203 protein-coding genes and 1 pseudogene (1 of these 204 only partly in view) are annotated in these 230,686 nt (G+C 61.2%); 106 read left to right on the top strand and 98 right to left on the bottom strand.

Annotated features, from left to right (window positions below):
- From murD to lpxC, 9 genes are all read left to right on the top strand, one after another.
- Positions 1–949, top strand: partial view of a UDP-N-acetylmuramoyl-L-alanine--D-glutamate ligase gene (murD, locus tag ACP7BX_RS04910; RefSeq protein WP_426128208.1) — the 3' portion only. It extends 398 nt beyond the left edge of the window; only the last 949 of its 1,347 coding nucleotides appear in the window; its start codon lies off the left edge, out of view; its stop codon occupies positions 947–949.
- Positions 946–2,169, top strand: a complete 1,224-nt coding sequence (gene ftsW, locus ACP7BX_RS04905) for a putative lipid II flippase FtsW (RefSeq protein WP_016974959.1) — start codon at positions 946–948, stop codon at positions 2,167–2,169. Before murD ends, ftsW begins: the two co-directional genes overlap by 4 nt.
- Positions 2,159–3,229: an undecaprenyldiphospho-muramoylpentapeptide beta-N-acetylglucosaminyltransferase gene (gene murG, locus ACP7BX_RS04900; protein ID WP_133074626.1), complete on the top strand. Its 1,071-nt coding sequence runs from the start codon at positions 2,159–2,161 to the stop codon at positions 3,227–3,229. The genes ftsW and murG overlap by 11 nt, the downstream gene beginning before the upstream one ends.
- On the top strand, positions 3,222–4,667 hold the full coding sequence (gene murC / locus ACP7BX_RS04895; protein WP_426128211.1) for a UDP-N-acetylmuramate--L-alanine ligase: 1,446 nt from the start codon (positions 3,222–3,224) through the stop codon (positions 4,665–4,667). Before murG ends, murC begins: the two co-directional genes overlap by 8 nt.
- On the top strand, positions 4,664–5,620 hold the full coding sequence (locus ACP7BX_RS04890) for a D-alanine--D-alanine ligase (protein WP_133074624.1): 957 nt from the start codon (positions 4,664–4,666) through the stop codon (positions 5,618–5,620). The genes murC and ACP7BX_RS04890 overlap by 4 nt, the downstream gene beginning before the upstream one ends.
- A gap of 4 nt (positions 5,621–5,624) precedes the next feature.
- On the top strand, positions 5,625–6,494 hold the full coding sequence (locus ACP7BX_RS04885) for a cell division protein FtsQ/DivIB (protein WP_016974963.1): 870 nt from the start codon (positions 5,625–5,627) through the stop codon (positions 6,492–6,494).
- A 15-nt stretch (positions 6,495–6,509) separates the two neighbouring features.
- Positions 6,510–7,772 carry a cell division protein FtsA gene (gene ftsA, locus ACP7BX_RS04880; protein WP_010213031.1) on the top strand — a complete coding sequence of 421 codons (1,263 nt, stop codon included), beginning with the start codon at positions 6,510–6,512 and terminating at the stop codon, positions 7,770–7,772.
- 65 nt (positions 7,773–7,837) lie between these two features.
- The gene (gene ftsZ / locus ACP7BX_RS04875; protein ID WP_016974964.1) at positions 7,838–9,043 is read left to right on the top strand and encodes a cell division protein FtsZ; all 1,206 of its coding nucleotides are present in this window, start codon (positions 7,838–7,840) and stop codon (positions 9,041–9,043) included.
- 112 nt (positions 9,044–9,155) lie between these two features.
- Positions 9,156–10,067, top strand: coding sequence for a UDP-3-O-acyl-N-acetylglucosamine deacetylase (gene lpxC / locus ACP7BX_RS04870; RefSeq protein WP_003171886.1), 912 nt, complete (start codon positions 9,156–9,158; stop codon positions 10,065–10,067).
- Positions 10,068–10,119: 52 nt separating this feature from the next.
- On the opposite strand, the gene ACP7BX_RS04865 is transcribed toward lpxC, so the two are convergent.
- The 6 genes from ACP7BX_RS04865 to ACP7BX_RS04840 all read right to left on the bottom strand — a co-directional run bounded on the left by ACP7BX_RS04865 (position 10,120) and on the right by ACP7BX_RS04840 (position 19,617).
- Complete coding sequence (locus ACP7BX_RS04865; RefSeq protein WP_061435358.1) at positions 10,120–11,616, bottom strand: sensor domain-containing diguanylate cyclase; 1,497 nt, start codon at positions 11,614–11,616, stop codon at positions 10,120–10,122.
- Positions 11,617–11,702: 86 nt separating this feature from the next.
- Positions 11,703–13,025, bottom strand: a complete 1,323-nt coding sequence (locus ACP7BX_RS04860; RefSeq protein ID WP_426128214.1) for an OprD family porin — start codon at positions 13,023–13,025, stop codon at positions 11,703–11,705.
- Positions 13,026–13,289: 264 nt separating this feature from the next.
- Positions 13,290–14,654: a heavy metal sensor histidine kinase gene (locus ACP7BX_RS04855; protein ID WP_426128216.1), complete on the bottom strand. Its 1,365-nt coding sequence runs from the start codon at positions 14,652–14,654 to the stop codon at positions 13,290–13,292.
- Positions 14,644–15,321 (bottom strand): heavy metal response regulator transcription factor, encoded by a 678-nt coding sequence (locus ACP7BX_RS04850; protein WP_033899495.1) that lies wholly within the window; start codon positions 15,319–15,321, stop codon positions 14,644–14,646. The genes ACP7BX_RS04855 and ACP7BX_RS04850 overlap by 11 nt, the downstream gene beginning before the upstream one ends.
- Before the next feature lie 31 nt (positions 15,322–15,352).
- Positions 15,353–18,451, bottom strand: coding sequence for a multidrug efflux RND transporter permease subunit (locus ACP7BX_RS04845; RefSeq protein WP_033899497.1), 3,099 nt, complete (start codon positions 18,449–18,451; stop codon positions 15,353–15,355).
- Positions 18,448–19,617, bottom strand: a complete 1,170-nt coding sequence (locus ACP7BX_RS04840; RefSeq protein ID WP_269132882.1) for an efflux RND transporter periplasmic adaptor subunit — start codon at positions 19,615–19,617, stop codon at positions 18,448–18,450. The genes ACP7BX_RS04845 and ACP7BX_RS04840 overlap by 4 nt, the downstream gene beginning before the upstream one ends.
- Positions 19,618–19,831: 214 nt before the next feature.
- On the opposite strand from ACP7BX_RS04840, the gene ACP7BX_RS04835 reads away from it, so the two are divergent.
- The 4 genes and pseudogenes from ACP7BX_RS04835 (at position 19,832) to ACP7BX_RS04820 (ending at position 22,691) form a co-directional block, all read left to right on the top strand.
- Positions 19,832–20,065: a hypothetical protein gene (locus ACP7BX_RS04835; RefSeq protein WP_033899501.1), complete on the top strand. Its 234-nt coding sequence runs from the start codon at positions 19,832–19,834 to the stop codon at positions 20,063–20,065.
- Between the two features lie 164 nt (positions 20,066–20,229).
- Positions 20,230–21,000, top strand: coding sequence for a transporter substrate-binding domain-containing protein (locus ACP7BX_RS04830; protein WP_314528674.1), 771 nt, complete (start codon positions 20,230–20,232; stop codon positions 20,998–21,000).
- Positions 21,001–21,107: 107 nt separating this feature from the next.
- Positions 21,108–21,389: pseudogene (locus ACP7BX_RS04825) on the top strand (PAS domain-containing protein); the annotation flags it as partial.
- Between the two features lie 234 nt (positions 21,390–21,623).
- Positions 21,624–22,691: a methyl-accepting chemotaxis protein gene (locus tag ACP7BX_RS04820; protein ID WP_426128456.1), complete on the top strand. Its 1,068-nt coding sequence runs from the start codon at positions 21,624–21,626 to the stop codon at positions 22,689–22,691.
- Here ACP7BX_RS04820 and ACP7BX_RS04815 read toward each other — a convergent pair.
- The 5 genes from ACP7BX_RS04815 to ACP7BX_RS04795 form a co-directional block, all read right to left on the bottom strand.
- Positions 22,669–23,412, bottom strand: coding sequence for a YkgJ family cysteine cluster protein (locus ACP7BX_RS04815; protein ID WP_426128219.1), 744 nt, complete (start codon positions 23,410–23,412; stop codon positions 22,669–22,671). The genes ACP7BX_RS04820 and ACP7BX_RS04815 overlap by 23 nt on opposite strands.
- A gap of 107 nt (positions 23,413–23,519) precedes the next feature.
- Positions 23,520–24,002: a GNAT family N-acetyltransferase gene (locus ACP7BX_RS04810; protein WP_426128221.1), complete on the bottom strand. Its 483-nt coding sequence runs from the start codon at positions 24,000–24,002 to the stop codon at positions 23,520–23,522.
- Positions 23,999–24,901: a chemotaxis protein CheV gene (locus ACP7BX_RS04805; RefSeq protein ID WP_016974976.1), complete on the bottom strand. Its 903-nt coding sequence runs from the start codon at positions 24,899–24,901 to the stop codon at positions 23,999–24,001. Before ACP7BX_RS04805 ends, ACP7BX_RS04810 begins: the two co-directional genes overlap by 4 nt.
- Before the next feature lie 86 nt (positions 24,902–24,987).
- Positions 24,988–25,962 (bottom strand): 2-hydroxyacid dehydrogenase, encoded by a 975-nt coding sequence (locus ACP7BX_RS04800; RefSeq protein ID WP_426128223.1) that lies wholly within the window; start codon positions 25,960–25,962, stop codon positions 24,988–24,990.
- Positions 25,963–26,024: 62 nt separating this feature from the next.
- Entirely contained in the window at positions 26,025–26,993 is a 969-nt protein-coding gene (locus tag ACP7BX_RS04795) for a LysR family transcriptional regulator (RefSeq protein ID WP_016974978.1), read from the bottom strand.
- A gap of 182 nt (positions 26,994–27,175) precedes the next feature.
- On the opposite strand from ACP7BX_RS04795, the gene ACP7BX_RS04790 reads away from it, so the two are divergent.
- Genes ACP7BX_RS04790 through ACP7BX_RS04775 form a run of 4 tightly spaced genes read left to right on the top strand, consistent with a single transcriptional unit; the run spans position 27,176 to position 31,936 of the window.
- A complete protein-coding gene (locus tag ACP7BX_RS04790; protein WP_426128226.1) occupies positions 27,176–28,687 on the top strand; it encodes an efflux transporter outer membrane subunit in 1,512 nt (503 codons plus the stop codon).
- A gap of 10 nt (positions 28,688–28,697) precedes the next feature.
- Positions 28,698–30,875 carry an FUSC family protein gene (locus ACP7BX_RS04785; protein WP_426128227.1) on the top strand — a complete coding sequence of 726 codons (2,178 nt, stop codon included), beginning with the start codon at positions 28,698–28,700 and terminating at the stop codon, positions 30,873–30,875.
- On the top strand, positions 30,865–31,065 hold the full coding sequence (locus tag ACP7BX_RS04780; RefSeq protein WP_012722318.1) for a DUF1656 domain-containing protein: 201 nt from the start codon (positions 30,865–30,867) through the stop codon (positions 31,063–31,065). The genes ACP7BX_RS04785 and ACP7BX_RS04780 overlap by 11 nt, the downstream gene beginning before the upstream one ends.
- A 10-nt stretch (positions 31,066–31,075) precedes the next feature.
- Positions 31,076–31,936 carry an efflux RND transporter periplasmic adaptor subunit gene (locus ACP7BX_RS04775; RefSeq protein WP_133074614.1) on the top strand — a complete coding sequence of 287 codons (861 nt, stop codon included), beginning with the start codon at positions 31,076–31,078 and terminating at the stop codon, positions 31,934–31,936.
- A 7-nt stretch (positions 31,937–31,943) separates the two neighbouring features.
- On the opposite strand, the gene ACP7BX_RS04770 is transcribed toward ACP7BX_RS04775, so the two are convergent.
- From ACP7BX_RS04770 to ACP7BX_RS04760, 3 genes are read right to left on the bottom strand one after another with little or no spacing between them, the layout of a single operon-like run.
- Complete coding sequence (locus ACP7BX_RS04770) at positions 31,944–32,345, bottom strand: DUF4440 domain-containing protein (RefSeq protein ID WP_314528653.1); 402 nt, start codon at positions 32,343–32,345, stop codon at positions 31,944–31,946.
- A complete protein-coding gene (locus tag ACP7BX_RS04765) occupies positions 32,345–33,157 on the bottom strand; it encodes an SDR family oxidoreductase (protein WP_314528651.1) in 813 nt (270 codons plus the stop codon). Before ACP7BX_RS04765 ends, ACP7BX_RS04770 begins: the two co-directional genes overlap by 1 nt.
- A gap of 14 nt (positions 33,158–33,171) precedes the next feature.
- Positions 33,172–33,636, bottom strand: a complete 465-nt coding sequence (locus tag ACP7BX_RS04760; protein ID WP_426128230.1) for a multidrug transporter — start codon at positions 33,634–33,636, stop codon at positions 33,172–33,174.
- Positions 33,637–33,842: 206 nt separating this feature from the next.
- Here ACP7BX_RS04760 and ACP7BX_RS04755 point away from each other — a divergent pair, with 206 nt between their 5' ends.
- Positions 33,843–34,310 (top strand): hypothetical protein, encoded by a 468-nt coding sequence (locus ACP7BX_RS04755; protein ID WP_426128232.1) that lies wholly within the window; start codon positions 33,843–33,845, stop codon positions 34,308–34,310.
- Positions 34,311–34,465: 155 nt separating this feature from the next.
- A complete protein-coding gene (locus ACP7BX_RS04750; protein WP_426128234.1) occupies positions 34,466–34,885 on the top strand; it encodes a hypothetical protein in 420 nt (139 codons plus the stop codon).
- 108 nt (positions 34,886–34,993) lie between these two features.
- On the opposite strand, the gene ACP7BX_RS04745 is transcribed toward ACP7BX_RS04750, so the two are convergent.
- The 13 genes from ACP7BX_RS04745 to yaaA form a co-directional block, all read right to left on the bottom strand.
- On the bottom strand, positions 34,994–36,445 hold the full coding sequence (locus ACP7BX_RS04745) for a mannose-1-phosphate guanylyltransferase/mannose-6-phosphate isomerase (protein WP_314528640.1): 1,452 nt from the start codon (positions 36,443–36,445) through the stop codon (positions 34,994–34,996).
- A 105-nt stretch (positions 36,446–36,550) separates the two neighbouring features.
- Positions 36,551–37,207, bottom strand: a complete 657-nt coding sequence (locus ACP7BX_RS04740; protein ID WP_021491856.1) for an alginate O-acetyltransferase AlgF — start codon at positions 37,205–37,207, stop codon at positions 36,551–36,553.
- A gap of 16 nt (positions 37,208–37,223) precedes the next feature.
- Positions 37,224–38,393: an alginate O-acetyltransferase gene (locus ACP7BX_RS04735; RefSeq protein ID WP_426128236.1), complete on the bottom strand. Its 1,170-nt coding sequence runs from the start codon at positions 38,391–38,393 to the stop codon at positions 37,224–37,226.
- 11 nt (positions 38,394–38,404) lie between these two features.
- Entirely contained in the window at positions 38,405–39,946 is a 1,542-nt protein-coding gene (locus tag ACP7BX_RS04730; RefSeq protein WP_314528633.1) for an MBOAT family protein, read from the bottom strand.
- 89 nt (positions 39,947–40,035) lie between these two features.
- A complete protein-coding gene (locus ACP7BX_RS04725) occupies positions 40,036–41,145 on the bottom strand; it encodes a mannuronate-specific alginate lyase (RefSeq protein WP_095014772.1) in 1,110 nt (369 codons plus the stop codon).
- 8 nt (positions 41,146–41,153) lie between these two features.
- Positions 41,154–42,602 carry an alginate O-acetyltransferase gene (locus ACP7BX_RS04720; protein ID WP_426128239.1) on the bottom strand — a complete coding sequence of 483 codons (1,449 nt, stop codon included), beginning with the start codon at positions 42,600–42,602 and terminating at the stop codon, positions 41,154–41,156.
- 11 nt (positions 42,603–42,613) lie between these two features.
- Positions 42,614–44,203, bottom strand: coding sequence for a mannuronan 5-epimerase AlgG (gene algG / locus ACP7BX_RS04715; RefSeq protein ID WP_314528629.1), 1,590 nt, complete (start codon positions 44,201–44,203; stop codon positions 42,614–42,616).
- On the bottom strand, positions 44,203–45,690 hold the full coding sequence (locus ACP7BX_RS04710) for an alginate export family protein (RefSeq protein ID WP_133074605.1): 1,488 nt from the start codon (positions 45,688–45,690) through the stop codon (positions 44,203–44,205). Before ACP7BX_RS04710 ends, algG begins: the two co-directional genes overlap by 1 nt.
- Positions 45,687–47,081, bottom strand: a complete 1,395-nt coding sequence (algK, locus tag ACP7BX_RS04705; protein ID WP_033899571.1) for an alginate biosynthesis TPR repeat lipoprotein AlgK — start codon at positions 47,079–47,081, stop codon at positions 45,687–45,689. Before algK ends, ACP7BX_RS04710 begins: the two co-directional genes overlap by 4 nt.
- A gap of 2 nt (positions 47,082–47,083) precedes the next feature.
- The gene (locus tag ACP7BX_RS04700; protein ID WP_426128242.1) at positions 47,084–48,250 is read right to left on the bottom strand and encodes a PilZ domain-containing protein; all 1,167 of its coding nucleotides are present in this window, start codon (positions 48,248–48,250) and stop codon (positions 47,084–47,086) included.
- A 36-nt stretch (positions 48,251–48,286) separates the two neighbouring features.
- On the bottom strand, positions 48,287–49,768 hold the full coding sequence (alg8, locus tag ACP7BX_RS04695; protein ID WP_426128244.1) for a mannuronan synthase: 1,482 nt from the start codon (positions 49,766–49,768) through the stop codon (positions 48,287–48,289).
- A gap of 83 nt (positions 49,769–49,851) precedes the next feature.
- Positions 49,852–51,168: a nucleotide sugar dehydrogenase gene (locus ACP7BX_RS04690; protein WP_314528619.1), complete on the bottom strand. Its 1,317-nt coding sequence runs from the start codon at positions 51,166–51,168 to the stop codon at positions 49,852–49,854.
- 889 nt (positions 51,169–52,057) lie between these two features.
- Entirely contained in the window at positions 52,058–52,837 is a 780-nt protein-coding gene (yaaA, locus tag ACP7BX_RS04685; protein ID WP_426128246.1) for a peroxide stress protein YaaA, read from the bottom strand.
- A 120-nt stretch (positions 52,838–52,957) separates the two neighbouring features.
- Here yaaA and ACP7BX_RS04680 point away from each other — a divergent pair, with 120 nt between their 5' ends.
- From ACP7BX_RS04680 to moaE, 5 genes are all read left to right on the top strand, one after another.
- Complete coding sequence (locus ACP7BX_RS04680; RefSeq protein WP_426128248.1) at positions 52,958–54,082, top strand: polysaccharide deacetylase family protein; 1,125 nt, start codon at positions 52,958–52,960, stop codon at positions 54,080–54,082.
- A 340-nt stretch (positions 54,083–54,422) separates the two neighbouring features.
- Complete coding sequence (locus ACP7BX_RS04675; RefSeq protein WP_016978207.1) at positions 54,423–55,817, top strand: PhoH family protein; 1,395 nt, start codon at positions 54,423–54,425, stop codon at positions 55,815–55,817.
- Between the two features lie 88 nt (positions 55,818–55,905).
- Positions 55,906–56,379: a cyclic pyranopterin monophosphate synthase MoaC gene (gene moaC, locus ACP7BX_RS04670; RefSeq protein ID WP_426128250.1), complete on the top strand. Its 474-nt coding sequence runs from the start codon at positions 55,906–55,908 to the stop codon at positions 56,377–56,379.
- Positions 56,376–56,618: a molybdopterin converting factor subunit 1 gene (moaD, locus tag ACP7BX_RS04665; RefSeq protein WP_426128252.1), complete on the top strand. Its 243-nt coding sequence runs from the start codon at positions 56,376–56,378 to the stop codon at positions 56,616–56,618. Before moaC ends, moaD begins: the two co-directional genes overlap by 4 nt.
- A 2-nt stretch (positions 56,619–56,620) precedes the next feature.
- Positions 56,621–57,073, top strand: a complete 453-nt coding sequence (gene moaE, locus ACP7BX_RS04660) for a molybdopterin synthase catalytic subunit MoaE (RefSeq protein WP_426128254.1) — start codon at positions 56,621–56,623, stop codon at positions 57,071–57,073.
- 158 nt (positions 57,074–57,231) lie between these two features.
- On the opposite strand, the gene rhlB is transcribed toward moaE, so the two are convergent.
- Both rhlB and ACP7BX_RS04650 read right to left on the bottom strand, forming a co-directional pair.
- The gene (gene rhlB / locus ACP7BX_RS04655; protein WP_426128255.1) at positions 57,232–58,680 is read right to left on the bottom strand and encodes an ATP-dependent RNA helicase RhlB; all 1,449 of its coding nucleotides are present in this window, start codon (positions 58,678–58,680) and stop codon (positions 57,232–57,234) included.
- A gap of 102 nt (positions 58,681–58,782) precedes the next feature.
- Complete coding sequence (locus ACP7BX_RS04650; RefSeq protein WP_426128257.1) at positions 58,783–59,439, bottom strand: alpha/beta hydrolase; 657 nt, start codon at positions 59,437–59,439, stop codon at positions 58,783–58,785.
- A gap of 346 nt (positions 59,440–59,785) precedes the next feature.
- On the opposite strand from ACP7BX_RS04650, the gene ACP7BX_RS04645 reads away from it, so the two are divergent.
- From ACP7BX_RS04645 to ACP7BX_RS04630, 4 genes are all read left to right on the top strand, one after another.
- Positions 59,786–60,817, top strand: a complete 1,032-nt coding sequence (locus ACP7BX_RS04645) for an amino acid ABC transporter substrate-binding protein (RefSeq protein ID WP_016978213.1) — start codon at positions 59,786–59,788, stop codon at positions 60,815–60,817.
- 72 nt (positions 60,818–60,889) lie between these two features.
- Entirely contained in the window at positions 60,890–62,071 is a 1,182-nt protein-coding gene (locus ACP7BX_RS04640) for an amino acid ABC transporter permease (protein ID WP_426128259.1), read from the top strand.
- 10 nt (positions 62,072–62,081) lie between these two features.
- Positions 62,082–63,179 (top strand): amino acid ABC transporter permease, encoded by a 1,098-nt coding sequence (locus tag ACP7BX_RS04635; RefSeq protein ID WP_016978216.1) that lies wholly within the window; start codon positions 62,082–62,084, stop codon positions 63,177–63,179.
- 11 nt (positions 63,180–63,190) lie between these two features.
- On the top strand, positions 63,191–63,955 hold the full coding sequence (locus ACP7BX_RS04630) for an amino acid ABC transporter ATP-binding protein (RefSeq protein WP_003171943.1): 765 nt from the start codon (positions 63,191–63,193) through the stop codon (positions 63,953–63,955).
- A gap of 51 nt (positions 63,956–64,006) precedes the next feature.
- On the opposite strand, the gene ACP7BX_RS04625 is transcribed toward ACP7BX_RS04630, so the two are convergent.
- Positions 64,007–64,501 carry a type II toxin-antitoxin system MqsA family antitoxin gene (locus tag ACP7BX_RS04625; RefSeq protein WP_133074597.1) on the bottom strand — a complete coding sequence of 165 codons (495 nt, stop codon included), beginning with the start codon at positions 64,499–64,501 and terminating at the stop codon, positions 64,007–64,009.
- Complete coding sequence (locus tag ACP7BX_RS04620; RefSeq protein ID WP_133074596.1) at positions 64,498–64,809, bottom strand: type II toxin-antitoxin system MqsR family toxin; 312 nt, start codon at positions 64,807–64,809, stop codon at positions 64,498–64,500. Before ACP7BX_RS04620 ends, ACP7BX_RS04625 begins: the two co-directional genes overlap by 4 nt.
- A gap of 176 nt (positions 64,810–64,985) precedes the next feature.
- Here ACP7BX_RS04620 and ACP7BX_RS04615 point away from each other — a divergent pair, with 176 nt between their 5' ends.
- Positions 64,986–66,239 (top strand): CynX/NimT family MFS transporter, encoded by a 1,254-nt coding sequence (locus tag ACP7BX_RS04615; protein ID WP_426128262.1) that lies wholly within the window; start codon positions 64,986–64,988, stop codon positions 66,237–66,239.
- On the opposite strand, the gene ACP7BX_RS04610 is transcribed toward ACP7BX_RS04615, so the two are convergent.
- From ACP7BX_RS04610 to ACP7BX_RS04565, 10 genes are all read right to left on the bottom strand, one after another.
- Positions 66,236–66,856 (bottom strand): DUF1120 domain-containing protein, encoded by a 621-nt coding sequence (locus tag ACP7BX_RS04610; protein WP_426128263.1) that lies wholly within the window; start codon positions 66,854–66,856, stop codon positions 66,236–66,238. The two genes, ACP7BX_RS04615 and ACP7BX_RS04610, sit on opposite strands and share 4 nt — an antisense overlap.
- A 79-nt stretch (positions 66,857–66,935) precedes the next feature.
- Positions 66,936–67,553 carry a DUF1120 domain-containing protein gene (locus tag ACP7BX_RS04605; RefSeq protein WP_426128265.1) on the bottom strand — a complete coding sequence of 206 codons (618 nt, stop codon included), beginning with the start codon at positions 67,551–67,553 and terminating at the stop codon, positions 66,936–66,938.
- A 45-nt stretch (positions 67,554–67,598) separates the two neighbouring features.
- Positions 67,599–68,234 (bottom strand): DUF1120 domain-containing protein, encoded by a 636-nt coding sequence (locus ACP7BX_RS04600; RefSeq protein ID WP_426128267.1) that lies wholly within the window; start codon positions 68,232–68,234, stop codon positions 67,599–67,601.
- Between the two features lie 10 nt (positions 68,235–68,244).
- On the bottom strand, positions 68,245–69,372 hold the full coding sequence (locus ACP7BX_RS04595) for a DUF1120 domain-containing protein (protein ID WP_426128269.1): 1,128 nt from the start codon (positions 69,370–69,372) through the stop codon (positions 68,245–68,247).
- 11 nt (positions 69,373–69,383) lie between these two features.
- Positions 69,384–71,831, bottom strand: coding sequence for a fimbria/pilus outer membrane usher protein (locus ACP7BX_RS04590; RefSeq protein WP_426128271.1), 2,448 nt, complete (start codon positions 71,829–71,831; stop codon positions 69,384–69,386).
- Positions 71,832–71,956: 125 nt separating this feature from the next.
- The gene (locus ACP7BX_RS04585) at positions 71,957–72,703 is read right to left on the bottom strand and encodes a fimbria/pilus chaperone family protein (protein ID WP_426128273.1); all 747 of its coding nucleotides are present in this window, start codon (positions 72,701–72,703) and stop codon (positions 71,957–71,959) included.
- A gap of 2 nt (positions 72,704–72,705) precedes the next feature.
- Positions 72,706–73,332, bottom strand: coding sequence for a DUF1120 domain-containing protein (locus ACP7BX_RS04580; RefSeq protein ID WP_426128275.1), 627 nt, complete (start codon positions 73,330–73,332; stop codon positions 72,706–72,708).
- An 81-nt stretch (positions 73,333–73,413) separates the two neighbouring features.
- Entirely contained in the window at positions 73,414–74,034 is a 621-nt protein-coding gene (locus tag ACP7BX_RS04575; RefSeq protein ID WP_133074588.1) for a DUF1120 domain-containing protein, read from the bottom strand.
- A gap of 33 nt (positions 74,035–74,067) precedes the next feature.
- On the bottom strand, positions 74,068–74,679 hold the full coding sequence (locus ACP7BX_RS04570) for a DUF1120 domain-containing protein (RefSeq protein WP_426128277.1): 612 nt from the start codon (positions 74,677–74,679) through the stop codon (positions 74,068–74,070).
- A gap of 31 nt (positions 74,680–74,710) precedes the next feature.
- Positions 74,711–75,340, bottom strand: coding sequence for a DUF1120 domain-containing protein (locus ACP7BX_RS04565; protein WP_426128279.1), 630 nt, complete (start codon positions 75,338–75,340; stop codon positions 74,711–74,713).
- 362 nt (positions 75,341–75,702) lie between these two features.
- Here ACP7BX_RS04565 and ACP7BX_RS04560 point away from each other — a divergent pair, with 362 nt between their 5' ends.
- From ACP7BX_RS04560 to dacB, 8 genes are all read left to right on the top strand, one after another.
- The gene (locus ACP7BX_RS04560) at positions 75,703–76,515 is read left to right on the top strand and encodes a response regulator (protein ID WP_269132906.1); all 813 of its coding nucleotides are present in this window, start codon (positions 75,703–75,705) and stop codon (positions 76,513–76,515) included.
- Between the two features lie 181 nt (positions 76,516–76,696).
- Positions 76,697–77,332, top strand: a complete 636-nt coding sequence (locus tag ACP7BX_RS04555; protein WP_269134162.1) for a response regulator transcription factor — start codon at positions 76,697–76,699, stop codon at positions 77,330–77,332.
- A gap of 227 nt (positions 77,333–77,559) precedes the next feature.
- A complete protein-coding gene (locus tag ACP7BX_RS04550; protein WP_426128281.1) occupies positions 77,560–78,174 on the top strand; it encodes a DUF1120 domain-containing protein in 615 nt (204 codons plus the stop codon).
- A 97-nt stretch (positions 78,175–78,271) separates the two neighbouring features.
- The gene (locus tag ACP7BX_RS04545; protein WP_426128283.1) at positions 78,272–78,742 is read left to right on the top strand and encodes a nuclear transport factor 2 family protein; all 471 of its coding nucleotides are present in this window, start codon (positions 78,272–78,274) and stop codon (positions 78,740–78,742) included.
- Between the two features lie 37 nt (positions 78,743–78,779).
- Positions 78,780–79,055 carry a GIY-YIG nuclease family protein gene (locus tag ACP7BX_RS04540; protein WP_426128285.1) on the top strand — a complete coding sequence of 92 codons (276 nt, stop codon included), beginning with the start codon at positions 78,780–78,782 and terminating at the stop codon, positions 79,053–79,055.
- Between the two features lie 75 nt (positions 79,056–79,130).
- Positions 79,131–80,066: a glutathione S-transferase family protein gene (locus ACP7BX_RS04535; RefSeq protein ID WP_269132909.1), complete on the top strand. Its 936-nt coding sequence runs from the start codon at positions 79,131–79,133 to the stop codon at positions 80,064–80,066.
- A 109-nt stretch (positions 80,067–80,175) separates the two neighbouring features.
- A complete protein-coding gene (locus tag ACP7BX_RS04530) occupies positions 80,176–82,596 on the top strand; it encodes a TonB-dependent siderophore receptor (protein WP_426128287.1) in 2,421 nt (806 codons plus the stop codon).
- A gap of 51 nt (positions 82,597–82,647) precedes the next feature.
- On the top strand, positions 82,648–84,093 hold the full coding sequence (dacB, locus tag ACP7BX_RS04525) for a D-alanyl-D-alanine carboxypeptidase/D-alanyl-D-alanine endopeptidase (protein WP_426128289.1): 1,446 nt from the start codon (positions 82,648–82,650) through the stop codon (positions 84,091–84,093).
- A gap of 1 nt (position 84,094) precedes the next feature.
- Here the strand turns inward: dacB and ACP7BX_RS04520 are convergent, their stop codons facing one another.
- The gene (locus tag ACP7BX_RS04520; protein ID WP_038850009.1) at positions 84,095–84,874 is read right to left on the bottom strand and encodes an IclR family transcriptional regulator; all 780 of its coding nucleotides are present in this window, start codon (positions 84,872–84,874) and stop codon (positions 84,095–84,097) included.
- Between the two features lie 120 nt (positions 84,875–84,994).
- On the opposite strand from ACP7BX_RS04520, the gene hmgA reads away from it, so the two are divergent.
- The 4 genes from hmgA to ACP7BX_RS04500 are packed head-to-tail and all read left to right on the top strand — an operon-like array spanning position 84,995 to position 89,629.
- Positions 84,995–86,278: a homogentisate 1,2-dioxygenase gene (gene hmgA / locus ACP7BX_RS04515; protein WP_033902479.1), complete on the top strand. Its 1,284-nt coding sequence runs from the start codon at positions 84,995–84,997 to the stop codon at positions 86,276–86,278.
- A gap of 3 nt (positions 86,279–86,281) precedes the next feature.
- Positions 86,282–87,568: a fumarylacetoacetase gene (gene fahA, locus ACP7BX_RS04510; RefSeq protein WP_426128292.1), complete on the top strand. Its 1,287-nt coding sequence runs from the start codon at positions 86,282–86,284 to the stop codon at positions 87,566–87,568.
- Between the two features lie 12 nt (positions 87,569–87,580).
- Positions 87,581–88,222, top strand: coding sequence for a maleylacetoacetate isomerase (maiA, locus tag ACP7BX_RS04505; RefSeq protein WP_426128294.1), 642 nt, complete (start codon positions 87,581–87,583; stop codon positions 88,220–88,222).
- Positions 88,223–88,261: 39 nt separating this feature from the next.
- Positions 88,262–89,629, top strand: coding sequence for an MFS transporter (locus ACP7BX_RS04500; RefSeq protein ID WP_426128296.1), 1,368 nt, complete (start codon positions 88,262–88,264; stop codon positions 89,627–89,629).
- Here ACP7BX_RS04500 and ACP7BX_RS04495 read toward each other — a convergent pair.
- On the bottom strand, positions 89,626–90,429 hold the full coding sequence (locus ACP7BX_RS04495; protein WP_033902475.1) for a SirB1 family protein: 804 nt from the start codon (positions 90,427–90,429) through the stop codon (positions 89,626–89,628). The two genes, ACP7BX_RS04500 and ACP7BX_RS04495, sit on opposite strands and share 4 nt — an antisense overlap.
- Positions 90,430–90,616: 187 nt before the next feature.
- Between ACP7BX_RS04495 and ACP7BX_RS04490 the strand changes: the two genes are divergently transcribed.
- A complete protein-coding gene (locus tag ACP7BX_RS04490; protein ID WP_038850018.1) occupies positions 90,617–91,636 on the top strand; it encodes a Leu/Phe/Val dehydrogenase in 1,020 nt (339 codons plus the stop codon).
- A gap of 8 nt (positions 91,637–91,644) precedes the next feature.
- Here the strand turns inward: ACP7BX_RS04490 and ACP7BX_RS04485 are convergent, their stop codons facing one another.
- Positions 91,645–92,952, bottom strand: coding sequence for an acetamidase/formamidase family protein (locus ACP7BX_RS04485; RefSeq protein ID WP_426128299.1), 1,308 nt, complete (start codon positions 92,950–92,952; stop codon positions 91,645–91,647).
- A 246-nt stretch (positions 92,953–93,198) separates the two neighbouring features.
- Between ACP7BX_RS04485 and ACP7BX_RS04480 the strand changes: the two genes are divergently transcribed.
- Positions 93,199–93,912: a dienelactone hydrolase family protein gene (locus ACP7BX_RS04480; protein WP_426128301.1), complete on the top strand. Its 714-nt coding sequence runs from the start codon at positions 93,199–93,201 to the stop codon at positions 93,910–93,912.
- An 89-nt stretch (positions 93,913–94,001) separates the two neighbouring features.
- Here the strand turns inward: ACP7BX_RS04480 and ACP7BX_RS04475 are convergent, their stop codons facing one another.
- Positions 94,002–94,262: a YebG family protein gene (locus ACP7BX_RS04475; protein ID WP_016978245.1), complete on the bottom strand. Its 261-nt coding sequence runs from the start codon at positions 94,260–94,262 to the stop codon at positions 94,002–94,004.
- A gap of 274 nt (positions 94,263–94,536) precedes the next feature.
- Here ACP7BX_RS04475 and ACP7BX_RS04470 point away from each other — a divergent pair, with 274 nt between their 5' ends.
- The gene (locus tag ACP7BX_RS04470) at positions 94,537–95,025 is read left to right on the top strand and encodes a phosphate-starvation-inducible protein PsiE (RefSeq protein WP_016978246.1); all 489 of its coding nucleotides are present in this window, start codon (positions 94,537–94,539) and stop codon (positions 95,023–95,025) included.
- Here ACP7BX_RS04470 and ACP7BX_RS04465 read toward each other — a convergent pair.
- The 3 genes from ACP7BX_RS04465 to ACP7BX_RS04455 all read right to left on the bottom strand — a co-directional run bounded on the left by ACP7BX_RS04465 (position 95,022) and on the right by ACP7BX_RS04455 (position 98,278).
- Entirely contained in the window at positions 95,022–95,336 is a 315-nt protein-coding gene (locus ACP7BX_RS04465) for a DUF3509 domain-containing protein (RefSeq protein ID WP_016978247.1), read from the bottom strand. The genes ACP7BX_RS04470 and ACP7BX_RS04465 overlap by 4 nt on opposite strands.
- A 218-nt stretch (positions 95,337–95,554) precedes the next feature.
- A complete protein-coding gene (locus ACP7BX_RS04460) occupies positions 95,555–96,841 on the bottom strand; it encodes a serine/threonine transporter (protein WP_426128303.1) in 1,287 nt (428 codons plus the stop codon).
- Positions 96,842–96,901: 60 nt separating this feature from the next.
- Positions 96,902–98,278 (bottom strand): L-serine ammonia-lyase, encoded by a 1,377-nt coding sequence (locus ACP7BX_RS04455; protein WP_426128305.1) that lies wholly within the window; start codon positions 98,276–98,278, stop codon positions 96,902–96,904.
- A gap of 137 nt (positions 98,279–98,415) precedes the next feature.
- On the opposite strand from ACP7BX_RS04455, the gene ACP7BX_RS04450 reads away from it, so the two are divergent.
- Positions 98,416–99,363: a LysR substrate-binding domain-containing protein gene (locus ACP7BX_RS04450; RefSeq protein WP_012722379.1), complete on the top strand. Its 948-nt coding sequence runs from the start codon at positions 98,416–98,418 to the stop codon at positions 99,361–99,363.
- Positions 99,364–99,575: 212 nt separating this feature from the next.
- Positions 99,576–99,986, top strand: a complete 411-nt coding sequence (locus ACP7BX_RS04445; protein WP_016978251.1) for an HPF/RaiA family ribosome-associated protein — start codon at positions 99,576–99,578, stop codon at positions 99,984–99,986.
- Between the two features lie 64 nt (positions 99,987–100,050).
- Here the strand turns inward: ACP7BX_RS04445 and fecA are convergent, their stop codons facing one another.
- From fecA to ACP7BX_RS04430, 3 genes are all read right to left on the bottom strand, one after another.
- The gene (fecA, locus tag ACP7BX_RS04440; protein WP_426128308.1) at positions 100,051–102,387 is read right to left on the bottom strand and encodes a TonB-dependent Fe(3+) dicitrate receptor FecA; all 2,337 of its coding nucleotides are present in this window, start codon (positions 102,385–102,387) and stop codon (positions 100,051–100,053) included.
- A gap of 91 nt (positions 102,388–102,478) precedes the next feature.
- Positions 102,479–103,420, bottom strand: coding sequence for a FecR domain-containing protein (locus ACP7BX_RS04435; protein ID WP_426128310.1), 942 nt, complete (start codon positions 103,418–103,420; stop codon positions 102,479–102,481).
- Entirely contained in the window at positions 103,417–103,905 is a 489-nt protein-coding gene (locus tag ACP7BX_RS04430) for a sigma-70 family RNA polymerase sigma factor (protein WP_426128312.1), read from the bottom strand. Before ACP7BX_RS04430 ends, ACP7BX_RS04435 begins: the two co-directional genes overlap by 4 nt.
- A gap of 170 nt (positions 103,906–104,075) precedes the next feature.
- Between ACP7BX_RS04430 and ACP7BX_RS04425 the strand changes: the two genes are divergently transcribed.
- From ACP7BX_RS04425 to ACP7BX_RS04405, 5 genes are read left to right on the top strand one after another with little or no spacing between them, the layout of a single operon-like run.
- Positions 104,076–104,378 carry a DUF3649 domain-containing protein gene (locus ACP7BX_RS04425; protein WP_025999879.1) on the top strand — a complete coding sequence of 101 codons (303 nt, stop codon included), beginning with the start codon at positions 104,076–104,078 and terminating at the stop codon, positions 104,376–104,378.
- Entirely contained in the window at positions 104,375–105,949 is a 1,575-nt protein-coding gene (locus ACP7BX_RS04420; RefSeq protein ID WP_426128314.1) for a PepSY-associated TM helix domain-containing protein, read from the top strand. The genes ACP7BX_RS04425 and ACP7BX_RS04420 overlap by 4 nt, the downstream gene beginning before the upstream one ends.
- A complete protein-coding gene (locus ACP7BX_RS04415; RefSeq protein ID WP_038850037.1) occupies positions 105,950–106,276 on the top strand; it encodes a DUF3325 domain-containing protein in 327 nt (108 codons plus the stop codon).
- 7 nt (positions 106,277–106,283) lie between these two features.
- Entirely contained in the window at positions 106,284–106,850 is a 567-nt protein-coding gene (locus ACP7BX_RS04410) for an RNA polymerase sigma factor (RefSeq protein ID WP_426128316.1), read from the top strand.
- A complete protein-coding gene (locus tag ACP7BX_RS04405; RefSeq protein ID WP_426128318.1) occupies positions 106,847–107,824 on the top strand; it encodes a FecR family protein in 978 nt (325 codons plus the stop codon). The genes ACP7BX_RS04410 and ACP7BX_RS04405 overlap by 4 nt, the downstream gene beginning before the upstream one ends.
- Here ACP7BX_RS04405 and ACP7BX_RS04400 read toward each other — a convergent pair whose 3' ends face one another.
- Both ACP7BX_RS04400 and yejK read right to left on the bottom strand, forming a co-directional pair.
- Complete coding sequence (locus ACP7BX_RS04400) at positions 107,825–108,175, bottom strand: glutaredoxin family protein (RefSeq protein WP_426128320.1); 351 nt, start codon at positions 108,173–108,175, stop codon at positions 107,825–107,827.
- Positions 108,175–109,179, bottom strand: coding sequence for a nucleoid-associated protein YejK (gene yejK / locus ACP7BX_RS04395; RefSeq protein ID WP_010212893.1), 1,005 nt, complete (start codon positions 109,177–109,179; stop codon positions 108,175–108,177). Before yejK ends, ACP7BX_RS04400 begins: the two co-directional genes overlap by 1 nt.
- Positions 109,180–109,575: 396 nt before the next feature.
- Between yejK and ACP7BX_RS04390 the strand changes: the two genes are divergently transcribed.
- Positions 109,576–109,857, top strand: a complete 282-nt coding sequence (locus ACP7BX_RS04390; protein WP_003188840.1) for an HU family DNA-binding protein — start codon at positions 109,576–109,578, stop codon at positions 109,855–109,857.
- A gap of 64 nt (positions 109,858–109,921) precedes the next feature.
- Here the strand turns inward: ACP7BX_RS04390 and rlmF are convergent, their stop codons facing one another.
- From rlmF to ACP7BX_RS04365, 5 genes are all read right to left on the bottom strand, one after another.
- Positions 109,922–110,941 carry a 23S rRNA (adenine(1618)-N(6))-methyltransferase RlmF gene (gene rlmF, locus ACP7BX_RS04385; RefSeq protein ID WP_033902456.1) on the bottom strand — a complete coding sequence of 340 codons (1,020 nt, stop codon included), beginning with the start codon at positions 110,939–110,941 and terminating at the stop codon, positions 109,922–109,924.
- 112 nt (positions 110,942–111,053) lie between these two features.
- Entirely contained in the window at positions 111,054–113,900 is a 2,847-nt protein-coding gene (locus tag ACP7BX_RS04380; RefSeq protein WP_177058555.1) for a valine--tRNA ligase, read from the bottom strand.
- A gap of 101 nt (positions 113,901–114,001) precedes the next feature.
- Entirely contained in the window at positions 114,002–114,385 is a 384-nt protein-coding gene (locus tag ACP7BX_RS04375; RefSeq protein WP_033902454.1) for a hypothetical protein, read from the bottom strand.
- A 7-nt stretch (positions 114,386–114,392) separates the two neighbouring features.
- On the bottom strand, positions 114,393–114,821 hold the full coding sequence (locus ACP7BX_RS04370) for a DNA polymerase III subunit chi (RefSeq protein ID WP_426128323.1): 429 nt from the start codon (positions 114,819–114,821) through the stop codon (positions 114,393–114,395).
- 54 nt (positions 114,822–114,875) lie between these two features.
- A complete protein-coding gene (locus ACP7BX_RS04365; RefSeq protein WP_033902452.1) occupies positions 114,876–116,366 on the bottom strand; it encodes a leucyl aminopeptidase in 1,491 nt (496 codons plus the stop codon).
- A 283-nt stretch (positions 116,367–116,649) separates the two neighbouring features.
- On the opposite strand from ACP7BX_RS04365, the gene lptF reads away from it, so the two are divergent.
- The 10 genes from lptF (at position 116,650) to tadA (ending at position 127,085) form a co-directional block, all read left to right on the top strand.
- Positions 116,650–117,768: an LPS export ABC transporter permease LptF gene (lptF, locus tag ACP7BX_RS04360; protein ID WP_028618984.1), complete on the top strand. Its 1,119-nt coding sequence runs from the start codon at positions 116,650–116,652 to the stop codon at positions 117,766–117,768.
- On the top strand, positions 117,761–118,840 hold the full coding sequence (lptG, locus tag ACP7BX_RS04355; protein ID WP_016978268.1) for an LPS export ABC transporter permease LptG: 1,080 nt from the start codon (positions 117,761–117,763) through the stop codon (positions 118,838–118,840). The genes lptF and lptG overlap by 8 nt, the downstream gene beginning before the upstream one ends.
- 151 nt (positions 118,841–118,991) lie before the next feature.
- A complete protein-coding gene (gene lepA, locus ACP7BX_RS04350; protein WP_003188853.1) occupies positions 118,992–120,791 on the top strand; it encodes a translation elongation factor 4 in 1,800 nt (599 codons plus the stop codon).
- Positions 120,792–120,796: 5 nt separating this feature from the next.
- Positions 120,797–121,651, top strand: a complete 855-nt coding sequence (gene lepB / locus ACP7BX_RS04345) for a signal peptidase I (RefSeq protein ID WP_033902450.1) — start codon at positions 120,797–120,799, stop codon at positions 121,649–121,651.
- A gap of 150 nt (positions 121,652–121,801) precedes the next feature.
- The gene (rnc, locus tag ACP7BX_RS04340; RefSeq protein WP_016978270.1) at positions 121,802–122,491 is read left to right on the top strand and encodes a ribonuclease III; all 690 of its coding nucleotides are present in this window, start codon (positions 121,802–121,804) and stop codon (positions 122,489–122,491) included.
- Positions 122,484–123,386, top strand: coding sequence for a GTPase Era (gene era, locus ACP7BX_RS04335; protein WP_033902448.1), 903 nt, complete (start codon positions 122,484–122,486; stop codon positions 123,384–123,386). The genes rnc and era overlap by 8 nt, the downstream gene beginning before the upstream one ends.
- A gap of 237 nt (positions 123,387–123,623) precedes the next feature.
- The gene (recO, locus tag ACP7BX_RS04330) at positions 123,624–124,313 is read left to right on the top strand and encodes a DNA repair protein RecO (protein WP_133074554.1); all 690 of its coding nucleotides are present in this window, start codon (positions 123,624–123,626) and stop codon (positions 124,311–124,313) included.
- A gap of 51 nt (positions 124,314–124,364) precedes the next feature.
- The gene (pdxJ, locus tag ACP7BX_RS04325) at positions 124,365–125,108 is read left to right on the top strand and encodes a pyridoxine 5'-phosphate synthase (protein WP_095014831.1); all 744 of its coding nucleotides are present in this window, start codon (positions 124,365–124,367) and stop codon (positions 125,106–125,108) included.
- Positions 125,109–125,211: 103 nt separating this feature from the next.
- Positions 125,212–126,588, top strand: coding sequence for a multicopper oxidase family protein (locus ACP7BX_RS04320; RefSeq protein ID WP_426128328.1), 1,377 nt, complete (start codon positions 125,212–125,214; stop codon positions 126,586–126,588).
- On the top strand, positions 126,588–127,085 hold the full coding sequence (gene tadA, locus ACP7BX_RS04315) for a tRNA adenosine(34) deaminase TadA (RefSeq protein ID WP_033902446.1): 498 nt from the start codon (positions 126,588–126,590) through the stop codon (positions 127,083–127,085). Before ACP7BX_RS04320 ends, tadA begins: the two co-directional genes overlap by 1 nt.
- A gap of 3 nt (positions 127,086–127,088) precedes the next feature.
- Here tadA and cmoB read toward each other — a convergent pair whose 3' ends face one another.
- From cmoB to ACP7BX_RS04285, 6 genes are all read right to left on the bottom strand, one after another.
- A complete protein-coding gene (gene cmoB / locus ACP7BX_RS04310) occupies positions 127,089–128,045 on the bottom strand; it encodes a tRNA 5-methoxyuridine(34)/uridine 5-oxyacetic acid(34) synthase CmoB (protein ID WP_426128330.1) in 957 nt (318 codons plus the stop codon).
- Positions 128,042–128,785, bottom strand: a complete 744-nt coding sequence (gene cmoA / locus ACP7BX_RS04305; RefSeq protein WP_061435429.1) for a carboxy-S-adenosyl-L-methionine synthase CmoA — start codon at positions 128,783–128,785, stop codon at positions 128,042–128,044. Before cmoA ends, cmoB begins: the two co-directional genes overlap by 4 nt.
- Positions 128,786–128,821: 36 nt before the next feature.
- On the bottom strand, positions 128,822–129,478 hold the full coding sequence (locus ACP7BX_RS04300) for a lysoplasmalogenase (RefSeq protein ID WP_426128332.1): 657 nt from the start codon (positions 129,476–129,478) through the stop codon (positions 128,822–128,824).
- Position 129,479: 1 nt separating this feature from the next.
- Positions 129,480–129,869, bottom strand: coding sequence for a protease inhibitor I42 family protein (locus ACP7BX_RS04295; protein WP_033902441.1), 390 nt, complete (start codon positions 129,867–129,869; stop codon positions 129,480–129,482).
- Between the two features lie 201 nt (positions 129,870–130,070).
- Entirely contained in the window at positions 130,071–132,491 is a 2,421-nt protein-coding gene (lon, locus tag ACP7BX_RS04290; RefSeq protein WP_033902440.1) for an endopeptidase La, read from the bottom strand.
- Between the two features lie 92 nt (positions 132,492–132,583).
- Positions 132,584–133,573: a GntR family transcriptional regulator gene (locus ACP7BX_RS04285; RefSeq protein WP_038851289.1), complete on the bottom strand. Its 990-nt coding sequence runs from the start codon at positions 133,571–133,573 to the stop codon at positions 132,584–132,586.
- A 336-nt stretch (positions 133,574–133,909) separates the two neighbouring features.
- Here ACP7BX_RS04285 and ACP7BX_RS04280 point away from each other — a divergent pair, with 336 nt between their 5' ends.
- From ACP7BX_RS04280 to ACP7BX_RS04220, 13 genes are all read left to right on the top strand, one after another.
- Positions 133,910–135,232, top strand: coding sequence for an amidase (locus ACP7BX_RS04280; protein ID WP_426128335.1), 1,323 nt, complete (start codon positions 133,910–133,912; stop codon positions 135,230–135,232).
- Positions 135,233–135,243: 11 nt separating this feature from the next.
- On the top strand, positions 135,244–136,122 hold the full coding sequence (locus tag ACP7BX_RS04275) for a polysaccharide deacetylase family protein (RefSeq protein ID WP_426128337.1): 879 nt from the start codon (positions 135,244–135,246) through the stop codon (positions 136,120–136,122).
- A 24-nt stretch (positions 136,123–136,146) separates the two neighbouring features.
- Positions 136,147–137,487, top strand: a complete 1,341-nt coding sequence (locus ACP7BX_RS04270; protein WP_095014842.1) for an MFS transporter — start codon at positions 136,147–136,149, stop codon at positions 137,485–137,487.
- A 10-nt stretch (positions 137,488–137,497) separates the two neighbouring features.
- Complete coding sequence (locus ACP7BX_RS04265; RefSeq protein ID WP_314535458.1) at positions 137,498–138,259, top strand: SDR family NAD(P)-dependent oxidoreductase; 762 nt, start codon at positions 137,498–137,500, stop codon at positions 138,257–138,259.
- Between the two features lie 13 nt (positions 138,260–138,272).
- Positions 138,273–139,022, top strand: a complete 750-nt coding sequence (locus ACP7BX_RS04260; RefSeq protein WP_426128340.1) for an SDR family NAD(P)-dependent oxidoreductase — start codon at positions 138,273–138,275, stop codon at positions 139,020–139,022.
- A gap of 13 nt (positions 139,023–139,035) precedes the next feature.
- The gene (locus ACP7BX_RS04255) at positions 139,036–139,335 is read left to right on the top strand and encodes a hypothetical protein (protein ID WP_177111662.1); all 300 of its coding nucleotides are present in this window, start codon (positions 139,036–139,038) and stop codon (positions 139,333–139,335) included.
- Positions 139,332–140,306, top strand: coding sequence for a CobW family GTP-binding protein (locus ACP7BX_RS04250; RefSeq protein ID WP_426128342.1), 975 nt, complete (start codon positions 139,332–139,334; stop codon positions 140,304–140,306). Before ACP7BX_RS04255 ends, ACP7BX_RS04250 begins: the two co-directional genes overlap by 4 nt.
- Positions 140,303–141,478, top strand: a complete 1,176-nt coding sequence (locus ACP7BX_RS04245; RefSeq protein WP_426128344.1) for an ABC transporter substrate-binding protein — start codon at positions 140,303–140,305, stop codon at positions 141,476–141,478. Before ACP7BX_RS04250 ends, ACP7BX_RS04245 begins: the two co-directional genes overlap by 4 nt.
- 368 nt (positions 141,479–141,846) lie before the next feature.
- Positions 141,847–144,183: a putative bifunctional diguanylate cyclase/phosphodiesterase gene (locus ACP7BX_RS04240; protein ID WP_426128346.1), complete on the top strand. Its 2,337-nt coding sequence runs from the start codon at positions 141,847–141,849 to the stop codon at positions 144,181–144,183.
- Positions 144,184–144,393: 210 nt separating this feature from the next.
- On the top strand, positions 144,394–145,071 hold the full coding sequence (locus tag ACP7BX_RS04235; protein ID WP_426128349.1) for a methylamine utilization protein: 678 nt from the start codon (positions 144,394–144,396) through the stop codon (positions 145,069–145,071).
- Positions 145,055–147,403 (top strand): putative bifunctional diguanylate cyclase/phosphodiesterase, encoded by a 2,349-nt coding sequence (locus ACP7BX_RS04230; protein ID WP_426128351.1) that lies wholly within the window; start codon positions 145,055–145,057, stop codon positions 147,401–147,403. The genes ACP7BX_RS04235 and ACP7BX_RS04230 overlap by 17 nt, the downstream gene beginning before the upstream one ends.
- Before the next feature lie 5 nt (positions 147,404–147,408).
- Positions 147,409–148,272 carry a DUF3034 family protein gene (locus ACP7BX_RS04225; protein ID WP_269132945.1) on the top strand — a complete coding sequence of 288 codons (864 nt, stop codon included), beginning with the start codon at positions 147,409–147,411 and terminating at the stop codon, positions 148,270–148,272.
- Complete coding sequence (locus tag ACP7BX_RS04220) at positions 148,272–148,691, top strand: group I truncated hemoglobin (RefSeq protein ID WP_269132946.1); 420 nt, start codon at positions 148,272–148,274, stop codon at positions 148,689–148,691. The genes ACP7BX_RS04225 and ACP7BX_RS04220 overlap by 1 nt, the downstream gene beginning before the upstream one ends.
- A gap of 60 nt (positions 148,692–148,751) precedes the next feature.
- On the opposite strand, the gene ACP7BX_RS04215 is transcribed toward ACP7BX_RS04220, so the two are convergent.
- Together ACP7BX_RS04215 and ACP7BX_RS04210 are read right to left on the bottom strand one after the other, a co-directional pair.
- Complete coding sequence (locus tag ACP7BX_RS04215; protein ID WP_426128353.1) at positions 148,752–151,169, bottom strand: glucose/quinate/shikimate family membrane-bound PQQ-dependent dehydrogenase; 2,418 nt, start codon at positions 151,167–151,169, stop codon at positions 148,752–148,754.
- 474 nt (positions 151,170–151,643) lie between these two features.
- Entirely contained in the window at positions 151,644–153,662 is a 2,019-nt protein-coding gene (locus tag ACP7BX_RS04210; protein WP_061435442.1) for a TonB-dependent receptor, read from the bottom strand.
- Positions 153,663–153,804: 142 nt separating this feature from the next.
- Here ACP7BX_RS04210 and ACP7BX_RS04205 point away from each other — a divergent pair, with 142 nt between their 5' ends.
- Positions 153,805–154,038 (top strand): VF530 family DNA-binding protein, encoded by a 234-nt coding sequence (locus tag ACP7BX_RS04205; RefSeq protein ID WP_426128355.1) that lies wholly within the window; start codon positions 153,805–153,807, stop codon positions 154,036–154,038.
- A gap of 4 nt (positions 154,039–154,042) precedes the next feature.
- On the top strand, positions 154,043–154,666 hold the full coding sequence (locus ACP7BX_RS04200) for a Pr6Pr family membrane protein (protein ID WP_133074536.1): 624 nt from the start codon (positions 154,043–154,045) through the stop codon (positions 154,664–154,666).
- Here the strand turns inward: ACP7BX_RS04200 and ACP7BX_RS04195 are convergent, their stop codons facing one another.
- Together ACP7BX_RS04195 and ACP7BX_RS04190 are read right to left on the bottom strand one after the other, a co-directional pair.
- Entirely contained in the window at positions 154,667–155,434 is a 768-nt protein-coding gene (locus ACP7BX_RS04195; RefSeq protein WP_426128357.1) for a siderophore-interacting protein, read from the bottom strand.
- Positions 155,431–155,952 (bottom strand): PadR family transcriptional regulator, encoded by a 522-nt coding sequence (locus ACP7BX_RS04190; protein ID WP_426128359.1) that lies wholly within the window; start codon positions 155,950–155,952, stop codon positions 155,431–155,433. Before ACP7BX_RS04190 ends, ACP7BX_RS04195 begins: the two co-directional genes overlap by 4 nt.
- A gap of 477 nt (positions 155,953–156,429) precedes the next feature.
- On the opposite strand from ACP7BX_RS04190, the gene ACP7BX_RS04185 reads away from it, so the two are divergent.
- The 5 genes from ACP7BX_RS04185 to ACP7BX_RS04165 all read left to right on the top strand — a co-directional run bounded on the left by ACP7BX_RS04185 (position 156,430) and on the right by ACP7BX_RS04165 (position 162,064).
- Positions 156,430–156,918 (top strand): CS1 type fimbrial major subunit, encoded by a 489-nt coding sequence (locus tag ACP7BX_RS04185; RefSeq protein ID WP_038846003.1) that lies wholly within the window; start codon positions 156,430–156,432, stop codon positions 156,916–156,918.
- A 129-nt stretch (positions 156,919–157,047) separates the two neighbouring features.
- Positions 157,048–159,570 (top strand): CS1-pili formation C-terminal domain-containing protein, encoded by a 2,523-nt coding sequence (locus ACP7BX_RS04180; protein ID WP_426128361.1) that lies wholly within the window; start codon positions 157,048–157,050, stop codon positions 159,568–159,570.
- A 5-nt stretch (positions 159,571–159,575) separates the two neighbouring features.
- Positions 159,576–160,811 carry a hypothetical protein gene (locus ACP7BX_RS04175; protein WP_426128363.1) on the top strand — a complete coding sequence of 412 codons (1,236 nt, stop codon included), beginning with the start codon at positions 159,576–159,578 and terminating at the stop codon, positions 160,809–160,811.
- A gap of 25 nt (positions 160,812–160,836) precedes the next feature.
- Positions 160,837–161,577, top strand: coding sequence for a molecular chaperone (locus tag ACP7BX_RS04170; protein WP_426128365.1), 741 nt, complete (start codon positions 160,837–160,839; stop codon positions 161,575–161,577).
- Positions 161,578–161,581: 4 nt separating this feature from the next.
- Positions 161,582–162,064 (top strand): CS1 type fimbrial major subunit, encoded by a 483-nt coding sequence (locus ACP7BX_RS04165; protein WP_314525108.1) that lies wholly within the window; start codon positions 161,582–161,584, stop codon positions 162,062–162,064.
- A gap of 165 nt (positions 162,065–162,229) precedes the next feature.
- Here ACP7BX_RS04165 and ACP7BX_RS04160 read toward each other — a convergent pair whose 3' ends face one another.
- Together ACP7BX_RS04160 and ACP7BX_RS04155 are read right to left on the bottom strand one after the other, a co-directional pair.
- Positions 162,230–163,039 (bottom strand): tyrosinase family protein, encoded by an 810-nt coding sequence (locus ACP7BX_RS04160; protein ID WP_426128367.1) that lies wholly within the window; start codon positions 163,037–163,039, stop codon positions 162,230–162,232.
- Entirely contained in the window at positions 163,040–163,177 is a 138-nt protein-coding gene (locus ACP7BX_RS04155; protein WP_314525112.1) for a hypothetical protein, read from the bottom strand.
- A 194-nt stretch (positions 163,178–163,371) separates the two neighbouring features.
- On the opposite strand from ACP7BX_RS04155, the gene ACP7BX_RS04150 reads away from it, so the two are divergent.
- Positions 163,372–167,814 carry a hypothetical protein gene (locus ACP7BX_RS04150; protein ID WP_426128370.1) on the top strand — a complete coding sequence of 1,481 codons (4,443 nt, stop codon included), beginning with the start codon at positions 163,372–163,374 and terminating at the stop codon, positions 167,812–167,814.
- Here the strand turns inward: ACP7BX_RS04150 and ACP7BX_RS04145 are convergent.
- Both ACP7BX_RS04145 and ACP7BX_RS04140 read right to left on the bottom strand, forming a co-directional pair.
- Positions 167,776–170,895 (bottom strand): transglycosylase domain-containing protein, encoded by a 3,120-nt coding sequence (locus ACP7BX_RS04145; protein ID WP_426128372.1) that lies wholly within the window; start codon positions 170,893–170,895, stop codon positions 167,776–167,778. The genes ACP7BX_RS04150 and ACP7BX_RS04145 overlap by 39 nt on opposite strands.
- A gap of 71 nt (positions 170,896–170,966) precedes the next feature.
- Positions 170,967–175,829 (bottom strand): hypothetical protein, encoded by a 4,863-nt coding sequence (locus tag ACP7BX_RS04140; protein ID WP_426128374.1) that lies wholly within the window; start codon positions 175,827–175,829, stop codon positions 170,967–170,969.
- Between the two features lie 435 nt (positions 175,830–176,264).
- Here ACP7BX_RS04140 and ACP7BX_RS04135 point away from each other — a divergent pair, with 435 nt between their 5' ends.
- The gene (locus ACP7BX_RS04135; RefSeq protein ID WP_269132955.1) at positions 176,265–177,677 is read left to right on the top strand and encodes an amino acid permease; all 1,413 of its coding nucleotides are present in this window, start codon (positions 176,265–176,267) and stop codon (positions 177,675–177,677) included.
- A gap of 1 nt (position 177,678) precedes the next feature.
- Here ACP7BX_RS04135 and ACP7BX_RS04130 read toward each other — a convergent pair whose 3' ends face one another.
- The 6 genes from ACP7BX_RS04130 to ACP7BX_RS04105 form a co-directional block, all read right to left on the bottom strand.
- Positions 177,679–184,239, bottom strand: a complete 6,561-nt coding sequence (locus ACP7BX_RS04130) for an NEL-type E3 ubiquitin ligase domain-containing protein (RefSeq protein ID WP_426128376.1) — start codon at positions 184,237–184,239, stop codon at positions 177,679–177,681.
- Between the two features lie 69 nt (positions 184,240–184,308).
- Positions 184,309–185,424, bottom strand: a complete 1,116-nt coding sequence (locus tag ACP7BX_RS04125; RefSeq protein ID WP_426128378.1) for an OpgC family protein — start codon at positions 185,422–185,424, stop codon at positions 184,309–184,311.
- A gap of 123 nt (positions 185,425–185,547) precedes the next feature.
- Positions 185,548–185,844, bottom strand: coding sequence for a cupin domain-containing protein (locus tag ACP7BX_RS04120; protein WP_133074522.1), 297 nt, complete (start codon positions 185,842–185,844; stop codon positions 185,548–185,550).
- Positions 185,845–185,906: 62 nt separating this feature from the next.
- Positions 185,907–186,191: a putative quinol monooxygenase gene (locus ACP7BX_RS04115; protein ID WP_426128381.1), complete on the bottom strand. Its 285-nt coding sequence runs from the start codon at positions 186,189–186,191 to the stop codon at positions 185,907–185,909.
- An 11-nt stretch (positions 186,192–186,202) separates the two neighbouring features.
- The gene (locus ACP7BX_RS04110; protein WP_038846012.1) at positions 186,203–187,822 is read right to left on the bottom strand and encodes an FMN-binding glutamate synthase family protein; all 1,620 of its coding nucleotides are present in this window, start codon (positions 187,820–187,822) and stop codon (positions 186,203–186,205) included.
- A gap of 28 nt (positions 187,823–187,850) precedes the next feature.
- Entirely contained in the window at positions 187,851–188,612 is a 762-nt protein-coding gene (locus ACP7BX_RS04105) for a response regulator transcription factor (RefSeq protein WP_426128383.1), read from the bottom strand.
- A gap of 93 nt (positions 188,613–188,705) precedes the next feature.
- Between ACP7BX_RS04105 and ACP7BX_RS04100 the strand changes: the two genes are divergently transcribed.
- The 6 genes from ACP7BX_RS04100 to ACP7BX_RS04075 all read left to right on the top strand — a co-directional run bounded on the left by ACP7BX_RS04100 (position 188,706) and on the right by ACP7BX_RS04075 (position 193,848).
- Positions 188,706–189,527 (top strand): carbon-nitrogen hydrolase family protein, encoded by an 822-nt coding sequence (locus ACP7BX_RS04100; RefSeq protein ID WP_133074519.1) that lies wholly within the window; start codon positions 188,706–188,708, stop codon positions 189,525–189,527.
- Between the two features lie 133 nt (positions 189,528–189,660).
- The gene (locus tag ACP7BX_RS04095) at positions 189,661–190,986 is read left to right on the top strand and encodes an APC family permease (RefSeq protein ID WP_178954716.1); all 1,326 of its coding nucleotides are present in this window, start codon (positions 189,661–189,663) and stop codon (positions 190,984–190,986) included.
- Positions 190,987–191,086: 100 nt separating this feature from the next.
- Positions 191,087–191,359, top strand: coding sequence for a type B 50S ribosomal protein L31 (locus tag ACP7BX_RS04090; RefSeq protein ID WP_133074517.1), 273 nt, complete (start codon positions 191,087–191,089; stop codon positions 191,357–191,359).
- 183 nt (positions 191,360–191,542) lie between these two features.
- On the top strand, positions 191,543–192,889 hold the full coding sequence (locus ACP7BX_RS04085) for an HD domain-containing phosphohydrolase (protein WP_426128386.1): 1,347 nt from the start codon (positions 191,543–191,545) through the stop codon (positions 192,887–192,889).
- A gap of 48 nt (positions 192,890–192,937) precedes the next feature.
- Positions 192,938–193,345, top strand: a complete 408-nt coding sequence (locus ACP7BX_RS04080; protein ID WP_426128388.1) for an NUDIX hydrolase — start codon at positions 192,938–192,940, stop codon at positions 193,343–193,345.
- The gene (locus tag ACP7BX_RS04075; protein ID WP_426128390.1) at positions 193,342–193,848 is read left to right on the top strand and encodes a GNAT family N-acetyltransferase; all 507 of its coding nucleotides are present in this window, start codon (positions 193,342–193,344) and stop codon (positions 193,846–193,848) included. The genes ACP7BX_RS04080 and ACP7BX_RS04075 overlap by 4 nt, the downstream gene beginning before the upstream one ends.
- A 139-nt stretch (positions 193,849–193,987) precedes the next feature.
- Here the strand turns inward: ACP7BX_RS04075 and metR are convergent, their stop codons facing one another.
- Positions 193,988–194,905: a transcriptional regulator MetR gene (gene metR / locus ACP7BX_RS04070; RefSeq protein ID WP_033896390.1), complete on the bottom strand. Its 918-nt coding sequence runs from the start codon at positions 194,903–194,905 to the stop codon at positions 193,988–193,990.
- 194 nt (positions 194,906–195,099) lie between these two features.
- On the opposite strand from metR, the gene ACP7BX_RS04065 reads away from it, so the two are divergent.
- The 5 genes from ACP7BX_RS04065 (at position 195,100) to ACP7BX_RS04045 (ending at position 198,608) form a co-directional block, all read left to right on the top strand.
- Complete coding sequence (locus ACP7BX_RS04065) at positions 195,100–196,119, top strand: alpha/beta fold hydrolase (protein WP_061435465.1); 1,020 nt, start codon at positions 195,100–195,102, stop codon at positions 196,117–196,119.
- A gap of 55 nt (positions 196,120–196,174) precedes the next feature.
- A complete protein-coding gene (locus ACP7BX_RS04060; RefSeq protein ID WP_426128393.1) occupies positions 196,175–196,828 on the top strand; it encodes a DsbA family oxidoreductase in 654 nt (217 codons plus the stop codon).
- 81 nt (positions 196,829–196,909) lie between these two features.
- Positions 196,910–197,830 (top strand): arginase, encoded by a 921-nt coding sequence (locus ACP7BX_RS04055; RefSeq protein ID WP_426128395.1) that lies wholly within the window; start codon positions 196,910–196,912, stop codon positions 197,828–197,830.
- Complete coding sequence (locus tag ACP7BX_RS04050) at positions 197,827–198,207, top strand: transporter (protein WP_016977488.1); 381 nt, start codon at positions 197,827–197,829, stop codon at positions 198,205–198,207. Before ACP7BX_RS04055 ends, ACP7BX_RS04050 begins: the two co-directional genes overlap by 4 nt.
- Positions 198,204–198,608, top strand: a complete 405-nt coding sequence (locus ACP7BX_RS04045) for an EamA family transporter (RefSeq protein ID WP_033896394.1) — start codon at positions 198,204–198,206, stop codon at positions 198,606–198,608. The genes ACP7BX_RS04050 and ACP7BX_RS04045 overlap by 4 nt, the downstream gene beginning before the upstream one ends.
- A 4-nt stretch (positions 198,609–198,612) precedes the next feature.
- Here ACP7BX_RS04045 and ACP7BX_RS04040 read toward each other — a convergent pair whose 3' ends face one another.
- Together ACP7BX_RS04040 and ACP7BX_RS04035 are read right to left on the bottom strand one after the other, a co-directional pair.
- On the bottom strand, positions 198,613–199,479 hold the full coding sequence (locus ACP7BX_RS04040; RefSeq protein ID WP_426128397.1) for a fatty acid desaturase family protein: 867 nt from the start codon (positions 199,477–199,479) through the stop codon (positions 198,613–198,615).
- Positions 199,480–199,534: 55 nt separating this feature from the next.
- Positions 199,535–200,305 (bottom strand): MipA/OmpV family protein, encoded by a 771-nt coding sequence (locus tag ACP7BX_RS04035; RefSeq protein ID WP_133074510.1) that lies wholly within the window; start codon positions 200,303–200,305, stop codon positions 199,535–199,537.
- Positions 200,306–200,533: 228 nt separating this feature from the next.
- Between ACP7BX_RS04035 and ACP7BX_RS04030 the strand changes: the two genes are divergently transcribed.
- From ACP7BX_RS04030 to ACP7BX_RS04005, 6 genes are read left to right on the top strand one after another with little or no spacing between them, the layout of a single operon-like run.
- Positions 200,534–201,235, top strand: coding sequence for an MtnX-like HAD-IB family phosphatase (locus ACP7BX_RS04030; RefSeq protein ID WP_426128399.1), 702 nt, complete (start codon positions 200,534–200,536; stop codon positions 201,233–201,235).
- Positions 201,228–202,622 (top strand): aspartate aminotransferase family protein, encoded by a 1,395-nt coding sequence (locus tag ACP7BX_RS04025; RefSeq protein ID WP_016977483.1) that lies wholly within the window; start codon positions 201,228–201,230, stop codon positions 202,620–202,622. The genes ACP7BX_RS04030 and ACP7BX_RS04025 overlap by 8 nt, the downstream gene beginning before the upstream one ends.
- Positions 202,619–203,485, top strand: coding sequence for an alpha/beta hydrolase (locus tag ACP7BX_RS04020; RefSeq protein ID WP_033896398.1), 867 nt, complete (start codon positions 202,619–202,621; stop codon positions 203,483–203,485). Before ACP7BX_RS04025 ends, ACP7BX_RS04020 begins: the two co-directional genes overlap by 4 nt.
- 17 nt (positions 203,486–203,502) lie before the next feature.
- Positions 203,503–204,627 carry a GNAT family N-acetyltransferase gene (locus tag ACP7BX_RS04015; protein ID WP_033896399.1) on the top strand — a complete coding sequence of 375 codons (1,125 nt, stop codon included), beginning with the start codon at positions 203,503–203,505 and terminating at the stop codon, positions 204,625–204,627.
- The gene (locus tag ACP7BX_RS04010) at positions 204,627–206,396 is read left to right on the top strand and encodes a sensor histidine kinase (RefSeq protein WP_177110981.1); all 1,770 of its coding nucleotides are present in this window, start codon (positions 204,627–204,629) and stop codon (positions 206,394–206,396) included. The genes ACP7BX_RS04015 and ACP7BX_RS04010 overlap by 1 nt, the downstream gene beginning before the upstream one ends.
- A complete protein-coding gene (locus ACP7BX_RS04005) occupies positions 206,386–207,783 on the top strand; it encodes a sigma-54-dependent transcriptional regulator (protein ID WP_426128403.1) in 1,398 nt (465 codons plus the stop codon). Before ACP7BX_RS04010 ends, ACP7BX_RS04005 begins: the two co-directional genes overlap by 11 nt.
- 132 nt (positions 207,784–207,915) lie before the next feature.
- Here ACP7BX_RS04005 and ACP7BX_RS04000 read toward each other — a convergent pair whose 3' ends face one another.
- The 11 genes from ACP7BX_RS04000 to ACP7BX_RS03950 form a co-directional block, all read right to left on the bottom strand.
- Entirely contained in the window at positions 207,916–208,254 is a 339-nt protein-coding gene (locus ACP7BX_RS04000) for a GlpM family protein (protein WP_426128405.1), read from the bottom strand.
- Complete coding sequence (locus tag ACP7BX_RS03995; RefSeq protein WP_016977477.1) at positions 208,254–209,603, bottom strand: sigma-54-dependent transcriptional regulator; 1,350 nt, start codon at positions 209,601–209,603, stop codon at positions 208,254–208,256. Before ACP7BX_RS03995 ends, ACP7BX_RS04000 begins: the two co-directional genes overlap by 1 nt.
- Positions 209,600–211,501, bottom strand: coding sequence for a sensor histidine kinase (locus ACP7BX_RS03990; RefSeq protein WP_038847830.1), 1,902 nt, complete (start codon positions 211,499–211,501; stop codon positions 209,600–209,602). Before ACP7BX_RS03990 ends, ACP7BX_RS03995 begins: the two co-directional genes overlap by 4 nt.
- Positions 211,502–211,568: 67 nt before the next feature.
- On the bottom strand, positions 211,569–212,303 hold the full coding sequence (locus ACP7BX_RS03985; RefSeq protein ID WP_003188952.1) for an amino acid ABC transporter ATP-binding protein: 735 nt from the start codon (positions 212,301–212,303) through the stop codon (positions 211,569–211,571).
- The gene (locus ACP7BX_RS03980; protein WP_010212763.1) at positions 212,300–212,971 is read right to left on the bottom strand and encodes an amino acid ABC transporter permease; all 672 of its coding nucleotides are present in this window, start codon (positions 212,969–212,971) and stop codon (positions 212,300–212,302) included. Before ACP7BX_RS03980 ends, ACP7BX_RS03985 begins: the two co-directional genes overlap by 4 nt.
- Entirely contained in the window at positions 212,971–213,717 is a 747-nt protein-coding gene (locus ACP7BX_RS03975; RefSeq protein WP_010212762.1) for an amino acid ABC transporter permease, read from the bottom strand. The genes ACP7BX_RS03980 and ACP7BX_RS03975 overlap by 1 nt, the downstream gene beginning before the upstream one ends.
- Positions 213,718–213,911: 194 nt before the next feature.
- The gene (locus ACP7BX_RS03970) at positions 213,912–214,838 is read right to left on the bottom strand and encodes a glutamate/aspartate ABC transporter substrate-binding protein (RefSeq protein WP_010212760.1); all 927 of its coding nucleotides are present in this window, start codon (positions 214,836–214,838) and stop codon (positions 213,912–213,914) included.
- Between the two features lie 304 nt (positions 214,839–215,142).
- Complete coding sequence (gene glpD / locus ACP7BX_RS03965; RefSeq protein WP_426128408.1) at positions 215,143–216,681, bottom strand: glycerol-3-phosphate dehydrogenase; 1,539 nt, start codon at positions 216,679–216,681, stop codon at positions 215,143–215,145.
- 206 nt (positions 216,682–216,887) lie between these two features.
- Positions 216,888–217,643, bottom strand: a complete 756-nt coding sequence (locus tag ACP7BX_RS03960; RefSeq protein ID WP_010212755.1) for a DeoR/GlpR family transcriptional regulator — start codon at positions 217,641–217,643, stop codon at positions 216,888–216,890.
- 83 nt (positions 217,644–217,726) lie between these two features.
- On the bottom strand, positions 217,727–219,232 hold the full coding sequence (gene glpK, locus ACP7BX_RS03955) for a glycerol kinase GlpK (protein ID WP_010212752.1): 1,506 nt from the start codon (positions 219,230–219,232) through the stop codon (positions 217,727–217,729).
- A gap of 74 nt (positions 219,233–219,306) precedes the next feature.
- Positions 219,307–220,164 (bottom strand): MIP/aquaporin family protein, encoded by an 858-nt coding sequence (locus ACP7BX_RS03950; protein WP_133074501.1) that lies wholly within the window; start codon positions 220,162–220,164, stop codon positions 219,307–219,309.
- A 327-nt stretch (positions 220,165–220,491) separates the two neighbouring features.
- On the opposite strand from ACP7BX_RS03950, the gene ybaK reads away from it, so the two are divergent.
- Positions 220,492–220,962: a Cys-tRNA(Pro) deacylase gene (ybaK, locus tag ACP7BX_RS03945; protein WP_028619057.1), complete on the top strand. Its 471-nt coding sequence runs from the start codon at positions 220,492–220,494 to the stop codon at positions 220,960–220,962.
- Positions 220,963–220,969: 7 nt separating this feature from the next.
- Here the strand turns inward: ybaK and ACP7BX_RS03940 are convergent, their stop codons facing one another.
- Together ACP7BX_RS03940 and argF are read right to left on the bottom strand one after the other, a co-directional pair.
- Positions 220,970–222,076: an ABC transporter ATP-binding protein gene (locus tag ACP7BX_RS03940; protein WP_314525216.1), complete on the bottom strand. Its 1,107-nt coding sequence runs from the start codon at positions 222,074–222,076 to the stop codon at positions 220,970–220,972.
- Positions 222,073–222,993, bottom strand: coding sequence for an ornithine carbamoyltransferase (argF, locus tag ACP7BX_RS03935; RefSeq protein ID WP_038847844.1), 921 nt, complete (start codon positions 222,991–222,993; stop codon positions 222,073–222,075). Before argF ends, ACP7BX_RS03940 begins: the two co-directional genes overlap by 4 nt.
- Positions 222,994–223,428: 435 nt before the next feature.
- On the opposite strand from argF, the gene ACP7BX_RS03930 reads away from it, so the two are divergent.
- Both ACP7BX_RS03930 and grxD read left to right on the top strand, forming a co-directional pair.
- A complete protein-coding gene (locus ACP7BX_RS03930) occupies positions 223,429–225,537 on the top strand; it encodes a molybdopterin oxidoreductase family protein (RefSeq protein ID WP_426128412.1) in 2,109 nt (702 codons plus the stop codon).
- A 77-nt stretch (positions 225,538–225,614) separates the two neighbouring features.
- Positions 225,615–225,953, top strand: coding sequence for a Grx4 family monothiol glutaredoxin (grxD, locus tag ACP7BX_RS03925; RefSeq protein ID WP_426128414.1), 339 nt, complete (start codon positions 225,615–225,617; stop codon positions 225,951–225,953).
- 69 nt (positions 225,954–226,022) lie between these two features.
- Here grxD and bfr read toward each other — a convergent pair whose 3' ends face one another.
- Positions 226,023–226,496 (bottom strand): bacterioferritin, encoded by a 474-nt coding sequence (bfr, locus tag ACP7BX_RS03920; protein WP_033896414.1) that lies wholly within the window; start codon positions 226,494–226,496, stop codon positions 226,023–226,025.
- 200 nt (positions 226,497–226,696) lie between these two features.
- On the bottom strand, positions 226,697–226,915 hold the full coding sequence (locus tag ACP7BX_RS03915; protein WP_010564137.1) for a bacterioferritin-associated ferredoxin: 219 nt from the start codon (positions 226,913–226,915) through the stop codon (positions 226,697–226,699).
- Between the two features lie 244 nt (positions 226,916–227,159).
- On the opposite strand from ACP7BX_RS03915, the gene ACP7BX_RS03910 reads away from it, so the two are divergent.
- Entirely contained in the window at positions 227,160–227,762 is a 603-nt protein-coding gene (locus ACP7BX_RS03910; RefSeq protein WP_003172097.1) for a peroxiredoxin, read from the top strand.
- A 66-nt stretch (positions 227,763–227,828) separates the two neighbouring features.
- Here the strand turns inward: ACP7BX_RS03910 and rnt are convergent, their stop codons facing one another.
- Both rnt and pyrC read right to left on the bottom strand, forming a co-directional pair.
- On the bottom strand, positions 227,829–228,500 hold the full coding sequence (gene rnt, locus ACP7BX_RS03905) for a ribonuclease T (RefSeq protein ID WP_010212742.1): 672 nt from the start codon (positions 228,498–228,500) through the stop codon (positions 227,829–227,831).
- Complete coding sequence (gene pyrC, locus ACP7BX_RS03900; RefSeq protein ID WP_034102409.1) at positions 228,497–229,543, bottom strand: dihydroorotase; 1,047 nt, start codon at positions 229,541–229,543, stop codon at positions 228,497–228,499. Before pyrC ends, rnt begins: the two co-directional genes overlap by 4 nt.
- 156 nt (positions 229,544–229,699) lie before the next feature.
- Here pyrC and ACP7BX_RS03895 point away from each other — a divergent pair, with 156 nt between their 5' ends.
- On the top strand, positions 229,700–230,608 hold the full coding sequence (locus ACP7BX_RS03895; RefSeq protein WP_095014902.1) for a flagellar protein MotY: 909 nt from the start codon (positions 229,700–229,702) through the stop codon (positions 230,606–230,608).
- Positions 230,609–230,686: the final 78 nt, after the last annotated feature.

The raw sequence follows: 230,686 nt of genomic DNA, 5'->3' as shown, positions 1-230,686 counted from the left end.
GGCCGGCAAGCGCGTGGCCGTGGGCGGCAACCTCGGCACGCCGGCGTTGGACCTGCTCAGCGACGACGTCGAGCTGTATGTGATGGAGCTGTCGAGCTTCCAGCTGGAAACCACCCACGACCTCGGTGCCGAAGTGGCGACCGTGTTGAACGTGAGTGAAGACCACATGGATCGCTACAGCGGGCTGCCGGCGTACCACCTGGCCAAGCACCGGATCTTCCGTGGCGCCAAGCAAGTGGTGGTCAATCGTCAGGACGCGTTGAGCCGTCCGCTGATGGGCGAGGGCCTGCCATGCTGGACCTTCGGCCTGAGCAAACCTGATTTCAAAGCCTTCGGTATTCGCGAAGAGAACGGCGAGAAATACCTGGCCTTCGAATTCCAGAACCTGATGCCGGTGCGTGAGCTGAAAATCCGTGGCGCCCATAACCAGTCCAACGCCCTGGCGGCTCTGGCGCTGGGGCATGCCGTGGGCCTGCCGTTCGACGCCATGTTGTCGGCCCTGCGTACATTCGGCGGCCTGGAACATCGCTGCCAGTGGGTGCGCGATCTCGACGGCGTCAGCTATTACAACGACTCCAAGGCCACCAATGTCGGTGCGGCCCTGGCGGCTATCGAAGGCCTTGGCGCCGATATCGACGGCAAGCTGGTGCTGATTGCCGGTGGCGATGGGAAGGGTGCCGACTTCAAGGACCTTAAAGGCCCGGTCGCCGAGCATTGCCGCGCCGTGGTGTTGATGGGCCGCGACTCCGATTTGATCGCCGCCGCCTTGGGTGATGCCGTGCCGCAAGTGCGTGCCACCTCCTTGGACGACGCCATTGCCCAATGCAAAGCCCTGGCCCAGCCGGGCGATGCGGTGCTGCTGTCGCCGGCGTGCGCCAGTTTCGACATGTTCAAGAACTACGAAGAGCGCGGCCAGCTGTTCGCCGCCGCCGTGGAGGCCTTGGCATGAGTATCAACTTCAGAAATATCATCAAGCCGTACCCATCGCCGATCATCACCGGGCGCGGTATCGACCTCGATTTCCCGATGCTCGCCGGTTGCCTGGCGCTGTTGGGCCTGGGCCTGGTGATGATCACCTCGGCTTCGTCCGAAGTGGCCGCCGTGCAGTCGGGCAACACCCTGTACATGATGATCCGTCACCTGGTGTACCTGGTGATCGGTCTTGGCGCGTGCATCGTGACCATGATGATCCCTATCGCCACCTGGCAACGCCTGGGTTGGCTGATGCTGATCGGTGCGTTCGGTTTGCTGATCATGGTGATCCTGCCCGGCATTGGCCGCGAGGTGAACGGTTCGATGCGCTGGATCGGCTTCGGCGCGTTCAACGTGCAGCCGTCGGAAATCGCCAAGGTGTTCGTGGTGATCTACCTCGCCGGTTACCTGGTACGTCGCCAGAAAGAAGTGCGCGAAAGCTGGATGGGCTTTTTCAAGCCCTTCATCGTGCTGCTGCCGATGGCCGGCCTGTTGCTGATGGAGCCCGACTTCGGCGCCACCGTCGTAATGATGGGCGCAGCGGCGGCGATGCTGTTCCTCGGCGGCGTGGGCCTGTTCCGCTTTACCTTGATGGTGGTGCTGGCCGTGGCGGCCGTGACCATCCTGGTCCAGGCGCAACCCTACCGGATGGCGCGTCTGATCACCTTTACCGACCCCTGGTCCGACCAGTTCGGTTCCGGCTACCAGTTGACCCAGGCGCTGATCGCCTTCGGTCGCGGCGAATGGCTGGGCGTGGGCCTGGGCAACAGCGTGCAGAAGCAGTTCTACCTGCCGGAAGCGCACACCGACTTCGTGTTCTCGGTACTTGCCGAAGAGCTGGGCGTGGTCGGCTCGCTGTGCACCGTCGCGTTGTTCGTGTTCGTGTGTGTACGCGGCATGTACATCGGCTTGTGGGCCGAAAAGGCCAAACAGTATTTCGCTGCTTATGTGGCGTACGGCTTGTCGTTCCTGTGGATCGGCCAGTTCCTGATCAACATCGGGGTGAACGTCGGCCTGCTGCCGACCAAGGGCCTGACCTTGCCGTTCCTCAGCTACGGCGGCAGTTCGTTGGTGATCTGCTGCGCGTGCCTGGGCTTGTTGCTGCGCATCGAGTGGGAGAGTCGAACCCACCTGGGCAGCGAAGAGATGGAATTCAGCGAAAGCGATTTTGCCGAGGAGCCGACCCATGGGCGCTAACGTGCTGATCATGGCGGGCGGCACCGGGGGCCATGTGTTCCCGGCCTTGGCCTGTGCGCGGGAATTCCAGAACCGTGGCTACACCGTGCACTGGTTGGGTACCCCGCGTGGCATCGAAAACGAATTGGTGCCGAATGCCGGCTTGCCGCTGCACTTGATCAACGTCACGGGCCTGCGTGGCAAGGGCAAGTTGTCCCTGCTCAAGGCGCCGTTCGTGTTGCTCAAAGCGGTGTGGCAGGCGCGCAAAGTCATTCGTGAACTGAAGCCGGTGTGTGTGCTCGGTTTTGGTGGGTATGTGACCGGTCCTGGTGGTGTTGCCGCCAAGCTCGCCGGTGTGCCGGTGATCGTGCACGAGCAGAACGCCGTCGCCGGTACCGCCAACCGTCTGCTGGTGCCGTTGGCTGCGCGGGTGTGTGAAGCATTTCCGAAAACCTTTGGTGCCTCGGACAAGCTGCGCACCACCGGCAACCCGGTGCGTACCGAACTGTTTATGGACATCGCCCGTGAAGCACTGCAAGGGCGCAAGCCGCACCTGCTGGTCATGGGCGGCAGCCTGGGCTCCGAGCCTTTGAACAAACTGCTGCCGGAAGCCCTGGCGCAACTCCCTGTGGAATTGCGCCCGGAAGTCTTCCATCAGGCTGGCAAAGATCACGGTGAAGTCACCGCCACGCGTTATCGCGAAGCCGGTGTTGAGGCGAACGTACAGCCCTTCATCAAAGACATGGCCCACGCCTATGGCTGGGCCGACCTGGTGGTCTGCCGCTCCGGTGCGCTGACTGTCAGTGAACTGGCTGCCGCCGGTCTGCCGTCCTTGCTGGTGCCTTTGCCCCACGCGATCGACGATCACCAGACCCGCAACGCCGAATATTTGGCCGGGGAGGGCGCTGCCTTCCTGCTGCCGCAAAGAACGACTGGCGCCGCCGATTTGGCCGCACGCCTGACTGAGGTTTTGATGCAACCGGAACGACTCAATAGCATGGCGAGCACCGCAAGCCGCCTGGCCAAACCTGACGCAACCCGCACCGTGGTCGATATCTGCCTGGAGGTGGCCCATGGTTGAGAATCAGAAAGCCATGCCACAACCGGAAATGCGCCGCATCCGTCGTATCCACTTCGTTGGTATCGGTGGCGTGGGCATGTGCGGCATCGCTGAAGTGTTGCTGAACCTGGGCTACCAGGTGTCCGGCTCCGACTTGAAAGAGTCGCCGGTCACCGATCGCCTGAAAAGCTTTGGCGCACAGATCTTCATCGGCCACCGTGCGGAGAACGCCTCCGAGGCTGACGTGCTGGTGGTATCCAGCGCCGTGAACACCTCCAACCCGGAAGTGGCCACCGCCCTGGAGCGTCGCATTCCCGTGGTGCCGCGCGCCGAGATGCTGGCCGAGCTGATGCGTTATCGCCACGGCATCGCCGTCGCCGGTACCCACGGCAAAACCACCACCACCAGCCTGATCGCCTCGGTGTTCGCGGCCGGTGGCCTGGACCCGACGTTCGTCATCGGTGGCCGCCTGAATGCAGCCGGCACCAATGCACAACTGGGCACCAGCCGTTACCTGATCGCCGAAGCCGATGAAAGCGACGCGAGCTTCCTGCACCTGCAACCACTGGTCGCCGTCGTCACCAATATCGACGAAGACCACATGGCCACCTACGACGGCGACTTCAACAAGCTGAAGAAAACCTTCGTCGAGTTCCTGCACAACCTGCCGTTCTACGGCCTGGCCGTGGTCTGCCTGGACGATCCGGTGGTGCGCGAAATCCTGCCACTGGTCAAACGTCCGACCGTGACCTACGGCTTCAGCGAAGACGCCGACGTGCGCGCCATCAATGTGCGCCAGGAAGGCATGCAAACCTTCTTCACCGTGCTGCGTCCCGACCGCGAGCCGCTGGATGTGTCGGTGAACATGCCGGGCAACCACAACGTACTCAATTCCCTGGCGACTATCTGCATCGCCACCGACGAGGGCGTCAGCGATGAAGCCATCGTCGAAGGCCTGTCGCGCTTTGCCGGCGTGGGCCGTCGCTTCCAGGTCTACGGCCAGTTGCCGGTAGAAGGCGGTGACGTGATGCTGGTGGACGACTACGGTCACCACCCGACCGAAGTCGCTGCCGTGATCAAGGCCGTGCGCGGTGGCTGGCCGGAGCGCCGCCTGGTGATGGTGTACCAGCCGCACCGCTATAGCCGTACCCGCGACCTGTACGACGATTTCGTCAATGTATTGGCCGATGCCAACGTGCTGCTGTTGATGGAGGTGTACCCGGCCGGTGAAGAACCGATTCCGGGCGCTGATAGCCGCAAGCTGTGCAACAGCATTCGTCAGCGTGGCCAGTTGGACCCGATCTACATCGAGCGTGGTGTGGACCTGGCGCCGATCGTCAAGCCGCTGCTGCGTGCGGGTGATATTTTGCTGTGCCAGGGCGCCGGTGACATCGGTGGTCTTGCGCCTAAGTTGCTGGCAAGCCCGCTGTTTGCTGCTGCGAAGGGGAAGTCGAAATGACCAACGACTACGGCTCCCTGTTTTCCACAATCGCACCCGCTGACTTCGGCCGCGTTGCGGTGTTGTTCGGCGGCAAAAGCGCTGAGCGCGAAGTGTCGCTCAAGTCGGGCAACGCTGTGCTCGAAGCCCTGCAAAGCGCCGGCGTGAATGCCTTCGGCATCGACGTGGGCGATGATTTCCTCGCTCGCCTGCTGGCCGAGAAGATCGACCGCGCCTTCATCATCCTCCACGGTCGTGGCGGTGAAGATGGCAGCATGCAAGGCCTGCTGGAGTGCGCTGGCATCCCTTACACCGGCAGCGGCATCCTCGCTTCTGCGCTGGCGATGGACAAGTTGCGCACCAAGCAGGTGTGGCACAGCCTGGGCATTCCCACCCCGCGTCACAGTGTTCTGTGCAGCGAAGACGATTGTATTTCTGCAGCCAAGGAACTGGGCCTGCCTTTGATCGTCAAACCTGCCCATGAAGGCTCCAGTATCGGCATGGCTAAAGTGAACTCGGCCGCCGAATTGATCGACGCATGGAAAGCGGCAAGTACCTACGATTCGCAAGTGTTGGTGGAACAGTGGATCCAGGGTCCCGAGTACACCATCGCCACCCTGCGTGGCCAGGTATTGCCGCCTATCGCATTGGGCACGCCCCACACCTTTTACGACTACGACGCCAAGTACCTGGCTTCCGATACCCAGTACCGGATCCCGTGCGGCCTTGACGCAAGCAAAGAACAGGAATTGATGGACCTCACGGCGAAAGCCTGTGAGGCGCTGGGTATCGCCGGTTGGGCGCGGGCAGACGTGATGCAGGATGACCAAGGGAATTTCTGGTTCCTGGAAGTCAACACCGCACCGGGCATGACCGACCACAGCCTGGTTCCCATGGCAGCCCGTGCGGCCGGTCTGGACTTCCAGCAGTTGGTGCTGGCGATCCTGGCCGACAGCATTGAGCCAAGAGGCTAAGGACATGAAAGGCGCATCGCTTCGTCATCAGCCCCCACAAGCACCGAGCCGCAAGCCGGTGCCACGGGGTGCCAGCCGAATGGTGGCTAAAGAGCCGATGTCGGCGCGCCTGCCGAAAGCCAACTTTGGTTTCCTCAAGGCGCTGTTCTGGCCGGTGTTGCTGGTGGTGCTGGGTTTCGGAACCTACGAAGGCGCGCAGCGTCTGTTGCCGTATGCCGACCGGCCGATCACCAAGATCAGCGTGCAGGGCGACTTGAGCTACATCAGCCAGCAAGCGGTGCAGCAGCGCATCGGGCCGTACCTGGCGGCGAGCTTCTTTACCATCGACCTGGCCGGTATGCGCGCCGAGTTGGAGCAAATGCCGTGGATCGCCCACGCCGAAGTCCGCCGCGTATGGCCGGACCAGGTGACGATCCGCCTGGAAGAACAACTGCCCGTGGCCCGTTGGGGCGACGAAGCGCTGTTGAACAACCAGGGCCAGGCGTTCACCCCGCGTGAGCTGGCCAACTATGAGCACCTGCCGCAGCTGTTCGGGCCGCAGCGGGCGCAGCAACAAGTGATGCAGCAGTACCAGGCCTTGAGCCAGATGCTGCGTCCCATGGGCTTCTCCATTGCACGCCTGGAACTGCGTGAACGGGGTAGCTGGTTTTTGACGACCGGGGCAGGCAGTTCCGGCCCGGGCATCCAGTTGTTGCTGGGACGCGACCGCTTGGTGGAAAAGATGCGCCGCTTCATTGCCATCTATGACAAGACCTTGAAAGAACAGATTACGAACATTGCGAGCGTCGACCTGCGTTACGCCAACGGCCTGGCCGTCGGCTGGCGTGAACCGGCAGCGCCCACGGCAGCGCAACCCGCTGTCGCGAAGAATTAAGAAGAGGCAGGACCCATGGCAAACGTGCAAAGCGGCAAAATGATCGTCGGTCTCGACATCGGCACCTCCAAAGTGGTGGCGCTGGTGGGCGAGGTCGGGGAAGACGGCGTTATCGAAATCGTCGGTATTGGTACGCATCCGTCCCGGGGCCTGAAGAAGGGCGTGGTGGTGAACATCGAGTCCACCGTGCAATCGATCCAGCGCGCCATCGAAGAAGCGCAGCTGATGGCCGGTTGCCGGATCCACTCGGCGTTCGTTGGCGTGGCGGGCAACCATATCCGCAGCCTGAACTCCCACGGCATCGTGGCGATCCGCGACCGCGAAGTCAGCTCCGCCGACCTTGAACGCGTGCTCGACGCCGCCCAGGCCGTGGCGATCCCGGCTGACCAGCGCGTGCTGCACACGTTGCCGCAGGATTACGTGATCGACAACCAGGAAGGCGTTCGCGAGCCCCTGGGCATGTCGGGCGTACGTCTGGAAGCCAAGGTCCACGTGGTGACCTGCGCCGTCAACGCCGCACAGAACATTGAAAAATGCGTGCGCCGCTGCGGCCTGGAAATCGACGACATCATTCTTGAGCAGTTGGCCTCGGCCTATTCGGTACTGACTGACGACGAAAAAGAACTGGGCGTATGCTTGGTTGACATCGGCGGCGGCACCACTGACATCGCGATCTTCACCGAGGGTGCGATCCGTCACACCGCCGTGATCCCGATTGCCGGTGACCAGGTGACCAACGACATCGCCATGGCGCTGCGTACACCGACCCAGTACGCCGAAGAAATCAAGATTCGCTACGCCTGCGCCCTGGCCAAACTGGCCGGTGCCGGCGAGACCATCAAGGTGCCGAGCGTGGGCGACCGTCCACCGCGCGAACTGTCGCGCCAGGCCCTGGCCGAAGTGGTCGAGCCGCGCTACGACGAACTGTTCACCCTGATCCAGGCTGAACTGCGCCGCAGCGGCTACGAAGATCTGATCCCGGCCGGCATCGTGCTGACCGGTGGCACCTCGAAGATGGAAGGCGCGGTCGAACTGGCCGAGGAAATCTTCCACATGCCCGTCCGCCTGGGCGTGCCCCATGGCGTCAAAGGCCTGGGCGACGTGGTGCGCAACCCGATTTACTCCACCGGTGTGGGCTTGCTGTTGTACGGGCTGCAAAAGCAGACCGACGGCATTTCCCTGTCGGGCCCGAGCAATCGTGACAGCTACCGCAGTGACGACGAGGCGAAAGCGCCGTTGTTCGAGCGGTTGCAGGCATGGGTCAAAGGCAATTTTTAAAGATTTACCGCGACACCGTTGTAAGCAGTAGGCGAAAAAACTAGAGAAATGAAAGGAGAGGGAACATGTTCGAACTCGTAGACAACATCCCCGCAAGCCCGGTTATCAAAGTAATCGGTGTCGGCGGTGGCGGCGGCAACGCTGTCAACCACATGGTCAAGAGCAACATTGAAGGCGTTGAATTCATCTGCGCCAACACTGATGCCCAGGCGCTGAAAAGCATCGGCGCGCGGACCATCCTGCAATTGGGCACAGCCGTGACCAAGGGCCTCGGCGCTGGCGCCAATCCGGAAGTCGGCCGTCAAGCCGCCCTGGAAGACCGCGAGCGTATTGCCGAAGTGCTGCAAGGCACCAACATGGTGTTCATCACCACCGGCATGGGCGGCGGTACCGGTACTGGTGCTGCGCCGATCATCGCCGAAGTGGCCAAGGAAATGGGCATTCTGACGGTCGCTGTCGTGACCCGTCCGTTCCCGTTCGAAGGTCGCAAGCGCATGCAGATCGCCGACGAAGGTATCCGTCTGCTGTCTGAAAGCGTCGACTCGTTGATCACCATCCCCAACGAGAAGCTGCTGACCATCCTGGGCAAGGACGCCAGCCTGCTGTCCGCGTTCGCCAAGGCTGACGATGTACTGGCCGGTGCCGTTCGCGGTATCTCCGACATCATCAAGCGCCCAGGCATGATCAACGTCGACTTTGCCGACGTACGCACCGTGATGAGCGAAATGGGCATGGCGATGATGGGCACTGGCTGCGCCAGCGGTCCGAATCGTGCACGTGAAGCCACTGAAGCGGCGATCCGCAACCCGTTGCTGGAAGACGTGAACCTGCAAGGTGCACGCGGCATCCTGGTGAACATCACCGCCGGTCCTGACCTGTCCCTGGGTGAGTACTCCGACGTGGGTAGCATCATCGAAGCCTTCGCTTCCGAGCACGCGATGGTCAAAGTCGGCACCGTGATCGATCCGGACATGCGCGACGAGCTGCATGTGACCGTGGTTGCGACCGGCCTGGGTGCAAAAATCGAGAAGCCTGTGAAGGTGATCGACAACACCCTGCACAACGCCCAAGCCAGCCACGCGAGCCAAGCGGCTGCCGCTCCAGCGCCTTCGCGCCAGGAACTGCCGTCGGTGAACTACCGTGACCTGGACCGTCCGACCGTGATGCGCAACCAGGCTCAAGCCGGTGCTGCGGCGTCCCGTAGCCCGAATCCGCAAGATGATCTGGACTACTTGGACATCCCGGCATTCCTGCGTCGTCAGGCCGATTAATGGAATGTATCAGGGCTATGAAGGTGATTGGTGTTCAGCAAAGGTCTGGTCTGCTATTATCGCCAGCCTTTGTTGATACCAGTTCGCAATTTGCGCTCAAGCGGTCCAAGCCATGATTAAACAACGCACCCTGAAGAATATTATCCGTGCCACAGGTGTAGGTCTGCACTCCGGGGAGAAGGTATACCTGACCCTCAAGCCCGCACCTGTCGACACCGGCATCGTGTTTGTTCGTGCCGACCTGGACCCTGTGGTGCAGATTCCTGCTCGCGCGGAAAACGTTGGCGAAACCACGATGTCGACCACATTGGTCAACGGTGACGTCAAAGTGGACACGGTGGAGCACTTGCTCTCGGCCATGGCTGGCCTGGGCATCGATAACGCCTACGTCGAGCTCTCCGCGTCCGAAGTCCCGATCATGGATGGCAGCGCTGGACCCTTCGTATTCTTGATTCAATCTGCCGGCCTGGAAGAACAGGACGCAGCCAAGAAGTTCATTCGCATTCTGCGGGAAGTGACAGTAGAAGACGGCGACAAGCGCGCCACCTTCGTCCCGTTCGAAGGCTTTAAAGTGAGCTTTGAGATCGATTTCGATCACCCGGTATTCCGTGACCGCACCCAAAGTGCAAGCGTGGATTTTTCCAGCACTTCGTTCGTAAAAGAAGTCAGCCGCGCCCGTACCTTTGGTTTCATGAGTGACATCGAGTACCTGCGCAAGCACAACCTCGCACTCGGCGGCAGCGTTGAAAACGCCATTGTGGTCGACGCGGATGGTGTACTGAACGAAGACGGCCTTCGCTACGAAGACGAATTCGTGAAGCACAAGATCCTCGATGCAATCGGTGACCTCTACCTGCTGGGCAATAGCCTGATAGGCGAGTTCAAAGGCTTCAAGTCGGGCCACGCCCTTAACAACCAGCTGCTGCGCAAGTTGATTGAGCAGACAGACGCTTGGGAAGTCGTGACCTTCGAAGATGCCAGCACCGCACCGATCTCTTACATGCGTCCCGTTGCGGCGGTGTAAGTAACAACTCTCTTTCTTTAGTTTTGAAAGGCTGCCTTCGGGTGGCCTTTTTTTATGCCTGGTTATTCGCATCCACAATACGGTTACGCCCGGTGTGCTTGGCTTCGTAGAGCGCCTGATCCGCACTCAGCAACAACGCCTCCAGCGACTGACGGCTGCGCTTGTCCCAAGTGCTCATGCCAATGCTCACCGTAATCGGCTGTTCATCTCCTCCCACCCTCGGCAAGTGCTCGATACCGCTGCGGATATGCTCGGCAATCACCCAGGCGCCCTTGGCATCGGTCACCGGCAGCACCACCGCAAACTCTTCGCCGCCATAGCGCGCGGCCAGGTCGGCCGGGCGGCGGATATTGGTACCGATCACCTGAGCGACAGTGCGTAATGCTTCATCGCCGCCGTGATGGCCGTGGCGGTCGTTGAACGCCTTGAAGTGGTCCACATCGATCATCAGCACCGTCAGCGGCTCGGTCGAACGTTGCGCGCGATCCCATTCCAGGCGCAGGCGTTCGTCCAGGATACGGCGGTTGGCCAGGCCGGTGAGGGCGTCGGTGGCTGCCAGTTCTGACAGCACGCGTTCGGTGCGATAACGGCGGCGCAATTCCCGGCGCAGCATCCAGGTCAGCCAGAGCAAGCCGACACAGAGGATGCCGGTGGCACTGCTGACCAGCAGCGCGGCGCGTTGCCAGGGCGCGAATACGTCATCGGCGGAGAGCGCCACCACCACAATCAGCGGCAACTCACCGACGTTGCTGAACGTATACAGGCGTTCCTGGCCGGAAAGGGCGGAGATCGCCCGGAAACTCCCTTCGCCCTCGCGCAGCATGCGTTTGAAGTTGGGGCGATCGCTCAGGTCTTTGTCGATCATGTCGCGTTCCAGCAACGGCTGCTGGGCCAGGAGGATGCCGTGGGTATTGAGCAAATTGACAGAGCTGCCATTGCCGATGGCCAGGCGGTTGAACAGTTGATCGAAATACGCCAAGCGCATGGTCGCCACGGCCACACCGGCAAACTCACCGTTGGGGCCGGAAACCCGGCGGCTAAATGCAATGCGCCACACCTGGTCGCAGGCACAGTGGATCTTGAATGGGCGACTGATGAACAACCCGGCCTGGGATGTACGTTGATGGGCCTGGAAGTAATCGCGATTGGCAAAGTTGCGCGGCGTCGGCCACAGCGTCGAAGAGTCGGCAATCACCGCACCGTTGGCGTCCAGTAACAGCACTTCACCTTTGAAGGGGGCCGCTGTGGATTGATCAAACTGCACCAGATGCCGGATGTCCGGCGAAACCTGACTCAAGTCCTGCCGCGTAGTGGCAGCGATAAGCCCTTGCAGCGCCAAGTCGTAGAGTTCGACGTTGCGCAGCACATCGGCATTGATCAGTTGGGTGATGTTGCTGGTGGCGCGCTTGGCGGCCTGCAAGGTGCTGGCATGTTCGCGGATCAGCAGCGCCGCGACGATCACCACAATCAGGACGACAGTGAGGCCACTGCCCAGCATCAGAAACAGCTCCGGGCGTGCCGGCAGGGTGCGAGAACTGGATTGACTCATCGGGCAGACTTCAGCGGTGAGGATGCTGGCAGTTTAGTTCTACCCGATGAAAATTAAATACTTGGTTAAAAAGAAAGATCTGTCCGTCAGAACACGTTGATCGGGTAATCGACGATCACCCGGTATTCATCCACGTCGCGATCCACCGCCGAGTAGCCGTTACTGCCGCGATTGGTCGCCCATTGCAGGCGCACGGCCAAGTCCTTGGCCTTGCCGCCCTGTACCACGTACTTGAGGTCGATGTCCCGTTCCCAGTGCTTGGCATCTTTGCCATCGGCGCTGTACCAGGCGCTGTAGCCACGGCTTTGCGGGTCGACCTTGGTCAGGTCGGTCTTACCGCTGATGTAGGACACGGCCGAGGTCAAGCCGGGCATGCCGAGGCCGGCGAAGTCGTAGGCGTACTTCAGCTTCCACGAGCGTTCGTTGGGGCCGTTGAAATCGGAATACTGCTGGGAATTATCCAGGTAGATGCTGTCGCCCTGGGCAATGTAGTCGAACGGCGTGTTGCCGTTGACTCGCTGGTAGGTGGCTGTGACGCTGTGGTTTCCCACGCCGACGGTGAAGTGCAGGCTGTAGGTGTTGTTGTCGATATCCCCCAGCAGTGACTGGCCGGTGTCTTGGGTGTGATAGTAGTGCAGGCCTGGGTTGAGGCTGATCAGGTCATTCAGCGCGTAGGTGTAGTCCAGGTCGTAGTAGTACTGGTTCCACACGTCCTTGAGTTCGGAGGCATAGAGGTTGCTGGTCAGCCCTTCAATGCCGCTGAACGATACACCGGCCCAGTTCATGTGCTGGCTATCGGTGTTGTTCGGCAGAGCGCCGTAGCTGGTGCCGATGCGGCGATGGCCGCTCTGGTTGTAGAGCTTGGTGAAACTGGCCTGGCCGCCTTCGAACATCCAGCCATCGAGGCTGTGGTTGGTCAGGCTCACACCGCGAAAGGTCTGCGGCAGCATACGGGTCATGCCGCCGGCGATCACTGGGTTGTTGAGGAACAGGTCGCCGGCTTTCAACTCGGTATCGAACGCACGCATTTTCAAGGTGCCGCCGGCCGTCGAGAACGAGCCGGGCGCCTTGCCGTTGCCACTGCCGTACGGAAGGATGCTGGAACCATCGGTGCCGCCACCGCCGTCCAGTTTGAGACCGAGCATGGCGTGGGCGTCCAGGCCGAAACCGACGGTGCCTTGGGTGTAGCCGGATTCGAAGGTGCCGAGAAAACCCTGGCCCCATTCCTTGCTGTCATCGGTGTGAATGTCGCGACGGTCGCGGTTCATGTAGTAGTTGCGGGTGTTGATGGTGAGGTGGGCGCCTTCGACAAAACCGTCGGCGGGGGTGGTGTCTGCCGCGTGGGCAAGCGGGGCAATCGTTGCTGCAATTGCGAGGAATAACGGGGTGAACGTCAGCGAGTTCTTCACCGGTGGAGCTCCTTTGGTCAATCGAAAACGGCCAATGTCGTTGGGTGTGCCTGGCCTTTTTTACGGCAAAAAAAAGCCGCTGAAGTCAGCGGCTTTAAGACAGATTCCCAGTGTAGAGCCCTGGAAAAAAGTCGAGGGAAATTCGGGTAAGCGGAGACTGCCTTTGCCGTCGCGCTCATCGATGCGTCAAATTAACGCAGGCGAGCGGTACGATACAGAGTGTAACAAGATAATGACTGTTGCCCAAATCGCAACAGTCATAGGTTAGACCGGCAGGGTGATGCCAAACGTATTCCCGCCGCCGTCGCTGCGCACGAACACATCACCGCCGTGCATCAAGGCAATCGCCTTGACGATGGCCAGTCCCAGGCCGTGATTGGCCCCGCTGTTGCTGCGCGACGCGTCCACCCGATAGAACCGTTCGAACAGGCGTGGCAGATGCTCGCTGGCAATCGCGTCACCGGGGTTGGTCACGCCGATGGCCACCTGGTGTTCCTGCACCTCGATGTTCACAACGATGACCTGTCCGGGCGCGGTGTGTTGTACCGCATTGCTCAGCAGGTTGATCAGCGCACGGCGAAGGTGGGCTTTTTCGATCTGCACCATGGCATCGCCGCGTACCTGCACCTCGACCTGGGCGTCTTCGAGGATGAAGTCCAGGTAATCGAGGGTGGTGGCCACTTCATCGGCCAGGGAGCTTTCGATCAGCTTGGTGGCCTTGCTGCCCTGGTCGGCGCTGGCGAGGAACAACATGTCATTGATGATTGAACGCAGGCGCTCCAGTTCTTCGAGGTTGGATTGCAGCACTTCGAAGTAATGCTCGGCCGAACGCCCGCGGGTCAGGGCCACCTGGGTCTGGCCGATCAGGTTGGTCAGCGGCGAGCGCAGTTCATGGGCCACGTCGGCGTTGAACGACTCCAGGCGCGAATAGGCCTGCTCGACGCGATCCAGGGTGGAGTTGAACGAGTTGACGAACTGGCTCAGTTCCGGCGGCAACGGCGACAGCTGCAGACGACCGGAGAGCTTGGGGGGGGCGAGTTTCTGCGCCTCATCCGAGAGCTTGCCCAACGGCTTGAGGCCGATGCGCGCGACCCAGAAACCCAATAGCGAAGCGAGTACCACGCCGACCAATGCGAGGCTGACCAACGCGACCAACAGATGGTGCTGGGTGGCCCGGAAATTCTCGGTATCGATGGCGATCATGAAACGCAGCGGCGGGCGCTGATCCTTGGCCGGGAACTGGCTCACCAGCACCTTGAACGGGTATTTGCGCCCCGGCAAGCGCAAGTCGCGCTTGCCCGTCGGCCCCTCGGCAAAGGCGCGGATCTGCGCGTCGGGGTTGCCATACTCGTAGTTCGGATCGCTGCTCACTACCCAGAAGCGGATGCGTTTGTCTTCCTCGCCCAGCAACTTGAGCTTGGCTTGCATCTTCACCCAATGGTCCGGCGTGCCGAAGCGGTTGACCGAAGACTCCAACACGCTATAGCGCGCATCCAACTCGGCGCCCGGCAACAAACCCAGGCTGCGGTCCACCTGCTGATACAGCGCGCCGCCGATCAACAGGAAGATCAACGCCGCTACCAGCGTGAACATGCTGCTGAGGCGCAGGGCGATGGAGTTAGCCGACACTACGACTCTCCAGCACATACCCCATGCCCCGGATGGTGTGCAGCAGTTTGGTGTCAAACGGCCCGTCGAGCTTGGCGCGCAGGCGCTTGATCGCCACTTCCACGACGTTGGCGTCGCTGTCGAAATTGATGTCCCAGACCATTTCCGCAATCGCGGTCTTGGACAGGATTTCGCCTTGGCGCCGCGCCAATACGCTGAGCAGCGAGAACTCCTTGGCAGTCAGGTCCAGGCGCAGGCCGTTGCGGCTGGCCTTGCGGCTGATCAGGTCGATCCACAGGTCCGCGACGGTCACCTGCACTGGTTCATGCCCACCGCTGCGGCGGGTCAGGGCTTGCAGGCGGGCCACCAGTTCCAGGAAGGAAAACGGCTTGCCCAGGTAGTCGTCGGCGCCTTCGCGCAGGCCACGGATGCGGTCTTCCACACGCTCGCGGGCAGTCAGCATGATCACCGGTGTCTGCTTGCGCGCACGCAGCGCTCGCAACACGCCAAAGCCATCGAGGCCGGGCAGCATCACGTCGAGCACGATTACCGCATAGTCGTTTTCCAGCGCCAGATGCAAGCCTTCGACGCCTTCGCGCGCCACGTCGACGGTGTAGCCTTGCTCTGTCAGGCCGCGATGCAGGTAATCCGCGGTTTTTTCTTCATCTTCAATAATCAGGACGCGCATGAGCCTTCTGCTCCAGGCCGGGGCCTCAGCCTCATTGTGTGGCCGCCAACGCGGGCGTTGGTTTGGGCTTGTGGAAAAACTTCTCAAGGTACAAGTATATGACCGGCGTGGTGAACAGCGTCAGCGCCTGGCTCACCAGCAGGCCGCCGACCACCGAGATACCCAGCGGCTGGCGCAGTTCCGCACCGGCGCCATAGCCGAGCATCAGGGGCAGGGCGCCGAGCAACGCGGCCAATGAGGTCATGATGATCGGCCGGAACCGTGTGATGCAGGCTTCGAAGATCGCATCATGGGGCGACAGCCCCCGTGTGCGCTGGGCATCCAGGGCGAAGTCGATCAGCAGGATACCGTTCTTCTTGACGATACCGATCAACAGCACCAGGCCGATCAGCGCCATGATCGAGAAGTCCTGGCCCAACAGCCACAACATGATCAGGGCGCCCAGGCCGGCCGAGGGCAACGTCGAGATGATCGTCAGCGGGTGCACGAAGCTTTCATACAGCACACCGAGAATGATGTAGACCGCCACCAGCGCCGCAAGGATCAACCAGGGTTGGCTGGCCAGCGAACTCTGGAACGCCTGCGCCGCCCCCTGGAAGTTACCGATGATCGAGGCGGGCATGCCGATTTCGTTTTTCGCCTGGTTGAGCAGGATCACCGCATCGCCCAACGCCACACCGGGCGCCAGGTTGAAGGACAGGTTGGCGGCCGGGAACATGCCGTCGTGGCTGATGGACAACGGCCCGACGGTGGGCGCATCGACACTGGCGACTGCCGACAATGGCACCATTTCGTTGGTGAGCGGCGAGCGCAGGTAGAAGTAATTCAGGCTTTCGGCCTTGCCGCGCTGCTGGGTGTCCAGTTCCAGCACCACCTGGTATTGGTTGATTTCGGTCTGGAACTCATTCACCTGGCGTTGGCCGAAGGCATCGTAGAGCGCCTGGTCGACGTCGGTGGCGGTCAGGCCGAAACGTGCGGCGGCGCGACGGTCGATGGTGATGTGGGTAATGCTGCCGCCCAGTTGCAGGTCGTTGGAGATATCGCGGAACGCGGGTATGGAGCGCAATTTCTCGGTCAGGCGCTGGGTCCAGGTGTTCAGCGTTGCGCCGTCGTTACTCTTGAGTACGTACTGGTATTGGCTACGGCTGGGGCCGGAGCTCAGGTTGATGTCCTGGCCCGCACGCAGGTACAGCACGATGCCCGGCACCTTGGCCAGCTTGGGGCGGATGCGATCGATGAATTGGCTGGCGGAGACATCCCGGTCGCCTCGGGGAACAAGGGAAATCCAGAAGCGACCGTTGGCGATGGTCTGGTTGCTACCGGTCACGCCGACGGAGTGGGAGAACGCGCGCACAGCCGGATCAGCCTTCATGATCTCAGCCAGCGCCTTGTGCTTTTCGACCATGTCCGGGTAAGACACGTCCGCAGCTGCCTCGCTGGTGCCAAGGATGAAACCGGTGTCCTGTACCGGGAAGAATCCCTTGGGGATAAACACATAGCCGGCCACGGCCAGCGCCAGGGTCAGCATGAAAATGCCGGCCATGGTGCGCTGATGGGCCAGGGCGCGGCGCAGGGTTCTTTCGTAGGCTGCCAGCAGCCTTTCACCAAAGCCGGGTTTGTCATGGGGACGATGGCTGGGCGCATTCATGAACAATGCGGCCAGGGTCGGCGCGAGTGTCAGGGACACCACCACGGAAATCAGGATGGTCGAGGTGGCGGTCAAGGCAAACTCCTTGAACAGCCTGCCGACCACGCCGCCCATGAACAGCAGCGGGATGAACGCCGCCACCAGGGACACGCTGATGGACACCACCGTAAAGCCAATTTCGCTGGAGCCCTTGATTGCCGCCTCGCGTTTGTCCAACCCTGTCTCAAGGTGGCGATGAATGTTCTCCACCACCACAATTGCATCGTCCACCACAAACCCCACGGCCACCACGATGGCGACCAGGGTCAGGTTGTTCAGGCTGAAGCCCATCACATACATCAAGGCAAAACTGGCGATCAACGACACACCCAGCACGCTGGACACAATCACGGTTGCCGACCACTGGCGCAGGAAAATCGCCATCACGCCGATCACCAGTAACACGGCGATCAACAGGGTCATTTCCACTTCGTGCAGCGAGGCGCGGATGGTGGTGGTGCGGTCCATCAACACGCTGACCTGCACCGAGGCCGGCAGCATGGCCTCCAGGCGCGGCAGTTCGGCCTGGATGCGCTCCACGGTCTCGACAATGTTGGCGCCAGGCTGGCGGGTGATCACCAGGTTGACGCCGGGTGTATCCACGGCCCAGGCCTGAACGTAGGCGTTTTCTGAACCATCAACCACCTTGGCCACGTCGCGCAGTTGAACAGGGGCGCCGTTCTTGTAGGAAACAATCAGGTCGCCGTATTCATCCGGGTGGAACAGTTGGTCGTTGGTTGCCAGGGTGGACACGCTGTTCTTGCCGTACAACGCACCTTTGGCCAGGTTCAGGCTCGATTGCTGGATCGCCAGGCGGATGTCGGCCAGGGTCAAGCCGATGGCGGCGAGCTTGTCGGGAGACGCCTGCACGCGAATCGCCGGGCGTTGCTGGCCGGTAATGTTGATCTGGCCAACGCCGTCGATCTGGCTGATCTGTCGGGCCAGCAGGGTTTCCACCAGATCACTCAGTTCGGTGCCTGGCATGTCATGGGAGCTGACGCTGACGATCAGCACCGGGCTGTCTGCCGGGTTGACCTTGCGCCAGGTCGGCAGGCTTGGCATGTCGCTCGGCAGTTTGCCGGCGGCGGTGTTGATGGCGGCCTGCACTTCCTGTGCAGCGGTGTCGATGCTCTTATCGAGGGTGAATTGCAGGGTCAGCAGGGTGGAGCCCAAAGCACTGCTGGACGTCATCTGGGTCATGCCGGGGATGGCGCTGAACTGCACCTCCAGCGGGGTCGCAATCGACGATGCCATGGTGTCGGGGCTGGCGCCGGGCAGTTGCGCGGTCACTTGGATCGTCGGGAATTCTGCCTCCGGCAACGGGGCGATGGGCAGCTTGGGAAAGGCAATCAGCCCGAGCAGTACCAGGGCAAAGGTCAGCAAAAGGGTGGCGACCGGACGGTCGATGCACCAGGCGGAAATCGATCCCCGCGATGTCGTCATGGCTGCACCTTGGCGTCAGCGGTCTGGATCGCCTGGGGTGGCTCTTTGAGAATGTCGACCTTGGCGCCGGCCTTGAGCCGCGACTGACCATCGCTGACCAACACATCGCCCACCTGGATGCCCTTGAGGATATTGCGGTCGCTGTCCTGATACACCACTTGCACTGGCACGATGTCGACCTTGTCGCCGTTGACGCGGTACACGAAGTGCGAGTCCAGGCCGCGTTGCACCACGCTGGGCGGGACTGCCAAGGCATTGCGATCGAGGGCGGTCTGGATCTTGATCGTCACCAGTTGGCCCGGCCAGAGTTTCTGCGTGCTGTTGCTGAATTCGGCCTTGGCGCGGATGGTGCCGGTGGTACCGCTGATCTGGTTGTCGATCAGGCTCAAGCGGCCCTGGCCCAGCAGGTCGGAGTTTTCACTTTCGGTATCGGCACCGAGGTAGGCGTCCACGCGTGCTGGATAAGCGGCCGCGATCAGGCCTTGCAGCGTCGGTAGCATCTGCTGCGGCAGGGAGAATTCGATGGCAATCGGGTCGATCTGGGTGACCGAGAACAGCCCCTGAGCATCGCTCATGCGCAGGAAGTTGCCTTCATCCACGCTGCGGATACCGACGCGGCCGGTGACCGGTGAGCGAATCTGCGTGTACGACAGCTGTACCTGGGCCGCGTCGATGGCGGCTTGATTACCTTGTATCGTCGCTTTCAGTTGGTTGACCAGTGCCTGTTGCTGGTCGTATGTCTGCTTGGAAATGCCGTCATCAACGCTCAGTTCCTTGTAGCGCTTGAGGTTGACCACGGCCACTTGCAACTGCGCCTGGCTCTCGCCCAGTTGCGCCTTGGCCTGGTCAAGGCTGGCGCGGATCGAGCGGTCATCGATGGTCGCCAATAGATCGCCAGCCTTGACCAGTTGCCCTTCCTTGACCAGCAATCGCGTGAGGATGCCGTCGATTTGCGGGCGGATGACCACGCTGTGCAACGACAGCACCGAGCCGATGCCCGTGACGTAGCGTGGCAAATCCTGTTCCACCACTTTCATCACGCGGACCGGCACGGCCGTGGAGGCGACCAGCTTGGTCTTGGCGGGCCGGGTCAGCGCCCAGGCCGCCACGGCCAGTAGGATGAGGACTCCCACGATCACTGCAGTTTTTCTTCTAGGAATGTGCATGCGGTAAGGCGCCAGGACGAAGGGAAAGAGATGGGGTGAGTATTTATAGCCTGCGGACCCGGTCAGTAAAGTGACCGCTATCTGACAGCCGCGTCAGTAAAGGCCTGACCACTCGTACGACGCAGGTCAAAGATTTGCGTTGCGCAGGTATACTTCCTACATACGTGGCCCTTAATGTGTGCCCGCATCACTTCCTGCACGCCCCGGAGCTTTCATGACATCCCCGACACAATCCCCTGTTGAAGCGACCGATCTCGTCGATTCGGCCAGCGCCGATGGCGTTGAAAAAGCCGAGATCCCGGCGTTCAAGTTTCCTTTCAAGCCGGGTGAGCTGGAGGGGAGCAAGAATAACGCCCAGCCCTGGTACAAGAACGGCGCCAAGAACGGTCATACCAAGACTCCAGGCATGGCACCGCCGGGCACTCGCCGCTCCATGGGTAAACGTTAAGAATAATTCGCTGAAATGTTTCGCGGACGTTGCCTACGCTGATCGCCGAACTTTCTGCTTGTAGGCCTGCGATCCTTTCTTGAAAGCTTGCACAGTTTCTGTCCAGCCCTGATTTTTTACCCGGCTGGGCAGGAGGGAGCTCTTTCCGGAAAAGGACGTATCCTGTGGCCTTTGTACGCCTGTGTGTAGCGCTTGCCCTGTTACTTGCAGTGGATGCCGTCGCTGGCCTGGATCAACCGCGACGTGAAATCCGTTTCGCCGTCGCCGCGCAATTTCCGCCCTTCCAAAGCCGTAACCCGCAAGGGCAGTTGGTCGGCCTGAATATCGAATTGGGAAATGCCCTTTGCCAGCAATTGAATGTGCGCTGTACCTGGGTCGACCAGGTGCTGGTGGAGAACTTCGCAGACCTTGAAGCCCGCCAATTCGACGCAATCATGGGGATCGCGCCAACCCCGAAGCGGCGGCGCTGGGTGAGTTTCACCGATATCCTCTATCCCTTCACGACACGGCTGGTGGCACGCCGAGACTCAGGGCTGACGCCAACCACAACGTCCCTCAAAGGCAAGCGGGTCGGTGTGCTGCTGGGCAGCAATCGCGAAGCCTTCGTTCGGACTCAGTGGGCCGGAAAAGGGGTGATCATCAAAAGCTTCTGGCTCAACGACGAATTGATCCGCAGCCTGGTGGCAGGCGATATCGATGCAACCTTGCAGGGCACCGTCGAAATGCGCAGCGCGTTGCTCGACACAGCAGCCGGCGAGGATTTCGACTTCATGGGCGCCGCCGTATCCGCCGAGATGTTGGGTGATGGTGTAGCGATTGCGCTGCGCAATACCGACACGGCCTTACGCACGGAGCTCAACCGCGCCCTCGAACAGCTCAAGCACAATGGCGAATACCAACGGATCCTTGCGCCTTATCGATTGGCCCCACAATGATGGCTAATTAATTGCGCGGAACATGAGCTGGATCAGTATTTGCCCTCTCGGTGCGCTTAGAGTCGACGCCCTGCCGACTCCTCCAACAATCACGAGCGCGCTTCTCCATGAAGATCAATCTGCCGGTCACCGGTCGGAATGTGGACGTTGCCCCCGACGCCAACATCCTTTCGACCACCGACCTGACCAGCGCGATGACCTACGCCAACCAGGATTTCATCGACATCAGCGGCTACAGCCGTGACGAGTTGCTGGGCATGCCGCATAACGTGCTGCGCCACCCGGATATGCCACCCGAGGCATTTGCCCATATGTGGCAAACCCTCAAGGGCGGGCGGTCGTGGATGGGCATGGTGAAAAACCGCTGCAAGAACGGCGATCACTATTGGGTCAGCGCCTATGCCACGCCGGTCACCCGCGACGGAACGACGGTGGAGTATCAATCGGTGCGTACCAAGCCGGATGCCCGCAGTATTGCCCTGGCAGAGCGGGCCTACGCACGCTTGCGAGCCGGCAAGCGCCCGGCGTGGCCGGCCATCGGCATGGGCATGAAACTGGTGGCGTGGGTCGCGGTCACCTGTGGTGGGACCTGGGCGCTGGGCCTGGGCTTGGTGGAATATGCGTTGCCTTGGCAATTACTGGCGCTGTTGGTGGGCTGTGCGGTCGGGGCTGTGGGTGTGCAAGTGATCCTGCGGCCCCTGGCCCAGTTGCAAACGCGGGCGCGCCGTATCGCCGACAACCCCTTGAGCCAGGCGATCTACACCGGACGCCGCGACGAGTGCGGGCAGGTCGAGTTTGCCTTGCATATGCTCGAAGCCCAGGTGGGCGCCGTAGTGGGCCGTATCGGCGATGCGTCCCAGCGCCTGTCTGGCCATGCCGCGCAATTGGTGCGGCACCTCGACAGCAGCCACGCCAGTAGCTTGGGGCAGCAAACCCAGACCGACCAAGTGGCGGCGGCGATCCACCAGATGGCCGCCAGTGTGGCCGAAATGGCCAATCATGCGCAGCAGGCGTCCAAGGCTGCCGACCAGGCTGGCAGCGAAACCCGCGAAGGCCATCAGCGCGTGGATCAAAGCCGTGATGCCGTGTTGCGCCTGTCCCAGGAACTGGCGCGGGCGACTGAGGTGATTCACCAGTTGGAAAGCCACAGCGGAGAGATCAGCAGCGTGCTGGAAGTGATCCGCACGATTGCCGAGCAGACCAACCTGCTGGCGCTGAATGCCGCTATCGAGGCTGCACGCGCGGGTGAGCAGGGGCGCGGGTTTGCCGTGGTGGCCGATGAAGTGCGCGGCCTGGCCCAGCGCACCCAGCAATCGACCGATGAAATCCAGCGCATGATCAGCACCCTGCAAGGCGGCGCGCGGGACGCGGTGCAGGCCATGGCGCAAAGCAGTGAGCATGTCGAGGCCAGTGTCGAACAAGCGCAACGGGCCGCCGCCGCGCTGGATGGAATCAGCCAGCGCGTCACGCAAATCACCGCCATGAGCCAGCAGATCGCAACAGCTGTGGAGGAGCAGAGCGCGGTGAGCGAAGACATCAACCGCAATATCGTCGGCATCCGAAACGCCGGGGAGGCCACCGTCAGCGCCGGGCAGCAGAGCCAGCTCAGCTCAAGCGATGTGGCGGCGCTGGCGGAGGATTTGCGTCAGTTGGCGCGAGAGTTCTGGTCTAAGCCGCGCGTAGCGGGATAAACGCATAGTTGGCCGGCACTTCGGTGGCAATCTGCGCCCCGGCATCCAGCACCTGTTCGGCGATATCCATTCCCGACACATGGAACACCCATTCATTGGCCACGGACGGCTGATTCATCGCCAACTCAATCGCCTGGGCGAAGGCGCCCATGTCCGGCAAGTAAGCGGTAAATCCATCACCCTTGAGCGCCGTGGTGCGAATGCCCAGCAAAGCGCACACCGCCTCTTTGGTCTGCACATCGTCGCGGTCGGCCTGGCGCGAGCGGCGGATCAGTTCAGCCAGTTCCTGGTCCATCAGCTCACCGCCGACGATCAGTGCCGGCCCCTGTTCCCAAGATTCCGGCGGGCAATCCTTGGCGGCGGGGTTCAACGGGATATGCGGGTTGATTTCCATCGGGTAGATGCGGCACACCAATGGGCGGCGCTCATAGATGCGGCACCGGTTGTCGTCGTCAAGATTCCGGCAGCGTCCGGCGTTGTAGGCGGCAAAGGTGATTGCCACAAACGCCTCGGTATTGCCGCTGGGCACCACCACCGAACGGCGCTCGGCATGTTCGCGTTGCTGCTGGGGCAGGCCCAGGCCATTGCCTAGGAAACCCTCCACCAGAACGATAACGCTACCGCCGTCCGCCGCCCACATCCGGGCTTCTGCGAGGGTCAGGGGCACGTGGTGGTCGGAGCAGCATTTGCCGCAACCAACGCAGGAAAATTGAGTATTCATGGCGGATCTGTCACCAGGCTAGGTCAGAGGGCACGCAAGAACGGTGACGGGTTTTTACCTCTGTTCACCGATTCGCTCTCTGGAAGCAAGTTACACGCCAGTGCGTGTCAGTCCTGACTGACTAAGTCGCGTAGGACAAATGTCATCCCCGCGCTTTCATACAGCTGGCGAGCACGCCCATTGCTCTCCAGCACCTTGAGGTCCACATAGGGCTCACCGCGTTGCTTGAACACCTGGAAGCTGTGCAGCAACAGGGCACGCCCCAGCCCTTGGCCTTGGGCGCAAGGGTGGATGGAGAGGTTCTTGATAAAGGCACTGGTCCAGCACTGGGCCACGCCGAGAATGCCGTCGTTGTTGCTGACCACCAGGCACAGGGTGGGATCGAACTCGGCATCGGTGGTGAATTGGTGCTGCCAGGTTTCCAGGTTGGGCACGCGACCGCCGCCCTGTTCCTGGGTCAGGCACAACACGGCATGAATCGCTGGCGCCAGGTTGTCGCGGTAGTGGTCCAGCTGCACCCCGGCGGGCCATTGCGGGGCGGGCAGGCTGCCAGCGAGGTCGCGCCGCAGCAGTTGGAAATAATCGCTCACAGGCCTTTTTGCGCCACCGTTTGCGCGGCCACCACCAGGCACTTGGTCAGCTCTGGCGAGGAGAATTTGGTAAGTACTGCGTCGGCGCCGGCCAAGCGGGCTTTTTCGCTGTTCATCGCACTGTCCAGGGAGGTGTGCAGCAGTACATAGAGGTGTTGGAAATCCGGGGTTTCGCGCAGGGTGCGGGTCAGGGCGTAGCCGTCCATTTCCGACATCTCGATGTCCGACACCACCACATTGATCTGCTCGACCGTGCCTTGCAGCTCCAGCAACACATCGATGGCTTCCTTGGCACTGCGCGCGGTGTGGCAGGTGAGGCCGAGGTTACGCAGAGTGTGCACCGATTGCTGCAGGGCGACCTGACTGTCGTCCACCACCAGGATGCGCGCGTTGCCGAGCACTTCGGCTTCTTCCATGGTCAGGTCGGTCGGCGCCGCTTCGATGGGTGCCGGCGCGATGCCGTGGATGACTTTCTCGATATCCAGCACCTGTACCAGGCCACCTTCCACTTGGGTGACCCCGGTGATGAACGCGCGGTTGCCGCCAGAACCATAGGGCGGTGGGCGGATGTCGGTGGTCAGGCAATGCACGATCTTGCTCACCGCCTGCACGTGCAACCCTTGTTTGGAGCGGCTTACGTCGGTGACGATCAGGCAGCCGCCGTCGGGGTCTGCCAGAGGCATTTCGCCGAGGGCGCGGCTCAGGTCGATCACCGCCAGCGAGTTACCGCGCAGGGTGGCGATGCCTTTGACGTGGGGGTGGGACTCCGGCAGCTTGGTCAGCGGCGGGCAGGGAATGATTTCGCTGACTTTCAGCAGGTTGATCGCCATCAGCTTGCCGCTGCGCAAGGTAAAGAGCAGAAGCGAAAGTGAGTCTGCGCGGGCTTTGGTGGTGGACATAAAAACCTTCTGTGGATCAGGGATGACGATCTATGGAAGGTTATCGACTTGAGAGGCCCATGCTTTAGGGGCATGGGCCCTTAAAGTCAGCCCTTCCACACCTGCGGGTTCACCAGGTCCTGCGGACGTTGGCCCAGCAGGGCGCTGCGCAGGTTTTCCAGGGCGCGGTTGGCCATGGCTTCGCGGGTTTCGTGGGTGGCCGAGCCGATGTGCGGCAAGGTCACGGCATTGCTCAGTTGGAACAGCGGCGACTCTGCCAGCGGCTCCTGCTCATACACATCCAGCCCGGCGCCACGGATTGTCTGGTTTTGCAGGGCTTCGATCAGCGCCGGCTCGTCGACTACCGGGCCACGGGAGATGTTGATCAGGATCGCGCTGGACTTCATCAAGCCCAGCTCGCGGGTGCTGATCAGGTGACGGGTCTTGTCGCTCAACGGCACCACCAGGCAGACGAAATCCGCCTCGGCCAGCAACTGATCCAGGCTGCGAAACTGTGCGCCCAGTTCCTGCTCCAGTGCTGGCTTGCGGCTGTTGCCGCTGTACAGGATCGGCATGTTGAAACCCAGGCGCCCACGCCGCGCCACGGCCGCACCGATGTTGCCCATGCCGACGATGCCCAGCGTTTTGCCATGCACGTCGCAACCGAACAACGGTGCGCCGACGCTGGCTTTCCACTGGCCGGCCTTGGTCCAGGCGTCCAGCTCGGCCACCCGGCGGGCGCTGCTCATGAGCAGGGCGAAGGCCAGGTCGGCGGTGCTTTCGGTGAGCACGTCGGGGGTGTTGGTGAGCATGATCCCGCGTTCGTTGAAGTACGCCACATCGTAGTTGTCGTAGCCTACCGACACGCTGGACACCACTTCCAGCTTGCTCGCGCCCTGCAACTGTTCGCGCCCCAGCTTGCGGCCCACGCCGATCAGGCCGTGGGCGTGGGGCAGGGCTTCATTGAATTGAGCGTTGAGGTCGCCCAGCTTGGGGTTGGGCACGATCACCTCGAAATCCTGTTGCAGGCGTTCGATCATTTCCGGGGTGACGCGGCTGAAGGCGAGGACAGTCTTTTTCATTGCAGGCGGGCTCATCGACTACGGAAGAATGCCAAGCACGCTAACATTCCTGTTGCGGATTGTCAGTTCGCCATCCGCACGCCGCTGAGGCTGCCACTCAACTCATACGCCACCAGTTCCGCCTGGTGCGCCGCCAGAATTTCCGGCAGCGAACCGCGCAAGTATTCCACCCAGGTCTTGATCTTCGCATCCAGGTATTGGCGCGACGGATAGATGGCGTACAGGTTCAGTTCCTGGGAACGGTAGTTGGGCATCACCCGCACCAGGGTGCCGTTGCGCAGGCCTTCGATGGCCGCGTACACGGGCAACAGGCCGACGCCCATGCCGCTGGTGATCGCGGTTTTCATCGCATCGGCGGAGTTCACCAGGAACGGCGAGGTATTGATCGCCACGCTTTCCTGGCCTTCAGGGCCGTTGAAGGTCCATTTATCCAATTGGATCACCGGGCTGACCAAGCGCAGGCAGGCGTGGTTGAGCAAGTCCTGTGGGCGCTGTGCGCAACCTTTGGCCTTGACGTAATCCGGCGAGGCACACGCGATGCTGTAAGTAATGCCCAGGCGCTGGGAGACAAAACCCGAGTCCGGCAGCTCGCTGGCCAGCACGATGGAGACGTCGTAGCCCTCATCGAGCAGGTCCGGCACACGGTTGGCCAGGGTCAGGTCGAAGGTCACGTCCGGGTGAGTACGGCGATAGCGCGCAATCGCATCAATGACGAAGTGCTGGCCGATACCGGTCATGGTGTGCACTTTCAACTGCCCGGCGGGGCGCGCGTGGGCATCGCTGGCCTCGGCCTCGGCTTCCTCGACGTAGGCCAGGATCTGTTCGCAGCGCAGCAGATAACGTTTGCCAGCTTCGGTCAGCGCGATGCGGCGGGTGGTGCGGTTGAGCAAGCGGGTTTGCAGATGGGCCTCAAGGTTGGAGACCGCGCGCGACACATTGGCCGTGGTGGTATCCAGTTGCACGGCGGCGGCGGTGAAGCTGCCGGCTTCGGCCACGCAACTGAAGGCGCGCATGTTTTGCAAAGTGTCCATGGAGTGTTCTCAGGGGAGATAACAAATTGTGACAGAAAGTTACGCCGTCCAGTGATCCCTACCAACGGATTATCGCCTGAACGGTAACAAAGATTCACAGGAATACCAGCTTATCGTCCTTTATGCCGCCCCCTAGAATTGCGCCACCTACCTCGCACCACCACCTCAGGAAGTCGCTTGCCGTGCCGCGTCGCATCAACAGAGAGCTGAAGACTCTCAGTGTCTGGGCTCTATCGTTAGCAATCAGCGGCTGCATCGGAACCGGAGGAATCGCCCCACAAGGCCAATCTCTCGACGCCAACCACCTGGCCACCGATGAAGCCATCCAGAGCGCCGCCCAGGACGCCCGCTGGCCCACCGGGCAATGGTGGCAAGCCTACGGCGACACGCAACTGAACCGCTGGGTCGACCTGGCCACGCAACACAGCCCGAGCCTGGCCATGGCCGCCGCGCGAGTGCGTGAAGCGCGGGCCATGGCTGGGGTTGCCGAGTCGGCCGAGTCGCTGCAGATCAACAGCGACACCACCCTTAAGCGCCACAACTGGCCGAAGGATCAGTTCTATGGTCCCGGCGAGCTGAGCGGTGCCAACACCTGGGACAACAATGCGTCCCTCGGCCTGAGCTACGCCCTCGACTTGTGGGGGCGCGAAAGCAATGCCACCGAACGTGCGGTCGACCTGGCGCACATGAGCGCCGCCGAAGCGCGTCAGGCCCAGCTCGAATTGCAGAACAACATAGTGCGCGCCTATATCCAGTTGTCGTTGCACTACGCCAACCGCGATATCGCCGCGGCGACCCTGGCGCAACAGCAGCAGATCCTCGACCTGGCCAACAAGCGCTTGAATGCCGGGATCGGCACCCACTTCGACGTCAGCCAGGCCGAAACCCCGTTGCCGGAAACCCATCGCCAACTGGACGCCCTCGACGAAGAGATCGCCCTGAGCCGTAACCAGTTGGCGGCCCTGGCGGGCAAAGGCCCGGGGGAAGGCGCGCAGTTGCAACGCCCGAGCCTGTCCCTGGCCGCACCGTTGAAATTGCCGTCGAGCCTGCCCGCGCAGTTGCTCGGCCAACGCCCGGATGTGGTTGCCCGCCGCTGGCAAGTCGCGGCCCAGGCCCGTGGTATCGATGTGGCCCACGCCGGTTTCTACCCCAACTTCGACCTGGTCGGCAGCCTCGGCTACATGGCCACCGGTGGCGGCATGCTGGAATTCCTGGCGGGCAAGAAATTCAACTACAACGTGGGACCTGCGATCACCTTGCCGATCTTCGACGGCGGCCGCCTGCGTGCGGAACTGGGCGAAGCCAGCGCCGGTTATGACATTGCCGTCGCCCAGTACAACCAGACCCTGGTCAATGCGCTCAAGGGCATCAGCGACCAATTGATTCGCCGCGAATCGATGGATAAGCAAGCCGCCTTCGCCGCGCAGTCGGTGGCTTCGGCGCGGAAGACCTACGACATCGCGATGATCGCCTATCAACGTGGCCTCACCGATTACCTGAATGTGCTGAATGCGCAGACCTTGCTGTTTCATCAGCAACAGATCGAGCAACAGGTGCAGGCCGCTCGCCTGAGCGCCCACGCAGAACTGGTGACGGCCCTGGGCGGTGGCCTTGGCGCTGGCAACGATGTGCCGCAAGACGCCAAGACCCTTCCGAGCAAGACCCCAGCGGCGCTGGCCGTATTTGATCACTGAGTAGGATGCGATGACTCCCTTGCCTGCACCGCTGCGCTGGCTGCATGCCCTTGAGTGGCGCCGTGGCTTTTTCGACTGGGCACGCAGCGATGGCGTGACCTGGGTGTATATCTTCAAGGTGCTGGTCGCCGCGTTCCTGACGTTGTGGCTGGCCATGCGCCTGGAGCTGCCGCAACCGCGCACAGCGATGATCACCGTGTTTATCGTCATGCAACCGCAAAGCGGCCAGGTGTTTGCCAAGAGTTTCTATCGCTTCCTTGGCACCCTGGTGGGGTCGGCGGTGATGGTGTTGTTGATTGCCTTGTTTGCGCAGAACACCGAGTTGTTCCTCGGCGCCTTGGCGATCTGGGTCGGCATCTGCACCGCCGGTGCCACGCGCAATCGCAACTTTCGCGCCTATGGTTTTGTGCTGGCCGGTTATACGGCGGCGATGGTCGGGTTGCCGGCCCTGGCCCATCCGGACGGCGCTTTCATGGCGGCGGTGTGGCGGGTGCTGGAAATCTCCCTGGGGATTCTGTGTTCCACCCTGGTGAGTGCCGCGATCCTGCCTCAAACCAGCAGTGCCGCCATGCGCAACGCCTTGTACCAGCGCTTCGGCGTGTTTGCGCTGTTCGTCACCGACGGCCTGCGTGGGCGCAGCCAGCGTGAGGGTTTCGAGGCCAGCAACGTGCGGTTTATCGCCGAAGCCGTGGGTCTGGAAGGGCTGCGCAGCCTCACGGTGTTTGAAGACCCACACATGCGTCGGCGCAACGGCCGGCTCAGTCGCCTCAACAGCGAGTTCATGAGCATCACCACACGCTTCAATGCCTTGCACCAATTGCTGGAGCGATTGCGCACAGATGAAGCGGACCATGTGGTCGCGGCCATCAAACCCGGCCTGCAGGATCTTGCCGAACTGCTCGATGGCTTCTCCGGCCGCGCGCTCACCAGCCCGGACGCGGCACGCTTGGTCAACCAACTGAGCGCCTACAAGGACGGCCTGCCCGCCAAGGTCCGCAGCCTGCGTGCGGCCTTTCAGGAAGAGCACCCGAGCGAAGCCGAACAGCTGGATTTCCACACCGCCTACGAGCTGCTTTATCGCTTCGTAGATGATTTGCACAACTACGCGCAAACCCACGCGTCCCTGGCTGACCACAGCCATGAGCGCGAGCAGTGGGACGAAACCTTCATCCCCAAGACCAACTGGCTGGCCTGCGCTGCCTCGGGGATTCGCGCGTCATTCATCCTCATCGTCTTGGGCAGCTATTGGGTGGCCACCGCCTGGCCCAGCGGCGCGACCATGACCCTGATCGCAGCCGCCACGGTGGGCTTGTCCGCCGCCACGCCGAACCCGAAACGCATGGCGTTCCAGATGGCGTGCGGAACCTTGATCGGGGCCCTGGTGGGCTTTGTCGAAATGTTCTTCGTATTCCCCTGGATCGACGGCTTCCCGCTGCTGTGCGTGATGCTTGCGCCGGTGATCATCTTTGGCGCGTTCCTCGCTTCGCGTCCGCAATACGCGGGTGTCGGCGTGGGGTTGCTGATCTTCTTCAGCACAGGCTCGGTGCCGGACAACCTGACGGTCTACAACCCCTACACCTTCATCAACGACTACATCGCCATGGTCATCGGCATGCTGGTGTGCGCGGCGGCGGGGGCGATCATCCTGCCGCCCAACAGTCGCTGGCTGTGGCGCCGGTTGGAGCAGGATCTGCGCGAGCAAGTGGTGTATGCAATCAGCGGCAAGCTCAAGGGCTTGGCGTCGAGTTTCGAAAGCCGTACCCGCGATTTGCTGCACCAGGCCTACGGTCTTGCCGTCGGCCAGCCGCAAGTGCAGCGCGACCTGCTGCGCTGGATGTTCGTGGTGCTGGAAGTCGGCCACGCGATCATCGAGTTGCGCAAGGAACAGGCGATTCTGCCGGTGCATCCGGCGTACGCCGAATCCCAGCCATGGCGCCAGGCGATCCGCGTGATGGGCCGCTCGCTGGTGCGGCTGTTCCTGCAACCGAGCGCGAGCAACCTGGAGCGTGGCCTGATCGCGGTCGACCATGCGATCAGCCGCGTGCAGGCCACCGACGAACCCTTCGCCCCGCACTTCGACACCTCGGCCCTGCGCCGGGTGAAAAGCTATCTGCACTTTATCCGCACCTCGCTGCTGGACCCGCAATCGCCGCTGGCCGCTCTAAAAGGATCCCCGCATGCCCCGTGAAATCGCGTTCCACGGCGTGTACATGCCGACCATGACCCTGATGTTCCTGATCGCGGCCGTGCTGGCCTGGGCGCTTGATCGCTTCTTGGCTGGCTTCGACCTGTACCGTTTTTTCTGGCATCCGGCGTTGCTGCGCCTGAGCCTGTTCGTTTGCCTGTTCGGCGCCCTGGCGCTGACCGTCTACCGTTGAGAATGCCCTGATGAAAAAGTTTTTCAGCCTGCTCGCGACCTTGCTGGTATTGGCCTTGGCCATCTGGATTGGCCGCACGTTGTGGGTGCACTACATGCAAACCCCGTGGACCCGTGACGGGCGTGTGCGTGCCGATATCATCAACGTCGCTGCCGACGTCACCGGTGAGGTGGTTGATGTGCCGGTGCGTGACAACCAACTGGTGAAAAAGGGTGACCTGCTGATGCAGATCGACCCCGAGCACTACCGCATTGCGGTCAAGCAGGCGCAATCGCTGGTGGCGTCGCGCAAAGCCACCTGGGAAATGCGCAAGGTCAATGCCCATCGCCGCGCCGACCTCGATGCGCTGGTGATCTCCAAGGAAAACCGCGACGACGCCAGCAACATCGCCGACTCGGCGCTGGCCGATTACCAGCACGCGCTGGCGCAATTGGAAGCCGCCGAACTCAATTTGAAACGCACCCAAGTGCTGGCGGCCGTCGATGGTTACGTCACCAACCTCAATGTGCATCGCGGCGACTACGCCCGCATCGGCGAAGCCAAGATGGCCGTGGTGGATATGAACTCGTTCTGGGTGTATGGCTTCTTCGAAGAAACCAAGCTGCCCCACGTCAAGGTCGGCGATAAAGCCGATATGCAATTGATGAGCGGCGAGACCTTGAAGGGCCATGTGGAAAGCATCTCGCGTGGCATCTACGACCGCGACAACCCCGAGAGCCGCGAGCTGATCGCCGATGTGAACCCGACCTTCAACTGGGTGCGCCTGGCCCAGCGGGTGCCGGTGCGGATTCATATCGATGAAGTGCCGGAAGGGGTGTTGTTGGCGGCGGGGATTACGTGCACCGTCATCGTCGATCAGACACAACACTGAAACGGCGTTAAGCCTTGATAAACGTTTCATGCAAATGGCGCCACAGCAACGCGCCACTGGCCTGCTTCTCGAACACCACCGTGGCACGGCGGTCCGTCTGTGTACCGCTGGCATCCACCTGATGTTCGCGATAGGTCACCGTGGCGCCACGCGCATGGCGATCGATGCCGGCCATCTCGCTCAAGGTGATTTTCAACCCCTGGCGCATGCCGCCCAACCGTGTAAACAAGGCGTTGACCCCGGCCGCGTTGACCCGTGTGCCGGTCGCCGGGGCAACCATGCTGAACTCCGGGGAGAATCGCGCGAGCAGGTTTTGCAAGGTGCCCTCAGGTGCAACCCCGGCAAACCATTGCTCGATCTCGACGTGGGTCTGGATCACTTCTTCAAAAAAGTCGCTGTAGTCGATCATCACAAACTCCGTTCCAATCCAAAGCGTTTCTTCAAAACGCGCTCCAATAAACCTTTGGGCAGTAACGCGGCCATCAACGGTAACGCTCGGCTGCCATTCCCGGCGCGCAGCAAACGCGGTGGCGCGGGTTGCTGTACGCCCTTGAGCACTTGCGCGGCAAACCGGTGGGCCGGGGTAGGGTTGTCTTGCGAGGCCTGGGAGCGGGCGCGGATGCCGTCGCGCAGCGGCCACCAGGGGGACTGTTCGTTGATTAACAGTTCGGCCTGGGCCCCGGCGTTTTTGGCGAAGCTCGTATCAATAGCCCCTGGCTGCACCTCCATGACCCGCACGCCAAACGGCGCCAGTTCCATGCGCAGCGCATCGCTCAAGGCGTGCACGGCCGCTTTGGACGCGCAGTAGGCGCCCGCAAACGGCGTTACCAGCACACCGGAAACACTGCCGATGTTCACCACCAATCCCTGGCTGCGGCGCAGGGCCGGGAACAACGCCTGGGTCACGCCGACGATGGAAAACACGTTGGTTTCGAATTGGCGTTGCATCGCTTCGGTGCCGCCGTCGAGCAACGGACCCATGGCGCCATAACCGGCGTTGTTGATCAGTACATCCAATTCGCCCAATTGCTCGGCCAGGCGTTGCAGGGCGGCGCTGTCGTTGACATCCAGTTCAACGGCGTTGAAGCCCGCCGTGGCGAGAGCGGCGACATCCACCGGGCGGCGGGCGCTGGCCCAGACGGTGTAGCCGGCCGCTTTGAAGGCGTCCGCCAGGGCGCGGCCGATGCCGCTGGAACAACCGGTGATCAGTACGTTGGGCATGGATCGATCCTTAATCAGTCCGAAAAACTACCTTGCAGGTGCTCGGCACGAAATTCCAGGGTTTGTGCGCGGTAGCCGGGGCGCAAAGGCGGAGTGGGCAGACAGTCTTCCCAGGTGGCGCTGGCTTGCAACTCACCGGGGCCGCGATAGCGTGGGGCGGCGTAGACGTTGTCGGCGAGGTTCACCGTATCGCCCGGCGCATACGCGGCGACGCGCCAGCGCAACTCGGTGAGCGGCACATCGTTGCCGTTGTTCAGCGTCAGTTTGAGCGGTCGGTCGGCGGGGCATTCGTCGGCGGCGTAGATGATGCGCAGCTCCAGGCGGGCCAGTTGGGAGGCTTCGCGGTTGTCCAGCCAGACCACCCAGATCGCCACGAACCCCAGGCCGACGGCGGCAGCCAACGACACCGGCAAGGCTTTGGCTGGGTAGCGCAGCAGCAGGACCAGCCAGGTGATGATCAGTAGGACGCCGAAGAACATGATGACAACCTCATATGCGGATAAAACATCCTACCTGCGGGGTGGGCTTGATGCCTATTGCGGCTTGCGCTCTTGAGGGCGCGCAGCTGTTTATTTTTTAGAGACAGGAACCGGTTTCGAGATTTTTCCACTGAGACTGAGCACGGAAGGAAGCACTTGCAAAACCAGGACGGTCCTTAACCTAAAACTTGCAAAGCGAGATTTTTATGACCGTTTCAACTATTTCGACACCCGTACTGACGTCTCCAATTGCGCCAACACCTTTGGCAACCGCCGCACCAGCGCCCACCCAGACGGGGGCAACCCATCCTGAACATGAGGCCAGTTCATCCATGGTACCTCGTATGCAAAACCTAGGGCTTACGAACCTGCGGCAGACGTTGATGCAAGGCATCAACGAGCACCTTGCTTCATACGTCTCTCCGCGGCTTTCCATGCTGCCGAACTCGGACCAAGCCCAAGCAGCTGCCATGACGATCTTTGGGGGAGTGGCAAAAACGGTTGGGAAGAACATGGCGAAAACGGGGGGGGCAACCACAAAAGCCGTCGGTACGGCTTTAATGTGGGGGGGCAAAACTACCGAGAAAATTGGCAAGGCCGAGTATAAAGAAGCGGGTAAGGACAACAGCAGCGGCAGTTACAACGCCTTTGCCCCGCGTAACTGGGCGAAGTAGAACTAAGGAGTCCTCTGCCCAGCCGCCTTCGGGTAAACGACGCGGTCGGCTGGGCGAGAGGGAACCTGATGACTCATTTTTTCCACAGATCGAACATAGGGAAATACAGACTACCCAAGTGGGTATCACCGCAATCTGACCCAGTGAGACGAACTATGATCGCATCAGCCATTATTGTCCCGGCCGTGACCTCTGCACTTGCCTCTGTGGCATCTTCTCTTATCCTTCCCCAGCGAACGTCCGATGCTGGCGCGTCCGCGCAAACGAGTGCGAACGCGTCCTGTCGCCCGTTGGATCGAAGACAAGGTCAGAAACTGACGAGCTTGCAGCAACAGATACTGGAATCGTCCCAGGGTTGTTTCCCGAAGACGCGTCCTGACAGCGCCAGTGTGAACGCCCAAAAAGCCAAGGGGGTCGGGATTGCCATGGGCGGTGCTGTGGTCAAGGACGTTGGACATACGATTGCCAACAGTCACGGTACGCTCGGCAAAGTCTTGGGTACGGCGATGGCTTTGGGGGGACAGGTTGCCCAGTTGTACGGGGCTGAAAAAATCCAAAATGCTGACCGTCGCTAACGGCGCTCACAATGCCTGCGGGGTATTCGCGGCATTAAAAAGCCCCCGCCCAACCGGCTGCGGATAGGGGACGCAGTCGGCTGGACGGGGGCTTCTTGTACGACTCTTTTACTGCGCGATAGTTTTCACCGACACGCCACGTTCAACCGGGGTCGAGCGACCGTAGATATCTTCAAAGCGCTCGATGTCGTCTTCACCCAGGTAGCTGCCCGATTGCACTTCGATGATCTCCAACGGGATCTTGCCCGGGTTGCGCAGGCGGTGCACCGAGGCGATCGGGATGTAGGTGGACTGGTTCTCGGTGAGCAGGAACACGTTCTCGTCACAGGTCACTTCGGCGGTGCCGCTGACCACGATCCAGTGTTCGGCGCGGTGGTGGTGCATCTGCAGCGACAGGCACGCGCCTGGCTTGACCGAGATGTGCTTGACCTGGAAGCGACCGCCCATGTCCACCGAGTCGTAGGAGCCCCACGGACGATAGACTTCGCAGTGGTTCTGGGTTTCGCTGCGGCCCTGGTCGTTGAGGGTCGAGACCATCTGCTTGACGCCCTGGACCTTATCCTTGTGGGCAATCATCATCGCGTCTTTGGTTTCCACCACCACGATATTGTCCAGGCCGATCACCGACACCAGTTTGCCGTTGCCGTGGATCATGCAGTTGCGGCTGTCCTGGATCACCACGTCGCCTTTGCTCACGTTGCCGTGGACGTCTTTGTCGTTGACGGCCCACAGCGAGGCCCAGCAACCGACGTCACTCCAACCGGCACTCAGCGGCACCACGCAGGCGCGCTGGGTTTTTTCCATCACGGCGTAGTCGATGGAATTGTCCGGGCAGCAGGCGAAGGTGGCTTCGTCGAAGGACACGGTGTCGGCGGTCTGCTCGCTGCGTTCCAGGGTCAGCAGGCAGGTGTCGTAGATGTCCGGGTCGTGCTTTTTCAGCTCTTCGAGGAAGCGGCTGGCGCGGAACAGGAACATGCCGCTGTTCCAGAAGTAACCGCCGCTTTTGACAAACTCCACGGCGCGTTTTTCATTGGGTTTTTCCACGAACTGCTCGACGCGGCTCACGCCCTCGGGCAGCAGCGAGTCGTTGGTGGACTTGATGTAGCCATAACCGGTTTCCGGACGGGTGGCCGGTACGCCGAATAGCACCATCTCGCCGCGCTCGGCGGCCACGGTGGCCAGGGCCAGGGCGCGTTGCAGGGCTTTCTGGTCGTCGATCACGTGGTCGGCGGGGAGCACCAGCATCAGCTCGTCGCGGCCTTCATTGACCAGCATCATCGCGGTGAGGGCCACGGCCGGTGCGGTGTTGCGGCCGAACGGCTCCATCAGGATGCGCTGGCTTTCCAGCTTACGCGCGGCCAGTTGCTCGTTGACGATAAAGCGGTGGTCCTTGTTGCAGACCACGATCGGGGTGTCCATGCCTTCGAACACCAGGCGTTCCAGGGTTTGCTGGAACAGCGTGTGCTCGCCGGTCAGGGCCAGGAATTGTTTAGGGAACTGTTTACGGGAAAGCGGCCAAAGACGTGAGCCGCTACCACCGGAAAGGATTACTGGAATCATGGGTGTTTCTCCTTGAATCGATTTGGGTCAGAGCTACGAAGGTTTGTCGTTTCACTCTTGTTTTTGTCTCGGTCCGGGTTGGTCTTAACCAACCCGGAAAATGGATTAGCGGGTCGACACGGGGCGTTTCACCCAGACTGGCGACAGGCTTGAACCGGAACCGGTGACGTACAGCACCGCTGCCTCACCACGCTCCAGGGCTACGGGCTTCACATCGCCAACTTTCTTGTCACCGTCATACAACGCCAGGCTCACTTTCACCGGGTTGATTTCACGCTCGCCACGGCCTTTGGCAGCGACTGCCTTGACCACATCGGTCTTGCCGTCAGCCGTCTTCAAGGTCAGGGCCTTGTCGCTGAGGTTCTGCACGCGCACCAGGGACTTCTGCTTGTTTTTGAACGGTGGCTCTTCGATCAGCTGTGGCTGGCCGCTGCCGCTGTTGACCAGGGTGTAGTAGTGGTCGGCGGCGAGTTTGACCGGCACGGTCTGGCTGCCGACCTTGGCGCTGTAGTCACCGCCGGGCATGAAGCTGAAGTCGCTGCTGGCCAGTGGTGCAACGTCGCTCAGGTTGGTGGCGCCGACGGTGGCGCTGACTTCCTGGTTGCTGGCGTTGTAGATCCGCACGAAGCTCGAACCTTTCGGCGCGGTAGGGCCGTAGAGAGCGGCGTCGCCACCGGCGAAGGCGGACATCGATACGAAGCTCAGGCCGGCCGCGATAGCCAGGGTTTTAGCGAGACGACGAGGAGTTGTAGTGAAAGTCATGTGAGTTACCTCTCTTTCAGTTTTGCGCCCGGTCGGGCGTCTCGGATTTAGTGTTGATAGCCATGTTCTGTTGGCGCGAACCGGCTTGTTTAAGCTGCGCAACCCACGCGGGGTCGGCATCACCGATTTCGTTGTTCACGGGCAGATAACGTTCAGGAAACTCCCAGATCAGCACCTGGGGCGGGCTGTTCTTGAAGTCATCGCTTTTGAGGTAGCTGAGCATCGGCAGGATCGGGCCGTGGCCGTCTTCGGCGTAGCTGACCACGTCGCTGCCCAAGGCTTGCTTGAGGGCGCCGACGAAGTTCCAGTTGGGGTTGGCGCTGTAGCTGGTGCCCACCAGGGCCACTGGGGTTTCGCTGTCGCTGAACAGGGCGTCGTCACCTTTGGTTTCGGCCAGGTGCGTCACGCGTTTTTCCAGCGGCTCTTTCGGCGGCATCAGGTTTTCGAACAGCGGGTCCAGCGGCAGGAACAGACGCAGGTCGCCTTTGTGCGGCTCGGTTTTTTCCGCCTCGGTGACAAAGCGCTGTGGCTCGCCACTCAGTGGCGTCTTGTCCGCGATGGTCTTGGCCAACTGCTTGGCGGCGATTTCGGCACCGTCCGGGGTCCAGTGGGTGTCGGTGCGCAGGAACACTTGCTTGCCGCCGAGCTTGGCCTGTTGCAACGGGCCGAGCAGGTCCGGGGCGATGATCTTGTCGGCCGCGACACGGGCGTGGAAGTCGTCATACAGGTTGGCGTGGATGCTGGCCGGTTTCACTTCACCCAGGTGTTCCGGGTACAGGCGCACCTTGGCTGGCACAATCGCCATCACCAGTTGAATGCCTTGGGCCTTGAGCTTCTGACGCACGCCTTCGACCAGCGCGTAGTTGCCTTGCAGGTTCTGGTCTTCGTTGACGGCGGGGTTGAACTCCTCGTCGCTGTACAACCAGTGATCGCGGCCCAGCACCACGCCAGGGCGGCCTTCATTGAACAGCTTGTAGTCCAGCGCTGCCCACAGGTTGGTGCCGATGCGCTTGATCGGGAACTCGTCGTCGTAGTGGGTCTCGACGGCTTTGGTCCAGCGACCATTGAGCACGGTGGCGTCGGCATTGGTGCTGAAACCGAAGAAACTGCGCAGCGACCAGGCGCCCAGGGCCAGCAGCACCACCAGGAACAAGCCGATATAGAGGACGCGTAATGAACGGGTCATGGTCGGCTCCCTCAGAATTGGAAGTAAAGGAACGGCGAGAAACTCTGCGCCGACAGTTTGAGAATCGACGCCACGAACAGCAGCAGCACTGCAGCGCGCATGGCGTAGCGTGGCCAGTCAGCGGTCCAGTAGGCCGGCTGCACGGCGGCATCCTGGCCCACGGTGAAGCCGGGTTCGTGGATGCTGCCTGGGTTGTCGCCCGGTACGGCCTTGATCAGGCTCGGGTCGGCCGGCTGGGTTTTCTCGGTCTTCTCGGCAGGGCGATTGGTGTAGAAGTCGCGCAGGCCAAAGAACGCCAGGGTTGCGTACGCCACCACCAGGGTTGCCACTTGCAGGCCGGTGAGGTTGGCGCGGTTGAGTTCTGACAGCGACCACTCGCCAAAGCTGAACATCGCACCGTACATACGGCCGGCGACGTGCAGGTTCTCGGCGCGGAAGATTACCCAGCCCATCACCACCAGCAGGAAGGTGAAGGCCCAACGCACCGGGTTGAAGCTGCGCGGCGAAGTGTTGAGGCCGATGGCTTTTTCAATCGCCAGCCACATGCCGTGCCACGCACCCCAGACGATGTAGGTGATGTTCGCGCCGTGCCACAGGCCACCGAGCAGCATGGTCAGGAACAGGTTGCGGTAAGTGGTCAGCGTGCCTTTACGGTTGCCGCCCAGGGTGATGTACAGGTAGTCACGCAGCCAGGTGGACAGGCTGATGTGCCAGCGCCGCCAGAACTCGGTGATCGACTGGCTGATGTACGGCTGCTTGAAGTTTTCCATGAAGCGGAAACCCATCATCAAGCCCAGGCCGATGGCCATGTCGCTGTAGCCGGAGAAGTCGAAGTACAGCTGCGCGGTGTAGGCCAGCGCGCCAAGCCAGGCATCGCCCGTCGTTGGGTTTTGCAGGGCGAAGCAATGGTCAGCCACCACCGCGAGGGTGTCGGCAATGAACACCTTCTTGATGAAACCCTGCATGAACCGCGTGCAGCCCTCGGAGAACTTGTCGAGGGTGTGGGTGCGGTTGTTGAACTGGTCGGCCAGGTCGCGAAAGCGCAACACCGGGCCGGCAATCAGGTGCGGGAAGATCGCCACGAACGCCGCAAAGTCGATCAGGTTGCGGGTCGCCGGGGTATCACCACGGTACACGTCGATGATGTAGCTGATGGACTCGAAGATGTAGAACGAGATCCCGATCGGCAGCAGCACGTGGGTCAGGATGAACGGCTCCAGGCCGGCCGACTTCATCATGACGTTGATGCTGTCGACGCCGAAGTTGGCGTACTTGAAGTAGCCGAGGATGCACAGGTCAACCACCACGCCGAGCAGCAGCCAGCGCTGGGCCGGCTTGGTGCGCACGCCGGCTGCACCGACTTTGAGGCCGATCCAGTAATTCCATAGCGTCACTGCGGCGAACAGCGCCAGGAAGTCCACTCGCCACCAGGCGTAGAACACGTAGCTGGCCAACAGCAGCAGCAAGTTGCGATAGCGTTGCCCGCTCAAATAGTACAAGCCGAGAAAGATCGGCAAGAACAGAAACAGGAACACATTGGACGAGAAAACCATCCCGATCTCTCCATGTTTAACCAACAGTCAAGGGCTACAGCCCCCCCAAACCCCCCCCACGATTTCGGGGGAGGTTGTATTGCGTTCAATCAGCTGCCTTTGTTGCCTTTTTCATGCGTCGGGTCGTAGACCTTGGTCAGGTCACCCCCGAGGCGGAACGTCTTGAACGGCTGCATCCCGTGCTTGCGCTCGAGCACATCCGGCGCACAGGTGTAGAGGGTGCAGAAGGGTTCGAGCCAGGCGAATTTCATGTCCTGTTTCAAGTCCTTCATGTCCTGCTCTTTGCCGTTCTTCTGTTCGAAGATCTCCGGGTCTTTCACCCCGGCCAGAACTTTGTCGCCCAGGCGTTTGAGTGCGCCGTTGTTTTCCTGACGCAGGTCGACACCGTTGACCAGGGCAAAACTGGCGATCATCGACAGCGGCGGCAGCGCGTAGTTGTGGTACGACAACGCGCGTTGCTGGCGCTTCAATTCGTTGGGCAGGAAGCCTTGGTCGTCGACCTGGTTCACGCCGACCTTGTATTCCTTCACGGCCCAATCAAACAGGTCGCGACGGTTGACGGCGACGGACGTGGCCATCACCGACCAGGCAGCCCAGTAAGAGTGGTTGTTGGTTTTTTCCAGCGGCAGGTTGTCCCAGTCGCTCACCACCTGATCGGCCAGTTTGTTGAACCAGGCTTCGATCAGCTGCGACTCCTGCTGGTGGTTGGCCAGCGGGTGCGAGTCGGAGAACTTCAGGCGCACATAGGCCGAGGCCATGCTGCCCAGCGCCCATTTGCGCATGGACTTGCCGGTGTGGTTGAAGTCCTTGGACATCAGTGCGTCTGCCTTGGCCCAGCTGGTCAGCCAGTTCAGGGTGCATTCCAACTGTTCCGGACGACCGTCGCGCATGAACTGCATCACGCGCTTGCTGGTGTCTTTTTCCAGCTTGGTGATATCGGCGGTGCTGTCGCGAAAGGCTTTTTCGGACTGGGTATTCAGGGTGGCGCGGGCTTTGTCCGAACCTTCGTACTTGCTGCGAAATTGCAGCGAGCCGGTGTACGGCGCCGGCATGGCGTCGCAGTCATTCTTGAAGTCGCCGGTCTTGAATGCTTCCACGGGGGCGAAATAGCCCTGTGGCGGACGCAGTGGCGCGGCGGCGTTGACTGAACCGGCGAACATCGCCAGGCCCAGCAGCGTTGGAATCAATAACTTCTGCATAGGTAACCTCATTGCCCTGTCGAGGCAGTCTGTTGACCGCCCGCTGGGAATACGTTGCGTGTGCAAATTTTCGCTTCAACCTTCTGCGCAGCCTGGCCTGCTTCCGGGCCTTGGACTTCCACGGCCAGCAAGTTCTGCGAGGCCCAGTCTTCATCGGTACGCAGTTCGAAGGCGAAACGCCCGTCTGTATCGGATGTTTCGGGTTTCTCGATCTTGATGTCCTCGTGGCGCCCGTTCATGTACCAGAGGGTGGCTTGCAGGGTTTTCACCGACGGGTCGGCGAAGCGGATATCAACCTGGTGATTGGCATTACGCAGGTCTTTGTTCGAACTGTTCACCATCAATTCGTTCTTGCCGGGCTTCAACGAAGTGCTGGCCGTCATCTGTGCCGGCTTGCCTTCGCAGCCGTTGTCCAGCAGCGACATCATCTGGCGGTAGATGGTCTCCTGGTCCAGGCGATACAGCGGCGAGAACTCCCAGATGAGGATTTTTGGCGGGGTCTTCTGGAATTCGTCGCTGCCCAGGTACTGGATCATCGAGCCTTCAAGACCACCGCCAGGGAAGGCGACGTTGAGGATGTCGGCGCCGATTTCCTGTTCCAGGAAGCCGGCGAAGTTGTAGTTCTTGCCGCTGTGGCTGGTGCCCACCAGGGTGATCTGCGGGTTACCCGAATCGCCGAACAGGTCGCCGTCGCCTGCCTCGCCCTTGGGCTCGGTGGTGAACTGGTCCATGTACTGGATCGCGTAGCTGGTGCCGCAGAGTTGCCCGGCCATGTTGTGCAGGGTGCCGGTCTTGCCCATGCGTCCGGAGCGTTTGGTCTCGAATTCGCGCTTCGGAATATCCGCGAACTCCGGCATGGCGCGTACTTTCTCACCGACGATTTTCGCGGTGCGCTGGGCGCCATACGGAGTCCAGTGTTGGTCACCACGGAAGTAGAAATCGTGGGCCGGCAACTCGTCCGGCAACTGCTCGTTGGTCAACGGCGACAGGTCCGGCACCACGTAGCCCATCTTGGCGAAACGGCCGAGCATGGTTTTGTAGTTACCCAGCGCCTTGTCGAAATCGAACTTGGCTTTCTCTTCTGGGTTGAGCTTGTTGCGGTTCACCAGGCCACGGGTCGGCTGGTAGACCACCACCAGTTCCACGCCCTTGGCCTTGAACGCATCGTGCAGCTGTTGCATGCGCTTGTAGCCGGCCGGAGTGGTGTCGAATTCGGTGCGCAGGTCTTCCTGGGTCCGGAACAGCCAGTCGCCCTGGGCTTGTACCAGGGTGGTGAAGTTCTGCTGGTAGCGCGTGGTGTAGTTGCGCGCATCGTGGGCGGCCGGGCACAGGCTGCAGCACGGCTCGGCGGTGAAGGTCGGCGCCTTGATTTCGTCGGCGCGCACGCCCTGGCTGGCCGCGAGCAGGCCGAGGGTCAGACCCGAGAGGCTCAGCAGTTTGATCATGTGTGGGTGCATAAGGGTCATCCTCAGTCCTGCAATTCGGTCTGGCGTTCGACAGGGTCGATCAGCACGGCTTTTTGCTGGCGCACCAGCAGGTCGAGAATCTCTTCCTGGCGATCGCCCAGCACGCCGTTGAAGCTGATACCGCTGGATTTGGTCGGCGCCAGCATCGACACGCGGTACAGCTCCACGCTCAACGGTGAGTCGATGGACAGCGGCCCGCTGCCGTTACCCGCCAGTTCACCGCCGACCACGATCAGCGAGACCTTGGCGTCGAACGGGTCGAGGGCGATGTCACGGTCGGTGTCGGTCAGGTCCTTGATGTGGCCGTACAGCCCGGTCAGGCCGTTGGCCATCGAGGTGTTCTCGTACAACTTGATGTTCACACTGTTACGCACGCGGATACCGTGGCGACGGTTGGCAATCACCTTGTTGCCCCACAGCAGGTTGTCGCCGCTCTCATAGAGGGTGATGCCGTCGGTGTGGTTACGGTAGAACTCGTTGTCGGCCACGATGTTGTTGACGCTGTTACGGTCCAGTACCAGGCCCGAGAGCTTGTTGTCGTAGCTGCGGTTGTTGAAGATGAAGCTGTCGTTCACTTCTCGGGAAATGATGATGCCGTGCTTCTTCTTGGTGCCGTAGACGGTGTTGTCCGCGATGATCAGGCCATGGGAACGGTCGTGGGGGTCAATGCCGTAGACGATGTTGTCCTTGTAGGTATTGCCCTTGATCACGAAGTTCGTGGTCTCGTAGCAGTAGAAGCCGTACCACATGTCCGAGAACTCGGAGTTGATGATCCAGCCGGTCGGCTCGGGACGCTTGAGCACCTTGGCCATGTTCGGCGTGTACTGGGAAATACTCACCCCGTACGACTTACTGTTGGCGTAGCCGAAACTGGCCATCTTGGTGTTGGAGATATACGTCTCGGTGCCACCCCAGGCCAGCAGGAACGGGCGGAATTCCTTGGGCGACTTGAACAGCGCCGGACCGTTGGCCTTTTCGCTCCAGCCGGTGACTTTGGTGTCACGCACAAACAGCTGGCCGTCGTTGATCAGGAACGAACCGGCTTCCTGGGACAAACGCAGTTCCTGGGTCTTCTTGTCGATTTCCAGGATGCCCTTGCGGCCAACCACGATCGGCAGCCTGGCCACGATCACACCCGGCGAGGTCTCGCTCAGGTACTGCTTGGGCACTTTACCCAGCAGATCCTTGAGGTTCATGTAGCCGTCGTCGACAAAAATCGCTTGGGGAATGCCGTGCTGGCGTACCACCCACTCGGCCATCTTGTTATCACCGCCGATGAAGTCCTTGAGGGCGTCTTCCTGCATCATGCGGCGCAGGCTGATCTTGCCTGGCTTGCTTCTGACGATTTTCTTTTCCATCGCCGCATCGGTGTAGCCCGACAGATCCGGCAGGGCCGGCTTGGCCATTTCCAGCGGCGCGGTCGGCGGGCTGGAGATGGTGTAGGTCTTGGCCTGTTGCAGCTCTTTGGCGATGGTCGGCGCTTTCGCCTGCGGCGCGACATCGGCCAGGGCAGCACCGCTTGCCAGCAGCATCGCTGCTGCCAACAGGGCCGAGCCTTTGAGGGCTTGAGGGTTCATTGCGCAGGCTCCCATCAGAACTTCCAGATCACGTCGACAAAGGCGCGATGCATGTACGAATCGACCTGGCTGCCATAGGCGTCACCCGGCTTGAACACACCGGCACGGAAACGCACCAGGGCCGACGGCTCGTCAATCGACTGGCTCAGCGCAGCCGGCAACAGGCCGGTCTTGAAGTACTTGGTGACGACCAGGTCCATCTCTTGGCCCAGGTCTTTCTTGCCGTCTTCAAGCGGCAGGGACGTGCTGGACAGGATCGCGCCGGTCACGTCGTCGGTGTTGTTCTGCACCGCATCGATGCCGTTGCTGCCGACCGGCTTGTTGCCGTCGACACGCCAGAACTTGTGGTACACGAGGCTTGCGTCATAGTCCTCGCGCAGCTGCCAGGAACCGAACAGGCTCATGGACTGCATGTTGTTCATCTCGCCGCGGAAGGCTTCGCCGAAGCGGTGCACGCGGGACTGGGTACCGGTCCAGTTCGAACGGTTGCTCTGCAGGCCGTTCTGCTCGTACTCGGCGCTGGCGCGGGAGTAGGCCGCACCGACTTGCCACTGCGGATCAAGGCGCAGACGCACGCCGAGGTCGGTGGCCCAGCCACTCACGTCATCGCTGCGCTTGGCATTGGTTGGGCGAGTGCCGTCGGCGTTCAGCGCGTTGACGGTGTCACGGTCGCCTCGCATGCCGGTGACGCTGGCCCAGTAGTTGACGGTATTGGTGTTGCGCCAGTTGTAGGCGTCGCTGTTGGCTTCGATGCCGAGCCAGCTCAGGTCGCCGTTCTCACGCTTGTCCAACGAGTCGGTCGGCACGCCGGGTTCCGGGTAGTCGAGCTTGCCGTTGTCATGGGTGTGGTGGCCGCGCAGGCCGATCCACTGACCGGGCGTCCACTGGTAGGCAGCGTCGGCGTACAGGTGCTGACGGTCCTTGTCCTTGGGCGACAGTTCCTTGAGGTCGGTGCGGTATTCGCTGAAGCGTTCGGCAACGCCGACATTGGCCTTGAGCAGGGTGGTGTCGAACGTCCAGTTCAGCGCTTCGATGTTGGTGTCGCGCCATTGGCCGTCGTCGTTGCGCAGGCGTTGGCGACCCAGCTTGAGGATCTCGCCAGGGTAGGGCGTGAAGCCGCTGTAGCCGACCCAGAACTCACGCATGGCCAAGTAGTTTTTCTTGGCCTTGCGGTCGTTGTTGGTGGTCTGCTGGTTTTCGTCATCGGCCGACTGCTGCAGCGGGTCGGTCTCGATGATGTCGCTGGAGACCACGGCCTGGCCCATGGCGTAGGCGCTCCACGCGCCGCTTTCGCCGTAGATCCACGGGCGCAGGTCGAGGCCGACGCCGTTGACGTCGCCGCCTTTCTGCGTGCCCAGGTCGCGGTCGTCTTCGGACTGCGCGGTGGCTTTGACTTCCAGGCCGAAGTTCTTGGCTTCGGTCAGCGCAGCCAGGGTCGGGCACGACCACAGCAGGGCGAAGGTCAGGCCGATACCGGCCTTGACGAATGGATTGAGCTTCATAGGGATTCCTCGCCGTCGTCTTCTTCATCCAGGGCGTGCAGTTGCAGCGTGCTCTGGGCCAGGGTGCCGCGGGCGGCCAGTTCCTGTTGCACCAGGCGTTGGCCTTGGGCGCGTTGCTCAGGCGTCAGCGGGGTTTCCAGCTGCGTGGCCAAGTCATTGGCTTCTGGCGTGTCCTGGGCTTTGGCCAACTGGCTGAAGACATAGGCATTCAATGGGTCGGGCTTGGTGCCCTTGCCTTGGGAAAACAATTGGGCGATGGCGAAATCGGCGCTGTTCTGGCCGTTGCGCGCAGCGGTCAGCAAATGGTCCAGGGCTTTTTGCGGGTAGACCTTGCCCAGGTAGCCACGGCGATAGATCTGGCCGAGGTAGTAATCGGCGGCCACTTCCTTGCCTACGGCTTTTTCGAAGTGCGCTTCGGCGGCCTTGGCGTCAGCCGGCACCCACTTGCCTTCGTAGTAGAGCTTGCCCAGCAACAGCTCGGCGCGCGGTTGGTCGGCGGCGCGGCCGTTGTCCAGATACTTCATCATCTGGTCGACGTCACCCAGTTCCGGGAAGTCGTAGAGCAGTTGTGCCAGGCTGACCCAGGACGCCGGGTAGCCAGGGGCGATTTTTTCCAGCAGGGCCTGGGCGGTTTTTTCGTCCGGCTGGCCGAGGGTGGCATCGCCGAGTACGCGGGCAACACTGTCGACGCGTTGTGCAGTGACGGTGCCACGGCTGTAACCGGCTTCCATCTGCTTGAGCAGCTCGGCTTGTTTTTCCGGCTCGGCTTTTTTCTGGTAGACCGTGGCCAGCTCGACGTAGCAGATGTCGGTGGTGTTGAGCGCGGCCTTGCAGATGCGCTCAACGTCATCCAGATGCTGGTCGTAGGTGTCCTGGGTGCGATACAGCAGCACCTGGGCCAGGCCAGCTTCCGGATAACCGGCTGCCTGCCATTTGCTGATCTGCTGCTGGGCATTCACATTCGGGAAACTGTGGGGGTATTGCAGGTACAGCATCGCCAGCGGGATCAGGGTGTTGCCTTCGCCATTGGCAAAGGCTTTTTTCAGCAGGCCTTCGGCTTCATGGTGTTCGGCTTCAGTGCTGCCAGGCTTGGCCACCAGCAGGCGACCGAGGCGGGCCTGGGCGCGGGGCGAAGTGTCCGCCGCCGCGCGGTAGGTGGCTTCGGCCTGTTTGATTTGCGCCGGATCGCGGGTGCCTACCTGGATATCAGCTAAGCCCACTTGGGCCTCGCTGTAGCCCAGGTCTGCCAGTTGCTGGTAATTCTGCTGCGCGGTGACGGTGTCGCCACGTTTCAAAGCTTCGTTAGCCAGGCGTTGGTCGGGCAGGCCGGCGCAACCGGCGAGGGCGATGGCCAGCGCCAGGGGCACCGGCAGGTTTCGAAGGGCGCTCATGATTAAAGACCCGCAGCCATGGCTTTATCGATCAGCCAGTTCAGCGAGGGGCCACGGTCGCTGGTCACTTCTACCGGGCGACCGGCGTAGGTGCTGTCCAGCGGTGCGTCAGGCTTGATCTGCACGCGGATGTCGGAGGACAGGTCGGCGCTGTTCAGGCTGGTGCTGCTGACGATGGTGCCGGTGCGGATCTGTTCTTCGTCGGCCACTTGGAAACTCACCGGCGTGCCTGGGCGAACATCGGCGAACTGGCGATAAGTGAAGCGCGCTTCCACATTGGCCAGGCTGCCGCGTGGCACCAGTTGGAAGATCACGTCGCCTTTGTTGGCGTACTGACCGTCGGCGACCATTTGCTGGGCTACCACGCAATCGCAAGGCGAGGTCAGAGTGCCGGTCATTTGCTTGCCGAACAGCTCTTCGACCTTGGCCGGTTGCAGTTGGTCTTCGTCCAGGTGGCCCTTGAGCACATCGAGCATGCTGGTGCTGAAGGTGGCGAGTGGCGCGCCTTTGGCGGCGACCCCGTCACCTTTGAGCAGGCTTTGCACAGTACCGTCGCGCGGCATGGTCACGTTCATGCCGGGTACGCTGACCAGGCCGGCCTGGGCGTGGCTGACGAAGTACATGCCGTACACCGATTTGAAGATGAAACCGAAGGCGGCCAGGCCGACGATGAAGATGCCTGCGCTGAACACCACGGCGCGTAGACGGCCGGCGGCGGTCATGTTGCTGCCGCCATCCTTGACCTTGCGCGCCTTGGTGAAATTGTCGCGTTGCAGGGTCGCCAGCACGTCGCCCATGGTCACGATGTCACCGGACAAGTGCGAGGTGATCAGGTGGCGCAGGGTGGAAATATCCTGGGCGTCGAGGTTCTGGAACTGGCAGCCGGTACGGCCGCTTTGTCGGTCGTAGGAGCGAATCTGCAGCTCCACGTCCATGGCCAGGCCCAGGTTATCGATCACGAATTGCAGGCGGCCCTTGTGCACTTCGCCGACGGTCAGCGGCTGGGTAGCGGTGAACGCCAGGCCGCCGGCGGACAGGTCGATCACCCGTGCTTCGGTCTGGGTGCGGTCGGTGTTGAAGAAGCGCAGCTTAGCCGGGATCTTGACCCGGGCATGTTGGCGCTGGGCTTCGGATTCGTGGACAACGTTAGCGTTTACTTGGCTGTTCATCAGGGCATTCCTTAAGTTAATTCAGGCTTGGCAGGGTCAGACCATCATCAGCAACACGGCGACGAAAATGCTGCCGGCGGAGAAGGTCATGGTCCGAGACGACCAGGTGTTGAACCAACGTTGAAAGCTGGCCAAATCGCGGGTCAGTTTGGTGTCCTGGCGGGTCCAGGACTGTTGATCAAGGCGGAAGAACACGTAGATCTTCACCAGTGCGCCCATGATCTGGTTGTAATAGAGAATCGCCGGGTAAGCCGGACCGATGGTGTGGCCGGAGCACGACAGCAACAGGGTGAGAATCAAGCGGGTAATGCCGATCCACAGCAGGTAGGCGAGGATGAACGCGCCGCCGTACTTGAAGGTGGCGATGATTGCCACGGTCAGGCCGAGCAGGGAGGTCCACATCGACACGCGTTGGTCGAACAACACCACGCTGGTGAACAGACCCAGGCGGCGTACACCCAGGCCCAAGGCGCGGGAGTTCTGGCGCAGGTTGTTGCCGTACCAGCGGAACATCAGCTTGCGGCTGGCCTTGATGAAGCTCTTTTCCGGCGGGTGTTCCACGGTATGGATCGCCGCGTCTGGCACGTAGAACGTGTCGTAGCCCAGGCGCATCAGGCTGAACCAGCTGGACTTGTCATCACCGGTGAGGAACTTGAAGCGGCCCAGGCGCCAGTGTTGCAGCGAGTCGCTTTCCACGTCGGCGATAAAGACGGGGTCGGTGACCACGCTGGCACGGAACACCGACATACGACCGGTCATGGTCAGTACGCGCTTGGACAGGGCCATGGAGCACATGTTGATGTGGCGTTGGGCGAAGCGCAGTTTGTGCCACTCGCTCATGATGTAGCCGCCGCGTACTTCACAGAATTCGTTGGTGGTGAGGCCGCCGACATTGCCGAACAACTGGAACCACGGCACGGTCTTGCGTACCACGCCTTCGGCGAGCACGGTGTCGCCGTCGATCACCGCAACGACTGCGCGGTCATCCGGCAGGTGGCGGGAGATGGCGCGGAAACCAAAGGCCAGGCCGTCGCGCTTGCCGGTGCCGGCGATACGCACGAAGTCGAGCTTCACGTGTTCCGGCGGGTTCATGCGTTCCCACAGGCTTTTCACCAGCAGCTCATCGGACATTTCCACCAGCGAGCAGACCACGGTGGTCGGGAAGCCGCATTCGATGGCTTCACGGATCACCGAGCTGTAGACCTGCGCGGTGGTCAGCGCATCGATCCGGAAACTGGTGACCATCAGGAACACATGGGACGGGTCGGCGGCCTTGCCCAGCTTGCGCACTTTGCGGCGCAGGTGCGGGTAGACCACGTACAGGAACAGCATGCCGCGAAAGAAATGCGTAGCGCCCATCGAGTAGCGCCAGATGCCGACGGCGCCAATCAGGAAAATAAAATTCTTCGACTCGGAGTCGAACGTACTCGCCGGCAGCAGCAGGGCGAGTCCCATCAGCAGGCTGAGGAAGAACAGCCAGCCGGCGGATTGGAGCAATATGTGTTTTAACTTGGACATAAGCGTCATCCGAAGGTGAAGAAGGCTCCAGGCTGCCAGCGCAGGGGATTAGGACGCTGGCAGCTTGGAACTGGCCGTTGCTGTTACCAGCAAATGCCTTCGGTACGACCGCTCGTGCTGGTGGCCTTGGCCATGAAGCCCACCAGGTCGATCACTTGCTTGCCGTGCGGTGCGTTCTGCGCCAGGGCACGGAATTTCTCATCGCGGTTGCCCAGGATGATCACGTCGGAGTTGTTGATCACGTCGTCGAAGTCCGAGTTGAGCAGGGACGACACGTGTGGGATCTTGCCTTCGATGTAGTCTTTGTTCGCGCCGTGGACACGGGCGTACTCGACGTTGCTGTCGTAGATGCTCAGGTCGAAACCCTTGCCGATCAGCATTTCGGCCAGCTCTACCAGCGGGCTTTCGCGCAGGTCATCGGTACCGGCCTTGAAGCTCAGGCCCAGCAAGGCGACTTTGCGCTTGTCGTGGCTGGAGACGATGTCGAAGGCGTTCTGCACCTGGGACTCGTTGCTGCGCATCAGCGAGTTGAGCAGCGGCGCTTCCACGTCCAGCGAACTGGCGCGGTAGGTGAGGGCGCGCACGTCTTTTGGCAGGCACGAACCACCGAAGGCGAAGCCTGGGCGCATGTAGTACTGGGACAGGTTGAGGGTCTTGTCCTGGCAAACCACTTCCATCACTTCGCGACCGTCGACGCCGACGGCCTTGGCGATGTTGCCGATCTCGTTGGCGAAGGTCACCTTGGTGGCGTGCCACACGTTGCAGGTGTACTTGATCATTTCGGCAACGGCGATGTCCTTGCGGATGATCGGTGCGTCGAGCTCTTCGTACAGCGACTGCAGGACATCGCCGGAGGCTTTGTCGAATTCACCGATGACGGTCATCGGTGGCAGGTCGTAGTCGGCGATGGCGGTGGATTCACGCAGGAATTCCGGGTTGACCGCGACACCGAAGTCGACGCCGGCTTTTTTGCCCGAGCAGTCTTCGAGAATCGGGATCACCACGTTGGCCACGGTGCCTGGCAGCACGGTGCTGCGCACGACCACGGTGTGGCGGGTGGTTTTGTCACGCAGCACCAGGCCGATTTCGCGGCATACCGCTTCGATGTAATCCAGTTCCAGGTCGCCGTTTTTCTTGCTTGGCGTACCGACGCAGATCATCGACAGGTCGGTGTCGCGGATGGCTTCGGCGAAGTTGGTAGTACCGCGCAGCCGGCCGTTCTGAATACCCTGGCTCAACAGCTCGCCCAGACCGGGTTCAACGATTGGCGATTTGCCCGCATTGATCAGGTCAATCTTGTCCTTGGAGATGTCTACGCCCACCACTTCGTGGCCACGGGCAGACAGGCAACCGGCACACACTGCGCCAACGTAACCCAAACCAAATATGCTGATGCGCATCGCATTTACCTCTTTGTCATTGAAGACGGTGTTAATCATGCCAATTAGATGGCGAGTTCATGTTTGCAAGCGTCACTGATGCCACGGAAGTTGGGCGAATAGACGCCGACTTACCGCGTACAGGCATGTTAATTAGTGAGTGACTAACTATTGCACTCAAGTTGTGCGCAACTTGGCCTTGTTATTGGGGCTTGCCCTGAAATGCAGCCGGCCTTCCTGGGGGAAGGTGCCGACGCCAGTGCCGCAGGGTGCAGATAGAGGCTTAAAGCCTTTATTTATCAGCACCTTGGGTGTCATCACTGACACATTTAGGTAAGCGCTGCCTTGGCCTATAGGGGATAGCAATTCATCCTTATCGCCGCCCTCAACTCATATCAGTTGATGATATGACCCATGAGTCAAAGTTGATGGGGCAACTTTGCTACTTCCTTGGGTCGTTATGTAAGTCATCTCTTACAGAAACAGAGAATTTCGTTACCGGTGGTATGAGCCGTGCGTTTAGACGAAGTTCCAGGCCGCTCATCCTGTTTCCGGAAATTTCTTGAAATATTAGGAAAGATGGCACTGGTATTATATTGATAGCACTTGCTATTTGGGCCAGTAGTTGTGGGGAGTTGGGAGAGGGGGATAGTTTTGTGCCACTAGTGTTTAAAAAAAGTGGTGCCACTACGAAAAAAAACGACGGATGTCGAGTGAAAGAATTGTTAGAGATGCGTCAAGATGTTTTTTGACGCCAAAAAAATGGCGATTTGAAGGGTGGAATGCGATAAAAAATGTGGGAGCTGGCTTGCCTGCGATGGCGGTGGATCAGTTGACACATCTGTCACTGAAATACTGCTATCGCAGGCAAGCCAGCTCCCACATTCGAACACCTGTGCTTTCGAGAGCCTTATTCCGGTGCGTGATCGCGCAAGAACACCAGGTTATCCGGCTTCGACTGCTCCGCATTGAAGCGATAGCCCTGCACGTCGAATGCCTTCAGCTTGGCCGGGTCGTTGATGCGTTCTTCGATCACAAAGCGGCTCATCATGCCCCGGGCCTTCTTGGCGTAGAAGCTGATGATCTTGTACTGACCGTTCTTCAGGTCCTTGAACTCGGTGTTGATGATCCGTGCGTTGAGGGCCGTGCGCTTGACCGCCGAGAAGTACTCGTTGGAGGCCAGGTTCAGCAGGACGTCATCGCCTTGTTCAGCCAGTGCTTCGTTGAGCCATTCGCTGATGCGGGTGCCCCAGAAGGCGTAAAGGTCCTTGCCACGGGCGTTGGGCAGTTTGGTGCCCATTTCCAGGCGATACGGCATCATCAGGTCCAACGGGCGCAGCAGGCCGTAGAGGCCCGAGAGCATACGCAGGTGGTCCTGGGCGTAGGTGAAATCGGCATCGCTGAACGTCTCGGCATTCAGGCCGGTGTACACGTCGCCTTTGAAGGCCAGCAGCGCCTGCTTGGCGTTTTCCTGTGTGAACGCAGGCGTCCAGCTGCCGAAACGCGCGGCGTTGAGGCCGCCGATCTTGTCGGATACGTGCATCAATTCGCTGATTTGCGCCGGGCTGAACTCGCGCAGTTGCTCGATCAGCTCCTGGGAATGGTCCAGGTACTGCGGCAGGGTAAAGCGCTGGGTCGCAGGTGCGGTCTCGAAATCGAGGGTCTTGGCGGGTGAAATCACCATCAGCATGAAGTCGTCTCCTGTAATCGTGGGAGGGATTCTAGGGGCTGGGGCGTTTTGACTCCACCTATGATGGCGATAGGCATGATCCGCTATGATGGCCGGTGACTCTGGAGAGGGAGACCCCGTGTGCGAATAGCGCTTTTCTTATCGGCATGTCTGCTATGCCTGAACGCCCACGCGGCGCCCGTGGATGTGGCGAGCCTGGACCGTGGCACCTGGCCCGAAAAACTCGGCAGCCCGGCGCTGTTCGACGTGGCCTCACGCGCCGAAATCCTCATGTTCGCCCACAGCCTGCTGGCCAGCGAGAATCAGGACGAAGCCGCGCTCAAGCAGCGTCTGGGCCTGAAGATCATCAACCTGTCCGCCATCGACGACCTGCGTCGCCAGCTCTGGCAGCGCCTGCTGGAGAATTACACGTTTGCCCAGCAGAGCTGCGAAGTCGACGCCTCGTTCTGCTATCTGGTAGAGAACATGGACGACCTGCGCGAGCAGGCCGGCAAGTTCGAGGTGAGTGAAGACTCCTTCTATATAGGCTGGGCCAACCCCAGCCATGTGTTCCATGAGCGCTACCTGGACGAGCTGCTGCGCAAGGCCGCGCTGTTCCCGCAGATCAGTAGCGAAATCGCACGGTTCGGCGACCATGAGCGCAATGGCGATGAGTTCAACGACCGCCTGTTCCTGCTCACCTTCGACGGCGGCCCCGCGCCCGTCAGTGGCAATACCGACTGGCTCACCGACTACCTGCGCAAGCAAAAGATGAACGCCACGTTCTTCGCCCTCGGCAGCAGCCTGCAAACCCGTGTCGAGCGCAGTTCGGTGGCCGATGTGCAGGCGTTGTACCAGGGCCAGTGCGTCGGCACCCAGGGCTGGCAGTACCGCTCACACAGCCATTGGGTGGACTGGCAGAGTTCCATCACCCGCAGTGCGTCACTGGCGCAAAACCTGATGCCGGAAAACTACGTGCCGCTGTTCCGTCCGCCCTATGGTCAACGTCGTGCGGACAGCCAGGGCTTCTTTCAAGCCCAGGGCTTGCAGGTGGCACTGTGGGACATCGATTCCCAGGACGAACCGGGCAAGCTCAAGGCCGATGAATCGGCGCAACGGGTGCTGACCCTGATGCTGCTGTGGCGCAAAGGCGTGATTGTGTTTCACGACACTCAGGACAAGGCGCGGGTGGCTTTACCCATGCTGTTGCAGGCGACGGCGCAGAGTGGTCTGGGTTGGCAGGACTGCCGGGAGGCGTTTCGATGAAGTGCCCGGCCCTGTTGGGGATGAGGCGTTTCCGGGGTGATTTTTTGCGACATTTCGAAGCAGGCGGACTTCCGACTTTAGCGGGGTACGGGGTACTCGGCTAGTGCTATTCGTCATCCTGAAAAATAAACTTCAAAAAAGCGTCAAAGTGCTTTTTTCTGTCACATGTTTTGCGGTATTACGAAGTCAGATCGCCGAAACCTGCAGCACAGGTGGCGTCTTCCAAGACTCCTCAGGTGGGCACTGCGCTTGACGTCACTCAGGTGCAGTCGGTGGTCGAATCGAGGCGCAGCACCGCCCAGGTATTGCGTCGACTGGCTCCCACAAAAGGTGACCGAGTATGGATGATCATGGACGTAACCCTTCTTCCGACCAGCCAATCCTTTATGTGCTTGATACCAACGTATTGATCCACGATCCAAACGCACTGCTCAACTTCGAAGAACACCACGTCGCCATCCCGATGATCGTGCTTGAGGAACTCGACAAACTCAAAAGCGGGCACCACAGCGTTGCCGCCGAATGCCGCCAGGCCATCCGCCTGATCGACAAGACATTGGGCGAAGCGTCGCCGGAGGACGTCGAAGTCGGCGTACCGATCCAGCGCGGCAAAGGCGGGCCCAAGGGCTTGCTGTCGATTCTGATGAGCAAGCGCAGCGAGCCCAACAGCCTGCTGCCGGAAAATCTGAACGACAACAAAATCATCAACCAATTGATCGACCTGCACGCCCGCGACAAGGACCTGCGCGTAGTGCTGGTGACCAAAGACATCAATATGCGCCTCAAGGCCCGAGCATGTGGGATCGCGGCCGAGGACTACAGTACCGACCAACTGGTCGACGACGTGTCGATGCTGTCCCGTGGTTATCACATGATCACTGGCTCGTTCTGGGATCGCGTCAGCAAGGTCGAAACCCGCCAGGACCATGGCCGTACCTGGCACCAGGTGCAGCTGATCGAAAATCTGCCCGCCGTGCATATCAATGAATTCATCGTCGACGAACAGGGCTTCGTGGGCTGGATCAAAGAGATCCAGGTCGACAAGCTGCTGATCCTCGACCTGCATCAGGAACCCCTGTTGCACCAGGAAGCCTGGGGCCTGAAACCGCGTGACATCTACCAGAGCCTGGCGCTGTACGCGTTGCTCGACCCGGACATCCACCTGGTCAACCTGACCGGTGCCGCCGGTTCCGGCAAGACCATCCTCGCCCTGGCTGCCGCCATCGAGCAGACCATGGTGACCAAGCGCTATCGCCGCATCATCGCCACCCGCAGCGTGCAGGGCCTTGACCAGGAAATCGGCTTCCTGCCCGGCACCGAGGCGGAAAAAATGGAGCCGTGGCTGGGGGCGATCACCGACAACCTCGAAGCCTTGCACATGGATGACGAAAACACCCATGGCAGCGTCGACTACATCCTCAGCAAAGTGCCGTTGCAGTTCAAATCCCTCAACTACATCCGGGGTCGCAGCTTCCAGCAAAGCCTGATCTTGATCGATGAATGCCAGAACCTTACGCCGCACCAGATGAAAACCATCATCACCCGTGCCGGCGCCGGTTCCAAAGTGGTGTGCCTGGGCAACCTGGCACAGATCGACACCCCTTACCTGTCCGCGACCAGCTCCGGGCTGACCTACCTGACGGAACGCTTCAAAGACTTCCCGAACGGCGTGCATATTGCGCTGCAAGGGGTTCCACGTTCGATCCTGGCTGAATACGCCGAATCCCATCTGTAACCGCAGCCACGGTGGGGGCTGGTAAGCCAGCTCCCACATTTATTGTGTGTAAGGTTTACAATCGGTGCTCCTGATCAGGAGTATCCCTGTGCTGACTCATCTCGATTCCCAAGGTCGCGCCCACATGGTCGACGTCACCGACAAGTCCGTGACGTTCCGTGAAGCGGTGGCCGAAGCCCGGGTGCGCATGTTGCCCGAGACTCTGAAAATGATTGTCGACGGCGCCCATCCCAAGGGTGACGTGTTTGCCGTGGCCCGCATCGCCGGGATCCAAGCGGCGAAAAAAACCAGTGATCTGATCCCCCTGTGCCACCCGTTGATGTTGACGGGCGTCAAGGTCGAACTGAGTGCTGAGGGCACAGACTCGGTGCATATCCTGGCGCGCTGCAAACTTTCCGGACAGACCGGCGTGGAAATGGAAGCCCTCACCGCCGCCAGCGTCGCGGCATTGACCATTTACGACATGTGCAAGGCCGTGGATCGCGGCATGACCATCGAAAGCATTCGCCTGCTGGAAAAGCTGGGCGGCAAGAGCGGGCACTTCAAGGCGGACCAGGCATGAGCATCAACGTATTGTTCTTTGCGCGTTACGCCGAGGCGGTGGGGTTTGATTCGCTGGAGATGGAGGGCGAATTCGCCACTGTCGACGCGGTACGTCTTGCGTTGGCCAGTGACCCGGAGTTTGCCGTACTCAACGAGACCAGCCTGATGTGCGCGCGCAACGAGGCGTTGTGCGGCCTCGATGAGCCAGTGCAGGCGGGTGACGAAGTGGCGTTCTTCCCACCGGTGACCGGAGGCTGAGCATGGCCATTCGAGTGCAGGTCCAGGCGTTTGATCCGGGTTTTGAGGTGAATGCCATGCACGCGGCCAATGTGGGCGTGGGCGCGGTGGTGAGTTTTGTCGGCTACGTGCGCGACTTCAATGACGGCCGCGACGTGTCGGGGATGTTCCTGGAACACTACCCCGGCATGACCGAGAAGGCCCTGGCCAAGATCGCTGTGGAAGCCGAGCAGCGCTGGCCGTTGCTCAAGCTGGAAGTGCTGCACCGCATTGGCGCCCTGGAGCCAGGGGAGCCGATTGTGTTTGTGGCGGCGGCCAGCGCTCATCGGCAGGCGGCGTTTGATGCGTGTGCGTTTGTGATGGACTACTTGAAGACGCGTGCGCCGTTTTGGAAGAAGGAAAATACCAGTGAGGGTCCGCGTTGGGTCGACGGGCGCAGTAGCGACCACGCCGCAGCGGATCGCTGGAAGTCCTAGGCCAAACACAAAACCCAATGTGGGAGCTGGCTTTTGTGGGAGCCGGGCTTGCCCGCGATGCAGGCGCCTCGGTTTTTCAGTTGAACCGAGGTGATGCCATCGCAGGCAAGCCAGCTCCCACAAAAGCCCGCTCCCACATTTTTTAACGCATCCCAGCTTTAGGGGCGTTTACGCTCAACAGCCCGCAGCAAATGCGTCGGCGGCGTCTCGCAGCTGATCTTGCGCCCCAGCAACGTCTCGATCGACGGCAACTGATACGAGTCATCTTCCCCGGCAAAACTGATCGATACACCCGCAGCCCCGGCGCGGCCGGTACGGCCAATCCGGTGCACATAATCATCCGGCACTTCCGGCAGGGTGAAGTTGATCACATGGCTGATGCCGTCAATGTGAATCCCACGGCCCGCCACATCGGTGGCCACCAACACGCGGATCTTGCCTTCGCGGAAGCCTTCCAACGTCTTGATACGCTTGTGCTGCGGCACATCGCCGGACAGTTGCGCCGCGTTCACGCCATCGCGCACCAGGCGTTCTTCGATGCGGCGCACTTCGTCCTTGCGGTTGGCGAACACCATCACGCGCTCCCAACCGTTGTCGTTGACCAGGTTGTAGAGCAGCTTGTACTTGTCGGCACCGGCCACGGCGTAGATGTGTTGCTCGACGTTTTCGCTGGCGACGTTTTCCGCTTCGATCTCGACGATGGACGGGTCGGTGGTCCACTGCTTGGCGAGGTTCATCACGTCTTCGGTGAAGGTCGCGGAAAACAGCAGGGTCTGGCGCTCGGATTTCGGCGGTGTCTGGCGAATGATCTGACGCACTTGTGGGATGAAACCCATGTCGAGCATGCGGTCGGCTTCGTCCAGCACCATCACTTCGACCATGTCCAGGTGCACGTCGCCACGCTGGTTGAAGTCCAGCAGGCGGCCCGGTGTCGCCACCAAAATGTCGCAGTGGCGGGCTTCAAGGTGCTTGAGCTGCTTGTCGAAGTCCATGCCGCCGACGAACGTCATCACGTTGAGGCCGGTGTACTTGGTCAGGTCGGCGGCGTCCTTGGCGATCTGCACCACCAGCTCGCGGGTCGGGGCGATGATCAGCGCGCGCGGCTCACCCATGTAGCGCTCTTTTGGCGGCGGCGTCTGCAGCAACTGGGTGATGATCGAGATCAGGAACGCGGCGGTCTTGCCGGTGCCGGTCTGGGCACGGCCGATGGCGTCTTTGCCGGCGAGGGTGAAGCCCAACACCTGTGCCTGGATCGGCGTGCAGTACGGGAACCCCAGGTCCTGGATGGCGTGCATCAGTTCAGGAGCCAGTTTGAAATCGTGGAAGCGCGTCTTGCCTTCCTGGGGCTCGACGACGAAGTCTTCGAGTTTCCATGGGATCACGGGCGGCTTTGGCGCACGCTCACGGCGCGGCTTGGGCGCCGGTGCAGCGTCTTTCACAGGTTCAGGCGCGGTCACCGTAGGCGTCGTCGGCTGGGCGACAGGCGCAGTCCGGTCGGACTGTTGGCCGTCATTGCGGCTGCCGGTTGTCGGGACAGGAGCACTGGGAACAGGCGCGAGCGGCTCGGCCTCGCTTTTGCCGAACATCTTCTTGAGTGCTTCGAGCACGGTGATCTCATTAATTGGTTAAGGAATGTACGCCGGCCAGTGTAATGCAAGAATCGGGCGCGGCGTAGTGCGTCTGTCATACGGCTACATAAACGGTGGTTTTCAGCCCAGGCGAGCGGTCAACCAGGCACCGATATCGCGGATCTCCTCGGGTAACACTTCGTGGCCCATTGGGTATTCCTGCCATGTCACGGTGACACCACGGGTCTTCAAATGCTCGTAGGCGCTGCGGCCCATGGCGTTTTGCACCACGTCGTCATATTGGCCGTGCAGGCACAGCGCCGGAATACGCTGCTGACTGGCGGACAATTCGAGTTCATCACTGAAGGTCGGCGCATAAGTGGAGAGGGCGATCACGCCACCCAAGGGGCCTTCCCAATTCAGGAATGCAGTGTGGTAGACCACGGCGCCGCCTTGGGAAAAACCGGCGAGGAAAATTCGCGAAGCGTCTATTCCGGTTCTCTTCTGCGCTTCTATCAAATCCGTGACCATCTTTGCCGAGACTTCCAGCTCTTCCAGGCTGATGGAGCGCGCCGGGCTCATGGCCTTGATGTCGTACCAACTCGGCATCTCGTAGCCACCGTTGATCGTCACCGGGCGGGTCGGTGCCTGGGGCAAAACGAAACGGGTAGTCAGCAAGCTTTCCTGCAGCGCTTCGGCCACCGGCAGGAAGTCGTAGCGATCGGCACCCAGGCCATGCAACCAGATGACGCAGGCGTCTGCGGGCTTGGCGGGCTGAAGAATCAAGGGGTCGGTCATGTCTGCTCCATTAATGTGCGCGCGCTCCGATTAAGTGCGACGGAACGGTGCGCGACAGGTTGATCTGTTAAGAAGATGTCGCACGGTTGAATCTTTTTCTATTGACCGTGGGCTGAATCGGCTCAGCCGACACTCTGGTACGCGCCTTGCTATGTGTTGAACGATGTCAGCGCTATCTCGGGACGGTAACACTATCAGTGACTGCCGCCTGTGGGATAGCAACTGGAATTACTGCGACAACTTCATGCCGCTTGACCCTAAAAAAAGCCAACACGGGTCGATATCGCCTCATAAGGGTGCGCTGAGGTTCGAGCTCCGACACAACAAGAGCAAACTGGAGGTTTGAATGAAGGTATTGAAATCCACCCTGGCCATCGTCACTGCGGCGGCTGTACTGGGTGTCAGCGGTTTCGCCCAAGCCGGCGCCACCCTGGATGCCGTGCAGAAGAAAGGCTTTGTGCAATGTGGCGTGAGCGACGGCCTGCCGGGTTTCTCGGTGCCGGATGCCAGCGGCAAGATCCTCGGGATCGACGCTGACGTGTGCCGCGCTGTGGCCGCTGCCGTTTTTGGCGACGCGACCAAGGTCAAATTCAGCCAGTTGAACGCCAAGGAGCGTTTCACCGCGCTTCAATCCGGCGAAGTCGACATTCTGTCCCGTAACACCACCATGACCAGCTCCCGCGACGCCGGCATGGGCCTGAAATTCCCAGGCTTCATCACTTACTACGACGGCATCGGCTTCCTGGTAAACAACAAGCTGGGCGTGAAAAGCGCCAAGGAACTGGACGGTGCAACCATCTGCATCCAGGCCGGTACCACCACTGAGCTGAACGTTTCCGACTACTTCCGTGGCAACAACCTGAAATACACCCCGATCACCTTCGACACCTCCGACGAAAGCGCCAAGTCGCTGGAATCCGGGCGCTGCGACGTGCTGACCTCCGACAAGTCCCAACTGTTCGCCCAGCGCAGCAAGCTGGCCGCGCCGAAGGACTACGTGGTTCTGCCGGAAACCATTTCCAAAGAGCCATTGGGCCCGGTCGTGCGTAACGGCGACGACGAGTGGCTGGCTATCGTGCGCTGGGTTGGCTACGCCATGCTCAACGCTGAAGAAGCCGGTATCACCTCGAAAAACGTTGAAGCTGAAGCCAAGTCCACCAAGAACCCGGACGTTGCGCGTCTGCTCGGTGCCGACGGCGAATACGGCAAAGACCTGAAAGTGAAGAAAGACTGGGTTGTACAGATCGTCAAGCAAGTCGGTAACTACGGTGAAGTGTTCGAGCGCAACCTGGGCAAGAGCACCCCGCTGGAAATCGACCGTGGCCTGAACGCGCTGTGGAACAACGGCGGCATTCAATACGCACCCCCTGTGCGCTGATCGCTGATGGTTCTGTCACCCGGTGGGCCAACCGCCGGGTGATGTTCTGTTCCATTATTTTCGGGGCATTTCATGCAAAAACAAATCGGCGCACCCAAGCAGAAGCTCAGCTTCAGCGACCCTAAAGTGCGTGCGTGGCTCTTCCAGATCATCACGATTGTGGCGGTGGTCTCGCTGGGCTGGTACCTCTTCAACAACACCCAGACCAACCTTCAACACCGGGGCATTACCTCGGGTTTCGACTTTCTTGAACGCAGTGCGGGCTTCGGCATCGCGCAGCATTTGATCGACTACACCGAATCGGACAGCTATGCCCGAGTCTTCGTGATCGGTTTGCTCAACACCCTGCTGGTGACCTTCATTGGCGTGATCCTGGCGACCCTGCTCGGGTTCGTCATCGGCGTGGCGCGGCTGTCGCCGAACTGGATGATCAATAAGCTGGCAACCGTGTATGTGGAAGTGTTCCGCAACATTCCGCCGCTGCTGCAAATCCTGTTCTGGTATTTCGCGGTGTTCCTGACCATGCCGGGGCCGCGTAACAGTCATAACTTCGGCGATACCTTCTTTGTCAGCAGCCGTGGCCTGAACATGCCGGCAGCGATTGCCGCCGACGGTTTCTGGCCGTTTGTGGTCAGCATCGTGGTCGCCATCGTGGCAATCGTGCTGATGGCGCGCTGGGCCAACAAGCGTTTTGAAGCGACCGGCGTACCGTTCCACAAGTTCTGGGCCGGCCTGGCGCTGTTCATCGTGATCCCGGCTTTGTGCGCCTTGATCTTCGGTGCCCCGCTGCACTGGGAAATGCCCAAGCTTTCAGGCTTCAACTTTGTCGGCGGCTGGGTATTGATCCCCGAACTGCTGGCGCTGACCCTGGCGTTGACCGTCTACACAGCGGCGTTTATCGCCGAGATCGTGCGGTCGGGCATCAAGTCCGTCAGCCACGGCCAGACCGAAGCCGCGCGCTCCCTGGGCCTGCGCCCTGGGCCGACGCTGCGCAAGGTCATCATCCCGCAGGCCTTGCGGGTGATCATTCCGCCGCTGACCAGCCAATACCTCAACCTGGCGAAAAACTCGTCCCTGGCGGCCGGTATCGGTTACCCGGAAATGGTTTCGCTGTTTGCCGGCACGGTGCTCAACCAGACCGGCCAGGCCATCGAAGTCATTGCCATCACCATGAGCGTGTACCTGGCGATCAGCATCAGCATTTCCCTGCTGATGAACTGGTACAACAAGCGCATTGCGCTGATCGAGCGGTGAGGAAACGCCCATGAGTTCACATACTTTCAAACCGGATATGCCGCCGCCGAACAAAGTGTTCGGGCCGATGGCCTGGATGCGCGCCAACCTGTTCTCCAGCTGGCTCAACACATTGCTCACGCTGCTGGCGTTCTACCTGATCTACCTGGTGGTGCCGCCGATCCTGAGCTGGGCGATCATCGACGCCAACTGGGTCGGTACGACACGCGCTGATTGCACCAAGGAAGGCGCCTGCTGGGTGTTCATCCAACAGCGCTTCGGGCAGTTCATGTACGGCTACTACCCGGGCGATCTGCGCTGGCGCGTGGACCTCACCGTGTGGCTGGCCATCGTTGGCGTGGCGCCGTTGTTCATCTCGCGCTTCCAACGCAAGGCGGTCTACGGCCTGAGCTTTTTGGTGCTGTACCCGATCATCGCGTTTTTCCTGCTGCACGGCGGGGCGTTTGGCCTGACCAACGTGGCGACCAGCCAATGGGGTGGCCTGATGCTGACCCTGGTGATCGCCACCGTCGGCATCGCCGGCGCGTTGCCGCTGGGCATCATGCTCGCGCTCGGGCGGCGTTCGAATATGCCGGCGATTCGAGTGGTCTGCGTGACCTTCATCGAGTTCTGGCGCGGCGTGCCGTTGATCACTGTGCTGTTCATGTCCTCGGTGATGCTGCCGTTGTTCCTGCCCGAAGGCATGGGTATCGACAAGCTGCTGCGGGCGCTGATCGGCGTGATCCTGTTCCAGTCGGCCTACGTGGCCGAGGTGGTGCGCGGGGGCTTGCAGGCGATTCCCAAGGGGCAGTACGAAGCGGCCGCGGCGATGGGCCTGGGTTACTGGCGTTCGATGGGCCTGGTGATTCTGCCGCAGGCCCTGAAGATGGTGATTCCGGGCATCGTCAACACGTTCATTGCGCTGTTCAAGGACACGAGCCTTGTGATCATCATCGGCCTGTTCGACCTGCTCAACAGCGTCAAGCAAGCCGCCGCCGACCCTAAATGGTTGGGCATGGCCACCGAAGGCTACGTGTTCGCCGCCCTGGTGTTCTGGATTTTCTGTTTTGGTATGTCGCGCTATTCCATTCATTTGGAACACAAGCTCGACACAGGCCACAAGCGTTAGGAGTTGTTGTTATGAGCGAAGCGATCAAACAGCCTGTGAGCCCTGAAGGCATTATCCAGATGCAGGGCGTCAACAAGTGGTACGGCCAGTTTCACGTGTTGAAAGACATCAACCTCAACGTCAAGCAGGGTGAGCGTATCGTGCTGTGCGGCCCGTCGGGTTCGGGCAAGTCCACTACCATCCGCTGCCTCAACCGCCTGGAAGAACACCAGCAGGGTCGCATCGTGGTGGACGGTGTGGAACTGACCAACGACCTCAAGCAGATCGAAGCGATCCGTCGTGAAGTCGGCATGGTGTTCCAGCACTTCAACCTGTTCCCGCACCTGACCATCTTGCAGAACTGCACGTTGGCGCCGATGTGGGTGCGCAAGATGCCCAAGCGCAAGGCCGAGGAAATTGCCATGCACTACCTGGAGCGCGTGCGTATCCCGGAGCAGGCCCATAAGTTTCCGGGGCAACTGTCCGGTGGGCAGCAACAGCGCGTGGCGATTGCTCGCGCACTGTGCATGAAGCCGAAAATCATGCTGTTCGACGAACCGACTTCGGCACTCGACCCAGAGATGGTGAAAGAGGTCTTGGACACCATGATCGGCCTGGCCGAAGACGGCATGACCATGCTCTGCGTAACCCACGAAATGGGCTTTGCGCGCACCGTGGCCAACCGCGTGATCTTCATGGACAAGGGCGAGATCGTCGAACAGGCAGCGCCGAATGACTTCTTCGACAACCCGCAGAATGACCGGACCAAGTTGTTCTTGAGCCAGATTTTGCATTGATCGATATGTGAATAAATAAACCCGGCCTGGCGCCGGGTTTATTTTTTTGGGCTAGGACGCTTTGAGTGCTTCAGCGTCGTTGTTCACGGTGTAGGTAAAGGCGCCGCGCATATCGGCGCCTTCTGCCAAGGCTTTTGCATCCGCCAGCAAATGCGGGTGACGATCCAGCAAGCGCATCAGTAGCACCAAGGTTTTGGGGGCAAGCAGTTCGCCGCGTTCGTAACGTGAGAAGGCGTTGTGACCGCCACCGGAGAGCAATTCCACCGCTTCCTTTTGCGTAAGGTGCAGCTTGCGGCGGGTACGTTTTATCTCGGCGCCGATCATTTTTCGGGCGGCGACGACGAGTTCATCGCCTGCTTCTCCATAACGGTCGGCGCTATCTGTATCTGGATCCCAAAAGCCGTCTCCACATACATGACATTCCCAGCCAGAGAGATTGTCCACCCGCCGCTCCATGCCTTTGACACTAATGGTTTCACTGCGGCCCTCGAAGTAGTGCAGTGCGTCGGGGGCGCCGCAGATGTAGCACAGCTCGGGTTCTTTCATTGGTTTTTCTCCTTGAAGGAGATTACCGGAGGTCTACCGTTTGCGCGGTAAGTCACCTTGACGTAAATCTCCCTGCCTTTCGAGTGGGTGTAGTACACGTCTTGCCAGACTCGATGATCTCCATAAGTGGTCATCGATTTGTACAACATCCAGTTTTGTAACTCGTAAATGACGTCCTGCATTTGCTCGATGCTGAAGCGCAGTTCCCAACCGGATTTTTGCGCTGACTGTGTAAAGGCGCTTCTCCCCAGCCGCCTCACATCCGCCTTTATCACCGCCAAATCGTAATGAGGTGTGTACTTTTCCATAAGACACCTGAGTCCAATAATTACCCTCAGAGGGTAATTTTACCAATCGAAAATACTGCTCCTTTTCCTGCCTAAAAAACCTAGTGCGTTGCTCTTGTAGGCCCGTCCGAATAGGCTGTGGGACTTTTCAACCAGTGATCAGGGCAAACGCCCATCCCTCTGCCGGCAGTTGATCCATGACCTCTGAAACCAAGCTTGAAGAACTGTTGATCGACGCCGAAGCCGACGACGAGGTAATCCAGCACACCCCACCGATGGTGATCCGCCCGTGGCTGTTGATCATGGGGCTGGTCCTGGTGGCGATGAACCTGCGCCCGGCGCTGTCGAGCCTGTCGCCGTTGCTCAATGACGTGTCGGCCAGCCTCGGCTTATCGGCGGCCAAGGCCGGTTTGCTGACCACCTTGCCGGTTTTGTGCCTGGGTCTGTTCGCGCCGTTGGCGCCGATCCTGGCGCGGCGTTTTGGGGCCGAGCGGGTGGTGCTGGGAATTCTGTTGACGCTTGCCGCAGGTATCATCCTGCGTAGCTCATTCGGTGAAGCCGGACTGTTCGCCGGCAGCCTGATCGCGGGTGCCAGCATCGGCATCATCGGCGTGTTGTTGCCCGGTATCGTCAAGCGTGACTTCGCCAAGCAAGCCGGCACCATGACCGGCGTCTATACCATGGCGCTGTGCCTGGGCGCAGCGCTGGCGGCGGGCGCGACGGTGCCGTTGAGTCATTATTTCGGTGGCAGCTGGAACCTGGGCCTGGGCTTCTGGATTGTGCCCGCGCTGATCGCCGCGTTGTTCTGGCTACCCCAGGTCGGGCAAAAACACGGCGCCCATCAGGTGGCCTATCGGGTCAAGGGCTTGCTGCGCGATCCGTTGGCCTGGCAGGTCACCCTGTATATGGGCCTGCAATCGTCCCTGGCCTACATCGTGTTCGGCTGGGTGCCGTCGATCCTGATCAGCCGTGGCCTGAGCGCCACCGAAGCCGGTTTGCTGCTGTCCGGTTCGATCATCGTGCAATTGCTCAGTGCCCTGACCGCGCCGTGGCTGGCCACCCGAGGCAAGGACCAGCGCTTGGCCATCCTGGTGGTGATGCTGCTCACCCTTGGCGGATTGTTCGGTTGCCTGTACGCGCCGCTTGAAGGTTTGTGGGGCTGGGCGATCCTGCTGGGATTGGGCCAGGGCGGCACGTTCAGCCTGGCGCTGACCCTGATCGTGCTGCGCTCGCGCGATTCCCACGTGGCCGCCAACCTGTCGGGCATGGCCCAGGGCATCGGTTACACGCTGGCCTCCATGGGCCCGTTGGCGGTGGGGGTGTTGCACGACTGGACCGGCGGCTGGGGTGCCACCGGCTGGGTGTTCGGCGTGATCGGCCTGGGCGCGATCGCCGCCGGCTGGGGGGCTGGTCGGGCCCTGTACGTTGGGGTGACCAGCGAGAAGGTTTAGAGGTAGCGCACGGTCAGTGTGACCGAGCCGTCCAGAGGAACCTCGTTAGTCAGGGTCAGCCCCTGGGTGGGGGCGATGAAGGCCGCAACTTGCAAGTTGGTCGTGAGACGTTGCACTGCTATAGGCACCAGGGTGTTCAACTCGGCGATGCTCGCCAGGCCGTCATCTGTGAACGACGACTCACGCTCCCAGGTGACACCACCGTCACGTGAGCCGATGGCGCGGACATTGACTTCATCGGCTACAGGCCCCGACATCGCCAGGGTCAGGTAACCGAGTTTTTCGCTGCCGTTGATCATGCCGAGACCGAAGTTGTAGTAGTCCAGGTTGGATTCAGACCCTTCACGATTGTCTTTGGCCGCGATAGCGAACAGTGTCGCGCCTTCGCAGGTTACCGTCATGTTCATGGTCTGAAAGGGCAGGTACGTGTGTTGGTTCGGACGCAGGTCCTTGGCCGACAGTTTACCGAAGTCGACCACGCCACCATTAGCAAGGGCGGGCGTGCAGGAGGTGGGTGTAATCGTGCCTTTTACGCTCACGTCCACACTCGACGCGGCGACAGCATGGCCGGCGCTCGCCAGTAGTGCGGTGGCCAGAAGGTTTCGGGTGATGCTCATGGTGTTGCTCCTGCTCGTGGAGGTGTTTTCGGTGGGCGCAAGGCAGGCCACAGGTGGACGGCCCTGCACTCAGTTTTCGTTACAGGTACCGGACGGTCAGTGTGATCGAGCCGTCGATGAGCACTTCATCGGTCAAAGTCAGGCCTTTGGTCGGGGCGATAGCCGGATCGATGTACATCGTTGCGGTCAGCACCTGAACGGGTGTGGGGACCATGGGGGCGGCCTTGTAGACCGATGACAGGCTGCCGGGTTTCAAGCTGCCAGGGGCCCACGTCAAACCGCCGTCCATCGAATGGATGCCGTAGGCCGGGGTGCCATCCGCCATGTAGGATTTGAGACCTGCCCAGAGGTAGCCCAGCTTCTGGTTGCCATTGGCCAACCCCAGCCCGAAGGTGGTGTCTTGATCGAAGTAGGACGAACCTGCGCGGTTGTCTTTGGACTCGATGCCCATCAGCGTGGCGGCTTCGCAGGCCACCGTCAGTTGCGTACTCTGTGACTCCAGGTCCGTCGGCTGTTCGGCCTGCAGGTCTTTGGCGGCCACTTTACCCAAGTCAAAGTTGCCGCCGTTGGCCAGGCTCAGCTCACAGGCACTTGGGGTAATCGACCCTCTGATACTCACGTCGACACTCGACGCGGCGACGGCATGGCCGGCACTCGCCAACAGTGCGGTGACCAGAAGGTTACGGGTGATGCTCATGGTGTTGCTCCTACTAGGGGTTACAGGGATTAGGGAAAACAAGGGTTACAGGTACACAACTTCCAACGTGGCCGAACCATCCATCGGTGTTTCCACACTGAGATCCAGGTTCTGCCGGGCGTTGATCGTGGCTTCCAGCTTCAGGGTGCTGGTGAGCGTCTGGATGGCCGACGGGCCGGCGGTGCTGCCGACCACATCGGTAAAGCCGAGCAGGCTGCGCGAGCCCACATCAATAGGGTTGAGATTGGCCATGCGCCACGCCAGGCCGCCGGTGGTGGATTCGGTGCCGTACACCACGGCCAGGTCGTCGACCACGGTTTGCCTGGGGTCGAAACTCACCGAGTACACGCCGATCTTGTTGCCGCTGGTGTCCAGGCCCAGGCCGTAGAAAATCTCGCTGTTGACGTGGGCCGTGCCGTCGCGGTTGTCGCGCATGCGCAGGGCGAAGCGGCCGGGGGCGTTGCAGGTGACGGTCAGCGTCAGGTACTTGTGCGGCAGGCGCGTGCCGTTGGTGAGGTTGAGGTCGTTGCGTGAGATTTTGCCGAAGTCCACCAGCCCGCCACTGGAGAGCAGCGGCGTGCAGGCCATGGGCGTGATCAGGCCAGTGACGGCCAGTTCAACGGTGGACGCGGCGTGCGCGGTGCCGCACAGCAACGCCAAGACAAGCAGAATAGGTTTCATAGAAAGGCTCCTAGAGGTAGTTGAGTTCGAGGGTGGCGGCGCCGTCGAGGCGCACTTCGCTGCCCAGGTCCAGCGTGCCCAACGGCGCGATCACCGCTTCCAGGCTCGTTGTGGCGCTCAGTTGTTGAATCGGCTCGGGGCCGCTGGTGCTGCCGGCGCTGGCGCTGAAGCCGAGGAAGCGGCTGGCGCCAATCGCCAGAGGGTTGGCACTGGCGCTGCTCCATGGCAAGGCGCCTGTGGGGGAGTCGGTGCGATAGAGCTGGGGGAAACTGTCGGCCGTGGTGCGCAGCGGATCGAAGATCAGCCGATAGCGCCCGATTTTCTGTTGTCGGGCATCCAGCCCCAGGCCGTAGGTGGTTTCATCGCCCGGGCCGGTGGCGGAGCCTTGGCGGTTGTCCTGCAGGCGCAGGGCAAATAGCGCGGGGGCGTCGCACGCCACGCTGACCACCAAGGGGCGGGCGGGCAGGGCGGTTTCCTTGTCGAGGCTCAGGTCCATCACCGACAACTTGCCGAACGCCACCGTGCCGCCATTGGACAGGCTCGGCGTGCAGGCTGCCGGGGCGAAGCGGGCTTGCAGGCTCAACGGCCGCGAACGGCCGGCGTTGATCGCGTCGAACACGCCGCTGGTGTCCCAGGTGACGGTATCGCTGACCCGCAAAGCATCGTCCCGGGCCCAGGCGCTGATTTCCAGTTGCAACGATAAACTGCGCCCGCTGACCGGCACGCCGGCGCGCATCGGCACAATGCCGTGCCCGGGACGCCAGCCCAGCGCGGCGCCGATGCTGACGGTCGGTTGGCCGCTGCCGGGCAATAATCCCAACTCCACGGCCTGCCCATCGAGCAGCGCATCGCTGGCCCGCAGGCTGTAGCTGCCGCGTTGGGTGAACTGGAAGCGCTCGCCGCTCGCCGCCAAACCGCGATAGAACAGGCTCAGGTCGGTCGGGCTGGGACAGTTCAGTGTCAGGCTCAAGCGTCGTTCGCCCAGCCGGTGCTCTGCCGCTGATCCTTGCGCGACGGCCCGGTTTATCAAGCCGAAATCCACGCGGGTTTCGCTCAGGTTCAACTGGCATTCATCCATGCCCCAGGCGTTCGCGCCCAGCAACAGGCTCACTGACAACAAAGCGGGTTTCAGGCGCATGCTGAAGTTCCTCATGGTTGGCACCGCGCCGGTGCGGTTTCGAAATACACCTCGGGGTCGCCGCGTTCTGGCAGTGCGAAGTCCAGGCGGCAACGGGGTTGGCCGGGGGCGCTGACCCACAGCTCGCGGCGGTCGAGCACGTCGGGCAAGAATATTTGGCTGCCTTCCTGCACGAGGGTCACGAACTCGCCGTCGGCGGTGCTCACTGCCGCGCCACGGGGCAACGCCTGGCCGCCAGGCGTGGTGACGTTGAGCAGCGCGCGGCGGGTGAGGGCCACGCCAAACTCGACTTTGTCCACCGCCCCACGCCCGGCCGACAGCACCGCCAAACCGTTGCTGATGTCGGCATTGCGCGGCAGCGAACGGGTTTGCACTTCCACCGGGCTGCGCCCGTAGGGGCTCAGTTGCGGCACCACAGCCTGGCCTTGCCAGTCGGTCCACACCGGGCCGCTGGGGGTGCTGACCTTGATGCCGGCCATGTCGCCCACCGACATCACGGCGAAGGTCTCGCGCACTGGGTAGGGCGAGAAGGTCAGGCCGTCGCCGTGCAGCACGACGCCACCCCGTGCGCCGCCCTGGTAGCTGGAGCGTTCCTGATTGTTGCGGGTGTAGTTGAAGTCCAGCTGGCTGTAATACGGCAGCGCCGAGACGCCGACGGACGACTCCACCTCACGGTCGCGGCTGTCGCGCTCTACGCTGACCTGATAGCTCAACTGGTCATTGAGTTGCTCGCTGACCCCGGCGCCAATGCGATGTTCGCCACCGGCATTGCGCGCCCAGGCACGGCCGCGACGGTTCTCGCCCAAGGGCACGCTGATGTTCAGGTACACACTGTCATCGCTCTGCTGGCGCCCGCCGACTTGCCATTCGGCACTCGCCGACACCGACACGCGTCCAAAGCTGGTGCCCCATGACGCCAGTGCGCGGCTGCTGCTGTCACCGGTAAACGAGGACGAGCGTGAGATCCCGGCACTGAACGCGCCGAGCATCGGGTGCGACCAGGACGCCGTGGCGCTTTGCTGGTCGCGGTAACGGGAGCGGCGCTGCTCTCGGGTATCGGTGGTGTAGGTGGAGTCGTCCAGGTCGCGATAGCCTAGGGTGCGCCACGAACCCGCGGTGGTGATCGCCCAGCGTTCACCCAGGCGTTGCGACCATGACAGGTCGGTTTGCACGCCACGCTCATTGCCGTTGCGAGTGGCCTGGGCGACTTGGCTGGACACTTGGAATTGGCTGTCTTGCCACGGTAACCAGCCAATGTTCGCGCCCACCGTGCGGTAATCCTCGGCCACCAGTGCACCGCCGCCCACGTTGACTTGCGGGTGCAGCGCGCCACTCCAGCCAGCACTGACCACCCAAGGCTCCGCGCTTTCGCCGGCACCGATCTTGCGCACGCGGCCAGCCGCCACCGAGTAACCCGGCGCGGGCAAACCCAGGCCAAGCATGGCCGCAGGCACGGTGAAACGGCGTTCTTCGTCGCTGGTTTCCTTGACCGTGACTTCCACATCGGAGCGGCTGTTCAGACGCCGCACATCGGTAAGGGAAAACGGCCCAGCGGGCACCACGGTGGAGTGAATCAACGTGCCGTTCTGGCGGATTTCCACCTGGGCCGGGCTGTTGGCGATACCGGTGATGGTCGCGCCCTGGTTCTGGTCCTGCAGCGCGGTTTCGGTGAGCACCTGGGCGCCGGTGATTTGCGTACCGGCCAGCACGGGGTTGTACAGGTTGATCTGCCCGGCCTGGAACACCGCTTGTTGCTCGGCAAAGGTGCGCTGGGCGTAGGCGTCCAGGTGCGTGGTGCGCGACACCTTGTCTTGCCAGGTGCGCACCTGGCGGCTGCGCACGATCCAGTCGCCAGCGTTGAATCCCACCTCGGTATTGGCCGAACCGAAGCGGCTGTTGTCGTCGCCGTACTCGTTGTACAGGCCGCTCAGGTCATAGTTGAGCAGCCCGGCAAACCCACCGGTCTGGTAGCCGGACACGTCGCGCACGGCGGGGCGCAACGCCTCGGTGGGCACTACCAGCGACAGGCTGAGGGTGGCCGGGTCTTGCTCGATCACGGTCTGTGGGTAGGCGCCTAGGAAGGCATGGCACTCCTCCTCATCGGCCGGTATGCGCAAGTCGCCCGCGTCCAGCAGCGCCTGGTTGAAACACAGTGCGCCTTGCCCGTCGAACACCACATCCACGCGGCCACGCCGTTGTCCGTTCACGTTGAGATTGAGGGCGTGGCGCCCTGCGGCGAAGCGTGGTGCTTCCAGCAGCAGGTTGGCCAGTTGGGGGTCAATGCCGCGCTGGGACAAGGTTTGCGGGTCGAATGAACCGGCCAGTTCGTCGGCCAGGGGTTCACTCGTGGGCAGCGCCGTGCCCACGGCCAGCGCCAGGCCCGCCAGCAACCGGCGCGAACGGAGCGATGAAATCCCAGGCACGGCGTTGCCGTCGCGATCAGTCATAACTGTGCTCACAAGTCGTACTCGAATAAGTGGAGGCAGGCCCACGCCGATCCTTTGGCGAGGCAAGCTCCTGGTGGCCTTCAATGGGAGGCCACTTCGTTATCAGGGCGCCGGCATTGCTCCCGCCGACGCTGCGATCAAAGGGTGATCGGTGCTTCGTAAGGGGCTACTGCAAAGCCGTAGACCGTGGCCGGTTGCATCTGCACGGTGCTGGCCTGGGCCTGGCTGGCGGCGACGCTCAGGGTCTCGCCGGGCAGCACGTAGGTGCGCGGCAACAGGGCTGAGCCTTTGCCGGGCAGCAGCGTCAATTCCTGGGCCAGGCGCACCACGTAGGGCGTCGGGTTGTTCACGCTCAGTTGCTGGTTTTTCAGGCTCCAGACCAAGCCGGTCCACGGCGTGCGGTTCGGCGCGAGCCCTTTGGGATGCAGGATCACCGGCAGGTTCTGGCGCACCGTCACACCCACCCGTGCATGGCCGGCCTGGCCGGTGGCGCGGCCTTGGGGCATGCCTTCGAAAATCACGCGCTTGAGGCGCTGGGTGGTCAAGGGCGTGGGCGATTGCAGGATGAAGCGGATCAGTTGGCTCTTGCCCGGTTCGACGCGGGTCAACGGCGGCGTGACAAACAGCAGCGATGCCGGGTCTTCGGGAATATCTTCAAGGGTGACGTGCAGCAGGGCGAGCTTGGTGTCGGTGTTGGTCACTGATACGGCGGCCTCGCCATCGGCTTCATTGACGATCACCACCGAGGTATCCGGCACCATGCCGTCGGCGAGCACCAGCGTTGGGCCCCACAGCGTCAGCAGCAGTGCTGCGAAGTAGAGGCCGGTGTAGCGAACCAGGTTGAACACCCGTGTTATTAAGGCAACGCAAGGGAAGGGGAACATGACTACAAGTACCTCAGGTCTAGCACGATGGAGCCGTCCAGCGGCACCTCTTGGTCGAGGGTCAGGTAGGCGGCGGCGTTGATCGATGTCTTGATTTCCAGCTTGGCGGTGAGCTGACTGTGCGGGTCCGGAACCAGGGTGCCGGGGTGCGCGAAGCCCATGTAGTTATTCGGGTAGGCGTTGGTTTCGGGAAACCAGGTCAGGCCTTTGTTGCTGGACGCCAACACGATGGCGCGCTGGCCGTCGCCCACCGCTTCGCGAATGGCCAGGGCCACCGAGCCCAGGCGCTCGGCCGGGGCATGAATGTTGTTGCCCAGGCCGTAATAGAAACCCGGACCCACAGAGGAGTCGGCACGGTTATCCACGCCCACCAGCACGAACAGCACCGGTTGGTTGCACGTCACGCTCATGTCCAGCGTCCTGGCGGGCAGTTCGGTGAACTCGTACTGGTTGAGGGAACGGGCCGGCACCCGCCCGTGATCGACGATGCCGCTGGGCGACAGGATCGGTGTGCAGGCGCTGGGGGTGATGCTGCCGGTCAACGTCACTTCGACCGATGAGGCGCACAGGGCGGGGGTGGCGGTCAGGCAAAGACAGAGCGACATCAAGCGGCGTGAGAGCGTGTTCATGGTCTGTTGTTGGAACCGTGTTGAGGGGCCATCCGTGAGAACAGCGGTGGGCGCAAGGCAGTGCGTTGCACCCGTTTTGCGTTACAGGTACTTGACGGTCAGGGTGGCCGAGCCATCGATGGGCACTTCTTCGGTCAGGGTCAGGCTGTCGGCCGAAGCAATGAAGGGGACGATGACGACGTCGGTGACCAGCGACTGCACAGGTACTGGGGCGATGGTGGTGGTATTGGCCACGGAGGTGATGCCGTCGTTGGTCAGGTACATGTAGCGGGTCCAGGTCAGGCCGCCGTCACTGGAAGAAATGGGGCCCAGTTCCGTGCCGTCACCCACCGGCGATTGCAAGTACATCTGGAAAGCACCGAGTTTCTCGCTGCCATTGACCAGACCCAGGCCAAAGTTTGTATTGCTGGGATTGAAAGCGGACCCGGCGCGGTTGTCCTTGGGCTCGATTGCCATCAGGGTCGCAGCGTCGCAGGTGACGGTCAGTTGCACGGTCTGGTCGGGCAGACGGGTGTGGGTGTCGGCATTGAGATCCTTGGCGGAAATCTTGCCGATCTCTACATTGCCGCCGCCGGACAGCGACGGTTCGCAGGCACTCGGGGTGATCAACCCGCGCACGGTCAAGTCCACGCTGGAGGCGGCGACGGCGCTGCCTGCTCCAGTGAGCAGCAGGGTGGCGAACAGGGCGTTGAGGGTTTTCATGGTGTTGCTCCTAACTAGTTGAGAAAAAACGGCTTACCAGTACTTCAGTTGTAGTGTGGCCTGGCCATCGATCGGCACTTCATCAAGCAACGTCAGGTCGGTGGCGGGCACGATGATGGCGAACGTACGCAGGCGGGCGTTCAGGGTTTTCAGGGCGATGGGCGTGTTGGGGCCGTCGAGGGCCGCGAACGAGGTGAGCGCCTCATGCCCCAGGTAGATCGATGCGGACCAGTTGGCGCCGCCATTGCTTGACGTGATGACCTTGACCGGCTTGTCATCGGCCACCGGGTCGAACAGCGAGAACGCCACGCTGCCCAGTTTTTCTTTTTCCGGAGTCAGGCCCAAGCCGTGGTGCCGCGGGTTGATGGCGGACGTGCCCGCGCGGTTGTCCACGGTGGTCAAGGTAAAAAAGGTCTCACCCTCGCACAGCACTTCAAGCTGGATCTCCGCCGGGTCGAGCCGCGTGGGCGAGGCCGGTTGAAGATCCTTGGAGGTCATCTTGCCGTGATCGATCAGGCCGCCATTCGACAACTGGGGCGCGCAGGCGCTGGGGGTGATCGTCCCGGAGAGATTCAAGTCGGTGCTGCTGGCGGCAAAGGCGCCGGGCGCCAGGGCTGCGAGCAGGGCGAGGGTGGGTTTATCCATGGGCACAGGTCCTTGTGAGTGTGGAGGAGCGTTACAGGTAGATCATGTCCAGCGTGGCGCTGCCGTCGATGGGCATTTCCTCGGTGATGGGCAGGTCTTGCACACGTGCGATTTCGGTGACGAAGCGCAGGTCAACCTTTACGGTGCGCAGCGCCTTGGGCGTGGTGGAGTCGCCAAATGCAGTCCAGTGGTAATGGCCCATGTAGCTGCCGAAAGAGTTCACGAGCCAGGTGGCGCCCTGGTCGGAGGAATACAGTGGATAGACCGGCTCGTCCGCCACCGGGTCGAACACGCCTATCTGATAGGCGCCCAGCTTCACGTTGCCGCTGACCATGCCCAGGCCGTACATATGGTTGAGGGCAGGAAAGATGGAAGAACCCAAACGGTTATCCCGGCCGGTGAGGGCAAACAAGGTCTGGGCTTCACAGTCCACGGTCAGTTGGAGGCTCAGGCGAGGGAGCACAGTCGTGCCGGTGGGGGAAAGGTCCTTGGCGGCGATCTTGCCGTAATCCACCACGCCGCCGTCGCTGAGGCTGGGGGTGCAGGCGCTCGGCGTAATCGCGCCTTTTAGCGACAGGTCCACGGTGCTGGCGGCCAGCGCCACAGCGCCTTGGGCAATCAATAGGGCGCCTGCCAGGGCGGCGAGAGAGTCTTTCAACACAGCGGGTATTCCTATGCAAGGGCTTGGGGACAGATTGGCGCGGTGAAGTTGCCCATGGTTTTTTGGTTGTTGGGGGCACGCGCCACTTCAGGGAGAGCGGAGGGAATTTATCGCTGAGAGGTAAAGACGGGAATGCAACTATTACGAATGACAGGGTGGTAATGACAAAAGGGGGGTGTTTAGTGAGAAAGCCACGTTTTTCGCGGCTCAAGGTTGAGTTGTCGTAGTTGTTGTATCGCGGTTTAACACGCATTCGGATAGTTTTCGCGCTCTTTTATGGCCTTGATCTAACTCGTTTGGATTCGGGCGATGGTCTTTTTGCGAAAAGTTCGGGTGAGCTGATCGCCCTCATCGAGGGCTCTATGCCTGGTTACTTCCCACCCCCAGGTTCGCCCGGTGTGTTACCTGAGGTCGCCTGGCCACAGGCTCGGGTGCTGGTGGTGGATGACCATTACACCTATCGATTGCTGCTCGGCTCTCTCCTGGAAAAACTCGGCGTTGCCCACCTGTGTTGCCGTGATGGACAGCAAGCGTTGCAGACCTTGGCTGCCGAGCGTTTCGACCTGGTCATCACTGATTGCCGCATGCCGGTGATGGACGGCTACACCCTGACCCGTGAATGGCGCCGTCATGAGCAGGCTGAGGGCCGCGCGCCCATCGTGGTGCTCGGCCTGACCGGCAGTCTGGGGCCTGAAGAGATTCGCCAGTGCGTGGCGTGCGGAATGGACGGTTGGCTGATCAAGCCCATCGGGTTTGCACAATTGCGCGAGGTGCTGCTCTGCTGGCTGCCGCAGTTCGCGTCCACCGCCAGTGCCGGCAATGCCGCAAGCCCTGCGCCGGTACGCAGGCCTGTCTTTCCCAGTCGGGCCGGTCTGATCGAGGCTTTTGGTTCGTGGGAGGTGGTGGCACCGATGGTGTCCAGCCTGATCCAGGAGGCCCATGCCGACTTGGCTGTGCTGACCCATGCCCAGGCCGTGCTGGATGCAACGATGGCCGCGCAGTGTTTGCACCGTCTGGTGGGGAGTGTGGCGTTTCTGGGAGAAACCGGCCTGGAGACGGCGGCGGTGCAATTGATCAGGCAGGTGCATTCAACCGGTGTGGGAGAGAGCCATGCGGCGCTGGAAGCCTTTCGCATTGATGTGGGGCGCTATCTGAATTATCTGGCGAATCTATGAAGGAATTTATCCTTTTGCAATGTAGTACTTTTCTGTATGTAATTTCTTTTAATTGTGTAGTCCATTGTGAGAGGGGCTCTAAATACGGGGTGGAACAGCTAATCGATGAATTATTTCCTGTTGTTGCAAGATCATGATCGCGGTATTTTGGCGCTCTCAAATTGCCATCATGGAAAAACCGATGATTCGCATCATTATTGCTGACGATCACCCTATTGTTCGCGTGGGCCAGAAAGTGGTGATCGAAGCGAGTGGTAAGTGCAAAGTAGTAGGCGAGGCCGATGGTCCTGATCAACTTCTAGAGTTGGTCAGTCATATACCGTGTGACGTCATTGTGACCGACTTCGCCATGCCCGGTAATCATCAAGTTGACGGCTACGGTTTGCTGGGATTATTGAACCGTCAGTATCCCGATGTCCCTGTGATCCTGGTGACGATGTTTGCCAATGTCGCGACGCTGCGAGCGGCCTTTGCCCACGGTGCGCGCGGTGTCATCGCCAAGAGTGCGTCCGCCCGCGAGCTGCCCCAGGCGTTGAAGGCCGTGGTGCAGGGGCGTGAATTTGTCAGTGAGTGCCTGCGTGTGCAATTGGACCAAGCGTGTATTTCACAAACCACCCAGACGCCTACATTGTCCGGCAAGGAACAGGAAGTCGTGCGCATGTTGGCCAGTGGCATGACCGTCAGCCAGATTGCGGCACGGGTCAATCGCAGTATTTCAACTATCAGTAAGCAGAAGAGTACGGCAATGAATCGGTTATGTATCTCCACGGATGTGGATTTATTTGCCTACGCACGGGATACCGGAATGGTGCCTTAGTTTGCTTATGTATTCGTATTACTTGTAATGGGTGGACGCGGGTCGCGAGATAAAGTAAGTGTGTGCTCTAGTGCGGTGTGAGGCTGGAGTATTAATCCTTAGTTAAATGATAGAGCCGTATTTGTTGAGGCGTCTGGCGCAGTGATGTGCCCGGCGTTCAATAATAACAACGGACGTCTGCGAGCATTTACATAATGAGAAAGTTACTGAGTGTGATGGGGGCCGCTATGACCTTGGCCTACCTTGGGCCGGTTGTGGCGGCATCCAGTGTGGATGTCACCGTCAAGGGCAGTATTACGCCGGCAGCGTGTACACCAATGCTCACCAATGGTGGTGCGGTGGACTACGGGAAGATCTCCATCAAGGACCTGAACCCTGCAGCCCATTTGCCTACCGTGTTACCGGTTGTCAGCCTGCGTCTGAATGTTGAGTGCAGTGCGCAGACATTGATGGCCGTCAAGGTCCGCGATAATCGCCCTGGCAGTTCCCCAGAGTCGGATATGTTTAACCAGAACTTCGGCCTGGGATGGGTCAATGGCGATAAAAAAATTGGCTGGTATATTTTGAAAATGAGCAATGGCACGGCGGACGGCGTCGATCGTTCATTGATCGAATCAGTGGATGGCAGTACTTGGTTCGATGCGGCGTCTGCAGACCAGGTGTGGCAACCCGGCTGGATGAGAGCGTTGACGGGGGGCGGCGCAAGCCCATTGCCTCTGCCGGCGCAAACGATGGCAGTCGATATCCATGTGGGCACAACGATATTGTCTCGAATGCAATTGCCGAGCGACCAGGAAATCCCCCTAGACGGCAGCGCCACCCTGGACATGGTCTACCTCTGATCACACCCGACTCATTGATGCCGTAAATGGGCATGGCTTTGCGCCCATGGGCAGACTATCGTGCAAACCGGATAACAATAGCGCCCGGAGTCTGCCCATGAGTGATGCCCACACCGCCCTGATCAACCGTTTCTACCAGGCCTTCCAGCGCCTGGACGCCGAGGCCATGGCCGCCTGCTACACCGATGACGTGGTGTTCAGCGACCCGGCTTTCGGCGAGCTGCGCGGGCGCGATGCCGGCGATATGTGGCGCATGCTCACCACCCGCGCCAAGGACTTCTCCCTGACCTTCGACAACGTGCGCAGCGATGAACGCAGCGGCGGCGCGCATTGGGTCGCCACCTACCTGTTCAGCGCCACCGGCAACACGGTGGTCAACGATATCCAGGCGCGATTTGTGTTTCGCGACGGCAAGATCTGCGAGCACCACGACAGCTTCGACTTGTGGCGCTGGTCGCGCCAGGCACTGGGCACCAAAGGCCTGTTGCTGGGTTGGACGCCTATCGTCAAAAACGCCGTGCGTACCCAGGCGCTGCGTGGTTTGAAGGCATTCCAGGCCAGTCGTTGATAAGCTTGGCGCTCCTGTGTTTTAGCCGAATCTACCCGTGACTGATCCTTCTGAACCCAAGCCCTGGTTCGTCTATCTGGTGCGCGCTGCCAATGGCTCGCTCTATTGCGGCATCAGCAATGACCCGGTGCGCCGCTTTGCCATGCACCAGAGTGGCAAGGGCGCGCGGTTCTTCCTGTCCAGCCCGGCGGTGGCGCTGGTGTACACCGAGCAATGCGCGAGCAAAAGCGAGGCGTTGCGCCAGGAACGGCTGATCAAAAAGTTGAAGAAGAGTGCCAAGGAGTGCCTGGCGGCCAGTGGTTCATTGATTTGACTGATGGGTTCCCATCGCCCCGTTTCGTGTTGTTGCAGGCTAAGCTAGCGGCTCACTTCTAGAGCGGAGTCCGGCATGTCTGAATTGATTCTTCATCACTACCCACAGTCCCCCTTCGCAGAAAAAGCCCGCCTGTTGCTGGGCTTCAAGGGCTTGTCCTGGCGCTCGGTGCACATCTCGCCGGTGATGCCCAAGCCGGACCTCACCGCCCTCACCGGCGGCTATCGCAAGACCCCGGTGCTGCAAGTCGGCGCGGACATCTACTGCGACACCGCCTTGATCGCGCGCCGCCTGGAGCAGGAAAAAGCCGCCCCCGCGCTGTTTCCCCAGGGCCTGGAACTGGTCACCCAAGGCTTCGCCGCCTGGGCCGACTCGGTGGTGTTTTCCCATGCGGTGGCGTTGGTGTTCCAGCCCGAATCCCTGGCGGTGAAATTCGCCAAGGTGCCACCGGAAATGCTCCAGGTGCTGGTGGCGGACCGCAGCAAATTGTTCAGCGGTGGCACCGCAACCCGTGTGCAATTGGAGCAGGCCAAGCACCAATGGCCGACGATCATCCATCGTATCCATCAGCAATTGCAGCACCAAGCCGGGGATTTCCTGTTCGGCGAGCCGTCGATTGCCGACTTTGCCCTGGCCCACCCACTGTGGTTCCTCAAAGGCTCTTCGGTGACGTCGCCGTTGGTGGACGCCTATCCCGCCGTCGCCGCCTGGCTGGATCGCGTGCTGGGCTTCGGCCATGGTACGTCCACCCAGATGAGCGCTGAACAGGCCTTGGACGTATCACGCAACGCGGCACCGGCTGTCCTGCCCGAAGAAGTCTTCGAGGACTTGAACGGCTTCAAGGCCGGCCAGCAGGTGACCATTTGCGCCACCGACTACGGCACCGACCCGGTCGCGGGCGAACTGCTGTTTGCCGGGCGCGAAGAGCTGATCCTGCGCCGCAGCGACGAACGTGCTGGCACCGTGCATGTGCATTTCCCACGCATGGGGTTTCGCATCCAGGCGCAATAAACAAAAATATTTGCAAATAAAGGTGAGGTAAATCCACCGCCCATCCGTGTAGTGCTTGAAACTGCGATCTATTCGCATTAACAGCGTTTTCTACACGGGTTCTCACAGCATGAAGTCGACGGCGGGCGGTTGGGTTAAACAGTGGCTGGGAGCCTCGGTATTGGCGGTATCGGGGTTGGCGTTGCTGCCCCTGAGCATTGCGCAGGCGCAGGAGCAGCAGAGCGCCCAGTTCAACTTTGCCCTGGCGGCCAAACCGCTGCCCCAGGCCTTGAGCGACTTCAGTCGGGTCACCGGCATCAGCGTGATCTACACCGACGAAGCGCCCTACGGCCTCAGCGCTCCGGCAGTCAGCGGGCAGATGAGTGCAAACCAGGCGCTGCAACGCCTGCTGGGCAACAGCGGCTTCACCTTCCGCCAGATCGATGCGCGCACCCTGGCCCTTGAACCGCTGCCCACCGAAGGCGCGGTCAACCTCGGCGCCACCACCATCAGCGGTGTCGGCCAGGCCCAGGACAGCACCAGCTACCAGCCGCCGCCCACCAGTTCGGTGATGCGCTCCCACGCGCTGCTGCTGGAAACCCCGCAAACCGTCAATGTGGTGCCCGCCCAAGTACTGCGCGACCAGACGCCGCGCAATCTGGATGATGCCCTCGCCAACGTCAGCGGTATCACCCAGGCCAACACCTTGGCCAGCACCCAGGACGCGGTCATGTTGCGCGGCTTTGGTGATAACCGTAACGGCTCGATCATGCGCGACGGCATGCCCATCGTGCAGGGGCGTGCATTGAATGCCACGGCCGAGCGGGTCGAAGTGCTCAAGGGCCCGTCGTCGCTGCTGTACGGCATCCAGGATCCGGGCGGCGTGGTAAACATCGTCAGCAAAAAGCCGGAACTGGTGCAGTCCACTGCCCTGACCGTGCGCGGCTCGACCTTTGGCGACGGCAAGAACGGCAGCGGCGGCAGCCTCGACACCACTGGCCCGATTGGCGACAGCGGCTTGGCGTATCGCCTGATCGTCGACCATGAAGACGAAGACTACTGGCGTAACTTCGGCACTCACCGTGAGAGCCTGATCGCGCCGTCCCTGGCCTGGTATGGCGACAGCACCAAGTTGCTGTTTGCCTACGAACACCGTGAATTTCTCACCCCGTTCGACCGTGGCACCGCCATCGACAAGTCCAACCACCCGCTGGATATCCCGGCCACACGGCGTCTGGATGAACCCTTCAACAACATGGAAGGACGTTCCGACCTGTACCGCTTCGAGGCCGATCACGACCTGAACGATGATTGGAAAGCCCATTTCGGCTACAGCTGGAACCGCGAGACCTACGACGCCAGCCAAGTGCGCGTCAGCGCGGTGAACACCAACGGCACCCTGACCCGCAAGATGGACGGCACCAAAGGGGCAATCACCACGGACCGTTTCGCCACGGCGAGCCTGGAAGGCAAGGTCAATGTGTTCGGCCTGCAAAACGATGTGGTGTTCGGCCTGGATGACGAGTACCGCAAGATCTACCGCGCCGACCTGATTCGCCAGAACTCGCGCGCCACCAGCTTCAACTACAACAACCCGGTGTACGGCAACGAAGTGGCGGGCACTACCGTCAGCCCCGCTGACAGCGCCCAGACCGACCTGCTGCGCAGCGATTCGCTGTTCTTCCAGGACGCCCTCCACCTGAACGAGCAGTGGATTTTCGTCGCCGGTGCGCGCTACCAGATGTACGACCAATACGCTGGCAAAGGCGTGCCGTTCAAGGCCAACACCAACGGCAACGGCCAAGCCTGGGTGCCGCGTGCGGGCTTGGTGTATCGCTACACCGATGAATTGTCGTTCTACGGCAGCTACACCGAATCGTTCAAACCCAACTCCACCATCGCCGCCTTGGCCGATGGCAGCACCTTGACCGGCGACCTCACGCCTGAGGAATCCAAGTCCTGGGAACTGGGGGCCAAACTCGACATTCCGGGACGTATCACCGCCAGCGCCGCGTTGTTCAATATCGACAAACGCAATGTGCTGGTGTCCGTCGGCTCCGGTGCCAACACCGTCTACAGCATCGCCGGCCAGGTGCGTTCCCGTGGCTTGGAGCTCGACGCCACCGGCCAACTGACCGACAAGATCAGCCTGATTGGCAGCTATGCCTACACCGATGCGCTGGACGTCAAGGACAAGGACCCGACCCTGGAAGGCAACCGCCTGCAAAACGTGGCCAAGCACACCGGCTCGCTGGCGGTGGCTTATGACTTCGGCAACATCTTTGGCGGCGACCAGTTGCGCGTGGGCACCGGTGCGCGTTACGTCGGTGAGCGCGCAGGCGATGCGGCCAACGATTTCACCTTGCCGGGTTACACCGTGGCAGATGCCTTCGCGACCTACGACACCAAGATCGATGGGCAAAAGGTCAAGTTCCAGCTCAACGTGAAGAACATGTTCGACCGCGTCTACTACACCTCGGCGGCCAGCCGCTTGTTTGTGTCCATGGGCGATGCGCGGCAGGTGTCGGTGTCCAGCACCCTGGAGTTCTAAAGGGTTTGTGGTAGCGTTGCCGCCACTGATGTCTTGGCGGAAACGATACTGATGCATTTTGGACGATGGCTACATCTGCTGTGCTTGAGCGCTTTGCTGGGTGGTTGCGCGAGTGTTTCACCGACTTCCACCCCGGCAACCCTGGAGCAACTCCTGGCTGACCCGGCCCTCAACGGCGCCACAGTTTCCCTGATGGTGCGTGATGCCCGTAGCGGTAGCACGCTCTATCAACACAACCCGCGAACCCGCCTGATTCCTGCCTCCAATCTCAAGCTGCTCACCACCGCAGCGGCGATGGATGTACTGGGGCCGCAGTATCGTTTTTCCACGCAACTGTTGAGTAACGGTACGCAGCAAGGTGAGCGTCTCACCGGCAACCTTTACCTCAAGGGCCTGGGCGATCCGACCACGCAACTCGCCGATTACCAGGCATTGGCGGCACAGCTTGCGGGCCAGGGTGTGCGCCAGGTCCAGGGCGACTTGGTATTCGACGATACCTTCTTCGACGCCGAACGCCTGGGCGTGGACTGGGCACACGACGATGAAAGCACTTACTACGGCGCGCAGATTTCCGCGCTGACCGTATCGCCTAACACGGATTTTGATGCGGGCACGCTACTGGTCACGGCAAAGGCGCCCGCCATGGTTGGCCAACCGGTCAGCGTGGTGGTAAGCCCGTCTACCGACTACGTGCAACTGAGCAACCGTGCTGTCAGCGGCCCCGGCAACAATTACGGCATCACACGCCAGCACGGTACCAATCTGCTGCAACTCACTGGCGCATTGGCGCCGGGCAAGCAAAGCCGGCAGTGGGTGAGCGTGTGGGAGCCGACGCAACTGGTGGCCAATCTGTTTGAGCAGGCGCTGGCGCAGCAGGGTATCCAGGTACTTGGGCGACGTGTGATCGGTGGCGTCAGCCCGGTAACGGCCAGGGTGTTGGCCGAGCACCAGTCGGCGCCGTTGCAGGAATTGATCACGCCGCTGCTCAAGTTGTCGAACAACAACATGTCCGAAGCGTTGCTAAAGACCATGGGCCGCAAGGCATCCAATGCCGGGACGGCGCAGGCCGGTGTCGCAGCGGTGGCGGACTTCATGCGCCGCCAGGGCTTGGACCCGCTGACGCTGAGCCAGGTCGACGGTTCGGGCTTGTCGCGGCGCAATCTGGTGTCGTCGCAGAACCTCACCGATCTGCTGGTGGCGACTGCCAAACAGCCTTGGTTCGAGGCTTGGTACAGCGCCTTGCCGATCGCCGGCAACACCGATCGCATGAGCGGCGGCAGCTTGCGTTATCGCTTGCGCGGGACGGCGGCAGAAAACAACCTGCACGCCAAGACCGGCTCCATGGCCGGCGTGTCTTCGTTGAGCGGCTATATCACCGACGCCCAGGGCCGGCGCCTGGTGTTTTCAATGATCAGCAATAACTACCTGAGCACCGCCGCACCAATCCGCGCCTTGGAAAACCGTGTGGCACTGGCTTTGGTGCAGTGGCACGACTAGTTCAGGGCTGATAGCCCATGCGCCAACTCACGGCCCGGGTCGCCGCCAGCAAGTGCTGCGCCGCCGGGCCGTCTTCATCGGCATGGAACAACGAGGTGGGGCCGACCACGGTCATCACCGCCGCCACTTGGCCGATGGCGTTGAACACGGGCGCGGATAACGCATCGACGCCGGGCATCAGCAAACCGTGCACGAAATGCAGGCCACGCTGTCGGATCTGTTCGCAGGCGGTGGCGTAGGCCTGGTCGTCTGCCAGGGCATGGGCAGTGCCGGCCTGGATTTCGCGTTCGCGCAGTTCCACGGTTTCCCGCGACGGTAGAAAGGCGCTGAACACCAACCCGGTGGACGAACTGAGCAGCGGCAGCACCGAACCCAATTGCGTCACCACGGTGACGGCGCGCACGGCGGGTTCGATCTGCACCACGGTCGCGCCCTGGTTGCCCCATACCGCCAGGAAGCAGGTTTCATTCAATTCATCGCGCAGCTCCGCCAGGGGCATCGCGCCGACTTTCAATACATCCATGCTGCCCAACGCCGCCAGGCCCACGCGCAAGGCTTCGCGGCCCAACCCGTAGTGGTTGGTGGCGGTGTTCTGTTCGGCGAAACCCGAGGCGATCAGCGCCTGCAGGTAGCGGTGCACCTTGCTCGCCGGCATCTGCACGTGTTCGGCCAGGCGCGACAGCGAAGTGGCCGGGGACAGCTCGGCCAGGGCCTTGAGGATATCGGTGCCCACTTCGGCCGAGCGGACTTTCTGTTTACCGGTGTCGCGGGGCTTTTCCATGGAGGGGCGAGAATCCGAGAGATGAATGGGCGTCTTTATAGCTTGACGGTCGATAGTGATCAAATTACGTTATGCGTAACTGGATTACGATAAAAACAACTTCCATACAGAGGACGATCCATGAACCTCGAATACCTGTCGGGCTTCGGCAATGAATTCGCCAGCGAAGCCTTGCCCGGCGCACTGCCGGTCGGCCAGAACTCCCCGCAAAAAGCGCCCTACGGGCTGTACACCGAACTGTTCTCCGGCACCGCGTTCACCATGGTGCGCAGTGAAGCCCGGCGCACCTGGCTGTACCGCATTCAGCCGTCGGCCAATCACCCGGCATTCGTCAAACTTGAGCGGCAATTGGCCGGTGGGCCGTTGGGGGCGGTGACGCCCAATCGCTTGCGCTGGAACCCGTTGGATTTGCCGAGCGAGCCGACGGATTTCATTGATGGGCTGGTAGGCATGGTCGCCAATTCGGCGGCGGAGAAACCCTCTGGCATCAGCGTCTACAACTACCGCGCCAACCGATCCATGGAGCGTGTGTTCTTCAACGCTGATGGCGAGTTGTTGATCGTCCCCGAGCAAGGTCGCCTGCGCATCGCCACCGAGTTGGGTGTGCTGGACGTGGAGCCGCTGGAAATCGTCGTGCTGCCCCGTGGCCTTAAATTCCGCGTCGAGCTGCTGGATGCGCAAGCGCGCGGCTACGTCGCCGAGAACCATGGCGCGCCACTGCGCCTGCCGGACCTGGGGCCCATCGGCAGCAATGGCCTGGCCAATCCGCGTGACTTTCTGACGCCGATTGCCCACTACGAAGACGTGAAAAAACCGACAACGCTGGTGCAGAAATTCCTCGGCGAACTGTGGGCCTGCGAGCTGGACCATTCACCGCTTAACGTGGTCGCCTGGCACGGCAACAACGTGCCGTACAAATACGACCTGCGCCGCTTCAACACCCTTGGCACCGTGAGCTTCGATCATCCGGACCCGTCGATCTTCACCGTCCTGACCTCGCCCACCAGCACCCACGGCCTGGCCAACCTCGACTTCGTGATCTTCCCACCGCGTTGGATGGTGGCCGAGAACACCTTCCGTCCGCCGTGGTTCCACCGCAACCTGATGAACGAATACATGGGCCTGATCCAGGGCGCCTACGACGCCAAGGCCGAAGGCTTCCTGCCCGGCGGCGCATCGTTGCACAGCTGCATGAGCGCCCATGGCCCGGACGGCGAAACCTGCACCAAGGCCATCAACGTAGAGCTGGCACCGCACAAGATCGACAACACCATGGCCTTCATGTTCGAGACCAGCCAAGTTCTGCGTCCCACCCAGTTCGCCCTGGACTGCTCGCAACTGCAAACCACTTATGACGCGTGCTGGGCCTCGTTGCCCGCCACCTTCAACCCGAACCGGAGATAACCCATGACTCAGTCCACACTTACCCGCAGCTGGGTGGCCTCCGCCAATGGTCACAGCGATTTTCCCCTGCAAAACCTGCCGTTGGGCGTGTTCAGCATCAACGGCTCGGCCCCGCGCGCGGGCGTGGCGATTGGCGACTCGATCCTGGATCTGCACGCCGCCATCGATGAATTCGACGGTGAAGCCCGTCGCGCCGTCGAAGCGACGGCGGGTGGCCAGCTGAACGCCTTTTTTGAACTGGGTCGCGGCCCGCGCGTGGCCTTGCGCGAGCGCCTGCTGGAACTGCTGGCCGAAGGCAGCAAGCTGCACACCCGTGAAGCGCAGGTGCTGCGCCGCGCCGCCGATTGCCAGATGCAGGTACCGGCGCGGATCAATGACTACACCGACTTCTACGTCGGCATCGAGCACGCGCAGAACGTCGGCAAGCTGTTCCGTCCCGATAATCCTCTGCTGCCGAACTACAAGTATGTGCCGATTGGTTACCACGGCCGCGCTTCGACTATTCGCACCTCGGGCACCGACGTGCGCCGCCCCAAAGGCCAGACCCTGCCGGCCGGGCAGACCGAACCGACTTTCGGCCCGTGTGCGCGATTGGACTATGAACTGGAGCTGGGCATCTGGATCGGCCAGGGCAACGAGATGGGCGATTCGATTGCCATTGGTGACGCGGCCGATCACATCGCCGGTTTCTGCTTGCTCAATGACTGGTCGGCGCGGGATATCCAGGCCTGGGAATACCAGCCGTTGGGGCCGTTCCTGTCGAAAAGCTTTATCACCACCATTTCGCCTTGGGTGGTCACGGCTGAAGCCCTGGAACCGTTCCGCACAGCGCAACCGGCGCGCCCTGAAGGCGACCCGCAACCGCTGTCGTACCTGCTGGATAAACGTGACCAGGCCGCAGGGGCCCTGGATATCGAGCTGGAAGTGCTGCTCACCACCGCCGCCTTGCGCGAGCAGAACCTGCCGGCCCATCGCCTGGCCTTGAGCAACAGCCTGCACATGTACTGGACGGTTGCGCAATTGGTGGCCCACCACAGCGTCAACGGTTGCCAATTGCAGGCGGGCGATCTGTTTGGTTCGGGCACCTTGTCTGGCCCGCAAGCCGGTCAGTTCGGTAGTCTGCTGGAAATGACCGAAGGCGGCAAAAAAGCCGTTGAATTGCCGTCCGGTGAAGTGCGCAAGTTCCTTGAAGACGGCGACGAAATCATCCTGCGTGCGCGCTGCAACCGTGAGGGGTTTGCCTCCATCGGTTTCGGCGAATGCCGTGGCACCGTGATCGCGGCGCGCTAGGAGGGCAGGGCGATGGAACTCTACACCTACTACCGTTCCACTTCGTCGTACCGGGTGCGTATTGCCCTGGCGCTCAAGGGCCTGGATTTCACCGCGGTGCCGGTCAACCTGCTGGTGCCGGCGGGCGGCGCCAATCGTCAGCCCGAGTACCTGTCGATCAACCCGCAAGGTCGCGTCCCGGCCTTGCTTACCGACGAGGGCGAGCTGTTGATTCAGTCGCCGGCGATCATCGAATACCTGGAGGAACGTTATCCACAGGCGCCGCTGCTCTCCAAGGACCTGGCGACCCGCGCCCATGAGCGTGCGGTGGCCTCGATCATCGGCTGCGATGTTCATCCGCTGCATAACTCCAGCACCCAGAACCTGTTGCGCCAATGGGGGCATGATGAGGCGCAACTGTTGGAGTGGATTGGCCATTGGATCAGCCAGGGATTGGGCGCGGTGGAGCAGTTGATCGGCGACCAAGGGTTTTGCTTCAGCGAGCAGCCGGGATTGGCCGACACCTTCCTGATCCCACAACTGTATGCGGCCGAGCGCTTCAAGGTGCCGCTGGCGGCGTACCCGCGCATTGGTCGGGTAGCGGCGTTGGCGGCGCAGCATCCGGCCTTTGTGCAGGCACATCCGGCCAACCAGCCAGATACGCCTGCCGCCTGACGCTTGCTGTTCCATAACAATAAAAAACAGGTACTTGCGATGCACAATCAGATTGCCAGCTTTCGCGCGGCACTCGACGCCCGTCCGGTGTCGCGCTATCAGTGGCTGATTCTCCTGTTGCTGGCGCTGCTGCTGGTGACCGACGGCTATGACGCCCAGGTGCTGGGTTACGTAGTGCCGGCGCTGGCCCAGGATTGGGGGCTGGAGAAGGCTGCATTCGGCCCGGTGTTCAGCGCCAACCTGCTGGGGCTGACCTTGGGGTCGTTGCTGGTGACGCCGCTGGCGGACCGGTTCGGTGTGCGTCGCATCCTGCTTGGCTGTGTACTGATTTACGCCACGCTGACGGTGCTGATGGTATTCGCCAATTCTCTGAACACGCTGATGGCCGCGCGGTTTATCTGCGGCATCGGCATGGGCGGCGCGATGCCCAGCGCAATGGCTTTGATGTCGGAATATTCGCCGCCGCGCCTGCGTACGTTGATGGTGACCCTGGCGGCGTGTGGCTTCTCGTTCGGTGGCGCAGCGGGCGGTTTTGTGGCGGCAGGGTTTATCGAAGGCTTCGGCTGGCAGGCGGTGTTTCTGGCGGGGGGCGTGACGCCATTGCTGTTGTTCCCGTTTCTGGTGTGGTTGCTGCCGGAGTCCTTGCCGCGTTTGCTGCGTGATGCACCGCCCTATGCAAGGCTGCAGACAGTGACGTCACGCATGCTGCCGGGCTGGCAACCGCCGGCAGCGAGCGAGGCCGAAAACCAGCAGGAACAGGACAGCAAGCTGACGGTGGTGGAGTTGTTCCGCAATGGCTATGCGCGCCCGACGCTGCTGATCTGGGCGACGTTTTTTGTCAGCCTGATCCTGTTGTATTTCATGATCAGTTGGTTGCCGTCGCTGTTGCTGGAAAGTGGCTTGGCGTTGAAAGAAGCCAACCTGGTGACCTCGATGTTCCTGTTCGCCGGCACCGTGGGCGCCATTGGTATGGCCTGGTTCGCTGACCGCTTGAAAAGCAAAGTGCGCCTGTTGTCCTGCGTACTGGCTGCGGCTGCGGTATGCACCCTTCTGCTCGGCCTCAACCATGACAACCCGCGCTATCTGGTGGCCTGTGTATTTGCGGCCGGGTTTTGCATCATCGGTGGTCAACTGACCCTTAATGCCTTCGCCAGTAACTTCTACCCGGCGCATGTGCGCGCCACCGGCACAGGCTGGGCGTTGGGCGTGGGGCGATTTGGCTCAATCCTGGGGCCGCTGTTTGGCAGCCTGTTGCTGGCGATGCATATCCCGGTGCAGCAGATTTTCTTCTTCTGCGCGATACCGGCGGTGATCGCCGCGTTGTTGATCATTCAGGTGCGTTCGCCTGGAATCGAGGCGCCGAAGAGTCCGCTGCCGGGCGATATTCTCAAGACACCGCAAGCTTAATGCACCACTGAATTGGGCGGCAGGTGGCCCAGGCGCTCGGTCAGGCGCAGGCGCTGGATCGGGTCTTCGCTGAGCATCAGCGCGTGTTCCAGGTCGAAGCGCTCGGCGTTGGGGCAGTCCAGGCGCTGATAGAGGCTGGCCCTTGCGAGGTAATCGGCGGCGCTGGCGTTGCCCAACTCCAGCACGCGTTCGGCGTCGATCAAGGCCTGGAGCGGAACGTCGTTGGAAAGGTGCAGTTGGCGCAGGTTGCGGGACAACCGTTGCAGGATCGAACGCGGGTCGGCGGTGTGTAGGTGATCAGCCTGCAACTTGAGGTTGGGGCCGTATTGGCGCTGCAACAGGTCGCGGCAATCGTTGGGATACAGGCGCCGTCCGCCGCAGGGATCCAGCAGGTGATCGGCGCCGGGCACCCGCAACAGGAAATGGCCGGGGAAATTCACGCCGACCATGGGGATCTCCAGGCGCCGCGCCAGCTCAAGGGCAATCAGGCCCATGGCCAGGGGTTGTCCGCGTTTGCGCTGCAAGACCTTGTCCAGCAGGGCGGCGGCGGGGCGCAGGGGCGTGAATTCATCCTGGGCAAACCCCAGGTCATTCAAGCGCCGCAACAGCGGCTGGCCCAGTTCATCCGCCGGCAGCAGCGGCATGCCCAGGCTCACCTGTTGTTGCAGCAAGGTCAGTTCCTGCAGGATCTGCAAGGGCTTCACGGCCGGGTCGTGCTCGGCAGCAATCCACAACGCCGCTTCAAACAGCGCGGGTGGGGAGCGTTCCAGGCAGGCGAAAAAGGCTTTGCGGGGATTCATTGCATTCTCCGGCAGATGCCCCCGTTTTAGCCTTGCTGGGAATTTTCGTCCAGTGGCTTGGAAAATATCCTGCGTGCTTATGTCGCAAGACCTGCGAAATCGGACGGCTTATTCCAGCCTGGTCCGGCAGTTTTCTGCCGCAAGCCTATACTTGGCCCACTACCAGAAGTGATTCGGGAGCTTGACGATGTTTGCTCTCATGCACAGCACCCGCCTTGAATCGCTGCACTTGAGCATCGACCCGGCCACCGGGCTGAAGGCGGTCATCGCCATTCATAACAGCCGCCTGGGGCCTGCTCTCGGTGGCTGTCGCTACCTTTCCTACCCCGACGACGAAAGTGCCGTGGCCGATGCCGCGCGCCTGGCCCAAGGCATGAGCTACAAGGCGGCACTGGCCGGCTTGCCGGTGGGCGGGGGTACCGCCGTGATCCTGCGTCCCGGCCACGTGGAAAACCGCGCGGCATTGTTTGAAGCCTTTGGCCGTTGCATCGAACAACTCGACGGGCGCTACATCACCGCCACCGACAGCGGCACCTCGGTGGCCGACATGGATTGCATCGCCCAGCACACTCGTTACGTCACCAGCACCACCGCTGCAGGCGACCCATCACCCCATGCGGCGATGGGTGTGTTCGCCGGCATTCGCACCACCGCCATGGCGCGCCTGGGCAGCGATAACCTTGAAGGCTTGCGTGTGGCGATCCAAGGCCTGGGCAATGTCGGCTACGCCCTGGCTGAACAACTGCACGCTGCCGGTGCGGAATTGCTGGTAAGCGACATTGACCACGGCAAGGTTCAACTGGCCATGGAACAACTGGGCGCACACCCCATCGCCAACGATGCGTTACTCAGCACGCCATGCGACATCCTCGCGCCCTGCGGTCTCGGCGCCGTGTTCAACCGCCAGAGCGTCGGCCAGTTACGCTGCGCCGCCGTCGCCGGTTCGGCCAGTGCGCAATTGACCAACTTGCAAGTGGCCGACCAACTGGAAGGGCGCGGCATTCTGTACGCGCCCGACTATGTGATCAACTCCGGCGGCCTGATCTACGTAGCGCTCAAGCACAGCGGAGCGGAACTGCCGACCATCACCGCGCACCTGTCCAACATCGGCACGCGCCTCACCGAGATCTTCGCCCACGCCCAGGCGGAAAAACGCTCACCCGCACGGGTGGCGGATGAGCTGGCCGAGCGCTTGCTGTATCGCTGATACACCGATCAGAGTTGATACTTCTCACGTACCAGTGAGCCGACCCCCATGCGATCCAGAATGTGCATTGGGCACAGAATCGTGACGCGAACGGTCCCTGGCAGCCGACTGATTTCAATCGAGCCGTTAAGCGTTGCGCGGTTGCGCACCTCGTCCATCGACAGGCCCGTGACCGCCGCCGCGCGCTCCAGGCCGTTTTCCGTTGCCAGGTTGAGGTCGGCGCCGCTGCCGATAAAGGTAATGGGCCCGTTGTCTTCGATCTCGAACTGCCCCCAGCGCTCGCCCAATGCCTTGACGTGCAGCCGTTGCTCGGCGGTCATCGGGCGAGCCATGGGCGGAAGATCATCGAAGTTTTGCAGCAGAATCGGGCCGTCGAGGTTCAATCCCTTGATCACGTGGGCAGTAAGTTCGGTTTCACCCGATACATCGGTGGCATGCCCGGCAATTTCGCCGTTGCCTTGCTGGGCGTGCATATCGCCCATGTACACCCCGGCGCCGGGGACTCTCACCGGGCAAATCAGCACACAACCTTCGCGTACGGAGTTGGTGTCCATATGCCCGTCGGTTTTAGCGGCATGCAGTTGGTCATGGGTCATGCCGTAGCGGTGGGGCGCGCCGACGAGGTACTGGCCGAAGTCGGCGCAGTTGTGGGAATCCGGCAGATCCCGCGAAGGCGTGGTGCCGATATTGCCCAGGAAAGGCCGCATGTGTGCGGCAAGGCCGGGGATATCGGCGCGGGCCAGGGACAGAATCGAATGTTGCGCGGACATCTCCGGCAACGCCGCCATATCCGGTGCTTGGCCGGCGAGGCGGTCGGCTACCGCCTGGTTCACGGTCAGGCTCACCTGATGTTCGGCATCGAACACGATGACGTAGCCATGGCTGAAGCGAAATGCGCTGACTTCCGCCCCGCAGGCGTTGCAACGAATGGCATCGGCGCCGATCCCCTCGACATGGCTGGCGGGATGTTCTTGCCCACAGTTGGAGCAGAACTTGGCGACAAAGGGATCGCCGTGATAGCGCCCCTCAACAAAGCGCATGACGCCTGACGAAGTGGCCAGCGACGTCACGCGCATGCGTTTGATCTTCAGGGCCACGGCGTCACCGACTTCGGCGCCGGCGATGAATACGGGTTGAGTCACCTCATGCCCGCCCTCAAACGCGGGCGTGATCATCGGGCCCCAACACCCCGGTGGCGTACCGGTGATGAGGGTGCCGCCATCGGCGAGTGGGCCGAGCATCTTCTGGCTGGGGCCGATGAGGCCGTTGGTATAGGTGTTGACGATCAGGCGATCAACCGGTTTTGATTCGTGCATTTTTATTCTCCGGGTCCTATGTGATTGAACCTTCGGTCACGGTGTATTGATCAGTGAAGGTTCAGGCAGGCTCAGTAGACCGGTGTTTTGTATCCCGAATATGTCGCGCGGGTGCGCTAATACACAGTGGTACATAACGAGGGAAGAGGAAGGTTTTTCAGCTTGAAAATCCTGATAGGGTTCTGAGGGCGGGCGCTTTTCGGTACTTGCCCGCTATCGTTTTCCTACTTGCCGCGGAGAGTCTTCATGTCCAATCAAGCAACAGCGCATTCCGTAACGTTCAAGCGCCCAGACGGTGCCGAGGTCAACGGCTACCTGGCCAGCCCGGCTGTGCTGGAAGGGGCGCCGGCCATCGTATTGATTCAAGAGTGGTGGGGGCTTAACGAGCAGATCAAGGGCGTGGCCATCCGCCTGGCCGAGTGCGGTTACCGGGTGCTGGTGCCGGACCTTTATCGCGGCGCCTCGACCGTGGAAGAGGAAGAAGCCCATCACCTGATGGACAGCCTGGATTTTGGCGATGCGGTATCCCAGGACATCACAGGCGCGGTGCGCTACCTGCAGGCCGACTCGAAAAAAGTGGGCGTGACCGGCTACTGCATGGGCGGGGCGTTGACGCTGTTGGCGCTCAATGCCATTCCGGAGCTGGCGGCGGGTGTGGTCTGGTATGGCTTCCCACCGCTTGAATACCTGGATGCGGCAAAAATCAAAGCGCCGCTGATTGGCCATTGGGGCACGCAGGATGCTTTTTTCAACATCGAAACCGTCGCGGAGCTGGAGTCAACGCTGCACGCGGCCGGCGTTGACGCTACGTTTTATCGCTACCTGGCGCGCCATGCCTTTGCCAACGAAACGGCGATCGGCCACGGCCGTATCCCCGACACGCAATACGACGCCGCATGGTCGCAACTGGCGTGGGACCGCACGTTGACCTTCTTCGGCAAAACCCTGTGGCAGGTGTAAGGCGCAAACAGCCTTCGGTAAAACCTTGAGCCGCCGGTCTGCCTGAACCCGTTGGTTCACCCTGAATCAACGGAGGTGGGCCGTTCCTCTTACTCCGCCTCCGGCTGCCCGATCTCGGCCAGGGCGCTGGCGTTGTTCTTGAATGCTGCTGCAAAGGCGGCGCGGTTCTTGGCCATGAAAATACCGGCGTCTTCTGCCTGCTTTTCAGTCAAGCCTTCCACGTTTTTCAACAGGACATCCATCAGAGACTCTGCCAGTTCAAGCATCTGGTCGTGTGCGTCGGCAAGTTTGCGATCCACGAATGTAGTCTCCAAGTCGCGGGTACTGCGATACAGGGTTTCAACAGCCATTTTTTGGCCTCGTCATCAGGGTGCAGTAGTGAAGGGGAGTAGCCCTTGTGTTCGGGTGTTGCTGGAATGCTGTATTTATATACAGTAAAAAGGTTAAGCCAAACCATCGGATTTGGATAGCAGTTTTTTAATGTAGTCCGTAAATACAGGTTTGGAGTGCCTCATGTCACCCCGCCATCATCTTATACCTGCCCCTGGCCTTTTTTCTGCATGCAGAACAACCGTCACGTCCAACCCGCATTATCCGGTCGAGTCGACCTAAGGAAGCATCATCGTGAAAATCAACTGGGCCGAAAGGCTACGCCAGCAAGTGCACGGGCTGGCCGAATCCCTGGGTAACCTGTTCGTCGAGTCGTTCCACTACCTGGCGCTGTTCGCCATTGGTGCGGTGACGGCCTGGGCGGCGGTGATGGAGTTTCTGGGGATGTTGGAGAACGGGCACATCAAGATCGATGACATCTTGCTGCTGTTCATCTACCTGGAATTGGGTGCGATGGTCGGGATTTACTTCAAGACCAACCACATGCCGGTGCGCTTCCTGATCTACGTGGCGATCACCGCGTTGACGCGCCTGCTGATCTCCAACGTGTCACACCACAACCCGCCGGACGTGGGAATTATCTACCTGTGCGGTGGGATTCTGCTGTTGGCATTCGCGATTCTGGTGGTGCGCTACGCCTCCTCGGCCTTCCCGTCGGTGAAGGTCGAAGGCCCGCGTCGCAAGGGCGAGGCGAGCCTGGAAACCGAGAAGGGCGAGCTTTAAAGCCCGACGCTGAACGGCAGGGCGCGGGTCGGCGGTCGATGAAGGACTTTGTGATCGCCATCCGTCATCACCGCCAGGATCTCCATGGCGCTGTGGCCCTGCTCTATGGCGATACCGAACTGAATGCTTTGCACCAGGCGTTTCAGCCGTTTTGGATCATTGCGCTGTTCGGCGCTGATCATGCGCTTGGCCACTACGCCTTGTTCGTTGGAGAGGGTCAGCATGATGCTGCCGTCCAGGCGTTGGATGCTCAAGTTGACGCGGTATTCAGGGGTGAAGGTGTCGGTGATGATCTGAAAAGGATTGTCCATGGTGCGTACCGCCTGATAAGAACATGCAGTCATTGACGACCGGTGTCGGGATTAGTTCGCGTCTCCTGACCATCGGCCACTCCGTCGCTGAGGTTTTCACAAGGTCCGTTTCCCTCCACAGCTGTACAGCAAAGGCCGTGCCGCATAAGGCGCCGAGCCGTTATTGCGGGACATGAAAAAGGCGAACCGAGGTTCGCCTTTTTGTTGGGTGATCTATTTCAGGGCAGTACCGAGAAAACGATCGCAGACAGCGCAATCAGCCCAATCACCACCACAAACACATTCGACACCTGGCCCGAATACTGGCGCAGCGATGGTACGCGACGAATGGCATACATCGGCATCAGGAACAGCAGGCACGCGATGATCGGCCCGCCCATGGTTTCGATCATGCCCAGGATGCTCGGGTTGAAGGTGGCGACGGCCCAACAGGTCAGCACCATGAACAGTGCGGTGCAGCGTTCCAGCCATTTGGCCGACATCGAGCGATTGCGCCCGCGCAGGGATTTGACGATCAGGCCCTGGAAACCTTCGCTGGCGCCGATGTAGTGGCCGAGGAAGGATTTGGTGATGGCTACCAGTGCGATCAACGGCGCGGCGTAGGCGATCACTGGCGTCTGGAAGTGGTTGGCCAGGTAGGACAGGATCGAGATGTTCTGCGCCTTGGCCGCTGCCAGGTCGGCTGGCGACAGTGCCAGTACACAACTGAAGCAGAAGAACATCACGGTCAGCACCATCATGCCGTGGGCCGTGGCCAGGATGCCGCTGCTTTTGCGCTCGGCCTGGGCGCCGTACACGCGTTTCTGGTCGACGGCGAAGGCGGAGATGATCGGTGAATGGTTGAAGGAAAACACCATCACCGGAATCGCCAGCCACAGGGTCTTGAAGAACAGCGGCATGGGCATGCCATCACCCGCGGAGGCGAAGAAGGCACCATTCCAGTTGGGGATCAGGCTGAAGGCCAGCAACAGCAGGGCGGCGACGAACGGGTACACCAGCACGCTCATGGCCTTGACGATCACGCCCTGGCCGCATCGTACGATGGCCATCAGGCCGAGGATCAGCATCAGCGACAGGATCGCCCGAGGGGGCGGGGCCATGTGCAGTTGGTGTTCCATGAAACTGCTCAGGGTGTTGGTCAGCGCCACGCTGTACACCAGCAGGATCGGGAAGATGGCAAAGAAATACAGCAGGGTGATCAGCTTGCCCGCACCGACACCGAAGTGTTCTTCGACCACTTCGGTGATGTCACCTGATTTGCCTGACAGCACAAAGCGCGTCAGCCCACGGTGGGCGAAGAAGGTCATCGGGAAGGCCAGCAGGGCCAGTACGATCAACGGCCAGAAGCCGCCGACGCCGGCATTGATCGGCAGGAACAACGTGCCGGCGCCGATGGCGGTGCCGTAGAGGCCCAGCATCCAGGTGGTGTCGTGTTGGGTCCAGCCGGTGGTCACGGTTGTTTCGGCAGTGGGATTTTCTACGGCAGGTGTACGTACATCGGTCATCGTTATTGCCTCGTTATTATTTTTGCGCGGGCTCACGTTGGGGCGATCAGGGAATGCTCCTCAGCACTCCACCCAGCTCACGGCCAGGCCGCCCCGTGAAGTTTCTTTGTATTTGTCATGCATGTCGGCGCCGGTATCACGCATGGTGCGGATCACCCGGTCGAGAGAAATGAAGTGTTTGCCGTCACCGCGCAGGGCCATTTGCGTGGCGTTGATCGCCTTGACGGCGGCGATGGCATTGCGCTCGATGCACGGCACCTGTACCAGGCCGCCGACCGGGTCGCAGGTAAGGCCGAGGTTGTGTTCCAGGCCGATTTCGGCGGCGTTTTCCAGTTGCTCCGGAGTAGCGCCCAAAATATCGGCAAGCCCTGCTGCAGCCATGGCGCAGGCCGAACCCACCTCACCCTGGCAGCCCACTTCGGCGCCGGAGATCGAGGCGTTTTTCTTGCAGAGAATGCCGACGGCGGCGGCGGCCAGGAAGAAATTGACCACGTCGTCGTCAGACGCGTCGGCGTTGAATTTCATGTAGTAATGCAGCACCGCCGGGATGATCCCGGCCGCGCCATTGGTCGGTGCAGTGACCATGCGCCCACCGGCCGCGTTCTCTTCGTTGACAGCGAGGGCGAACAGGTTGACCCACTCCATGGCCGACAAGGTCGAGGTGATGACATTCGGCTTGCCGATTTCCAGCAGGCTGCGGTGCAATTTCGCGGCGCGGCGCGGCACGTCCAGACCGCCCGGCAAGATGCCTTCATCGCGCAGGCCTTGCTCCACGCACTCGCGCATTACCGACCAGATATGCAGCAGGCCACTGCGGATGTCTTCCTCGCTGCGCCAGGCGCGTTCGTTGGCCATCATCAGTTCGGAAACCCGCAGGCCGTGCTTGTTGCACAAGGCCAGCAGTTCCACGGCGCTGGAAAAGTCGTAGGGCAATTGCACATCGCTGGTCGGCGCAACGCCCGAGGCCGCTTCCGCCGCTTCGATGATGAAACCGCCGCCCACCGAGTAGTAGGTCTGCTCGCTCAGCAGGCCGTTTTCGCCGTAGGCGTGCAGGGACATGGCGTTGGGGTGGTAGGGCAGGCTTTCGTCCAGCAGTAGGAGATCGTGCTTCCAGTTGAAGGCAATGTCCTGCTGACCTGCGAGAAGCAGTCGGCCGGATTCGCGCAGTTGCTGGATGCGTGCGTTGATCGAGGTAGGGTCGACCTGGTCCGGCCATTCGCCCATCAGGCCCATCACGCAGGCGCGGTCGGTGGCGTGGCCGACGCCGGTGGCGGACAGCGAGCCGTACAGGCGCACTTCTACACGGCGGGTGGCGCTCAACAGTTGTTGATCGATCAGGGCTTGGGCAAAGGTCGCCGCCGCCCGCATCGGGCCGACGGTGTGGGAGCTGGAAGGGCCGATGCCCACTTTGAATAGATCGAAAACACTGATAGCCATGCTAAAGCCTTACAAGCAATGGAGTAGAAATCGCTGCCATGTTTTGTAGAGCGAGCGGAATTGGCGCGATACTGAGCCTCTGGAACGGCACTGACCAACGAATTATCCTAAGACACCCTTTAGCAGGACTAAACGCTATGACCCGGCCCCTCCATGGCCAGACTTACGTCTGGTTGCACGTGTTTTCCTGTGCTGCGCGGCATTTGTCGTTCACCCGCTGCGCCGAGGAACTGCACATCACGCCGGGCGCGGTGAGCCAGCAGATCCGTCAGTTGGAGGAGCGATTGGGTTTCCGTTTGTTTCATCGGCGCGCGCGTGGGGTGGAGCTGAGTGCCGAAGGGCAGCGATTGGCGACAACGGTAGGGGAGGCCTACGGCAGCATCGACGCGGAGTTGCAGCGCCTGGACGCGGGGATGATCAGCGGCACCCTGCGCCTGCGCTCGATTCCGTCGTTTCTCGGCAAGTGGCTGACCCCTCGGTTACCGCGCTTGCAGCAGCGCTTCCCGGATATCCAGCTGCGCATGGTCGCCGAAGACAGCAGCATCGCCCTGCATGAGGGCGACTTCGACCTGGCCATCGACTTGAACGACGGCAGCTATCCTGGCCTGTTATCCACAGCCCTGTTGGATGAGCAGATTTTCCCGGTCTGTGCCCCGAGCCTTCTGCGCGGCCGGCCACCGCTGCATGGTCCCGCCGACCTGGTGCATTTCCCACTGCTGCATGACATCACCGCCTGGCGTGGGAGTTATGAGTACGCTGAGTGGGAGTTTTACCTTAACGCCATCGGCTATCACGATGCCGACGTGCGCCGTGGCCATACCTTCAACCGCAACCACCTGACCATCGAAGCCGCCATCGCCGGCATGGGCGTTGCCATTGCGCGGCGCACCTTGCTCAACGATGAGTTGGAGCGCGGCACCTTGATCGTACCGTTTGGCCTGGCCGTGCCTAACCACAAACGTTACGTGTTGCTCTATGCGCCAGGCGCACTGAGCCATCCGGGCGTACGCGCGGTGCACGATTGGTTGGTTGAAGAAGCAGGGATTTTCCGCGGATTGCACCCGTTGGGAGAGGGGCAATTGTGAGGTTGGCTGGGCATAAGAAGATGTAACTAACTCCCCACCCTAACAGCGTTTTTGCTCGTAGTCAGACTTAATTTGTAATGTGGGATTTATCTTTGCAAAGGGGTTGAATTGTTCCGCTGACTGCTCAATTGTGTAATCAAGAGGTCATGGTTTCACCGACCCGGTGTTGCAGTTGTGACCTCTCGCGAGCTAGCTGAAATAAGGGAAGAACTATGCAAATCCAAGTCAATAGCGATAACCATATTGAAAGCAGCATCCGACTGGAGGAGTGGGTACGTACTACCATTGAGAGCACGCTCGAACGTTACGAAGAAGACCTGACCCGAGTGGAGGTCTACCTGCGGGATGAGAACGGCGACAAGCCCGGTCCCCACGATTTAAGTTGCCGCCTGGAAGCGCGGCCAAAAGGCCATCAACCGCTGTCCGTGCTGCACAAAGCCGATACCCTGGAACAGGCGATCGACGGTGCGGCGACCAAGCTGGACCATGCGTTGGAACATCTGTTCGGCAAACTGCAAGGCAAGCCACGCGCTGCCGGGAAAAACCAGCCGACCACCAAAGTCAACGAAGATGAGCTTGAGCAGGAGTTTCTGGAAAAAGAACGCGCCGTGTTCAACGGCTGATAGCTTTCTCACGCTCCACTAAAAACGGGCCTGCATTTGCAGGCCCGTTTTCGTTTGAGTGGCGTTAGAACGCAATGGAGGTCTGCACGTAGACCGTGCGCGGCTCGCCTACGTATTTACCCTTGTTGTTATCGTCGAACGAGCGGGTGAAATACTGGGTGTTGAAGATGTTTTTCACACCCACTGCCACATTCAAATCCGACAGTTGCGGGCCAAAGTCATAGGCCGCGCGGCTGCTGAACAGCATGTAGCCGGGGATGCGTCCGTTGGCGCCGTCAGCACTTTCCTTTTGGGTATTGGCGTTGTCGGCAAACTGGCTGCTCTGGTAGCTGCTGTCCAGGTTGAGTTTCCAGCGGCCTTCGGTGTAACCCACGCCAAGGGTGCCTTTGTGCTTGGACGAGAAGGGCACGCGGTTGCCTTTGTTCGGGCCGTCTTCGCGAATGGTCGCGTCGACGTAGGCGTAAGTGGCGTACACATCAAAGCCAGCCAGCGCCGGGCTCAAACCGTCGAGCACGTAGTTGACGCTGGTCTCGATACCCTGGTGGCGGGTTTCGCCACGGGCAATCACCGAGTCGTTGGTCTGGTTGCTTTCGTACTGGTTGTCGAAGTTGATCAGGAATGCGCCGATTTCCGCGCGCAAGGTGCCGTCGTCGTAGCGGGTACCGAGTTCCCAGGTACGGGCTTTTTCCGGTTTCACTTCGCCGCTGGTCACGCGGTTCGGCATCTGGCTGTACTGCACGCTGCCGAACGAACCTTCGGTGTTGGCGTAGAGGTTCCAGCTGTCGCTGAGGTGGTACAGCACGTTCAGTGCCGGCAGCGCGGTGTTGTAGTCGCCTTTGTATTTGACGTTGGTCAGGTTGTTGGTCTGCTGGGACTCGATCATCTCGTAGCGAACGCCCGGCGTGATGGTCCACTTGCCGATATCGATCCGGTCATCAATGAAGAACGCATTGGCTTCGGTGCCGCCACGGGTGTCGCGGTCGTTGCGGCTGTCGGTGGTGGGGATCTGCTGGTTGGCAGCAATCGGCGTGCGGTAGCGCAGTTCGTGGCCGGCCTCGTTGATGTAGCGGTAGCCGACGCCGACTTCGTGGCTGGTCGGGCCCAGGTCAAAACCTTGGGCGAAGCGGGTCTCGATGCCACGCACCCAGTATTCGCGCGGGGACAGGGAAAGGAACGTGCCCTGGTCCAGGTAACCGCTGCGCAAGGTCTTGGTGAAGAAGCTGTTCACGGTGAACTCGCGGCGATCCTGCTCATAGCGATAGCCGACGTTGAACATCGTACGGCGGCCCCAGAATTTGTCGTAGGGGCGGGTGGACTGGTAGGGATCCGCCTTGTAGTCCGCGACGTTCAAGCCCCCCGGCATATCGGCCTGGCCTTCGTAGTACTGCGCCATGGCGTTGAAGCTGTTGGCGTCATCCAGTTGGTATTTGCCCTTGAGGATCAGGTCGTCGATACGCGTATTGCTGTTTTCGCGCCAGTCGCCGCCACGGGTGCCGGAGTACAGAATCGCCCCGCCCAGGCCGTTGTCAGCCGTGCCGCCGGCCAGCAAGTTGCCGGTGGTCTTGAAGCCGTCGTGGCTGGAAGATGGGCTGGTTTCGGTCTGCAGGCCGCCTTTGACTGTGGGCGTATCCGGAATCGCGCGGGTCACGAAGTTGACCACGCCGCCGACGTTCTGCGGGCCGTAGCGCACCGCGCCGCCGCCGCGCACCACGTCGACCGCATCCATGTTGCCCATGCTGATCGGTGCAAAGGAAAGCTGCGGCTGGCCGTAGGGCGCGAACGGCACCGGGATGCCATCCATCAGCACTGTGGAGCGCGACGCCAGGCGTGGGTTGAGGCCACGAATGCCGAAGTTCAGTGCCATGTCGTGGCTGCCGGTGCCGTTGTTGTCCGGGGCGTTGACGCCGGGAATGCGGTTGAGCACGTCCTTGGCCTGGGTGGCGCCCTGGCGTTCGAATTCTTCACGGCGGATCACATCGCGGGCGCCGGGGTGTTCGAACACATTGGTCTGCGCCGCGTCGCCCAGCCAGTCGCCGACCACGCTGGAGGTGCCCAACTCAATGCTGGCCGGTGCCGTGGCCGGTTGCAGGCTGTAGGCATTGTCGCCTTCGGCACGGGCTTGCAGGCCGGTGCCTTCCAGCAATTTTTGCAGGCCGTCCGCAGCGCCGTAGTTGCCGGACAAGCCACGGCTCTGCATACCCGCTGTCACTTCGGAGCCGAAGGAGATCAACACGCCGGCTTCGCGGCCAAACTGGTTCAGTGCAGCTTCCAGCGACGTTGGGGCGATGTGATAGGGCTTGGCGTTGGCCGCCATCACCGGGGGCAGCACGGTCAGACTGAGGCTGGCGCCAAGTAGGAGTTGGCGCACGGTGCGGGCAAGAAGCGTCGGTTGCTGGGGCATGAAGAGCGGTCCTGAGAAGGAAGGATCAAGGTGGCTTTCCTTCTCTGTCACGCGAGGGGTGGAAAACGGCTCACTGTTTTTTGAATTAATTTCAGGCGCGTGCCTGCACGGTCACCCAGTAGCGAGTAAAGCGCCGCACCTTCACCGGCAGGCTCACTTCCAGCAGGTCGAGAATGCGCTCGCTGTCATCCAGCGGGTAGCTGCCGGAGATCAGCAGGTTGGCTACCTGTGGGTCGCAATTGACCTGGCCACGGCGATAACGGCCGAGTTCGCCGAGGAAGTCTTCCAGGCGCATGTGGGCTGCGACCAGCATGCCGTCGGCCCAAGCGCCGCTGTTGGCGTCGGTGGGGCGCGGGGTGTCCCAACCTTTACGGGTGAAGTTGACCAGGTGTGCGGCCTGGACGCTCAGCGGCAGGCCGGTGTAGGTATTGGGCATGACGTCGACGCGGCCGTCGAGCACGGCCAATTGCGTGTGATCGTTGAATTGTCGCACGTTCATGCGCGCCGCCTGGCTGGTGAGCAGGCCCTGGCCGGTCAGCACCTGCAATGGTGTGCTGCCTGCAATACCGGTCAACAGGATCTCGCCTTCAAGCAGGCGGATCAGGCGTTGCTGGCCATCAAAATGCACATCCACCGCGCTGCCGGTGTTGAGCTGCAATTGGCTGCCATCGGCCAATTGCACCTTGCGTCGCTGGCCAACGGGACTGCGATAGTCGGCGGTCAGCGGCGGCAGGATATGTTGCTGGCGCAGGCTCCAGGCGGCAGCGGAACCGGCGCCGAGGATCAACAGCAACTTCAGCGCCTGACGACGGCTGGTGGAGGTTGGCGCATTCAACGCCGCATGGGCCAGGGGCGACGGCATGCCGCGCAGGCGCTGATTGACGCGCTGCATGTGGTCCCAGGCGCGCTGGTGTTCGCTGTGGGCGTTCAACCACTGTTGCCAGGCGGCTTGCTGGCGTGGGTTGAGCGCGCCTTGCTGCATTTCCATCAGCCAGTGCACGGCTTGTTCGGCGACTTGGGTGGAAAAGTTCATAGGGCGAAGTAGCAGCGCATAGCCGCTTTGCTCAGGTGGCGTTTGACGGTGGCGATGGAAATGCCCAGTTCCGCGCCGATTTGCGCGTAGGTCAGGCCATCGAGTTGGGCCAGCAGGAACGCACGCTTGACCTGGATCGGCAGGCCGTCGAGCAGTTGGTCCAATTCAACCAGGGTTTGCAGGATGATTGCGCGTTCTTCTTCCGACGGTGCCACGTGCTCGGGCATCTGCGCCAAGGCGTCGAGGTAGGCGCGCTCCAGGTCCTGGCGGCGGTAAAAGTTGAACAGCACACGCTTGGCGACCGTGGTGAGGAACGCGCGCGGTTCGATCAGCGTGGGTGTTTCCCGCGCGGTAAGCACACGGATGAAGGTGTCCTGGGCCAGGTCGGCAGCGCTTTCCGGGCAGCCGAGCTTGCGTCGCAACCAGCCGGTGAGCCAGTGGTGATGGTCGTTGTACAACACTTCGACGGTATTGGACGGGCTCAACGCGGACACTCCACAAGCATCGCCATGCTTTAGAGAACAAGAATTGTTCGCATTGTAGGGTTCGCGACGGGCTTCGGCAATCCGTCAGGGCAGGTCTTTCATCCGTTCTGTTTTGCTTATGAGAATATTTATCATTAATATTGCGGCCTGATGAACCTGGCGCCTCCCGCATGAAAAGCAAAACCTCGCTGCCTGTCTCCTATCGTCTCGCCGTTACCTCGCGCGTGCTGGCTGCCGTGGTGGGCGGCTATCTGATGGCTTCCCTGGCCAGTATCTGCCTGGCGCTGTGGATGCCCACTTCTCGCGCTGACGCCGTGATCACTGGGATGATGAGCTCGTTCGTGTTCTACCTGCTGGCGGTGCTCTGGTGTTTCGCCTGCCGCAGCGCCGCGCGCGCCTGGTTTGGCGTGATGCTGCCGAGCGCGGTATTTGCCACCCTGGCGGGTGTGGGCTTCTGGATGGCACGCACATGAAAGAGGGCTTTCGCCAGGCCATGGCCTGGTTGCACACGTGGGCGGGGCTGATCTTTGGCTGGCTGCTGTTTGCGATTTTCCTGACGGGCACCTTGGCGTATTTCAAGGATGAGATCAGCCATTGGATGCAGCCTGAAGTGCAGGCCCGCCCCCTGGACGATGCGCGCAGCCTGACGGTCGCCCAGACCTATCTGCAGCAAGTCGCGCCGACCGCCGCACGCTGGTTTATCACCTTGCCGGACAGCCGTGACCCCGGCCTGTCGGTGATGTGGCAAGACAAGGTCGACCCCGGCAAACGCGGCAACTTCATCCAGAAAACCCTCGACCCCGTCACCGGCCAGGCCGTGCAAGCCCGTGAAAGCATGGGCGGCGATTTCTTCTATCGTTTCCACTTCCAACTGCAAATGCCCCATCCCTGGGGCCGCTGGCTGTCGACCATCGCCGCGATGGTGATGTTCATCGCCTTGATCACCGGCATCATCACCCACAAGAAAATCTTCAAGGACTTCTTCACCTTCCGCCCCCGCAAGGGCCAGCGCTCCTGGCTCGACGGGCACAACGCGGTCGGCGTGCTGGTGTTGCCCTTCCATCTGATGATCACCTACAGCAGCCTGGTGATCTTCATGAGCATGGTGATGCCGGCGCCGATCCTGGCTTCCTATGGTGGAGACACCCGAGCGTTCTTCAGCGAAGTGTTCCCGAATACCAACAACGCGCCGGCATCGGGCCAGCCAGGTACATTGTTGCCGCTGATGCCGATGTACGAGCAAGCGCGGGCGCAATGGGCCGGTGGCCATGTGGGGCGCGTCGCCGTGAATAACCCCAGCGATGTGAACGCCTCGGTCAATGTGTTCCGCGCCGGTTCCGACAGCGTGGTGCATGATTTCGGCAGCACCGTTTCTTTCAATGGCACGACCGGTGAGCTGGTGCGGGTCAGTGGCGGGCAGTCGTTGCCTTCTGCCATCGGCGGTACTTTCTATGGCCTGCACATGGGCCACTTCGCCGGGCCGGTGTTGCGCTGGTTGTACTTTATCTGCGGTCTGGCGGGCACGGCGATGATTGGCACCGGGCTGGTGATCTGGCTCGGCAAGCGCCAGCTCAAACATGCCAAGGCTGCGGTCATGCCGTTTGAGTTGCGCTTGGTGGAAGTGTTGAACATCGCCAGCATGTCCGGGTTGATGATCGCCATTGCGGCGTTTTTCTGGGCCAACCGTTTGTTGCCGGTGAGCTTTGCCGAGCGTTCGGATTGGGAAGTGCAAACCTTCTTTATCGCCTGGGGGCTGAGCCTGTTGCACGCCCTGCTGCGTCGCGGTCGCCAGGGCTGGGTCGAGCAACTGAGCTTCGGCGCGTTGCTGTTTATTGCCGTCCCACTGCTCAATGCACTGACGACATCGCACCACCTGGGCGTTTCGCTGGCAACCGGCGACTGGGCCATGGCTGGCTTCGACTTGACCTGTCTGGCCAGTGGCGTTTTCCTCGGCTGGGCCGCCTGGAAGATGCAGCGTCGCACCGCGCCTGTGCCTAAAGCAGAGCGCGCACGCCCCCTGGCGCTGAAGCAGGAGGCGAACTGAATGCTGCTCGCGCTGCTGATGTGCTACGCCGGGTTCACTGCACTGTGCCTGTCCACGGACCGTCACCACGGCGAGTTGTTGCACAGCAAACCCTCGCCCGGTCGGCGCCTGGGATTGCGGGTGATCGGTTGGTTGTTGCTGGTGGTGTCGATCTGGCCAGCAGTGGATGTCGCCGGTTGGGGCCGGGGCCTGGTGGAGTGGTGCGCCGTGCTGATGCTCAGCGCATTGCTGCTGGTGCTGCTGTTGCCGTATCGGCCAAGGCTGGCCTTGATCCTGGCGGGTGTCGGCCTGCTCGCCAGCCCCGTTGCAGCCTTCGCCACTTTCTGAGCCCGTCATGATGATCAGCACGCCACCCGAGTCCCAGGACAGCCCGCACGCTGACGCGGCGGGTGGACGTGCGCATTTCCTGCAGGTGTTCTTGTCCCAGCGTTCGCAGATGGAAGCCTTGGTGAGTCGCCGCGTGGGGTGTCGCGCCACGGCGGCCGACCTGGTGCAGGACCTGTTCCTGCGTTTCTGGCGCCGGCCGCTGGTACAGGTCGAAGAACTCAGCACTTACCTGCTGCGTTGCGCCGGCAACATCGCCATCGACCACCTGCGCAGCGAAGGCGCGCGGGTACGCAGCAGTGAGGGTTGGCTACCCGAACAGCAAAATAATCAAGGCTCCGAACCCCAGGCGGCACTGGAAGCCGGCAATGACCTGCGCCACGTCGAAGCCGCCTTGCGCAGCCTGCCGGAACGCACGCGGCAGATTTTCCTGCTCAACCGCATCCACGGCCGCAAGTACGCAGAAATCGCCAAGGCCATGGGCCTGTCCCAAAGTGCCGTGGAAAAACATATGATGCGTGCCCTCGAAGCCTGCAAAGCCAGCCTTCGCGAACCATCGCCAGGGAAAGCACCGTGAACGTCACTCCTACGCCCGCCCAGGAACAAGCCGCGCTGGCCTGGTTGAGCCTGCTGCATGACCAGCCCAGCAGTGGCGACCAGGCCACTTTCAGCCAGTGGTTGCGGGCAGATCCGGCGCACGTCGAGGCCTATTCCCAGGCCCAGGTGTTGTGGGAGTTGAGCGAAGTGCCAGCGCGCAAGCTGGCGGACGAAGATTCGTTGGTGTTGCAGGGCTACCTCAATGCCATGAACACCCCGAAACGCTCGCGGGTGGTGCGTTGGTCCGGCGCCTTGGCGATGGCTGCGTGCCTGCTGTTGATGGTGTCCATGGGCGCCGGCTGGCAGCCGTCACGCTGGATCGATGACTTCGGTGCCGACTACGTGACCGCGCCGGGCGAAGTCAAAACCGTCACGCTGGCGGATAATTCCCAAGTCACCCTCGATGCCGACAGTGCGATTGCCGTGGATTTCAACCATGGCGAACGGCATATCCAGCTGCGTCGCGGTGCCGGATTTTTTAGCGTGACCCACACCGGGCGATCCTTTGTGGTGGAGGCGGGCAGTGGTGAAGCGCGGGTGCTGGGGACGCAATTCGAAGTGCGCCTGCAACCGGCAGGCGCTCAAGTAACGGTATTGTCCGGGCGGGTTGGCGTGACGCCGTCCAAGCAAGGTGCGCAGCAAATTCTTACGGCGGGACAGCAAGTGGCCTACGTAGACGGCGTTGCTGACCCTCTGCACGCGGTGGACAGCGAATCACGCCTGGCCTGGCGCGACGGTTGGCTCAATTACTACAAGGCGCCGTTGGCGGACGTGGTCAAGGACCTGGAGCGTTACTACCCAGGCCGCATTCTGTTGCTCAACGAAGCGATGGGCGCCAAGCGCGTCAGCGGCAGTTTCCCGAGCAAGGACCCGCAGGCGGTGTTGAATGCCTTGCAGGCCGTGCTTGGCTTTGAGCTGCATACAGTATTGGGACGGATGATCGTGGTGCGCTGATTATTTCAGCGCCGCCATGATCTTCTCGGGGTTGTAATCGCGAATCAGCGTGCCGTTCACGTCCACGAACGGAATTCCGCCGCCGCCCAACGCTTCATACGCCTTGCGTGCCTGGGCGTCCTTCTCGATATCGACCACCTGGTAGGGAATACCCTTCTGGTCCAGAAAGCGGCGGATCTGCTTGCAGTAACCGCACCACTCGGTGGAATAAAGCACCACCCGCGCCGAAGCGCGTACCTGCTCGGGCGCTACTTGCGATGGATTGAACACCCGCTCGATCTTGCCCCAGTTCTGGATCACCACCACGACCAGCAACACCAGCAGGACTTTCTTGAAAACCCCGCCGAGCATCAGTTACGGCGCTTGAGCTGATCAGTCAGTTGAGTCGGCAGACCCTTGATGATCAAGGTGCCGGCAGCTTCGTCGTACTCGATCTTGTCGCCCAGCAGGTGCGCTTCAAAGCTGATGGACAAGCCCTCGGCGCGGCCGGTGAAGCGGCGGAATTGGTTGAGGGTGCGCTTGTCCGCCGGGATTTCCGGCGACAGGCCGTAGTCCTTATTGCGGATGTGGTCGTAGAACGCCTTAGGCCGATCTTCATCGATCAACCCCGAGAGTTCTTCCAGGCCCATCGGTTCACCGAGCTTGGCCTGGCTGCTGGCGTAGTCCACCAGGGTTTTGGTTTTCTCGCGGGCGGATTCGTCCGGCAGGTCTTCGCTTTCGACGAAGTCACTGAAGGCCTTGAGCAAGGTGCGGGTCTCGCCTGGGCCGTCGACGCCTTCCTGGCAGCCGATGAAGTCGCGGAAATACTCCGAGACCTTCTTGCCGTTCTTGCCCTTGATAAAGGAAATGTACTGCTTGGACTGCTTGTTGTTCTGCCACTCGGACACGTTGATGCGGGCCGCCAAGTGCAGTTGGCCGAGGTCCAGGTGGCGCGACGGGGTCACGTCGAGCTCGTCGGTTACCGCCACGCCTTCGCTGTGGTGCAGCAGGGCGATGGCCAGGTAGTCGGTCATGCCCTGTTGGTAGTGGGCGAACAGCACGTGGCCGCCGGTGGAGAGGTTGGACTCCTCCATCAGCTTCTGCAGATGCTCGACCGCCGTACGGCTGAACGTGGTGAAATCCTGACCACCGTCGAAATACTCCTTCAACCAGCCGCTGAACGGGTGCGCGCCGGATTCGGCATGGAAGAAACCCCAGGCCTTGCCTTGTTTGGCGTTATAGCTCTCGTTGAGGTCGGCAAGCATGTTCTCGATGGCGGCCGACTCGGCAAGCTCGGAGTCGCGGGCGTGGAGAACTGCAGGTGTGCCGTCGGGTTTTTTGTCGATCAGGTGGACGATGCAATGACGGATCGGCATAGGCTTCTCGGCTGGTTGAGCGGGGAGCGGTGGGCCTCCCCGAAAAGTCGCCAAGTGTACCGCACCATTGGCCGAGACGGGCTTCGAAGGGTGTTTTGGTCGCCGTCCGACGGGCTATATGCCTTTTTTTCACGGTTTAGAGCGATAAAGCTGACCAAATGGGTAGGTAGAAGCGGATATTTCCCCGTCTCTGTGCTAGTTTTGCCCCGTCTTACGCCAAGTCTCGGCGATAAGCGTGCATTCAGCATCTGTCAGGTCGAACCAATCCCCGTTTCAAGCATCTATAACCCCGATCTCCGTGGTTATAGCCGGGGGTGCCAGGCCTAGACGGTCGGGCTCGACGGCTGACACTGCACTCTGCAATCCATATGAATTTGATAGGGAAGGAACACCACAATGGCTATTACTAAAGACCAACTGATCGCTGACCTGGCTGAAGCAGTAGACGCACCGAAAACCACCGTGCGCGCTCTGCTGGACCAACTGAGCCAAGTTGTTGCTGACCAGCTGGAAAACGGCGGCGAAATCACTCTGCCAGGCGTTGGCAAACTGAAAGTGACCGAGCGTCCTGCCCGTACTGGCCGTAACCCTTCGACTGGCGCTGCCATCGAAATCGCTGCCAAGAAAGTTATCAAGCTGGTTGTGGCCAAAGGCCTGACCGACGCTGTTAACAAGTAAGACGCAGCAAAAAAAACCGTGCTCCGGAGCGATCCGGGCACGGTTTTTTGTTGCCTGCGATTTGTCAGTCGCGAACCCAGCGCTGGCGCCAGATCTGTTGCTCGTTCTTGGTCTGGAAGGTCCACGCCACAAATCGGCTCTGCTTCTGGCCCTGGGACATTTCCACGACCTGGCTTTCCAGGACACCGGCCTTTTTCAGGGCGGTCTCGATGGCGGGCAAGTTCGATGCTTTTGACACCAGGGTGCTGAACCACAACACCTTGTGGGCAAAATGCGCACTTTCAGCAATAAGCTGCGTTACAAAACGTGCTTCACCGCCTTCACACCACAGCTCGGCCGATTGGCCACCAAAGTTCAGCACCGGCAACTTGCGCTTCGGATCGGCCTTGCCCAGGGCGCGCCACTTGCGTTCGCTGCCCTTGGTAGCTTCCTCCATGGACGCATGGAACGGCGGGTTGCACATGGTCAGGTCAAAACGCTCACCCGGCTCCAGCAGGCCCAGCAGGATCTGCTTGGGGTTGCTCTGCTGGCGCAGCTGGATGACCTTGCTCAGGTCATTGGACTGCACGATGGCCTTGGCGGCGGCCACGGCGATAGGGTCGACTTCCGAGCCCAGGAAATTCCAGCGGTATTCCATGTAGCCAATCAGCGGGTAGACGCAGTTGGCGCCCATGCCGATGTCCAGCACCTTGACGATAGAACCGCGCGGGATCTTGCCATCGTTGGTGCTGGCCAGCAGGTCAGCCAGGAAGTGTACGTAGTCCGCACGCCCCGGTACCGGTGGGCACAGGTAGTCCTGCGGGATGTCCCAGTGCTGGATGCCATAGAAGGCTTTCAGCAGTGCTCGGTTGAACACCCGCACTGCATCCGGGCTGGCGAAGTCGATACTTTCCTTGCCGTACGGGTTGATGATCACGAATTTCGCCAGTTCCGGCGTGGTCTTGATCAGCGCCGGGAAGTCGTAACGGCCTGTGTGGCGGTTGCGTGGGTGCAGGGTCGCCTCTTTACGCGGCGCGACGGGCTTGGCCGGGGCGGCGGTTTTGGGCTTCTTGCGTGGAGGCTTGGGCGTGCTGGGGGCGGTCATGATGATTCTGGTGTTGGCTCAAAGTGGGGGGCATTGTCCCACATTCTCTGGTGACATACGGCAGGCATAAAAAAAGAGACCCGAAGGTCTCTTTTTTCACACGGTTTACACCTTACAGGCTGGAAATCCGCGCATGTTGCTCCGCCAGCTTGCCCAGGGCCTGTTCAGCCTCGGCCAGCTTGGCGCGTTCTTTCTCGATCACTTCAGCCGGTGCCTTGTCGACGAAGGCCGCGTTGGACAGCTTGCCGCCCACGCGTTGCACTTCGCCCTGCAGGCGGCCGATTTCCTTGTCGAGACGTGCCAGTTCCGCGCCCTTGTCGATCAAGCCAGCCATCGGCACCAACACTTCCATCTCGCCAACCAAGGCGGTAGCGGACAGCGGTGCTTCGGCGCCGGCGGCCAATACGGTGATCGACTCCAGCTTCGCCAGCTTCTTGAGCAGCGCATCGTTCTCGGTAAGACGACGCTGGTCTTCAGCGCTGGCGTTCTTCACAAACACCGCCAATGGCTTGCCCGGCCCGATGTTCATCTCGGCACGGATGTTGCGCGTGCCCATCATCAGGGTCTTGAGCCATTCGATATCGCTTTCGGCCGCCTCATCGATGCGCGCTTCGTTGGCCACCGGCCAAGGTTGCAGCATGATGGTCTTGCCTTCGATACCGGCCAGCGGCGCTAGGCGCTGCCAGATTTCTTCGGTGATGAACGGCATGAACGGGTGCGCCAGACGCAGCGCCACTTCCAGTACGCGCACCAGGGTGCGACGGGTGCCGCGCTGGCGTTCGACCGGCGCGTTTTCGTCCCACAGCACCGGCTTGGACAGTTCCAGGTACCAGTCGCAATACTGGTTCCAGATGAACTCATACAAAGCCTGTGCGGCCAGGTCAAAACGGAACTGGTCGAGCTGGCGGGTCACTTCGGCTTCGGTGCGTTGCAGCTGCGAAATGATCCAGCGGTCGGCCAGGCTCAGTTCGAAAGCTTCGCCGTTCTGGCCGCAGTCTTCGCCCTTGTCCAGCACGTAGCGCGCCGCGTTCCAGATCTTGTTGCAGAAGTTGCGATAGCCTTCGACGCGGCCCATGTCGAACTTGATGTCGCGACCGGTGGACGCCAGCGAGCAGAAGGTGAAGCGCAGGGCGTCGGTGCCGTAGCTGGCGATGCCGTCGGCGAATTCGTCGCGGGTCTGCTTTTCGATCTTCTTCGCCAGTTTCGGTTGCATCAGGCCCGAGGTGCGTTTCTGCACCAGGGTTTCCAGGTCGATGCCGTCGATGATGTCCAGTGGGTCCAGGACGTTGCCCTTGGACTTGGACATCTTCTGGCCCTGGCCATCACGCACCAGGCCGTGCACGTACACGGTCTTGAACGGTACCTGCGGCGTGCCATCCTCGTTCTTCACCAGGTGCATGGTCAGCATGATCATCCGGGCAACCCAGAAGAAAATGATGTCAAAGCCGGTGACCAGCACGTCGGTGGAGTGGAATTTCTTCAGGAATTCGGTCTGCTGCGGCCAGCCCAGGGTGGAGAAGGTCCACAGGCCCGAGCTGAACCAGGTATCCAGGACGTCGTTGTCCTGTTGCAGCGCAATGTCGGCACCGAGGTTGTGCTTGGCGCGCACTTCGGCTTCGTCGCGGCCTACATAGACCTTGCCCGACTCGTCGTACCAGGCCGGAATGCGGTGGCCCCACCACAGTTGACGGCTGATGCACCAATCCTGGATGTCACGCATCCACGAGAAATACATGTTTTCGTACTGTTTCGGCACGAATTGGATGCGGCCATCTTCCACGGCGGCGATGGCAGGTTCTGCCAACGGCTTGGTGGACACGTACCACTGGTCGGTCAACCACGGCTCGATCACGGTGCCGGAACGGTCGCCCTTCGGCACCTTCAGGCCGTGGTCGTCAACGCTCACCAGCAAACCGGCAGCGTCGAAGGCGGCCACGATCTGCTTGCGCGCTTCGAAACGGTCAAGGCCGGCGTATTCGGCCGGGATCTTGCCGTCGATGCTCTCGTTCAGCGTGCCGTCCAGGTTAAACACCTGGCAGGCTGGCAGTACGGCGGCGTTTTTGTCGAAGATGTTCAGCAGCGGCAGGTTGTGGCGCTTGCCGACTTCGTAGTCGTTGAAATCGTGGGCCGGGGTGATTTTCACGCAGCCGGTGCCGAATTCAGGGTCGCAGTAGTCGTCCGCGATAATCGGGATGCGGCGGCCGACCAATGGCAGCTCGACGAACTTGCCGATCAGCGCCTGGTAGCGCTCGTCGTTCGGGTTAACCGCGACGGCAGCATCGCCGAGCATGGTTTCCGGACGAGTGGTGGCGACGATCAGGTAGTCGTTGCCTTCAGCGGTCTTGGCGCCATCGGCCAGCGGGTACTTGAGGTTCCACAGGAAACCTTTCTCGTCGTGGTTTTCCACTTCGAGGTCGGAAATTGCCGTGTGCAGCTTGGTGTCCCAGTTGACCAGGCGCTTGCCGCGGTAGATCAGGCCGTCTTCATGCAGGCGCACGAAGGCTTCTTTCACGGCTTCCGACAGACCGTCGTCCATGGTGAAGCGCTCGCGGCTCCAGTCAACGGACGAACCCAGGCGACGGATCTGACGGCTGATGTTGCCGCCGGACTGGTCTTTCCATTCCCAGATCTTTTCCAGGAATTTTTCGCGGCCCAGGTCATGACGGCTCTGGCCGGTGGCTTCGAGTTGGCGTTCCACCAGCATCTGGGTGGCGATACCGGCGTGATCAGTACCCGGTTGCCACAGGGTGTTGCGGCCCTGCATGCGGCGGAAACGGATCAACGCATCCATGATCGCATTGTTGAAGCCATGGCCCATGTGCAGGCTGCCAGTGACGTTCGGTGGCGGAATCATGATGGTGTAGGAATCGCCCGCGCCTTGCGGGGCGAAATAATTCTCGGATTCCCAGGTGTTGTACCAGGAAGTTTCGATGGCGTGCGGCTGGTAGGTCTTATCCATGCGCGGCGGGACCCTAGTTGGCATTTATTCAGGAAAGCCGGCAAGTATAACGGGGGATAGGGGAGAGGGGTAGGAGCGAGCAAAATCGCTCCTGATAGGACTTATGACTGGTATTGGCTCAACAACCGCTCCATCCGCGCATCCAGCCGGCGCTTGATCTCGGTCTCGATATGCGGGGCAAAGTCGTCGATCACGTCTTGCATGATCAACTGCGCGGCGGCGCGCAGTTCGTTGTCCAGATGCAGCAGCAAGGCGTCTGGCCCTTTTTCAGCAGCGGCAGGTTCGACGGCGGGGGCTACCGCAACCGGCTCCGGCGCGACGGGTTTGCCGCCGACCATGTCGAACAACAGCGGAATCTGTACCTCGCCCTCGACCGTCTCGGTCAACAGCGGCGGTTGCAAGTCATCATCACCGAGCAACTGACGGATCGACTCCAGGTCGTCCAGCAGGTGGTCGTCTTTTTTTATAGGGTTGGGATTGTCCATCATGTACTCAAAGTCGTTGTAGCCGGTGATCTTGCAGAGGATAGCCCTGTTCGCGGTAGAAACGGAAACTCTCTCGCGCGGCCTGACGAATCGCCGGGTGTTCCACCACTACTTCCGCCACACGGGCGAAGGCCTTGGCGAACGGCGGTACTTTCAGGTCCAGGTTGACCAGCAGGTCCTGGTGATCGCCACAACTGTCGCCTAAACCCAGGACAACCAGGCCGTCGGGTTCGGACTCGGCGGGGCCGTGAGGCACGAAACTTTCGCCCTTGAAGCGCCACAGTCGGGCATCCAGCTCATCGCGTTGGGCGGCATCGCTGCAATGCAGGTAGATGCGGTGGCCCATGCGCCAGGCTTTTTCGGTGAGTTTGCAGGCAAAGTCCAGGCGCGCGAGCGGGTCGGCGCTGGGCAATATATAGAAGTCGACTTGGGTCATTGCGGTTCCTGAGGCCGGGGCGGTGAGACAATCACCACCCCGGCGTCTTCAGTTTCAGGCCTTGGCGCGATCCAGCAGGTACTGGGTCAGCAGGGGAACCGGACGGCCGGTTGCGCCCTTGTCCTTGCCGCCACTGGTCCAGGCCGTGCCGGCGATGTCCAGGTGTGCCCAGTTGAAGTTCTTGGCAAAGCGCGACAGGAAGCAGGCCGCAGTGATGGTGCCGGCTTTCGGGCCGCCGATGTTGGCGATGTCGGCGAACGGGCTGTCCAGTTGTTCCTGGTACTCATCGAACAGCGGCAGTTGCCAGGCACGGTCGTCGGCAGCTTTACCGGCGCTGAGCAGTTGCTCGATCAGCTCATCGCTGTTGCCCAGCAGGCCCGACGTGTGCGAGCCCAGGGCGACGATGCAGGCGCCGGTCAGGGTCGCGATGTCGATCACCGCCTGTGGCTTGAAGCGCTCGGCGTAGGTCAGGGCATCGCACAGCACCAGGCGGCCTTCGGCGTCGGTGTTGAGGATTTCGACGGTCTGGCCGCTCAGGGTAGTGACGATGTCGCCCGGACGGGTCGCGCCGCCGCTCGGCATGTTCTCGGCACAGGCCAGGATGCACACCAGGTTGATCGGCAGCTTGAGTTCCAGCACCGCGCGCAGGGTGCCGAACACGCTGGCGGCGCCGCCCATGTCGTACTTCATTTCGTCCATGCCCAGGCCCGGCTTGAGGCTGATGCCGCCGGTGTCAAAGGTGATGCCTTTGCCGACCAGGGCGTAAGGCTTCTCGGACTTCTTGCCGCCGTTGTATTGCATCACGATCAGGCGAGGCGGCTGGTCGCTGCCCTGGCCCACGGCATAGAACGAGCCCATGCCCAGTTCCTTGATCTTCTTCTCGTCCAGCACTTCGACTTTCAGGCCCTTGAACTCTTTGCCCAGTGCCTTGGCTTGTTCGCCGAGGAAAGTCGGGTGGCAGATGTTCGGCGGCAGGTTGCCCAGGTCACGGGTGAACGACATGCCGTTGGCGATTGCGGTCGCGTGGGTTACGGCGCGCTCAACTTCAGCCTGGGCGGCCTTGATGGTCAGCAGGGTGATTTTCTTCAGGGCGCGGGGTTCGGCCTTGGTGCTCTTGAACTGGTCGAAAAGGTAGCCGCCGTCCACCAGGCTTTCGGCCAGCAGGCGGGTCTTGCCGTAGCTGTCACGGCCTTTGACCACGACTTCATCGAGTGCCAGCGCGGCGTCAGTGCCGCCCAGGCCCTTGAGGGTGGTGAGGATGCCGCTGACGATTTTGCGGAACGGACGGTCGCCCAGTTCCGCGTCCTTGCCCACGCCTACCAGCAATACGCGGTCGGCTTTCAGGTTGGGCAGGCTCTGCAGCAGCAGGCTCTGGCCGACTTTGCCGGCCAGGTCGCCGCGCTTGAGCACTGCGCTGATGGCGCCGCCGCTGAGTTCGTCGAGTTGCTTGGCGGCAACGCCGAGCTTGCGGCCTTCGCCAATGGCGACCACGAGGGTGGCGGTTTTCAACGTTTCGGGGCTAACGCTTTTTACAACCAATTCCATTTTCGGGTCCCTTATAAAGGTCGGTTAGCCAGGAGTCTGTACTCCGGCTTTAATACCAGGCAGCTGTGTAAACCGCCGGCGACAAAGGCCGCAGTTTGAACCTCGCCGGCGGAACCTGACAACCCTTGTCACCCGCTTTGTGCACGTGCATGAGCAAGCTCCGTGACAGGCGCGGTCAATCACAGGATAATGCGCCATCTTTTTAGCCGGCCCGTGCATGCGGGCTGACTCGGTATGCTTGCTTGTTTGGCCGCCTTAGCCTGACAACCCTGGAGTGTCTGGTTTGATCGTCTTCCGTTATCTGTCCCGCGAAGTCCTGTTGACCCTGAGTGCCGTGAGTGCGGTGTTGCTGGTCATCATCATGAGTGGTCGTTTCGTCAAATACCTGGCCCAGGCTGCCTCCGGCGCACTGGATCCGGGCTCGCTGTTCCTGATCATGGGCTTTCGCCTGCCGGGCTTCCTGCAGCTGATCCTGCCGCTCGGCCTGTTCCTCGGGATCCTGCTGGCCTACGGCCGCCTGTACCTCGAAAGCGAAATGACCGTGCTCTCGGCCACCGGCATGAGTCAGCAACGCCTGCTGGGCATGACCATGATTCCGGCTGCCGGCGTCGCGCTGATCGTCGCCTGGCTGAGCCTGAGCCTGGCCCCCCAGGGCGCCATGCAGTTTCAGTTGGTACTGAATAAACAGGACGCGATGACCGAGTTCGACACCCTCGAACCGGGCCGCTTCCAGGCGCTCAATGACGGTTCACGGGTGACCTACACCGAAACCCTGACCGACGATCGCGCCAACCTGGGCGGCGTGTTCATCTCCGAGAAGCGCCTGGGCCAGGACAAGAAAGACCGTGGCATTTCCGTACTGGTGGCCGATTCCGGTCGCCAGGAAGTGCGTCCTGACGGCAGTCGCTACCTGATCCTGGAAAATGGCTATCGCTACGATGGCAGTCCGGGCATGGCCGATTACCGTGCGATCAAATACGACACCTATGGCGTGATGCTGGCCCGTCCGGACATCAGCGACGAAGTCACCGACCGCGACGCCATCCCGACCACCGAGCTGTTCGGCAGCAAGGAACTGCGCTCGATTGCCGAGCTGCAATGGCGGATTTCCCTGCCGCTGCTGGTGTTTATCGTGACCTTGATGGCGGTGCCGCTGTCGCGCGTCAACCCGCGTCAGGGCCGCTTCCTCAAGCTGTTGCCGGCGATCCTGCTGTACATGGCTTACCTCACCATCCTGATTTCCGCCCGTGGTTCCCTGGAGAAGGGCAAGCTGTCGCCAACCCTGGGCCTGTGGTGGGTGCACGGGATCTTCCTGGTGATTGGCCTGGGCCTGCTCTATTGGGAACCGATCCGTTTGAAAATGATGAGCCGTCGTGGCCAGAAGGAGTTGGCTCGTGGCTAAGCTCGATCGCTACATTGGTAGCAGCGTACTGATCGCCATTCTGGCGGTGTTGGGCATCATCCTCGGCTTGGCGTCGTTGTTCGCCTTCATCGATGAAGTGGGTAACGTCACCGACACCTACACCGTGTGGGACGTGCTGAGCTACGTGGCCCTCACCGCGCCGCGCCGCCTCTACGACATGATGCCGATGGCCGCTCTGATCGGCTGCCTGATCGGCCTGGGCAGCCTGGCCAGCAACAGCGAACTGACCATCATGCGCGCCGCCGGCGTGTCCATCGGTCGTATCGTCTGGGCGGTCATGAAGCCCATGCTGCTGCTGATGGCGTGCAGCGTGCTGATCGGTGAATACGTCGCGCCGCCGGCCGAAACCACGGCCCAGGCCAATCGTGCCCTGGCCCAGGGTTCGGGCGACGCACAAAGCTCCAAGCACGGCCTGTGGCACCGCCAGGGCGATGAATTCATCCACATCAACGCCGTGCAGCCGGGTGGCCTGTTGATTGGTGTCACGCGCTATACGTTCGACAAAGAACGTCACTTGCTGGAGTCAAGCTTCGCCAAACGTGCGCAATACGGTAGCGAAAAATGGCAACTCAGCGACGTCACCACCACTTACTTCCGTAATATCGGCCAAGGCACCAAGGCCAGTACCGAAGTGATCAACGTGCCGAGCCAGGAGTGGGATATCGCCCTCAAGCCGGAACTGTTGAATACCGTGGTGATGATCCCCGAAAGCCTGCCGATCTCCGGTCTGTGGGGTTACATCCATTACCTGAAGGATCAAGGGCTGAACAACGGCCGCTACTGGCTGGCATTTTGGGTCAAGGTGTTGCAGCCGGTGGTGACGGCCGCGTTGGTGCTGATGGCGATTTCCTTCATCTTTGGCCCATTGCGTTCCGTGACCCTGGGTCAGCGCGTATTCACCGGCGTGCTGGTGGGCTTCACCTTCCGCATCGCCCAGGACCTGCTCGGCCCGTCGAGCCTGGTGTTCGGCTTCTCGCCGCTGTTTGCGGTGCTGGTGCCCACGGCCATCTGTGCCCTGGCCGGGTTCTGGCTACTGCGCCGGGCCGGTTGATTGCGCGCTTATGAACAAAAAATGCCCCGGTCGAGAGATCGGGGCATTTTTGTTCTGGTCAGCAAAGATGACGTCTGGCCCGAGCATCAGGTACAATTCCCGGCTATTTTTCAGCGGGCAATCTGCCTGCAGCCTTTTTGAGTGTTGATCCGTGAGTGATTTGAGTCATATCCGCAATTTCTCCATCATCGCCCACATTGACCATGGTAAGTCGACGCTGGCCGATCGATTCATCCAGATGTGCGGCGGCCTTGCCGAGCGTGAAATGGAAGCCCAGGTCCTGGACTCCATGGACCTCGAACGCGAGCGCGGGATCACCATCAAGGCCCACAGCGTTACGCTGTACTACAAAGCCAAAGACGGCATCACCTACCAGCTGAACTTCATTGATACCCCCGGCCACGTCGACTTCACCTACGAAGTCAGCCGTTCCCTGGCGGCCTGTGAAGGTGCCTTGCTGGTGGTTGACGCAGGGCAGGGTGTGGAAGCGCAGTCGGTTGCCAACTGCTACACCGCGATCGAGCAGGGCCTGGAAGTCATGCCCGTGTTGAACAAGATCGACCTGCCCCAGGCCGAGCCTGAGCGCGTCAAGGAAGAGATCGAGAAGATCATCGGCATCGACGCCACCGACGCCGTCACTTGCAGCGCCAAGACCGGCCTGGGTGTCGACGAAGTGCTCGAACGCCTGGTGCATACCATTCCAGCCCCGACCGGCAACTACGAAGATCCGCTGCAAGCGTTGATCATCGACTCCTGGTTCGACAACTACCTGGGCGTTGTCTCCCTGGTACGCGTGCGCCACGGCCGCGTGAAGAAGGGCGACAAGATCCTGGTCAAATCCACCGGCAAGATCCACCTGGTGGACAGCGTCGGTGTGTTCAACCCCAAGCACACCGCGACCGTTGATCTGAAAGCCGGTGAAGTCGGTTTCATCATCGCCGGTATCAAGGACATTCACGGCGCGCCGGTGGGTGACACCCTGACGCTCAGCTCCACGCCGGATGTCGATGTGCTGCCAGGCTTCAAGCGCATCCAGCCGCAGGTCTACGCCGGTCTGTTCCCGGTCAGCTCCGATGACTTCGAAGATTTCCGCGAAGCCCTGCAAAAGCTGACACTCAACGATTCGTCGTTGCAGTACACCCCGGAAAGCTCCGACGCCCTGGGCTTCGGCTTCCGCTGTGGCTTTCTGGGCATGCTGCACATGGAAATCATCCAGGAGCGCCTTGAACGCGAATACGACCTGGACCTGATCACCACCGCGCCAACGGTTATTTTCGAGTTGTTGCTGAAAACCGGTGAAACGATTTACGTCGACAACCCGTCCAAGCTCCCGGATCTCTCGGCAATCGAAGACATGCGCGAGCCTATCGTGCGGGCCAACATCCTGGTTCCGCAGGAACACTTGGGCAACGTCATTACCCTGTGTATCGAAAAGCGTGGCGTGCAGCGCGACATGCTGTTCCTCGGCACCCAGGTCCAAGTGACCTATGACATGCCGATGAACGAAGTGGTCTTGGACTTCTTCGACCGCCTCAAATCCACCAGCCGCGGCTATGCTTCGCTGGATTACCATTTCGACCGTTACCAATCGGCTAATCTGGTGAAACTGGATGTGTTGATCAACGGCGACAAGGTCGATGCCCTGGCACTGATCGTGCACAAGGACAACGCGCACTACAAAGGTCGCCAGTTGACCGAGAAGATGAAAGAACTGATTCCGCGCCAGATGTTCGACGTCGCGATCCAGGCCGCCATTGGCGGGCAGATCATTGCGCGGACCTCCGTCAAGGCACTCAGAAAGAACGTACTGGCCAAATGCTACGGCGGTGACGTAAGCCGTAAGCGCAAGCTGCTTGAGAAGCAAAAGGCCGGTAAAAAACGCATGAAGCAAGTAGGTAACGTGGAAGTTCCACAAGAAGCCTTCCTTGCGGTGCTCAGGTTGGATAGTTAGGTCCTATGTCGCTAAATTTCCCGCTGTTGCTGGTCATCGCCGTTGCCGTTTGCGGTCTCTTGGCGTTGCTCGATCTGGTGTTCTTCGCCCCGCGTCGGCGGGCGGCTATCGCGTCCTATCAAGGCAGCGTCAGCCAGCCCGATGGCGTGGTGATCGAGAAGCTGAACAAAGAGCCTTTGCTGGTTGAATACGGCAAGTCGTTCTTCCCGGTGTTGTTCATCGTGCTGGTGCTGCGTTCGTTCCTGGTAGAGCCGTTTCAGATCCCGTCGGGGTCGATGAAACCTACCCTGGACGTCGGCGACTTCATCCTGGTGAACAAGTTTTCCTACGGGATCCGCCTGCCGGTGATCGACAAGAAGGTCATCGAAGTCGGTGACCCGCAGCGCGGCGATGTGATGGTGTTCCGCTACCCGAGCGACCCGAACGTCAACTACATCAAGCGTGTGGTTGGCCTGCCGGGCGACGTGATCCGCTACACCAGCGACAAGCGCCTGTTCATCAACGGTGAGTCGGTGGCCGAGAAACTGATCGGCTCCGAGCCGAACAGCCTGGGCAGCGCCGAGTTGTACCAGGAAAAACTCGGCACGGTAGAGCACGAAATCCGCAAGGAAATGAGCCGCTACCGTGCCCAGCCTGACGGCCAGTGGACAGTGCCGGCCGGGCACTACTTCATGATGGGCGACAACCGCGACAACTCCAATGACAGCCGGTACTGGGATGACCCCAACATTCCCAAGGACCTGCTGGGCATGGTTCCCGACCAGAATATCGTCGGCAAGGCCTTCGCGGTCTGGATGAGCTGGCCGGAACCTAAACTCAGCCACCTGCCGAACTTCTCGCGGGTCGGGCTGATCAAGTAATACAGGCGGCGCTGTGAACACAGCGCCGAATGCTTTTCTGGGGTGGGGACAAATCTGTCCTGCCTCATGCTGTACCAACCAGGATTTGAATTTGAACACTGCGTCAATCGTCGATGGCCGCCGGTGCCACCAAACAGATATGGGTAAACCGTGAGCGTTTCTCTAAGTCGTCTCGAGCGCCAGCTCGGCTACACCTTCAAGGACCAGGAATTGATGGTCCTTGCCCTCACACACCGCAGCTTTGCAGGGCGTAACAACGAACGCCTGGAATTCCTCGGTGATGCCATCCTCAATTTCGTCGCCGGTGAGGCGCTGTTCGAGCGCTTCCCCCAAGCCCGTGAAGGCCAGCTGTCGCGCCTGCGCGCACGCCTGGTGAAGGGCGAGACCCTGGCGGTGCTGGCCCGTGGCTTCGGCCTGGGCGAGTACCTGCGCCTGGGGTCCGGTGAGCTGAAGAGCGGTGGTTTCCGCCGTGAGTCGATCCTGGCCGACGCCCTCGAAGCGCTGATCGGTGCCATCTACCTCGATGCAGGCATGGAAGCGGCCAAGGAGCGCGTCACCGCGTGGCTGACCTCCGAGATCGAAAGCCTCACGCTGGTCGACACCAACAAAGACCCCAAGACCCGCCTGCAGGAATTCCTGCAGTCCCGTGGTTGCGAACTGCCACGCTACGAAGTGGTGGATATCCAGGGTGAGCCCCATTGCCGCGTGTTCTTCGTGGAATGTGAAATCACCTTACTGAACGAAAAAAGCCGAGGTCAGGGTGTGAGCCGTCGCATTGCCGAACAGGTAGCGGCCGCTGCAGCACTGATTGCCCTGGGCGTGGAGAATGGCCATGACTGATTCAACCGCAACACGCTGTGGCTATGTTGCCATCGTCGGCCGCCCGAACGTGGGCAAGTCCACGCTGCTGAACCACATCCTCGGCCAGAAGCTCGCGATCACCTCGCGCAAGCCGCAGACCACCCGCCACAACATGCTGGGCATCAAGACCGAAGGCACCGTGCAAGCGGTCTACGTCGACACCCCAGGCATGCACAAAGGTGGCGAGAAAGCCCTTAACCGCTACATGAACAAGACCGCTTCGGCGGCGTTGAAAGACGTCGACGTGGTGATCTTCGTGGTTGACCGCACCAAGTGGACCGACGAAGACCAGATGGTTCTGGAGCGTGTGCAGTACGTCACCGGCCCGCTGATCGTTGCGTTGAACAAGACCGACCGCATCGAAGACAAAGCCGAGCTGATGCCGCACTTGAGCTGGTTGCAGGAACAACTGCCGAACGCGCAGATCATCCCGATCTCCGCCCAGCACGGCCACAATCTGGATGCCTTGGAGCGCGTGATCGCCGAGCACCTGCCGGAAAACGAGCATTTCTTCCCGGAAGACCAGATCACCGACCGCAGCAGCCGTTTCCTCGCCGCCGAACTGGTGCGCGAGAAAATCATGCGCCAGATGGGCGCCGAGCTGCCGTACCAGATCACCGTCGAAATCGAAGAGTTCAAGCAGCAGGGCAAGACCTTGCATATCCATGCGCTGATCCTCGTCGAACGTGACGGCCAGAAGAAAATCATCATTGGCGACAAGGGCGAGCGCATCAAGCGTATCGGCACCGAAGCGCGCAAGGACATGGAATTGCTGTTCGACTCCAAGATCATGCTCAACCTGTGGGTGAAGGTGAAGGGTGGTTGGTCCGATGATGAGCGTGCATTGCGTTCCCTGGGCTACGGCGACCTGTAAGAACACCGCAGGACTAAAAATGTGGGAGCGGGCTTGCTGTGGTGAGCAGGCTGTTTGTGATGAGCGGGCTTGCCCCGCGCTGGGCTGCGAAGCAGCCCTAAAACCAGTCACTGAGATCTGCCTGAAAGAACTGCGGTGATTTGTCTGGGGCCGCTGCGCAGCCCAGCGCGGGGCAAGCCCGCTCACCACAGTGGTTCTTCGCTATTTCATGGTTTGCGTTCCGTCATCGAGACTCCCATGTCCCAATCCCCACCCCCCAGCCAACCCGCCTACGTCCTGCACAGCCGCGCCTACCGTGAGACCAGCGCCTTGGTGGACTTCCTCACGCCCCAAGGCCGCCTGCGTGCAGTCTTGCGCAGTGCGCGAGGCAAGGCGGGCACGCTGGCACGGCCATTCGTGGCCCTGGACGTGGAGTTTCGCGGCAAGGGCGAGCTGAAAAACGTCGGTCGCATGGAAAGCGTCGGCACGTCCGCCTGGCTCAATGGCGAGGCGCTGTTCAGTGGGCTCTACCTCAATGAACTGTTGATCCGCCTGCTCCCTGCCGAAGACCCGCACCCGGCCGTCTTCGATCACTACGCTGCCACCTTGTTGGCCCTGGCCGAAGGGCGTCCTCTGGAACCACTCCTGCGCGCCTTCGAATGGCGCCTGCTCGACGACCTGGGCTACGGTTTTGAACTGACCAATGACCTGCACGGCGACCCCATCGCGGCCGACGGCATGTACCGTCTGCAGGTCGACGCCGGCCTGGAGCGCGTCTACCTGCTGCAACCGGGCCTGTTCCAGGGCACCGAGCTGCTGGCCATGAGCGAAGCCGACTGGACCGCTCCCGGTGCCTTGTCTGCCGCCAAGCGTCTGATGCGCCAGGCCCTGGCCGTGCACTTGGGCGGACGGCCGCTGGTCAGTCGCGAGTTGTTTCGAAAGCCCTGACAACCCCGTGTATGCTGTGCAGCGTTTCTTTCCCTTTTCAGGAGCGCTTCCGTGACCACCAGCAATCGCATTCTTCTTGGCGTCAACATCGACCACGTCGCTACCCTGCGCCAGGCCCGGGGCACCCGTTACCCTGACCCGGTCAAGGCCGCGCTGGACGCCGAAGAAGCGGGCGCCGACGGCATCACCGTGCACCTGCGCGAAGACCGCCGCCACATCCAGGAACGTGACGTGCTGGTGCTCAAGGATGTGCTGCAGACCCGCATGAACTTCGAAATGGGCGTCACCGAGGAAATGATGCAGTTCGCCGAGCGCATCCGCCCGGCGCACATCTGCCTGGTACCGGAAACCCGCCAGGAACTGACCACCGAAGGCGGCCTCGATGTGGCCGGCCAGGAAGCGCGGATCAAGGCCGCCGTGGAACGCCTGTCGAAGATCGGCAGCGAAGTGTCGCTGTTCATCGATGCTGACGAGCGCCAGATCGAAGCCTCGCGCCGTGTCGGTGCACCGGCCATCGAACTGCACACCGGCCGTTACGCCGATGCCACGACGCCGACTGAAGTGGCCGACGAACTGCAACGCATCATCGACGGCGTGAGCTGCGGCCTCAAGGAAGGCTTGATCGTCAACGCCGGCCATGGCCTGCACTACCACAACGTCGAAGCCGTGGCGGCGATCAAGGGTATCAACGAGCTGAACATCGGTCATGCATTGGTGGCGCACGCGCTGTTCGTCGGTTTCAAAGGTGCCGTGGCCGAGATGAAAGCCCTGATCCTGGCGGCCGCCAAGGCCTGATCCGCCCACTGCGGCAATGCGAAGCCTTACTGTTTAGCCGGGGCAGGTGTATCGTATCTGCCCTTTGCAGGCCTTGGGCCTGCGGCCGATACGTGAGGTTGTTGTGTCCCGATCCTTTTCCCGTCGACAAATCCTGGGTGGTCTTGCAGGCCTGGCCGTAGTGGGCGTCGGTGCCGGTGGCGCCTACCGCTACTGGCTGGGGAAAGTCGCCGAGGCCGAGGCGGGGCATGATTACGAGCTGATCGCCGCGCCTCTGGATGTGGAACTGGTGCCGGGTCACAAGACCGAAGCCTGGGCATTTGGCCCGTCAGCGCCGGGCACCGAGTTGCGGGTGCGCCAGGGCGAATGGCTTCGGGTGCGTTTCATCAACCACTTGCCGGTCGCCACCACCATCCATTGGCATGGCATCCGCCTGCCGCTGGAAATGGACGGCGTGCCCTACGTCTCGCAGTTGCCGGTACTGCCCGGTGAGTATTTCGATTACAAATTCCGTGTGCCCGACGCCGGCAGCTACTGGTATCACCCCCACGTGAACAGCAGCGAAGAACTCGGCCGTGGCCTGGTCGGCCCGCTGATCATCGAAGAGCGCGAACCCACCGGTTTCAAGTACGAGCGCACGCTTAGCCTAAAGAGCTGGCACGTGGACGAAGAGGGCGCTTTCGTGGCCTTCAGCATTCCCCGTGAAGCGGCACGCGGCGGCACGGCCGGGCGGTTGTCGACGATCAATGGCGTGTCCCAGGCAGTCGTCGATTTGCCCGCCGGGCAAGTCACTCGCGTGCGTCTGCTCAACCTCGACAACACCCTGACCTATCGCATCAACATTCCGGATGTCGAGGCGCAGATCTACGCGCTGGACGGCAACCCCATCGAGCCGCGCCCGCTGGGCAAGGAATACTGGTTGGGCCCCGGCATGCGCATCTGCCTGGCGATCAAGGCACCGCCGGCGGGCGAAGAGCTGTCGATCCGCAATGGCCCGGTACGCCTGGGTACCTTCCGTTCGGTGGCCAACGCCGATGCGCGGACTGAGTGGCCGCCTGCATTGCCCGCCAACCCGATTGCCGAGCCAGACCTGGCCAATGCGGAGAAACTCAACTTCAATTTCGAGTGGGTCGGCACGGTGTCCGTGGATGACGGGAAACCACCAAGCCTGTGGCAGATCAACGGCAAGGCCTGGGACATCACCGACAAGACTTGCGCCGACCGTCCGATTGCCAAGCTGGAAAAGGGCAAGAGCTATATTTTCGAATTGAAAAACATGACCCAGTACCAGCACCCGATTCACCTGCACGGCATGAGCTTCAAGGTGATCGCCTCGAACCGCCACAAGGTGATCCCGTACTTCACCGACACCTACCTGCTGGGTAAAAACGAGCGCGCCCGCGTGGCGTTGGTGGCGGATAATCCAGGGGTGTGGATGTTCCACTGCCACGTGATCGACCACATGGAAACCGGCCTGATGGCCGCCATCGAGGTGGCGTGATGCGCCAGTTTCGTCCCACTGCGATCATCGACCGCAGCCGCGACCAGGACTTCATGCGCGAAGCCTTGGCCCTTGCCGCCCAAGGCGCTGCATTGGGTGAAGTGCCCGTCGGTGCGGTGCTGGTGCAAGACGGCGAAATCATCGGCCGTGGCTTCAACTGCCCCATCAGCGGCAACGACCCCAGCGCCCACGCCGAAATGGTCGCCATCCGCGCCGCCGCGCAGGCCATCAGCAACTATCGCCTGGTGGGCAGCACGCTCTATGTGACCCTGGAGCCGTGCAGCATGTGCGCGGGGCTGATCGTGCATTCGCGGATTGCGCGCGTGGTGTATGGCGCGCTGGAACCCAAAGCGGGGATCGTGCAAAGCCAGGGGCAGTTTTTTACCCAGGGCTTTCTTAATCATAAGGTGCTGTTTGAAGGGGGGGTGTTGGCCGAGGAATGCGGGACGGTCTTGAGTGAGTTCTTCAAGGCGCGAAGAGCCAAGCCGTCCCTTTGAGATTTATTTGCGGGCGATGATCACCGCCCGCATCGGCGCCGGCAGCCCTTCAATCGTCTTGCTGTGATCGTGCGGATCGAGGAAGTCACTCAGCGACTGATACTTCATCCACGCGGTCCCACGCTGTTCCTCGACCGTGGTCACACTCACATCCACACAGCGTACGTCGCTGAATCCTGCGCGGCGTAGCCACAGCATCAACGCCGGCACTGACGGCAGGAACCATACGTTGCGCATCTGCGCGTAACGGTCTTCCGGCACCAGCACCTGTTGCTGATCGCCTTCCACCACCAGGGTTTCCAGCACCAATTCACCGCCTTTGACCAGGGTGTCCTTCAACGCCAGCAAATGCTCGATGGGCGAACGCCGGTGATAGAACACGCCCATGGAAAACACCGTGTCGAAGCCTTCCAGATTCGCCGGCAGGTCCTCGAACGGGAACGGCAGGTGCCACGCCTTGGGTTCTGACAGGTAACGCTGCACCGCCTGGAACTGACAGAAGAACAACCAGTTCGGGTCCACGCCAATCACGCTGTCGGCCCCGGCGCCGAGCATGCGCCACATGTAGTAACCGTTGCCGCAGCCCACGTCGAGGATGCGCTTGCCCTTCAGGTTCAGGTGCGGTGCCACGCGGGACCACTTCCAGTCCGAGCGCCATTCGGTGTCCACATGCACGCCGAACAGGTTGAATGGCCCTTTGCGCCACGGGCTCAGGCCCATCAGCGCGGCATGCATCTGCTCGCGGGTATCGTCGTCGCAATCGGTATCGAGCGTCAGTCCGTTAAGCAAATCCACGTCGCTGGGCTGGATTTTTGGCAGTGCATCCAGCGCACTCTGCCAGCGTTCCAGGTCACCATGACCCTTTTCCATCTTGCTATCGAGTTGCGCTTGCAGGCCCTGGGCCCACACGGCCAGGGGAGTGCCGACCAGATGGCGGGCGAGGGGAGACAGATCAATCATGGCAAGGCAATCAACGAGGCAAAGTTAAGACACTGGAACCACGGCACGACTTTCGAAAAACCGGCCGCCAGCAGGCGCTCGCGGTGTTCTTCGAGGCTGTCGGGCTTCATGACGTTTTCGATGGCGCTACGTTTCTGGGCGATTTCCAGTTCGCTGTAGCCGTTGGCGCGTTTGAACGCGATGTGCAGATCGGTGAGCAGCGCGTGTTCTTCTGCATCGTTGAAACGCAGCTTTTCCGAGAGGATCAGCGCGCCACCCGGCAACAGCGACTGGCGGATGCGCGCGAGCAGCGCCAGGCGTTCATCGGGCGCGATGAATTGCAGGGTGAAATTCAGCGCCACCACCGAGGCCGGTTGGAACTGCAGCGCGAGGATATCGCCCTCGATGACCTCGACCGGCAGCAGCTCCTGGAACATCGAGTCCTGGCCATTGAGGTATTCGCGGCACCGCTCGACCATCGCGGCCGAGTTATCCACCGCGATTACCCGGCAACCGTCGGTGCGCACGTGGCGGCGCAGGGCCTGGGTCACCGCGCCCAGCGAGGATCCCAGGTCATACAACACGCTGTTGGGCTGGGCGAACTGCGCGGCGAGTACGCCGAGGTTCTCGACGATGGTCGGGTAGCCTGGCACCGAACGCTTGATCATGTCCGGGAACACCCGCACCACGTCCTCGTTAAAGGCGAAGTCCGGCACCTGGGGCAGGGGCTGGGCGAATAGGCGATCGGGTTCTTTGCTCACGGTTGTTCCGGCGACGATTGGGGAAAGGCCGGCATTTTAGCCAAGTTGGCCCTCATGTGCGCGGGTTGTCTGATGGAAAGCCGAGGCAGTGATGCCCCACTGACCCAGCCAATACGTGGTGATCAGCAAATACGGCGCCGCCTCGAACGCCACCACAAACCGATTGATACCAATCAGCGTGTCGGAAAACACAAACGACGCCGCACCTGCCGCCGCCAGCCATGCCGAACGCTTCGGCACATCGCTGCCCAGCCGGGCCAGTGCGCGCCAGAGCATGGCGCTGATCACCAGTGCGTAAACCACCACCGGAACCAGCAGGTCGCCCAGGCCGTGGGAGATCAGGATGCTCAGCAGGATCGCGCCCACGCCCAGCGCCAATACCAGCGGCAGCAGCGCCAGGCGGCGACAGTCACTGAAATAGGCTTTGAGGTACGCCAAATGCGTAAACAGGAAGGCACCCAAGCCGAAGATGAACAGGTCGCCCGGCCAGGCGAGCAATACGTCACCCACCAGGGAAAAAATCAGCCCCAGGCTGATCCAGCGTCGATAGTCGGTGGGCGGCGCGTCATGCAGCCAGCCCAGCAGCGCCAGCACCGGCAGCGGTTTGACCAGCAGGCACAGCAAGGTGGCATGGGTGGTCAGGCCGTAGATAAAGGTGCCGGCGCCCATCAACGCAAGAATCAGCCATGGCATATCAGTTCACCGTGATGGCGCAGTCAAAGGTTTCGACGGGTTCGGCTTCCGGTTCCCAGGGTTGCTGGGAGGTCAGGCGCAAACGACCCTGGCCGGCTGCGAAAGCCTGGAAACGCCAGGTCGATTGGCCACCGCCGCCGATCACACCGGATTCCGAGCTGCTGTAGACCTCCGGGCTCAGCGCGCGCAGCACGCCGCCAGCGGAGTCCTGGATGGCCCAGCGGTAACCGGTGGTGGGGTTGCTCGGCAACGTGAGGATAAGGTTTTGTCCGCTTTTGAGCTGGAGCGGGCAGGCGCTCTGGTTGTCCACGGTGACGTTTTGCTTCGGTGCACTGGCGCACGCGGCCAGCAGGGCAAGGCTCAAGGGGAGAAGCAGGCGGGCAGCGGTCATGGGGGCTCCGTTGATTCACGACGAAGGGCGAGCATAACCGAAGATGAGACAAGGTGTGACAAGGAGGGATTTGCGCTGTGGCGACTGACGCCTTCGCGGGCAAGCCCGCTCCCACATTTGACCGATTTGTCATCAACAACACCGATCCCTGTGGGAGCCGGGCTTGCCCGCGATGAGGCCAGACCAGGCACTACATAACTATCAGAACAGCACCTTCGCCACATCCGCAAAGCGCTTGGCAAAGTGCACCGTCATGCCTTCCTTCAGGTACTCCGGCAGCTCTTCAAAACTGCCGCGATTCGGCTCCGGCAAGATCAGTTCATGGATCTTCTGGCGCCGCGCCGCAATCACCTTTTCGCGTACGCCGCCAATCGGCAGTACGTGCCCGGTCAGCGTCAGCTCGCCGGTCATGGCCACGCCTTTTTTCGGCGGTTGGTTACGCGCCAGCGACAGCAGCGCACTGGCCATGGTCACCCCGGCGCTCGGGCCGTCTTTCGGCGTGGCGCCTTCCGGCACGTGCAAGTGCACGAAGGCTTCGTCGAAAAACTTCGGATCACCACCAAATGACTTCAGGTTCGAACTGATGTAGCTGTAGGCGATTTCCGCGGACTCCTTCATCACTTCGCCCAACTGCCCAGTGAGTTTGAAACCACGATTGAGCGTGTGGATACGCGTCGCCTCGATCGGCAAGGTCGCACCGCCCATGCTGGTCCAGGCCAGGCCTGTGATCACGCCGGTGCCGGACAGCACTTGCTCGTTGCGGAATACCGGGATGCCCAGGGAGCTTTCCAGGTCTTTGTTGCCGATCTTGATCACCGAGTCCGGCTCGTCCAGCAACTTGACCACCGCCTTGCGCACCAGTTTGCCCAGCTGTTTCTCCAACTGACGCACCCCGGCTTCGCGGGCGTAACCGTCTATCAACGCACGCAAGGCGCCATCGCTGATGGTCAGGCTGTTTTTCGATACGCCGGCTTTTTCCAGCTGTTTCGGCCACAGGTGGCGCTTGGCGATGGCGACTTTTTCTTCGGTGATATAGCCCGACAGGCGAATCACTTCCATACGGTCCAGCAGCGGGCCGGGGATGGAATCCAGGGTATTGGCGGTGCACACGAACAGCACTTTGGACAGGTCCAGGCGCAGGTCCAGGTAATGGTCGAGGAATTCGACGTTCTGCTCCGGGTCGAGGGTTTCCAGCAAGGCCGACGCCGGGTCGCCCTGGAAGCTCTGGCCCATCTTGTCGATCTCGTCGAGCATGATCACCGGGTTCATCACTTCCACATCTTTAAGCGCCTGCACCAGCTTGCCCGGCAGGGCGCCGATGTAGGTGCGGCGATGGCCCTTGATCTCGGCCTCGTCACGCATGCCGCCGACGCTGAAGCGGTAGAAAGGCCGGCCCAGGGACTCGGCGATGGATTTACCCACGCTGGTCTTGCCCACGCCCGGCGGGCCGACCAGCAGCACGATGGAACCGGCGACTTCGCCCTTATAGGCACCCACCGCAAGGAACTCAAGGATGCGGCTCTTGATGTCATCCAGGCCCGCGTGGTGTTTATCCAGCACTTTTCGCGCATGTTTCAGGTCGAGTTTATCCTCGCCAAACACGCCCCACGGCACCGAAGTGGCCCAGTCCAGGTAGTTGCGTGTCACCGCGTATTCCGGTGAACCGGTTTCGAGGATCGACAGTTTGTTCAATTCTTCATCGATGCGTTTTTTCGCCTGGGGCGGCAGCACTTTGCCTTCCAGGCGTTGCTCGAACTGTTCGACGTCCGCGCTGCGGTCGTCCTTGGTCAGGCCCAGTTCCTGCTGGATGACCTTGAGTTGTTCCTTGAGGAAGAACTCGCGCTGGTGCTCGCCGATCTTGCGGTTGACCTCGGCGGAGAGTTCTTTTTGCAGGCGCGCGACTTCAACCTCTTTGCGCAGCATCGGCAGCACTTTTTCCATGCGCTTGAGCATGGGCACGCAGTCCAGCACTTCCTGCAACTCGTTACCGGTGGCCGACGTCAGCGCGGCGGCGAAGTCGGTGAGTGGCGACGGGTCGTTGGGGCTGAAGCGGTTGAGGTAGTTCTTCAACTCTTCGCTGTACAGCGGGTTGAGCGGCAGCAGCTCCTTGATCGCATTGATCAACGCCATGCCGTAAGCCTTGACCTCATCGGTCGGCTCGCTCGGCTGGTGCGGGTATTCGACTTCCACCAGGTACGGTGGGCGGTGGTGCTTGAGCCAGGTCTTGATGCGCACGCGCGTCAGGCCCTGGGCGACGAATTGCAGCTTGCCGTTTTCGCGGCTAGCGTGGTGCACCTTCACCAGGGTGCCGTACAGCGGCAGGCTGGAGGTGTCGAAGTGGCGCGGGTCTTCCGGCGGCGTGTCCATGAAGAATAGGGCCAGGGAGTGGTGGTCGGATTTGCTCACCAACTCGAGGGTTTCGGCCCACGGCTCTTCGTTGACGATCACCGGCAGCACTTGCGCCGGGAAGAAAGGCCGGTTGTGGATCGGGATGATGTAGACCTTGTCCGGCAGGTTTTGCCCTGGCAGGGCCAGGCCGGTATTGGAGGACGCGGATTCAGCGTTTTCGGGGTCGGCGTAGTCGTTGAGGTCGTAATCAGGGAATTCTTGCTGGTCGCTCATGGGGCACCTGCATAAGGAAGTATGCAGGTTAGATGGGGCGGGGTAGCGGTGGTTTCAATGGTCGCGTGAAGTTAGCAACAAATTGCATGAATTCAGCTGATCTTATGCAGATAACTCGGCAATGGCTGCTCCGGCAGCACTGACAACACTTTCAACCGTTGCAGCATGCGCTGCCGTGCGCGTTGCAAGTGCTCACGCAGATTCAATGCCGCTGCATCAAATGCACCGTGCAACAACAACTCCAGAATCAAACGATGTTCGGCCAGCATGGCCGGATCGGCGCCGATCCCCAGCAAACGGTAGAAAATCCGGCTGATGATCATCGGGCTTTGGCCTTGGCGGATCAACGCCGCGATCTTGCGGTTCTGCAAGCCGGCGAGGCAGCGCTGGTGCAAGTCCTCCTCGATCTGTTCGATGGCCTCCAGGCTGCAGTGGGCGCTGTCCTGGGCATCCAGCACGCGTTGCAACATCGCTTCCAGCATCTCGCGGTCCAGCCCCGGCGCACTTTGGCGCAAAGCTTCGGGTTCCAGGCAGGCGCGCAGCTCGTAGTCTTCGGTGACTTCACGGGCGGTCAGCGGTCCGGCCAACCATTGGGAGTAGGGCTCTTTTTCCACCAGCCCCCGATCGCGCAGGCGCATCAGCGCTTCACGCACTACCGCGCGGCTGACGCCGTAGTGGTCGGCGGCGGCTTGCTCATCGAGGCGGTAATGGCCGAAGGCAATGCAGGTGGACAACGCCGCGCCAATCTCCTCGACGATGCGCTCGCCCAGTGGCCGCGTATCCACCAACTCATCTTCGCCGTTGAGGCCTAGGTGCGCATGGCTCAAGGGCAAGCGCAGCGGTTCCATCGCCAGGCCTTCGGGATTGATCAGGTAACCCCGGCCGTTGAAGCGACAGATCAGGCCTTCCTCATGCAGCAGGTCCAGGGCCCGACGCACCGGCACTCGGCTGGTGCCGAACAATTCGGCCAGTGGCGCTTCCAGCAAGACCAGGCCGTGGCGCGCGGTGCCGTTGACGATCGCATCACGCAATACCTGGTGAATCATCGCGTAACGGGAGGCCGAGGCGGACGCTGCTTTCATCGCTTTCTCTGGGGCTTGTAGGACGGTGGCCGGGGATTCTCTCATAAGTTACGCCTGTCACCCTGCGCCACAGCGGTGGCACCTTTGTGGGGCTCGGAATCGGGGAATGTTACTTTTCTGCACCAAAATGTACTTATTAGTAAAAGATACATTATTTCATGGAAAGCGCTTTCCTTCGGCCTGGCAAGATTTTTTCCCGCTGGTTAAAACCATCTATCCCGTAGCTCTGGGCGAAATCCCCTGGTTGCGTAAATGCTGCCTGAGAAAGACTGGCACGAAAGCTGCCTTTGTAAAATGTACATTTTTTTAATATGTACGTTTTTGAGGGTCACTCTGATGTCAGACGCCACTTCAATGGCTGAAGATTTCGCCAGCGGTCGTAGCGACCCGGTGCAAATCCTCGAACAGGCACTCGAAAAGGCGAGTGAGGTCCCGGCGGTGTTTATCAGCCTGACCGCCGAGCGTGCGCGTCGTGAAGCCGTAGCCTCTGCCGCCCGTTGGCGCGTCGGCCAGCCGTTGAGCGTATTCGACGGCGTGCCCCTGGCTTGGAAGGATCTGTTCGACGTGGCCGGCAGCGTCACCACTGCGGGCGCGGCCTACCGCCGCACTGCGCCTGCCGCGTTGCTCGACGCCCCGACCGTGGGCCTGCTGTGCCGCGCCGGGATGGTCAGCGTGGGCAAGACCAACCTCAGCGAGCTGGCCTATTCCGGCCTGGGCCTGAACCCGCATTTCGGCACGCCGCACAACCCCCATGGCACTGACCAACCGCGCATTCCTGGCGGTTCGTCGTCCGGTTCAGCGGTGGCCGTCGCCGCTGGCATCGTGCCGATCGCCATGGGCACTGACACCGCCGGTTCGATCCGCATCCCCTCGGCCTTCAACGGCCTGGTGGGGTACCGCAGCAGCAGCCGACGCTACAGCCGCGACGGCGTGTTCCCCCTGGCGCACACCCTCGACAGCCTCGGCCCGCTGACTCGCAGTGTGCGTGATGCCCTGGCAATCGACGATCTGCTGCATGGCCGTCGCCAAACCCACACCCCTCGCAGTCTCAAGGGCCAGCGTTTTGTGCTGGCGCAACAGGACGTCGAAGCCGCCGTGCGCAACAACCTGCTGCGCGCCGTGGAGCAACTCAAGGCCCACGGCGCACTGATCGAAGAGCGCGAATGCCCGACCTTCCAGGCCACCCTGGACCTGATCAAACACCACGGCTGGCTCGGTTCCTTCGAAGCCTTCGCCCTGCACGAAGCCTTGCTCGACAGCCCCGACGCCGAACAACTTGACCCACGTGTACGCCGCCGCCTCGAAGCCGCGCGCACGCTGCCGGCCAGCCAACTGCTGCATCTGGTCGATGCCCGCCGCCGCCTGCAACAGCAACTGGTCGACGACCTCGACGGCGCCCTCCTGATCACGCCGACCGTCGCCCACGTCGCACCCGCACTGGCAGCGCTGGAAGCCGACGACGACCTGTTTTTGAACACCAACCTCGCCACCCTGCGCCTGACCATGCCCGGCAGTTTGCTCGACATGCCTGGCGTGACCCTGCCCAGCGGCCGCGATGCCCAGGGCCTGCCCACCGGGCTGCTGCTCAGCGCCCCGACGGGGGAAGACGCTCGCCTGCTGCGCGCAGCGTTGTCCGTCGAATCCGTACTCAACGTTTAAGGAGACACATCATGGCTAAAGACATTCTCTGTGCATTCGGCGTCGACGTTGACGCCGTGGCCGGCTGGCTCGGTTCCTACGGCGGCGAAGATTCGCCGGACGACATCTCCCGTGGCCTGTTCGCCGGGGAAATCGGTGCGCCGCGCCTGCTCAAACTGTTCGAACGCTACGGCCTGCGCACCACCTGGTTTATCCCCGGCCACTCGATGGAAACCTTCCCCGAGCAAATGAAAGCCGTGGCCGACGCCGGTCACGAAATCGGTGTGCACGGCTACAGCCACGAAAACCCCATCGCCATGACCGCCGAGCAGGAAGAAATCGTCCTGGATAAATCCATCGAGCTGATCACCCAGGTCACCGGCAAACGCCCGACGGGTTACGTGGCGCCGTGGTGGGAATTCAGCAAGGTCACCAACGAACTGCTGCTGAAAAAAGGCATCAAGTACGACCACAGCCTGATGCACAACGACTTCCACCCCTACTACGTGCGCAAGGGCGACAGCTGGACCAAGATCGACTACAGCCAGCACCCCGACACCTGGATGAAACCCCTGGTGCGCGGCGAAGAAACCGACCTGGTGGAGATCCCGGCCAACTGGTACCTGGACGACCTGCCGCCGATGATGTTCATCAAAAAAGCCCCCAACAGCCACGGCTTCGTCAACCCGCGTCACCTGGAAGAAATGTGGCGCGACCAGTTCGACTGGGTCTACCGCGAATACGAACACGCGGTGTTCACCATGACCATCCACCCCGACGTCTCTGGCCGCCCGCAAGTGCTGCTGATGCTGGAGCGCCTGATCGAACACATCCAGAGCCATGCCGGCGTGCGCTTTGTCACCTTTGACGAAATCGCCGACGACTTCATCCGCCGCCAACCCCGTACCTGACCCCTTATTCCTGAGGCGCGACCCATGTCCATCTACAACAAGCTTGACCTGACTGGCTGGAAACCCCGGCAACTGACGTCCAAGGAGGTGCGTTTCGCCACCTGGATCGCGTTTTTTGCCTGGGTGTTTGCGGTGTATGACTTCATCCTGTTCGGCACGTTGCTGCCGGAGATCGGCCGGCATTTTGGCTGGGGTGAAGTGGAGCAAGCTGAAATCGCGACGTGGGTGGCGGTGGGCACGGCGGTGGTCGCGTTTGCCATCGGCCCGGTGGTGGATAAATTGGGGCGGCGCACCGGGATCATCTTCACCGTGGCCGGCTCTGCGCTGTGCTCGGCGCTGACCGCGATTGGCGGGGCGTGGGGAAAATCGCCGTTGATCCTGATCCGTTCGTTGGGCGGTTTGGGTTATGCCGAGGAAACCGTCAACGCCACGTATTTGAGTGAGTTGTATGGCGCCTCTGAGGATCCGCGCCTGACCAAGCGCCGCGGTTTTATCTACAGCCTGGTACAAGGCGGCTGGCCGGTGGGTGCGTTGATTGCCGCCGGTTTGACCGCGCTGTTGCTGCCGATCATTGGCTGGCAGGGCTGCTTTATCTTCGCCGCGATCCCGGCCATCGTCATCGCGATCATGGCGCGCAAGCTCAAGGAGAGCCCGCAGTTCCAGATCCACCAGCGCATCAGCCAATTGCGTAAAAGCGGCGCCGTCACAGAAGCGCAAAACGTCGCCGCCACCTATGGCGTGGATTACGACGAACACAGCAAGGCGGGCCTTAAAGCCGCGTTCCGTGGCCCGGCGCGTCGCGCCACCTTAGTGATTGGCGCGGCACTGTTGCTCAACTGGGCGGCGATCCAGGTGTTCAGCGTGCTCGGTACCTCGGTGATCATCAGCGTGCACCACATCTCGTTCGAGAACTCGCTGATCATCCTGGTGCTGTCGAACCTGGTCGGCTATTGCGGCTACCTCAGCCACGGCTGGATGGGCGACAAGATCGGCCGTCGCAATGTCATTGGCCTGGGCTGGATGCTCGGCGGACTGTCGTTCGCCGGGATGCTGTTTGGCCCGAGCAATATGCCGATGGTGGTCGGGCTGTATAGCCTGGGTTTGTTCTTCCTGATCGGGCCGTACTCGGCGGCGCTGTTTTTTATCAGCGAGAGTTTCCCCACCAGCATTCGCGCTACCGGCGGCGCAATCATCCACGCCATGGGCCCGATTGGTGCGGTAGTCGCAGGCTTTGGTGCGACCCAAGTGTTGTCCGCTGGCAGCGACTGGCAGACCGCCGCGCTGTGGTTCGGTGCGCTGCCGTGCTTCCTGTCCGGCGCCTTGATGTTTGCCGCACGCCATGTGCGTCCGGAAACCGTTCAGTAAGGAGTGTTCGATGAGTCGTAAAGTTGCCTTGATTACCGGTGCTGCCAGCGGCATCGGCCAAGCCCTCGCCGTGGCCTATGCGCGCAACGGTGTGGCGGTGGTCGGCGGGTATTACCCGGCCGATCCCCATGACCCGCAGACCACCGTCAGCCTTGTGGACGAGGCGGGCGGCGAGTGCCTGATGCTGCCGTTGGACGTGGGTGACACCGCTTCCGTCGATGCACTGGCCGCGCAAGCCATCCAGCATTTCGGCCGACTCGATTACGCCGTGGCCAACGCCGGCCTGCTGCGCCGCGCACCCTTGCTGGAGATGACCGACGCGTTGTGGGACGAAATGCTCAATGTCGACCTCACGGGGGTGATGCGCACCTTCCGCGCGGCAACTCGACATATGCATGCAGGCGGCGCGCTGGTGGCGATTTCGTCGATTGCCGGCGGCGTGTATGGCTGGCAGGAACACAGCCACTACGCGGCGGCCAAGGCTGGCGTGCCGGGGTTGTGCCGGTCGCTGGCGGTGGAACTGGCGGCCAAGGGCATTCGTTGCAATGCGGTGATTCCTGGGTTGATCGAGACGCCGCAGTCGCTGGATGCAAAGAACTCGCTGGGGCCGGAAGGCTTGGCCAAAGCGGCGCGCGCGATTCCATTGGGCCGGGTAGGGCGGGCGGATGAGGTGGCGTCGCTGGTGCAGTTTTTGACCAGTGACGCGTCGAGCTATCTGACCGGGCAAAGCATTGTCATCGACGGTGGTTTAACCGTGCGCTGGCCGGACTGATTGAGGAATGAACATGAGACAATTGGAAAACCGCCGCGCGGTGATCACCGGCGCCGGCAGCGGCATCGGTGCCGCCATCGCCCGTGCCTACGCCGCTGAAGGCGCGCGCCTGGTGCTGGCCGACCGCAACGCCGCCAGCCTCGCGGAAACGGCGATCACCTGCCGCAACCTCGGCGCCGAGGTGTTCGAATGCCTGGCCGATGTCGGCACCGTCGACGGTGCGCAGGCGAGTGTTGACCGTTGCGTCGAACACTTCGGTGGCATCGATATCCTGGTCAACAACGCCGGTATGCTCACCCAGGCGCGCTGCGTCGACCTGACCATCGAGATGTGGAACGACATGCTGCGCGTCGACCTCACCAGCGTGTTCGTCGCCAGCCAGCGCGCCCTGCCGCACATGCTTGCGCAGCGTTGGGGGCGGATCATCAACGTCGCCTCGCAACTGGGCATCAAGGGCGGCGCCGAGCTGACCCATTACGCGGCGGCCAAGGCCGGGGTGATCGGCTTCACCAAGTCCCTGGCCCTGGAAGTGGCCAAGGACAATGTGTTGGTCAACGCCATCGCGCCCGGCCCGATCGAGACGCCGTTGGTGGGCGGTATCAGCGACGACTGGAAACGCGCCAAGGCCAAGGAACTGCCCCTGGGGCGCTTCGGCCTGGCGGATGAAGTGGCGCCCACGGCGGTGCTGCTGGCCAGCGAGCCCGGTGGCAACCTGTTCGTCGGCCAGACGCTGGGTCCGAACTCCGGCGATGTCATGCCATGAGTGAGGTATAGCTATGTGTGGACTCTGCGGCTTGCTCGGCGAAGACTTGCACTGGAGCGATCCTCTGGGCGACGAACTGCCCCGACGCCGCGAACGCCTGCGCCGAATCGCCGCCATCAACCAGGTGCTGGCGGTGTTCCGGCTCAAGGTCGAAGACTTCCAGGGCGCGTCGTATCTGCTGCTGGGCGCTACCGGTAAGCAGGAGTTGGCCAGCGGTCTGGATCAACTCTGGCAGGCGGCCGAAACGATGCTCGGCCGTCCGTTGGATCCCCTCGATCCGCGCTTGCTGGATCATCTGGAGTCATCCGTATGAGCATCGCCCTTAATGTCATCACTGGCTTCCTGGGTAGCGGTAAGACCACCTTGCTCAAGCGTCTGCTGCAAGGCGAAAGCCTGGGCGACACCGCGCTGCTGATCAACGAATTCGGCGATGTCGGTATCGACCATCTGCTGGTGGAAGAAGTCGCGCCAGACACCGTACTGCTGCCCAGCGGCTGCGTGTGTTGTTCGATCCGAGGCGAGTTGAAAGACGCGCTGCTCGGCCTGCTGCAACGCCGCGAGCGTGGTGAAATCCCGGCGTTCAAGCGCGTCATTCTGGAGACCACCGGCCTGGCCGACCCGGCGCCGATTCTTGCCACCCTGAACAACGACGTGCAACTGCGCGGGCGTTTTCATGTGGGCCTGGTGATCACCCTGGTCGATGCCAGCCACGCCGCCCTGCAAGAACGCCTGCACCCGGAATGGCTGGCGCAGGTGGCGGCGGCGGATCGCCTGCTGTTGAGCAAAACCGACCTGGCCGGCGATTGCACGGCGTTGCGCGCTCACTTGCAGGCGCTGAATGCCGGTACGCCGATCCTCGATACCCACGACATCCACAGCGGCGATCAACTGTTGCTCGGCGAAGGCCTGCGCGGCGCCGAACCTGCCGTGGAAGTCAGTCGCTGGCAACTGCATCGCACCACCACCGCTACCCACGGCGCCGCCCAAGTGTGCAGCCTGACCTTCGACCAGCCGCTGGACTGGGTGGGTTTCGGGGTGTGGTTGTCGATGCTGTTAAGATGCCACGGCGAACGAATCCTTCGTGTCAAAGGGCTGCTCAACGTGAACGCCAGTAACGCTCCCATCGTCATTCATGGTGTGCAGCATTGCCTGCATGCGCCGGTTCATTTGCCTGCATGGCCGGGCACCGATCGGCAATCGCGCCTGGTGTTTATCCTGCGTGGTCTAGACCCCGAACTGTTGCGACGTTCCTTCAACGTGTTCTCGCGGCGGTTCGCGGCATGATCACTCTGCGCGTCCTCGGCACCTCCGTCACCCTGCTTGAATGCCTGCGCGTCCGTGCGGAACAGGAGCTGGGTATTCGCCTGGTCTACCAAGTGCACGATGTCGAGCAGGCCCAACGCATCGCGGTGATGCAACCCGACAGCTATGACCTGTACGACCAATGGTTCCACAACGTCGACTTCGTGTGGCCGGCGCGTGCGATCCAGCCTATCGACACCCGACGCATCGCGCTGTGGCACGAAATCAATGATTTGCCCAAGCGCGGTCGCCTATCACCGGATGACCGACTGGGCAGCGGCAGCGTGCCCAGCGAACGGTTGTTCGTGCAGCACGACGGCAGCCTCGGCAGCACGGTCACCGAGCGCATCAGCATGTTACCCCTGACCCACAACGCCGACAGCTTCGCCTACCGCCCCGAACGCTTGCCCGAAGGCTTTTGCCACGGTAATGAAAGCTGGGGCTGGCTGCTCGATCCCGCTTGGCGTGCACGCACGGCCCTGCAGAGTGACGCGGCTATCGGCGCGCTGGATGCTGCATTGGCGGTGCAGGGTGCGGGGCTGGCCAGTTTCAGGGACATCGGCAATATGAGCATCGAGGAGATCGACGTGCTCGCCGACATCCTGGTTCGTAAGCAGAAGGAGGGGCACTTTGCGGCGTTCTGGTCTGATGATGAAGAGGCGGCGCAATTGATGCTCAGCCCGAGTATCGATATCCAGAGCCTGTGGTCGCCGACCTTGATGCGCCTTCATCGTGCGGGGGTGAAATACCGCTTGGCGGTGCCGCGTGAAGGGTATCGCGCGTGGTTTGGTGGGTTGTCGTTGTCGCGGCATACGAAGGGGCCGGTGTTGGATGCGGCTTATGCGTATTTGAATTGGTGGTTGTCGGGGTGGCCTGGGGCGGTGATGGCGCGCCAGGGGTATTACATTGGCAATCCGGCGCGGAGTCGGGATCACTTGAGCAGTGCGGAGTGGGATTACTGGTATGCCGGCAAGCCGGCTCGGGAGGAGTTGCTGGGGAGTGATGGGTTGCCGTTGATTGATGTGGGTGAGGTGCGGGATGGGGGGTCTTATGAAGCACGCATGGGGCATATTGCGGTGTGGAATTCGGTGATGGATGAGCATAATTATCTGGTGCGCAGGTGGGGGGATTTTATGCGGGCTCGGTGTGTTTGATTGATTGAGTACATATCCGTTTCTTCGGTAACGGCGGATATTGGTTCCGCTCTTACAGCGGGTCACTTTTGGCTGGGCCGGCATTCCGGCTCTTTTCCAAAAGTGACCCGCCGTAAGGGCGGAACCCCTATCAGCCGTTACCCAAATAACGGATATGCCCCCCCCGCCAACCCATTGTCGCCAAAAAACCGCCACTAAACTCCCCGCTTTTATTGGGTGCACTTAACCCAAGTCCCAGCTAATCTCCTAAGACCTAATATTCAATCCAAATGGATATTTTTTTGACGCCAGGTCAGCAGTCGCAAGGAATGCACATGACAAAGGGACGTAGTGGCAGAGAGAGGCGAACGCTGCCAGAGGGCACTGCAATGAGGTGGCGCCATACGTTCCAAACCCGCATCGCCGGGGTGCTGGCGCTGTTACTGCTGGTGGTGGTCGGCGCCACCTATTTCGCCGTCAAGACCGCCACCACCCGCGCCGTGGAAAACCAGGCCCAAGTCCAGTTGCAAACCGGCAGCCAAGTGTTCGAGCGCCTCATCGACCTGCGCGGGCGGCGCCTGCAATACGGGCTCGACTGGCTGACCGTCGACCTCCCGTTCAAACAAGCTGTGGCCGAAGGCAAGACTGTGCCGATTCTGGCTGCATTGCGTCGCCACGGCACGGGCATCCGTTCCAGCGAGGTCTTCGTACTGGACCTGGACGGCAAGGTCATGGTCAGCACTTTGCCCATCCTCACGCGCGGCCAACCGTTCCCCTATGACGATGCCCTGCGCCATGCCCGGCGCACGGGCCTGCAGATGCTGATCGTGGCCTTGGATGGCCGGCCGTACCTGCTGGTGCAGGATGAAGTGCTCGACGAGTTGCCCATCGCACGCATCGTCATGGGCTTTCCCATGGACAAGCTGTTCGCCAATGAACTGCGTTCCATGAGTAATCTGGAGGTGTCGTTCCTCAGCGTGCAAAACGGCATCCCCGGCCCATTGTTCAGCACTCAACCGGATGCTTACCAGGCCGCCACCCTCAGCCTGTTGCGCGAAGGGCATGTCGACCCCGAGTCGAAAATCCACTTGTTCTATGGCCAGCGGGTACTCAGCCAGGTGCTGCCGCTGGCCAACACCGACGATGGCGATGAAGTGCGCGTGCTGCTGCAAAGCCCACTCGACCATGCCCTGGAATCCTTTGCGCCGCTGGACCGGCAGTTCCTCGGGATTGCCCTGGCAGTGCTGCTGGTGTCGTTGGCCGGCGCGCTGTTTCTGGCGCGACGGGTATCGCGCCCGCTCAATGCCCTGGTGCAGGCGGCCGAGCGTATCGGTGCCGGTGATTACCGCACACCGGTGCGAGTGCGCAGTCACGATGAATTCGGCTTGCTGGCCCGCGCCTTCAACGCCATGCAAAGCGGTATTGCCGTGCGCGAGCGGCAGTTGGCGCATAACGCCTTGCACGACCCGCTCACCGGTTTGCCCAACCGCGCCCTGGCCATGGAACGCCTGGGCAGTGCGATCAGTGCGCGACGGCCGGTGGTGTTGCTGTACGTCGGCATCGAAAACTACCGGGTGATCAACGAAGGCTTCGGCCCCGAAGGCGTTGAAGAGATGCTGCGCGAAGCCAGTCGCTGCCTGTCCATGAGCCTGTTGGCCAGCGATACGGCGGCGCGTATCGCCGGCAGTGAGTTCCTGCTGTTACTGGAAAACACTGAGGTTGATCGCGCCGTGGCCCGCGCCGACCGTCTCTACGCGCTGCTCACCGAGCCGCAGCGCATCGGCCATGACGAGCTGCGCCACGAAGTGAGCATCGGCATCGCCGCCTACCCGGCCGACGGCCAGCAAGTGGAAGAGTTGATCAGCCGCGCCGCCATCGCCCGGCATGACGCCGCCAGCCTGCCGGGGCATTTGCAGATCTACCAGCAGGACCGCGACCTGGCCCACCAACGCCAGATCACCCTGATCCGTGACCTGCGTCGAGCGGCCATCGAGGGTGAGTTGTTCCTGTGCTACCAGCCCAAACTCGACCTCAAGCATGGCCACGTACGCCAGGCCGAAGCCTTGTTGCGCTGGCAGCACCCGACCCTCGGCCAGGTGTCTCCGGCAGAGTTCATCCCCTTGGCCGAACGCACTGGCAGCATGGGCAGCCTGACCCTGTGGGTGATTGAAGAAGCCATCCGCCAGATCGCCGAGTGGTCGCAGCGCGGCATGCTGATCCAGCTGTCGGTGAATATCTCGGTGGATGATTTGGCTGATGATGACCTGGCGATTCGTGTCACTGCGCTGTTGATGCAATATCAGGTGGAGGCCGAGCAACTGATTTTCGAGATCACCGAAAGCGCGATCATGCACAACCCGCAACAGGCCCTCAGTGTGTTGGAGCAGTTGCGCGGCTGCGGCATCAGTTTGTCGGTGGATGACTTCGGCACTGGCTATTCATCCCTCGCGCAATTGCAGCGCCTGCCGGTGCAGGAGTTGAAGATCGACCAGTCCTTCATACGTAACCTCAACAACACCAGTGGCGACGGGGTGATCGTGCGCTCCACCATCGAGATGAGCCACAACCTTGGGCTCAAGGTCGTCGCCGAGGGCGTGGAATTCGCCCCCAGCCTGAAGCTGCTCAAACAGTGGAATTGCGACACCGCGCAGGGCTACCTGATCAGTCGGCCCTTGAATGCCATGGCGTTCGAGATGTGGATGCGTCGCGAACGGGTGCCGATCTAGATAAGCCCTTCCCATCGACTACAGATTTTCAAGACGGGGCCGATAACCTCTACAGAGCCTGACCGATTGCATAGGTTTTTGCCGACCGGCGGTCATGTATTGATGCATGTCCAGTGATGGCAATTGGCCTTATTTACGTCATCATGCTCGCAGTTCAATGCTGTTGTGCCAAGGCTGGCCGCTCTTTTAGCCCTTTTCTGCGGATCGACCATGGCTCGGATTTTCTCTCTGTTATCCCTTGCTGCGCTGTTGCTGGCGGCGGCCGGCCTTGTGCCTGCGGCGACGCTTGAGGTGTTGGCTTACCAGGCCGATGGCCGCCCGGTGACCGATGCGGTGGTGACCGTGCAGGGCCCGGTTGGTGCGCCCGAGGGTGTGCTCAAGGCGGATATGGACCAGCGCGGCCAACGCTTCGCGCCTCATGTGTTGGCGGTGCATACCGGCACGCAGGTGCGCTTCCCCAATAGCGACAACATTCGTCATCAGGTCTATTCGTTTTCCACCGCCAAGCGCTTTGAGCTGCGGCTATACGAGGGCACACCATCCGACCCGCTGCTGTTCGACAAGCCCGGGGTCGTGGTGTTGGGCTGCAATATCCATGATTGGATGCTCGGCTATATCTACGTGACCGATGATCCTCGCTTCGGTGTCAGCGATGCCGAGGGACGTGTGCGCCTGGAGCAACTGCCGGCCGGTGACTACCACCTGACCCTGTGGCACCCGCAGTTGGCGGGTATGCAGCCGCTGGACGGCGGTACCTTGAAAATCCCCGCTGCGGGCCTGAGCCATCGGGTTTCAATGAGCCTGGAGCCTGCGTCCGCGGATCTACCGCCGACGCCTAGCGCCTTTGGTGATGCCTTCAATCGAGCCGCCCGTGAAACTGCGCAGTAGTTTCCAGGCGCGTGTCGCCAGTGTGCTGATCCTGCTCTCGCTGGTGGTGATCGGCGCGCTGTATTTCAGCGTCAAGGCGGCGACCCGCTCGGCGGTACACGGCCAGGCCCTGTCCCAGTTGGATGTGGGCACGCGGGTGTTCGAGCGCTTGCTCGATGTTCGTGGCCGGCGTCTGGCTGACGGCGTTCAGCTGTTGGCCGCCGACTTCGGTTTTCGCGATGCGGTCGCCAGTGGCGATTCGGCGACGATGCGCTCGGTGCTGCTCAACCACGGCAAGCGCATCAACGCCAGCGACATGATCCTGCTGGGCATGGACGGCAAAGTCCTGGCCAGCACCCTGGAGGAAGTCCCGGAGGGCTCGACCTTTCGTTACGACCAGGCGTTGCGCGAAGCACGACGCAATCGCCAGGCGATGTTGATGGTGCCGTTGCAAGGCGAGCCGCATCTGTTGGTGGAGGCTTCGGTGCTGGCGCCATTGCCGATTGCGCGGGTGGTGATGGGTTTCAGCATGGACGCAGCGTTTGCCGATGAGCTGCGTTCGTTGAGCAACCTGGAAGTCTCGTTCCTGGCGATTGACCACGACCGCCCTGGCGAGTTGGTCAGCACCCAGCCACAGGTGCTGCGCGAGAGTATCAGTGTATTGATGCAAGGCGACTCTACGCGCCGTGGCGTGTCGACCACCGATCATCTTGAACACAGCTTTCTGAGTCAGTCGTTGGTCCTGGCCAGTGATGAAAACGGTAAAGTCCTGGCCTTGCTGCAAAGTCCGCTGGACGCGGCGATGCAGGCGTTTGTGCCGCTGGATGAAAAGATCCTCGGGATTGCCTTGGTCGCGCTGATAGCGTCGCTGGTCGGTGCCTTGCTGCTGGCCCGTACGGTGTCGCGCCCGGTGCAGGCGCTGGCGCTGGCGGCCGAGCGTATCCGCAGCGGCGACTACCAGACCCCGGTCGTGCTGGCGCGCAGTGATGAACTGGGGCGCCTGGCGCTGGCGGTCAACACCATGCAAAGCGGGATTGCCGAGCGTGAACAACAGCTGGCGCACAACGCCCTGCATGATCGTCTCACCGGCCTGCCAAATCGTGCGCTGGCGATGGAGCGCCTGGGCAGTGCGATTGCCCTGCAACGACCGATGGCGCTGATTTACCTGGGCATCGACAACCTGCGCGCCGCCAGCGAAGCCGCCGGCCCCGAAGCCGTGGACCAATTGCTGTTGACGGTGAGCCAGCGCCTGCAGGCGGCGCTACGCCCCGGCGACACCTTGGCGCACCTGATTGCCGATGAGTTCCTACTGCTGCTGGAAGGCGCGGGCAGTGACGAGGCGGTGGGCATGGCTGACAAACTTCAGCAACTGTTGCTGCGTCCCCAGCGCATCAATGGCCATGACCTGGCGTTGGATTGCCGCCTGGGCATCGCGGCCTACCCGGCCGATGGCGAAAGTCCCCAAACCTTGCTGGAACGCGCGGCCATCGCCATGAAAGATGCCGCGCAGATGCCGGGGCGCTTGCAGATTTACGAGCAGGGCCGTGACCTGGCGCACCGCCGGCAAATCACCTTGATCCGCGACCTGCGCCACGCGCCTAATCAGGGCCAACTGCTGCTGCACTACCAGCCCAAACTGGATATTCGCCAGGGCCACGTGCGCCAGGCCGAAGCCCTGTTGCGCTGGCAACACCCGCAATTTGGCATGGTCTCGCCCGCGGAGTTCATCCCCTTGGCCGAGCGCTCGGGCAGCATCCAGTTGCTGACCCAATGGGTGATCGAAGAGGGCATTCGCCAGTTGTGCGAATGGAACCGGCGTGGCCTGTCGCTACAGTTGTCGCTGAACATCTCGGCCGATGATCTGCTCGGCGATGAACTGGCCCACCGCGTGTCGGCGTTGTTGCGTCGCTACGGCTTGCCGGCGGAACAGCTGTTGTTCGAAATCACTGAAAGCGCGGTGATGCGCGAGCCGGAAAAAGCCCTCAAGGTACTCAACTTGCTGCGCGACTGCGGTATCGGCCTGTCGGTGGACGACTTCGGCACCGGTTATTCGTCATTGGCCCACCTCAAGCGCCTGCCGGTGCAAGAGTTGAAGATCGACCAATCCTTTGTGCGCAACCTCGATGAAACCAGTGAAGACGCGGTGATCGTGCGCTCCACCATCGAGATGAGTCACAACCTGGGCCTCAAGGTGGTCGCCGAGGGCGTTGAGTACGCCCACAGCCTGCGCTTGCTGGAGCGTTGGCAGTGCGACACGGCCCAGGGTTACCTGATCAGTCGGCCTTTGAGTGCCGACGCCTTCGAAGCCTGGGTGGCCTTGCCCCTCAGTGCGCAAACTTCCCTGGTTCATTGAGTGGCATGACGGTGCGTGTTTCTTTTCTGATCGGTTGCCTTGGTGCACTGACCCTGCAAACGGCGTGGGCCGATAACGGCCGTCTGATTGCCACGGGTGGCGCCAGCAGCATTGAAGGTACGGCGGGCGGCGGGATCACGCCGTGGGCGCTGCTGGCCGGGTATGGCGAACAGCACGAGTGGGGCGCCACGGCGTTCGCCACCACGGTCAACCTGCCGGACTATCGGCTGGACGTGGCCGGGTTGGCGCTGGCGTATGACAACCGCGTCGAAGTGTCTTTCGCCCGCCAGCGTTTCGACCTCGGCACGCTGGTGCACACGCTCAACCTGCCCGAAGACAACCTTGGCCAGGACGTGCTGGGCCTCAAGGTGCGACTGTTTGGCGACGTGATCTACGACGATTTGCCCCAAGTGTCCCTGGGCTTGGAATACAAGCACCAGACCAACTTCGACATCCCGAAGTTGGTGGGCGCCAAGCGTGACAGCGACGTTGAAGGCTACCTCGCCGCCAGTCGCTTGTTCATGGGCGCCGCGTTTGGCTACAACGTGCTGGTCAACGGCAGCCTGCGCTACAGCCGGGCGAATGAAACCGGTTTGCTAGGCTTTGGCGGCGACCGCCGCGACAGCCGCAGCCTGCTCAAGGAAGGCTCGCTGGCGTTGCTGCTCAACCCGCGCTGGGCGGTGGGCGTGGAGTACCGCGAGAAGCCCGACAACCTGTCGTTTGCCGGCGAAAGTGACTGGGCGGATGTGTTCGTCGGCTACTTTCCCAACAAGCATGTGTCGTTCGTATTGGCCTACGCACGCCTGGGCGAAATCGCCACGCTGGATAACCAGAACGGTACCTACTTGTCTGTGCAGGGGAGTTTCTGATGCGTTGGCTGCCTGTGGTGTTCGTCATGCTGCTCAGTGCCTGCGCTCAGCAACCGCCCAAGGACGACAGCCTGTACCGCGACCTCGGCGCCATGCCGGGTATCACGCGTATCGTTGAGGGCATGCTGCTCAACATCGCCCGCGATGAACGTATCGTCGAACGCTTCCGGCGCATTGATATACAGCGCCTGCGCAACAAATTGATCGAGCAGTTCTGTGTGGAAGCGGGCGGGCCGTGCACTTACACCGGGGATAGCATGGCCGAGAGTCACAAGGGGCAGAATGTGAGCCGCAGTGACTTCAATGCGTTGGTGGAGGATTTGATCAAGGCGATGGACAGCGAGGGAATCTCGGTGCCGGTGCAAAACCGTCTGATTGCACGGTTGGCCGTGATGCGCGGGGATGTGATCGAACACTGACCCCAAGAAAAAGGCGGCGACCTGTTGAGGGGCGCCGCCTTTTTTTACCGCCAGTAAAGCTTATTCCGGCAGTTTGAACGCCATCACATAGTCACCCTGCTTGGTCCCCAGGGAACCGTGACCGCCGGCCATGACCAGCACGTATTGCTTGCCGTCTTTACCGGTGTAGGTCATCGGGGTGGTTTGCGCGCCCGCTGGCAGGCGGCCTTCCCACAGTTGCTTACCGTTTTTCACGTCGTAGGCACGCAGGTACTGGTCGAGCGTACCGCTGAGGAACGCCACACCACCGGCGGTGGTGAAGGTGCCACCCAGGCTAGGCACGCCCATGGTCAACGGGATCGGAACCGGCGCGCTGTCACGCACGGTGCCGTTCTTATGCATCCAAATGGTCTTGTGGGTGGTCAGGTCGACCGCCGCCACGTAACCCCACGTCGGTGCCTGGCACGGCAGGCCCATTGGCGACAGCATCGCTTCGAGGATCACACCGTACGGCGCGCCTTTGTTCGGCTGCACGCCTTCGGTTTCGCTGACGCGTGGACCTTGCTTGGCAATGTCGGCGGCCGGAATCAGCTTGGATTTGAACGCCATGTAGCTCGGGTTCACGAACGCGATCTGGCGCACCGGGTCGACGGAAATGCCACCCCAGTCGAACACGCCGAAGTTACCTGGGTAAACGATCGAACCTTGCAGCGAAGGTGGCGTGAAGGCCCCGTCGTAGCGCATGGATTTGAAATCGATGCGGCACAGCAGTTGGTCGAACGGCGTCACACCCCACATGTCACGCTCTTTGAGCGGCGGTGGCATGAAGTTCAGGTCGGATTTCGGTTGGGTCGGCGAAGTGTGATCGCCAGCCACTGCGCCCTGCGGTACAGCGACTTCGTGGATCGGCACTACCGGCTGGCCGGTTGCACGGTCCAGCACGTAGATGCTGCCTTGCTTGGTCGACGCCATCACCGCCTGCTTCACGCCGGCTTCGGTCTTGATGTCGATCAGCGACGGCTGGCCGCCCACGTCCATGTCCCACAGGTCATGGTGAGTGAACTGGAAGGTCCACTTCACGTGGCCGCTGTCGATGTTCAGGGCGGTCAGGCCGGCGCTGTATTTTTCCGAGTCTTCGGTACGGTCGCCGCCGTATTGGTCGGGCATCTGGTTGCCCATCGGCAGGTAGAGCATGCCGAGTTTTTCATCCACGGCGAACATGGACCACATGTTCGGCGAGTTGCGGGTGTAGGTCTTGCCTTCGGCCAACGGGGTAGTGTCGTCCGGGTTGCCGCTGTCCCAGTTCCACACCAGCTTGCCGGTGTGCACGTCGAACGCGCGGATCACGCCGCTCGGCTCGTCGGTGGAGACGTTGTCGGTGACGTGGCCGCCGATCACGACCAGGTTTTTGGTCACGGCCGGTGGCGAGGTGGAGTAGTAACCGCCTGGGGCGAAACCACCAATGTTGGCACGCAGGTCGACCTGGCCTTTGTCGCCGAAGTCTTCGCACATCTTGCCGGTGTCGGCGTTGAGGGCGATCAGACGGGTGTCGGCAGTCGGTACGAAGATGCGTTTCGGGCAGGCATTCGGTGCGGCAGCCGGGCTGGCGCTGCCGGTTGGGCTCTGCTCGGAAGCGTACACAGCGTCATCGTGATACGACACGCCACGGCAGGTCATGTGGGCCCAGCCCTTGAAGTTCTCGGCGCCCATGCTGCTGATCTTGGGATCGAAGCGCCAGATTTCCTTGCCGGTGTCCGGGTCCAGCGCAATCACCTGGCTATGCGGCGTACACACGTAGAGCATGCCGTTGACTTTCAGCGGGGTGTTTTCTGCGGTGGTCTCGCCTGGATCGTTCGGGCCAGGGATGTCACCGGTGCGATACGTCCACGCCGGCACCAGCTTGTGGGCGTTTTCCGGCGTGATCTGCGCCAGTGGCGAGTAGCGATCGCCGTAGGCCGAACGGCCGTAGGAGTTCCAGTCGCCATCGGCCTGGGACGGTGCAGCGCTGGCCATGCCAGGGACTGCGTCGCGGTCCAGTTGGCCGGTCTTGACCATTTCACCGGGGTTGGTGAATTGGCTGGCCAGGGCGGTAGCACCCGCCAGCACCACGGCCACGCTCAGCGCGCCAGTGCCCAGCGGGGCAGGTTGGCCACGCAGCAACGGACGGCGAAACCACGGAAGCAACATGACGATGCCCAAGGCGAACAGCAGCGCCAGGCGCGGCACCAACTGCCACCAATCCAGGCCGACTTCCCACAAGGCCCACACGGTGCTGGTAAACAGCACCAGTGCGTACAGGCCCAGCGCGGCGCGACGGGTGGCCAGCAACAGGATGCCGGTCAGGGTGATGCCGATACCGGCCAGCAGGTAATACAGCGACCCGCCAAGCATCGTCAGCTTGATACCCCCGGCCAGCAAGGCCAGGCCCATGATCAGCAGCAAGACGCCGAGCAGCCTGGGCAGCAGGCGGCTAGGGCTCGAAGCACCATCAGTGCTCATAGTGTGTTTCTCCGTGACGTTGGAATTATGTATCCCCGTGTTTCTTCACTGTAGATGACGATTCGACACGGGCTTGGTTCAGCGTTAATTCGGTTTTTCTGGGGATAAGTGGGGTTATCCACAGGCGGGCGATTTATCCCCAGGCGCAGGTCGGTGTAAGACAGCGCTGTCTTGGGCAGAGGGGGAATTCGGCAAGATGGGGTCGACCGCGGAAGTGAAACGTTTCAGTTTGTTGCGGGCAAGGATAAAGGGAGTTGTCTTGGAGAGAAAGGACGAATCGCGATATGCATCATTTCTGAATTGGTAACAGTGACGAAGTGTCGCTGCAAAAGCTGAGTGTGGTAGGGCCTTTGTGGGAGCTGGCTTGCCTGCGATAGCATCACCTCGGTATTACTGAAACACCGAGGTGGCCGCATCGCAGGCGAGCCAGCTCACACATAAATCCGGTTCCCACAGAGGGAGTGATGGTGTGGGTTAGAAGGTCGTACGAATGCCGAACTGCACACTCCGCCCCGGCGCTGGCGCAATATCCCGCAGGATCGAGCTGGCATACCGCACCGTCTGGTTGGTCAGGTTTTCACCGTTCACAAACGCCAACCACTGGCTGCCACCCATGTTGAAGCGATAACCCGCGCTCGCCCCCAAGGTGGTGTAGCCATCGGTGCCACTCTCGTTATCCGGCACACGGCCTTGGCCCGCCGCATGTTCCACGTCGATGCGCGCCTGCCAGCGGTCCAGTTCCCACAACAAGCCGCTGTTCAAGCGCAGCGGTGCAATACGCGGCAAGGCTTCGCCGGTGTCCAGGTTGGTGGCGCGGGTGTAGTCGCCCGACAGTTCCAAGGCAAACTTGCCGTAGGCGCTTTCGCCAAGCTTCCAGTGATCCTGGGCTTCAAAGCCGGCGAAACGGGCGCGCACGCCGGAGTATTTGTACTCAGGGATGCCCCCGGCGTCTTCTTCACCTTCATCGTTCAGCGTGCGACCGCTGCCCAACAGGCCGATGTAATTGGAGAAGCGGCTGTAGAAAACGCCGAAGCTGCCCTTGTGAGTGCCGTTGTCAAAGCGCAGCGCCAGGTCGCTGGACACGGCTTTTTCTTTCTTCAGGTTGGCATCGCCCAGCTCGTAGGTGCCGGTGGCAACGTGGGCGCCGTTGGCGTACAGCTCGTAGAAAGTCGGTGCACGTTCGGTGTAGCCCAGGGTCGCGGCCAGGGACCAGACCGGCGTGAGGGTGTAGACCGCGCCGGAAGACAGGCTGCCGGCGGTGAAATCGTTGGATTTGTCGGCCCCTGCAAAACGTGCGTTGCCCTTGGCATCCGGGTCGACGCTGGTGTGTTCCAGGCGTCCGCCGAGGCTGAGTTTCAGGCGTTCGGTGGCCTGCATTTCTTCGAGGATGAACAGCGCGCCGGCCGTGGTGTCGGTCTGCGGTACGAAGGCTTCTTCACCGAGGGCCGAGAATTCATTGCGGGTGACTTGGGCACCGACCACGCCATCGAGCGGGCCAATCGGCTGGTGACGGGCTTCAACGCGGGCTTCGTAGCCTTTGTTCTTGAAGATCGTGCCGGTTTCGCCGCCTTCGATTTCGCGGTGTTCGTAGTCGGTGTAACCCGCGTCGAGTTTTACCGAGGTAAACGGGCCTTGCAGGTTGCGGATCTCCGAGGCGAAGGCGTAGTGATCCTGCTTCATGCGGATGCGCACGTCCTGCTCGGCCGGGGAACCGTAGTTCGCGTCGTAATTGCTGTAGGACAAACCGGCATAACCGTCGTCCCAGGTGTAGGAACCGCCCACGGCACCGCCGTCCTGGCGCCCGTCGCTGTTACCCAGGCGGCCGTTTTTGCCCGGTGCGTCGTCGCTTTCCGGGGCGTGACGGCTGCGGGCCTGGCCGGGGATTTTCAGGTCGTTGAATTCCCGCGCATTCGCATCCAGGTGCAAGGCAAAGGTGCCGTTGCCGGCTTCCAGCCTGCCCGCGCTGCTGCGGGTGGTGTCGGCGCCGCCGTAGCGCAGTTCACCGGCACCGTGGATGCCTTCGATGGCTTCGGTCGGGATGCGGTTGTCGAAGGTGTTGACCACGCCGCCGATGGCGCTGCCGCCGTACAGCAACGCGGCCGGGCCGCGCACGATTTCAATGCGGTCGACGTTGACCGGGTCCAGCGGCACCGCGTGGTCGTAGGACAGCGACGAAGCATCCAGCGCGCCCACGCCATTGCGCAGAATACGAATGCGGTCGCCGTCCTGGCCCCGGATGATCGGCCGGCTGGCGCCTGGGCCAAAGTACGAAGAGGACACACCCGGCTGCTTGTTGAGGGTTTCGCCGAGGCTGCCTTTTTGTTGCAGGGTCAGGTCATCGCCTTCCAGCACGGTGGTGGGCGAGGCGAGCTGCTCGCTGCCCAACGGGTTGCCGGTGATGACTTGGGGTTGCAGCTCAAGCGCGTGGGCTTCGGAGCCGATCAACAGGGCGGCGGCAAGCGGGGACAAGCGCCAGAGAGAAGAGAGGGACATCGGACACATTCCTTGGCAAAACGACTAAAAGATTTGAAAGTTATAGTTACAATATAACATCTCTTTTTCGTTGAGAACGGGAACTTTTTTCTTCGTGCTAAAGTGAGCGGCTGTATTTCTACTTTTTTGCAAAAGGCCTGGCATGACCGCGACAAGCAACGACCCACTTCACGGCGTGACCCTGCAACACGTCCTCACCACCCTGGTGGAACACTACGAATGGGAAGGCCTGGCCAAGCGCATTGATGTCCGCTGTTTCAAGAGCGACCCCAGCATCAAGTCGAGCCTCACGTTCCTGCGCAAAACTCCGTGGGCGCGGGAGAAAGTCGAAGGCCTGTACGTAAAACTGATGCGCACCAAACGCCCGCTGGATTGATTCGATGAAGCGGTTCGTGGCAGCAGCGGCGCTGGCCGGTTGGGCGGGGTTGGCGATCCAGCAATACCTGATTCTCTATTCGCGCTGGGAATCCGGTGCCAGCCTGTTGGGCGGGTTGATCAACTTTTTCAGCTTCTTCACCGTGCTCACCAACACCCTGGCGGTGGTGGTGTTGAGCTATGCGCGGGTGAGCCGTGATTCCCCTGCGAAGCGGTTTTTCCTCGCGCCGGTGATCAGCAGCGGCATCGCCGTGAGCATCCTGGTGGTAGGCCTGGCGTACAACCTGCTGCTGCGCCATCTGTGGCAGCCCGAGGGCTTCCAGTTCATCGCCGATGAGTTGCTGCACGACGTGATGCCGGTGCTGTTTTTCATCTACTGGTGGCGGTGTGTGCCCAAGGGTGATTTACGCTTGAAGCACATCGGCGGCTGGGTGATTTACCCGCTGGTGTACTTCGCTTACGCACTGCTGCGGGGGGATCTGCTCGGGCAGTATCAGTACCCGTTCATTGACGTGAGCACCCTCGGCTATCCACAGGTGTTTGTGAATGCCGGGGGGATTTTGCTGGGCTTTGTGCTGATCGCGTTGGTGGTGGTGGGGCTGGATAAGCTGATCAAGCCCCGGCGCTGATCATTCCTCTTCGCTGCCATCGGCACGCCAGTAACCCACGGCCTTGAGGTAGTCCTCATTGACCTGGTGCGTGTCCAGCAGCACACGGCGAACACGGCGTGACAACTTGGTTTCAGTGGCGACGAAGCTGTACAGCGAACCACTCGGCAGCGTCAGTTTCTGCACGGTGTCGAGCAGGTCGTCCTGGCCACGGATCACCCACATCACTTCAACATCGGCAGCGCTTTGCAGCGGCTGCTTTTCTTGCGCATTGGCGATCTCAATCACCGCCAGCACCTTACGCCCCGCCGACAACTCTTCCAGGCGCCGCGCAATGGCCGGCAGGGCGGTTTCATCGCCGATCAGCAGATAGCTGTCGAAAATATCCGGCACGATCAACGAGCCCCGTGGCCCGCCGATGAACAGGTGCTGGCCGACCTGCACCTGCTCGGCCCAGGTGGACGCGGGGCCATCGCCGTGCAGCACGAAGTCGATATCCAGTTCGCCGATGCTCAGGTCAAAGCGACGCGGCGTGTAGTCGCGCATGGCCGGCTGCGGGCCGTCGCCCTTGATGGTGAAGGTCGGGCTTTCCAGTGCAGCCTGCTCGGCGGCGTTCTGTGGGAACAGCAGCTTGATGTGATCGTCGGCCCCCAGGCTGACAAACCCCGCCAGCTCAGGCCCGCCCAGGGTGATACGACGCATGCGTGGCGTGATGTCGACCACCCGCAACACTTGCAGGCGGCGGCGTTTGATTTCGTGGGTAACGCGGTGGATGACTTGAGTATTCATTGCTCTTTCCCGTCGGCAATGGCTTGAGCGGTGCGATTGAGCAGCGCCGCGACACGAATGATTTCTTCCGGGCTCCAGCGCCCGTGGTGCGAGTGCAGGGCATGACGCAGGTTGTGCACCGCCTCGTGGATCTCCGGTGGGCGGTCTTGGCCGCGCAGTGAACGCTTGCTCACGTCGATGCGCATGCGCACGCCGTCCAGGGCGACCGCTTGCTCGCTTAAGAAGAGACGACCGGCGTCGGTGATTGTGTAGCGTTTTTTTCCGCCGTCGGCGTCGCCCTGGATCAAATCGCTTTCTTCCAGGAAGGTCAGGGTCGGGTAGATCACGCCGGGGCTGGGGGTGTACGCGCCGTCGAACAGGCTTTCGATCTGGCGGATCAAGTCGTAGCCGTGGCAAGGCTGTTCGGCGATCAGTGCCGGCAGCAGCAGTTTCAAATCGCCGGGTGCAAATACACGGGGGCCGCGACCGCGGCCGGAGCGCGGGTCAAAACCGTCGCGTTGGTGAGGATGGTCTCGCATGGGTAGGCGCCTCTGTGTGTGTCTAGATATAACGTAAGATATATCTTAGAGAGCTGGCAAGAGCGCCCGACGGACGGCATGCCGTCTCGCAGGTGTTCGCGCATGACGGCGAGATAAACTAGAGCAACTACTCAAGTTAAGCATTAAGTGGGTTAAGTCTAATAAATGCAGTTGTTTTTTATTGGGTGTAATCCTATTCTTACGGATAAGAGTGCAACTAAAACATTCTCATTTAGTCTCGCGTAGTCTTTGTCTTACAGCTATATTTTAAGTTTTGGCAAAATGCCATAACTTTCCTATCAGTTGTAGTGTTACAAGGCTACGCAACTAATTGAATTTGCCTGCTTACTTTAAATAACGTGAGCTGGATACTTGCCTGGCGTTGAACAAGTCGCTGACTTGCAATGCAAATAGTTGGAAAATATGTCGTTTTTCAACTGCTTCTAAGAACCCCTCTTTAGATGACAGGTAATCACCATGTTCAAGACACTCGCCGTAGCTGTCCCATTCGTTGCGGCCGCCCTGAGTTCCTCCATCGCCATCGCTGCCGATGACGCACGTTCGTCCATCAGCATCACGGCCGACATTCCAACCAAGCAGTTCCACGCCCAGCCTCGTGACCCGAACTTCGGTAAAGACGAGACCATGAACTACAACCCTGTCAGCGGTGAACTCAGTTCCCTGCGGGCAACCTTCGATGTGAAAAACACCGACGGTTCGGTCAATGCCTACATCGAAGGCGGCCCAACCGCCGCTGCGCTGTACAATGGTTCGGACAGCATTGCCCTGACCAACACCTTCAACGGTGTGGTCCTGACCGGCACTTCGCAGGAAGTGGTCGATGATCCGCAGTCCACGCCCGGCACCCAGGCTGACCTGGTGATTGCTCCGGCTCGCCCGGCAGACACCCAGAACGGCCTGTACACCGCCAGCTACACCGTGATCTTCGACGCAGTACCACGTTGATTCCAGCGGGTGCGTAACCCCCAGGCCGCCCTGGCCATGGGGGCATGAAAAGACCGGCCGGCGCCTTCCTCCCCGAACGCCGGCCTGGTTCAACCGTCCCGACTGTTCGTACCGACGAGTATTCCGTCCATGTTTTCGATGACGCCAATTGCGGGCGCGCTTGCGCTATTGCTGTGCGCCAGTGCGCTGGCCGCGCCAGCGACCCCCGGCACCACGCCCGGCAGTCTGTTATCTCAGTCCAAGGGACTGCCAGAAGATTTTGAACAACACTTTTTCGATGTGCCATTGGCCGTGCGCGTGGAACTGGATCAACAGTTCCTGGGCGAAGCCATGATTGTATTAGGGCGCGATGATCGTATTACCCTGCTGCAATTCAATGATATCGGCGATAGCCCCGTCTCTGCCACCACTCGTGCAACTTGGGAGCAACTTCTGCAACAAGGCCTGCGGCTGGGAAGTTGCCAACAAAGTTGCCCGTCGCAACTGTTGGCCGTGCACTACAGCCTGGAAAACTCTCTGGTGTCGATTCTCACCGAGAACGTCGAGCGCAATGCCCAGATCAAGCAGTTTTATGATCAACCGGACACCGGCAGTCTTGGCCTGATCGTCAATAACCAATTGAACGTTACCGGTGGCGAGAACGAAGCCGTCGGCGGCCGTTATGGCCTTGTCGCCAGCTCCAGCATTGGCAACTGGACCCAGGCCATGAACCTGCAGTTGTCGCGTATCGGCGGCAACGACACCACGCTGTATCACGCCATGCACGAGCTCTACACCCAGCGCGAACTCGAAGGCAACTTCGTGCGCCTGGGCTATTTCACTCCCGGCTCCAACGGCCTCACCCGGCAGATCCGCTCGTTCGGCGCCAACCCCGATACCGCCATGGGGCTGATGTATGGCAGCTCCGACAGCCTGGTGATCAACAACCCCAAGCCCAGCGTGTATCCGGTGTACGTCACCGCCAGCCGCCAAGCCTCGGTGGAGATCTACCGTGCCGGCCTGCTGATCAATACGCAGCCGGTCGCCGCCGGCCTGCAAACCCTGGATACGCGGCCCTTGCCCGGCGGTATATACGAAGTGGAAGTGCGCCTGATCGAAGATGGCCTCACCACCTCCACCACCCAGGAGCTGATCTATAAGCCCAACAACTGGCGCAACCTCGACGAGCGCTGGCGCTACAACACCTTTGTCGGGCGCGAAAGCAAACTGCTGAGCAACTGGGACGAGCAGTCCAGCGGTTTCCTGACCTACGGCGCCGGCCTCAATTATTTGGCGCACCCACGGGTGATCCTCGGCCTGTCCACGCGCAAAGTGCGCGAAGCCATGCAATACGGCACCTCCATCGACTGGACCCTGGGCAACAGCCTCAGCCTGTATGCCAACGTCTACCAGACCCAAAACCACGGCACCGGCCTGGACCTGCAAACCCTGTACAACTATGGCGCAGGCAGCGTGGTGTTCAGCCACAACCGCAGCTGGCTCGACACCACCAATACCTACGAGGTGCTGCCGGACGGCACGCGCGTGCGTCAGCGCAACGTGTTTATCGGCCAGACCAGTAATACGTCGTTGTCCCTTAACCATCGCATGAGCAACACGAGTTCGATCAACTCGCGGTTGTCCTACAGCCAAGGCAACATCGAGGGGATCGGTCTCGACCTCGGTTGGACCGAGCGTGGCACGCTTTTTGGCAGCGATGCCAACTGGCGCCTGTCGCTGTTCGACCGGCCCGCTACTGCCAGCACCGGTGACAACCGCAACCGTGGCGTCGATCTCAGTGTCAGCGTGGCCCTCGGTTCACCGGGCGAGCAGTGGTCGGCCAGTATCGGCACCCGCACCGCGCGCGATGGTACCCGCGACCATAACGGCTCGCTCACTTACACCAAGACCCTTGAAGACCACTTGCTGCAAAGCGTCTCCGGCACGGTGCTGGCCTATACCTACGGCGTAGGTTTGTCCGGTCGCGCCAGCTTTCAGAATGATGCGCTGTACGGTGACACCTACGCACAGCGGTCGTCCTTCAACGGTCGCCTGTCCGGTGGCCTGAACCTCAGCAGCACCGTGGCGGTGGGCGGCAACAACCTGGTGCTCAGCAGCCAGCCACAAAATGGTGGCGCGGGCATGATCGTCGACGTCGAAACCGACCTCGACGACATCACCCTGCGTGCCGACGACCTCACCGGCGGCAGCACACGCCTGCGACCGGGGCGCAACTTTGTGCCGATCACCGCCTACAAGAGCAGCACCCTCGCGTTCGACTTCGACGGCAACCACCCGCCGGCCGCCAACATCCAGCCAGCGCGCAGCAACTACCACCTGAATAAGGGGGGCGTGGAGTACCGCAAGATCAGTGTGATGAAAACCGTGACGGTACTCGGCCGCCTGATCGACGAAACAGGCCAGCCACTTAGAGGCCACCAAGTGATCAACCACGCCAGCCGCGCGGTAAGTGAAGTGGACGGTTTCTTCTCGATGGAAATGACGGCCGGCGCGCCGACCCTGGAAGTGCGCTATGCCAACCAGCTGTTGTGCCAATTCCGGCTCGACCCGAGTAATACGCGACAGGAGAGTGATGTGTTGATGATTGGGGATTTACGTTGTACGCCGGACACCTTGGCGGAAAACAGTTCCAACCTGGCAACAGCAGGGTGAGCCGGATGACTGTAGTCAAGCTATCGCGGGGCGCTGGAAAAACCGCACTGTATGTCATGGGCTTGTGGGCGTGCCTGGCGGCAGGAACCGCCCAGGCGTTGGTGCAGGAGATCACCGCGCAATTTCGCCCTGACCCGTCCAACCCGATGGTCAACCGGTTCAAGAACACCACCCCGGAAAGCGGCATCTGCCCTTGGCATATTCCTGAGAGGTGCAAGCAGTTGGGGATTTTCAGTATTCGGACCACGGCTATTCAGTTCAACTCCAACGGCCCAATTCTGGGCAATCACACAGACCCGCGTAAAGGCGCGATGTTCAAGGTGCCTACTGAATGGCGGGACTTGGTGGTGACCAATACGGTGACGGCGAAAACTGAAACGCTGCAGGTCAGAATTGCGGGCATTGGGGGTAAGTACGTGTTGCCAGTCTCAGACCGGTGGCTTTGGCTCTACGGCACTGGTGGGTGGCAATACGCTATTAGGCCTTGCTTGCCCACAGGCTACGCGATTGGCAACGATCGATATTTGTTGTGGTCGTGGATTACGCCGGTCGACATCGGTGCCTGCGCAGTACCTGCGGCCAAGGACATTTCAACGCTGTTTTACGAAACGTTCGAGTATTCGTACGAGCTGAAAACCCCCAATCCATTGAAAATGGACGCAGGCCAATACGTTGGTACCACCACCTACACCATCGGGCCGAGCGCGGATTTTGATTTCGGCGACATCATGATCCCGACCGACGACACCCTGACCTTCAACTTCACCCTGGACGTTGACCACCACCTCAAGGTCGAAGTCCCCCCCGGCGGCAATCGCATCCAACTGGAGCCCCAAGGCGGCTGGCAGGCCTGGCTGCAGAACGGGCGCAAACCCAGCCGCCTGTTCCGTGACCAGAGCGTCAACCTGTGGACCAGTTCGGCCTTCAAGATGACCCTCGAATGTCCCGAGCCCCTGGGTAACACCTGCAGCGTGCGCAATGCCGCAGGCGTGCAGGTGCCGTTGGACATTGCGGTGACGCTGCCCAATGGCCTCAGCGACGGCGCCGGGCGCCCGGTCAACCGCCTGCCCCTGCGCCTGGATGGCAGTGGCACCGAGCTGTTCCAGCCCACGCACTACATTGACCGCAAACCCAGCACCCTGCATTTCGAAATCAAGGCCGACGCTGTCGAGCAGATGCTCGACCACCCCGGCAGCACCTTCTCCGGCACCGTCACCGTGGTCTGGGATTCACAAGTTTGAAGCGCTTTTACATGAGGTTGAGTGAATGAAACGTTTGTTGATGCTGTGCGCCTTGTCGCTGTGTTCCCTCGGCGCCCTGGCCGGCCCGCAGATCAATGTGGGGGTGGTGTACGACTATCTCGCCGGCGATAAAAGTACCTACATGAAGCGGGTGTTCAACGGCGGCACGTCCACCGCGTTCGTCAAGGTCAATATCCTCGAGATGATCTACGACGACGATGGCACTTACCGCGAAGTGCCCCTGCAAAACCAGCCCGGCGGCGGCGCCCGCGATGGCTTGATGGCCAGTCCGGCGCGGCTGATCGTGCCGGCCAACGGCACCCAGGGCACGCGCCTGCTGTTCATGGGCAACCGCGACAAGGAGCGTTATTTCCGCGTGCGCTTCGTGCCGGTGGTGCCCCAGGCCGAGGATGATTTTGCCGTCACCGAACAAGAGCGCGCCGACTACAAGCAAAGCCTGGCGGCGGGCGTCCGGGTGTTGGCCGGCTACGGCACGGTGTTTTTCGTACGGCCGAAAAACACGCAGTTCAACACGCAGATCCAGGACGACGGCCAGCGCTACACCCTGCGCAACAACGGCAACAGCGTGGTGGTGATCGATGAGTTCAAGGACTGCGCCACCGCTGCGCCCCAGGAGTGCCGCCCGACCTTGCGCCATCACATCCGTGCCGGGCGCTCATATGGGTTCGACAAGCAACCAGGCCGCGAATACCGCTTCAGCCTGGTCGAAGGCGAGGCAACCCGCAAAATCGAGGTCAAGGGGTGAAGCCATGTACAGATTAATTGCGCTGGTCGTTCTCGTGATGGTGCTGGGCTTGTCGATATCCCGGTTGGAGGCCGCCGTCGAGCGCGAGACATTCGAGGTCTCGGTGACTATTCCCACCGCCGACTTCTACGTACTGCCCGTGGATCCGCAACTGGTGCAGCGCGAGCAAAAGCTGGCCTACAACCCGGTGAGTTCGCAACTGGCCACGTTGCGCGCACCGTTCGATGTGAAGAATGTCGGCGGCGCGATCGGCGCGCGGCTGGACCAGGAGGCTTACCTGTTCAACGGTACGGATCGCGTCGACCTGCGCGTGACCTTCAATGAGGTGGTGCTGGGGCTGACGCAATCCGAAGTGGTGTCCACCGCCGACGCGCGGCCGGGCAAGCGCGTCGGCCTGGAAATCGCCGCGATCAAGCCGGCTGACGATTATCGTCCGGGCCATTACTCCGGCACGGTGCACATGGTGTTTGATGCGATCGCGCCGTAGAGGCCTACGAACGGGCGGCGAGGTTTTCTTCCTTCAGGCGGTGGTCGCCAGTCAGTCGGGCAAACGGCGTTCGATCAGTGAATCGTGCGAGCCTTTAAGCTTGGCGGATGACCTTGTGTTGTAGACAAGGCCATCAGCCTATGGCTGGCCGGAAGGTGCCAGGGATTAGATAGTTAGGTCGTCTTCAACCAATTGAACCGTTGGCCCCGAGGGTGGCGGGGTCACCGGGCAGTTCGGCGCGAGTGCGGTGAACTGCCCGTAGGTGTAGTCCAGCGCTTCGGTGGTCAGCACGTCGCCCACGGTCCAGGTCTCGGTCCAGGGCGCGGTTTTATCCGCGGCGTGAAACACCAGCCTGGCCTCCAGGTCCAGGTCCGGCCAGCCGGCTTGCGGCAGGTACGGCGAAAGGGTCGGGTGCTGGCGTTTCCAGCGTTCCCACAGCAGGTCGAGGTAGCAGTGATGCAGGAAGAACACCGGGTCATTCGGCGAACTGTTGAACCCCATATTGCCGCCCACCCAGCGATGCACCGGGTCGTGCAGCATGCCTTCGCAGAAATTCAGCCAGGTATCGGGGCCGCTGGCGTAAGGGGTTTTGGACAAGGCGGCGGTGACCTGTTCGTTATCGGGCAAGTGCGCGCCGGCTTCGTTGCCAAAATCACGGCGCAAACCGGGGTCGCCTGCATCCTCGTCCCATACCCTGACCTGGAACTGAGCAGCCTGTGCCGCGAAGGGGCCGGTGACCACGCGAAAGTTCTGCTCACGGTCGCCATTGCCACCGAGAAAGGTCGGGGTGAAGGGATCGTTGGGACCGTTCAACGTCCAGTCCCAGAATGGCAGGGTGATGCTGGTGTCATTGGCCGCTGTTTGCAGCGCGCGTTCGAACTGGTGCAGGAACACCCGATGCCAGGGGAAAAACAACGGGCTGCGTTGCGGCATGGGTTGGAACTGGTCGGCGCCGCCCATGGCGTTTTTGTGCACCTATACAAAGTCGTCGTAACGGTTTTGCAGGCCGGGGCGCAGCACACTGGCGGTATCGTTTTTCAAGCGCAGCACGGCTTCGACTAACGTGGTTTTTTGCTCGCGAGTCATGTTGCGATGGTTGATCCGGATATCCATGGAGGGTCTCTGATAGGAGGGATGTGGACTCAATCTAGAAACCCGGACCGGGGGAGCGCCATCGGCCAAGTTGCTGCTGTGTGTGGGAGTTCCACGCCAGCATCGGTAAGCTTGCGGTGAGGTAATTGTGTAGTGCGGGGTAGGGAGGCGACAGCGTTAGGGTGGCGGTTTGAATGTCACCGAGAACTGAGTTGATGACCGTTTCCGCTACGTCCTTGCGACACCTTCGTATCCAGGAGGTGCTGGCGCTGTTCAGTGATCCTCCGTCCCTGAACGACGTCGCCAACGACAGTGTCCAGGCCTACCTGGACCTGCATTTCGCCGGGCGTCACTATGCTGCTGGTCACCTGGTTGTCGCGGCACCCAGCGGGCCTTATCGATCATTGCCTGACTGGGTATTGCAGCGTCTGGCCGCCGCACGTCCGACGCTGCTGGTGGAGCAGTATCATCAGGTGTTCCAGCGTGTCCGCGAGAGCTACGTGTCGGTCGGCCCGAGCCTTGCCGAGATTGAGTCGTTGATCAATCACTGCGGAGCCACGCTGCTGACGCTCTATGGTCAGCGCCTGCAAGCCTGGTGGCGTGAAGCGCTGCCGGTGGAGATGACGCGCTGGGGCTATCTATCGGACGAGCTGTTGGAGTTGCTTTTCGATTCCTCCCCCCCACCGGGCATGGCCCGGCAACGCTTTGACGCGACATTCCCCAAGGCACAACTGCACGAACGTCGACCCGATCGCCTGTGGAGTGCCCGTAGCTCGACGCTGCGTGTGCAAACTGTGCATCTGCAGCAGCCGGCGCAGATGTTGCCGCTGTTGTTGTTCAGTCAGCCGTCTCAAACGAGCTATTGGTTGTTCAGCCCGGCCAGCGGCGTGCAGGCGCTGGCTGACCTCGATGCGCTGCAAGCGTTGTTGCCGGCTTACACCCGCCAGAGGGGATCGTGGTTTACCGCCGAGGTCCAGGGCGATCCCTTTGATGCCTTGGCCGCCAGTTACTTGCAGCGCCAATTGCACGACCTTGCCAACCTCAACCCCCAGGTGCCGCGCCTGCTGGAGGATTATCAAACGCAGCTGGGCATGATCACCGACAGCCAGCGCTGGTTTGTGCGCCCGCTGAGTGATCGCCAGCACGACCTGCACGACAAGTTGCCGCTGTGGCTGCTGCATGCCGATGCTGACGCGAGCATCGCCTATGCGCAGTTGCTGCAGGCCTTGATACTCGACCGCCAGCAGCACGGCACAGCGCATTTTCTGGACGCTATCCCCACCCTGAAAGGGTACGCGAGCGAGCAGCTGCAAACCTGCCTGCGCAATGAACCCAAGGCGGCCCACCTCAAACCGGACGACATCACCCTGACCTTCGAGCGCGTGATCGCCGCCGCAGTACCGGTGCCCGGCGGCTTCGTAGCGGGCGAGGTCGAGCGTGTCGAGGTGAGCCTGACGCAGTTGGCCCTGGAAAACCTGGCCGGGTTTCCCTACACCGCCAAGGCCATCAGCCCGGCCGGTTTGAGTTATGACGAGCTCAAGGCCTGTGTGACGCGCATCGACGTCGGCCAGACCTACCCGACCCTGCTGAAAAAGCACCTGATCGATGACCAGACCGAAGCGGCCCGCCGTCGCCAGCGTTTCGGCCAGCAACTGCGCATTCAGCTGCCGATGCAAGCGTTGGAGTGGCAGATCAAAGGCGAGCATGGCCTTACCCACGAAGGCTTTCGCCGGCTGCGCGCGGCACTGCAAGCCACAGCCGCGGAACGTCAAGGCATGGCGTTGTGGCCGTTGGCATTCAAGGCCACGGCTCGGTCGACGGTGGACACGGTGGCGAATGTGTTCATTGTTGGCCCGCAACAAGGGGCCGACGGCTGCCACTTGCTGTACCGGCCATTGTTCGAGCCGCCGTTACTGGAATTTGCCACGCTCGACGCCTTGTTCGAAGCGATCAAACAACCGGGCGCGGTGCAGGAGAGCGTGTTGACCTGGATAGAACCTCGGCGCCAGGCGATATACGCCAATGGTGGTTTTCGCGAGCCCCATGTACGGCACTTTCTGCCGGGCGACGAGTTCAGCCGTTATGACACACCCGCACCCGCCCAGTTGAGCAAAACCGTCTCCAGCGGCGACCCGGCCTGGCAGCTGTTTACTGCCACTGCCCAGGCGTTGGTGGCGCTGGCCGACCGCCAGTCGGTGTCGAATGCCGAGCAACGCTGGGCCAGTATCAAGCGCATCGGCTGGCTGCTGTTCGGCACGCTGCAACCCCTGTTGAGCGGCCCGCTGATGCTCGTCGGTTGGCTGGTGCAGGTGATGGACAGTGCAGGGAAAGACATCGCCGGGTTGCAAAGCAGCGATCCACAAGCTCGCAGTGCGGCGATGCTGGATGTACTGGTGAACCTGATGGTGATCATCGCGCACCAGGCCACGCCCCATGATGTGCAGCAGCATCTGGACCTCGAACACGCGGTATTCGAACCCAAGGATGAACCCCCCAGCGTGCCGCTCACGCGGATTCCGACGCCCGCGCCTTTTGTCGCCCCTGCCGCCTGGGCCAATGCCCGTGATGTGCTGACACAGCCTATGCAAACTCGCCTGGACGCATTGAGCCTGCGGACGTTCCCAAAACCTTGGCCCGAGACGCTGCCGGGCGCTCAGCAAAGTGGCGCTTGGCAAGGCTTGCTGCGGGTTCAGCAACAGTGGCAGGCGCTGGTACGGGGTCAGCTTTTTCGCGTGCGCATAGAACAGGGGCGGGTGCGGATCATCAGCGCTGATGGCAGCCGCCAAGGGCCGTGGCTTAAAGCCGAAGGTGGCGCAAGCTGGGATCTCGATCTGCAACTGCGCTTGAGCGGCGGCGCCGACCCAGTGCACGCCACACCGGTTGACCGCCAACAGCTGGAAGCCCAGTACCAGCAAGCCGTTGTTGAACGTACGCGGTTGCAACGCGCCATGGAAATTGCACGCAATCTATTGCAGCACCTCCAGGAAACGGGCGACGAACAGCAACGCAGTCAGGCCCAGGCCCGCTACCGCAAGGCGCTGGAGGACAAGGCCCGGCAATCCATAGCCGAGTTGGGCATGCTGCGGCGCTTGCGCGAGCTGGCACCACGACCAGGTTATGAAGCGGAGCTGAGTCAACTGTTGGAGTCCATCGTGCTCACCCTGCAATTGATCGACATCCAGATGAGCACCGAGGTGCGGCAGGCCAACGCTCGGGTAGTCCCGTTGCTCAAACGTTCCGACGAAGGCGGTGACGCCCAGGCCCATGCCGCGCTGAACCAGGGCATGCGCGTGCTGGCGGCCAGTTATGATCAGGCGATTCACTGGCGCAGCCAGGAAGACCGCTACCTGAACGCGCTGCAGCAGGTACCTCGGTTTGGACGCGATAAGGCGGCTGCGCTGATCGCCGAAACGCCAGTACGGCCCTCCTTGCTGGACCTGCAGTCCCTGCAATTGAGTACCTTGTGGGGGCTGGCCATCGACGTGCCGGGGCCTGTGTTTGAGGACAATCTGTTTGAGCGCATGTCCGAAACCATCGTGCGCGCACGTTGGGCCAGCCGTTCGCTGGCAGAGTTGGCGCAGGTGCAGGCGAGCGATGCCGAACGGATTGAGCTGCTCGACAGCATCGACCACGTCTTCGCCCAGACTGATGACCAGATCGAATTCTGGCGCGCGATGGAACCGGAAAAGTTCGAGCTGGATTATCTTGGAAAACTTCAGCAACTGCTCACCACGCTGCATGTGCAGGTGGAACGTGACCTGACGGCATTACTGCGGCCTGTGTCACCTGACGTGCCCAAGCCCAAGCCCGCTCCTGTTCAGCGCAACAAGAAGATCATTCGTATGCGCAACCGTGATCTGCTGGTGGCCCGTACGGAGTCGCAGAGCAGCACCGCGGCACAGTTGACGGATGCCAGCGGGAGTGTGATCGGCACCTTCAACGAGGCTGATGACGGCGTCTGGGAAGAGGCGCCGCCAACGCGGGTGCCACGTCCTGACCCCGAATTGGGCAGCCTGTTGAAGAGCGCCGGCACGCTGTTGCAGGAGGTCGAAAGCACCATCGCCAACGTCGACAAATTAGCCGCCCGCGCCAATGACCTGGCCTCCCTGCAAGACCTGCTCGAAGCCGAAGCGCGTCGACACCTTTGGCTGGCCAACAAAATCCGCGACAAATTGAACAGCGAGGGCACGCCTCGTTTGGCCGCGGTGCAGCAAGCCAATGCCCGCACGGCCGAAGCGGGTCTGCGCAAGGCGGTGACGCGGCTGAACGAGGCAGGGCTGGCTGTGCGGATTCGCGCCACGTGCGACAACGTGTTGACCCTGGACGGTCTGGTGTTTCTGCATCAGCACAATCAAGTCCGCATTGTGCGGGAGGGGCCACGGGTCATGCTCAAGGGGCCGCCTGTGGATTACTTGCAGGTGTACCGAGTGGAGGCCGTGCAGCCCCAAAAAGTGTTGGCCTATGCCCACTTCCATTACGCGCGAGCTCAGGCGCTGGACGACCATTTCAGTGCCGGCCATCTGAAAACCCCCGAGCAGAACCGTCTGGGGCGAAAAGCCCAGGCGCGTGCCGAGTCTGCGGGAGGCAAGGCGCTGGAGATTCATCGCTCGGCCATTGGACTACCCCTGGCGCGGCGGGTGTTTTTCAGCGTCGACTAATGGGCCGGGCACGCATTGCGTGTGCTCGCCAGGCTGCAGGTACGGCAGCAGGATCGGCGCCATGCCCTTGAGCACCTGTACCGGCAACGCCGAGGTAAAGGTGAAGTGTTCGGCGGACTGGCCGGGTACAAACGCGGTCAACGTGCCGAAGTGGTGCTCGCCTAGGTAGAACACAAAGGTTGCGGTGCGGTTGATGGATTTTGAACTGAGAATCCGCCCACCCGCGCCAATCGCTTCGATACGGTTATCCCCGGTGCCAGTCTTGCCGCCCATGGCCAGGGGCGTGCCGTCGGCCAGTTTGAAACTGCCGGCGACGCGCTTGGCGGTGCCGGCATCCACCACCTGGGACAGCGCGCCGCGCAAGGCCTGGGCCACCTCGACCGGCATCACCCGCTTGCCCGGTGCCGGGTCGTTGACCATGCGGGTTTCGTAGGGAGTATCGGCGGCGAAGTGCAGGCTGTCGATGCGCAACACGCGGGGCCGCACGCCGTCATTGAGGATGATCCCCATCAGCTCCGCCAACGCGGCAGGGCGGTCGCCGGAGCTGCCGATGGCGGTGGCGAGCGACGGCACCAAGTGGTCGAAGGGGTAGCCCACGTCTCGCCAGCGCTGGTGAATATCGAGGAACGCCTCGATCTCCAGCATGGTGCGGATGCGGCTGTCCCGTGCGCTTTGATGGCGGCTCTTGAACAGCCAGCTGTAAACCTCCTGGCGCTCGAACTGGCTGGCCTTGACCGCGTCGGTAAAGGTCGCTTCGGGATGGTTGAGCAGGTAACCCAGCAGCCACAGGTCCAGCGGGTGCACCTTGGCGATATAGCCTTGGTCGGGCAGGTCGTAGGTGCCGGGGCCGTAATCCTTGTAGAGTTTTTCCAGGCGCTCATCGGTCAGTTTTACCGTGGTTTTCACACCGGTCATATGGGCGCGCACAAACAGGTTGAAGCTCGCCTGGCTGGCGTTCGGCAGCAAATAACGGTGTACGGCAGCCAGGCGGATCGGCGTGGGGCGCAGGCTGTCGAGGAAGGTTTCCAGGCGCGCCTGGGTGTCTTTCTTCTGGTATTTCTTCCAGAACTTGCGCAGGTAGGTGGTGCCTTCGCGGTCGGCGAAACCGGCGAGGTATTCCTGGCGGCGCGGGTCGTTGTCGTCCTTGAGCAGTTCGGCGCTGTTGTTTTCGCCGGCGTAGGTGACGTAGCGCACCACGTCGCGCATCAGGCGGATGAATGGCAGGTTGATCGATTCGCGTAGGGCGTCGCGCAGGGTTGGGCTGCGACCGTTGTCCTGGCTGCGGAAGTTATGGAAAGTGTGCAGGCCGCCGCCGGTGAAAAATCGTTCGCCGGGGTTAGCGGAATACGTGCGATCGAGGGCGGCGTCGAGCATTTTTGCCAAGGATTTGTCCGGCGCCTGGATCAGGTAGTCGAGGGCCCAGCGGCTTAGGCGGTCCTGGTCATCCACCGGGATTTTCTTCAGCTCAGCCGGTGCCTTTGCCGCGTACTTGTCGTGCAGTTCGCTGATGATTTGCAGGTAAGTCGTGAGCACACGCAGCTTTGCCGTGGAGCCCAGTTCCAGCTTGCTGCCTTCGTTGATGTCAAAGGGTTGGTCGGTGTTGTCGGTTTGCACGCGTACGCGCGAGCCATCCGGCGTCAGTTCAAACAGGGTGAAGCTGTAGCGCACTTGCGCGGTGCTGGCGGGGGTGAGCAGGCGCTCGCCGAGCAGGCCGACCTGGCGCGCGTATTCAGGGTCGGCAAGGTGTTTGAGGTAGTCGGTGGCCTGGCCTTGCAGCTCTGCTTGCAGGGTGGAGGTCGCGGACAGGTCCAGGCGGTCGAGGTCGTACAGCGGCCGGTCGAGCAGGGCGGCCAGGCGGCTGCGGGCCACACTGATGCCCTTGTTGGTTTCGATCGGCTGGATCGTGGGCTGTTGCGCCCAGTCGCGATAGGTGACCTGGCTCGCCAGTGCGGCCTGCAACAACGGCGGTTCGATCACGCCATTCTGGGCCAGCAGGCGCAGGTGGCTGTCGGTGAGTTGGGCGAGTTCTTCGCGGCCTCTGGCCAGGTAATACGACGGCCGACGCTGGGCGATGATCAGCGACAGCACCTGGCGCAACGCCAAGCCTTGCGCCGCGTTGACCGGCCCGGTCAGCGCCTGGTTGACCTGGTTGAAATCGGCGCCGTACCACACCCGTAAACCTTCGGCCATGCCATGCACTTCGCCGTGGCCGGGCACGGCGGAAAGCGGCACGCTGTTGAGGTAGTCGCGCAGGATATTCTGCCGTGCAGGCAGCGTCTGCGGCCCATCGTGATAGGCGCGCACGGCGGCGGAAAACATCTGTCGCAGTTTCTCGCCGCCCGACAGGGTCAAGCCATCCGGCGAATGGCGGTATTTTTCCAACTGGGTCGCCAGGGTGCTCCCGCCGGCACTCTGGCCCGGCAGATGTAACAGCTTGGCCACTTGCGACCACGCCGCCTTGGCAAACCGCGGCCAGTCCACGGCAGGGTTGGCTTGGGGTTGGGCGGGGTCAAGCAGGTCACGGTTTTCGATAAACAGCAGGCTGTTGGTCACCAGTGGCGGAATCGCGGCGAAGCTGGCGTACAGCTGTTGCGGGTAGTTGTACTGATACAACGGCACCGCCCGACAATCGGTGATCGACAATCCCGCCTGGATTTTTTCCGCATAGGGCACAAAAAGTCCCTTGGCGCTGTAGTCCATCAATTCAGGCGAGAAACGTGCCTGGGCCTCGATCACATACCCGCGCTTGAGCAGGCGCGGCAGGAACGTATCGAGGTCGCTGTAGCCCAGGCGACGGTCGAATGGGCCGGCGCCGGGGTAGGCAATGGCGTCACTGGGGCCGGGTTTGACCTGATAGGTCAGGTCGCGGGCCAGGCGGCTGAGTTCCTGGGCCTGCAGGCGTGAGGTGCGCATTTCCTTGGCGGCGGCAAATCCCAGGGCAATCAGGCCCATCAGCACAATGAGCCAGAACACACGGCGGGCGTAACGGGGCCGGGGTTTGTTTTCGGGTGACGGCGCTGGGTCCGAACTGCCTTGTACTTTCGCAGCCTGGGTCGAGTCGGTTTGCCACAGTGCGCCCATAGTCGATTGATCCTGCACGCAGATTGATCGGACTTGCTGCAAGCTTAGTCGATGGCGGCGATCCTGGCGTTTCAAGGTATTGGCAATTTGTCGCTGAGGGTCAGGCGCGCGAGCCAGGCCGGATCATTGGCTCGCGCCCATCGATAAGCCCCGGCATCTTTGAAAAACACCGAGATATCCAGCAGGTCCCATTCGATCATTTTGATAGTCAGTGCGTGGATGTAATCAGCCGCTGCGCTGGTGACCGTCGACCACGGATCGCTGATCCACACGTCGTCCCACCCGACTTCACCAAAGTTGATGGTTTGTACCAAGCCTGGCGGTGGCGTGCCCACCACGACAAACGCATGCCCAGCCGGCCGTGTGCCCCAGACACTTGCAGTACCACCGTTTGTACGGATCAGCTCGCAGGCGATGTGGGCCATCTGGTCGCAATTGCCTGCGCCTGTCTTGAGGATGACTTCGGTGTAATTGGGATGGCCCATTTTGCTGTACTCCCACATCACGACGGGCTCGGCTACCCGCCAACGCTGCATTTCGGCGGCGCCCATGCCGACGGTGTTGGCCGAGCCAACGCCGGTTTTTTCCACCACGGCCAAAGTGCTCTCTCTAGCCCGCTCCGCCATATAGCGATTGATCTGTTGGGCGTTGGCACCACCGGGCACATTCGGGCGGGGTGGCCAGATCTCCAGTTGGATCGGTTGGTTGACCACTTGGATGTCCAGGCGTCGTCCCTGGTCGGAGGCGTTCAGCAATAACTCCCGTTGTTTGAGTACGCTAAGCCGGCTGGCTTGGGTGCGCAGCCGAGCCAGGCGCGCGGCATCGAAACCGCGGCGTGTCAGTTGGCGGTAAAGGGTTTCCAGGGTGGGCAGGGCGACCAGCGGCTGGTCCGGGATCAATCCTCCCGCGTTCAGGTGCTGGTTGCGCCAGTCGCAGAAAGCCCGGATCAGTGCACTGTCTTCACCGTCCAGGCTGTAATCCAATTGCCGCAAGTGCAAGGGGCCCGCGGGCGTGGCGGTGGTCGCGTAAAACACGCCAGTGTCGGCCTCGACGACCCACTGGGGGCCACTCGGGCTGCCTGGCAAGGTGATGACCGATGCTCGCAGGGTGCGGCTGTCGTCTATGCCGTCGTGAATGCCGGCTAGGCGCACGACTTGGGTCTGGCGGTTCAGCAGGTTATCCAGCTCGTCGCCAGGCAGCCCGAACTGGGGTTCGTTGTCGATCCGTTGGGCGCTGACCTGCTGTTTGTAGGTCAAGGGCGTGCGTGGCCGTAGTGGCCTGAGCTCGAAATCGCTCAGCGTCACGACGACCTCGTACACCCGGCGGTGCAGCACCAGTCGGCGGTTGGCGCCCCCGACAACCGGTCCTGGAATCAGTCGGATATGGTCCAGGGCCTGGACCCTGCGTTTATGGATGGAGCCCAGGAAGGGATAGAGTTTTTTGCTGAAGCAGACAATGGGCACCGGGCTGCGTTTTGCCCGGCCGAGCGGGCAGGTGCTCTCAAGGGCGTCGCTGAGTCGAATATAGGCGGCGCTGACGATGTCGTTCAACTGTGCGGGGTTGTGCGGGGCCAATCGCCAGAGCTGATTACGCTCAAGAAGGTCGGTGGCGTCGGCACGGGGAATGATCAACGGCGGCGTTTCAAACAGGCGCTTCACCACACGGGCCTGATAGCCGTCGACGCTGCGCATCGGGTGGGTGACCAGCGCCGAATCCAGGCGCAGGTCACCCAGTGGCGGGCCATAGGGCCGGCTGCTGAAAGGGTCGAAGCCATACCAGGCTGCGGGACGATGGATGACCGGCAGGTGGGTTACCGTCTCGGCATGAAACAGGCGCGCGTTCTCCACATCGGCCCGTTCGAGCAGGCGGCTGTAGTCCCGGCCACTGCCCTTGGCCAAGCGTTGCCGCGCGTGCCCCAGTGCAGTGTCCATCAAGTGGCGCCCGGCTTTGCTCAGCCTTACCCAGCCGTGGACGCCGAGGCGCACCAGCGACGGTAAGCCGTCGAGTGGGTTGAACGTTGCGTTCACATAGCGCGCACTGAGTGATGCCAGTTGCAGCAGTTTACGGCTGGCCGGCAAGCTTTTGCCCAGGGTCGACAGTGTGCGCGAGGCAAACACTTGAGTCGGGGCAAACACCCCCAGCACATCGAAAAAACAGCTCCATGCGCCCTCGATGGCTTGGCGGGTATCTCCCGAGGTCAGGCCTCTAACGCATGACCAAAATGGGATCAGGTTCAGCAAGTGGCCTACCAGGGCATCGTTGATGCGTTGTTGATCCTCAAGGATGTTGGATCCTCGTGCCTGCATGAGCAGCGCATCAATATCGAGAAACAAGTGCTGTCGCGTGATCGCCTGGGCGATTGCCTGGCTGCGGGGCGCATCGATATCAAAAGGCGCGTCGCTGGCCTGGGGAGTATCAAGGTTCAACCGGTCGGTGATCACCGTAGCCCATTGCTCTGCTTTTGGAGGGGAGCCGGTGGCGTATGCGGTCCAGTCAATGGCCAAGCGGCTACCGATAAACAACTGATTGTGCGGACGGGTACTGTTGGCGCTGCCGGTGCTAAAGGAAAACGGCTGCCCGCCTGCTTGCAGCGTGATGGGCAGGCGTGGGTTCTTGCGCACTTGGTTGCGCAGGGGGAACAGTTCGTAATACGTCACCACCGGACGCTGCTCGCAGCGCAGCAGGACCCCGTAACGCCCGGTGCGCGCCATTTTATCCACGACTGACTCCTGGTCCAGAGGCACCTTGGCGGGCTGGCGAAGCACCCACAGTTGCAGTTCGCCGTGCAGCAGCAGTTGCCTGTCAGCCAGGGGCAGTTGCGACAACAGGTACTGTATGGCGTGGGTATAGGCGCTTTTAAGGCGTGTCACGTAGGCGTCGGCGGCGTGGTTGAACTGGGCACTGATGTTGTTCAGGTATTTGAAACCGGGTTTGAGCCGCGCGAGATCAAGTTGTCGGTCGGTCGAGTGCCATTCTGGGCGGATCGGCGTCAGGTCTCCGCTGATGTGCAGGTCCACCAGGCTTTGGGGGGAAGGGTGGGCGCGCCGAAACGGCGGGGCTTTGCCGACGCCCTTGACCCATCGCAGGCATTGTTTTTCCAGCAAGGGATGGTTGGGAAAGACGCGTTGCAAATCGGCCAGGGCCAAGGCGCGACGCGTCACCAGCGCAGTGGTCAATTGTTGGCTGGCGGACCTGAGGGCTTGCATGCGCGGTGCCAGTTGCTGTTTCAGCGCCTCGATGGCGGCGAGCGAATAGGCCGGACCTTCGGGCGCAGGGTGCAGCAGGTTCCGGGCAACGCCCCAGTCAATCAGGCTGGCGGTGGCGCAGTGTTCGTACCACAGGTGTTCATTGGCGCAGGCCTCCTGGGTCGCCAGGGTCATGACCTCGATAAATGTCATGTGTCGCGCTGCACCACTGGCCAGCGCCTCGGCCTGTAGAACGCCTTGCTTGAAGATCATCCAGGCGTAGGAACTCATGAAGTACAACGAGGCTGGAATGTCGCGCACCACGCATTCGGGCGCTGCACCGGCCAGTAGCAGGTGGGCGGCAAGGGCCGTAGTGCGCGCGGTGGCGACACCCCGGTCAATCAGGTGCAATTCGACCGCCTGACGCAGTTCGACGTAATCGCGCCCCCAGAAGTCGCTGTGATTGAGGTCGAGCCCGGCAACGCGATAGCGAACTTCGCCGGCGTGGGGGTCCAGGCTGAGTATCAGCGCGCCCAGCACCAGCGCGTCACGGCTGGCGCGGTTGGTCGGTTCATCGGGCGCGAGGCCGTACCAGCCGACCGCGCGGATCAGGCGGTCGGCCAGTGCCTGTGAGCGCGGGCTGTTGAGTAATTGATGCAGGCTTTCATCAGGTTCAGTGGGTTCCAAGGGGCCCAGCAACGTGGTCAGCAGCCCATTGATTGAGTCGGGCAGAAAAGCTGCGACCACCTCCCTGACTGCGGTGCGTTGCTGCGCCGAGAGCGTCAGCGCGCTCGGCTTGGGCAACCCCAGGGTTTCCCAGTAATTGCCCCAGCGCGGTTTAGCGTGGGCAGCGAGGGGCTGGTCGTAGTGTATCAATGCTACGTCGGAGTTGGCGAAGTCGCAGGCGGGCGGCACCGCCAGCGGTTCAGCCTGTTGCAGTTGCTCGATCACATCCCAGGCATCCTCGCGGCTCGCGGGCAGTGGCAGTTGATGCAGGTGGAGCAGTTGCGCCAGGCTGAAGCGGCCGTCCTGATGAATGAAGGTTTGCAGGCGCCCGGCGACGGCCATGAGCTCGTCAAACCGGGCTTGCGGCGGGAGCGCCAAGAGCTGTGCATGGCTGATCTCGACTGACGTGCCGCTGAGGGTGCCTGCGGTGGGATCAAAGGTGTAAACGTCACTCGCGGGTGCCAGGGCAATAAGGCTTGGATGTTCGATCAGGGCTTGCAACAGGGTGGCGGCATGGCCCATGGCTCGGGCCCAGAACGAGTTCGACGTCAGCCAGCACCGCGTTCGGTACAAGGCGAATAAGTTGAACGGGTCATCGGCCAAATGATGATGGCTGACCAGTGCACGCAGTTCACGCGCCAGGGTTTGCGTGTCTTGGTGAAGCTGCTCGAAAGCGCTGTGCAGTGTTGGGGGCCCGGGCGTATCGGCGAAACCCTGACGTGTATGCAAGGCATCCAACAGTACGCCCCGTTCGGCTGGCGTGCGCGGTTGTGGGTAGCCGTAGAAACGCAGGATTTGCCCAGGGCTCAGGAGGGGCAAGCCTTGGCTGTCGGGATCGATGATCCAGGCCAACTGTTGTTTGCGCCAAGGTTCGTTCTGTGCTTTGCGGTAGCGCCGCAACCAGCTGTCCACCGAGCTGTGCGCCGGGATGTGCAGCGTCGCCCCAGGGGCGTCGCTGGCAAGATGATCGATCAGGCCGTTGATCAGCTCGCGGTCGGCCTGTTGGCGTTGAAGGGTCTCCATTCGTAGCGTCCTGCTGGAAAAACACCAGCCTGCCCGTTGGCTGCGTGACCTTCATCGCGAGCTTTCCGATTTATCCATGGGGAAACTCAACGTTGATTGAACGGCTTGAGATAGAGCTGTCCAGGAGGCAATAACGAATGCCGCCAGCGCCGCTGTCCTGCAACACCTCCCAACGATTCGCTAGCTGTTTATTGCCAGGAACATAGGGTATATGCTCCTGTTGTTTGTGCTTTTAGCAGCTGCTTTCACTAAATAGAATGGATTTTATGGTGAAAGAACCTATGTAGAGCTTTTTATACTGCATGCCCGCTGATCTTGCCTGGCAAGAAGGGCCCGCCCATGAGGCGGCTCCGGTTTCGGCAAGGGCGCAGGCTCACCGGCTTGTTCCCTTGAAACTCAACGGACAATCCAATAACAAAATGAGGTTGTACCCCTATGCCAGTCGGCAACCCACTGCCCCATGGCGAGACCGCTCAAGGCGGCCCGCTCAAACGCGAACTCGGCGAACGGCACATTCGCCTCATGGCCCTCGGTGCCTGTATCGGTGTCGGCCTGTTCCTCGGCTCGGCCAAGGCCATCGAGATGGCCGGCCCGGCGATCATGCTGTCGTACATCATCGGCGGCCTGGCCATTTTGGTGATCATGCGTGCCCTCGGCGAGATGGCGGTACACAACCCCGTCGCCGGTTCGTTCAGCCGTTATGCCCAAGACTATCTCGGCCCGTTGGCGGGTTTTCTCACCGGTTGGAACTACTGGTTCCTGTGGCTGGTGACCTGCGTGGCGGAGATCACCGCCGTGGCGGTGTACATGGGCGTGTGGTTCCCCGACACGCCTCGCTGGATCTGGGCCCTGGCGGCGTTGATCAGCATGGGCACCATCAACCTCATCGCGGTGAAAGCCTTCGGTGAATTCGAATTCTGGTTTGCGCTGATCAAGATCGTCACGATTATTGCCATGGTCATCGGTGGCGTCGGCATCATCGCGTTCGGCTTTGGCAATGACGGCGTGGCGTTGGGTATTTCCAACCTGTGGGCTCACGGCGGCTTCATGCCCAATGGTGTGCAGGGCGTGCTGATGTCCCTGCAAATGGTGATGTTCGCCTACTTGGGCGTCGAGATGATCGGCCTCACCGCCGGTGAAGCGCGCAACCCGCAGAAGACCATCCCCAGTGCGATCGGCTCGGTGTTCTGGCGCATCCTGTTGTTCTACGTCGGTGCGCTGTTCGTGATTCTGTCGATCTACCCGTGGAATGAAATCGGCACCCAGGGTAGCCCGTTCGTGATGACCTTCGAGCGCCTGGGCATCAAGACCGCCGCGGGCATCATCAACTTCGTGGTGATCACTGCGGCGCTGTCGTCGTGCAACGGCGGCATCTTCAGCACCGGGCGCATGCTCTACAGCCTGGCGCAGAACGGCCAGGCCCCGGCCACCTTTGGTACCACCTCCAGCAATGGCGTGCCGCGCAAAGCCCTGTTGCTGTCGATTTTCGCCTTGCTGCTGGGCGTGCTGCTCAATTACCTGGTGCCGGACCAGGTGTTTGTCTGGGTGACCTCCATCGCCACCTTCGGTGCGATCTGGACCTGGCTGATGATCCTGCTGGCCCAGCTCAAATTCCGCAAAGGCTTGAGCCCGGCCGAGCAGGCGGGGCTCAAGTACCGCATGTGGCTATACCCGGTCAGCTCCTACCTGGCGCTGGCGTTCCTGGTGCTGGTGGTGGGCCTGATGGCGTACTTCCCGGACACACGTGTGGCGCTGTATGTGGGCCCGGCGTTTTTGGTGCTACTGACGGTGCTGTACTACGCGTTCAACCTGCAGCCCAAGCTTGCGGGTCGTGTGGTGTCTCAATAAATCAATAATCGGCGGGCAGTTCACCTGTGGTCAGGAATTTCTGGGTGAACTGGCTGACGACTCGTTCGCTTTCGGCGACTTTCAGTTTTGTGATGGATTGGCGGCGCTCCTGATACTCGTCGGAATGCGGGTCGGGGACTTGTTCTCTGAGTATTTGCATCATTTTATCGGCGTGAATCTCGACAATGCTGAAGCGTTTCGGTCTGCTGCGCCGTATGTAGGTGATCCATATCGCGTTTTTCTGCAAAGCCTGGCTCACCTCATTGGTGGACTTCAGCGTGTTCATTTTGGTGCGAATCGCGTTCAGGTCCGCGGGCAGCAGGTCTTCACCCGGGTTGTATAGCCTGTTTTCATGTTGCATTGGCAAGTCGAATGACACGCGCATATCCAGGCGCAGGTACAGCTTGACCTCAACGTCATCGGGCATGGCTTTGGGCTCAAGGGTGGGGTTTAGCGCGTTCCATACTTCGCGTTCGCTGCGCAACCGTTCGATATGCTCGAGAGCAAAATCATCAAGGCGGCGCAGGTAGAACAGCCCATCCAAGAGTTTTTTCAGTGCTTGAGTGGCTTGGTTGGAACTGGGCAGCGCCATCGCCGCATGTTGCTTGCTGCGGATCTCCATCTCCATGAAGACCAGAATGGCCCCGTCACCGCAGGTGCCGGCCTCATAGGTGTGCAGAAAAATATCTTCTCGCAGCTCATGGGACTCGGCCATTGCCTGCAGCACACGCCACACGCGTGCCGTCAAGGCTTCCCTTCGGGCGCCACCCTTCTTGTAGTCGCCCGAGTTTCTTAAATCCCCCAGGACCCGAAAGACATCGTCGGGGTTCGCGCCTTCGTTGGCTTGCAGTTGGTCCCAGACGATTCGGCGTTGGCCATGCTCAGCCTCCGGGACGCCAGCCAGCCATAGGCCCAAGGTGCCCAGGGGATGCACAGGTGGCTGGATTGGAGCGTGCACAGGCGCGTGCACCTGCCCCGGAATCTCGCCGTTGAACCGGCTGCCAGTGCGCAGGCGATATTCAGCCATTCGTTGCAGCGTCGCTGCGCTCAAGGGGTTCTCGTGCAGTTCGGTGTTGCGGTTGGCGTGTTGCATGTCTGGGTTGGTGAACAGGGCTTCGGGCACGGTGGTGATCTGGTTTTCCTGCAGCTCTACGCTGTGCAGTTGGGTCAGGTGTTCGGCGCCGATGGGCCATTCGCTGATGCCGGTGTGGCGTAGGTTCAGGTTGAGCAAGTGGTGCATGCGAGTGACATCCGGCGTCAACCCCAGCGGGTTGTGGCTCAGTTCCAGTATCTGCAACTGCGTCAGCCCAGCCAGGCGTTGGCGTGATTCCGGCGTGAGGACGATGTCGTTGTCCTGAAGGTCCAGGTTTTCCAGATGTGCCATGGCGGTCACGCTGGGCGGCAAGTGGGTGAGCATGCAATCGAGTTTCAGCTCGCGCAGGTTGGCGAACTTGCTCAGGAACGCATCGCCGTTGGCCGGAAAAGCATTGCCCGCGATTTTCAGGTACTCAATGTGCGCAAAGCCTCGGGTGCCCAAGATGAAGTCAACGTCCGGCAGGGTGTTGCCGTCCAATTGCAGCTCCAGGCTATGGGCATCGAGCAACCCGCCAATGTACGGGCGCAGGGTTTCCTGGCGCCAGGCGCTCAATAGGTTCAGTGCGGTCATGCGTCGTTGGTTGAGGTTTAACGGATTGTCGGCATCCACGGCGTATTCGGCGTTCGCCCAGCGGTTGAGGCCGTATCTGAGGGCTTGGTATTCGGCTTTGCGCCGTTCCAGCTCAAGCAGTGCCGCCGGCTCGTTCGGGCCCAGGGAATCAAGCAGGTCATTGGCATTGGCGCGGGACATGCTGGGGTAAAGCTCGCGTACTTTGTTGACAAGGTCCCTTGAGTGGCGCCCACCAAACGGCCACAGGTCCTGCACGGTGAAGGGGTAGGCGGTGAACGAGCTGTCGACGCGCATCGGCGGTTGCAGCCAGTACGGAATGTGCGCCAGGCCCAACAGGTCCTTGATCGCAATGCGCTGGTTGAGGGCCAGGTCGGCGATGGCGTTGCGTAGCGCGCTCAGGTCGCCGCTGTCGGCCACGCCCAGGGCTTTACGTTCGCTGTCGTCGAGTACCTGCCACAGCGCGGTGAGCAAATCGTAGGGTTGCTCACTGATCAGCTTGCCCTCGGCGTCATACGCTTGATAACGCTCATCGACCCGCGCTAGCCGCCTGCGGTCACGGCCGGCCAGGTGCCCGGCGCTTTCGAGCAGCGGCCCGCTGGCGCTGCCCTGGTGAATATCCACGCGCACATCGGCGGGCCAACCGGGCAGCAGCTTGAGCGCATGCAGGATGATTGTTTCACTGTCGGGGTTGGCCAGGGTGGTCAGGTACAGGCCTTCGAAGGCGCGGTTCAGGCGCACATCGTCGGCGGTCAGCCTGGCTTGTTCGGCCAGGCGCAGCGGCACCCAGTCTTTCTCGCCCAGATGCTTGAGCTCCTTGGGCGTCGCGTGGTCGAGCAAGGCCTGGATCGCACTGGCGGGCAATTGCGGGTAGTGGTTACGCAGGCGGTTGTGCAGGCCGTTGCCATTGCGCTCGCTTTGCGCGTACAGCGTGTCGAACAGTTGGCTGCGTTCGCGGTAGGCGTGTTCGGCGATTTTTTTCGCCAGTTTGAACAGGCGCTCTTGCTGGCCCTCGGGCAACTCGCCGAGCAGGGCGCGGGTCAGGTCGTCGTTGCGCACCAGGTTGAGCAGGGGTTCGAGGCTGCGGCTTTGTGCTTGCGACATCCGCACTTTATGCGGCGCGTCGGCGTTGGCGGCCGGGTAATGCGCGGTGGTTCGGCCCGACTCGTCATGCACTTGCAGCACGTGGCTGGCCGGCCACTGCGGCAGGGCGCACACCAGCAGCAATTGCAGGGACGGCCGCGCGGTGCGGGTGGCCGAATAGGTGGTCATGGCCTTGATGAAATGCAGGATCTGCGCCTCGATGTCGAAGCGCTTGGTGCTGTCTTTCAACAGCGGCGGCGGTGGCAGGCCGGCGCAATGCACTTCGCGCAATGCCCGCGGCGGGGTATCGGTGAGTTTCAGGATGCGCTCGCTGGTGGCCTGGCTCACGTTGAAATCGCTGCCCAGGCGCGAGAACAGGTGATGGTCATCCCAGCTCAGCGGGCTTTCGTTTTCCAGGCGCCAGGCGCCGTGGCGGTTGTGTTCCAGGCGGGGCGTGTCGACGCCGACTTTATGCGGGTGCTTGAGCCGCCATTGCAGCAATTTTTGGTCGAACGTCACCGGGTAGAACGCGCCGTACAGCGCCATCAGTTGTTCGCCCTGCCAGTCGTACAAGCCTTCGGGGTTGGGACGCAAGTCGACCGGCAGCACCAGGTTGTGCTTCTGGTATTGGCCCAGCGAATAGTCCATCAAGCTGACCAACCCGCTGGGGCTGCGGCGTTCGCTCATCAGGTCGCCCAGGGTGTTGCGCAGGCCTTGGGCATCGGTAGCGGAGTTCATGCCGAGCAGGCTGCGTTCGTGGGGTTGCAGCACCGAGGCGATGGCCAGGTAGAAACTGTCGGTGGCCGGCGATACCGGGATCGGCCCGGCGTTGCGCATGTCATAGGCTTCGTAGCGGCCGTCGCCGTAGTGCAGCAGCTCGACGGTGGTGTCGTCGGGGCCGCTGCTTTTGTAGCGGTCCTTGGGCTGCCCGGTCGCCATTTCAGTGACGACAAACTCGCGCTTGAGGCGCTCGCGCAGCAGGCTGCCGGCAAATTCCCGGACCCAGAGGTCAGTGTCGTGGTTGAACACCCGCGCGTAGTAGAGGCTGTCGATCACGGCGTCGATGCGCACGGTGGTGCGGTGTTGTTCAAGGTGTTCGCGCACGTTGTCGGGCAGCTTGGCGTCCTTGAGGTAGGTGCTTTGCTGGGCCGGGGTCAGTGGCTGGGTGTCGAGCAGTTGCTTGAGGTTGGCCAGGCTCAGCGGTGCAAATTGCGCTTGCAGTTTGCTCAGCAAGGGCGTGGCTTGCACGCCATTGGTCGCGGCCTTGATCGGCACAAATGCCCGCGCCGTGTCGCCCTCCGGCACTTGGTGGCGGGCGTGGCCGCTGTAACGGGTCAGCGCCTGGAACAGGGCGATGCGCTGTGTGCTCGCCAAGGCGCTGATCTGTACACGCAGCCTGGCGATGCGCTGGGTCTCGCTGAGCTGCGGGCTGCCTTCCTTGCCCAGGGTGGAGGTGGCGGGTTGCTGGCGCAGGATCAGTTCGAACAGCGACTCCTGCGTGGCGAGGTCGGTGTCCGCTGCTTCGAGGGCAACGTGGGTGCCGTCATCGCGGCGCTTGAGGTTGATGGCGTGGCTGGCGTCGGCGCTGGCGGCGTGGCTTTCCAGCAAGTTGCCTTGACTGTCATGCACATGAATGACCGCCTCCGCGGGCCATGCTGGCAGTTGGGTCAGCAGGGCAAACACGGCGCTGCCGGCATGGGCGGGCAGGTTGCCGCGGCGATGGAAATCCTTGCTCAGTTGCTCGATCACGCGGTCGGCCTGTACACGGCGGGAGGCTTCGATCAGGTTGACTGGCGGCTGCTCGCCGGCCCAGATGGCATCCAGGGTGGCGCGGGACACAGCGGTGCTGCGCAGCAGGTTGCGGATTTGCACGGTGGGCACGGGGGCTTCGCCGTTGGGCAGCATTTGCCCAATCAACTGGGTGTCCGAGAGTTGGCCGGCACTGTGCAAGTCCAGGACCCAGGCTTGGCGCCTGGGGTCGAACACCACGGGCGCGGTGACGCCGTTGCCGTTCTTGCGCTTGAGCACGACGCCCTGGGTCTTTGGATCGACCGTGACTTGCGCCACGAGCTGCTGTTGGCCTTGTTGCACGCGCACGTACTGCTGGTTATTGATCAGGTACAGGCCTTGGGCATTTGGCATCTGGCCGTCAAGCAGGCGTTGGTTGGGGCTGGCATAGGCGGTGATATCGGGTTTCCACAGCTCAGGGGTGCCGTCGCTGCGGGTCACTTTGCGCGGGTTGCCCAAACGTTGCAGCAGGCCTTCGATCCGCTGGCGATGGACACGCCCGGCGGTGGAAATCAGCAGGCCGTTGATTGCCAGGTCAGCCACATCGGCCAAGGCGCCGGCAAATTCGCTGGCTTCACCCTTGGCGGCCTTGTCGATGCCGACGATCACGCTGTAGGCCAGGTTGCCGAAGACCACGACTTGCATGATCCGGTTCAGGCCCCAGACGCCGCCCGGTACAGGTGTCATCAGCAGCTCCATGATCTCGGCGGCAATCGCCGCCGCGCCGTCGATCACGCCTTGCAGGTCGCGCTCCGAACGGCGCGTGGCAAGCATGCCGAGGTTGGTGTGGTAATGCCGGATATGGCGCTGGGTGAGGGCTTGTACGAGGGTTTGCGGACGACTCGGTTTTGGATCGTGGATGAACCTGAGGTGATCCAGGGTTTTCTCCGGGAATAGCGTGTGGAAGGCGTCATAGAGGAAACCCGCCACCAGGCTCAAGCCCTTGGGGCGCGGGTCTTCGCGCAAGAGCTGGGTGAACTGATTGACTTCGCGGATAGGCAACTGCCGCGAAAACCAACCGAGGTCGCCGTCGCTATGGCCTGCCTTGAGGTCCGCGTGCAGTTGCGCGCCGGCAGCCTTGGCGTCGAGGTGATAACGCATGGCCCCGCCTGGCCTGTAGGGAAAATAGGACACCACGCCCACGCTGCCGACATGGATCAGCATCAAGGGCAGCGGAATGCCCTCGCCGGAAGGTACGAACGGTATGGTCTGAATGATGGCCGTGTCGAAGTCCAGGCTCAGGGTATCGAACGGCAACGCCGCGCCGCTGCCGTCAATCGCCCCCACCAGCGCGTCGTACCGATCCCGCATCACGCCCGTGCTGGCGCGGTTGCGATAGGCCTCCAGCGCTTCGAACAGCAGGTGGGCGCGCGTGCTGGCCTCAATCAAGCTGTGCAGCTTGCCACCCTGGCCCAGGGTGTTGGTCAAGGTGGTATGCAGTTGGCCGCCAAGGTCCAGTTCGCGGCTGATGTCGACGAACTGGCTGACGCTCAGCTGTTTTTTATCCACGCCGGTCAGGTAGGAGGCGTCGACATAGCTGTGCCCGGACTGTTGAGGGTTGCCGGTGCCGAAGTCGAAGTTCAGGCACGCGGCCTGCCATAACGTCATCCTTGATTCATGTGTGCGGTATTGCCACTCATCCACCGCCCGCCTGTAGCGCGAGCTTAGCGTCAAGCCCTCGCTGGCGCTGCTGCGCGGCTCCCAGGGCAGGGGCGCATCGACCTTTTCCAGGTAGCGCGTGTTGATGTGGATTTCGTTCGGGTCGAGGCCACCGAGCCTGGCGCGCAACTGCGCCTGGCCATTGACATTGAACTGCTCGACCAAGGCGGCGTTTTCTGTTTCGACCGCCTTGAGCGCGGCGACGGCCTCGCGTTGCAGTCGCACATAATCGCGCTGTTGCGCGAGGGTCAGGCTGCTCATCGATTGCGCCAGGATCTGGCGCAGCAGTTCCAGGGCCTGTTGTCGGCCCCAGGATTCGCTGGACTGCAAGTGGCCGGAGAGACCGTTGAGAAGGTGGTGGTTGGGCATGTGCCATTTCCTTTCACAGTGAGACGTGGAAGGAAATGGGAACACTCGCCCAGCCGTGGCGGGCGCTACCTATATAGCCCGGGGCTGGCTCAGGCGTTTGTTCAGGTCCAGCCAGGCGCCCAGTGCGGCCATCAGCACCACACCCGCGACAGCGGTGAGCAATTGCATGGTCAATGTGTCGTCGGCCATGGCGTTGAGCATGTCTGCCAGCGGTGCAATCAGCACGCCGAGGCAGAAGATTTCCAGGGAAAACCGCCCCATGCGGCCCACTTGCGCGGCGACCGGGTTTTGCGTCCAGCCCGCGCCGGGCAGCAGTTTGGCGGTGACATAGGCCAAGGCCAGGAAGTGCAGCAGGCGCACTGGCGACAGGTCGGTCTTGCTGATGGGGTAGATCAGGTCGCTGATCAGCGCGGGCATCAACGCGTCATGGATTTCGGGCCAGCGCCACGACACGGTGATCAGGCCGGTGACCAGCACATACACCGCCGCTGCCACAAACAGCGGCTGACGCTGCAAGGGCAGGCTCTGGGCGGGCTTGGGTTGCCCGCTGCGAATCGCCGCCGCGCCGCCCAGCACAAACAGCAGCTGCCAGGTGACCGGGTTGAAATACCACACGCCATCTTCGATGGCCCGCAGGTTCCAGCCCATCCACGGCGCCAGCAGGTACACCGTCAGCGACACTGCCACTACCACCAGGGGTTTGCGCAGCATCAGTGGCAACACCAATGCCAGGCTGGCGAGTAACACGATATACAACGGCAACGGGTCCATCAGGTTGGGCTTGAAGCGTAGCAGCAACTCATCCAGCAACGCCTGTTGCGGATGGGTGATGAAGTGGGTCATGCCCATCTCCTGCACCAGGTCGCGGGTCTCCACGTGGCTGTTGGCGAAAAACACGATGCCCATCAGCATCGCCAGCAAGAAGATATGCACCACATAAAGCACCCAGGTGCGGCGGAGGATTTTCAGGCAGGCCATCCAGTAGCCTTCGCGTTGCAAGACCTTGCCATAGGCCATCACCGAGGCGAAGCCGGCGAGGAATACAAAGACCTCCGCAGCATCACTGAAGCCGAGGTTGCGCAGGGTGATCTGGCCGAGGGGGTTGTGGGGGACGTGATCCCAGAAAATGAAGATCAACGCCAGGCCCCGAAAAAAATCGATGCGTGGGTCGCGTCCGTTCAGCATGGCAGCGGGCTCTTGTACAAAATAGTAGGAGTGACAGGGAGGCGAGAGGGCGCCTCACGTCGGGCGGGCGCAGGTTGGCGGTATTTGTAAACAATTGCAAAGGTTGGGTATTACTGAATGTCTCTAGACATCAATGATCACCAGGGTACCTTGGCTACCGGCGAGGACCCCATGGGCAATGCCGGCTTCTACGAGGTACATCTGACCGGCGCTGACCGTCACCACGGCATCCGCGATGCTCAGGCGCAAACACCCGCTGATCACCAGCAGCCCTTCGTTGTAATCGTGGGTCTCTTCCTCATAGGCCTGCGCATCCATGCGCAGCACCTTGATATGCGCCGGGCCGACCTGGCCCAGGCGCGTGGATTTCCAGGTGTCGGGCAGTTGTGCGGCAATGGCAGCGAAGTCCAGTAACGGCATGTGAATCTCCTTGTTTCAGCGATGCCGTCGGTGGTCCGGTTCAGCGGGGAAAGGTGTTTGGCTCAAAACGCATCCATCAACAGCACTCGGCACGGCTTGGCTTGATACGCGTTGATCTGCGGCACCAGGCGGGTGAAGTGTTCGGTCTGGCAATGGGTGTCGAGGGCTGCCTGGTCGGGCCATAACTCGACAAAGATAAAATGTCCTGGTTCTTTTTGATCAATGAACAAATCGTAGGCGATACACAGTGGTTCCTGGCGTGTTTTTTCCACCAGCTCGGCGTACCACCCGTGCACGGTCTCTACATGTTCAGGTTTGATGAAGTCTTCGGCGATGACCTTCAACACGGTGCGGCTCCTTAAGCGGCAACAACTTCGTGGGGTTCAAAACTGTCGGCCCGGGCCATCTGCCACATGCGCGAATAGAACTCGCCATTCACCTCGCCGGTCAGCAGTTCGCCGGGCTTGAGGAACACATGCAGTTGCGAGAACAGCTTGATTTCGGTCGCCGACATGCGTCGCACCAGATGCTTGGCCGACAGCTGCGACGGATGATCCAGGCCGGCGGCGGCGAGCATTTCCGCGAGGGCCTTGAGCGTGTTGCGGTGGAAGTTGAACACGCGCTGGGCTTTGTCCGGCACCACCAGCGCACGTTGGCGCAGTGGGTCCTGGGTGGCCACGCCGGTCGGGCATTTGTTGGTGTGGCAACTCTGGGACTGAATGCAGCCGATGGCAAACATGAAGCCCCGCGCGGAGTTGGCCCAGTCGGCGCCGATGGCCAGGACGCTGGCGATGTCGAACGCGCTGACGATCTTGCCGCTGGCGCCGAGCTTGATCTTGTCGCGCAGGTTCAGGCCCACCAGGGTGTTGTGCACGAACAGCAAGCCTTCACGCAGCGGCACGCCGATATGGTCGGTGAATTCCACGGGCGCGGCGCCGGTGCCGCCTTCCTTGCCGTCCACCACGATAAAGTCCGGGAGGATGCCGGTTTCGAGCATGGCCTTGGCGATGCCCATGAATTCCCACGGGTGGCCCAGGCAGAACTTGAAGCCCACCGGTTTGCCGCCGGACAGTTCGCGCAACTGGGCGATGAACTGCATCAGCTCGATAGGTGTGGAGAACGCGCTGTGGCGCGACGGCGAGATGCAGTCCTCACCCATCAGGATGCCGCGGGTGTCGGCGATTTCCTGGGTGACCTTGTGCTTGGGCAGGATGCCGCCGTGGCCGGGCTTGGCGCCCTGGCTCATCTTGATTTCGATCATGCGCACTTGCGGGTTCTGCGCCTGCACGGCGAAGCGTTCCGGGTCGAAACGGCCGTCGCTGGTGCGGCAGCCGAAGTAGCCGCTGCCCAACTCCCAGGTCAGGTCGCCGCCGTTTTCACGGTGGTAGGGGCTGATGCTGCCTTCACCGGTGTCGTGGGCAAAGTTGCCCAGCTTGGCGCCCTGGTTGAGCGCGCGGATCGCGTTGGCGCTCAACGAACCAAAACTCATCGCCGAGATATTGAACACCGACGCCGAGTACGGCTGCGTGCACTGCGGGCCGCCGACCATCACGCGAAATGCGCTGGGGTCGCTGAGCGGTGCCGGGCGCATGGAGTGGCCGATGAATTCGAAGCCCGACTGGTACACGTCGATCAGGGTGCCGAACGGTTTGTCGGCGGTTTCATTCTTGGCCCGCGAATAGACCAGCGAGCGCTGGGCGCGGGAGAAGGGCAGGGCGTCGCTGTCGGATTCCAGCAGGTACTGGCGGATTTCCGGGCGGATGGCTTCCACCAGGTAACGGATATTGCCCAGGATCGGGTAGTTGCGGCGCACGGCGTGGGGGCTTTGCAGCAGGTCGAACACACCGATCAGGCTCAACACGCCCGTGACCAGGGTGATCGGCCACAGCCATTCATGTTCGATAAAGGGGAGGCTGGCGAGGGTGAAAATGACGCACACGGCAAAGAAGGCGTAACGGCTTAATAACGACAGGCTCATACGGTTTTCCTTGGTTCGGACTCATCGGCTAGGCGTTTTGCGCCTGTAGAAAGATCGAGAACAGCTCTGACTGGGATTTGATCCCTAACTTGCTGTAGATGTGTTTCTTATGGACTTTCACGGTTTCAACAGAGATTTCCAGCTTACGAGCGATCTCCTTGCTGGAGCAACCGCTGAGCATCAAGCGGCCCACATCCAGCTCGCGGGCGGTGAGTTGCGCGCCCCAGTCATCATTCTGGATCGGCTGCGGTGTACTGACCTGGTTGAGTTCATGGGGCAGGCGTTGGCGCAGCAGGCTCACGACCCAGGGTTGAATCAGCGATAGCAGGGCGATCTGCTGCGGGTCAAAGCGCTGCTTCGAGCCCAGCGACAGGCATAGGGTACGCCCATCCGGCAGGTGGCAATTGAATTGGATTTCGTCGGCCACCACGTTCAGGCGGAAGTAGCGCTGGTAGTACTCGGTGAGTTCAAAGTGTTCCGGCGCAACTTCGGCCAGGCGCAAAAGCCCGGTGCGCGCGTGTTCGCGGCTGGCGATGTAGAAGGGGTCGAGCAGGTACAGGCCGTTGAGGTAGTCCTGGAACAGGTGGTCCGGCGTGCCGTCGGCGCCTGGGCATTCGGCGAACACCAGCGGGCGGTGTTCGCTGCTGAACAGTAGGGCTACCCAGCTGTCGGACGGCACGTATTGGTCCAGCAACCGGACAAGCTGGGTCCAGAAATTGGGCTGGTCCAGCGCGTCTATCATTTGCCCCACCGCACGGTGCCAGGCGATGTCTTGCAGCGACATGATCATTGATCTACCCCTATCGGGTTACCCCCGCCGCGTGATTCCCTGGTGGGTTGAGGCTGCGCATACTGCGGCACAGCTAAAGAACAAGGAATACCCATGAAGGTCGAATTTGCCCAGTTGGCCGGTCGTGATAACGATACAGCTTACAACCTTGAGCGCGCCTTGGCGGCCATTGCCGCCTGCGCCGACGATACGCAACTGATCGTATTCCCGGAAACCCACCTGACCGGTTTCCCCACGGCCGAGACCGTTGCGGCCATTGCCGAGCCGCTGGATGGCCCCACCGTGCAGGCGATTATCCAGGCCGCCCGCGCGCGCAACGTCGCCGTGGTCATCGGTATCGCTGAAAATGATGGCGGCCAGTTCTATAACGCAACCTTGTTGATCACTCCCGAAGGTATCGCCCTCAAGTACCGCAAGACCCACCTGTGGCCGTTGGAGCGCGGTGTGTTCAATCCTGGCGATCGTTACCCCACTGGTATGTGGAACGGTCTGCGCGTCGGCCTGCTGATCTGCTACGACATCGAGTTCCCTGAAACTGCCCGCGCCCTGGCGCAATTGGGCGCTGAGTTGCTGATTGTCACCAACGGCAACATGGACCCCTACGGGCCTACCCACCGCACCGCGATCATGGCCCGAGCCCAGGAAAACCAGGCATTTGCGCTGATGGTCAACCGGGTGCAAGAGGGCGATGGCGACCTGGTGTTCGCTGGCGGCAGTGCGTTGGTGGACCCGTTTGGCACGCTGCTGTTTGAAGCCGGGCGTGAGGAAGGGCAATACACGGTTGAGCTGGATCTCGACCGACTGGCGGCGGCACGCAAGGATTATCGCTACCTGGATGACCAGCGCATGAAATTGCCGGGTGAGGTGATTGAACGCAGCGATGGGACGCGCGAGTTGTTGATCCCACAGCACTGATTTCCCTCTGTGAATCGGACCATTGTGGCGAGCCCGCTCGCCACACGAAACAAGCTTGATCATAAGAAAAATGACATTCGCAACACCCACTTCAGTTCTGCCATAAATCTAATAATTGCGCGGAGAATCACCCATGGCTCGTTTGCAACGCACCCTGTCGTTAGGGTCGGTGGTGCTGTTTGGCATCGCCTATATGACGCCGATCATCGTGCTCGGCACCTTCGGCATCCTGGCGCAATCCACTGCGGGCATGGTCCCCGCCGCTTACCTGGCCGCCCTGGTGGCGATGTTTTTCACCGCCATGAGTTACGGGCGCATGGCTTCGGCGTTTCCGGTGGCCGGTTCCGCCTACAGCTATGTGCGCAAGGCCATCAGCCCCAAACTGGGCTTTATCGCCGGTTGGGCGGTGTTGCTCGACTATCTGTTCTTGCCCATGGCTATCTGGCTGATCGGTGCGGCGTACCTCAATTCAGCGTTCCCGGCGGTGCCGCAGTGGATCTGGGTGTTGGCCTTTATCGGCATCACCAGCGCCATCAACATTGTCGGCCTCAAGCTGGCCAACGGCATCAATGCGTTGCTGATGCTGGTGCAATTCCTGGTGCTGATTGCGTTTGTGGCGCTGTGCATTCATTACATCGGTGGTGATGTGAGCAAGCCGCTGTGGACCATCGCCCCCTTCTTCAACGGCCAGATGCACATGCCGTTGATCATGAGCGGTGCGGCCATCGCCTGCTACTCGTTCCTGGGCTTTGACGCGGTGAGTACGCTGACCGAAGAAACCCGCGACCCACGCCGCACCATCCCACGGGCGATCATGTTGATCACCTTGATTGGCGGGCTGATCTTCGTGGCGGTGTCCTACTTTGTGCAGATTGCCCATCCGTCGTTCGAATTCGCCAATGTGGATTCGGCGGCGTATGAAATTGCGCGCAATATCGGTGGCGACCTGTTCGTGTCGATCTTCCTGATCGGCCTGATTGTCGGCCAGTTCGCTTCGGGGCTGTCGGCCCAGGCCAGTGGTTCGCGCTTGCTGTTCGCCATGGGCCGCGACGGTGTGTTGCCCAAGTCGTTCTTCGGCGCTTTGCATGCGCGCTTCGGCACGCCGGTCAACAGCATCCTGTTGTGCGCGGTGGTGGCGCTGCTGGCGTTGAAGCTGGACGTGACTACCTCCACCTCGTTCATCAACTTCGGTGCATTCCTGGCGTTCAGCCTGGTCAACCTGTCGGTGATTTTCCACTACTGGATTGGCGCCAAGCAGAGAGGCCTGCGCGAGTTGATCCTGTTCCTGGTGTTCCCGTTCATTGGCCTGCTGGCGGACCTGTGGTTGATGGTCAGCCTCGATCATCTGGCGATCTACCTGGGTCTGGTGTGGTTGGCGATCGGCCTGGTTTACCTGGGCGTGCTGACTCGCGGGTTCTCACAGCAGCCACCGGAGATGGACTTCCAGGAAGCCGCATAGAAGCGACGGGCCTATTCTTATTGCAATCGGTTCTCGTTTGGGTGCATGGTTTGTGTTACTGTATAACACATCAAATGCACCCAGACGCCCCGGAGGCCTTATGAAAGCTGGTATCCATCCCGACTATCGCACCGTGCTGTTCCACGACACTGCCGCCGACGTGTTCTTCCTGATCGGCTCCACCGCCGACAGCGACCGCACCCATAAACACAGCGACGGCAACATTTACCCGTACATCCCGCTGGACGTTTCCAGCGCCTCACATCCGATCTACACCGGCCAACAGCGCAAGACCCAGGTCGAAGGCCGCATTGCCGGGTTCAACAAGCGTTTCGCTTCGTTCGGTTCAAGCCCGAAAAAAGCTGACGCGTGAGGTTTACAGGTTTCACATCGAAGGCCGCTCCGGAATCTGGAGCGGCTTTTTTTATGCATTGATGTCGTAAGGCCATCATTTTCCGAAAAACCGACTAAGCTACTCAGTAATAGGCAAATCCGTAAGCGCCAGGAAGGCAGACCCCGACCATAAGGACCGCACACCGACGATCCGAGGTGTCCCATGGGAGAGTCAGTCACTTTTACCGATGCCGAACGTGCCGTGGTGCTGTTGATCGACGCCCATCCGGACGTCCTCCACAGCCTCACCCAACTGTTGCGGCTGGAACCCTTCGAGCTGCACAGCGCCACCTGCGCTGCCGATGCCCTGGCGATTCTCGCCAGCCAACCCATCGACCTGGTCATGAGCGCCGCACGCCTGCCGGACATGGACGGCGCCTCGCTGCTGGCGCATATCCACCAACACTACCCTCACACCGTACGCATTCTGCTGACCGGCGAAACCGACCTGACCCTGATCGTCAAAGCCATCAACGAAGGCGAGATCTACCGCTACCTGAGCAAACCCTGGAAGGACGAAGAATTGCTGCTGGCCTTGCGCCAATCCCTGGCCCATCAGCATTCCGAGCGCGAACGCCTACGCCTTGAACAACTGATTCAGCAGCAGAACGAAGAACTCAGGCAGCTCAACGCCAGCCTGGAAAAACGCGTGGCCTCGCGCACCAGCGAGTTGCAGCAGACCGCCGACATGCTCGACCTGGCCTACGAAGAACTCAAACACAGCTACGCCACTGGCACCGAGGTGTTCTCGCTGTTGGCCAACCTGCGACTGCCTCGCGCCAAACAGACCAACCGACAGATCATCGAACTGGTGCGCACCTGGTGTGTGACCCATGGCGTGGACGAGGCCAGCAACCGCGACCTGACCATGGCCGCCGCGCTCTACAACATCGGCAAGCTGAGCTGGAGCGACAGCATGATGGCCTCGCCCTCGGACCTGCTGCACAGCAGCGACCGCGAACGCTATCGCGCCTACGCCACCCAGAGCGAATCGCTGCTGATGACCCTGGAACCGATGAAAGACGCCGCACGCCTGATCCGCCATCACCAAGAACGTTGGGATGGCAGCGGCTTCCCCGATCACCTCAAAGGCGAAGCGATTCCCGCCGGTTCTCGTTTGCTCAAACTGGCGGTGGATTTCATCGAGTTGCAAAAGGGCTTGATCCTGGAGCGGCAGATGAACAGCGACGAAGCGCTGCTGTACATCCGCAAATATGCCGGTCGGCTGTACGACCCGGTGATGGTCGAAGACTTTGTGCTGGTCTGCGCCACCTATCTCAATGACGTGACCTTGGGCGACCCCAACGTCAAAGTCCTCGGTACCCGCGAGCTTGCGGAGGGCATGGTGCTGGCGCGCAATCTCAATGCTGACAATGGCATGTTGCTGCTCAATGCCGGCAAGGTGTTGAACCTGCCATTGGTGGATAAATTGATTGCCTTCGAAACCATGGAGGGCGCGCGCTACAGTGTCTTCATCAAGGACAACGGCGATGCACTGCTTTGCGGCTGAGCCACTTCATGTGATCCTTGCGCCTTTTGCAGCCAAGGAAGATCGTTCATGCCCTCCACCATCCGCATCGCCGCCGCCCTCCTGATCGGCGCTGACGGCCAGACCCTGCTGGTGCGCAAGCGCGGCACCCAGGCCTTCATGCAACCTGGCGGCAAGATCGACGCTGGCGAGCAGCCTGCCGAGGCCTTGGCTCGTGAACTGCACGAAGAGCTGAACCTGCTTATCGAGCCAAGCGCTGCGGTCTATCTTGGGAAGTTTTCCGCGCCTGCGGTCAACGAGCCAGGTTTTACCGTGGAAGCCGAGCTGTTCCAGGTGCAGATCGATGTGGCGGTCACGCCTGCCGCCGAGATTGAAGAGGTGCGCTGGATCGACCCGACAGGTGACGGCGGCTTGCAATTGGCCCCGTTGACGCGGGACCTGATCCTGCCGTTTTACCGTGCCTCGCTGACGGCATGACCATCCGCACGCTGGTGCTCAGCGATGCCGAGGCGTATCGGGCGTTGATGCTGGAAGCCTATGGCGTCTATCCCCAGGCGTTCACCTCCAGCGTGGCGGAGCGTGCAGCCATGCCGCTGAGTTGGTGGGAAAAACGCTTGAGCAGTCCGTTGGATTGCTTGCTCGGTGCGTTTGCCGGGGATGAGCTGGCCGGCATTGTCGGCCTGGCGTTTGAGCCGCGAGAGAAAGCGCGGCACAAGGTGACCCTGTTCGGCATGTACGTGAATGCAGGCCACCAACAACAAGGCTTGGGCCGGCAACTGGTGGAAGCGGCACTGGATGAAGCGCGCAAACAGCCGCGCCTCAAAGTGATCCAGCTGACGGTCACCGCCGGCAATGACGCCGCCTTTGCCCTGTACCAACGCTGCGGCTTCATCCAGTACGGCCTGGAGCCGCTGGCGGTGCGGGTGGACGTGGAGTACTTCGACAAAATCCATATGTGGCGCGAACTGAAGACCGACTGAAATCCAACTGTGGAAACCCTATCCAATGTGGGAGCGGGCTTGCTCGCGAAAGCGGTGTGTCAGGTACAGATAATTCGACTGAACCACCGCATTCGCGAGCAAGCCCGCTCCCACATTTTGATCATCAGAGTTTTCAGTATCAGCGTACGGCGCTGACGCCATCCAATGTTGAAAACGACGTATCTTTTGCCGTCAGCAAGAAATCGCGCATATACGGCGCATCCAGCATGTCCGCACGAATCCCGGCATATAGCGTGGCAAACAAACCTTTCTCACCCAGGCGCTTGGCCTTCACGTAGCCACGCGAGCTGTACTCATGCAGCGCCCAATGGGGCATACCACACACGCCCCGGCCGCTGGCCACCAGCTGCATCATCATCACCGACAGCTCGGACGTGCGCACCTGCGCCGGCTCCACATCGGCGGGTTCGAGGAAACGCGTGAAAATATCCAGGCGGTCGCGTTCCACCGGGTAGGTGATCAGGGTTTCGGTCAACAGGTCTTCGGGCACGATGTACGCCTTGGTTGCCAGCGCATGCTGGTTGGCGACGGCGAGCATGGCTTCGTAGGTGAACAGCGGCACGTAGGTGATGCCTGGCAGTTCCAGCGGGTCGGAGGTCACCACCAGGTCCAGATCGCCACGGGCCAGGGCCGGCAGCGGGGCGAAGGCGAAGCCGGAGGCCAGGTCCAGCTCGACCTCCGGCCAGGCATCGCGGAACTGGTCGATGGTCGGCATCAGCCACTGGAAGCAGCTGTGGCATTCGATTGCCATGTGCAGGCGTCCGGCGGTGCCGCCGGCCAGTCGCGCTATGTCACGCTCGGCGCCGCGCAGCAGCGGCAGGGTGGCGTCGGCCAGTTGCAGCAGGCGCAGGCCGGCGCTGGTGAAGCGCAGCGGCTTGGTCTTGCGCACGAACAGCGGCATGCCCAGGCGCTCTTCCAACTCTTTGAACTGGTGGGACAGCGCCGACTGCGTCAGGTGCAGGCGCTCGGCGGCTTCCACCAGGCTGTCGGCCTCGCGTAAGGCGTGCAGGGTCTTGAGGTGACGGATCTCGAGCACGGGCTCTCCATGAATATAATTTGTGACGAATTCGAATGGCGTGAGTTTGTCTCATGTTGGCCTGCCTGTCGATAAGCAGGTCGACAATGACCGCTGGGCACTCTTCATCAAACTGTCACGCAACTGTGGCAGCGCGCTTGAACAAACTTCATCAGACTCGCGCTCTACTGGGGTTCTGCGTTTCGGTGTTTTTCATGCGCGTGTTGCTTTTACTGGCCGCTCTATTGTTCGGCCTGCCGTCTTTTGCGGCTTCTCGATGTGATGTCAATGTCCCGACCCAAACGGTCGACCTGGCTCAGGTGAGCATCGCCTACCAGAGCATCGGCCGTGCGTCCGATCCGGCGTTGCTGCTGGTGATGGGCCTGGGCGGGCAGTTGATCCACTGGCCGGATGAAGTGGTGGTCGCCCTGTGCCAACAGGGTTTTCGGGTGATCCGTTACGACAACCGTGACGTCGGCCTGTCCACCTGGCGCCAGGCACCGGCCAACGCCAACCTGACCTTTGAAGTGCTGCGCTACAAGCTCGGCCTGCCGGTGGCGGCGCCTTACACGCTGACCGACATGGCCGATGACGCCATCGGCTTGATGGACGCGTTGCAGATCCAGCAATTCCACGTGCTGGGCGCGAGCATGGGCGGCATGATCGCCCAGCACCTGGCGGCGATGGCACCGCAGCGGGTCGAGAGCCTTACGCTGATCATGACCAGTTCCGGCGCCGAAGGTTTGCCGGCGCCGAATGCGGCGCTGGTGCAACTGCTGTCGCGGCGCAGCGCACCGAACCGTGAAGTGGCGCTGGAGCAGCAGGCCGATCTGCTGGCGGCGCTGGGCAGCCCGAACGTGACAGATGATCGCCAGGCCTTGTTGCACCAGGCGGCACTGTCCTACGACCGAGCCTTCAACCCGGACGGCGTGAAGCGCCAGATCATGGCGATCCTCGCCGAGCCCAGCCGCGTGCCCTTGCTTAACCAACTGCGCGTACCAACCCTCGTTGTGCACGGCACCGCCGACCCGCTGCTGCCGGTGATGCACGGCGTGCACCTGGCGGCGCATATCCAGGGCAGCCAGTTGAAGCTGATTCCCGGCATGGCCCATCGTTTCCAGGAAGCGTTCAAGGCGCCGCTGCTGACGGCGGTGCTGCCTTACCTGCAAGCCCATCGCGAAGATGCGGCGCACTGGGCGCAGATTGACCTGGGCGAGCCTTCGAAGGTGTTGTGACATTGGTGTATCGTGCAACCTTTATGGCCCATTTGCGCCTGCGAGGTTGCCTGTCATGAGTACTCCCCTGAAAATCGATTTCGTCAGCGACGTGTCCTGCCCCTGGTGCATCATCGGCCTGCGCGGGCTGACCGAAGCCCTCGACCAGTTGGGCGCCGACGTGCAGGCCGAGATCCATTTCCAGCCGTTCGAGCTGAACCCGAACATGCCTGCCATCGGTCAGAACATCGTTGAGCATATCACCGAAAAATACGGCTCCACCGCCGAGCAATCCCAGGCCAACCGTGAACGTATCCGCGACCTGGGCGCCGGGTTGGGCTTCGCGTTCCGCACTGACGGCCAAAGCCGCATCTACAACACCTTCGATGCACACCGCCTGCTGCATTGGGCTGGGCTGGAAGGCTTGCAGTACAACCTCAAGGAAGCGCTGTTCAAGGCGTATTTCACCGATGGCCAGGACCCTTCCGACCACGCCACCCTGGCAATCATCGCCGAAAGTGTCGGCCTGGACTTGAAGCGCGCCGCCGAGATTCTCGCCTCCGATGAATACGCCGCTGAAGTGCGCGAGCAAGAGCAACTGTGGATCTCCCGTGGCGTGACCTCAGTGCCGACCATCGTCTTCAACGACCAGTACGCCGTCAGCGGCGGCCAGCCGGCGGAAGCCTTTGTGGGGGCGATCCGCCAGATCATCCAAGAGGCCAAAGGCTAAGCGCTGGCCCGTCCCTTGCATTGACCCCCTAAAGCCCATCCGGTACCGGATGGGCGCTGCCATTAGGGGTGAAACATTACCTTGAATATTCTTGACCTCGACCACAGCCTCACCGGCCAGGCACCGATTGCCCGGCGTCTGGCCAGCGGCCGTGCCACGCGTATCGACCTGCTGGACCTGGGCCCCAAGCTGCGCCTGTGGTCCACTGAAAAAACCTGGAAGCGTTTCGCCGAACGCCTGGCTCAACGGCCCCGGCCCACCGATGCGCGCCCGGAAATCCTGTTTGTCGGCTCCGGCGACTATCACCACCTTACGCCGGCCTTTCTCGCCGACCTGAAAGAACCCATCAGTCTGATCCACTTCGACAACCACCCCGACTGGGTGCGCTTTGCGCCCAAGCGTCACTGTGGTTCGTGGGTCAACCGCGCGCTGAAGATGCCGGCGATCAAACGCATCGTCACCCTCGGCCCGTGCAGCGACGACTTGCACAATCCGCAGTTGCGCGGTGGCAACCTCGGCGCCCTCAAGCGCGGGCACTTGCAGTTGTTCCCCTGGCAGCATCCGCCGTCGAAAGTCTGGGGCCGGGTAGGGGATGGCGCCGGTCACCAGCAGCAGGAAAACCACCTGTACTGGCGCAACCTGGCCGAACTGGATTGGGCGCAATTCCTCGATCAGATGATCACCAGCCTGCCCACCGACGCGATCTGGATCACCATCGACAAAGACGTGCTCGCCAGCGAAGACGCGGCCACCAACTGGGACCAGGGCGGCATGCGCCTGACCCATCTGCTACAAGCCCTGCGGGCCTTGGCAGCGCGCAAACGCATCATCGGCATCGACGTGTGCGGTGAGTTCGCCACGCCCGCCTTCAGCAATGCGTTCAAGCGTTGGGAAGCCAAGTCCGACCAGCCACCGCCCGAGCGCTGGAGCGCGGAAGATCTGCAGCGCAACGCGGCCACCAATGAAGCCTTGATCGACCTGTTTGAGGAGCTGTTCCCGTGACGTTGACCGTGGTGTTGCTGGTGGCGTTTTCCATCGTGCTCGATGTGATCGGCCAGCTGTGTTTCAAGATCGGCCTGGACCGGTTGCCCGAGTTGGACGGCGGTTTTCGCCTGAATGCGTTCTGGGGCCAGGTGTTCAATGCGCCGTTGCTGTGGGCCGGGATCGGTGCCTATGCCGTCGAGTTCTTCGTATGGCTTGAAGCGTTGTCCCGTGCGCCGTTGAGCCTGTTGTTCCCGGCTGCGGCGCTGGCCTATTGCGGCGTGGTGCTGGCGGGCAAGGTGGTGCTGGGCGAAACCGTCAGCCGCCGCCGTTGGCTTGGCACGCTGGTGATCACCTTGGGTGTGATGTTGGTGGCGATTGCAGGGAGTCAGGCATGAGTACGCAAACCATGAATAACGGATGGCTGCATGGGCGCCTCGGCACGGTGGTGCTGTGGGCCTTATTGATTTGCACCGAAAGCGCTGGCCAGCTGTTTACCAAAGTGGCCGGGGACCAATTGGGGCAGATGGATTTGAGCTGGCAGTGGCTGGCGGACGTGGCGCGCAACCCTGGAATTCTGGCGGCTATCGCCAGCTACATCGGCGCGTTTTTCGTGTGGATGCTGATCCTGCGGCGCAGCAGCCTGTCCCTGGCGTTTCCGCTGAGTTCACTGGTGTTTGTGGTGGTGTTGCTGGGGTCGTGGCTGGGGCTGGGGGAACATATCAGCCCGCTGCACTGGGTGGGGGTGGCGGTGATTATCGGCGGCATCGCCCTCCTGGCGGAAGGCGAAGAAAACTGAGTGTCTAGGGTTTGCGGTGTGCCACCAAAAACCCTAAACCATGGGACACCGAAATCGCCTTGACCCCCGCTTCACGCTGCTGCTCGGCAATCTCCCGGTGAAACGCCTTCACTTTCGTCCAGTGCATCTTCGGCCGGTAGTGGTGCTCGGCGTGGTAGCCGTTGTTCATCCAGATCAGGTTGTACAGCACGCTGTAAGAGCTCACCCCCCAGGCAATCGGCAGGTCCGGGTTGCCGCCGAAGTGTTCGTAGTAGCCATTGAGCGATGACAGGCACTGGCCCAGGTACCAGAACGGCAACAGCCACAACACTGCCTGCCAGTTGTAGAACGCCAGGGCGATATAGAACGCTACCGTCACGCCGATCTCAACCTTGACCCAGCGCGCATCCGCCGGGCGCTTGCGCTTCATCTCGTCGTAGAACGGCTTGGGATCGTCGCGGAAAAAACTCAGGAAGGTATAAGCCCACGGGTTTTCCGGCTGGCCATTGTGGCCGCGCTGGTAGATCGACAGTGGGTCGATGGTTTTGCCATCTGGCCCGGGCAGGTCGGCGTTGCCACGGTGATGGCGGTTGTGGATATCACGGTAGAGCGTCTGGGAAAAACCAATGGTTACCGACAGCAGCAAGTCGAACGCCCGGTTCATTGCACGATGAGTGAAGTAGGCGTTGTGAATCTGGTTGTGGGAGATGCTGTTGATGCTCCACGACAGACTCACCGCGTAGATCAGCGCCAGGGGCACCAGCGCCCACCAGCTCAGGCTGTGGAACGCGGTGACCAGCCAGATGACAAAAGCGAAATGCGCCAGGCCCAGGGCGATGGGCACCAGGTCCCAGAGCGAGTGGTGCAGCAGGCGGTAAGCGGGGCGAGCCATGAAGAGTGTCCTGGAAAAATGGATTCCAGGACCTCATTGCAAACCCCAGACCAACCTAATCGAACTTGTAGCTGATGGCCGTCTGCACCTGGCCCTGGTTCACGTCGCCGGTCTGCCGCACGATGCTGCTGTCGGCCGCCGAGCCGACCAGGTGAACCCAGCTGGCGCTGGTCAGCAGCGACCATTTTTCGGCCAGGGGAAACTCGAAACTCTGGGTCAGTGTCAGGTTCTGGAAGCCGCCGCTGGCGTTGTAGGGGCGAAAGCCGGTGGCGGCGGCCTCGTTGTCATCCACGCCGAAAAACGTGTTGGTCTGGCGCGCATCGGCGAAATGCGCGACCAGGCCGCTGCTGCCGATAATCCCGCCACCCAGGGGGTAGCCCAGTTCGCCGCCGACTTTGCCCAGGGCACCGCTCTGCGAATGCCCCCCGCCCACGGCTTGCCCCAATTGTGCGTAGACCCGCCAGAAATCAGCCGGGGCGTATTGGATAAAACCACCGACTTCCGCCATGTCCGACACATTGCGCAGGCCCTGGAGATCGCCATTGGACGTGCGGCCCGACAGGTAATTGATGTAGGGGCCGGCGGTCAGGCCCTGGGTGTTGAGCGCGCTCCAGGTCAGGCCGTCATCGGTGCTCAGGCTGACATCGCCCCAGTCCAGGTCGAAGTAGGGAACGGGCCGCGTTTCGTAGCGGCTGCCGGTGGGGTCATGGGGCTGGTAGCTGACGCCTGCGCCGACTTCGCCGGTGATACCGCCGGCCTGAGCCGCGCTAGAAACGCTCCAGAGGCCCAGTAAACCGGCCAGTGCAGCGCATGTGATCCTCAACATGGTCACAGTTCCTTGATTGAATATGCGCGCATGAACGCGCAAAGCATCCTTTCCACGCAAGCACTCATCTTGTTTGTAGCAAGCTACAAAAATTGTAGCTCCTGCGACACAAATTGCCCGCCATGCCAGGCAAAGCCCCAGCCCCGCTGGCTGTTAGCCAGTTGGCACACTCCCTGCTCTACCCCTTGTTGCAAGCGCATACAGCGCGCTCCTCCAAGGTAAACAACGATGATCCACTGGCATATCGTGTGTGACTTCGACGGGACCATTACCCCCACCGATGTCATCGACAACGTCCTCCAACGCTTCGCCGGCCCCGAGTGGGAAACCATCGAACAGGAATGGCTGGATGGGCATATCGGTTCACGCGAATGCCTGAGCCGCCAACTGGCGCTGATCAAGGCGACGCCTTCCGAATTGCTGGCGTATTTCGACAGCGTCGAGATTGACCCGGACTTCCCGGATTTCGTCGACCACGTCATGGGCATGGGCGCAACCATCGAAGTGGTCAGCGACGGCATCGAGCAGGGCATTGCGCGGATCCTGTCGCGCAACTACGTGACCTTGCTGCCGATCCTCGCCAACCGCCTGCGCCAGGTCGACCAGAACAGCTGGCGCATCGACTTCCCGTATTCCAGCGATGCCTGCCGCGCCGCCTCCGGCAACTGCAAGTGCAAGTCCACGCCGCGCAACAAGCGCGTGCTGGTGATCGGCGACGGCAAGTCCGACATGTGCGTGGCGTCCACCGCCGACTTCGTGTTTGCCAAGGGCAGCCTCGCCAAGTACTGCGAAGCCAACAACATTCCTCACGCACGTTTCGACACCTTTGCCGAACTGCCTGCGTTGCTGGCCCGACTGCCACAAGGCATTGCCGCCAACGCCACCTCCTTTACTGCTGCTGACAATCAGGAACTCTTCCACCATGTCTGATATCCGTATCGCTACCGCCGAAGACCAGATCCTTCTGGATAAAGAAGCCAAATACTGCTCCTACGGCGACACCGTCCACTACATCGAGCCGCCGCGCATTTTCAGCCGTTGCGAAGGCTCCTACGTGTGGGACACCGAAGACCAGGCCTACCTCGACCTGCAAATGTGGTACTCGGCGGTCAACTTCGGCTACGCCAACCCGCGCCTCAACAATGCGCTGAAACAGCAGATCGACACCCTGCCGCAGATCGCCAGCCAGTACCTGCACAAGGGCAAGATCGAGCTGTCGGAAATGATCGCGGTCGACGCCAAGAAGAAGTTCGGCCTCGACGGTCGCGTGCACTTCAACGTCGGCGGTTCGCAGTCCATCGAAGACTCCCTGAAGGTGGTGCGTAACGCCACCAACGGCAAGAGCCTGATGTTCGCCTTCGAAGGCGGCTACCACGGGCGTACCCTCGGCGCTTCGTCGATCACCTCCAGCTACCGCTACCGTCGCCGTTACGGCCACTTCGGCGAGCGCGCGCAGTTCATCCCGTTCCCGTATCACTTCCGTGGCCCTAAAGGCATGACCAAGGAAGAGTACGGCAGCCACTGCGTGCAGCAATTCGCCCGCCTGTTCGAGACCGAATACAACGGTGTGTGGGACCCGAAAGTCGGTTCCAGCGAATACGCTGCGTTCTACGTCGAGCCGATCCAGGGCACCGGCGGCTACGTGATCCCGCCGATGAACTTCTATCGTGAGCTGAAGCACGTGCTGGATCAGCACGGCATTCTGATGGTCTCCGACGAGATCCAGATGGGCTTCTACCGCACCGGCAAACTGTGGTCGATCGAGCACTTCGACGTGCAACCGGACGTGATCGTCTTCGGCAAGGCGCTGACCAACGGCCTCAACCCATTGGGCGGCATCTGGGCCCGTGAAGAGTTGATCAACCCGAAGATCTTCCCGCCAGGTTCGACTCACTCCACCTTCGCCTCCAACCCATTGGGCACGGCGGTAGGCCTGGAAATGTTCAAGATGACCAACGAAGTCGACTACGGCGCGATGGTCATGGCCAAGGGCAAGTTCTTCCTCGAAGGCCTGCAAGACCTGCAGAAACGTTTCCCGATCATCGGTGACGTCGACGGCCTGGGCCTGGCCCTGCGCTGCGAAATCTGCGGCCCGGATGGTTTTACGCCGGACAAGGCGACCCTGGACTACATGGTCGAAGAAGGCATGAAGGGCGACATGGTGGTGGACGGTCAGAAACTCGGCCTGATCCTCGACGTGGGCGGTTACTACAAAAACGTGATCACCCTGGCACCGTCGCTGGAAATCAGCTACCCGGAAATCGAACTGGGCCTGAAGCTGCTTGAGCAACTGCTGGTGCGGGCGACCAACCGGTGAAAACGGCAGAGATCGACCTCGGTGAAGGTACTGCCGGCTTCGTTCTCGGTGATGGTCCGGTCGGGATCCTGTTGATCCACGGCCTGACCGGCACCCCGACGGAATTGCGCCAGGTCGCCAAGGGCCTGGCCAAGGTGGGCAATTGCACGGTGTACGTGCCCACCCTGGCCGGGCACTGCGGGGACAACAGCGACCTGCAAGCCACCGGCTGGCGCGACTGGTACGAAGGCGTGCGCAAGACATTCGTTGGTGTAAAACAGCGCCATGAACAGGTGTTTGTCGGTGGTTTGTCCATGGGCGCGGTGATGTCGATGTACGTGGCCGCCGAGCATCCTGGGCAAGTCGCTGGGCTGCTGATGTATTCCACCACCCTGAAGTACGACGGTTGGAGCATCAACAAGCTGGCGTTCCTCACGCCGTTGCTGATGAAAATTCCCTTCGGCGTGCACATCTGCCGCTTCGAAGAGAAGCCGCCGTACGGCATCAAGAATGAACGCCTGCGCGGCATCGTCGAGCGGCAAATGAAGGAGGGCGAGAGTAGCGAGGCGGGCTTGCTGACCATGGAGGGCATCACCGTGCGCGAGTTGCACCGGATGAACGCCGTGGTCAAGAAGCGCATGCCGCAGGTCAAGGTGCCGGCGTTGGTGTTGCACTCCATCGAGGATGACATCACCAGCCGTTGGAACGCTGACTATGTGGAACGCCACCTCGGTGGCCCGGTGACCAAGATCCTGCTGGACAACTGCTACCACATGATCACCGTCGACTTGCAATACCGCCGGGTGATCGAGTTGAGCGCGGAGTTTGTCGGGCAGCATGCCGAGTCCATTCCGGCCCCCCAAGATTATCGACAGCGGGCTTGAGCCTTAAGGAAACCCTTGTGATTACCGCCCAAGCCTTCCCGACCATCCGGGCCCTCCAGCGCAGTGCCTGGAACGACTGTTTCCCGGGTGCCCTGGAGGACTGGGACTATTACGTCGCCGTGGAAAACGCCGCTATTGATGATTTTCAGTGGCGTTACCTGGCGGTTTACGAAGACGGAACGCTGGTGGCTGTGGCGGCCGCGTTCATCACCCATTATCGCCTCGATACCACGGTGTCGGGCGCCGGCAAACGCTTGACCGAGCGTGTGGAACGACTGTGGCCGGGGCTTTTGCAACTGGGCCTGTATGCCCTCGGCTCCCCGGTGGCGGAGCGCTGCGACGTTGGTTTTGCCAGCAGTGTGGCGGATACACGCCGCCCACTGTTGCTCAAGCACCTGCTGGAAGCCGCGCGCCAGGATGCCGATGATTTCGGTATCGGCCTGGTGGCGGTCAAGGACGCACCGAGCAAAGACCCGCACTGGGTCGAAAGTTGCCGTGCGGCGGGCTTCCAGAGCATGCCGAGCTTGCCCACGGGCGTGTTGCCGCTGCCCTACGGCTCGGTGGACGCCTACCTGGGGTCCCTGGGCAAATCCACGCGCAAGGACCTGCGCCGCAAACTGCGCGCGCCGGGGCCACGGGTGGAGTGGCGGCGCAATATCGACGACGTGCTGCCCGAGGTCATGCGCCTGTACGAGGCCACGCTCACCCGTGCCGAGTTGCAGTTCGAGCGGCTGCCCGCCGGCTACTTCACCGGTGTGCTCGAACGCCTTGATGAGCGGGCGGTCTGTGTTCTTTACTGGGTGGACGAGCAACTGGTGGCGTTCAACCTGATCCTGGTGGACGAGCACCGGCTGGTGGACAAGTTTTTCGGGCATGACGTGGAATTCACCCGTGACTACAACCTGTACTTCCGTAGCTGGCTGACCAATGTCGACTACTGTATTCAACACAATATTGCCGTGTATGAGTGCGGCCAGGCCGGGTATGCCAGTAAGCTGCGCCTGGGCTGCGAGTTCCAGGGCAACAGCGTGTTTTTCCGCCACCGCAACCGGCTGGTCAACGGCCTGCTCAAGCTTGTAAAACTGTTTATTCGACCGGATCGTTCCGACCCTGCCATGGCTGCTGCGATAAGCGAAACCTGATGATCACCAAGACCCGCCAGAAAGCCCGCCCCTTTGCCATTTCGCGCTGGAGCGTCCAGCGCAAGCTGGTGCTGGCGTTCTGGTTGGTCAGCGTGATCCCCACCATGATCGCCGCCGAACTGGCGGCTACCACGCTGTCGCAGATCTTCGACAGCAACGTGCGCATCTGGCTGCAGGAGTCGACCAAGATCGTCAAGGATGAGATCGGCGACATCCTTCACGACAACGCGCGCATGGCCAAGCTGTTCCTGCGCTACACCAGCCCGCCGTCGAGCCGGCAAGCCGCCAAGCACGACCGCCTGACCGCCGACATTGCCGACGCCACCGACATCGACGTGGTGGCGCTGATCCGCATGAGCGACCACAAGCTGGTGTTCAGCACCGCCTCTGACGACATCGTCAAGCAGATCAGCCTGACCAGCAACGCGGTGTTGCAGACCGTGCAGGTGGCCGGGGTGAGCACGGGCGTTGTGGTGTCGACTTTTGAAACCACCCAAGACGGTGTCGATTACCTGCTGTTGGTCGCCACTTACCTGGACAGCAGTTTCCTCACCAGCGTGGCCGATGTGCATTCCCTCGACCTGCGCCTGTACCTGGCCAACCCCAATGGCTTCTCAGAGATTTTCTCGACCCAACGCTTTGAAGATCACCCGTCGCGCATCCCCAAGAACGTCGAAATCGCCATGCGCAGCACCAAGCAGCCGAGCGAGCAGTTCACCAACAACTACAGCGGGTTGTACTGGCCGATCTTCAACGACGCCGGTGAGCTGCAAGGTGTGATCTTCAGCGGCCTGCTGCGCCATACCAGCCTGGTGGGGCTGGTAAACCAGAGCAATCTGTTTGTACTGATCTTCCTGCTCAGTTCGGCGCTGTCGCTGGCCGCCGGGGTGTTGGTGTCGAGGCGTCTGACCAAGCCGCTGCGGGACCTTTCCCAGGGCGTAAGCGCAGTGATTTCCGGCGATTATGCGCACCGCGTGGTGGTCAGCGGTGGCGACGAACTGGCGCAGTTGAGCAGCACCTTCAACCACATGACCGAACGGCTTGGCGAGTTGCATCACCTTGAAGCTCAGCTGCGTCGACGTGATCGCCTGCATGCCCTGGGCGAAGTCGCCATGGGCCTGGCCCATGAGATTCGCAACCCGCTGGGCATCATCAAGACGGCGACGCAGCTGCTGCACCGCCGCGCCGACCTGGCGGAAACCGACAAGCGCCATCTGGAATACGTGGTCAGCGAGGTCAGCCGCATCAACGACCTGATCACCGAATTCCTCGACTTTGCCAAGCCCAACCCGCCGTTGCGCGTGTTGCTGCCGGCGCTCCCGTTGGTGGAAGAAATCCTCGGCTTCTGCGCGCCGGAACTGGCCACCCATAACATCGACGCGCACATCGACGACCAGGCACCCGGAGCGACAATTTACGCGGATGCCAAGCAGCTCAAGCAGGCGTGCCTCAACCTGATCCTCAACGCCATCGACGCGATGCCCGAAGGCGGGCGCCTGACCCTGGGCATTCGCACGGAAGGCGAGAACACGCTGATCAGTATCACCGACACCGGCCAAGGCATTCCGGCGGATATGATCGAGCGCATCTTCACGCCATTTGTCACCACCAAGGCGTCGGGCACCGGATTGGGCCTGGCCAAAGTCTATTCGATCATGGAAAGTCACGACGGCAGCATCGAATGTGCCAGTGAGAAAGATGCCGGCGCCACCTTCAGCCTGTACATTCCGGCGAGTGGCGAAGACGACGAGGACAGTCATGACGCATAACATTCTGGTAGTCGACGACGAACCCAAGCTCTGCGACCTGTTGGCCTCGGCCCTGGGCCAGAACGACGTGCAGGTGTTTGTCGCCGGCAACGGCTTGCACGCGCTCAAGGTGCTGGAGCAGGAAGACATCGACCTGGTGATCAGCGACTGGCGCATGCCGGGCATGGACGGGCCGGCGCTGCTGGCCGAGATCAAGGTGCGCTATCCCCATGTGCCGGTGATCGTGATGACCGCCTACAGCACGGTGAAAAACGCCGTGCAGTCGATGCGCAACGGCGCCTACGACTACATCGCCAAGCCGTTCGATATCGACGAGCTGGACATCACTGTGGCCAAGGCCCTGCAATTTCGCGACATCATGCGCGACAACGCACGCATGCGTGCCGAGCTGGACGAACACGCCCAGTTCGACAGCCTGGTGGGCGACAGCCCGGCGTTTCGCAAAGTGCTGCAAGCGGTGGACTCGGTGCGCGACAGCAGCGCCACCATCCTGCTGACCGGCGAAAGCGGCACCGGCAAGGAAATGGTTGCCCGTGCCATCCACAAGCATGGCAGCCGCGCCGACAAACCCTTCGTGGCGGTCAATTGCGCGGCCATTCCGGAAGGGTTGCTGGAAAGCGAAATGTTCGGCCATCGCAAAGGCGCGTTTACTGGCGCCGTGGCTGACCGGGTAGGGCGCTTCCAACAGGCCGACAAGGGCACGCTGTTTCTCGATGAAGTGGGCGACATGCCCCTGGCGTTGCAGGCCAAGATCCTGCGCGCGTTGCAGGAACGGGTGATCGAACCGGTGGGCGATCCCCGCGAACGCAAGGTCGATGTGCGCGTGATCGCTGCCACCAACAAGAACCTGCTGGAAGCGGTGGCCAACAAGGAATTTCGCGAAGACCTGTACTACCGCCTCAACGTGTTCCCGATTCCCCTGCCGTCCTTGCGCGAACGGGTGGAAGACATCGCCCCCTTGGCCCGCCACTTCGCCCAGACCCTCAGCGCTACAGCGGGTAAACGCATCACCGGCTTCAGCCCGGAGGCGTTGCAGGCCATGGCGGCGTATCACTGGCCAGGCAATATCCGAGAACTGCAAAACTGCGTGGAGCGCGCGACCATCGTGGCGGCGTCGCCGGTGATTGAGGACATCGACTTGCCGGGTTACCTGTTTGCTTCCCAGCCAAGCGAGGACGGTGTGACGGCGATCCTCAGCGATGGACCGGGCATTCCCCAGGACCTGGATGCGGCGCTGGCGGAGGTGGAGAAGGCCTACATACTCGCGGCGTTGCAGGAGAGCAACGGCGTGCAGGCGGCGGCGGCAGCGAAGATCGGGATTTCGGAGCGCAGCTTCTGGTATCGCCTGAAGAAGCTGGGGATTCAGGTCGACAAAATAGTCCGCTGACCTGTCTGATACACCTCAATCCAAATGTGGGAGCTGGCTTGCCTGCGATAGCTGTGTATCAGTCAGCTCATTTGGCACTGACATACCGCTATCGCAGGCAAGCCAGCTCCCACAGTTTTTGACCGAGTTGTGTCAGGCGTGTAGACGGACCCAGACGCTCACCAACACCGTCGCGGCTATTAGCCATGCGACTGCGGCCACAGCTAACGAAGCCTCCAACCGCATCCGATCGACCATCACATACAACGTCGCCAAGTACACAAAGTACGGAATGATCGACCACATCCCGAACAGGATCGTCGTCTTCAAGTCGTCCACCGAACGGCCTTTGCCAACGATGTAGTGGGCGATCAAGGCAAAGGTCGGAAACAGCGGCACCAAGCCTGCGATGTAGTAATTCCTGGTCTTGGCCAGCGCGGCCAGAATCAATACCACGGCCGCGCCCAGGGCGGCTTTTAATAGCAGATCCATCAGTGGCTCAACCCGTATTTTTTGACTTTGTCGAACAGTGTGGTCTTGGCCATCCCCAGTTCCTGGCTGGCCTGGGTCAGGTTGCCGCCGCTGCGTTGCAAGGCATCGTTGAGCAGGTTGCGTTCGAAGGCTTCCACCGCTTCGGTGAAGGCCAGGCCCTGGCTGCCGCTGCTGGCGCCGCTTTTCTTGAACGCCGGCAGGCCGAGGGCGAAGCGTTCGGCGACGTTGCGCAGTTCACGCACGTTGCCCGGCCAGTCGTGGCTCATCAGGCTCGACAGGGTCTGGTTGTCCAGCTCTGGCACACTGCGGTCAAAACGCAGCGACGACTGCTGCAGGAAGTGTTCGAACAGCTGCAGGATGTCTTCACGGCGCTCGCGCAATGGCGGTAGTTCCAGGGTCACTACGTTGAGGCGGTAGTACAAATCGCTGCGGAACTGATTGGCACGGCTCAGTTCATCAAGGTCCGACTTGGTGGCGGCGATCACGCGGCAATCCACCGCCACGCTCTGGTTCGAACCCAGGCGCTCCAGGGTGCGCTCCTGCAACACCCGCAGCAGTTTGATCTGCAGGTTGATCGGCATGCTTTCCACTTCATCGAGGAACAGCGTGCCTTCGTGAGCGTGTTCGATCTTGCCGATGCGACGTTTGCCTGCACCGGTGAAAGCGTTGGCTTCGTGGCCGAAAATCTCGCTTTCGAACAGGTTCTCTGGCAGGCCGCCGCAGTTCAGGGCGACGAACTGGTGGGCGTGACGCCGGCTGAAATCATGCAGGCAGCGCGCGACGAGTTCCTTGCCGGTGCCGGTCTCGCCTTCGATCAGCACGTTGGCCGAGGTGTCGGCCACATTGGCGATCAGCTCGCGCAGGTTCTGCATGGCCGGCGAGCGGCCGATGATGCGGCCTTCCAGTGAATCGCGCTCGGCCAGTTGGCGGCGCAACGACCAGACTTCCCGCGCCAGCCCGCGCTGCTCCAGGGCGCGGCGCGCCACGTCGACCAGGCGTTCGGGGGAGAAGGGTTTTTCCATGAAGTCATAGGCGCCGTTGCGCATGGCGCCGACGGCCATGGAGATATCGCCATGCCCGGTGATCAGCACCACTGGCAGGCTCTTATCCAGGGCCTTGAGGCGGGTGAGCAGCTCCAGGCCGTCAATGCCTGGCAAGCGGATGTCGCTGATCACGATGCCGGCGAAGTTCTCGCCGATGCGCTTCAACGCTTCTTCAGCGCTGCCCACGCCGACGCTGGGAATGTCTTCCAGGGCCAGCGCCTGCTGGCAGCCGAGCAGCACATGGGGATCGTCTTCGACGATCAGCACGGTGAGCTCGTCTTTGATGGCTTTAGCGTCTGTATTCATGTCGACTCAGCTTTTTGAGCGCCCGCCAACGGCAGGCACAAGACAAAGGCCGTTCCACCACTGGCCGGGTGCTCCACGGCAAGGTTGCCGCCGGTGGCCGCCGCGAGGCTGGCGGACAGCGTCAGGCCCAGGCCCAGGCCTTGCTCGCCGGGCTTGGTGGTGAAGAACGGTTCAAACAAATGCTTGCGCGCCTCGGCGTCGATACCGTGGCCATTATCACGCACGTGCAGGCGGTATTTGCCCTCGCTGCTGCTGCCTTCCAGCCACAGCTCGGGTGCGGGTTGGGCCTGCATGGCGTCAAGGGCATTGCCGATCAGGTTGACCAGGATCTGCTCCAGGCGCGTCTGGTCGATTTGCAATTGGGCGGGGGAAAAGTCGCGGTGCAGGGTCAGCGGCAGGCTGTCCAGGCGTGCGCCGAGTACCTGGAAAGCCGCGTCGACCGCTTTGGCCAGGCTGGCCTCGCCCTGGTCATCGCCACGTCGGGCGAAGGAACGCAGGCTGGCGGTGATGCGGCCCATGCGGTCGATCAGTTCGTTGATGGTCTTGAGGTTGGCGCTGGCGGTGTCCAGGGCACCGCGCTCCAGGAAGCGCACGGTATTGCCGGACAAGGTGCGCAGCGCCGCCAGTGGCTGGTTCAATTCGTGGGCGATGCTGGTGGACATCTGGCCGATGGCCGCCAGTTTGCCGGCCTGCACCAGCTCATCCTGGGCGCGGCGCAGCGTCTCTTCGGCCTGGCGTCGTTCGCGGATCTGGCCCTTGAGCCGTTCGTTGCTGGCGCGCAGGTCGGCGGTGCGCTCGGCGATCCGTCGTTCCAACTGGCTGTTGGCTTCCTGAAGGGCTTCACGGGCGGCGAGGCGGGTGGCGATGACCTTGCGCCGCTCGTTCCAGGCGATCAGCAAAAACGCCACCAGGCCAAACGCGACAGCGACCAAAATGCCCTGGTTGATCGCGGCGCGGCGCAAGTCGTTGAGCGGCGTGAGCAAGGTGAAATTCCACGGTGTGTCATTCAGCGGGCGGGTTTGCGCCAGGTAGCTGACTTCGTGCTCGTCGTTGACCACTTCGCTGTTGGCCGGGAAGGTCAGTTTCTCGGTGCCCTCGTTGAGGCGCTCGCGGGCCAGGGGTTCCAGCTCGTTCAACGTCGCCCAGTAATATTGCAGGCTGTGGGCCAGGCGTTCCTTGGTGTCATCGCTCAGCGGGCGCACGGCCTTGAGGCGGCGGGCCGGGTCGCTGGAGAGGATGATGATGCCGTTCTCGTCGCTCACAAAGGCTTCGAGGCGCGCGCGTTGCCAGCGTTCTTCCAGGGCTTCGAGGCGCACCTTGACCACGGCGACGCCGATGATCTTGCCGTGCTCTTCGAGGCCGTGGGCCAGGTAGTAGCCGGGTTCGCCGTTGGTGCTGCCGATGCCATAGAAACGGCCAGGCTGGCCGCGTACGGCGTTCTGGAAATAGGCACGGAAGGACAGGTCTTCACCCTGGTAACTGTCGGCATCGCGCCAGTTACTGGTGGCCAGTACGCGGCCGGTGGTGTCCATCACATAGATGGCCCGACTGCGACTGCGTCGGTTCAGGCCTTCGAGGTAATCGTTGACGGTCTTGCGGGTTTCCTGGTTCGGATCGGCCAGCAGCGTGGAGACGCTGGATTCCAATTCCAGAAGGCTCGGCAGGTAGGTGTATTTGCTCAGTTCACTTTCGACGGTGCGGGCATGCAGCTCCAGCTGGCGTTCGCCGGTATCGCTGAGGGTGCGGATGCCGTAGTACTCGCTGACCCAGAAGCCGATATAACCCAGGCCGATCATCAGGGCGATGATCAACGGCGGCAGGAACAGTTGGCGGATCAGACGTGGTTTCACGGCAAGTGATGGCGGTGCGGCGCGAAATTGGTTGGGGTCGCATTTCATCACAGATGCCTTGGGTCAACCAGTTGTGGTGAAGGGGATTGGGCCCTTCACCACATTTGGGCAGTGCTTAGTGCTGCAGGATTTTCTCAAGGAAGTGCTGCGCGCGTTCAGAGCGGGCGCTGATGTCGCCGAAGAACTCTTCTTTCGGGCAGTCTTCGATGATCTTGCCGGCGTCCATGAAGATCACGCGGTCGGCCACTTTACGGGCGAAGCCCATTTCGTGGGTCACGCACATCATGGTCATGCCTTCGTGGGCCAGTTGCACCATCACGTCGAGCACTTCGTTGACCATTTCCGGGTCCAGCGCCGAGGTCGGTTCATCGAACAGCATGACGATCGGGTCCATGGCCAGGGCGCGGGCAATTGCGACACGTTGTTGCTGACCACCGGAGAGTTGGCCAGGGTGCTTGTGGGCATGTGCCGACAGGCCTACGCGGTCGAGCAGTTGCAGGCCTTTCTTGGTGGCTTCTTCCTTGCTGCGGCCTAGCACCTTGATCTGCGCGATGGTCAGGTTCTCAGTGATGGTCAGGTGCGGGAACAGCTCGAAGTGCTGGAACACCATGCCCACGCGCGAGCGCAGTTTCGGAAGGTTGGTCTTCGGGTCGGCGATGGAGGTGCCGTCGACCACGATGTCGCCCTTCTGGAACGGTTCCAGCGCGTTGACGCACTTGATCAGGGTGGATTTACCCGAGCCGGACGGCCCGCACACCACGATCACTTCGCCTTTTTTAACCTCGGTGCTGCAATCGGTCAGCACCTGGAAGTCGCCATACCACTTGTTGATGTTCTTGATAGAGATCATACGGCAAACCTTTTTTGCAGACGCTTGACCAGCAGCGAGGCGGAAAAGCTGATGATGAAGTAGACGACACCGGCAAAGATCAGGAACTCGTTGGAGCGGCCGATGATGTCGCCGTTGGAGCGGGCGGAGTTGAGGAAGTCCACCAGGCCCACGGTGTAGACCAGCGAGGTGTCCTGGAACAGGATGATCGACTGTTGCAGCAGCAACGGGGTCATCTTGCGGAACGCCTGGGGCAGGATGATCAGGCGCATGGTCTGGCCATAGGTCATGCCCATCGCCTGTGCCGCCGCCATCTGGCCTTTGGGGATCGACTGCACGCCGGCCCGTACGATTTCACAGAAGTACGCGGCTTCGAACATCATGAAGGCCACGACGCAGGAAGTGAACGCACCGATCGGCGTGTCTTCGCCGGTGATCCAGCGCAACACGAACGGCACCGCCAGGTAGAACCAGGTGATCACCAGCAGCAGCGGGATCGAGCGGAAGTAGTTCACGTAAGCGCCGGCCACGCGTGACAGCAGTTTGCTGGACGACAGGCGCATCAGCGCCAGGACCGTCCCCAGCGCAATGCCGCCGACCACGCCCATGACCATCAACTGCAAGGTCATGACCATGCCGTTCCACAGGCCTGGGATAGCGGGGATGATGCCGCTGAAATCGAAGTCCATTATTTACCCCCCACGGAGATCAGGCCGGGCACTGCGACTTTCTTCTCGACCAGGCGCATGAGCAGCATCAGGCTCATGTTCAGGGTGAAGTAGATCAGCGTGGCCAGGGTGAAGGCTTCAAACAGGTTGGCCGAGAACTCGGCGGTCTGTTTGGTTTGCGCCAGCAGTTCCATCAGGCCGATCAAGGACGCCACGGAGGAGTTCTTGAAGACGTTGAGGAACTCCGAGGTGAGCGGCGGAATGATGATCCGGTAGGCCTGTGGCAGCAGCACGTTCCAGTAGATCTGCGGCAGCTTGAAGCCCATGGCGCGCGCAGCGGATTCCTGGCCACGTGGCAGCGCCTGGATGCCGGTACGCACTTGCTCACACACACGGGCGGCGGTGAACAGGCCCAGGCACACGACAACGCTCAGGTAGGCCGAGGTGGTCGGGTTGAGGTCTTGTTTGTACCAGTCCTGCAGGTTCTGCGGCAGCATGTCGGGTACCAGGAAGTACCAGATGAATAGCTGAACCAGCAGCGGCACGTTACGAAACAGTTCCACGTAGCAGGTCGCGATGCCCGATACGATGCGGTTTGGCACGGTGCGCATGACGCCCAGAATGGACCCCAGCAGCAAGGCGATAATCCATGCCACGACAGCGATGGCGATGGTCCAGCCCAAGCCGGCGATGTACCAGTCGAGATAAGTCTCGCTGCCCACGCCAGTGGACTTGAAGAACACGCCCCAGTCCCAGTTGTAATTCATTAGGGTCTCCCCTCGAGATCGATCGATGTACAAGCACCCGCTTGGGGAAGATCCTTTCCCGCCTGACGGTGAACGTCAGGCACACGCGATCGGCTCGAAAACCGCCAGGTCGAGTGTTCCAAAATAAAGCCAGCAGGTAGTAACAGACGCCTGAGGGAGGGTTGGCTCCCTCAGGAGATAAGCTTAGTCAGGTATCAGATTTTTACGTCAGGCGCTGGCTTGTCGCTTGGGTTGGCGATCAGCTCCTTCACCTTGTCGCTCATCGGGAAGTTCAGGTTCAGGCCTTTTGGTGGGATCGGGCTCTCGAACCACTTGCTGTAGATCTTGTTGATTTCGCCGGATTTGTACAGGGCAACGATGGCGTCATCGACGGCTTTCTTGAAGGCTGGGTCGTCTTTACGCACCATGCACGCGTAGGCTTCGAAAGATTGCGGAGTACCGGTGATGACCCAGTCGTCCGGCTTCTTGGCCTTGGCTTCTTCACCGGCCAGCAGGGCGTCGTCCATCATGAACGCTACGGCGCGGCCGCTTTCCAGCATCTGGAAGGATTCGCCGTGGTCTTTGGCGGAGATGACGTTCATGCCCATTTGCTTGTCGGCGTTCATCGCTTTGATGATGCGCTCGGACGTGGTGCCAGCGGTGGTCACGACGTTCTTGCCTTTCAGGTCAGCGAAGTCAGCGTAGGACGGCTTCCCATCCTTGTCTTTTTTGACCAGCAGGCGGGTGCCGATTTCGAAGATGTTGACGGTGAAATCAACTTGCTGGGCGCGTTCGGCGTTGTTGGTGGTGGAACCGCATTCGAGGTCGGCGGTGCCGTTCTGGATCAGCGGAATACGGGTTTGCGAAGTGACCAGGTTGTACTTGGCCTTCAGGTCGGGTTTGTTCAGGTCTTTTTTCAGTTGCTCGACGACGGCCAACTGAATGTCGTGGGAGTAGCCCACAGGTTTGCCCGAACCATCCGCGATGTAGGAAAACGGAATGGAGCTGTCGCGGTGAGCGAGAGTGATGGTGCCGGAGTCGTTGATCTTCTTCAGCGTGCCGGTGAGTTCGGCGGCGAAAACTGGAGTGCTGATCAGAGCAGCAGCGATAGCTGCGCCCAGAATATGGGGAACGATGCGCATCAATACTTCCTCGACATTTGTTTTTTTTATGAAGCCGGCTAAACGGCTCTCTTGTACAGCGAATGCCCGTGACGGCTCCTGAGGCGTCCCAGGCAATCGTCCAAGAGTGTAGAGCATGAGTCGTGCCAGGCTCGCTATAAAAGGTTAACTCAATGATTTATAAGGTTATTAACTTTATATGACGGCGTTTTTCCAGGCCTGAAGTCCGGCAAACCGAATGGATGGCACTGTGGTGTTCGGAAAACCGAATGCGAAAAAAAGCCCCTGAACCTTTCGGCGCAGGGGCTTTTGTAGTACCGGTCCGTCAGGCAGCTTCGATCTTGCTGCGGTTCTGCTCAACGGTGGTCAGGTAGCGCTGCACGTTGGCCTGTTCTTCCGGGGTGGTGAACAGACCCAGCTTGGTGCGACGCCACAGCACGTCCTGAGGTTGAGTCGCCCATTCCTCGGTGCACAGGTAATCCACCTCGCGGGTGTACAAGCCACCGCCCAAGTGCTCACCCAGGTCCGCCAGCGACTGCACGCCTTCCAGCAGGCGCCAGGTACGGCTGCCGTAGGTGGTGGACCAGCGGCGCGCGATCTCGCTCGGCACCCAGTCGAATTTGTTGCGGATGGCCTCGGCCAGGGCTTGCGGCGTGGTCATGTCTTCGCCGCCCGGAAGGCTGGCCTTGGCGGTCCAGCTTGGGCGCATCTGGGTGAAATACGGCGCCAGTTGTGCCATCGCTGATTCAGCGAGTTTGCGATACGTGGTCAGCTTGCCGCCAAACACCGACAGGATCGGCGCTTCGCCCTTGCCGCCGGACAACGCCAGGGTGTAGTCGCGGGTGATGGCCGACGGGTTGTCCGATTCATCATTGCACAGTGGGCGCACGCCGGAGTAGGTGTGGACGATGTCGTCGCGGCTCAACTGCTTTTTGAAATGCGCATTGACCACTTTGAGCATGTAGTCCGTTTCACCTTCGGTGATCGCAACGGCAGCCGGGTCACCGGTGTATTCGCGGTCGGTGGTGCCGATGATGGTCAGGTGGTTCAGGTACGGGATGGTGAAGACAATGCGCTGGTCTTCGTTCTGCAGGATGTGCGCGTGGGCGCCTTCGTAGAGTTTCGGCACGATCAGGTGGCTGCCCTGGATCAAGCGGATGCCGTAAGGCGAATCCAGCTTCAGGTCGTCCCTGATGAACTTGGCGACCCATGGGCCTGCGGCGTTTACCAGGGCACGGGCACGGATCGAGAACAGGCTGCCATCGGCGCGTTCCATGTTCATTTCCCACATGCCGTTGCTGCGGTGGGCGCTGATGCAACGGGTCTGGGTGTGGATGTGCGCGCCTTTTTCACGGGCGGCCATGGCGTTCAGCACGACGAGGCGGGCGTCATCCACCCAGCAGTCGGAGTATTCGAAGCCTTTGGTGATTTCGCTTTTCAGCGGGCTGTCGGCGCCGAACTTGAGGCTTTTCGAGCCGGCGAGTTTTTCGCGCTTGCCAAGGTTGTCATACAGGAACAGACCGGCGCGGATCATCCACGCCGGGCGCAGGTGCGGGCGATGCGGCAATACGAAGCGCATTTGCTTGACGATATGCGGGGCCTTGGCCAGCAATACTTCACGCTCGGCCAGGGCCTCGCGCACCAGACGGAATTCGTAATGTTCGAGGTAGCGCAGGCCGCCGTGGATCAGCTTGCTGCTGGCGGACGAGGTGTGGCTGGCCAGGTCGTCCTTTTCGCAAAGGAATACCGACAACCCGCGACCGGCTGCGTCTGCTGCAATGCCGACGCCATTGATCCCGCCACCGATAACGGCAACGTCATAGACTTCGGCAAGCGGTGGAGCAGGCAAGGTGGAAGGGTTCATCGGCTGGCCTCGCGATTTTTTCGTCTTGGAATTCGAACATTAATGTTCATTTGCGAAAATGGTAGCTGATAAACACGCGCGCAGCCAGCCGACTTCGATTGAAAAAACTCATCGAAGGGCTGGGAAAGGAAGATTTGTGAACATTATGATCGGCTTAAAGGCGCGTTTGTGGCGAGCACGCTCGCCACAGTGAAGAGTGGAGAGCCTCAGACGACTTCCAGTCGAACCTTATGCTGGTTCAGCAACTGCACCAACGCCGGCACCGGCTGCTGATCGGTCACCAGGCAGTCCACCAAGCTGATCGGCCCCAGGCGAATCATGGCATTGCGCCCGAATTTGCTGGAGTCCGCTGCCAGGATCACCTGGCGTGCATTGGCGATGATCGCCTGGGAAACCCGAACTTCCTGGTAATCGAAGTCCAGCAGACTGCCGTCTTCATCGATACCGCTGATGCCCACAAGGGCAAAGTCGACCTTGAACTGGTTGATGAAGTCCACACTCGCCTGACCCACCACACCGCCGTCACGCCGCACGTTACCGCCGGTCAACAACACGTCGAAGTCGTCCTTGGCACTGAGCATGGTGGCGACGTTGAGGTTGTTGGTGATGATTTTCAGGTGATTATGGTTGAGCAGCGCACGGGCGATGGATTCGGTGGTGGTGCCGATATTGATGAACAGCGAGGCGTGATCGGGGATCTGCGCAGCGATGGCTTCGCCGATACGCTGTTTCTCGTCGCGCATCTGGTCGGCGCGCATGGCGTAGGCGGTGTTTTCGACACTGGAGTCATAGGCCGCGCCGCCGTGGTAGCGGCGCAGCAGATTGGCGTCCGCCAGCTGGTTGATATCGCGGCGGATGGTTTGCGGGGTGACAACGAACAGCTGCGCCATTTCCTCGATGCTGACGTAGCCGCGTTCGCGGACCAGCTCGAGGATTTGTTGTTGGCGGGGAGGCAGATTCATGGGGCGTCCTTTGGGCTGCCATACAAAAGTGGCCCATGATGACGCAGGAATCCGCTCCCTGCCAGTTACAACCGGACGTTGGCTTATTCAGCGCCTTCGTGAGGCTCCCAGTCGCGCGTGCGGCTGACCGCTTTTTGCCAGCCGGCGTAGAGCTTCTCTTTGGCCGCTTCGTCCAGCTGCGGTTCGAATTCGCGCTCGATCACTGCCTTGCCGCGCAGCTCTTCCAGGCTGCCCCAGAAGCCGCACGCCAGGCCGGCCAGGTAGGCGGCGCCCAATGCGGTGGTTTCGCGCATTTGCGGGCGCTCGACCTGGGTGCCGAGGATGTCGGCCTGGAACTGCATCAGGAAGTTGTTGGCCACCGCGCCGCCGTCCACGCGCAGGGCCTTGAGGCGTTCGCCCGAGTCCTGTTGCATGGCGTCGAGTACGTCGCGGGTCTGGTAGGCAATCGACTCCAGGGCCGCACGAATAATGTGGTCCACGCGTACGCCACGGGTCAGGCCGAACAGTGCGCCACGGGCGTACGGGTCCCAGTACGGGGCGCCCAGGCCGGTGAAGGCCGGCACCAGGTACACGCCGTTGCTGTCCTTGACCTTGCCAGCGAAGTATTCGGTGTCGTGGGCGTCGTTGATGATTTTCAGCTCATCACGCAGCCATTGCACGGTGGAACCGCCGTTGAACACCGCACCTTCCAGGGCGTAGGCCACTTCGCCGCGCGGGCCGCAAGCGATGGTGGTGAGCATGCCGTGCTTGGATTTCACGGCTTTGTCGCCGGTGTTCATCAACAGGAAGCAGCCGGTGCCGTACGTGTTCTTGGCTTGGCCGGCTTCGACGCACATCTGGCCGAACAGGGCGGCTTGCTGGTCACCGGCGATACCGCCGATGGCAATGCCGCTCTTGGTGCGGCCGTAGATTTCGGACGACGACTTAACTTCCGGCAGCATCTCGCGCGGAATGTCGAGGATCTCCAGCATCTTCGCATCCCACTCCAGGGTGTGGATGTTGAAGAGCATGGTGCGCGAGGCGTTGGTGTAGTCGGTGACGTGGGTCTTGCCGCCGGTAAATTTCCAGATCAGCCAGCTGTCGACGGTGCCGAACAGCAGTTCGCCATTGCGCGCACGTTCGCGGCTGCCTTCGACGTTGTCGAGGATCCACTTGAGCTTGGTGCCGGAGAAGTACGGGTCGGTGACGAGGCCGGTGGTGTCGCTGATGTACTGCTCGTGGCCGTCGCGCTTGAGTTGCTGGCAGATCTCGGTGCTGCGGCGGCACTGCCAGACGATGGCGTTGTAGATCGGGCGACCGGTGACTTTGTCCCACACCACGGTGGTTTCACGCTGGTTGGTGATGCCGATGGCGGCGACCTGGTCATGGTGCAGGCCGGCCTGGGCCAGGGCCTCGACCATCACCGCGCTCTGGGTGGCGAAGATTTCCATCGGGTCATGCTCGACCCAACCCGCTTGCGGGTAGTGCTGTGCGAATTCACGCTGGGCGGTGCAGACCACGTTGGCGTCACGATCGAAGATGATCGCCCGGGAACTGGTGGTGCCTTGGTCAAGGGCAATGATGTAGTTCTTATTCTGAATATCGGTCATGTCGAATGCCTTGGAAAATAAGAAAATCGGTAATCAGCCTGGGCTACAAAGGGCAGGTGCCCAGGCTGGCGCTATCAGGAAATACGGGTCTTGCCGTTGACAGCCGTGTCAGGTGTTGCTTCATCTATAGCAGGTGCGGCGCTCGGCAGATGGCGGGCAATCAGCCCGCGATAGGCCGCAGCACCGAGGCATGCGCCGACGATCGGCGCGAAAATCGGTACCAGGAAGTAAGGGATATCACGGCCACCAGTGAAAGCCATTTCACCCCAGCCTGCGAAAAAGGTCATCAGCTTGGGCCCGAAATCCCGCGCCGGGTTCATCGCAAAGCCGGTCAACGGGCCCATGGCGCTGCCAATCACCGCGATCAGCAGGCCGATCAGCAGCGGGGCCAACGGGCCGCGTGGCAGGCCGTTGTTGTCATCGGTGAGGGCCATGATCACGCCCATCAGGATCGCGGTGATGACCATTTCCACCAGGAACGCCTGGGCGGTGCTCAGCAGCGCATGGGGGTAGGTGGAGAACACCGACGCCAATTCAAGGCTGGCCTGGGAACCGCGCACCATGTGATGGGTTTGTTCGTAATCGAAAAACAGGTTGCTGTAGAGCGTGTACACCAAGGCCGCCGAGCAAAAGGCACCGGCGATCTGGGCGAGGATATAGAAGGGCAGTTTGCGCTTTTCGAAGTCAGCGAAAATACACAGGGCAATACTGACGGCGGGGTTGAGGTGGGCCCCGGAAATCCCGGCGCTCAGGTAGATCGCCATGCTGACGCCGACCCCCCAGATGATGCTGATCTCCCACAAGCCAAAGCTGGCTCCCGCGACCTTGAGCGCAGCGACGCATCCTGTACCGAAGAAGATCAGAAGCGCAGTCCCCAGGAATTCGGCCATGCATTGGCTCGAAAGTGAAGGCTGTTGAAGAGCAGTTGTCATGGAAAACCTCAGTTGTTGTTCTTGTCTGGCGCACAACCTCAACGGATTGTTGCGCGATTTTCACCGTGGCAAGGATCCCCATCCCGGTCACGGCTTACTGCTTGAGTGCTGTAGGTCTATTCCTACAGTATTCGGAAACGAAAAAATATAGACAAGAATGACGGCTGTCAAAGGTCGAAAGTGAACCGTCAGTCACTTTCAAACTATTGGTCTGGTGAATGATCACGCTTGTCACATTGTGTGTGCACCTTAAGAGTGGGCGGACTAGAGCGTTTTGTGTGGGCTTGGCCTAGAATTGGCCATCTGTTTGCCACGCCCGGAGACGTCATGACCCCCGCATTGGACCTGTTGAAAAAAGTTCGCGCCGAACATCGTATCCACAGTTATGAACACGACCCCAAGGCGGCGTCCTATGGGCTGGAGGCCGCGGAAAAATTGGGCCTCGACCCGGCGCAGGTGTTCAAGACCTTGTTGGCGAGCAGCGAGAAGGGCGAATTGTTGGTGGCGGTGGTGCCGGTCGTCGGAAGTCTGGACCTGAAGGCTCTGGCTCACGCGGCGGGCGTCAAGAAAGTTGAAATGGCCGACCCGGCGGCGGCGCAGCGTTCAACCGGGTATCTGCTGGGGGGCATCAGCCCGTTGGGGCAAAAGAAACGCCTGCGCACGTTTATCGATGCAACGGCGCAACCCTTTGCAACGATCTTTGTGAGTGCGGGGAGAAGAGGCTTGGAAGTTGAACTGCCGGCAGCGGTGTTGGCTGAACATACCCAGGCCAAATTCGCAGAAATTGGCCGGGCATGACAGCGCGTTAGACCGGGCTGTAGCGTCGCACGCCGGATTCGGCTTGAGGGATCTGCGCGGCGGTGCTGCCTGAGGCCTGGAACAACACCAGGTGTTCGGCCGCCACACGGATCCCCACATCCGCGCCGACCTGATGGTCGGCATGGCTCGGGAAAATCGACTCCAATTGCGCGCCGGTCGGCAGTTGCAGGCGATACAAGGTCGACGCGCCGAGGAAGGTCTTGCCGACGATCCGCGCTTTCAACGCGCTGTCCGGTGCGTAGACGATGTCATCCGGGCGCAGCAGCACATCCACCGCGCCGCCGGTCGGCCAGGTGTAGGCGCGGTTGCCGCGCAACTCACCCAGTTCGGTGCTGACCGACTCCGGCGAACTCAATTGGCCACGGATGAAGTAACCCTGGCCGATAAAGCTGGCGACATAGGGCGTCTGCGGTTCGTGATAGAGGTTGTAGGGCGTGTCCCACTGCTCCAGACGACCCTCCTTGAAAACCCCGACCTGGTCGCTGACGGCAAAGGCTTCTTCCTGGTCATGGGTCACCAGAATCGCGCTGGTGCCGCGTGCCTTGAGGATGTCGCGCACCTCGTGGCTGAGCTTGCGGCGCAACTCGCCGTCCAGGTTGGAGAAGGGTTCATCCAGCAGCAACAGGGCCGGCTCCGGCGCCAAAGCGCGGGCGAGGGCGACGCGTTGTTGCTGGCCGCCGGAAAGTTCGTGGGGAAAGCGTTTGCCGAGGTTCTTCAGGTTGACCAGCTCCAGCAACTCAGCCACCACACGATCTTTTTGCGGATGCTTGCGAATGCCGAAGGCAATGTTGTCGGCCACGCTGAGGTGAGGAAACAGTGCGTAGTCCTGGAACACCATGCCGATACGACGTTTCTCCGGTGCCAGTGTGAAACCGGCACTGGAGATGACGTCGCCCGCCAGGCTGATCTCGCCATCGTGCACCGGCTCAAACCCGGCAATCGCACGTAACGTGGTGGTCTTGCCGCACCCCGAAGAGCCCAGCAGGCAACCGATATCGCCGGCATTGAGGTGCAGGTTGAGGTTCTGTACCACCCGTTGATCTTGATAGCCGCATGCCAGATTGCGCAGGTTCAGCAGTAATGGCTGGCTCATGCGTGGTGGTACGACGGCGGGACGAGGAATTCGAGCAGGGCCTTTTGCGCATGCAGGCGGTTTTCGGCCTGGTCCCAGGCGACCGAGCGTGGGTCGTCGAGCAGGTCGGTGCTGATCTCTTCGCCACGGTGGGCCGGCAGGCAGTGCATGAACAGCACGTCGGGCGCGGCCAGGTCGAGCAGGGCGCGGGTCACCTGATACGGGGCGAACAGGGCCAGGCGCTTGGCGGTTTCTTCTTCCTGGCCCATGGAGGTCCAGACGTCGGTACTCACCAGGTGTGCGCCGATCACCGCGTCACGCGGGTCGCGCACCAGGGTCACGCGGTCGCCGGCCTGGGCCAGGAAGCGCGCGTCAGGCTCGTAGCCTTCCGGGCAGGCAACGCGCAGTTGGAAGTCGAACTGGATCGCCGCTTCTATATAGCTGTTGCACATGTTGTTGCCGTCGCCGATCCAGGCCACGGTCTTGCCCTGGATCGAGCCGCGGTGTTCAAGGAAGGTTTGCATGTCGGCCAGCAACTGGCACGGGTGCAGGTCGTCGGTCAGGCCGTTGATCACCGGTACGCGGGAGTGGGCGGCAAATTCGGTCACGGTGCTGTGGGCAAAAGTACGGATCATCACGGCGTCGAGCATGCTCGACATCACCTTTGCGCTGTCGGCGATCGGCTCGCCACGGCCCAGTTGGGTGTCGCGCGAGGACAAGAAGATGGCTTGGCCACCCAGTTGGATCATGCCGGCTTCGAATGACACGCGGGTGCGGGTCGACGACTTCTCGAAGATCATGCCGAGTACGCGGTTTTTCAAAGGCTCGAACAGTACGCCGCGGTTACGCAGGTCTTTAAGCTCAATGCCTCGACGGATCACGCTGACCAGCTCTTCGGGCGTGCAATCCATCAGGGAGAGAAAGTGCCTTGCGCTCATCATTAACTACCTTTTTGCAACAGACCGCAGATACTCAAAGCCTTGTTTATTGTGACAACGGGCGAGACCTGCGGCGAAAGCCGCACGGGGCGACGAAATAGGGGAAGGCGCGATCTTATAATTAAATGTCGCGTCTTACCAATAGGGCTACGGTTTTTAAGGGTGTTCAAGAAGGGCGCCAAGGCGCTTTTGAAGACTATTTCCAGACAGCAGCGAGCCATTTGTACACTGGCGCCGAGACCTTTTGCAACGTGCGGGGGCGGGCGCAGGCCAGGCTGCGTCGGTTTCAGAGGCGGTATGCCAGGTTTTGAAACATTTGCTCACGCTTGGCCATGGTCTGGCCTGATGCAGGTCGATTCACGGGACGAACGTTGGTGGCGCCCGTCTCGGTCGCGGCCCATAGTGGGATCAAAGCCCCTATAAAAGAGACTGGCCATGACCAAGACTCTCCACCACCGTGCCTGCCACCTGTGTGAAGCCATTTGTGGCCTGACCCTGGAAACTACCCAAGCCGACGATGGCAGCCTGGCGATCACCTCGATCAAGGGCGATGCGCTGGATACGTTCAGCCGTGGGCATATCTGCCCCAAGGCCGTCGCGTTGCAGGATATCCAGAACGATCCCGACCGCCTGCACCAACCCATGTTGCGGGTCGGCAGCGAATGGCAGCCGATTGCATGGGAAGACGCCTTCGCGCTTGTCGCCGAGCGTCTGTCAGGCATTCAGGCGCGGCACGGCCAGAATGCGGTGGCGGTGTACCAGGGCAACCCCAGCGTGCACAACTATGGGCTGATGACCCACAGCAACTATTTTCTCGGCCAGTTGAAGACGCGCAATCGGTTTTCCGCGACTTCGGTGGACCAACTGCCCCATCACCTCACCAGTTACCTTATGTACGGCCATGGCCTGTTGTTGCCGATCCCGGACATCGATCACACCGATTTCATGCTGATCCTGGGAGGCAACCCGCTCGCGTCCAACGGCAGCATCATGACCGTGCCCGACGTGGAGAAACGCCTCAAGGCGATCCAGGCGCGGGGCGGCAAAGTGGTGGTGGTCGACCCACGGCGCAGTGAAACGGCAGCAATGGCCGACCAGCATCTGTTCGTGCGTCCCGGTGGGGATGCGGCGTTGTTATTCGGGCTGCTCAACACCTTGTTCAGCGAGAACCTGACGCGTGACAGCCATCTACCGATTGAAGGCCTTGAGGAGGTGCGTCGTGCGATCGCCGGGTTTACCGCCGAGGCCATGAGCCGCCAATGTGCGGTGCCTGCCGAGCAGATCCGCCAGTTGGCACGGGACTTTGCTGCAGCCGACAAGGCCGTTTGCTACGGGCGCATGGGTGTGTCGACGCAGGCGTTTGGCACGCTCTGTCATTGGCTGGTGCAGTTGATCAACCTGGTGACCGGCAACCTGGACCGCGTTGGTGGCGCGCTATGTACCACGCCGGCGGTGGACCTGGTGGCGTCGACTGGTGGCGGGCATTTCAATCGCTGGCAGAGTCGGGTGTCTGGGCGCCCGGAGTACGGTGGCGAGTTGCCTGTGTCGGCGTTGGCTGAAGAAATGCTGACCGAGGGCGAAGGACAAATCCGTGCATTGGTGACGGTGGCAGGCAACCCGGTGTTGTCGACGCCCAACGGCCGGCAGTTGGAACAGGCCCTCGATGGCCTGGAGTTCATGGTCAGTATCGACCTCTATATCAACGAAACCACGCGCTATGCCGACCTGATCCTGCCGTCTACGTCGGCGCTGGAAAACGATCATTACGACACCACCTTCAATATGTTCGCGGTGCGTAATGTCACCCGCTTCAATCGGGCGATCTTGCCCAAGCCGGAAGGCGCGTTGCATGACTGGGAGATTTTCGTCGGCCTGGCCAACGCCTTCGCAGCCCAGAACGGTGTCGCGCTCAAGCCGACGATGCCTCCGGCGCACATGATTGATTTCGGTCTGCGTGCGGGCGTCTACGGTGATGCATCCAGCCACAAGTTGTCCGTGGCCATGCTGGCGGATCATCCCCACGGCGTCGACCTTGGGCCGCTGCAACCCAACCTTGCAGCGCGTTTGAAAACCGCTGATGGCAAGGTGCAGGCAGCGCCGCCGGTGATTCTCGCCGACCTGTCGCGCTTTGCCGCGCAACCGGTGCCGGTGGCTGACGAACTGCTGTTGATCGGCCGCCGCCATGTGCGCAGTAATAATTCCTGGATGCATAACTATCACCGGTTGGTGAAGGGCAAGCCGCGCCATCAATTGCTGATGCATCCGGATGATCTGGCCAGTCGGCAATTGACCGATGGTCAGCGGGTCAGGGTCAGTTCGCGCATCGGCATGATCGAAGTGGAAGTGGTGGCCAGCCTGGACATGATGCCCGGTGTGGTCAGTCTGCCCCACGGTTGGGGGCACGGGCGTCCTGGGGTACAGATGACGATCGCCAGTGGGCAGCCAGGGGCGAGTGCCAACGATTTGACCGACGAACGGCAACTGGACGAGCTATCGGGCAATGCGGCATTGAACGGGGTCCCCGTGCAGGTAGCAGCCGCCTGAGCACTGCGCTGGAATTTTGCGTTACAATGCGCCACCGTGCCGACCTGTGAGTCGCAAAGTTCCAGCCGAGGTGTTCCATGGATATCATCGAAACGATCAAAGAGCAGATTGCCAACAACACCATTCTGCTTTACATGAAGGGCGCGCCAAACGCTCCTCAGTGCGGTTTCTCCGCGAAGGCGTCCCAGGCCATCATGGCGTGCGGCGAGAAATTCGCTTACGTGGATATCCTGCAAAACCCTGAAATCCGCGCCAACCTGCCGAAATACGCCAACTGGCCGACTTTCCCACAGCTGTGGGTGGCCGGTGAGCTGGTCGGCGGTAGCGACATCATCGTTGAGATGGTGGCTGATGGTTCGCTGCAAACGCTGGTCAAAGAAGCAGCAGCCAACGCGGCGGCCAAGACCGACGCTTGATGCGCTTGCAATAAAAAGCCCCGCTTCTCGTGAGAGAGCGGGGCTTTTTTGTACCTGCTTGCTGGGGGCTTATTCTTCGCCCATCTGCGATTGCAGGTAGTTTTCCAGGCTGACTTTGTCGATCAGGCCCAGTTGGGTTTCCAGCCAGTCGATGTGTTCTTCCTGGTCTTCCAGGATGTCTTCCAGCAGTTCGCGGCTGCCGAAGTCGCCCTTGGTTTCGCAATGAGCGATGGCGGCCTTGAGGTCGCTGTGGCTCTTGTGTTCGAACTTCAGATCGCTGCTGATCATTTCCTGGGTGTGCTCGCCGATGTTCAGCTTGCCCAGGTCCTGCACGTTCGGCAGGCCTTCCAGGAACAGGATGCGCTTGATCAGCTTGTCCGCATCCTTCATGGCCTTGATGGATTCTTTGTATTCACGCTTGCCCAGCTTTTCCAGGCCCCAATCGTCATACATGCGCGCATGCAGAAAGTACTGATTGATCGCGACCAGTTCATTGGCAAGGATTTTATTGAGTTGCTGGATGACTGAGATGTCGCCTTTCATGACTGGGGTCCTGCCCTGTAATAGCTGTGTATAGGGCAGAGTTTGAGCGGCGAAATCCCTAGTGTCAAACCTAAGTTATTGAATAATAAATGAAAATTAATCGGAATAAGAATGTTTGTGTTCCGCGTCTTAGCGCTAACTTATTGAATTGCGGGCATAAAAAAACCGGACACTAAGTCCGGTTCTTTAAAACACGCCAATCAGGCGTGTGTAAATTCTGCTGAATAGGGGAGCGCGGCCTGGGCTGTCTGCAGCTGCGTCAGGGTTTCCCGTACCACTTGCTTGGCGAGGCAAGCACATTTACCGCACTGGCTGGCAACGCCGGTGGTTTCACGCACTTCCTTGTAGCTGCAGCAACCTTCATAGATTGCTTCGCGGATTTGTCCGTCGGTGACGCCAGTACAGAGGCACACATACATAAGGGAGAACCGTCGCGGGTTTAAGGCTTAAGTGCGATGGATCTTAATGTTAACGAGAATGATTGTCAAAGTAGATTCGTAGGGTATTTGCTGGCACCGCGCCCGCACTGACGAACGGTTTTTTCAGTGTATGATGGTCGGTCTTCACGAAGCGTGACTGCGTCACAGGGCTGTCGCATGAATGCGGCAGACTCGGGGCCGGTCCTTTTACTTCAATCGTCACCCTCACATCAGGAGATACCCAATGAGCGTACTCGTCGGCAAACAAGCCCCGGATTTCGACGTCCCAGCCGTCCTCGGCAATGGCGAAATCGTAGACAGCTTCAAACTGTCTGAAGCCATCAAAGGCAAATACGGCCTGGTGTTCTTCTACCCGCTGGACTTCACCTTCGTCTGCCCTTCGGAGCTGATCGCTCTGGACCACCGCATGGACGATTTCAAGGCGCGCAACGTTGAAGTGGTAGCCGTTTCCATCGACTCCCATTTCACCCACAACGCCTGGCGCAACACTGCCATCAATGATGGCGGCATCGGCAAAGTCAAATACACCATGGCTGCCGACATGAAGCACGACATCGCCAAGGCCTACGACGTTGAGTCCGAAGGCGGCGTGGCGTTCCGTGGCGCGTTCCTGATCGACGACAAGGGCGTTGTCCGCTCCCAGATCATCAACGACCTGCCACTGGGTCGTAACATGGAAGAGCTGATCCGCCTGGTCGACGCCCTGCAATTCCACGAAGAGCACGGCGAAGTCTGCCCTGCCAACTGGAAAAAAGGCGACAAAGGCATGAACGCTTCGCCAGAAGGCGTTGCGGCTTACCTGACCGAGAACGCTGGCAAGCTGTAAGCCAGGTTCGAGGTACAAAAAAACCGGCCTGATAAGGCCGGTTTTTTTATGGGCGGGATAATCACCTCAATCGTTGAAGTCTTCCCAGCCGCCCATGTCTTTCCAGCGGTTGACGATGCCGCAGAACAGCTCGGCAGTCTTCTCGGTGTCGTAGCGAGCCGAGTGGGCCTCACGGCCGTCAAAATCGATACCGGCGGCCTGGCAGGCTTTCGCCAGCACCGTCTGGCCATACGCCAGGCCGGCGAGAGTGGCCGTGTCGAAGCTGGAGAACGGGTGGAACGGGTTGCGCTTCATGTCCAACCGCGCCACGGCAGCGTTCAGGAAGCCCAGGTCGAAGCTGCTGTTGTGGCCGACGAGGATCGCGCGTTTGCAGCCATTGGCCTTCAACGCCTTGCGCACACCACGGAAGATATCGGTCAATGCCGCTTCTTCACTGACTGCCATGCGCAGTGGGTGATCGAGCTTGATACCGGTAAATTCCAAGGCCGCCGCTTCGATGTTAGCGCCTTCAAACGGCTCGACGCGGAAGAAGTGGGTGTGTTCCGGGAACACAAAACCCTGCTCATCCATGCCAATCGTCGTTGCAGCGATTTCCAGCAAGGCGTCGGTGGCGCAATTGAAACCACCGGTTTCTACGTCGATGACAACCGGCAGATAGCCGCGAAACCGCTCGGCCATCGGGTGGCGGGAGCCGCCACCACTGTGCTCGTGTTCGTCGTCGTAATGGTCTTCACTCACTTGCTTTCCTCCAGCAGGCGCCAGCGCAGTGTTTCACCGGCGCGCAGCGGGATAACGGTCAGCTCGCCAAACGGCAGGCTGGCAGGGGCGGTCCAGTCTTCACGGACCAGGGTGATGCGGTCGGTATTCGCCGGCAGGCCGTAGAAACGCGGGCCGTTGAGGCTGGCAAAACCTTCAAGCTTGTCCAGGGCATTGCGCTGTTCGAACGCTTCGGCGTACAGCTCGATCGCCGCATAGGCGGTGTAGCAGCCGGCACAGCCGCACGCGGCTTCCTTGGCGTGCTGGGCGTGGGGCGCCGAGTCGGTGCCGAGGAAGAACTTCGGATTGCCGCTGGTCGCCGCATCCAGCAACGCCACCTGGTGGGTGTTGCGCTTGAGGATCGGCAGGCAATAGAAGTGCGGCCGAATCCCGCCCACCAGCATGTGGTTGCGGTTGTACAGCAGGTGATGGGCGGTAATGGTCGCGCCGACGTTGGCCGAAGCCTCGGTGACGAACTGCACGGCATCGGCGGTGGTGATGTGTTCGAACACCACCTTGAGGGTCGGGAACAGCTCGACCACACGGCGCATATGCTCGTCGATGAAGATCTTCTCGCGGTCGAACACGTCCACGTCGCCACGGGTGACTTCACCGTGGATCAGCAGTGGCATGCCGACTTCGGCCATGGCTTCGATGGCCGGCAGGATCTTGTCGATACTGGTCACGCCGGAATCGGAGTTGGTGGTCGCGCCGGCCGGGTACAGCTTGGCAGCGTGCACGAAACCGCTGGCCTTGGCCTCACGAATCTCTTCGGGCTGGGTGCGGTCGGTGAGGTAGAGCACCATCAACGGTTCGAAGCGGCTGCCGGCCGGTCGTGCAGCGAGGATACGCTGGCGATAGGCATCGGCTTGCTCGGCATTACGCACCGGAGGTACCAGGTTAGGCATGATGATGGCGCGGCCAAACGTGCGCGCGACATCGGCCACGGTGTGGGGTAACGCAGCACCATCGCGAAGATGAATATGCCAGTCGTCGGGACGCAGCAGGGTCAGGCGGTCGGACATTGGGGATTCCAGGCGGGTCAATCTGGTGGGAATGCTACCGGAAAAGACTCTATCAGGCACTCGCTATCAAGTTTTGCAGGATGCAACCGATAGCCTTGGGTATGCCTTATCGATGTATGACGCTTTGAAGTGTTGTAGAAACCAGTGGAGCCTCCCGTGCGCCAGCAATATCTAGCCCTGCTCAGTGTGTTCGCCAGCCTGCCTGCGATGGCCCTCACGTTCCAGACGCGTCTGGAGAATATTGAGTGGAAGGTGGAAGGCGACCAATTCGAGTGCCGCCTGACCCAGCCGATCACCGATTTCGGTTCGGGTGAGTTCGTGCGCCGGGCCGGCGAGCAGGCAACGTTTCGTCTGAAGGCCTACAACGGCTCGCTGGGCGCCGGTTCTGCCACCTTGCTGGCCGCCGCTGCACCGTGGCAGCCGGGGCGAGGGGATATCAACCTCGGCGCCGTGCGTGCCGGCAGTGGCGATGTGTTGTTCAACAGCTCCCAGGCACAGGCCGGGCGCCTGTTCAATGGCTTGCTGGAAGGGCGTAGCCCGACCGTGCGGCACTATGGGCGTGAAGGTGGCTATTCGGAAATCCGCCTGCTGCCGGTCAAATTCAACAAGGCCTACAACGATTACCAGCTGTGCACCGCCAAGCTGTTACCGATGAATTACGACCAGGTCAAACAGACCGAAGTCGGCTTTCCCGGTGGCGGAATCGAGCTGGACGCGGCCGCCAAGAAGAAACTCGACGTGATTCTCGCGTTCATGAAAGCCGATCCCACCGTCAACCATATCGAGTTGAATGGTCACTCGGACAACAGCGGTAATCGCCTGACCAACCGCGACGTCTCGCGCCGTCGCGGCCTGGCGGTCATGGACTACTTCAAGGCCAACGGGATCCCGGAATCGCAGATCACCCTGCGTTTCCACGGCGAAAGCTACCCACTGGCGCCCAACACCAATGCGGCCAACCGGGCGCGCAACCGCCGCGTGAATATCCAGCTTGAACGCGTCGCAGCCCCCGAGAAACCGGCACCTCAGGCCACCGGCCCGAGCAACCCCGCGCACACGTCCTGAGGTGCGACCATCGGTCGCCCGTTCGACATAATCTGTCGCTTTATCTTCATTTGCTGTCGCGCCCCTGTAAATTCGCGG

Source organism: Pseudomonas sp. DWP3-1-3b3, assembly GCF_049896305.1.
In the GTDB taxonomy this organism is placed as follows: Bacteria; Pseudomonadota; Gammaproteobacteria; order Pseudomonadales; family Pseudomonadaceae; genus Aquipseudomonas; species Aquipseudomonas azotoformans_A.
The sequence above is the reverse complement of the archived record's forward strand: the minus strand, read 5'-3'. Positions and strand labels throughout refer to the sequence as shown.

Excerpts from the sequence above, each read along its gene's own strand:
- ftsW (WP_016974959.1), top strand. The coding sequence starts at position 946 with ATGAGTATCAACTTCAGAAATATCATCAAGCCGTACCCATCGCCGATC.
- murG (WP_133074626.1), top strand. The coding sequence starts at position 2,159 with ATGGGCGCTAACGTGCTGATCATGGCGGGCGGCACCGGGGGCCATGTG.
- murC (WP_426128211.1), top strand. The coding sequence starts at position 3,222 with ATGGTTGAGAATCAGAAAGCCATGCCACAACCGGAAATGCGCCGCATC.
- ACP7BX_RS04890 (WP_133074624.1), top strand. The coding sequence starts at position 4,664 with ATGACCAACGACTACGGCTCCCTGTTTTCCACAATCGCACCCGCTGAC.
- ACP7BX_RS04885 (WP_016974963.1), top strand. The coding sequence starts at position 5,625 with ATGAAAGGCGCATCGCTTCGTCATCAGCCCCCACAAGCACCGAGCCGC.
- ftsA (WP_010213031.1), top strand. The coding sequence starts at position 6,510 with ATGGCAAACGTGCAAAGCGGCAAAATGATCGTCGGTCTCGACATCGGC.
- ftsZ (WP_016974964.1), top strand. The coding sequence starts at position 7,838 with ATGTTCGAACTCGTAGACAACATCCCCGCAAGCCCGGTTATCAAAGTA.
- lpxC (WP_003171886.1), top strand. The coding sequence starts at position 9,156 with ATGATTAAACAACGCACCCTGAAGAATATTATCCGTGCCACAGGTGTA.
- ACP7BX_RS04865 (WP_061435358.1), bottom strand. The coding sequence starts at position 11,616 with ATGAGTCAATCCAGTTCTCGCACCCTGCCGGCACGCCCGGAGCTGTTT.
- ACP7BX_RS04850 (WP_033899495.1), bottom strand. The coding sequence starts at position 15,321 with ATGCGCGTCCTGATTATTGAAGATGAAGAAAAAACCGCGGATTACCTG.
- ACP7BX_RS04845 (WP_033899497.1), bottom strand. The coding sequence starts at position 18,451 with ATGACGACATCGCGGGGATCGATTTCCGCCTGGTGCATCGACCGTCCG.
- ACP7BX_RS04840 (WP_269132882.1), bottom strand. The coding sequence starts at position 19,617 with ATGCACATTCCTAGAAGAAAAACTGCAGTGATCGTGGGAGTCCTCATC.
- ACP7BX_RS04835 (WP_033899501.1), top strand. The coding sequence starts at position 19,832 with ATGACATCCCCGACACAATCCCCTGTTGAAGCGACCGATCTCGTCGAT.
- ACP7BX_RS04815 (WP_426128219.1), bottom strand. The coding sequence starts at position 23,412 with ATGAATACTCAATTTTCCTGCGTTGGTTGCGGCAAATGCTGCTCCGAC.
- ACP7BX_RS04805 (WP_016974976.1), bottom strand. The coding sequence starts at position 24,901 with ATGTCCACCACCAAAGCCCGCGCAGACTCACTTTCGCTTCTGCTCTTT.
- ACP7BX_RS04800 (WP_426128223.1), bottom strand. The coding sequence starts at position 25,962 with ATGAAAAAGACTGTCCTCGCCTTCAGCCGCGTCACCCCGGAAATGATC.
- ACP7BX_RS04795 (WP_016974978.1), bottom strand. The coding sequence starts at position 26,993 with ATGGACACTTTGCAAAACATGCGCGCCTTCAGTTGCGTGGCCGAAGCC.
- ACP7BX_RS04785 (WP_426128227.1), top strand. The coding sequence starts at position 28,698 with ATGACTCCCTTGCCTGCACCGCTGCGCTGGCTGCATGCCCTTGAGTGG.
- ACP7BX_RS04780 (WP_012722318.1), top strand. The coding sequence starts at position 30,865 with ATGCCCCGTGAAATCGCGTTCCACGGCGTGTACATGCCGACCATGACC.
- ACP7BX_RS04775 (WP_133074614.1), top strand. The coding sequence starts at position 31,076 with ATGAAAAAGTTTTTCAGCCTGCTCGCGACCTTGCTGGTATTGGCCTTG.
- ACP7BX_RS04770 (WP_314528653.1), bottom strand. The coding sequence starts at position 32,345 with ATGATCGACTACAGCGACTTTTTTGAAGAAGTGATCCAGACCCACGTC.
- ACP7BX_RS04765 (WP_314528651.1), bottom strand. The coding sequence starts at position 33,157 with ATGCCCAACGTACTGATCACCGGTTGTTCCAGCGGCATCGGCCGCGCC.
- ACP7BX_RS04760 (WP_426128230.1), bottom strand. The coding sequence starts at position 33,636 with ATGTTCTTCGGCGTCCTACTGATCATCACCTGGCTGGTCCTGCTGCTG.
- ACP7BX_RS04755 (WP_426128232.1), top strand. The coding sequence starts at position 33,843 with ATGACCGTTTCAACTATTTCGACACCCGTACTGACGTCTCCAATTGCG.
- ACP7BX_RS04750 (WP_426128234.1), top strand. The coding sequence starts at position 34,466 with ATGATCGCATCAGCCATTATTGTCCCGGCCGTGACCTCTGCACTTGCC.
- ACP7BX_RS04745 (WP_314528640.1), bottom strand. The coding sequence starts at position 36,445 with ATGATTCCAGTAATCCTTTCCGGTGGTAGCGGCTCACGTCTTTGGCCG.
- ACP7BX_RS04740 (WP_021491856.1), bottom strand. The coding sequence starts at position 37,207 with ATGACTTTCACTACAACTCCTCGTCGTCTCGCTAAAACCCTGGCTATC.
- ACP7BX_RS04735 (WP_426128236.1), bottom strand. The coding sequence starts at position 38,393 with ATGACCCGTTCATTACGCGTCCTCTATATCGGCTTGTTCCTGGTGGTG.
- ACP7BX_RS04730 (WP_314528633.1), bottom strand. The coding sequence starts at position 39,946 with ATGGTTTTCTCGTCCAATGTGTTCCTGTTTCTGTTCTTGCCGATCTTT.
- ACP7BX_RS04725 (WP_095014772.1), bottom strand. The coding sequence starts at position 41,145 with ATGCAGAAGTTATTGATTCCAACGCTGCTGGGCCTGGCGATGTTCGCC.
- ACP7BX_RS04720 (WP_426128239.1), bottom strand. The coding sequence starts at position 42,602 with ATGCACCCACACATGATCAAACTGCTGAGCCTCTCGGGTCTGACCCTC.
- algG (WP_314528629.1), bottom strand. The coding sequence starts at position 44,203 with ATGGGAGCCTGCGCAATGAACCCTCAAGCCCTCAAAGGCTCGGCCCTG.
- ACP7BX_RS04710 (WP_133074605.1), bottom strand. The coding sequence starts at position 45,690 with ATGAAGCTCAATCCATTCGTCAAGGCCGGTATCGGCCTGACCTTCGCC.
- algK (WP_033899571.1), bottom strand. The coding sequence starts at position 47,081 with ATGAGCGCCCTTCGAAACCTGCCGGTGCCCCTGGCGCTGGCCATCGCC.
- ACP7BX_RS04700 (WP_426128242.1), bottom strand. The coding sequence starts at position 48,250 with ATGAACAGCCAAGTAAACGCTAACGTTGTCCACGAATCCGAAGCCCAG.
- alg8 (WP_426128244.1), bottom strand. The coding sequence starts at position 49,768 with ATGTCCAAGTTAAAACACATATTGCTCCAATCCGCCGGCTGGCTGTTC.
- ACP7BX_RS04690 (WP_314528619.1), bottom strand. The coding sequence starts at position 51,168 with ATGCGCATCAGCATATTTGGTTTGGGTTACGTTGGCGCAGTGTGTGCC.
- yaaA (WP_426128246.1), bottom strand. The coding sequence starts at position 52,837 with ATGCTGATGGTGATTTCACCCGCCAAGACCCTCGATTTCGAGACCGCA.
- ACP7BX_RS04675 (WP_016978207.1), top strand. The coding sequence starts at position 54,423 with ATGGATGATCATGGACGTAACCCTTCTTCCGACCAGCCAATCCTTTAT.
- moaD (WP_426128252.1), top strand. The coding sequence starts at position 56,376 with ATGAGCATCAACGTATTGTTCTTTGCGCGTTACGCCGAGGCGGTGGGG.
- moaE (WP_426128254.1), top strand. The coding sequence starts at position 56,621 with ATGGCCATTCGAGTGCAGGTCCAGGCGTTTGATCCGGGTTTTGAGGTG.
- ACP7BX_RS04650 (WP_426128257.1), bottom strand. The coding sequence starts at position 59,439 with ATGACCGACCCCTTGATTCTTCAGCCCGCCAAGCCCGCAGACGCCTGC.
- ACP7BX_RS04645 (WP_016978213.1), top strand. The coding sequence starts at position 59,786 with ATGAAGGTATTGAAATCCACCCTGGCCATCGTCACTGCGGCGGCTGTA.
- ACP7BX_RS04640 (WP_426128259.1), top strand. The coding sequence starts at position 60,890 with ATGCAAAAACAAATCGGCGCACCCAAGCAGAAGCTCAGCTTCAGCGAC.
- ACP7BX_RS04635 (WP_016978216.1), top strand. The coding sequence starts at position 62,082 with ATGAGTTCACATACTTTCAAACCGGATATGCCGCCGCCGAACAAAGTG.
- ACP7BX_RS04630 (WP_003171943.1), top strand. The coding sequence starts at position 63,191 with ATGAGCGAAGCGATCAAACAGCCTGTGAGCCCTGAAGGCATTATCCAG.
- ACP7BX_RS04625 (WP_133074597.1), bottom strand. The coding sequence starts at position 64,501 with ATGAAAGAACCCGAGCTGTGCTACATCTGCGGCGCCCCCGACGCACTG.
- ACP7BX_RS04620 (WP_133074596.1), bottom strand. The coding sequence starts at position 64,809 with ATGGAAAAGTACACACCTCATTACGATTTGGCGGTGATAAAGGCGGAT.
- ACP7BX_RS04615 (WP_426128262.1), top strand. The coding sequence starts at position 64,986 with ATGACCTCTGAAACCAAGCTTGAAGAACTGTTGATCGACGCCGAAGCC.
- ACP7BX_RS04610 (WP_426128263.1), bottom strand. The coding sequence starts at position 66,856 with ATGAGCATCACCCGAAACCTTCTGGCCACCGCACTACTGGCGAGCGCC.
- ACP7BX_RS04605 (WP_426128265.1), bottom strand. The coding sequence starts at position 67,553 with ATGAGCATCACCCGTAACCTTCTGGTCACCGCACTGTTGGCGAGTGCC.
- ACP7BX_RS04600 (WP_426128267.1), bottom strand. The coding sequence starts at position 68,234 with ATGAAACCTATTCTGCTTGTCTTGGCGTTGCTGTGCGGCACCGCGCAC.
- ACP7BX_RS04595 (WP_426128269.1), bottom strand. The coding sequence starts at position 69,372 with ATGCGCCTGAAACCCGCTTTGTTGTCAGTGAGCCTGTTGCTGGGCGCG.
- ACP7BX_RS04585 (WP_426128273.1), bottom strand. The coding sequence starts at position 72,703 with ATGTTCCCCTTCCCTTGCGTTGCCTTAATAACACGGGTGTTCAACCTG.
- ACP7BX_RS04580 (WP_426128275.1), bottom strand. The coding sequence starts at position 73,332 with ATGAACACGCTCTCACGCCGCTTGATGTCGCTCTGTCTTTGCCTGACC.
- ACP7BX_RS04575 (WP_133074588.1), bottom strand. The coding sequence starts at position 74,034 with ATGAAAACCCTCAACGCCCTGTTCGCCACCCTGCTGCTCACTGGAGCA.
- ACP7BX_RS04570 (WP_426128277.1), bottom strand. The coding sequence starts at position 74,679 with ATGGATAAACCCACCCTCGCCCTGCTCGCAGCCCTGGCGCCCGGCGCC.
- ACP7BX_RS04560 (WP_269132906.1), top strand. The coding sequence starts at position 75,703 with ATGCCTGGTTACTTCCCACCCCCAGGTTCGCCCGGTGTGTTACCTGAG.
- ACP7BX_RS04555 (WP_269134162.1), top strand. The coding sequence starts at position 76,697 with ATGATTCGCATCATTATTGCTGACGATCACCCTATTGTTCGCGTGGGC.
- ACP7BX_RS04550 (WP_426128281.1), top strand. The coding sequence starts at position 77,560 with ATGACCTTGGCCTACCTTGGGCCGGTTGTGGCGGCATCCAGTGTGGAT.
- ACP7BX_RS04545 (WP_426128283.1), top strand. The coding sequence starts at position 78,272 with ATGAGTGATGCCCACACCGCCCTGATCAACCGTTTCTACCAGGCCTTC.
- ACP7BX_RS04535 (WP_269132909.1), top strand. The coding sequence starts at position 79,131 with ATGTCTGAATTGATTCTTCATCACTACCCACAGTCCCCCTTCGCAGAA.
- ACP7BX_RS04530 (WP_426128287.1), top strand. The coding sequence starts at position 80,176 with ATGAAGTCGACGGCGGGCGGTTGGGTTAAACAGTGGCTGGGAGCCTCG.
- dacB (WP_426128289.1), top strand. The coding sequence starts at position 82,648 with ATGCATTTTGGACGATGGCTACATCTGCTGTGCTTGAGCGCTTTGCTG.
- ACP7BX_RS04520 (WP_038850009.1), bottom strand. The coding sequence starts at position 84,874 with ATGGAAAAGCCCCGCGACACCGGTAAACAGAAAGTCCGCTCGGCCGAA.
- hmgA (WP_033902479.1), top strand. The coding sequence starts at position 84,995 with ATGAACCTCGAATACCTGTCGGGCTTCGGCAATGAATTCGCCAGCGAA.
- fahA (WP_426128292.1), top strand. The coding sequence starts at position 86,282 with ATGACTCAGTCCACACTTACCCGCAGCTGGGTGGCCTCCGCCAATGGT.
- maiA (WP_426128294.1), top strand. The coding sequence starts at position 87,581 with ATGGAACTCTACACCTACTACCGTTCCACTTCGTCGTACCGGGTGCGT.
- ACP7BX_RS04500 (WP_426128296.1), top strand. The coding sequence starts at position 88,262 with ATGCACAATCAGATTGCCAGCTTTCGCGCGGCACTCGACGCCCGTCCG.
- ACP7BX_RS04495 (WP_033902475.1), bottom strand. The coding sequence starts at position 90,429 with ATGAATCCCCGCAAAGCCTTTTTCGCCTGCCTGGAACGCTCCCCACCC.
- ACP7BX_RS04490 (WP_038850018.1), top strand. The coding sequence starts at position 90,617 with ATGTTTGCTCTCATGCACAGCACCCGCCTTGAATCGCTGCACTTGAGC.
- ACP7BX_RS04485 (WP_426128299.1), bottom strand. The coding sequence starts at position 92,952 with ATGCACGAATCAAAACCGGTTGATCGCCTGATCGTCAACACCTATACC.
- ACP7BX_RS04480 (WP_426128301.1), top strand. The coding sequence starts at position 93,199 with ATGTCCAATCAAGCAACAGCGCATTCCGTAACGTTCAAGCGCCCAGAC.
- ACP7BX_RS04475 (WP_016978245.1), bottom strand. The coding sequence starts at position 94,262 with ATGGCTGTTGAAACCCTGTATCGCAGTACCCGCGACTTGGAGACTACA.
- ACP7BX_RS04465 (WP_016978247.1), bottom strand. The coding sequence starts at position 95,336 with ATGGACAATCCTTTTCAGATCATCACCGACACCTTCACCCCTGAATAC.
- ACP7BX_RS04460 (WP_426128303.1), bottom strand. The coding sequence starts at position 96,841 with ATGACCGATGTACGTACACCTGCCGTAGAAAATCCCACTGCCGAAACA.
- ACP7BX_RS04455 (WP_426128305.1), bottom strand. The coding sequence starts at position 98,278 with ATGGCTATCAGTGTTTTCGATCTATTCAAAGTGGGCATCGGCCCTTCC.
- ACP7BX_RS04450 (WP_012722379.1), top strand. The coding sequence starts at position 98,416 with ATGACCCGGCCCCTCCATGGCCAGACTTACGTCTGGTTGCACGTGTTT.
- ACP7BX_RS04445 (WP_016978251.1), top strand. The coding sequence starts at position 99,576 with ATGCAAATCCAAGTCAATAGCGATAACCATATTGAAAGCAGCATCCGA.
- fecA (WP_426128308.1), bottom strand. The coding sequence starts at position 102,387 with ATGCCCCAGCAACCGACGCTTCTTGCCCGCACCGTGCGCCAACTCCTA.
- ACP7BX_RS04435 (WP_426128310.1), bottom strand. The coding sequence starts at position 103,420 with ATGAACTTTTCCACCCAAGTCGCCGAACAAGCCGTGCACTGGCTGATG.
- ACP7BX_RS04425 (WP_025999879.1), top strand. The coding sequence starts at position 104,076 with ATGAAAAGCAAAACCTCGCTGCCTGTCTCCTATCGTCTCGCCGTTACC.
- ACP7BX_RS04420 (WP_426128314.1), top strand. The coding sequence starts at position 104,375 with ATGAAAGAGGGCTTTCGCCAGGCCATGGCCTGGTTGCACACGTGGGCG.
- ACP7BX_RS04415 (WP_038850037.1), top strand. The coding sequence starts at position 105,950 with ATGCTGCTCGCGCTGCTGATGTGCTACGCCGGGTTCACTGCACTGTGC.
- ACP7BX_RS04410 (WP_426128316.1), top strand. The coding sequence starts at position 106,284 with ATGATGATCAGCACGCCACCCGAGTCCCAGGACAGCCCGCACGCTGAC.
- ACP7BX_RS04400 (WP_426128320.1), bottom strand. The coding sequence starts at position 108,175 with ATGCTCGGCGGGGTTTTCAAGAAAGTCCTGCTGGTGTTGCTGGTCGTG.
- yejK (WP_010212893.1), bottom strand. The coding sequence starts at position 109,179 with ATGCCGATCCGTCATTGCATCGTCCACCTGATCGACAAAAAACCCGAC.
- ACP7BX_RS04390 (WP_003188840.1), top strand. The coding sequence starts at position 109,576 with ATGGCTATTACTAAAGACCAACTGATCGCTGACCTGGCTGAAGCAGTA.
- rlmF (WP_033902456.1), bottom strand. The coding sequence starts at position 110,941 with ATGACCGCCCCCAGCACGCCCAAGCCTCCACGCAAGAAGCCCAAAACC.
- ACP7BX_RS04380 (WP_177058555.1), bottom strand. The coding sequence starts at position 113,900 with ATGGATAAGACCTACCAGCCGCACGCCATCGAAACTTCCTGGTACAAC.
- ACP7BX_RS04375 (WP_033902454.1), bottom strand. The coding sequence starts at position 114,385 with ATGGACAATCCCAACCCTATAAAAAAAGACGACCACCTGCTGGACGAC.
- ACP7BX_RS04370 (WP_426128323.1), bottom strand. The coding sequence starts at position 114,821 with ATGACCCAAGTCGACTTCTATATATTGCCCAGCGCCGACCCGCTCGCG.
- ACP7BX_RS04365 (WP_033902452.1), bottom strand. The coding sequence starts at position 116,366 with ATGGAATTGGTTGTAAAAAGCGTTAGCCCCGAAACGTTGAAAACCGCC.
- lepB (WP_033902450.1), top strand. The coding sequence starts at position 120,797 with ATGTCGCTAAATTTCCCGCTGTTGCTGGTCATCGCCGTTGCCGTTTGC.
- era (WP_033902448.1), top strand. The coding sequence starts at position 122,484 with ATGACTGATTCAACCGCAACACGCTGTGGCTATGTTGCCATCGTCGGC.
- recO (WP_133074554.1), top strand. The coding sequence starts at position 123,624 with ATGTCCCAATCCCCACCCCCCAGCCAACCCGCCTACGTCCTGCACAGC.
- tadA (WP_033902446.1), top strand. The coding sequence starts at position 126,588 with ATGCGCCAGTTTCGTCCCACTGCGATCATCGACCGCAGCCGCGACCAG.
- cmoB (WP_426128330.1), bottom strand. The coding sequence starts at position 128,045 with ATGATTGATCTGTCTCCCCTCGCCCGCCATCTGGTCGGCACTCCCCTG.
- ACP7BX_RS04300 (WP_426128332.1), bottom strand. The coding sequence starts at position 129,478 with ATGCCATGGCTGATTCTTGCGTTGATGGGCGCCGGCACCTTTATCTAC.
- ACP7BX_RS04295 (WP_033902441.1), bottom strand. The coding sequence starts at position 129,869 with ATGACCGCTGCCCGCCTGCTTCTCCCCTTGAGCCTTGCCCTGCTGGCC.
- lon (WP_033902440.1), bottom strand. The coding sequence starts at position 132,491 with ATGAGCGACCAGCAAGAATTCCCTGATTACGACCTCAACGACTACGCC.
- ACP7BX_RS04285 (WP_038851289.1), bottom strand. The coding sequence starts at position 133,573 with ATGAAAGCAGCGTCCGCCTCGGCCTCCCGTTACGCGATGATTCACCAG.
- ACP7BX_RS04280 (WP_426128335.1), top strand. The coding sequence starts at position 133,910 with ATGTCAGACGCCACTTCAATGGCTGAAGATTTCGCCAGCGGTCGTAGC.
- ACP7BX_RS04275 (WP_426128337.1), top strand. The coding sequence starts at position 135,244 with ATGGCTAAAGACATTCTCTGTGCATTCGGCGTCGACGTTGACGCCGTG.
- ACP7BX_RS04270 (WP_095014842.1), top strand. The coding sequence starts at position 136,147 with ATGTCCATCTACAACAAGCTTGACCTGACTGGCTGGAAACCCCGGCAA.
- ACP7BX_RS04265 (WP_314535458.1), top strand. The coding sequence starts at position 137,498 with ATGAGTCGTAAAGTTGCCTTGATTACCGGTGCTGCCAGCGGCATCGGC.
- ACP7BX_RS04260 (WP_426128340.1), top strand. The coding sequence starts at position 138,273 with ATGAGACAATTGGAAAACCGCCGCGCGGTGATCACCGGCGCCGGCAGC.
- ACP7BX_RS04255 (WP_177111662.1), top strand. The coding sequence starts at position 139,036 with ATGTGTGGACTCTGCGGCTTGCTCGGCGAAGACTTGCACTGGAGCGAT.
- ACP7BX_RS04250 (WP_426128342.1), top strand. The coding sequence starts at position 139,332 with ATGAGCATCGCCCTTAATGTCATCACTGGCTTCCTGGGTAGCGGTAAG.
- ACP7BX_RS04245 (WP_426128344.1), top strand. The coding sequence starts at position 140,303 with ATGATCACTCTGCGCGTCCTCGGCACCTCCGTCACCCTGCTTGAATGC.
- ACP7BX_RS04240 (WP_426128346.1), top strand. The coding sequence starts at position 141,847 with ATGAGGTGGCGCCATACGTTCCAAACCCGCATCGCCGGGGTGCTGGCG.
- ACP7BX_RS04235 (WP_426128349.1), top strand. The coding sequence starts at position 144,394 with ATGGCTCGGATTTTCTCTCTGTTATCCCTTGCTGCGCTGTTGCTGGCG.
- ACP7BX_RS04225 (WP_269132945.1), top strand. The coding sequence starts at position 147,409 with ATGACGGTGCGTGTTTCTTTTCTGATCGGTTGCCTTGGTGCACTGACC.
- ACP7BX_RS04220 (WP_269132946.1), top strand. The coding sequence starts at position 148,272 with ATGCGTTGGCTGCCTGTGGTGTTCGTCATGCTGCTCAGTGCCTGCGCT.
- ACP7BX_RS04215 (WP_426128353.1), bottom strand. The coding sequence starts at position 151,169 with ATGAGCACTGATGGTGCTTCGAGCCCTAGCCGCCTGCTGCCCAGGCTG.
- ACP7BX_RS04210 (WP_061435442.1), bottom strand. The coding sequence starts at position 153,662 with ATGTCCCTCTCTTCTCTCTGGCGCTTGTCCCCGCTTGCCGCCGCCCTG.
- ACP7BX_RS04205 (WP_426128355.1), top strand. The coding sequence starts at position 153,805 with ATGACCGCGACAAGCAACGACCCACTTCACGGCGTGACCCTGCAACAC.
- ACP7BX_RS04200 (WP_133074536.1), top strand. The coding sequence starts at position 154,043 with ATGAAGCGGTTCGTGGCAGCAGCGGCGCTGGCCGGTTGGGCGGGGTTG.
- ACP7BX_RS04195 (WP_426128357.1), bottom strand. The coding sequence starts at position 155,434 with ATGAATACTCAAGTCATCCACCGCGTTACCCACGAAATCAAACGCCGC.
- ACP7BX_RS04190 (WP_426128359.1), bottom strand. The coding sequence starts at position 155,952 with ATGCGAGACCATCCTCACCAACGCGACGGTTTTGACCCGCGCTCCGGC.
- ACP7BX_RS04185 (WP_038846003.1), top strand. The coding sequence starts at position 156,430 with ATGTTCAAGACACTCGCCGTAGCTGTCCCATTCGTTGCGGCCGCCCTG.
- ACP7BX_RS04180 (WP_426128361.1), top strand. The coding sequence starts at position 157,048 with ATGTTTTCGATGACGCCAATTGCGGGCGCGCTTGCGCTATTGCTGTGC.
- ACP7BX_RS04175 (WP_426128363.1), top strand. The coding sequence starts at position 159,576 with ATGACTGTAGTCAAGCTATCGCGGGGCGCTGGAAAAACCGCACTGTAT.
- ACP7BX_RS04170 (WP_426128365.1), top strand. The coding sequence starts at position 160,837 with ATGAAACGTTTGTTGATGCTGTGCGCCTTGTCGCTGTGTTCCCTCGGC.
- ACP7BX_RS04165 (WP_314525108.1), top strand. The coding sequence starts at position 161,582 with ATGTACAGATTAATTGCGCTGGTCGTTCTCGTGATGGTGCTGGGCTTG.
- ACP7BX_RS04155 (WP_314525112.1), bottom strand. The coding sequence starts at position 163,177 with ATGGATATCCGGATCAACCATCGCAACATGACTCGCGAGCAAAAAACC.
- ACP7BX_RS04150 (WP_426128370.1), top strand. The coding sequence starts at position 163,372 with ATGACCGTTTCCGCTACGTCCTTGCGACACCTTCGTATCCAGGAGGTG.
- ACP7BX_RS04145 (WP_426128372.1), bottom strand. The coding sequence starts at position 170,895 with ATGGGCGCACTGTGGCAAACCGACTCGACCCAGGCTGCGAAAGTACAA.
- ACP7BX_RS04140 (WP_426128374.1), bottom strand. The coding sequence starts at position 175,829 with ATGGAGACCCTTCAACGCCAACAGGCCGACCGCGAGCTGATCAACGGC.
- ACP7BX_RS04135 (WP_269132955.1), top strand. The coding sequence starts at position 176,265 with ATGCCAGTCGGCAACCCACTGCCCCATGGCGAGACCGCTCAAGGCGGC.
- ACP7BX_RS04130 (WP_426128376.1), bottom strand. The coding sequence starts at position 184,239 with ATGCCCAACCACCACCTTCTCAACGGTCTCTCCGGCCACTTGCAGTCC.
- ACP7BX_RS04125 (WP_426128378.1), bottom strand. The coding sequence starts at position 185,424 with ATGCTGAACGGACGCGACCCACGCATCGATTTTTTTCGGGGCCTGGCG.
- ACP7BX_RS04120 (WP_133074522.1), bottom strand. The coding sequence starts at position 185,844 with ATGCCGTTACTGGACTTCGCTGCCATTGCCGCACAACTGCCCGACACC.
- ACP7BX_RS04110 (WP_038846012.1), bottom strand. The coding sequence starts at position 187,822 with ATGAGCCTGTCGTTATTAAGCCGTTACGCCTTCTTTGCCGTGTGCGTC.
- ACP7BX_RS04105 (WP_426128383.1), bottom strand. The coding sequence starts at position 188,612 with ATGATCATGTCGCTGCAAGACATCGCCTGGCACCGTGCGGTGGGGCAA.
- ACP7BX_RS04100 (WP_133074519.1), top strand. The coding sequence starts at position 188,706 with ATGAAGGTCGAATTTGCCCAGTTGGCCGGTCGTGATAACGATACAGCT.
- ACP7BX_RS04095 (WP_178954716.1), top strand. The coding sequence starts at position 189,661 with ATGGCTCGTTTGCAACGCACCCTGTCGTTAGGGTCGGTGGTGCTGTTT.
- ACP7BX_RS04090 (WP_133074517.1), top strand. The coding sequence starts at position 191,087 with ATGAAAGCTGGTATCCATCCCGACTATCGCACCGTGCTGTTCCACGAC.
- ACP7BX_RS04085 (WP_426128386.1), top strand. The coding sequence starts at position 191,543 with ATGGGAGAGTCAGTCACTTTTACCGATGCCGAACGTGCCGTGGTGCTG.
- ACP7BX_RS04080 (WP_426128388.1), top strand. The coding sequence starts at position 192,938 with ATGCCCTCCACCATCCGCATCGCCGCCGCCCTCCTGATCGGCGCTGAC.
- ACP7BX_RS04075 (WP_426128390.1), top strand. The coding sequence starts at position 193,342 with ATGACCATCCGCACGCTGGTGCTCAGCGATGCCGAGGCGTATCGGGCG.
- ACP7BX_RS04065 (WP_061435465.1), top strand. The coding sequence starts at position 195,100 with ATGCGCGTGTTGCTTTTACTGGCCGCTCTATTGTTCGGCCTGCCGTCT.
- ACP7BX_RS04060 (WP_426128393.1), top strand. The coding sequence starts at position 196,175 with ATGAGTACTCCCCTGAAAATCGATTTCGTCAGCGACGTGTCCTGCCCC.
- ACP7BX_RS04045 (WP_033896394.1), top strand. The coding sequence starts at position 198,204 with ATGAGTACGCAAACCATGAATAACGGATGGCTGCATGGGCGCCTCGGC.
- ACP7BX_RS04040 (WP_426128397.1), bottom strand. The coding sequence starts at position 199,479 with ATGGCTCGCCCCGCTTACCGCCTGCTGCACCACTCGCTCTGGGACCTG.
- ACP7BX_RS04035 (WP_133074510.1), bottom strand. The coding sequence starts at position 200,305 with ATGTTGAGGATCACATGCGCTGCACTGGCCGGTTTACTGGGCCTCTGG.
- ACP7BX_RS04030 (WP_426128399.1), top strand. The coding sequence starts at position 200,534 with ATGATCCACTGGCATATCGTGTGTGACTTCGACGGGACCATTACCCCC.
- ACP7BX_RS04025 (WP_016977483.1), top strand. The coding sequence starts at position 201,228 with ATGTCTGATATCCGTATCGCTACCGCCGAAGACCAGATCCTTCTGGAT.
- ACP7BX_RS04010 (WP_177110981.1), top strand. The coding sequence starts at position 204,627 with ATGATCACCAAGACCCGCCAGAAAGCCCGCCCCTTTGCCATTTCGCGC.
- ACP7BX_RS04005 (WP_426128403.1), top strand. The coding sequence starts at position 206,386 with ATGACGCATAACATTCTGGTAGTCGACGACGAACCCAAGCTCTGCGAC.
- ACP7BX_RS04000 (WP_426128405.1), bottom strand. The coding sequence starts at position 208,254 with ATGGATCTGCTATTAAAAGCCGCCCTGGGCGCGGCCGTGGTATTGATT.
- ACP7BX_RS03995 (WP_016977477.1), bottom strand. The coding sequence starts at position 209,603 with ATGAATACAGACGCTAAAGCCATCAAAGACGAGCTCACCGTGCTGATC.
- ACP7BX_RS03990 (WP_038847830.1), bottom strand. The coding sequence starts at position 211,501 with ATGAAATGCGACCCCAACCAATTTCGCGCCGCACCGCCATCACTTGCC.
- ACP7BX_RS03985 (WP_003188952.1), bottom strand. The coding sequence starts at position 212,303 with ATGATCTCTATCAAGAACATCAACAAGTGGTATGGCGACTTCCAGGTG.
- ACP7BX_RS03980 (WP_010212763.1), bottom strand. The coding sequence starts at position 212,971 with ATGGACTTCGATTTCAGCGGCATCATCCCCGCTATCCCAGGCCTGTGG.
- ACP7BX_RS03975 (WP_010212762.1), bottom strand. The coding sequence starts at position 213,717 with ATGAATTACAACTGGGACTGGGGCGTGTTCTTCAAGTCCACTGGCGTG.
- ACP7BX_RS03970 (WP_010212760.1), bottom strand. The coding sequence starts at position 214,838 with ATGCGCATCGTTCCCCATATTCTGGGCGCAGCTATCGCTGCTGCTCTG.
- glpD (WP_426128408.1), bottom strand. The coding sequence starts at position 216,681 with ATGAACCCTTCCACCTTGCCTGCTCCACCGCTTGCCGAAGTCTATGAC.
- ACP7BX_RS03960 (WP_010212755.1), bottom strand. The coding sequence starts at position 217,643 with ATGAATCTGCCTCCCCGCCAACAACAAATCCTCGAGCTGGTCCGCGAA.
- glpK (WP_010212752.1), bottom strand. The coding sequence starts at position 219,232 with ATGACCGATATTCAGAATAAGAACTACATCATTGCCCTTGACCAAGGC.
- ACP7BX_RS03950 (WP_133074501.1), bottom strand. The coding sequence starts at position 220,164 with ATGACAACTGCTCTTCAACAGCCTTCACTTTCGAGCCAATGCATGGCC.
- ybaK (WP_028619057.1), top strand. The coding sequence starts at position 220,492 with ATGACCCCCGCATTGGACCTGTTGAAAAAAGTTCGCGCCGAACATCGT.
- ACP7BX_RS03940 (WP_314525216.1), bottom strand. The coding sequence starts at position 222,076 with ATGAGCCAGCCATTACTGCTGAACCTGCGCAATCTGGCATGCGGCTAT.
- argF (WP_038847844.1), bottom strand. The coding sequence starts at position 222,993 with ATGAGCGCAAGGCACTTTCTCTCCCTGATGGATTGCACGCCCGAAGAG.
- ACP7BX_RS03930 (WP_426128412.1), top strand. The coding sequence starts at position 223,429 with ATGACCAAGACTCTCCACCACCGTGCCTGCCACCTGTGTGAAGCCATT.
- grxD (WP_426128414.1), top strand. The coding sequence starts at position 225,615 with ATGGATATCATCGAAACGATCAAAGAGCAGATTGCCAACAACACCATT.
- bfr (WP_033896414.1), bottom strand. The coding sequence starts at position 226,496 with ATGAAAGGCGACATCTCAGTCATCCAGCAACTCAATAAAATCCTTGCC.
- ACP7BX_RS03915 (WP_010564137.1), bottom strand. The coding sequence starts at position 226,915 with ATGTATGTGTGCCTCTGTACTGGCGTCACCGACGGACAAATCCGCGAA.
- ACP7BX_RS03910 (WP_003172097.1), top strand. The coding sequence starts at position 227,160 with ATGAGCGTACTCGTCGGCAAACAAGCCCCGGATTTCGACGTCCCAGCC.
- pyrC (WP_034102409.1), bottom strand. The coding sequence starts at position 229,543 with ATGTCCGACCGCCTGACCCTGCTGCGTCCCGACGACTGGCATATTCAT.